Source organism: Streptomyces sp. NPDC006140, assembly GCF_040628815.1.
Taxonomy (GTDB): Bacteria; Actinomycetota; Actinomycetes; order Streptomycetales; family Streptomycetaceae; genus Streptomyces.
The window spans coordinates 396999-621153 of record NZ_JBEXTS010000003.1 but is presented as its reverse complement, the minus strand read 5'-3'; the positions used below and the strand labels follow the sequence as shown (position 1 = coordinate 621153).

208 protein-coding genes, 3 tRNA genes, 4 pseudogenes and 1 riboswitch (1 of these 216 running past the window's edge) are annotated in these 224155 nt (G+C 71.8%); of the genes and pseudogenes, 80 read left to right on the top strand and 135 right to left on the bottom strand.

The features are described from left to right. Window positions 1-21 precede the first annotated feature (21 nt). Complete coding sequence (locus tag ABZ386_RS12290; RefSeq protein ID WP_356502504.1) at window positions 22-405, bottom strand: hypothetical protein; 384 nt, start codon at window positions 403-405, stop codon at window positions 22-24. A 76-nt stretch (window positions 406-481) separates the two neighbouring features. Here ABZ386_RS12290 and ABZ386_RS12285 point away from each other — a divergent pair, with 76 nt between their 5' ends. From ABZ386_RS12285 to ABZ386_RS12275, 3 genes are all read left to right on the top strand, one after another. Then, window positions 482-610, top strand: a complete 129-nt coding sequence (locus ABZ386_RS12285; protein WP_351333315.1) for a hypothetical protein — start codon at window positions 482-484, stop codon at window positions 608-610. Window positions 611-661: 51 nt separating this feature from the next. After that, entirely contained in the window at window positions 662-1396 is a 735-nt protein-coding gene (locus ABZ386_RS12280) for a DUF4239 domain-containing protein (protein ID WP_351334191.1), read from the top strand. Window positions 1397-1616: 220 nt separating this feature from the next. After that, window positions 1617-2150, top strand: a complete 534-nt coding sequence (locus tag ABZ386_RS12275; protein WP_358964687.1) for a hypothetical protein — start codon at window positions 1617-1619, stop codon at window positions 2148-2150. 121 nt (window positions 2151-2271) lie between these two features. On the opposite strand, the gene ABZ386_RS12270 is transcribed toward ABZ386_RS12275, so the two are convergent. Beyond that, window positions 2272-2760, bottom strand: coding sequence for a hypothetical protein (locus ABZ386_RS12270; RefSeq protein WP_114256712.1), 489 nt, complete (start codon window positions 2758-2760; stop codon window positions 2272-2274). A gap of 351 nt (window positions 2761-3111) precedes the next feature. Here ABZ386_RS12270 and ABZ386_RS12265 point away from each other — a divergent pair, with 351 nt between their 5' ends. Next, window positions 3112-3783 (top strand): class F sortase, encoded by a 672-nt coding sequence (locus ABZ386_RS12265; protein WP_351333321.1) that lies wholly within the window; start codon window positions 3112-3114, stop codon window positions 3781-3783. Here the strand turns inward: ABZ386_RS12265 and ABZ386_RS12260 are convergent. Beyond that, window positions 3777-4193 (bottom strand): annotated as a pseudogene (locus ABZ386_RS12260) (LysR substrate-binding domain-containing protein); the annotation flags it as partial. The gene ABZ386_RS12265 and the pseudogene ABZ386_RS12260 overlap by 7 nt on opposite strands. A gap of 126 nt (window positions 4194-4319) precedes the next feature. Here ABZ386_RS12260 and ABZ386_RS12255 point away from each other — a divergent pair. Continuing rightward, complete coding sequence (locus tag ABZ386_RS12255; RefSeq protein ID WP_356502506.1) at window positions 4320-4913, top strand: DUF6817 domain-containing protein; 594 nt, start codon at window positions 4320-4322, stop codon at window positions 4911-4913. On the opposite strand, the gene ABZ386_RS12250 is transcribed toward ABZ386_RS12255, so the two are convergent. Next, window positions 4904-5743: a polysaccharide deacetylase family protein gene (locus ABZ386_RS12250; RefSeq protein WP_351333327.1), complete on the bottom strand. Its 840-nt coding sequence runs from the start codon at window positions 5741-5743 to the stop codon at window positions 4904-4906. The two genes, ABZ386_RS12255 and ABZ386_RS12250, sit on opposite strands and share 10 nt — an antisense overlap. Window positions 5744-6137: 394 nt before the next feature. Between ABZ386_RS12250 and ABZ386_RS12245 the strand changes: the two genes are divergently transcribed. Beyond that, window positions 6138-6599, top strand: a complete 462-nt coding sequence (locus ABZ386_RS12245; protein WP_351333329.1) for a universal stress protein — start codon at window positions 6138-6140, stop codon at window positions 6597-6599. Window positions 6600-6675: 76 nt separating this feature from the next. On the opposite strand, the gene ABZ386_RS12240 is transcribed toward ABZ386_RS12245, so the two are convergent. Beyond that, window positions 6676-7830, bottom strand: coding sequence for a CapA family protein (locus ABZ386_RS12240; protein WP_351333332.1), 1155 nt, complete (start codon window positions 7828-7830; stop codon window positions 6676-6678). A 222-nt stretch (window positions 7831-8052) separates the two neighbouring features. Between ABZ386_RS12240 and ABZ386_RS12235 the strand changes: the two genes are divergently transcribed. The 4 genes from ABZ386_RS12235 (at window position 8053) to ABZ386_RS12220 (ending at window position 11351) form a co-directional block, all read left to right on the top strand. Next, window positions 8053-8598, top strand: coding sequence for a sigma-70 family RNA polymerase sigma factor (locus ABZ386_RS12235; protein WP_351333335.1), 546 nt, complete (start codon window positions 8053-8055; stop codon window positions 8596-8598). Window positions 8599-8749: 151 nt separating this feature from the next. Next, entirely contained in the window at window positions 8750-9262 is a 513-nt protein-coding gene (locus ABZ386_RS12230) for a hypothetical protein (protein WP_114256707.1), read from the top strand. Window positions 9263-9413: 151 nt separating this feature from the next. Next, window positions 9414-10067 carry a zf-HC2 domain-containing protein gene (locus ABZ386_RS12225; protein WP_351333339.1) on the top strand — a complete coding sequence of 218 codons (654 nt, stop codon included), beginning with the start codon at window positions 9414-9416 and terminating at the stop codon, window positions 10065-10067. Window positions 10068-10169: 102 nt separating this feature from the next. Then, window positions 10170-11351: a PP2C family protein-serine/threonine phosphatase gene (locus tag ABZ386_RS12220; RefSeq protein WP_358964686.1), complete on the top strand. Its 1182-nt coding sequence runs from the start codon at window positions 10170-10172 to the stop codon at window positions 11349-11351. Between the two features lie 12 nt (window positions 11352-11363). Here ABZ386_RS12220 and ABZ386_RS12215 read toward each other — a convergent pair whose 3' ends face one another. The 3 genes from ABZ386_RS12215 to ABZ386_RS12205 all read right to left on the bottom strand — a co-directional run bounded on the left by ABZ386_RS12215 (window position 11364) and on the right by ABZ386_RS12205 (window position 15569). Further along, the gene (locus ABZ386_RS12215; RefSeq protein WP_356675240.1) at window positions 11364-12227 is read right to left on the bottom strand and encodes a DNA-formamidopyrimidine glycosylase family protein; all 864 of its coding nucleotides are present in this window, start codon (window positions 12225-12227) and stop codon (window positions 11364-11366) included. A 22-nt stretch (window positions 12228-12249) separates the two neighbouring features. Then, the gene (locus tag ABZ386_RS12210) at window positions 12250-14337 is read right to left on the bottom strand and encodes a SpoIIE family protein phosphatase (RefSeq protein WP_351333347.1); all 2088 of its coding nucleotides are present in this window, start codon (window positions 14335-14337) and stop codon (window positions 12250-12252) included. 77 nt (window positions 14338-14414) lie between these two features. Next, window positions 14415-15569 carry a DUF6777 domain-containing protein gene (locus tag ABZ386_RS12205; protein WP_358964685.1) on the bottom strand — a complete coding sequence of 385 codons (1155 nt, stop codon included), beginning with the start codon at window positions 15567-15569 and terminating at the stop codon, window positions 14415-14417. 150 nt (window positions 15570-15719) lie between these two features. Here ABZ386_RS12205 and ABZ386_RS12200 point away from each other — a divergent pair, with 150 nt between their 5' ends. Further along, the gene (locus ABZ386_RS12200; RefSeq protein WP_355727764.1) at window positions 15720-17141 is read left to right on the top strand and encodes a lipase maturation factor family protein; all 1422 of its coding nucleotides are present in this window, start codon (window positions 15720-15722) and stop codon (window positions 17139-17141) included. On the opposite strand, the gene ABZ386_RS12195 is transcribed toward ABZ386_RS12200, so the two are convergent. From ABZ386_RS12195 to ABZ386_RS12160, 8 genes are read right to left on the bottom strand one after another with little or no spacing between them, the layout of a single operon-like run. Beyond that, entirely contained in the window at window positions 17129-17962 is an 834-nt protein-coding gene (locus tag ABZ386_RS12195; protein WP_355727762.1) for an amidohydrolase family protein, read from the bottom strand. The two genes, ABZ386_RS12200 and ABZ386_RS12195, sit on opposite strands and share 13 nt — an antisense overlap. Further along, window positions 17959-18276 carry an L-rhamnose mutarotase gene (locus ABZ386_RS12190; RefSeq protein WP_358964684.1) on the bottom strand — a complete coding sequence of 106 codons (318 nt, stop codon included), beginning with the start codon at window positions 18274-18276 and terminating at the stop codon, window positions 17959-17961. Before ABZ386_RS12190 ends, ABZ386_RS12195 begins: the two co-directional genes overlap by 4 nt. After that, window positions 18273-19271 (bottom strand): aldo/keto reductase, encoded by a 999-nt coding sequence (locus tag ABZ386_RS12185; protein WP_356617745.1) that lies wholly within the window; start codon window positions 19269-19271, stop codon window positions 18273-18275. The genes ABZ386_RS12190 and ABZ386_RS12185 overlap by 4 nt, the downstream gene beginning before the upstream one ends. Continuing rightward, a complete protein-coding gene (locus tag ABZ386_RS12180) occupies window positions 19268-20023 on the bottom strand; it encodes an SDR family oxidoreductase (RefSeq protein ID WP_351333359.1) in 756 nt (251 codons plus the stop codon). Before ABZ386_RS12180 ends, ABZ386_RS12185 begins: the two co-directional genes overlap by 4 nt. Continuing rightward, window positions 20020-21363: an L-fuconate dehydratase gene (locus tag ABZ386_RS12175; protein WP_356617747.1), complete on the bottom strand. Its 1344-nt coding sequence runs from the start codon at window positions 21361-21363 to the stop codon at window positions 20020-20022. Before ABZ386_RS12175 ends, ABZ386_RS12180 begins: the two co-directional genes overlap by 4 nt. 35 nt (window positions 21364-21398) lie before the next feature. After that, on the bottom strand, window positions 21399-22424 hold the full coding sequence (locus ABZ386_RS12170; protein ID WP_358964683.1) for an ABC transporter permease: 1026 nt from the start codon (window positions 22422-22424) through the stop codon (window positions 21399-21401). Continuing rightward, a complete protein-coding gene (locus ABZ386_RS12165; protein ID WP_351333366.1) occupies window positions 22417-23907 on the bottom strand; it encodes a sugar ABC transporter ATP-binding protein in 1491 nt (496 codons plus the stop codon). The genes ABZ386_RS12170 and ABZ386_RS12165 overlap by 8 nt, the downstream gene beginning before the upstream one ends. Continuing rightward, on the bottom strand, window positions 23904-24977 hold the full coding sequence (locus ABZ386_RS12160; protein WP_351333368.1) for a sugar ABC transporter substrate-binding protein: 1074 nt from the start codon (window positions 24975-24977) through the stop codon (window positions 23904-23906). Before ABZ386_RS12160 ends, ABZ386_RS12165 begins: the two co-directional genes overlap by 4 nt. A 167-nt stretch (window positions 24978-25144) precedes the next feature. Here ABZ386_RS12160 and ABZ386_RS12155 point away from each other — a divergent pair, with 167 nt between their 5' ends. Further along, on the top strand, window positions 25145-25849 hold the full coding sequence (locus tag ABZ386_RS12155; RefSeq protein ID WP_351333371.1) for a FadR/GntR family transcriptional regulator: 705 nt from the start codon (window positions 25145-25147) through the stop codon (window positions 25847-25849). A gap of 28 nt (window positions 25850-25877) precedes the next feature. Here ABZ386_RS12155 and ABZ386_RS12150 read toward each other — a convergent pair whose 3' ends face one another. Further along, entirely contained in the window at window positions 25878-26351 is a 474-nt protein-coding gene (locus ABZ386_RS12150) for a carboxymuconolactone decarboxylase family protein (protein WP_351333374.1), read from the bottom strand. A 159-nt stretch (window positions 26352-26510) separates the two neighbouring features. Here ABZ386_RS12150 and ABZ386_RS12145 point away from each other — a divergent pair, with 159 nt between their 5' ends. The 3 genes from ABZ386_RS12145 (at window position 26511) to ABZ386_RS12135 (ending at window position 29700) form a co-directional block, all read left to right on the top strand. Continuing rightward, window positions 26511-27542: an alpha/beta fold hydrolase gene (locus ABZ386_RS12145; protein WP_356502524.1), complete on the top strand. Its 1032-nt coding sequence runs from the start codon at window positions 26511-26513 to the stop codon at window positions 27540-27542. 190 nt (window positions 27543-27732) lie between these two features. Further along, the gene (locus ABZ386_RS12140; protein ID WP_356617751.1) at window positions 27733-29073 is read left to right on the top strand and encodes an amidase family protein; all 1341 of its coding nucleotides are present in this window, start codon (window positions 27733-27735) and stop codon (window positions 29071-29073) included. Between the two features lie 207 nt (window positions 29074-29280). After that, window positions 29281-29700, top strand: coding sequence for a VOC family protein (locus tag ABZ386_RS12135; protein ID WP_351333382.1), 420 nt, complete (start codon window positions 29281-29283; stop codon window positions 29698-29700). A 68-nt stretch (window positions 29701-29768) separates the two neighbouring features. Here the strand turns inward: ABZ386_RS12135 and ABZ386_RS12130 are convergent, their stop codons facing one another. From ABZ386_RS12130 to ABZ386_RS12100, 7 genes are all read right to left on the bottom strand, one after another. Next, window positions 29769-30251: a GNAT family N-acetyltransferase gene (locus ABZ386_RS12130; RefSeq protein WP_351333385.1), complete on the bottom strand. Its 483-nt coding sequence runs from the start codon at window positions 30249-30251 to the stop codon at window positions 29769-29771. A 57-nt stretch (window positions 30252-30308) separates the two neighbouring features. Then, window positions 30309-30482, bottom strand: coding sequence for a hypothetical protein (locus tag ABZ386_RS12125; RefSeq protein WP_189722517.1), 174 nt, complete (start codon window positions 30480-30482; stop codon window positions 30309-30311). Between the two features lie 409 nt (window positions 30483-30891). Then, window positions 30892-32394 carry an SDR family NAD(P)-dependent oxidoreductase gene (locus ABZ386_RS12120; RefSeq protein WP_351333389.1) on the bottom strand — a complete coding sequence of 501 codons (1503 nt, stop codon included), beginning with the start codon at window positions 32392-32394 and terminating at the stop codon, window positions 30892-30894. A gap of 103 nt (window positions 32395-32497) precedes the next feature. After that, window positions 32498-33841, bottom strand: a complete 1344-nt coding sequence (locus ABZ386_RS12115; protein ID WP_351333392.1) for a wax ester/triacylglycerol synthase family O-acyltransferase — start codon at window positions 33839-33841, stop codon at window positions 32498-32500. Window positions 33842-34113: 272 nt separating this feature from the next. Then, complete coding sequence (glgC, locus tag ABZ386_RS12110) at window positions 34114-35334, bottom strand: glucose-1-phosphate adenylyltransferase (RefSeq protein ID WP_351333395.1); 1221 nt, start codon at window positions 35332-35334, stop codon at window positions 34114-34116. A 51-nt stretch (window positions 35335-35385) separates the two neighbouring features. Further along, the gene (gene glgA, locus ABZ386_RS12105) at window positions 35386-36537 is read right to left on the bottom strand and encodes a glycogen synthase (protein ID WP_356617752.1); all 1152 of its coding nucleotides are present in this window, start codon (window positions 36535-36537) and stop codon (window positions 35386-35388) included. A 39-nt stretch (window positions 36538-36576) separates the two neighbouring features. Beyond that, the gene (locus ABZ386_RS12100; RefSeq protein WP_358964682.1) at window positions 36577-37344 is read right to left on the bottom strand and encodes a (2Fe-2S)-binding protein; all 768 of its coding nucleotides are present in this window, start codon (window positions 37342-37344) and stop codon (window positions 36577-36579) included. A gap of 210 nt (window positions 37345-37554) precedes the next feature. On the opposite strand from ABZ386_RS12100, the gene ABZ386_RS12095 reads away from it, so the two are divergent. Next, complete coding sequence (locus tag ABZ386_RS12095) at window positions 37555-38937, top strand: DMT family transporter (RefSeq protein WP_358964681.1); 1383 nt, start codon at window positions 37555-37557, stop codon at window positions 38935-38937. Here the strand turns inward: ABZ386_RS12095 and ABZ386_RS12090 are convergent. Further along, a complete protein-coding gene (locus ABZ386_RS12090) occupies window positions 38927-40180 on the bottom strand; it encodes a transglycosylase family protein (RefSeq protein WP_355727566.1) in 1254 nt (417 codons plus the stop codon). The genes ABZ386_RS12095 and ABZ386_RS12090 overlap by 11 nt on opposite strands. Before the next feature lie 348 nt (window positions 40181-40528). On the opposite strand from ABZ386_RS12090, the gene gndA reads away from it, so the two are divergent. Further along, entirely contained in the window at window positions 40529-41968 is a 1440-nt protein-coding gene (gene gndA / locus ABZ386_RS12085; protein WP_351333409.1) for an NADP-dependent phosphogluconate dehydrogenase, read from the top strand. 536 nt (window positions 41969-42504) lie between these two features. Here gndA and ABZ386_RS12080 read toward each other — a convergent pair. The 3 genes from ABZ386_RS12080 to ABZ386_RS12070 all read right to left on the bottom strand — a co-directional run bounded on the left by ABZ386_RS12080 (window position 42505) and on the right by ABZ386_RS12070 (window position 44075). Beyond that, a complete protein-coding gene (locus tag ABZ386_RS12080) occupies window positions 42505-42849 on the bottom strand; it encodes a GNAT family N-acetyltransferase (RefSeq protein ID WP_356674995.1) in 345 nt (114 codons plus the stop codon). 28 nt (window positions 42850-42877) lie between these two features. After that, on the bottom strand, window positions 42878-43297 hold the full coding sequence (gene panD / locus ABZ386_RS12075; protein WP_114256677.1) for an aspartate 1-decarboxylase: 420 nt from the start codon (window positions 43295-43297) through the stop codon (window positions 42878-42880). A 292-nt stretch (window positions 43298-43589) separates the two neighbouring features. Then, window positions 43590-44075 carry a 5-formyltetrahydrofolate cyclo-ligase gene (locus tag ABZ386_RS12070; protein WP_358964680.1) on the bottom strand — a complete coding sequence of 162 codons (486 nt, stop codon included), beginning with the start codon at window positions 44073-44075 and terminating at the stop codon, window positions 43590-43592. A 116-nt stretch (window positions 44076-44191) separates the two neighbouring features. On the opposite strand from ABZ386_RS12070, the gene ABZ386_RS12065 reads away from it, so the two are divergent. Together ABZ386_RS12065 and ABZ386_RS12060 are read left to right on the top strand one after the other, a co-directional pair. Continuing rightward, window positions 44192-44617, top strand: a complete 426-nt coding sequence (locus ABZ386_RS12065; RefSeq protein WP_356502541.1) for a hypothetical protein — start codon at window positions 44192-44194, stop codon at window positions 44615-44617. 4 nt (window positions 44618-44621) lie between these two features. Then, window positions 44622-44745, top strand: a pseudogene (locus ABZ386_RS12060) (transposase); the annotation flags it as partial. A gap of 554 nt (window positions 44746-45299) precedes the next feature. Here ABZ386_RS12060 and ABZ386_RS12055 read toward each other — a convergent pair. The 3 genes from ABZ386_RS12055 to ABZ386_RS12045 all read right to left on the bottom strand — a co-directional run bounded on the left by ABZ386_RS12055 (window position 45300) and on the right by ABZ386_RS12045 (window position 48379). Continuing rightward, window positions 45300-45809 (bottom strand): hypothetical protein, encoded by a 510-nt coding sequence (locus ABZ386_RS12055; protein ID WP_358964679.1) that lies wholly within the window; start codon window positions 45807-45809, stop codon window positions 45300-45302. Window positions 45810-45831: 22 nt separating this feature from the next. Then, window positions 45832-46887 carry a MerR family transcriptional regulator gene (locus ABZ386_RS12050; RefSeq protein ID WP_358964678.1) on the bottom strand — a complete coding sequence of 352 codons (1056 nt, stop codon included), beginning with the start codon at window positions 46885-46887 and terminating at the stop codon, window positions 45832-45834. Window positions 46888-47092: 205 nt separating this feature from the next. Next, the gene (locus tag ABZ386_RS12045) at window positions 47093-48379 is read right to left on the bottom strand and encodes a multidrug effflux MFS transporter (RefSeq protein ID WP_358964677.1); all 1287 of its coding nucleotides are present in this window, start codon (window positions 48377-48379) and stop codon (window positions 47093-47095) included. Window positions 48380-48456: 77 nt separating this feature from the next. On the opposite strand from ABZ386_RS12045, the gene ABZ386_RS12040 reads away from it, so the two are divergent. Then, entirely contained in the window at window positions 48457-48945 is a 489-nt protein-coding gene (locus ABZ386_RS12040) for a MarR family transcriptional regulator (RefSeq protein ID WP_351333427.1), read from the top strand. A gap of 51 nt (window positions 48946-48996) precedes the next feature. Here ABZ386_RS12040 and ABZ386_RS12035 read toward each other — a convergent pair. Next, window positions 48997-49592: pseudogene (locus tag ABZ386_RS12035) on the bottom strand (transposase); the annotation flags it as partial. Window positions 49593-49835: 243 nt separating this feature from the next. Here ABZ386_RS12035 and ABZ386_RS12030 point away from each other — a divergent pair. The 3 genes and pseudogenes from ABZ386_RS12030 to ABZ386_RS12020 all read left to right on the top strand — a co-directional run bounded on the left by ABZ386_RS12030 (window position 49836) and on the right by ABZ386_RS12020 (window position 51356). After that, window positions 49836-50042 (top strand): trypsin-like serine protease, encoded by a 207-nt coding sequence (locus ABZ386_RS12030; RefSeq protein ID WP_358964726.1) that lies wholly within the window; start codon window positions 49836-49838, stop codon window positions 50040-50042. A 236-nt stretch (window positions 50043-50278) separates the two neighbouring features. Next, window positions 50279-50638 carry a hypothetical protein gene (locus ABZ386_RS12025; protein WP_351334197.1) on the top strand — a complete coding sequence of 120 codons (360 nt, stop codon included), beginning with the start codon at window positions 50279-50281 and terminating at the stop codon, window positions 50636-50638. 51 nt (window positions 50639-50689) lie between these two features. Beyond that, a pseudogene (locus ABZ386_RS12020) lies at window positions 50690-51356 on the top strand (transposase family protein). Between the two features lie 54 nt (window positions 51357-51410). Here ABZ386_RS12020 and ABZ386_RS12015 read toward each other — a convergent pair. Next, the gene (locus ABZ386_RS12015) at window positions 51411-52409 is read right to left on the bottom strand and encodes a helix-turn-helix domain-containing protein (RefSeq protein WP_358964676.1); all 999 of its coding nucleotides are present in this window, start codon (window positions 52407-52409) and stop codon (window positions 51411-51413) included. 260 nt (window positions 52410-52669) lie between these two features. Between ABZ386_RS12015 and ABZ386_RS12010 the strand changes: the two genes are divergently transcribed. Further along, on the top strand, window positions 52670-52963 hold the full coding sequence (locus ABZ386_RS12010; protein WP_351333433.1) for a DUF1330 domain-containing protein: 294 nt from the start codon (window positions 52670-52672) through the stop codon (window positions 52961-52963). Between the two features lie 645 nt (window positions 52964-53608). Here ABZ386_RS12010 and ABZ386_RS12005 read toward each other — a convergent pair. Further along, window positions 53609-54466: a LuxR C-terminal-related transcriptional regulator gene (locus ABZ386_RS12005; RefSeq protein WP_355716846.1), complete on the bottom strand. Its 858-nt coding sequence runs from the start codon at window positions 54464-54466 to the stop codon at window positions 53609-53611. Between the two features lie 128 nt (window positions 54467-54594). Here ABZ386_RS12005 and ABZ386_RS12000 point away from each other — a divergent pair, with 128 nt between their 5' ends. From ABZ386_RS12000 to ABZ386_RS11985, 4 genes are all read left to right on the top strand, one after another. Beyond that, window positions 54595-56289 (top strand): AMP-binding protein, encoded by a 1695-nt coding sequence (locus ABZ386_RS12000; protein ID WP_358964675.1) that lies wholly within the window; start codon window positions 54595-54597, stop codon window positions 56287-56289. Between the two features lie 59 nt (window positions 56290-56348). Further along, window positions 56349-57545 carry an acyl-CoA dehydrogenase family protein gene (locus tag ABZ386_RS11995; protein WP_351333443.1) on the top strand — a complete coding sequence of 399 codons (1197 nt, stop codon included), beginning with the start codon at window positions 56349-56351 and terminating at the stop codon, window positions 57543-57545. Between the two features lie 2 nt (window positions 57546-57547). Beyond that, window positions 57548-58318, top strand: a complete 771-nt coding sequence (locus ABZ386_RS11990) for an SDR family NAD(P)-dependent oxidoreductase (protein ID WP_351333446.1) — start codon at window positions 57548-57550, stop codon at window positions 58316-58318. Window positions 58319-58480: 162 nt separating this feature from the next. Next, window positions 58481-59836, top strand: coding sequence for an MFS transporter (locus ABZ386_RS11985; RefSeq protein WP_355716837.1), 1356 nt, complete (start codon window positions 58481-58483; stop codon window positions 59834-59836). A gap of 355 nt (window positions 59837-60191) precedes the next feature. Here ABZ386_RS11985 and ABZ386_RS11980 read toward each other — a convergent pair whose 3' ends face one another. The 3 genes from ABZ386_RS11980 to ABZ386_RS11970 all read right to left on the bottom strand — a co-directional run bounded on the left by ABZ386_RS11980 (window position 60192) and on the right by ABZ386_RS11970 (window position 61875). Beyond that, the gene (locus ABZ386_RS11980) at window positions 60192-61211 is read right to left on the bottom strand and encodes an alcohol dehydrogenase catalytic domain-containing protein (RefSeq protein ID WP_358964674.1); all 1020 of its coding nucleotides are present in this window, start codon (window positions 61209-61211) and stop codon (window positions 60192-60194) included. A gap of 70 nt (window positions 61212-61281) precedes the next feature. Next, entirely contained in the window at window positions 61282-61521 is a 240-nt protein-coding gene (locus ABZ386_RS11975; RefSeq protein WP_355716830.1) for an antibiotic biosynthesis monooxygenase, read from the bottom strand. Between the two features lie 51 nt (window positions 61522-61572). Then, entirely contained in the window at window positions 61573-61875 is a 303-nt protein-coding gene (locus tag ABZ386_RS11970) for a serine hydrolase (protein WP_356616777.1), read from the bottom strand. A gap of 94 nt (window positions 61876-61969) precedes the next feature. Between ABZ386_RS11970 and ABZ386_RS11965 the strand changes: the two genes are divergently transcribed. The 3 genes from ABZ386_RS11965 (at window position 61970) to ABZ386_RS11955 (ending at window position 63303) form a co-directional block, all read left to right on the top strand. After that, the gene (locus tag ABZ386_RS11965) at window positions 61970-62554 is read left to right on the top strand and encodes a TetR family transcriptional regulator (protein WP_351333458.1); all 585 of its coding nucleotides are present in this window, start codon (window positions 61970-61972) and stop codon (window positions 62552-62554) included. A gap of 228 nt (window positions 62555-62782) precedes the next feature. Then, window positions 62783-63046, top strand: coding sequence for a hypothetical protein (locus ABZ386_RS11960; protein ID WP_358964673.1), 264 nt, complete (start codon window positions 62783-62785; stop codon window positions 63044-63046). Further along, a complete protein-coding gene (locus tag ABZ386_RS11955; RefSeq protein WP_351333461.1) occupies window positions 62959-63303 on the top strand; it encodes a hypothetical protein in 345 nt (114 codons plus the stop codon). The genes ABZ386_RS11960 and ABZ386_RS11955 overlap by 88 nt, the downstream gene beginning before the upstream one ends. A 63-nt stretch (window positions 63304-63366) precedes the next feature. Here the strand turns inward: ABZ386_RS11955 and ABZ386_RS11950 are convergent, their stop codons facing one another. The 4 genes from ABZ386_RS11950 to ABZ386_RS11935 all read right to left on the bottom strand — a co-directional run bounded on the left by ABZ386_RS11950 (window position 63367) and on the right by ABZ386_RS11935 (window position 68341). Beyond that, on the bottom strand, window positions 63367-64068 hold the full coding sequence (locus ABZ386_RS11950) for a response regulator (protein WP_355716819.1): 702 nt from the start codon (window positions 64066-64068) through the stop codon (window positions 63367-63369). After that, a complete protein-coding gene (locus tag ABZ386_RS11945; RefSeq protein WP_358964672.1) occupies window positions 64065-65693 on the bottom strand; it encodes an ATP-binding protein in 1629 nt (542 codons plus the stop codon). Before ABZ386_RS11945 ends, ABZ386_RS11950 begins: the two co-directional genes overlap by 4 nt. A gap of 173 nt (window positions 65694-65866) precedes the next feature. Further along, entirely contained in the window at window positions 65867-66313 is a 447-nt protein-coding gene (locus ABZ386_RS11940; protein WP_358964725.1) for a hypothetical protein, read from the bottom strand. A gap of 144 nt (window positions 66314-66457) precedes the next feature. Continuing rightward, the gene (locus tag ABZ386_RS11935; protein ID WP_356502587.1) at window positions 66458-68341 is read right to left on the bottom strand and encodes an ABC transporter ATP-binding protein; all 1884 of its coding nucleotides are present in this window, start codon (window positions 68339-68341) and stop codon (window positions 66458-66460) included. A 346-nt stretch (window positions 68342-68687) separates the two neighbouring features. Here ABZ386_RS11935 and ABZ386_RS11930 point away from each other — a divergent pair, with 346 nt between their 5' ends. The 5 genes from ABZ386_RS11930 to ABZ386_RS11910 all read left to right on the top strand — a co-directional run bounded on the left by ABZ386_RS11930 (window position 68688) and on the right by ABZ386_RS11910 (window position 75508). Beyond that, window positions 68688-69587 (top strand): lysylphosphatidylglycerol synthase domain-containing protein, encoded by a 900-nt coding sequence (locus ABZ386_RS11930; RefSeq protein ID WP_358964724.1) that lies wholly within the window; start codon window positions 68688-68690, stop codon window positions 69585-69587. A gap of 239 nt (window positions 69588-69826) precedes the next feature. Further along, window positions 69827-70924: a mechanosensitive ion channel family protein gene (locus tag ABZ386_RS11925; RefSeq protein WP_351333466.1), complete on the top strand. Its 1098-nt coding sequence runs from the start codon at window positions 69827-69829 to the stop codon at window positions 70922-70924. 186 nt (window positions 70925-71110) lie between these two features. Further along, the gene (locus tag ABZ386_RS11920) at window positions 71111-73330 is read left to right on the top strand and encodes an NADP-dependent isocitrate dehydrogenase (RefSeq protein ID WP_351333469.1); all 2220 of its coding nucleotides are present in this window, start codon (window positions 71111-71113) and stop codon (window positions 73328-73330) included. A 104-nt stretch (window positions 73331-73434) separates the two neighbouring features. Then, window positions 73435-74223, top strand: a complete 789-nt coding sequence (locus ABZ386_RS11915; RefSeq protein ID WP_358964671.1) for an N-formylglutamate amidohydrolase — start codon at window positions 73435-73437, stop codon at window positions 74221-74223. Window positions 74224-74284: 61 nt separating this feature from the next. Next, the gene (locus ABZ386_RS11910; protein WP_358964670.1) at window positions 74285-75508 is read left to right on the top strand and encodes a cytochrome P450; all 1224 of its coding nucleotides are present in this window, start codon (window positions 74285-74287) and stop codon (window positions 75506-75508) included. A gap of 16 nt (window positions 75509-75524) precedes the next feature. On the opposite strand, the gene ABZ386_RS11905 is transcribed toward ABZ386_RS11910, so the two are convergent. From ABZ386_RS11905 to ABZ386_RS11895, 3 genes are all read right to left on the bottom strand, one after another. Beyond that, window positions 75525-76004, bottom strand: a complete 480-nt coding sequence (locus tag ABZ386_RS11905) for a hypothetical protein (protein ID WP_358964723.1) — start codon at window positions 76002-76004, stop codon at window positions 75525-75527. Window positions 76005-76036: 32 nt separating this feature from the next. Then, the gene (locus tag ABZ386_RS11900; RefSeq protein ID WP_355726610.1) at window positions 76037-76612 is read right to left on the bottom strand and encodes a sigma-70 family RNA polymerase sigma factor; all 576 of its coding nucleotides are present in this window, start codon (window positions 76610-76612) and stop codon (window positions 76037-76039) included. Between the two features lie 62 nt (window positions 76613-76674). Further along, a complete protein-coding gene (locus ABZ386_RS11895) occupies window positions 76675-78105 on the bottom strand; it encodes a S8/S53 family peptidase (protein ID WP_358964669.1) in 1431 nt (476 codons plus the stop codon). 184 nt (window positions 78106-78289) lie between these two features. On the opposite strand from ABZ386_RS11895, the gene ABZ386_RS11890 reads away from it, so the two are divergent. Then, window positions 78290-80857, top strand: a complete 2568-nt coding sequence (locus ABZ386_RS11890) for a CHAT domain-containing protein (protein WP_351334215.1) — start codon at window positions 78290-78292, stop codon at window positions 80855-80857. Between the two features lie 391 nt (window positions 80858-81248). Here the strand turns inward: ABZ386_RS11890 and ABZ386_RS11885 are convergent, their stop codons facing one another. Beyond that, window positions 81249-82976 carry a LuxR family transcriptional regulator gene (locus ABZ386_RS11885; protein WP_358964668.1) on the bottom strand — a complete coding sequence of 576 codons (1728 nt, stop codon included), beginning with the start codon at window positions 82974-82976 and terminating at the stop codon, window positions 81249-81251. A gap of 96 nt (window positions 82977-83072) precedes the next feature. Between ABZ386_RS11885 and ABZ386_RS11880 the strand changes: the two genes are divergently transcribed. After that, a complete protein-coding gene (locus ABZ386_RS11880) occupies window positions 83073-84155 on the top strand; it encodes a M12 family metallopeptidase (RefSeq protein ID WP_351333485.1) in 1083 nt (360 codons plus the stop codon). Window positions 84156-84277: 122 nt separating this feature from the next. Here ABZ386_RS11880 and ABZ386_RS11875 read toward each other — a convergent pair whose 3' ends face one another. The 10 genes from ABZ386_RS11875 to ABZ386_RS11830 form a co-directional block, all read right to left on the bottom strand. After that, window positions 84278-85663, bottom strand: coding sequence for an NAD-dependent succinate-semialdehyde dehydrogenase (locus ABZ386_RS11875; protein WP_358964667.1), 1386 nt, complete (start codon window positions 85661-85663; stop codon window positions 84278-84280). Further along, the gene (locus ABZ386_RS11870) at window positions 85660-86094 is read right to left on the bottom strand and encodes a cupin domain-containing protein (RefSeq protein WP_351333491.1); all 435 of its coding nucleotides are present in this window, start codon (window positions 86092-86094) and stop codon (window positions 85660-85662) included. The genes ABZ386_RS11875 and ABZ386_RS11870 overlap by 4 nt, the downstream gene beginning before the upstream one ends. Window positions 86095-86115: 21 nt before the next feature. Continuing rightward, complete coding sequence (locus ABZ386_RS11865) at window positions 86116-86418, bottom strand: putative quinol monooxygenase (protein WP_356502572.1); 303 nt, start codon at window positions 86416-86418, stop codon at window positions 86116-86118. After that, the gene (locus ABZ386_RS11860; protein WP_358964666.1) at window positions 86415-87485 is read right to left on the bottom strand and encodes an Ldh family oxidoreductase; all 1071 of its coding nucleotides are present in this window, start codon (window positions 87483-87485) and stop codon (window positions 86415-86417) included. The genes ABZ386_RS11865 and ABZ386_RS11860 overlap by 4 nt, the downstream gene beginning before the upstream one ends. 120 nt (window positions 87486-87605) lie before the next feature. Continuing rightward, complete coding sequence (locus ABZ386_RS11855; protein WP_356502575.1) at window positions 87606-88331, bottom strand: GntR family transcriptional regulator; 726 nt, start codon at window positions 88329-88331, stop codon at window positions 87606-87608. 137 nt (window positions 88332-88468) lie between these two features. Then, on the bottom strand, window positions 88469-90229 hold the full coding sequence (locus tag ABZ386_RS11850) for a trehalase family glycosidase (protein ID WP_358964665.1): 1761 nt from the start codon (window positions 90227-90229) through the stop codon (window positions 88469-88471). Window positions 90230-90307: 78 nt separating this feature from the next. Next, window positions 90308-91117 carry a carbohydrate ABC transporter permease gene (locus ABZ386_RS11845; protein ID WP_355719115.1) on the bottom strand — a complete coding sequence of 270 codons (810 nt, stop codon included), beginning with the start codon at window positions 91115-91117 and terminating at the stop codon, window positions 90308-90310. Beyond that, window positions 91114-92094 carry a sugar ABC transporter permease gene (locus tag ABZ386_RS11840; RefSeq protein WP_351333507.1) on the bottom strand — a complete coding sequence of 327 codons (981 nt, stop codon included), beginning with the start codon at window positions 92092-92094 and terminating at the stop codon, window positions 91114-91116. The genes ABZ386_RS11845 and ABZ386_RS11840 overlap by 4 nt, the downstream gene beginning before the upstream one ends. A gap of 21 nt (window positions 92095-92115) precedes the next feature. Continuing rightward, window positions 92116-93363, bottom strand: a complete 1248-nt coding sequence (locus ABZ386_RS11835) for a sugar ABC transporter substrate-binding protein (RefSeq protein WP_358964664.1) — start codon at window positions 93361-93363, stop codon at window positions 92116-92118. 191 nt (window positions 93364-93554) lie between these two features. Beyond that, complete coding sequence (locus tag ABZ386_RS11830; RefSeq protein ID WP_351333513.1) at window positions 93555-94571, bottom strand: LacI family DNA-binding transcriptional regulator; 1017 nt, start codon at window positions 94569-94571, stop codon at window positions 93555-93557. 488 nt (window positions 94572-95059) lie between these two features. Between ABZ386_RS11830 and ABZ386_RS11825 the strand changes: the two genes are divergently transcribed. Then, entirely contained in the window at window positions 95060-98713 is a 3654-nt protein-coding gene (locus ABZ386_RS11825) for a LamG-like jellyroll fold domain-containing protein (protein WP_358964663.1), read from the top strand. A 76-nt stretch (window positions 98714-98789) separates the two neighbouring features. Here ABZ386_RS11825 and ABZ386_RS11820 read toward each other — a convergent pair. The 3 genes from ABZ386_RS11820 to ABZ386_RS11810 all read right to left on the bottom strand — a co-directional run bounded on the left by ABZ386_RS11820 (window position 98790) and on the right by ABZ386_RS11810 (window position 100439). Continuing rightward, window positions 98790-98863, bottom strand: a tRNA-Pro gene (locus tag ABZ386_RS11820). 65 nt (window positions 98864-98928) lie between these two features. Then, window positions 98929-99225, bottom strand: coding sequence for a hypothetical protein (locus ABZ386_RS11815; RefSeq protein WP_351333517.1), 297 nt, complete (start codon window positions 99223-99225; stop codon window positions 98929-98931). Between the two features lie 215 nt (window positions 99226-99440). Then, the gene (locus tag ABZ386_RS11810) at window positions 99441-100439 is read right to left on the bottom strand and encodes a LacI family DNA-binding transcriptional regulator (protein WP_351333520.1); all 999 of its coding nucleotides are present in this window, start codon (window positions 100437-100439) and stop codon (window positions 99441-99443) included. Window positions 100440-100550: 111 nt separating this feature from the next. On the opposite strand from ABZ386_RS11810, the gene ABZ386_RS11805 reads away from it, so the two are divergent. Together ABZ386_RS11805 and ABZ386_RS11800 are read left to right on the top strand one after the other, a co-directional pair. Continuing rightward, complete coding sequence (locus tag ABZ386_RS11805; protein ID WP_358964662.1) at window positions 100551-101702, top strand: Gfo/Idh/MocA family oxidoreductase; 1152 nt, start codon at window positions 100551-100553, stop codon at window positions 101700-101702. Window positions 101703-101859: 157 nt separating this feature from the next. Beyond that, complete coding sequence (locus tag ABZ386_RS11800; RefSeq protein WP_358964661.1) at window positions 101860-102507, top strand: hypothetical protein; 648 nt, start codon at window positions 101860-101862, stop codon at window positions 102505-102507. 23 nt (window positions 102508-102530) lie between these two features. Here the strand turns inward: ABZ386_RS11800 and ABZ386_RS11795 are convergent, their stop codons facing one another. Continuing rightward, window positions 102531-103565: a LacI family DNA-binding transcriptional regulator gene (locus ABZ386_RS11795; protein WP_351333528.1), complete on the bottom strand. Its 1035-nt coding sequence runs from the start codon at window positions 103563-103565 to the stop codon at window positions 102531-102533. A gap of 109 nt (window positions 103566-103674) precedes the next feature. Here ABZ386_RS11795 and ABZ386_RS11790 point away from each other — a divergent pair, with 109 nt between their 5' ends. The 4 genes from ABZ386_RS11790 to ABZ386_RS11775 all read left to right on the top strand — a co-directional run bounded on the left by ABZ386_RS11790 (window position 103675) and on the right by ABZ386_RS11775 (window position 107340). Next, window positions 103675-104832, top strand: coding sequence for a phytanoyl-CoA dioxygenase family protein (locus tag ABZ386_RS11790; RefSeq protein WP_355726709.1), 1158 nt, complete (start codon window positions 103675-103677; stop codon window positions 104830-104832). An 8-nt stretch (window positions 104833-104840) separates the two neighbouring features. Then, window positions 104841-105617 carry an SDR family oxidoreductase gene (locus ABZ386_RS11785; RefSeq protein WP_358964660.1) on the top strand — a complete coding sequence of 259 codons (777 nt, stop codon included), beginning with the start codon at window positions 104841-104843 and terminating at the stop codon, window positions 105615-105617. A 47-nt stretch (window positions 105618-105664) separates the two neighbouring features. Next, a complete protein-coding gene (locus tag ABZ386_RS11780; RefSeq protein ID WP_351333537.1) occupies window positions 105665-106669 on the top strand; it encodes a Gfo/Idh/MocA family oxidoreductase in 1005 nt (334 codons plus the stop codon). A 284-nt stretch (window positions 106670-106953) separates the two neighbouring features. Beyond that, window positions 106954-107340 carry a hypothetical protein gene (locus ABZ386_RS11775; RefSeq protein ID WP_358964659.1) on the top strand — a complete coding sequence of 129 codons (387 nt, stop codon included), beginning with the start codon at window positions 106954-106956 and terminating at the stop codon, window positions 107338-107340. A gap of 119 nt (window positions 107341-107459) precedes the next feature. On the opposite strand, the gene ABZ386_RS11770 is transcribed toward ABZ386_RS11775, so the two are convergent. From ABZ386_RS11770 to ABZ386_RS11750, 5 genes are read right to left on the bottom strand one after another with little or no spacing between them, the layout of a single operon-like run. Continuing rightward, window positions 107460-108479, bottom strand: a complete 1020-nt coding sequence (locus tag ABZ386_RS11770; RefSeq protein ID WP_358964658.1) for a Gfo/Idh/MocA family oxidoreductase — start codon at window positions 108477-108479, stop codon at window positions 107460-107462. Window positions 108480-108497: 18 nt separating this feature from the next. Beyond that, entirely contained in the window at window positions 108498-109400 is a 903-nt protein-coding gene (locus tag ABZ386_RS11765; protein WP_351333545.1) for a sugar phosphate isomerase/epimerase, read from the bottom strand. Between the two features lies 1 nt (window position 109401). Beyond that, window positions 109402-110313, bottom strand: a complete 912-nt coding sequence (locus tag ABZ386_RS11760) for an ATP-binding cassette domain-containing protein (protein WP_356501830.1) — start codon at window positions 110311-110313, stop codon at window positions 109402-109404. A 5-nt stretch (window positions 110314-110318) separates the two neighbouring features. Beyond that, window positions 110319-111398, bottom strand: a complete 1080-nt coding sequence (locus ABZ386_RS11755; protein ID WP_351333550.1) for an ABC transporter permease — start codon at window positions 111396-111398, stop codon at window positions 110319-110321. After that, complete coding sequence (locus ABZ386_RS11750; protein ID WP_358964657.1) at window positions 111398-112417, bottom strand: sugar ABC transporter substrate-binding protein; 1020 nt, start codon at window positions 112415-112417, stop codon at window positions 111398-111400. Before ABZ386_RS11750 ends, ABZ386_RS11755 begins: the two co-directional genes overlap by 1 nt. Window positions 112418-112738: 321 nt before the next feature. Here ABZ386_RS11750 and iolC point away from each other — a divergent pair, with 321 nt between their 5' ends. The 7 genes from iolC to galE (ABZ386_RS11715) all read left to right on the top strand — a co-directional run bounded on the left by iolC (window position 112739) and on the right by galE (ABZ386_RS11715) (window position 120923). Beyond that, window positions 112739-113716 carry a 5-dehydro-2-deoxygluconokinase gene (gene iolC, locus ABZ386_RS11745; RefSeq protein WP_351333555.1) on the top strand — a complete coding sequence of 326 codons (978 nt, stop codon included), beginning with the start codon at window positions 112739-112741 and terminating at the stop codon, window positions 113714-113716. Between the two features lie 13 nt (window positions 113717-113729). Continuing rightward, window positions 113730-114608, top strand: coding sequence for a deoxyribose-phosphate aldolase (locus ABZ386_RS11740; RefSeq protein ID WP_351333557.1), 879 nt, complete (start codon window positions 113730-113732; stop codon window positions 114606-114608). Window positions 114609-114622: 14 nt separating this feature from the next. Next, the gene (iolB, locus tag ABZ386_RS11735; RefSeq protein WP_351333560.1) at window positions 114623-115516 is read left to right on the top strand and encodes a 5-deoxy-glucuronate isomerase; all 894 of its coding nucleotides are present in this window, start codon (window positions 114623-114625) and stop codon (window positions 115514-115516) included. Beyond that, the gene (iolD, locus tag ABZ386_RS11730; RefSeq protein ID WP_358964656.1) at window positions 115513-117384 is read left to right on the top strand and encodes a 3D-(3,5/4)-trihydroxycyclohexane-1,2-dione acylhydrolase (decyclizing); all 1872 of its coding nucleotides are present in this window, start codon (window positions 115513-115515) and stop codon (window positions 117382-117384) included. The genes iolB and iolD overlap by 4 nt, the downstream gene beginning before the upstream one ends. Before the next feature lie 55 nt (window positions 117385-117439). After that, complete coding sequence (locus ABZ386_RS11725; RefSeq protein WP_351333565.1) at window positions 117440-118933, top strand: CoA-acylating methylmalonate-semialdehyde dehydrogenase; 1494 nt, start codon at window positions 117440-117442, stop codon at window positions 118931-118933. 22 nt (window positions 118934-118955) lie between these two features. After that, window positions 118956-119741 (top strand): GntR family transcriptional regulator, encoded by a 786-nt coding sequence (locus ABZ386_RS11720; RefSeq protein ID WP_358964655.1) that lies wholly within the window; start codon window positions 118956-118958, stop codon window positions 119739-119741. A gap of 81 nt (window positions 119742-119822) precedes the next feature. Continuing rightward, window positions 119823-120923, top strand: a complete 1101-nt coding sequence (gene galE, locus ABZ386_RS11715; protein WP_351333571.1) for a UDP-glucose 4-epimerase GalE — start codon at window positions 119823-119825, stop codon at window positions 120921-120923. A 16-nt stretch (window positions 120924-120939) separates the two neighbouring features. Here galE (ABZ386_RS11715) and ABZ386_RS11710 read toward each other — a convergent pair whose 3' ends face one another. The 6 genes from ABZ386_RS11710 to ABZ386_RS11685 are packed head-to-tail and all read right to left on the bottom strand — an operon-like array spanning window position 120940 to window position 128471. Continuing rightward, complete coding sequence (locus tag ABZ386_RS11710; RefSeq protein ID WP_358964654.1) at window positions 120940-122751, bottom strand: glycoside hydrolase family 15 protein; 1812 nt, start codon at window positions 122749-122751, stop codon at window positions 120940-120942. A gap of 28 nt (window positions 122752-122779) precedes the next feature. After that, entirely contained in the window at window positions 122780-123790 is a 1011-nt protein-coding gene (gene rfbB, locus ABZ386_RS11705; RefSeq protein WP_351333576.1) for a dTDP-glucose 4,6-dehydratase, read from the bottom strand. Continuing rightward, window positions 123787-124854 carry a glucose-1-phosphate thymidylyltransferase gene (locus ABZ386_RS11700; RefSeq protein WP_351333579.1) on the bottom strand — a complete coding sequence of 356 codons (1068 nt, stop codon included), beginning with the start codon at window positions 124852-124854 and terminating at the stop codon, window positions 123787-123789. Before ABZ386_RS11700 ends, rfbB begins: the two co-directional genes overlap by 4 nt. Then, window positions 124851-125828, bottom strand: a complete 978-nt coding sequence (locus ABZ386_RS11695) for a UDP-glucuronic acid decarboxylase family protein (RefSeq protein ID WP_351333582.1) — start codon at window positions 125826-125828, stop codon at window positions 124851-124853. The genes ABZ386_RS11700 and ABZ386_RS11695 overlap by 4 nt, the downstream gene beginning before the upstream one ends. Window positions 125829-125844: 16 nt before the next feature. Continuing rightward, on the bottom strand, window positions 125845-127170 hold the full coding sequence (locus ABZ386_RS11690) for a UDP-glucose/GDP-mannose dehydrogenase family protein (RefSeq protein ID WP_351333584.1): 1326 nt from the start codon (window positions 127168-127170) through the stop codon (window positions 125845-125847). Between the two features lie 53 nt (window positions 127171-127223). Next, on the bottom strand, window positions 127224-128471 hold the full coding sequence (locus ABZ386_RS11685; protein ID WP_358648376.1) for a glycosyltransferase: 1248 nt from the start codon (window positions 128469-128471) through the stop codon (window positions 127224-127226). Between the two features lie 218 nt (window positions 128472-128689). Here ABZ386_RS11685 and ABZ386_RS11680 point away from each other — a divergent pair, with 218 nt between their 5' ends. After that, entirely contained in the window at window positions 128690-129652 is a 963-nt protein-coding gene (locus tag ABZ386_RS11680) for a methyltransferase domain-containing protein (protein WP_351333590.1), read from the top strand. A gap of 14 nt (window positions 129653-129666) precedes the next feature. On the opposite strand, the gene ABZ386_RS11675 is transcribed toward ABZ386_RS11680, so the two are convergent. Genes ABZ386_RS11675 through ABZ386_RS11665 form a run of 3 tightly spaced genes read right to left on the bottom strand, consistent with a single transcriptional unit; the run spans window position 129667 to window position 132448 of the window. Next, window positions 129667-130614 (bottom strand): NAD-dependent epimerase/dehydratase family protein, encoded by a 948-nt coding sequence (locus ABZ386_RS11675; protein ID WP_351333593.1) that lies wholly within the window; start codon window positions 130612-130614, stop codon window positions 129667-129669. After that, on the bottom strand, window positions 130614-131357 hold the full coding sequence (locus ABZ386_RS11670; protein ID WP_351333596.1) for a sugar transferase: 744 nt from the start codon (window positions 131355-131357) through the stop codon (window positions 130614-130616). The genes ABZ386_RS11675 and ABZ386_RS11670 overlap by 1 nt, the downstream gene beginning before the upstream one ends. A gap of 29 nt (window positions 131358-131386) precedes the next feature. Beyond that, a complete protein-coding gene (locus tag ABZ386_RS11665; RefSeq protein WP_351333597.1) occupies window positions 131387-132448 on the bottom strand; it encodes a glycosyltransferase in 1062 nt (353 codons plus the stop codon). A 112-nt stretch (window positions 132449-132560) separates the two neighbouring features. Here ABZ386_RS11665 and ABZ386_RS11660 point away from each other — a divergent pair, with 112 nt between their 5' ends. Beyond that, on the top strand, window positions 132561-134006 hold the full coding sequence (locus ABZ386_RS11660; protein WP_351333600.1) for a polysaccharide biosynthesis tyrosine autokinase: 1446 nt from the start codon (window positions 132561-132563) through the stop codon (window positions 134004-134006). A gap of 17 nt (window positions 134007-134023) precedes the next feature. Then, window positions 134024-135439 carry an O-antigen ligase family protein gene (locus tag ABZ386_RS11655; RefSeq protein WP_356616743.1) on the top strand — a complete coding sequence of 472 codons (1416 nt, stop codon included), beginning with the start codon at window positions 134024-134026 and terminating at the stop codon, window positions 135437-135439. Here ABZ386_RS11655 and ABZ386_RS11650 read toward each other — a convergent pair. The 6 genes from ABZ386_RS11650 to ABZ386_RS11625 all read right to left on the bottom strand — a co-directional run bounded on the left by ABZ386_RS11650 (window position 135397) and on the right by ABZ386_RS11625 (window position 142663). After that, on the bottom strand, window positions 135397-136413 hold the full coding sequence (locus ABZ386_RS11650) for an NAD(P)-dependent oxidoreductase (protein WP_355716562.1): 1017 nt from the start codon (window positions 136411-136413) through the stop codon (window positions 135397-135399). The genes ABZ386_RS11655 and ABZ386_RS11650 overlap by 43 nt on opposite strands. 37 nt (window positions 136414-136450) lie before the next feature. Then, entirely contained in the window at window positions 136451-137488 is a 1038-nt protein-coding gene (locus ABZ386_RS11645; protein ID WP_356501813.1) for a glycosyltransferase family 2 protein, read from the bottom strand. Then, entirely contained in the window at window positions 137485-138687 is a 1203-nt protein-coding gene (locus ABZ386_RS11640) for a hypothetical protein (RefSeq protein ID WP_358964653.1), read from the bottom strand. Before ABZ386_RS11640 ends, ABZ386_RS11645 begins: the two co-directional genes overlap by 4 nt. Beyond that, the gene (locus ABZ386_RS11635) at window positions 138684-140159 is read right to left on the bottom strand and encodes a polysaccharide biosynthesis C-terminal domain-containing protein (RefSeq protein WP_358964652.1); all 1476 of its coding nucleotides are present in this window, start codon (window positions 140157-140159) and stop codon (window positions 138684-138686) included. The genes ABZ386_RS11640 and ABZ386_RS11635 overlap by 4 nt, the downstream gene beginning before the upstream one ends. Before the next feature lie 123 nt (window positions 140160-140282). Next, window positions 140283-141341: an LCP family protein gene (locus ABZ386_RS11630; RefSeq protein WP_351333618.1), complete on the bottom strand. Its 1059-nt coding sequence runs from the start codon at window positions 141339-141341 to the stop codon at window positions 140283-140285. Continuing rightward, window positions 141341-142663, bottom strand: coding sequence for a DegT/DnrJ/EryC1/StrS family aminotransferase (locus tag ABZ386_RS11625; protein WP_351333621.1), 1323 nt, complete (start codon window positions 142661-142663; stop codon window positions 141341-141343). The genes ABZ386_RS11630 and ABZ386_RS11625 overlap by 1 nt, the downstream gene beginning before the upstream one ends. 146 nt (window positions 142664-142809) lie before the next feature. Between ABZ386_RS11625 and ABZ386_RS11620 the strand changes: the two genes are divergently transcribed. After that, on the top strand, window positions 142810-143550 hold the full coding sequence (locus ABZ386_RS11620; protein ID WP_355721903.1) for a TetR family transcriptional regulator: 741 nt from the start codon (window positions 142810-142812) through the stop codon (window positions 143548-143550). A gap of 233 nt (window positions 143551-143783) precedes the next feature. Then, window positions 143784-144884: a hypothetical protein gene (locus ABZ386_RS11615; protein ID WP_351333628.1), complete on the top strand. Its 1101-nt coding sequence runs from the start codon at window positions 143784-143786 to the stop codon at window positions 144882-144884. A 36-nt stretch (window positions 144885-144920) separates the two neighbouring features. Here ABZ386_RS11615 and ABZ386_RS11610 read toward each other — a convergent pair whose 3' ends face one another. From ABZ386_RS11610 to ABZ386_RS11600, 3 genes are all read right to left on the bottom strand, one after another. After that, window positions 144921-145739, bottom strand: a complete 819-nt coding sequence (locus ABZ386_RS11610) for a DUF427 domain-containing protein (RefSeq protein ID WP_358964651.1) — start codon at window positions 145737-145739, stop codon at window positions 144921-144923. An 86-nt stretch (window positions 145740-145825) separates the two neighbouring features. Further along, window positions 145826-146809, bottom strand: a complete 984-nt coding sequence (locus ABZ386_RS11605; RefSeq protein WP_358964650.1) for an aldo/keto reductase — start codon at window positions 146807-146809, stop codon at window positions 145826-145828. A gap of 88 nt (window positions 146810-146897) precedes the next feature. Then, complete coding sequence (locus tag ABZ386_RS11600; protein ID WP_114256618.1) at window positions 146898-147560, bottom strand: NUDIX domain-containing protein; 663 nt, start codon at window positions 147558-147560, stop codon at window positions 146898-146900. Window positions 147561-147796: 236 nt separating this feature from the next. Here ABZ386_RS11600 and ABZ386_RS11595 point away from each other — a divergent pair, with 236 nt between their 5' ends. Beyond that, a complete protein-coding gene (locus tag ABZ386_RS11595; RefSeq protein ID WP_356616737.1) occupies window positions 147797-148987 on the top strand; it encodes an FAD-dependent monooxygenase in 1191 nt (396 codons plus the stop codon). Window positions 148988-149048: 61 nt separating this feature from the next. Here the strand turns inward: ABZ386_RS11595 and ABZ386_RS11590 are convergent. Further along, window positions 149049-149122: transfer RNA gene (locus tag ABZ386_RS11590), tRNA-Pro, on the bottom strand. Between the two features lie 98 nt (window positions 149123-149220). Here ABZ386_RS11590 and ABZ386_RS11585 point away from each other — a divergent pair. From ABZ386_RS11585 to ABZ386_RS11570, 4 genes are all read left to right on the top strand, one after another. Then, on the top strand, window positions 149221-149799 hold the full coding sequence (locus ABZ386_RS11585) for a DUF309 domain-containing protein (RefSeq protein WP_358964649.1): 579 nt from the start codon (window positions 149221-149223) through the stop codon (window positions 149797-149799). Between the two features lie 262 nt (window positions 149800-150061). Then, window positions 150062-150832: a precorrin-6A synthase (deacetylating) gene (gene cobF / locus ABZ386_RS11580; RefSeq protein WP_358964648.1), complete on the top strand. Its 771-nt coding sequence runs from the start codon at window positions 150062-150064 to the stop codon at window positions 150830-150832. An 81-nt stretch (window positions 150833-150913) separates the two neighbouring features. Then, complete coding sequence (locus ABZ386_RS11575; protein ID WP_358964647.1) at window positions 150914-152989, top strand: MDR family MFS transporter; 2076 nt, start codon at window positions 150914-150916, stop codon at window positions 152987-152989. Window positions 152990-153107: 118 nt separating this feature from the next. Then, entirely contained in the window at window positions 153108-154019 is a 912-nt protein-coding gene (locus ABZ386_RS11570; protein ID WP_358964646.1) for a MerR family transcriptional regulator, read from the top strand. A gap of 8 nt (window positions 154020-154027) precedes the next feature. Here ABZ386_RS11570 and ABZ386_RS11565 read toward each other — a convergent pair whose 3' ends face one another. Then, the gene (locus tag ABZ386_RS11565) at window positions 154028-154768 is read right to left on the bottom strand and encodes a cobalt-precorrin-6A reductase (protein WP_351333650.1); all 741 of its coding nucleotides are present in this window, start codon (window positions 154766-154768) and stop codon (window positions 154028-154030) included. A gap of 166 nt (window positions 154769-154934) precedes the next feature. Between ABZ386_RS11565 and ABZ386_RS11560 the strand changes: the two genes are divergently transcribed. After that, the gene (locus ABZ386_RS11560; RefSeq protein WP_355727716.1) at window positions 154935-155735 is read left to right on the top strand and encodes an HAD-IIA family hydrolase; all 801 of its coding nucleotides are present in this window, start codon (window positions 154935-154937) and stop codon (window positions 155733-155735) included. Here the strand turns inward: ABZ386_RS11560 and ABZ386_RS11555 are convergent. Beyond that, on the bottom strand, window positions 155721-156494 hold the full coding sequence (locus tag ABZ386_RS11555) for a sulfite exporter TauE/SafE family protein (RefSeq protein WP_351333655.1): 774 nt from the start codon (window positions 156492-156494) through the stop codon (window positions 155721-155723). The genes ABZ386_RS11560 and ABZ386_RS11555 overlap by 15 nt on opposite strands. Before the next feature lie 73 nt (window positions 156495-156567). Further along, complete coding sequence (locus tag ABZ386_RS11550) at window positions 156568-157755, bottom strand: thiolase family protein (protein ID WP_356523282.1); 1188 nt, start codon at window positions 157753-157755, stop codon at window positions 156568-156570. Window positions 157756-157941: 186 nt separating this feature from the next. Here ABZ386_RS11550 and ABZ386_RS11545 point away from each other — a divergent pair, with 186 nt between their 5' ends. Genes ABZ386_RS11545 through ABZ386_RS11530 form a run of 4 tightly spaced genes read left to right on the top strand, consistent with a single transcriptional unit; the run spans window position 157942 to window position 159707 of the window. After that, window positions 157942-158199 carry a WhiB family transcriptional regulator gene (locus ABZ386_RS11545; RefSeq protein ID WP_114257742.1) on the top strand — a complete coding sequence of 86 codons (258 nt, stop codon included), beginning with the start codon at window positions 157942-157944 and terminating at the stop codon, window positions 158197-158199. Next, window positions 158196-158678, top strand: a complete 483-nt coding sequence (locus ABZ386_RS11540; RefSeq protein WP_351333661.1) for a DNA starvation/stationary phase protection protein — start codon at window positions 158196-158198, stop codon at window positions 158676-158678. The genes ABZ386_RS11545 and ABZ386_RS11540 overlap by 4 nt, the downstream gene beginning before the upstream one ends. A gap of 33 nt (window positions 158679-158711) precedes the next feature. Then, the gene (locus ABZ386_RS11535; protein ID WP_031112803.1) at window positions 158712-159056 is read left to right on the top strand and encodes a DUF3140 domain-containing protein; all 345 of its coding nucleotides are present in this window, start codon (window positions 158712-158714) and stop codon (window positions 159054-159056) included. Window positions 159057-159059: 3 nt separating this feature from the next. Beyond that, window positions 159060-159707 (top strand): endonuclease, encoded by a 648-nt coding sequence (locus tag ABZ386_RS11530; RefSeq protein ID WP_351333664.1) that lies wholly within the window; start codon window positions 159060-159062, stop codon window positions 159705-159707. A gap of 20 nt (window positions 159708-159727) precedes the next feature. Here ABZ386_RS11530 and ABZ386_RS11525 read toward each other — a convergent pair whose 3' ends face one another. The 8 genes from ABZ386_RS11525 to ABZ386_RS11490 all read right to left on the bottom strand — a co-directional run bounded on the left by ABZ386_RS11525 (window position 159728) and on the right by ABZ386_RS11490 (window position 168118). After that, window positions 159728-160417 carry an SDR family oxidoreductase gene (locus tag ABZ386_RS11525; RefSeq protein ID WP_114256607.1) on the bottom strand — a complete coding sequence of 230 codons (690 nt, stop codon included), beginning with the start codon at window positions 160415-160417 and terminating at the stop codon, window positions 159728-159730. Beyond that, window positions 160414-161295, bottom strand: a complete 882-nt coding sequence (locus ABZ386_RS11520) for a cupin domain-containing protein (protein WP_358964645.1) — start codon at window positions 161293-161295, stop codon at window positions 160414-160416. Before ABZ386_RS11520 ends, ABZ386_RS11525 begins: the two co-directional genes overlap by 4 nt. Then, the gene (locus tag ABZ386_RS11515; protein WP_358964644.1) at window positions 161292-162653 is read right to left on the bottom strand and encodes an amidohydrolase family protein; all 1362 of its coding nucleotides are present in this window, start codon (window positions 162651-162653) and stop codon (window positions 161292-161294) included. Before ABZ386_RS11515 ends, ABZ386_RS11520 begins: the two co-directional genes overlap by 4 nt. A 22-nt stretch (window positions 162654-162675) precedes the next feature. After that, window positions 162676-163656 (bottom strand): alpha-ketoacid dehydrogenase subunit beta, encoded by a 981-nt coding sequence (locus tag ABZ386_RS11510; RefSeq protein WP_355723970.1) that lies wholly within the window; start codon window positions 163654-163656, stop codon window positions 162676-162678. Beyond that, the gene (locus ABZ386_RS11505; RefSeq protein ID WP_355723973.1) at window positions 163644-164624 is read right to left on the bottom strand and encodes a thiamine pyrophosphate-dependent dehydrogenase E1 component subunit alpha; all 981 of its coding nucleotides are present in this window, start codon (window positions 164622-164624) and stop codon (window positions 163644-163646) included. The genes ABZ386_RS11510 and ABZ386_RS11505 overlap by 13 nt, the downstream gene beginning before the upstream one ends. Beyond that, a complete protein-coding gene (locus ABZ386_RS11500; protein WP_355723976.1) occupies window positions 164621-165946 on the bottom strand; it encodes a Xaa-Pro peptidase family protein in 1326 nt (441 codons plus the stop codon). Before ABZ386_RS11500 ends, ABZ386_RS11505 begins: the two co-directional genes overlap by 4 nt. Before the next feature lie 52 nt (window positions 165947-165998). Next, window positions 165999-166640, bottom strand: coding sequence for an XRE family transcriptional regulator (locus tag ABZ386_RS11495; protein WP_351333682.1), 642 nt, complete (start codon window positions 166638-166640; stop codon window positions 165999-166001). A gap of 311 nt (window positions 166641-166951) precedes the next feature. Then, window positions 166952-168118 (bottom strand): histidine kinase, encoded by a 1167-nt coding sequence (locus ABZ386_RS11490; RefSeq protein ID WP_358964643.1) that lies wholly within the window; start codon window positions 168116-168118, stop codon window positions 166952-166954. Window positions 168119-168517: 399 nt separating this feature from the next. Here ABZ386_RS11490 and ABZ386_RS11485 point away from each other — a divergent pair, with 399 nt between their 5' ends. The 4 genes from ABZ386_RS11485 (at window position 168518) to ABZ386_RS11470 (ending at window position 171746) form a co-directional block, all read left to right on the top strand. Further along, window positions 168518-169249, top strand: a complete 732-nt coding sequence (locus ABZ386_RS11485; protein WP_356501780.1) for a response regulator transcription factor — start codon at window positions 168518-168520, stop codon at window positions 169247-169249. A 110-nt stretch (window positions 169250-169359) separates the two neighbouring features. Beyond that, window positions 169360-170181, top strand: a complete 822-nt coding sequence (locus ABZ386_RS11480; RefSeq protein ID WP_358964642.1) for a hypothetical protein — start codon at window positions 169360-169362, stop codon at window positions 170179-170181. Window positions 170182-170323: 142 nt separating this feature from the next. Beyond that, window positions 170324-171136: an SAM-dependent methyltransferase gene (locus tag ABZ386_RS11475; RefSeq protein ID WP_358964641.1), complete on the top strand. Its 813-nt coding sequence runs from the start codon at window positions 170324-170326 to the stop codon at window positions 171134-171136. Between the two features lie 73 nt (window positions 171137-171209). Next, entirely contained in the window at window positions 171210-171746 is a 537-nt protein-coding gene (locus tag ABZ386_RS11470; RefSeq protein ID WP_114256596.1) for an NUDIX hydrolase family protein, read from the top strand. Window positions 171747-171847: 101 nt separating this feature from the next. On the opposite strand, the gene ABZ386_RS11465 is transcribed toward ABZ386_RS11470, so the two are convergent. After that, entirely contained in the window at window positions 171848-174220 is a 2373-nt protein-coding gene (locus ABZ386_RS11465; RefSeq protein WP_358964640.1) for a glycosyl hydrolase 53 family protein, read from the bottom strand. A 382-nt stretch (window positions 174221-174602) separates the two neighbouring features. Here ABZ386_RS11465 and ABZ386_RS11460 point away from each other — a divergent pair, with 382 nt between their 5' ends. After that, entirely contained in the window at window positions 174603-176921 is a 2319-nt protein-coding gene (locus ABZ386_RS11460) for an RICIN domain-containing protein (RefSeq protein WP_358964639.1), read from the top strand. Between the two features lie 148 nt (window positions 176922-177069). On the opposite strand, the gene ABZ386_RS11455 is transcribed toward ABZ386_RS11460, so the two are convergent. After that, window positions 177070-177143, bottom strand: a tRNA-Pro gene (locus tag ABZ386_RS11455). Window positions 177144-177279: 136 nt separating this feature from the next. On the opposite strand from ABZ386_RS11455, the gene ABZ386_RS11450 reads away from it, so the two are divergent. Both ABZ386_RS11450 and ABZ386_RS11445 read left to right on the top strand, forming a co-directional pair. Then, window positions 177280-177984: a transketolase gene (locus ABZ386_RS11450; protein ID WP_358964638.1), complete on the top strand. Its 705-nt coding sequence runs from the start codon at window positions 177280-177282 to the stop codon at window positions 177982-177984. 37 nt (window positions 177985-178021) lie between these two features. After that, on the top strand, window positions 178022-178933 hold the full coding sequence (locus ABZ386_RS11445; protein WP_351333707.1) for a transketolase: 912 nt from the start codon (window positions 178022-178024) through the stop codon (window positions 178931-178933). A 13-nt stretch (window positions 178934-178946) separates the two neighbouring features. Here the strand turns inward: ABZ386_RS11445 and ABZ386_RS11440 are convergent, their stop codons facing one another. The 12 genes from ABZ386_RS11440 to ABZ386_RS11385 form a co-directional block, all read right to left on the bottom strand. Beyond that, a complete protein-coding gene (locus ABZ386_RS11440; protein ID WP_356501774.1) occupies window positions 178947-179303 on the bottom strand; it encodes an MmcQ/YjbR family DNA-binding protein in 357 nt (118 codons plus the stop codon). A 30-nt stretch (window positions 179304-179333) separates the two neighbouring features. Beyond that, window positions 179334-179861: a GNAT family N-acetyltransferase gene (locus ABZ386_RS11435; RefSeq protein ID WP_358964637.1), complete on the bottom strand. Its 528-nt coding sequence runs from the start codon at window positions 179859-179861 to the stop codon at window positions 179334-179336. Further along, window positions 179858-180430 (bottom strand): XRE family transcriptional regulator, encoded by a 573-nt coding sequence (locus ABZ386_RS11430; protein WP_351333715.1) that lies wholly within the window; start codon window positions 180428-180430, stop codon window positions 179858-179860. The genes ABZ386_RS11435 and ABZ386_RS11430 overlap by 4 nt, the downstream gene beginning before the upstream one ends. 46 nt (window positions 180431-180476) lie before the next feature. Continuing rightward, a complete protein-coding gene (locus tag ABZ386_RS11425) occupies window positions 180477-181379 on the bottom strand; it encodes a LysR family transcriptional regulator (RefSeq protein ID WP_351333718.1) in 903 nt (300 codons plus the stop codon). 31 nt (window positions 181380-181410) lie between these two features. After that, window positions 181411-182604 (bottom strand): glycine C-acetyltransferase, encoded by a 1194-nt coding sequence (locus tag ABZ386_RS11420; protein WP_356501770.1) that lies wholly within the window; start codon window positions 182602-182604, stop codon window positions 181411-181413. 52 nt (window positions 182605-182656) lie between these two features. After that, complete coding sequence (tdh, locus tag ABZ386_RS11415; protein ID WP_358964636.1) at window positions 182657-183685, bottom strand: L-threonine 3-dehydrogenase; 1029 nt, start codon at window positions 183683-183685, stop codon at window positions 182657-182659. A gap of 184 nt (window positions 183686-183869) precedes the next feature. Next, the gene (locus ABZ386_RS11410; RefSeq protein ID WP_351333725.1) at window positions 183870-184442 is read right to left on the bottom strand and encodes a GAF domain-containing protein; all 573 of its coding nucleotides are present in this window, start codon (window positions 184440-184442) and stop codon (window positions 183870-183872) included. 59 nt (window positions 184443-184501) lie between these two features. Further along, complete coding sequence (locus ABZ386_RS11405; protein ID WP_114256584.1) at window positions 184502-185131, bottom strand: ATP/GTP-binding protein; 630 nt, start codon at window positions 185129-185131, stop codon at window positions 184502-184504. Continuing rightward, window positions 185109-185480 (bottom strand): DUF742 domain-containing protein, encoded by a 372-nt coding sequence (locus tag ABZ386_RS11400; RefSeq protein WP_114256583.1) that lies wholly within the window; start codon window positions 185478-185480, stop codon window positions 185109-185111. The genes ABZ386_RS11405 and ABZ386_RS11400 overlap by 23 nt, the downstream gene beginning before the upstream one ends. A 2-nt stretch (window positions 185481-185482) precedes the next feature. Continuing rightward, entirely contained in the window at window positions 185483-185914 is a 432-nt protein-coding gene (locus ABZ386_RS11395) for a roadblock/LC7 domain-containing protein (RefSeq protein ID WP_114256582.1), read from the bottom strand. Between the two features lie 68 nt (window positions 185915-185982). Beyond that, a complete protein-coding gene (locus ABZ386_RS11390) occupies window positions 185983-188133 on the bottom strand; it encodes an ATP-binding protein (protein WP_358964635.1) in 2151 nt (716 codons plus the stop codon). A 530-nt stretch (window positions 188134-188663) separates the two neighbouring features. After that, window positions 188664-190010, bottom strand: coding sequence for an MBL fold metallo-hydrolase (locus ABZ386_RS11385; RefSeq protein WP_356501764.1), 1347 nt, complete (start codon window positions 190008-190010; stop codon window positions 188664-188666). Window positions 190011-190166: 156 nt separating this feature from the next. Here ABZ386_RS11385 and ABZ386_RS11380 point away from each other — a divergent pair, with 156 nt between their 5' ends. Further along, entirely contained in the window at window positions 190167-190787 is a 621-nt protein-coding gene (locus ABZ386_RS11380; protein WP_356501762.1) for a TetR/AcrR family transcriptional regulator, read from the top strand. 79 nt (window positions 190788-190866) lie between these two features. Here the strand turns inward: ABZ386_RS11380 and ABZ386_RS11375 are convergent, their stop codons facing one another. From ABZ386_RS11375 to ABZ386_RS11360, 4 genes are all read right to left on the bottom strand, one after another. Further along, window positions 190867-191652: an SGNH/GDSL hydrolase family protein gene (locus ABZ386_RS11375; protein WP_031112756.1), complete on the bottom strand. Its 786-nt coding sequence runs from the start codon at window positions 191650-191652 to the stop codon at window positions 190867-190869. A gap of 145 nt (window positions 191653-191797) precedes the next feature. Further along, window positions 191798-192514 carry a DUF6250 domain-containing protein gene (locus ABZ386_RS11370; RefSeq protein ID WP_351333740.1) on the bottom strand — a complete coding sequence of 239 codons (717 nt, stop codon included), beginning with the start codon at window positions 192512-192514 and terminating at the stop codon, window positions 191798-191800. Between the two features lie 173 nt (window positions 192515-192687). Next, window positions 192688-193608: a peptidoglycan DD-metalloendopeptidase family protein gene (locus tag ABZ386_RS11365; protein WP_358964634.1), complete on the bottom strand. Its 921-nt coding sequence runs from the start codon at window positions 193606-193608 to the stop codon at window positions 192688-192690. A gap of 4 nt (window positions 193609-193612) precedes the next feature. Continuing rightward, window positions 193613-193773: riboswitch (cyclic di-AMP (ydaO/yuaA leader) on the bottom strand. A gap of 310 nt (window positions 193774-194083) precedes the next feature. Next, window positions 194084-196159 carry an alpha-galactosidase gene (locus ABZ386_RS11360; protein WP_358964633.1) on the bottom strand — a complete coding sequence of 692 codons (2076 nt, stop codon included), beginning with the start codon at window positions 196157-196159 and terminating at the stop codon, window positions 194084-194086. Between the two features lie 180 nt (window positions 196160-196339). Between ABZ386_RS11360 and ABZ386_RS11355 the strand changes: the two genes are divergently transcribed. Continuing rightward, window positions 196340-197137: a tyrosine-protein phosphatase gene (locus tag ABZ386_RS11355; protein WP_351333748.1), complete on the top strand. Its 798-nt coding sequence runs from the start codon at window positions 196340-196342 to the stop codon at window positions 197135-197137. Between the two features lie 15 nt (window positions 197138-197152). Here ABZ386_RS11355 and ABZ386_RS11350 read toward each other — a convergent pair whose 3' ends face one another. From ABZ386_RS11350 to ABZ386_RS11255, 20 genes are all read right to left on the bottom strand, one after another. After that, window positions 197153-197272 (bottom strand): DUF6126 family protein, encoded by a 120-nt coding sequence (locus tag ABZ386_RS11350; protein ID WP_037865280.1) that lies wholly within the window; start codon window positions 197270-197272, stop codon window positions 197153-197155. Continuing rightward, the gene (locus ABZ386_RS11345) at window positions 197269-197916 is read right to left on the bottom strand and encodes an XRE family transcriptional regulator (RefSeq protein ID WP_358964632.1); all 648 of its coding nucleotides are present in this window, start codon (window positions 197914-197916) and stop codon (window positions 197269-197271) included. Before ABZ386_RS11345 ends, ABZ386_RS11350 begins: the two co-directional genes overlap by 4 nt. A gap of 59 nt (window positions 197917-197975) precedes the next feature. Continuing rightward, window positions 197976-199391, bottom strand: a complete 1416-nt coding sequence (locus tag ABZ386_RS11340; protein WP_356501756.1) for an aspartate aminotransferase family protein — start codon at window positions 199389-199391, stop codon at window positions 197976-197978. Further along, window positions 199388-201283: a 1-deoxy-D-xylulose-5-phosphate synthase gene (gene dxs / locus ABZ386_RS11335; RefSeq protein ID WP_358964631.1), complete on the bottom strand. Its 1896-nt coding sequence runs from the start codon at window positions 201281-201283 to the stop codon at window positions 199388-199390. The genes ABZ386_RS11340 and dxs overlap by 4 nt, the downstream gene beginning before the upstream one ends. Window positions 201284-201312: 29 nt before the next feature. Next, entirely contained in the window at window positions 201313-202470 is a 1158-nt protein-coding gene (gene ispG, locus ABZ386_RS11330) for a flavodoxin-dependent (E)-4-hydroxy-3-methylbut-2-enyl-diphosphate synthase (protein WP_355724251.1), read from the bottom strand. 4 nt (window positions 202471-202474) lie between these two features. Beyond that, window positions 202475-203497: an adenosyl-hopene transferase HpnH gene (hpnH, locus tag ABZ386_RS11325; RefSeq protein ID WP_114256569.1), complete on the bottom strand. Its 1023-nt coding sequence runs from the start codon at window positions 203495-203497 to the stop codon at window positions 202475-202477. Between the two features lie 5 nt (window positions 203498-203502). Then, the gene (locus ABZ386_RS11320) at window positions 203503-204144 is read right to left on the bottom strand and encodes a 1-hydroxy-2-methyl-2-butenyl 4-diphosphate reductase (RefSeq protein ID WP_114256568.1); all 642 of its coding nucleotides are present in this window, start codon (window positions 204142-204144) and stop codon (window positions 203503-203505) included. Further along, window positions 204141-206177 carry a squalene--hopene cyclase gene (gene shc / locus ABZ386_RS11315; RefSeq protein WP_358964630.1) on the bottom strand — a complete coding sequence of 679 codons (2037 nt, stop codon included), beginning with the start codon at window positions 206175-206177 and terminating at the stop codon, window positions 204141-204143. The genes ABZ386_RS11320 and shc overlap by 4 nt, the downstream gene beginning before the upstream one ends. A 122-nt stretch (window positions 206178-206299) precedes the next feature. Next, window positions 206300-207367, bottom strand: a complete 1068-nt coding sequence (locus ABZ386_RS11310; RefSeq protein WP_351333766.1) for a polyprenyl synthetase family protein — start codon at window positions 207365-207367, stop codon at window positions 206300-206302. A 65-nt stretch (window positions 207368-207432) separates the two neighbouring features. Beyond that, a complete protein-coding gene (gene hpnE / locus ABZ386_RS11305; RefSeq protein ID WP_351333768.1) occupies window positions 207433-208845 on the bottom strand; it encodes a hydroxysqualene dehydroxylase HpnE in 1413 nt (470 codons plus the stop codon). Then, window positions 208845-208976, bottom strand: coding sequence for a DUF6380 family protein (locus tag ABZ386_RS11300; protein WP_351333771.1), 132 nt, complete (start codon window positions 208974-208976; stop codon window positions 208845-208847). The genes hpnE and ABZ386_RS11300 overlap by 1 nt, the downstream gene beginning before the upstream one ends. After that, the gene (gene hpnD / locus ABZ386_RS11295; RefSeq protein ID WP_351333773.1) at window positions 208973-209923 is read right to left on the bottom strand and encodes a presqualene diphosphate synthase HpnD; all 951 of its coding nucleotides are present in this window, start codon (window positions 209921-209923) and stop codon (window positions 208973-208975) included. The genes ABZ386_RS11300 and hpnD overlap by 4 nt, the downstream gene beginning before the upstream one ends. Beyond that, window positions 209920-210822 carry a squalene synthase HpnC gene (hpnC, locus tag ABZ386_RS11290; RefSeq protein WP_351333776.1) on the bottom strand — a complete coding sequence of 301 codons (903 nt, stop codon included), beginning with the start codon at window positions 210820-210822 and terminating at the stop codon, window positions 209920-209922. The genes hpnD and hpnC overlap by 4 nt, the downstream gene beginning before the upstream one ends. Window positions 210823-211181: 359 nt before the next feature. Continuing rightward, complete coding sequence (locus tag ABZ386_RS11285; protein ID WP_351333779.1) at window positions 211182-211973, bottom strand: ABC transporter ATP-binding protein; 792 nt, start codon at window positions 211971-211973, stop codon at window positions 211182-211184. Further along, window positions 211966-212895, bottom strand: a complete 930-nt coding sequence (locus tag ABZ386_RS11280; protein ID WP_351333782.1) for an ABC transporter permease — start codon at window positions 212893-212895, stop codon at window positions 211966-211968. Before ABZ386_RS11280 ends, ABZ386_RS11285 begins: the two co-directional genes overlap by 8 nt. Before the next feature lie 105 nt (window positions 212896-213000). After that, window positions 213001-213873, bottom strand: coding sequence for a glycosyltransferase (locus ABZ386_RS11275; protein WP_358964722.1), 873 nt, complete (start codon window positions 213871-213873; stop codon window positions 213001-213003). Between the two features lie 5 nt (window positions 213874-213878). Further along, window positions 213879-214658 (bottom strand): CDP-alcohol phosphatidyltransferase family protein, encoded by a 780-nt coding sequence (locus ABZ386_RS11270; protein ID WP_114257740.1) that lies wholly within the window; start codon window positions 214656-214658, stop codon window positions 213879-213881. Next, window positions 214636-215697, bottom strand: coding sequence for an iron-containing alcohol dehydrogenase family protein (locus ABZ386_RS11265; protein WP_114256559.1), 1062 nt, complete (start codon window positions 215695-215697; stop codon window positions 214636-214638). Before ABZ386_RS11265 ends, ABZ386_RS11270 begins: the two co-directional genes overlap by 23 nt. Further along, a complete protein-coding gene (locus ABZ386_RS11260; RefSeq protein WP_114256558.1) occupies window positions 215685-216437 on the bottom strand; it encodes a phosphocholine cytidylyltransferase family protein in 753 nt (250 codons plus the stop codon). The genes ABZ386_RS11265 and ABZ386_RS11260 overlap by 13 nt, the downstream gene beginning before the upstream one ends. After that, the gene (locus ABZ386_RS11255) at window positions 216434-218239 is read right to left on the bottom strand and encodes a DUF5941 domain-containing protein (RefSeq protein ID WP_351333789.1); all 1806 of its coding nucleotides are present in this window, start codon (window positions 218237-218239) and stop codon (window positions 216434-216436) included. The genes ABZ386_RS11260 and ABZ386_RS11255 overlap by 4 nt, the downstream gene beginning before the upstream one ends. A gap of 278 nt (window positions 218240-218517) precedes the next feature. Between ABZ386_RS11255 and galE (ABZ386_RS11250) the strand changes: the two genes are divergently transcribed. The 3 genes from galE (ABZ386_RS11250) to idi all read left to right on the top strand — a co-directional run bounded on the left by galE (ABZ386_RS11250) (window position 218518) and on the right by idi (window position 221477). After that, complete coding sequence (galE, locus tag ABZ386_RS11250) at window positions 218518-219489, top strand: UDP-glucose 4-epimerase GalE (RefSeq protein WP_358964629.1); 972 nt, start codon at window positions 218518-218520, stop codon at window positions 219487-219489. Between the two features lie 166 nt (window positions 219490-219655). Then, window positions 219656-220591, top strand: coding sequence for a cation diffusion facilitator family transporter (locus tag ABZ386_RS11245; protein WP_351333795.1), 936 nt, complete (start codon window positions 219656-219658; stop codon window positions 220589-220591). Between the two features lie 292 nt (window positions 220592-220883). After that, window positions 220884-221477: an isopentenyl-diphosphate Delta-isomerase gene (gene idi, locus ABZ386_RS11240; RefSeq protein ID WP_351333798.1), complete on the top strand. Its 594-nt coding sequence runs from the start codon at window positions 220884-220886 to the stop codon at window positions 221475-221477. An 18-nt stretch (window positions 221478-221495) separates the two neighbouring features. Here idi and ABZ386_RS11235 read toward each other — a convergent pair whose 3' ends face one another. After that, window positions 221496-222002, bottom strand: a complete 507-nt coding sequence (locus ABZ386_RS11235; protein ID WP_351334222.1) for an ATP-binding protein — start codon at window positions 222000-222002, stop codon at window positions 221496-221498. 218 nt (window positions 222003-222220) lie between these two features. Here ABZ386_RS11235 and ABZ386_RS11230 point away from each other — a divergent pair, with 218 nt between their 5' ends. Beyond that, the gene (locus tag ABZ386_RS11230; protein ID WP_358964628.1) at window positions 222221-222976 is read left to right on the top strand and encodes an enoyl-CoA hydratase/isomerase family protein; all 756 of its coding nucleotides are present in this window, start codon (window positions 222221-222223) and stop codon (window positions 222974-222976) included. Here ABZ386_RS11230 and ABZ386_RS11225 read toward each other — a convergent pair. Together ABZ386_RS11225 and ABZ386_RS11220 are read right to left on the bottom strand one after the other, a co-directional pair. Then, on the bottom strand, window positions 222963-223598 hold the full coding sequence (locus ABZ386_RS11225) for a DJ-1/PfpI family protein (RefSeq protein WP_351333803.1): 636 nt from the start codon (window positions 223596-223598) through the stop codon (window positions 222963-222965). The genes ABZ386_RS11230 and ABZ386_RS11225 overlap by 14 nt on opposite strands. 33 nt (window positions 223599-223631) lie before the next feature. Next, on the bottom strand, window positions 223632-224155 hold the 3' portion of the coding sequence (locus ABZ386_RS11220; RefSeq protein ID WP_351333806.1) for a DJ-1/PfpI family protein. The gene runs 436 nt beyond the window's last position; only the last 524 of its 960 coding nucleotides appear in the window; the start codon falls outside the window, past its right edge; the stop codon is at window positions 223632-223634.

Genomic DNA, 224155 nt, shown 5'->3' with positions numbered 1-224155 from the left:
CGTGTATGGACCCCTTTCGACTCAACCCGCCCTTGCCGCACGGGCCTTGGCGGTGGCGACGCTGACCTGGGCGCTCGTCGGCGCACCGGCCGGAGTGGCGGAGGCCACCTCCTGCGCGTACGCCTCGACGGGGCCGGACGGCATCAAGGCGGTGGCGGTCGCCGGGAGCAAGACGTGGCCGACCAAGCCGCCGTGCCCGACACCCACACCGACCCCCACGCCCACACCCACGCCTCCTCCGCCGAAACCGACCCCGAGCCCGACGCCGACGCCGAGCCCGGACCCGCCGCCGCCCTCACCCAAGCCCCCGCCACCGAAACCACCGCCCACCGCCAAGCCGGAGCCGCCGCCTCCGCCCGCGCCCCGCCCGGCGGCGCCCGCACCCCGGCCGACTCCGAGGCCCACGCCTCCCCCGCCCGCTCCGCCGGCGCCCGCCCCGAAACCGTCGGCCAGCCCCGCCCCGCGTCCGTCCGCGACGCCCGTGCACTACCCGCGCTACCGGGCCGCGCCACGGCCGCGCCCGTCGAACAACAGGCTGTCACCGCTCACCTTCGTCCTGCTCGTCACGGTGCCCGCGGTGGTCGCCGTCGCCGCGCTGCGCGCGCGCTGATCCCTGAACTGGAGGCACCTCTTGCCGGAATGGCTTGTTCTCACCCTCGCGATGCTGGCCGCCTGCGCCGTGGTGGTCGTCATCACCCTCGTACGGCACCGCAGGGCGCCCGAGGACGAGGACCCCAGCGAGACCCCTGACGTCATCGAGTACATGACGATGTGGATCGGTGTCGTGTACGCCATCGTCCTGGGCCTGGCCATCGCCGGTGTCTGGGAGGGCCGCAGCGCCGCCCAGGACCACGTCCAGGCCGAGGCGACCGCGCTGCACGAGATCTCGGAGCGGGTCCGGGTCTACCCGGCCGGCGAACGCGACCGCATCCGGGACGACATCCACGCCTACGTCAGCCACGTGGTCACCACCGAGTGGGACACCATGGCCGACTCGGGCCAGGTCACCGAGCGCGGCAACGAGCTCTTCGAGCGGGTCCGCGCGTCCGTCACCGACTACGAGCCGAAGACGGACTTCCAGGCCCAGGCGTACCAGCCGCTCCTCGACCAGGTGACCGCGGCGAGCCAGGCCCGGATCGCCCGGGCGGAGGCGACCGGGGAGACCATGCCGGGCGTGGTGTGGTTCGGGCTGATCACCGGGGCCGTCGTCACCATCGGGATGATCTTCGCCCTGCAGATCCGCAGAACGACACGGGAACTGGTCCTCGCCGGGCTGTTCTCGGCGCTGATCGCCTTCCTGCTGTTCCTGATCTGGGACTTCGACTCGCCCTACAGCCGGGGCGTGACCGCGTCGGCGGACCCGTTCCTGAACCTCTTCCCGGGCGCCGGGGACTGACGGCGCCCCCACCGCGGATCCGGGCCGGGGGGCGTGCGACACACCGTCGCCGTCCCCCGGTCGCGGTACCGGCGCTCCCCCGGGCGGCCCCCCGTACCCCGTTTGCGCTGCTCCGATCGCGCCACTGCGGGCACGTTCCTAGCGTTTCGGGCATCGAGGTGCATGTGTGACGTGAGCGGAACAGGTCCGCGGCTGCTCCTCGGGGACCGGAGGATCCATCATGCGCGCGATACGCGTCGCTTCGGCCGTACTGCTGGGCGCCGGCGCCCTCACCTCCTGCGTGCCCGCCGCCGACGCGGCGATCCGGACCGACTTCGGCTTCGCCGTCGAACCCTCCACCGTCGCGGCGGGCGGCCGGGTCACGCTGCGGGTGGAGCGCAACGAGGCGTGCCGGGGGGAGGCAGCCGTCTCCTCGCCGGTCCTCGACGTGGTCACCATCCCGCCGGGGAAGTCGTCGGCGACGGCCGTGGTCGACTGGGACGCCGAGCGCGGCGCCGTCTACGACGTGGAGTTCGTCTGTGACGAGTCGAGCGGCACCGCCCGTCTGACCATCGCCGGCGGTCGTCCGACCCACCACCCCACGCCGCACCCGACGCACCACCACCGTCACCCGAAGGGCGTGCACGCCGGTGAGGGCGGCACCTTCGCCGGGCTCGACCTCAAGGAGATCGGCCTCGGCGCCGCGCTCATCGCCGGTTCGCTCGGCGCCGCCTACCACTTCTCACGCCGCCGCACCGACGAGGACGCCGGCTGAGACGAGGACGCCGGCCGACGCACGCCCGCAGGTGTTCGCCCCGGGTTCCCCCCCGCGAGGGAGACCCGGGGCGCACACCGTTCACGTGCGAGGCGACCGCTCGTAAGAAGGCCGGGGAGCGTCAGACGCGCCGCTCGGCCCGGCGGCGCATCCAGAACACGCCACCGCCGACGACCGCCGCGGCCACCAGGCCGCCGCCGATGGCCATGTCGGTCGGGGTCGCGCCGGTGGTGCTGCTGCCGCCGACACCGCCGCGGACACCGCCGATGACGGTGAAGGCCTGCGGCTTGGTCAGCGACTTGCCGTTGCAGGTGACCGTGATGTCGTACGGGCCCGGGCGGGCGTTGCTGTTGATGGTGGCGGTGCCCTTCGCCATCTCGTTGCGTCCGCCGTGGACGGGCGAGAGCCGCGTCGGCGAGAAGGCGTTGGACGTGGCCGTGCCGCCGTTGCGGCAGCCGTCGACCGTGATGGTCAGCTGGCCGCCGCGGGCGATGACGCTCGGCAGGGCGACGATGTTGCTGGGTGAGTCCCACGCGACGGCCGCGGGGGCGGAGAGGCCGAGGGCGGCGACCGCCGCACCGGCGACCGCCAGGGCACGAGTGTTAGGCATGTGAACCTCCGCGGAAGACGCCCCGGGACCCGTCCCCGGTCGATCGGCGAGAAAGCGCCTCCCAGAAAGACAGTCAGTTGCCTTGTGCGCAGCCGCATTTCGGGAATGGTCCGTCCTGGTGAGAGAGGGCGCCGCGGGAAAAGCACACAATCGGATATCGCCGCAGGTCACGCACTGTCGGAAATTTCCTCACGGCGGCAACTCGGATGGCGCACCTCAGGGCGCCGTGCCGCCCCGCACGGCCGTGGGCCACCCGTTCGCTCCTGCCCCGTCGCCGCTTTCACGCACGGCACTTAGCGTTCTGATATGCGCGACTGACACGGCGACGGCCGGGTCGAGAGGGGAAAGCGAATGTCTGCGTCCGAGCTGGCCGAGGCGGAAGAGGAGGCGCGGCGGAAGAAGCGTGCCCCGTGGGGCGTGATAGCGCTTGTTCTGCTGACCGGCCTCGCGCTCATTCGGAATGGTTCGGGGGAGTTCGACGAGGGTCCGCCGCAGCCGGCCACGGCCGCCGCGGCGGACAGCCGAGTGCCCGCCGCCACCTTCGCCGGCACCGTACGGCCCCTGCCCTACGCCCTGCCGGACCGGGTCCGGATCCCGGCCATCCAGGTCGACGCGCCGATCATCCCCGTGGGCCTGGACGCGGACGGCTGGGTGGGGGCACCGCCGCCGGAGGACCCGAACCTGGCCGGCTGGTTCACCGGTGCCGTCACACCCGGCGAGAAGGGCACGGCGGTCGTCGTCGGCCATGTCGACAACCAGCAGGGCCCCGCCGTGTTCTACGGGCTCGGGGCGCTGAAGAAGGGGAACCGCGTCGAGGTCGCCCGGCAGGACGGAAAGACCGCCGTGTTCGAGATCTACGGCGTCGAGGTGTTCGAGAAGGACAACTTCCCCGGCGACCGTGTCTACGCGTCCAAGGGCGCCGCCGAGCTGCGGGTCATCACCTGCGGCGGCGGATTCTCCGAGCAGGACGGCTACGCCGGCAACGTCGTTGCCTTCGCCCGCCTGACCGAGGTGCGTTACTGATCATCGCCGGTCGGGCAGGCGTGGCGTTCTCGGTGTGCGCGGGCGGCCCTCTCACTGCAACTGCCGGCGACGGTGTCGGCGAAGAGCCGTGCGAGGGGGCTGAGGGCGTCCCACCGGCGCACGGCCCAAGCCACGGGGAGAGGCGGCAGGTCGGAGATGGGGAGGAGACGGAGGGGACCGTCGTCGCCCGGTACCTGCCGGCCGGGCAGGCCGGCCACGTCGATGCGAGTCCGGCGTGCGAGCGGATCGTCGGCCCGGACGGCCAGTACCCAGGGCAGATCGACGAGGGGGCGCTGCTCGATGCCGCGCACCGGGCTGCCGATGGTGACCCAGGCGAGGTCCAGGTTGCCGTCGGCCAGGGCGTCGAAGCAACTGCGGCTGGAGGTCTCGGTCTGGAACTCCAGGCTCACAGACTCACGCCGGTCTCCCGTTCCAACCGTTTCACGTGCTGTTACAGCTTGGGTGTAACCCGCAATCAATAGGATTGACTGGGGTCGGCGCCACCCACGATGATCAGTGCAGGGCCCAGGCGAGCGATGGAAGGACCCCGCACCGTGCCTGCTTCCTCTGCCGCTTCCGGTCGGGCGATCGCGCTTCTGCGCGAGTTCGGCGCCGCGGAGATCGACCATCCGGGCGGTACTCTCCTCGCGCACGTCCAGCGCGTCCAAGAGCAACTCGCCGTGTGGGACGCACGCCCCGCCCTGCAACTTGCGGGTCTGTGCCACGCGTTCTACGGCACCGACGGCTTCCCCGCCGCACTGCTGTCTCCGGACCGCCGCGACGAACTCGCGGCGGTGATCGGGGCCGAGGCCGAAGGCATCGTTTACCTCTACGCCTCGTGCGACCGGAAGGCCACCTATCCGGCGCTCGCGGACGCCGACGCCCCCTTCCACGACCGGTTCACGGGTCATGCCCGTATTCCGGAGCCGCAGTTGCGCCGGGACTTCGCCGAGCTGTCCGCCGCCAACGAACTCGACCTCGCCCGCATCGATCCGGCCTTCCGCGAGAAGTGGGGATCCGAACTCCTCGCCCTGTTCACCCGCTTCCGCCCCTTGCTGAGCCAACCAGCCTGGTCGGCCTGCAACGTGGTGCTTGCGGGGGGCACATCGGAAACGGGCCGTCACGCGTAGTGCCGCCGGGGCACGGTGACGCGGTAGCCGGAGTCCAGCAGTCCGGGAAGGTAGCGCCGCAGGGCCCGCACGCTCTGCGAGCGGTCGCCCCCGGCGTCGTGCGAGAGCACCACGACGCCGGGAGCGGCGCCGTTCTCGATCCGCCTCACGATCGACCGGGTGCCCGGGGTCGTCCAGTCGAGCGTGTCGAGCGTCCAGGCGAGGGGTTCCATGCCGAGTTCGGCGCCGATCTGGAACGTGGCGCGGTTCCAGGCACCGTAGGGCGCGCGGAACCACTCGGGGCGCTCCCCGCAGGCCTCCTCGATGACGTCGCTGGTGCGTTCCATCTCCCGGCGGATCTGCCGGCGGGTGAGGCGGGTGAGCAGCGGGTGGGACCAGGTGTGGTTGCCGACGACATGACCCTCGTCGGCCATCCGGGCCAGCAGTTCCCTGCTGTCGGCGGCCATCTCGCCGCACACGAAGAACATGGCGCGGACGTCGTACTCGGCCAGGGTGTCCAGGATGTCCGGGGTGTAGCGGGGGTCGGGGCCGTCGTCGAAGGTCAGCACCATGGTGCGGCCCCGCCCGGAGAAGCGGAGCAGCGGTTCGCTGCGTACCAGGGTCCGGCGCGGCGCGGCGTGCGGCGGGCCGTAGCCGGTCAGGGGCTGGAGGCGGTACGCGGAGGCACTGCGGGCGCGGCGGGCCTGGGCGCCCGCGGCGGAGCCGGAGCCGGAGCCGGCGGGGACGTCCCCGGTGACCGCCGTGAGCACCCCGGCCGCGGCGGCCGCTCCCACGGCGCCGGCGCCCGCGAGCAACGCCGCGCGTCGGGTGAGCAACTGATCCTTCTTCATGACTCATCAGTCGCCCGGCGGAGGGCCGACGCACCTGAGCAACACCGGTGCGGCGGCACGATTTCACCCGAACGGCTCACGCAGAAGGGTCAGTGGCGGCGCGCCGGGGGCCGAAGGTGTGGTGGCGGACGCGGATCCGGTCCGGCAGGCCGGGGAGGGGTCGGCGGGCTCGGTCCCGTCCCCTCCGGCGAGGCCGAGCGCCGCCAGCGACGGCGGCCCTTCTCGTGGCGACGGGCCGCCGTCCGCCTGTCGGGTGCCCTTTTTCCGACGAGTTGAGCACCATGAACTCCATGACGGCGCGGAGGGCGGTGCGTTGGCGTTCCCCTCGGAGGCAAGGTGCGGCCTCGACCTCCCTCCCGGCTGCCGGGCCCGCCGCCTCCGATAACCTCGCGCCGTGACGGAACAGCACTCCCCTCAGTTCGAGCGGGGCACGGACGGGCCGAAGGTGATCGTGGTCGGGGTGGACGGCTCCGACTCCTCCCTGCGGGCCGCGGCCTACGCCGGTGGTCTGGCCCGGCGGCAGCACGCGCTGCTCGCCGTGGTGTACGTGCAGCCCGTGCTGGCGGCCGGGGCGGCGCTCGGGGCGCCGGTGGCCGAGACGACCGACGAGATCGCCGAGGACCTGGTGGCGCAGATCCGGGACGCGGCGGAGCGGCTCAAGGGGATATTCGAGGTCCGCTGGGAGTTCCACACGTTCCGCGGCGACCCGTACAGCGGCCTGGTGAAGGCGGCCGACGAACTCAAGGCGGACGCGGTGGTCGTGGGCGCCTCGGAGCAGGCGGGCCACCGCATCGTCGGCTCGGTGGCGGTACGCCTGGTGAAGGCGGGCCGCTGGCCGGTGACGGTGGTGCCTTAGCGGGACCTGGGACTTTGGCCGGTGTAAACGGAGGGGGACGGCGCCTGCTGGGTGCTGACCCGCCGGCGCTCCGGGCCTACTCCCCCATCACCAGTCCCTCCTTCGCCGCGCCCCGGCTGAGGACGACGTCCCGGATGCGGTCGCGTACGGCCCGGACGTCGGCGCCCTGGGCGAGGGCCCGGTTGAGGTTGACGACCCGGCCGGCGTCGACGTCGAACAGTTGCGGGACGAACTCCGCCTTCGTCACCTCCCAGCGGCCGCCCGGCCGTGCGGGCGGGGCGAAGGTGAAGCGGCCGAGGGTGGACTGGTTGCCGCGCGGGTCCTTGGCGCCCTGGTGGTTGGTCATCAGACCGGCGATCTGGTCGCCCATGCCGTAGATCACCCAGGTGCCGTTGACCTTCTCGTAGGCCTGCGGGACGTGCGCGTGCGTGCCGAGGATCAGATCGATGTCGGGACGCCCCTCGGTGCGGGCGGCGGTGAGGTTCCGGGCCAGGGTCAGCTGCCGGTCGTCGGGGGCGTCCTGCCATTCGGTGCCCCAGTGCAGGGAGACGACGACCACGTCGGCGCCCGTCTCCCGCGCGGCCCGGGCGTCCGCCAGGATCCTGCCCTCGTCGATGAGGTTGACGGCCCAGGGCTGTCCCTCGGGGAACGGGATGCCGTTGGTGTCATAGGTGTAGGCGAGGTGGGCGATCCGCGCCCGGCCCGCCTGGAGCATCGTCACCGTGCGGGCCTCCTCCTCGGCGCGTGCCGAGCCGGCGTGCCGTACGCCCGCCCGGTCGAGGGCGTCCAGGGTGCGGCGGATGCCGTCGGCGCCGTCGTCCAGGGTGTGGTTGGAGGCGGTGGAGCAGCCGTCGTAGCCGGTGGCGGCGAGGGCCGGGGCCACCTCGGGCGGGGACTTGAAGGCCGGGTAGCCGGTGTAGTGGCCGTTCGCGCCGTAGACGGTCTCCATGTGGCACAGGGCCACGTCGGCGCGGTCGACGACGGAGCGGATCCCGGCGAGCATCGGCCGGAAGTCGTAGCCGGTGCCTCCGGCGTCGAAGCGGGCCCGGTCGATGATCGAGTCGTGCGGGAGGACGTCGCCGGAGGCGACCAGGGTGAAGCCGCGGGGCTCGGCGGGGGACGGTGCCGGGCGCCCGGAGCCGGGCGGTTCATGGTCACGGGCCTGGCAGGCGGCGCCTGCGGCGAGGACGACGGTCAGGGCCAGGGCCACCTGTCGACTGCGTGTGATCATCCATTCACCCCACGGTGGGCGTTGTGGTCGTATTTACACACAAACAGGAAAGAAGGCCCACGCCGCCCCACGCGGCTCCGACACGCTCATCAGCCCGACCGGCACCCGCCCGGTGGAGCGCCCCGACCGTTCGTCGAACCGTTCGTCGACGCGATCGACCGTCCGCCGCACAGCCGGGTACGTGGCCTGTGCCACAGCCACGCCCTGCGGTGGCATACGGCCATGACGGCCGGATCCACACTCACGAACGGGACGACCGCCGAGCACGAGCTCGCCGCACTGCAGCGGGAGCACGGCCGGCCCCTCTTCGCGCTGCTGCTCCGGCTCTGCGACGGCGACCGGCAGCGCGCGGAGGACCTGGTCCAGGAAACGCTGGTGCGCGCCTGGCAGCACCCCGAGGCCCTGCGCGCCGACGACTTCGACTCCGTACGCCCCTGGCTGATGACCGTCGGGCGGCGGCTCGCGATCGACGCCCGGCGGGCCCGGCAGGCCCGTCCGCCCGAGGTCGGCGACGCGGTGCTGGAGAACGCGCGGGTCAGCTCCGACCACGCCGAGCGGGCCGCGGCGATGCTCGACGTCCGCCGGGCTGTGAAGACACTCACTCCGGAGCACCGTGAAGTCCTGGTGCTCGTGTACTTCCAGGGGGCGAGTGTGGCGGAAGCCGCGGCGACCCTCGGGATCCCGCCCGGTACCGTGAAGTCCCGCGCGTACTACGCGCTGCGCGCCCTGCGCCGGGTGCTTCCGGGATACGCCGCCGACCTGCGGTGAAACCAATGGGTGAGTCAAGCCTCCGTAAAGCGCCTTGCTGAGGACCCCGGTTGAGTAATCGGCTGTTCTCATCCGTGTTCCGGATGGGGCCGACAACGCCCCGGAGCCCGGTGTCGGCCAACGCGCACGTACCGGAGGAAGGCAGGAAGGGATGCTGCACAGAGGGCAGGAGAGCACGGACGGCTCCGGCGGAGAACTGACCGTGCCCATGGCGTGGTTGTACGCCGAGTACATCGCCGACGAGCTGCTGCGGACCGGCGATCTGATGCCGCCGACGTCCTTCGAGTTCCGCGCCGGGCGCGACGCCCTGGCGCTGACGATCTTCCTCTCCGACACCGAGGGGGAACTGTCGGGCATCCGGGTCGTCACGCAGCTGGAGACGTGGCTGTCGCTGACCGCGTACGACCAGCCGTGGCAGGAGTGGGTGCGCGAGCGGCTCGCCGAGGTCGCCGCGACGGCCGCGGAGTCGGGCGGGCCGGCACCCGACCTGGAGCTGGCGGAGGAGGCCTGGCGCTGGCTGCAGGAGACGGAGCTGCTCGCACCCGATCTGAACGCGGTGCCGGGCGGCGCTCCGGTGGCCGGGGAGGACGAGGGACCGAAGGTCTGGACGCCCGCCTGGCAGCTCGGACTGCCGCTGGGGCACCTCGCGATCCACCTTTTTTAGATTTCCGCGGCCCCGGACCAATCCGCGGGCCGGAGGGCTCCGAATCCTTTGGTTGCGATTGTGTCACCGGCTTGAGTGATTCCGCTGCCTGGTCCGTACCGGTGGGAGCAAGGAGTAACCCCACCCGCACCCAACGGCACGAGGATTCGGCATGAGGTCCCTGGAAAGGCATCGCGACGTCGGCGCCTACGCGCTCGGCGTGCTGGACGAGGCGGAGGCCTTCCGCTTCGAGGACCACCTCATGGAGTGCCCTCGGTGCGCTGCAGAGGTGACGGAATTCGGCCCGACGACACGGCAGTTGATGCTGTACCGGCGGGCGACGCCGCGGTTCGTGCACCCGATGGCGCAGCCCGGGCCGCGCATGCTGGACCGGCTGCTGGCCGAAGTGGCCACCCGGCGCCGGGCCGGGCGCAGACGCGTGCTGTTCGCCCTGGCGGCCTCGGTGGCGTTCGCGGTGTCGGCGCCCGGGGTCGCGATGATGGCCCAGGGCAGCGGCGAGCAGGCCCTGACGGTCGCGGCGACCGACGCGCGCACGGGCGTGTGGGCGCAGGTCACGACGGAGGACGAGGCCTCGGGCAGCCAGCTCGAACTCCAGGTGAAGGACGCGGCCGGACCCCGCGCCTGCCACCTCGTGATCATCGGCCGCGACGGCACCGAGGAGACCGCCACCAGCTGGCACGGGCCCGGTCACGACGCCCATCCGAACACGATGATGGCCAGCTCCTCCCTGCACCCGGACCAGATCGCCCGCTACGAGATCCGCTCGTCGGCCGGCGAGGTCCTGGTGAAGCTCCCGTCGCCCTGAGGGGTGTGTGTCGTCCGTCCGCCCCTGTCGCCGGGCGGCCCGTGCGCCCCGGTGTGAGACTGCTGGACGACACACCCGGGCTGCGCGGCGAGGGGAGACGAGGTGACGACGGCGGAGACCGGTGACGGTCGCCTGGAGGAGTTCCTCGCCGATCCGGAGAGCTCGGCGCTGGACCTGGCCACGGCGGTGGCCCGCTGCACCAAGGCCGTGGGGATCCAGCACTCCGTGGTGTACCTGGCCGACATCCAGCAGCGCCGGCTCGTGCCGCTCACCGACGTGGCCTCGCCCCTGCCCGTCGACGACTCGCTCGCCGGCTGGACCTACCGCACCCAGTCGCTGCGCGTGGAGGAGTCGGAGTCGGGCGGCATGACGGCCTGGTTCCCGCTCCTGGACGGCGCTGAACGGCTCGGCGTGCTCTCCGTGCACTCCCCGGCGCTGACCCCGGCCGTGCTGCGCCGCGGCAGGGCCCTCGCCACCCTGCTCGCCATGATGATCACGTCGAAGCGGGCGTACAAGGACTCCTTCGTCCGGCGCACGCGCACCGAACCGATGCGGCTGCCCGCCGAGATGCTGCGGGCCTTCCTGCCGCCCCGCACGATCGGCACCGCGCACGTGGTGTCCACGGCCGTGCTGGAGCCGGCCTACGAGATCGGCGGCGACGCCTTCGACCACTCCCTGACGGAGACGACCCTGCACGCCGCGGTCCTCGACGCCATGGGGCACGACCTGGCCTCCGGGCTCACCACGGCCGTGTCACTGGCCGCCTGCCGCAACGCCCGGCGGACCGGGGCGGACCTGCCCGAGCTGGTGGAGTGCGTCGACGACGCGCTGGCGCACTGGCTCCCCGACCAGTTCTGCACGGGCGTCCTGGCCCAGCTGGACCTGGCCTCCGGGATGCTGCGGTGGTGCAACTGCGGGCATCCCCCGCCGCTGCTCATCCGCGACCAGCGGCTCCACGTGGACGCCATGCGGCGCGAGCCGGATCCGCCGATGGGGCTGCCGTCCCTGCTCGCCGGGCGGCAGCGGCAGACGCACGAGATCGCGCTGAAGCCCGGCGACCGGGTGCTGATGTACACCGACGGGGTGACCGAGGCCCGGGGCAGCGACGGCGGTGAGTTCGGCCTCGAACAGTTCGCCGACTACATCATCCGGGCGACGGCGGCGGGCGAGCTGGCGCCCGAGACGCTGCGGCGGCTCATCCACTCCATCCTGGACTCGCCCACCAGCCGGCTGCGGGACGACGCGACCATCCTGATGTTCGAGTGGACGCCGCCGACCCGGTGACGCGGGCCCGGGTCACTTCAGCAGGCGGGACATCCTGCGGTCCGCCAGCGGCTTGCCGCCCGTCTGGCAGGTCGGGCAGTACTGGAGCGAGGAGTCGCTGAAGGACACCTCGCGGATGGTGTCGCCGCACACCGGGCAGGGCTCGCCGGTGCGGCCGTGGACGCGCAGGCCGCTCTTCTTCTCGGCCTTCAGCCGCCCGGCCGCCACGCCCCGGGAGCGCTCGACCGCCTCGGTGAGCGTGTCGCGCAGGGCCGTGTACAGCCGCCCGGTCTCCTCCTCGCTCAGCGACGCGGCCAGCTTGAAGGGCGACATCCTCGCCGCGTGCAGGATCTCGTCGCTGTAGGCGTTGCCCACGCCCGCGATCAGGCTCTGGTCGCGCAACGCGCCCTTGAGCTGCCGCCGTTCACCGGCCAGCAGCTCCGCGAGGCGGGCTGCGTCGAAGTCGTCGGCGAGCGGGTCCGGGCCGAGCCGGGAGACGCCCGGCACCTCCTGCGGATCCCCGACGACGTACACGGCGAGCCGCTTCTGCGTGCCGGCCTCCGTCAGGTCGAAGCCCGCGCCGGTCTCCAGGGCCACGCGCAGCGCGAGGGGGCCCTTGCCGGGGCGGGGCGGGCCGTCGGGGAGGCGGTCCTTCCAGTGCAGCCAGCCCGCGCGGGCCAGATGCGTCACGAAGTGCGGGCCGCCGCCGGTCGCGAGGTCCAGGAACTTGCCGTACCGGCGTACGGCGGTGACCTCGCGGCCCTCCAGCGCGGACAGGGGCGGGTCGTACGTCTTCAGGACGCTGATCGCCACGGGCAGGACCCGTACGATCTCGTGGCCGACGAGGTGCTCGGTGAGGAAGTCCTTGAGCGCCTCGACCTCGGGGAGTTCCGGCATACGTCCAGAGTGCCACGTGGGGTCAGCCGGGGTCCGGTACGACGAACTCGCACCACACCGCCTTGCCGCCGCCCCGGGCCTCCACGCCCCACACGTCGGTGAGCAGGTCGACCAACAGCAGGCCCCGCCCGGAGACGCCCGAGTCGCCCGCCTCGCGGCGGCGCGGCAGGGCGCTGGAGGAGTCCTCGACCTCGACGCGCAGCCGGACCTCGGAGCCGGTGAGCGCCCGCAGGGTGACGATCGCGGAGCCCTCGGTGTGCATCAGGGCGTTGGTGATCAGTTCGTCGGCGACCAGTTCGATCTCGTCGGCGCGGTCGCGGGCGCCCCAGGCGGCGACCGCGGTGCGGATCATGTGCCGGGCCTCGGCGAGGGCCGCCGGGTCGCCGGGGGCCACGTGCCGCTGGAGCCGGCGGCCGGACTGCGGGCCGTCCGGGCCGCGCCGGCGCAGCAGGAGCAGCGCCACGTCGTCGTCGCCGCCGCGCTCGGCGGCCACGTCGATGAGCCGGTCGGCGAGGTCCCGTACGTCGTCGGGGCCGGTGTCGACGAGCGCGGTGAGGGTGCGCATGCCGTCGTCGAGGTCGGCGCCTGGCTGCTCGACGAGGCCGTCGGTGCACAGCAGCAGGGTGTCGCCGGGGTCGAGCTCCATGGTGCCCACCGGGTAGTCGAGGCGGCCGAACTCGGCGGACAGGCCGAGCGGCAGGCCGCCCGGGACGGTGACGCGGCGGCAGGAGCCGTCGGGGCGCCGCACGAGCGGATCGATGTGGCCGGCCCGGACCATCTGGAGCACGCCCGTGGACAGGTCGGCCTCGGCGTAGAGGCAGGTGGCGGAGCGGTCGGTGTCGAGTTCGTGCAGGAAGACGGAGGCGCGGGCCATGACGGTGGCCGGGGTGTGTCCCTCGGCGGCGTAGGCGCGCAGCACGATGCGCAACTGGCCCATGACGGCGGCCGCGTGGGTGTCGTGGCCCTGGACGTCGCCGATGACGGCGCCGACCCGGCCGCCGGGCAGCGGGATCAGGTCGTACCAGTCGCCGCCGATGTCCCGGCCGACGGAGCCGCCGATGGTGGCGGCACGGTAGCGGACGGCGACGTCGGCGCCGGGCACGCTCGGGATGGTCCGGGGCAGCATGGCCTGCTGGAGGCCCTGCGCGAGGTCCATCTCCTGCTCGTAGAACATGGCCCGCTGCAGGCTCTGCGCGATGCTGCTGCCGAGGGCGACGAGGATGTTGCGCTCCTCGGAGGTGAAGCCGCGCCGGTCGCTGTAGAGCAGGCCCATCGCGCCGATCGGCCGGGCCTGGACGATGAGCGGCAGGTAGGCGGCCGAGGTGATGTTCAGGTCGGTGATGTGCGGCCACAGGATCGGGTAGCGCTCGGCGAACTCCTCGGGCGACTCGATGAAGCACGGGCCGAGGGTCCGTACGGCCTCGCTCATCGGGTAGGGGTCGTCGATCCGGGTGACGTCCGTGCCGGGGACGAAGCTGCCCGCGGGTCCCTCGGCGACCAGGCGGATGCGGCCGGCCTCGACCAGGCCCATGACGAGGCTGGTGGCGCCCAGGTGGGTGAGGCCGTGGGTGTCCTTGAGGACGTCGATGACGTCCTGGACGGTGCGCGCGTGGGCGAGGGCGGCCGTGGTGAGTTCGACGACGTTGGTCTGCTCGCGGCGGGCCTCGTCCCGGTCGGCCTGGTCGCGGCGGGCGTCGCTCTCCACGAGTTCCTGGGTGGCGTCCCGGACGATGCCGATGATGCGGCGGGGCCGGCCGGTCTCGTCGCGCCGGATGTAGCCCTGGGTGTGGGTCCAGCGCAGGGTGCCGTCGCGGCGGCGGATGCGGAAGTAGGCGCCGTAGTTCTCGCTGCCGTCCTTCAGGGCCTGGGAGACGGCGGTGTCCAGGCGCCGGGCCTCGCCGGGCGGGACGCGCCGGGAGAGGGTCTCGGGGCGGTCGTCGTACTCGTCGGGGCGCACGTCGAAGACCTCGTGGGCCTGCGCGTCCATCTGCATCAGGCCGGTGTCCAGATCCCAGTCGAAGCTGCCCATCCGGTTGAGCGCGAGGATCGGGTCCGGGTGGGCGGGCCAGTCGTCCGGGAGGGACAGGGCGCTCGCTCCCCGATCAGCCATGGGCCCACCTTGCCAGGATTCGTCCGATTCTTCGACCGGATGTGCCGAGTGTACGAGCCACCCGTCCGGGGCGGCCCTCAGTTACTGAAGACGTCCGTGGGGCTGCCGAAGATGCTGTCGGAGGCCGGTTCATCGGGAATCAGTCCGGCACCGTCGGGCAGATCGGGGCTGTCCGGCACGGCGTCCGGGCCGACCTCGCCGGGGTCGCCGGGGTCCTCGGGCGCGGGGTCGCCGGGGTCCTCGGGTGCCGGGTCGCCGGGGTCTTCCGGAGCCGGTTCGTCCGGGGGCGGGTCGTCCCGGGCCGGGTCGGCCGGGTCCGCCGGGAGCGGGGCCGAGTCGCCGATCAGGCCCGTGCCCGGGGACGCGTCCGGCGCACGCGGCAGGGTGTCCGGCCGCCCGCCCGGGACGACGGACGCGGGCGCGGACGCCTCGGGGGTTCCCGTCGCCCACACCGGCGGGGGCAGGACCCGGTCGTGCCGCACGTCGTGCCCGGTGCGCCGTTCGATCCAGGCGCGGGCGATGACATCGACGATCGTGAAGCCCGTGACCGCCTGCGGCGCGGGCGTCACGACGACCACCGCGCCGGGGCGGTAGCCGGGCCAGGGGGTGCCCTGGGTGACCGGCGTGCCGCGCATCGCCGCCGGCGGGAGCAGCGGGTTGCCGCAGGCGCAGCGGACGCGCGGGACGCCCCGGTCGTCGACCAGGACCGCGGTGCCCGCCTGGAGGACGGACTGGTAGCCGCCGGCCCGTCCGGCGCGGTAGCCGTGGCCGGTGACGCGGGTGTCGGCGCGCAGGACGACCGGCGTCAGGGCGCGCACGTAGTCGCCGAGGCCCGCCGGGGGGACGCCCGCGACCCGGGCGAAGGCGCGGGCCCTGGCCCGGTCGCGGGTGAGGTGGCCGATCTGCCGGCCGATGTCGCAGCTGCCCGTCCGCTCGGTGCCGGCGTACAGGCCGGGTGTCGCGCCGGAGAGGGTGCGCAGTCCGCTCAGGGCGGCGAGGACCCGGACGGCTCCGTCCGCCGCCCGCGGCGTTCGCGGGGCGGGAGGCGGGGTAGCCGTCGTGGTGGCCGTGGAGTCGGTGAAGGGGTCCGGCCCCCGGGCGGCGGCCGGCAGGAGGACGAGCGCTCCGCCGGTGCGCGCGTCGTCGTCGCGGTCGCCGTCGCCGCAGCCCGCGAGGAGGAGCGCCGCCGTGAGCGCGCAGGATGTGACGACAGCCCCCGTCGGTGTCCGCACCTCGTCCTCCCGCCCACCTCGTCACCACTCAGGCAATCCAGGCAATCCGTCACTATTGTTTGCTTCGCTCACTCGGGTCACGCAACCGGAGCGGTGGCACACGGAGCGTGACCCCGGGGTCCGGCGTCGCACGGGAAGGAGCGCACGGCCGTGGACTGGTTCACCGCGTCCGACTACTGGCTGACCCGGCTGGTCTTCCAGCGGGCGCTGGCCGCCGTGTACCTGGTGGCGTTCCTGACGGCGGCGCTCCAGTTCCGTGCGCTGATCGGGCGGCGCGGCATGCTGCCGGTGCCCCGGTTCGTCGAGCGGGTGCCGTTCAAACGGGCGCCGAGCCTGTTCCAACTGCACTACTCGGACCGCTTCTTCGCGCTCTGCGCCTGGGCGGGCTGCGCGGTGTCGGCGGCGCTGCTGGCCGGGCTGGACTCGCTGCTGCCGCTGTGGGGCGGCATGCTGCTGTGGCTGGTGCCGTGGGTGCTGTACCTGTCGATCGTGAACGTCGGGCAGACCTGGTACTCGTTCGGCTGGGAGTCGTTGCTGCTGGAGGTCGGCTTCCTCGCCGTGTTCCTCGGCAACGACGAGGTGGCGCCGCCGCTCGTGGTGCTGTTCCTGCTGCGCTGGATCCTGTTCCGGGTGGAGTTCGGCGCGGGGCTGATCAAGATGCGCGGCGACGAGTGCTGGCGGAAGCTGACGTGCCTGGACCACCATCACGAGACCCAGCCGATGCCGGGTCCGCTGAGCTGGTTCTTCCACCGTCTGCCCGGGCCGCTGCACCGCGTCGAGGTGGCCGCGAACCACTTCACCCAGCTCGTGGTGCCGTTCGCGCTGTTCGCCCCGCAGCCGGTGGCGACGGCCGCCGCGTCGCTGATGATCGTCACCCAGCTGTGGCTGGTGCTGTCGGGCAACTTCTCCTGGCTGAACTGGATCACGATCGTGCTGGCGCTGTCGGCGGTGCGGTTCCCGGCCGATCCGCCGGACGTGCCGGACGCGCCGCTGTGGTACGTCGTGCTCGTGCTCGCCGTGTCGGCACTGCTGGCGGGCCTCAGCTACCGGCCGGTGCGCAACATGCTCTCCCGCCGCCAGGTGATGAACCGCTCGTTCGACCCGCTGCACCTGGTCAACACGTACGGGGCGTTCGGCAGCGTGAGCCGGGTGCGGTACGAGGTGGTGGTCGAGGGCACGTCGGACGACGCGCCGCGGGAGGACTCGGACTGGCGGGAGTACGAGTTCAAGGGCAAGCCGGGCGATCCCCGGCGCTGGCCGCGCCAGTTCGCGCCCTACCACCTGCGGCTCGACTGGATGATGTGGTTCGCGGCCCTCTCCCCCGCCTACGCCGGGTCCTGGTTCGGCGCGCTGGTGGAGCGGTTGCTGGAGAACGACCGGGACACGCTGAAGCTGCTGCGGCGCTCACCGTTCCCGCCGGACGAGCCGCCGCGGTACGTGCGCGCCCGCCTGTTCCGCTACCGCTACACGACGTGGCGCGAGCTGCGGGAGACGGGCGCGTGCTGGGAGCGGACGTACGTGCGGGAGTACCTGCCGCCGACCAGGCTGGCGGAGCCGGTTCACAGGCCGTAGACGCGGGCGGCGGTGGTCTCGAAGATCTGCGCGTGGTCGGGCGGGGCGGTCAGCCGGCGCGCGGCGTCGAGGATGCCGCCGTAGGTACCCGCCAGGGTGCACACCGGCCAGTCCGAGCCGTACATCAGCCGGTCCGGCCCGAACGCCTCCAGCGCCACGTCGGCGTACGGGCGCAGGTCCTCGACGGTCCAGGAGGCGTGGTCGGCCTCGGTGGCCAGGCCGGAGAGCTTGCCGACCGTGTTGGGCAGGGCGGCCAGGGCGCGCAGGCCGGACGCCCAGGGTTCGAGGGCGCCGGAGGCGATGGGCGGTTTGCCGAGGTGGTCGAGGACGAAGGTGAGGCCGGGCAGTTCCTGGGCCACCCTGACGCAGGCGGGCAGGTGGCGGGGCAGGACCACGAAGTCGTAGACGAGCCCGGCGTCCGCGACCGCGGCCAGTCCCCGGCGTACGTCCGGGCGCAGCAGCCACTCGGGGTCGGGCTCGCCCTGGACCTGGTGGCGGATGCCCTTGAGGTGGCGGCCGCCGGGGAGTTCCCGCAGCCGGGCGAGTTCGTCGGCGACGTCGGGGCGGGTGAGGTCGGTCCAGCCGACGACGCCCGCGACGAGGTCGTGCTCGTCGGCCAGGGCCAGGAACTCGGGGGTCTCCTCGGGCACGGTGATCGTCTGGACGAGGACCGTGCGGCCCACTCCGGCGGCCCTCGCCTCGGGTTCGAGGTCCGTCAGGGTGAAGTCGCGCCGGAGCGGGGCGAGTTCGGGTCCGGTGATCCAGTCCTGGTCCCGGACGGACAGGTCCCACACGTGGTGGTGGGCGTCGATCACGGTCATGCCGGCATCTCCCAGACGACGGGCAGGCCGGCGTCCGCGCCCTCGTCGGAGTAGTCGTGCACGACGTCGAGCAGTTCGGCCATGCGGGCCTGCCAGGCGACGTTGACCGGCAGTTTCTCCAGTTCGGCGAGGAGGCGGGCGTAGTCCTCGCACTCCAGGACGTGGAACAGGTCGGTTCCGCTGCGCCAGATCGTCCAGGCGGTGGCGCCGGCGGCGCGGATGGCGTCGGTGAGCTCCTCGGGGACCTCGCGGTGGGCGGCCTCGTACGCGGCGACGCGGTCGGCGCGGACCTTGGTGTGCAGGGCGACTCTCATGAGAGCTCCTTCGAGGAGGCCTCGGCGGGGACGGGGGCGTCGGCGGGCAGCAGGCCCCTGGCGCGCAGGTCCTGCCAGAAGGCGTCCGGCACCCGGGCGGCGAACTGGTGGGCGCAGTCGCGGACCTCGTGCGCGGAGCGCGCTCCGACGAGGACGCTGGCGACGGCCGGGTGGGCGGCGCAGAAGGCCAGGGCGGCGGCGCGCAGCGTGGTGCCGTGGCGGTCGGCGACGGACTTCAGCCGCAGGGCCCGCTGGACCAGCTCGGAGGGGGCGATGCTGTAGTTGTAGCGGGCGCCCGGCTCGGGGTTGGCCAGCAGGCCGGAGTTGAAGGCGCCGCCGATGACGACGGACGTGCCGCGTTCGTGGGCCGCGGGCAGCAGGTCGGTGAGGGCGCTCTGGTCGAGCAGGGTGTAGCGGCCGGCGCACAGCACCACGTCGACGTCGGTGTCGCGGACGAAGCGGGTGAGCATCTCCGACTGGTTCATGCCGGCGCCGATCGCGCCGACCACGCCCTCCGAGCGGAGCTTCTCCAGGGCCGGGTAGCCCTCCCGGAAGGCCGCTTCGGCATGCTCGTCGGGGTCGTGGAGGTAGACGACGTCCACCCGGTCGAGGCCGAGGCGTTCCAGGCTGGACTCCAGGGTGCGGCGGATGCCGTCGGCGCTGAAGTCCCACACGCGCCGGTGGGTGGCCGGTACGGCGAAGCCGTGGGCCAGGTCGTCGCCGGTGCCGTCGGCGGGTTCGAGGCGGCGGCCCACCTTGGTGGAGATCGTGTACCGGTCGCGGGGGTGGTCGCGCAGGGCGGCGCCGAGGCGGCGTTCGGACAGGCCGAGGCCGTAGTGCGGGGCGGTGTCGAAGTAGCGGACGCCCCGCTGCCAGGCGGCCTCGACGGCGTCGCGGGCCTGATCCTCGCCGACCTCGGTGTACAGGTTGCCGATCGCGGCCGCTCCGAAGGACAGGGCGCTGACCTCGACGCCGCTGCCGCCGAGCCGGTTCACCGGGCCACCGGGCGCAGCCGCAGGCCCTGCATGCCGCCGTCGACGGAGAGCGCGGTGCCCGTGGTGGCACCGGACAGGGGGCTCGCCAGGTAGGCGACGGCGCCCGCGACCTCGGCCGCCGAGACCAGCCGGCCGGTGGGCTGGCGGGCCTCCAGGGCGGCGCGTTCGGCGGCCGGGTCGGGGGCGGCGTCGAGGAGGCGGCCGACCCACGGGGTGTCGACCGTGCCGGGGTTGACGCAGTTGACGCGGATGCCCTCGCGGACGTGGTCGGCGGCCATGGCGAGGGTCAGGGAGTACACGGCGCCCTTGGTGGCGCTGTACAGGGCGCGCTGCGGCAGGCCCGCGGTGGCGGCGATGGAGCAGGTGTTGACGATCGCGGCGTGCGCGGAGGCGCGCAGGTGGGGCAGGCAGGCGCGGGTGGTGCGGACCATGCCGACGACGTTGACGTCGTAGACGCGGTGCCACTCGTCGTCGGGGTTGTCCTCGACGGTGCCCTGGGCGCCGATGCCCGCGTTGTTGACCAGGATGTCGAGACCGCCGAGGTCCGCGACCGCGGCCGCCACGGCCGCGCGGACGGACGCGTCGTCGGTGACGTCCGCGCGGTGGCCGAGGAGTGGCTTGTCGACCGGGGACGGGTCCAGGTCGAGGACGGCGACCTGGGCGCCGCGCTCGGCCAGGAGGTCCGCGGTGGCCCGGCCGATGCCGGAGGCACCGCCCGTCACCAGGGCCCTGAGCCCCTCGAAGTCGCTCATGCAGCGTGCCCCTTCTTCGTCGCGTCGAGGTCGGCGGCCCAGAACTCGCCGCCCGGGTACGTGTAGCGCGCCAGCGACTCGGGCCGCATGGCGGCCGAGAAGCCCGGCGCGGTGGGTGCCGTGTAGTGACCCTGCCGGATCACCACCGGGTCGAGGAAGTGGTCGTGCAGATGGTCGACGTATTCGATGACGCGGTCCTCGGTGGTTCCGGTCAGGGCCACGTAGTCGAACATCGACAGGTGCTGGACGAGTTCGCACAGGCCGACGCCGCCCGCGTGCGGGCACACGGGCACGCCGAACTTGGCCGCGAGCAGCAGGATCGCGAGGTTCTCGGGGACGCCGCCGACGCGGGCCGCGTCGATCTGCACGACGTCGAGCGCGCCGGCCTGGAGGAGCTGCTTGAAGACGATCCGGTTGTGGACGTGCTCGCCGGTGGCGACCTTCACGGGGGCGACGGCCCGGCGGATCGCCGCGTGGCCGAGGATGTCGTCGGGGCTGGTGGGTTCCTCGATCCAGTACGGGTCGAACTCGGCGAGGGCCTTGGTCCAGCGGACCGCCTCGGCCACGTCCCAGCGCTGGTTGGCGTCGACGGCCATGCGGATGTCCGGGCCGATGACCGAACGGGCCACGCGGCAGCGGCGGATGTCGTCGTCGAGGTCGGCGCCCACCTTGAGCTTGATCTGGGTGAAGCCGTCGGCGACGGCCTCGGCGGCGAGCCGGGTGAGTTTCTCGTCGTCGTAGCCGAGCCAGCCGGGCGAGGTGGTGTAGGCGGGGTAGCCGCGCTCCAGGAGCCGGGCCGTGCGCTCCTTCGCGCCCTGCCGGCCCCGGCGCAGGAGGGTCAGGGCCTCCTCGGGGGTGAGGGCGTCGGTGAGGTAGCGGAAGTCGATCTGGCGGACGAGCCATTCGGGCTCGGCCTCGGCGAGCAGCCGCCACAGCGGCAGGCCGGCGCGCTTGGCGGCGAGGTCCCACACGGCGTTGACGACGGCGCCGATCGCCATGTGCATCACGCCCTTCTCGGGCCCGAGCCAGCGCAGCTGGCTGTCGCCGATCAGGTCACGGTTCAGGCCGGACGGGTCGGCGCACAGCTCGGCCAGGTCGCGGCCGAGGAGGTGTCCGCGCAGCGCGTCGATCGCGGCGACCTGGACCTCGTTGCCCCGCCCGATGGTGAAGGCGAACCCGTGCCCCTCGTGCCCGTCGGCCGCGTCGGTACGCAGGACGACGTAGGCCGCCGAGTAGTCGGGGTCCGGGTTCATCGCGTCGGAGCCGTCGAGCTCGCGCGAGGTGGGGAAGCGGATGTCGTGGGTGTCGACCGCGGTGATGCGGGCGGGCGTCGGGGACACGGGGGGCCTTTCGTCGGTCGGGGCGAGGGGCGGGGTCAGTCCTGGGCGCGGCCGGTCGTCACCCGGGCGATCATGAGGGCGACCAGGATGATCCCTCCGTAGATGGCCTGGATCCAGAACGACGGCACCTGCGCGAGGGTGAGGAGGTTCTGTACGACGCCCAGAAGGAGTACGCCGGTCAGAGCGCCGAACATGGTGCCCTTGCCGCCGTCGAGGGCGATGCCGCCGATCACCGCGGCCGCGAACACCGTGAAGATCATGTTCTGGCCCTGGTTGGCGCTGATCGCGCCGACGTAGCCGGTCTGCATGATGCCGCCGACCGCGGCGAGGACGCCCGCGACGACGAACACGCCGAGCATGACGCGCTCCACGCGGATGCCCGCGGCCCGGGCCGCGTCGGCGTTGCCGCCGATGGCGTACAGGGCGCGCCCCACCCGGTGGTACTTCAGGACCAGCCCGGCGACGGCGAAGGCGAGCGCGGCCAGCCACACCGACAGCGGCACGGTGAGGAAGGTGGTGGTCGCCAGGGAGTAGAAGCTGTCGGGCATGCCGAACAGCGTCTTGCCCTTGGTCGCGCCGACCAGCAGGCCGCGCAGCACGATCAGCATCGCGAGCGTGACGATGAACGCGTTGAGCTTGAACTTCACGACGAGGACGCCGTTGAAGGCGCCGACGGCCGCGCCCGCGACCAGGACGGCCAGGAGAGCGAGGGCGGCGGGGAGTTCGGTGCCCCAGCCGGACTGGGCGGCGGGCAGCACGAGCAGCGCGCCGACGGCGGGCGCGATGCCGACGACCGATTCGAGGGACAGGTCGAACTTGCCGGTGATCAGCACGAGCGACTCGGCGAGCACCACCATCGCGAGGGCGGCGGAGGCGCCGAGGATCGAGATCAGGTTGCGCTCGGTGAGGAACGAGTCGTTGACGATCGCGCCGAGCACCATGAGCAGCAACAGGGCCGGTACGAGGGCGAGTTCGCGGGCCCGGCGCACCAGTACGGTCCTCGCCGACCCGGTGTCGGACGCGCGCACCTGCTTCACCGGCGGGGCCTTGGTGTCAGCCATGGTCCACTCCTTCGATGGAGGCGATGAGCTCGTGGTCGCGCCAGCCCGCCCGGTGCTCGGCGACGACCCGGCCGTGGAAGAGGACGAGGACCCGGTCGCAGCGCCTGAGGTCGTCGAGTTCGTCGGAGACGACGAGCACGGCGGTGCCGTCCTCGCGGGCGCTGTCGACGCGGGCGAGCAGGGACTCCTTGGACTTCACGTCGACGCCGGCGGTCGGGTTGACGAGGACCAGGAGCCGGGGGTCGGAGGCGAGGGCGCGGGCCATGACGACCTTCTGCGCGTTGCCGCCGGACAGGTCGGAGACGGGCTGCTCGGGGCCCTCGGCGTGGATGTCGAGCCGTTCGATCAGGGCGGTGGCTGTCGCGCGCTTGCGGTCGGCGCCGACGAAACCGAAGCGGCCCAGCCGTCCCAGGACGCTCAGGGTGGCGTTGTCGCCGATGGACATGCCGAAGACCAGGCCCTGGTCGTGCCGGTCGCGGGGCACGAAGCCGACCCCGGCCTCCAGGGCCTCGCGGACGTCGCCGAACGGCAGGGGCGCGCCGTCGAGGAGGACCGTCCCGCTCGTCGGGGTGTGCAGTCCGGTGAACGTCTCGGCCAGCTCGATCTTGCCGCTGGCGCTGGACCCGGCGAGTCCGACGACCTCGCCCCTGCGGACGGTGAGGTCGACGTTCTCGTACGCCGTCGAGCCGAGCCCGTGGACGTCGAGGAGGACGGGGCCCGTCGCCTCGGCGGTCCGCTGCCGCTCGGCCTGTTCGGCGACGGTCTCCCCCGCCATGGCCTCCACCAGGGCCCTGCGCGGGAGGTCGGCGACCGGGGCGGTGGTGATCCAGCGGGCGTCGCGCAGGACCGTGACGGTCTGGCAGACCTCGTACACCTCTTGGAGGTGGTGGGAGATGAACAGGAAGGTGACGCCCGAGTCCTGCAGCGCCCGCATGCGCGTGAACAGGCGCTCGATCTCCCGGTTGTCGAGCTGGGCGGTGGGTTCGTCGAGAACGATGAAGCGGGCGCCGAAGCTGAGGGCCCGGGCGATCTCCACCATCTGCCGGTCCTCGACCTTGAGGTCGGCGGTGCGGGCGTCGGGGTCGACGCGCACGTCCCAGGTGTCGAGGAGCGCGGCGGCTTCCGCCTTCAGCCGGCGCCAGCTGATGAAGCCGCGGCGGAGCGGCTGCCGGTTGATGAACAGGTTCTCGGCGACGGTCAGTTCGGGCACGACCGTCGGGTGCTGGTAGACGCAGGCGACCTTGCGGCGCCAGGCGTCCCGGTCGGCGAGCGGCGGTGCGGGCTCGCCGTCGAAGCGGACGGTGCCCTCGTCGGGCGCCTGGAGCCCGGTGAGGATCCTGACCAGGGTCGACTTGCCCGCGCCGTTGCGGCCGACGAGGGCGTGGGACTCGCCCGGCAGGACGGTGAGCCTGCCGTCGGCGAGGGCGGTGGTGGGGCCGTAGCGCTTGACGATGCCCCGGGCTTCGACCAGTGCGGTACTCATTCGACCGTGTTGCCCCAGAGCTTGGGGTCGTCGACGTTGTCCTTGGTCACCAGCGGCGCGGGCAGCTGGTCCTCCAGGATGCCGCTGGGCAGCTTGACGATGGTCGAGTCGTGGTCGGTCGGGCCGGGCTTGAACGTCTTCCCCTGCATCGCCGCCTTGATGTAGTACATGCCGTACTTGGCGTAGGCGTCGGCGGGCTGGGAGACGGTCGCGTCGATCTCGCCCTTGCGGATGGCGTCGAACTCCTGCGGGATGCCGTCGTTGGAGACGATCGTGATGTGGCCCGGCTGCCCGGCCTTCTTCAGCATGCCCTTGGACTTGAGGGTCTGCAGGGTGGGCGCCAGGTAGACGCCGCCCGCCTGCATGTAGATGCCCTTGATGTCGGGGTTGGCGTTGAGGAGGGTGTCGAGTTTCGAGGCCGCGGTGTCGGACTCCCACTTGGCGGGGATCTCCAGGACCTTCAGCTTCGGGAAGTTCTTCTTCACGCAGGCGCGGAACGCCTCGGAGCGGTCACGGCCGTTGACCGAGGCGAGGTCGCCCATGATCTGCACGACCTTGCCCGAGGTGATGTGCTCGCCGAGGTACTGGCAGGCCTTCTCGCCGTAGGCCACGTTGTTCGCCCGGACCACCATCGCGACCTTGCCCTTGTCGGGCGCCACGTCCACGGCGACCACCGGCACGCCCTTGCGTTCGGCCTGGTCGAGGCCCGCCTCGATGGCGGCGCTGTCCAGCGGGGCGACGACCAGGCCCTTGACGCCCTGGTTGAGCTGGTTGTTGATGTCGGTGATCTGCTGCGAGGGGTCGCTGTTGGAGTTGACGGTCTTCATCGCGTCCACCCCCTCGGACTTCGCCATCTTCGGCACGTAGTCGTTGTACGACTGCCAGAACGGCGAGGTCAGCAGGGGCAGGACGACCCCCACCTTGCCCGTGCCGTCGCCCCCGCCGGCACCCGAGGCGCCGGTGTCCTCGGTGCTGCCGCACCCGGCGAGCACGAGACCGGCACCGACGGCCAGGGCCACCGCGCCGACGATCCGGGATGTGTTCCGCTTCCGCACTGTGCTTCCGGGCATCTCAGGGTGCTCCCATCGACCGGTGTTCCAGCAGATGCCCGCATACTTATCAGACCACTCCCCCGCCAGAACACCCCGCGGCACCACATTTCCGCGTCTGGAACTCATAGTGGTCCGACCACCCTGGTGGTTAGACTGCGCCGGAGCGCTGTGATCGGAGGACTGGCGTGGACGACGAGACAGCCCCGCAGAAGGGCACCGTGACGCAGCGCGCCATCGAGCGGATCAAGGCGATGATCGGCGAAGGCCGGCTGGAGCCGGGCCAGCGGCTGCCGACCGAACGGGACCTGGCCGCGCAGCTGGGCATCTCCCGCAGCTCGATGCGGGAGGCGATCCGCGCGCTGACGGTACTGGGCGTGCTGGAGGCCCGGCACGGCTCGGGCATCTACGTCACGCAACTGGAGGCCGGCGACCTGCTGGAGACCTTCGGCGTCGTGGCGGACCTGTCGCGCGGCCCGCGCCTGGTGGAGCTGCTGGAGATCCGCCGAATCCTGGAGTCGACGGCGACGGCACTGGCCGCCGCCCGGATCACCCCGGACCAGCTGGCCGAGGTGGAGAAGCACCTGGCGGCGATGAACGCCACGGACGATCCGGAGGAGATCCTCGCCCACGACCTGGCCTTCCACCGCGAGATCGCGGCGGCCGCGGGCAACGAGACGATGGCCGCGATCCTGGAGGGCCTGTCGTCGCGGACCTTCCGCGCCCGGGTCTGGCGCGGCTACCAGGAGGAGGGCGCCTTCGCCCGCACCCGCCGCGAACACGCGGCGATCCACCGCGCCCTGGCCGCCCACGACCCGGAGGCGGCCCGCGCGGCGGCGGCCGCGCACGTGGGCGAGGTGGAGGAGTGGCTGCGGGCGCAGCTCGGGCCCTAGGAAAGCCCCAGGGCCAGGTGTTTCACCGCTACTTGAACTGGCCGGGCCGGTAGTCGCCCGCCGGCCGCTGGAGGATGACGTTCAGCCGGTTCGCGGTGTTCATGAAGGAGATCAGGGTCACCAGCGCGACGAGCTGCTCCTCGTCGTAGTGCTTGGCGGCCCGCTCCCACACCTCGTCCGGGACCCCGCCGGCGCCGTCCGCGATCCGGGTGCCCTGCTCGGCGAGCTCCAGGGCGGCGCGCTCGGCCTCGGTGAAGACCGTGGCCTCACGCCATCCCGCGACCAGGTGGAGACGCACGGAGGACTCGCCCGCCGCCTCGGCGTCCTTGGTGTGCATGTCGATGCAGACCGCGCACCCGTTGATCTGGCTCACGCGCAGCGAGACCAGCTCCCGGGTGGCGGCCGGCAGCTCCGAATCCACGACCAGCCGTCCCAGGGAGGCGAACTGCTTGGCGAGCTTGCTTCCGCTCTCGGTGGCGAAGACGTCCAGACGCGCGCTCATGGTGAGCTCCTTCTACGTTGTCGGTGCTTACGCCTCTATGAGCCGTCGGCCCCTCGCCGATGTGACATGGACGGATGTGATCTGCGTCTCCCCGCTGTCCGCGCTGCCGCCGGAGGGGGAGCTGCCCCTGCGGGGGCCGGCCGGGTCACAATGGACCGTATGCGGCTCCGGGGTACCGCCCGTGCCGCCGCCGGACTGCTGCTGGCCGTCACGCTCGGCTGCGCCGGCGGCGCGGAGGACGACGCGCCCGAGCCGTCCCCGGCATCGGCCCGGACCACGAGCGAGAGCCCCCGCAGCACGCCCTCCCCCACTCCCTCCGCGGCCGATCCCGTCTCCCTCCCGGCCCTGATGCACCGCGAGCACACCGGCTCCGGCCTGCGCCTCGGCGCCGTGCTGGACCGCACCCCCGCCTACACCCGCTACGCCGTCACCTACGAGGCGAACGGCCTGACGATCTCGGGAATCATGAACATCCCCGAGGGCGAGGGCCCCTTCCCGGCGCTGGTGCTGGCGCACGGGTACATCGACCCGGACGTCTACGTCAGCGGCCAGGGCATGCCCCGCGAGCAGGACCGCCTGGCCCGCAGTGGCTACGTCGTCCTGCACACCGACTACCGCAACCACGCCCGCTCCGACGACGACCCGTACAACGACGTGAACCTGCGCCTCGGCTACACCGAGGACGTCATCGGCGCCGCCCTGGCCCTGCGCGACTCCGCCCGGCCGGAGATCGACGGCGACCGCATCGGCCTGTTCGGCCGGTCCATGGGCGGCGGGGTCGTGTACAACACGCTGGTCGTGGCGCCCGGGCTGTTCGACGCGGCGGTCGCGTACGCGCCGGTCAGCGGACGGCCGCAGGAGAACATCGACCACTTCCAGCGGCCCGACGGCGACCCCCTCGTCGCCGAGATCGAGGAGAAGCACGGCACGCCCGAGGAGGACCCGGCCTTCTGGCGCGATGTCTCGCCCCTCACCTTCGCCGACCGGGCGACCGAGCCGCTGCTGATCCAGCACGGCACCGCGGACGACACCTGTCCCCTGGCCTGGTCACGGGAGGCCGCCCGGGTGTTCCAGGAGGCGGGCAAGGACGTGGAGTTGCGCACCGTCGCCGGCGAGGGCCACACGTTCGGGCCCCGGTGGGCGGCCGAAATGAACGTCACGGAAGCCTTCTTCGAGCGCCACCTGCGCTGAGCACCGCAGACCCCGCACCGAGCGCCACCTGCGCTGAGTCACTCACCGCACGCCCCGCACCGAGCGCCCCTGACGGCGTGTTCCGGCGCGTAAAACGGCTCGCGATCTCGACGTGCGCCCCCGGTCGGTGCACAGTTCTCCCTACGTACTCACCGGTAGCCCGTCTCCCCTGTCCTCCCGAGGAGCCTCTGTGACCACCTGGGCCGGCCGCACCGCCGCCGAGATATCCGCCGCCGTCCGCGAGAAGCGGGTCACGCCCCGGGAGGTGGTCGCCGAGCACCTCGAACGGATCCGGCGGCTCGACGGCCGGCTGGGCGCCTTCCGGCTGGTGCGTGCCGAGAAGGCACTGGCCGAGGCCGACGAGGTGGCCGCACACGGCGACCTCTCCGAACTCCCCCTGGCCGGGGTGCCGGTGGCCGTCAAGGACAACGTGGCGGTGCGCGGCGAGTCCCGCCGCGTCGGCTCGGCGGCCACCCCGGACACGCCGGCCGCGCGGGATCACGTGACGGTGGCCCGGCTGCGGGCCGCGGGCGCGGTCGTCGTGGGCCTGACGCACGTGCCCGAACTGTGCGTCTTCGGCACGACGGACGGCGTGCTGGGCACCTCACGCAACCCCTGGGACCCGGCGCGCTCGGCGGGCGGCTCCTCGGGCGGCAGCGCCACCGCCGTCGCGGCCGGGATGGTGCCGATCGCCCTCGGCAACGACGGCATGGGCTCGCTGCGCATACCGGCCGCCAACTGCGGCCTGGTCAGCATCAAGCCGGGGCACGGAGTGGTCCCGGCGGGCGAGGGCAGCACCTGGTTCGGCATGACGGAGCACGGCCCGCTCGCCACGACCGTCGAGGACGCCCGCCTGATGCTCTCGGTCCTCGCCGGCACCGCGCCCGTCCCCCGGTCCGAGCCGGGCACGCTCCGGGTCGCCGTGTCGCTGCGTAGTCCGCTGGCCGGCGTCACCATCAGCCGCCCGTACGCGACGGCCGCCCGCGAGGCGGCCGGGGTGCTGATGCGGGCGGGCCACCAGGTCCGCCGTGCCGACCCGCCCTACCCCCTGTCCCTGGCGACGACCTCGCTGACCCACTGGGCGGCGGGCACTGCCGCGGACGCCCAGGGCCTCGAGTCCCGTCTGCTGACGCGGCGCACCCGCGTCCACGCCCGCGTCGGCCGCCCGTTCGTGGCCGGGGTGCGTTCCGGGAGTGGCCGGGAACAACTGCGGCGCCGACTGGAGCCGTTCTTCTCGGAGTACGACGTGCTGCTCACGCCCGCGCTCGCCCGCCGCTCCCCCAAGGCCGGGCCCTGGCACGAGCGGGGCTGGCTGAGCAACGTGCTGGCCAACACGAACTACTCGCCCCTGACACCCGCGTGGAACCTGACCGGCTGGCCCGCCATGGCGGTCCCCTGCGGAACCCTCCCCTCCGGCGCGCCCGGCTCCGTGCAGCTGGTGGGACGTCCCGGCTCCGAGTCCCGACTGCTGGACCTGGCGGCCCAGTTGGAGGAGAGAAACCCGTGGCGGCGTACGGCGCCGGTGAACTAGTGTCGGCCGGGTGACTGCCGGGTCGGCCGTAGGCCATGCACGAGTGAGGCGCCCGGCCTCGGAGTGAGCGCGGCGGGGGTCACCCCGCCCGGGCCCTCCCGAGTGCCGGAGCGGGCGCGCGCCCCGCCTCCCGTCTCCGTTCCCCTCTTGTCCGCGCCCTCTCGCGGCGCGTCGCCACAGACCAGTGAACCGGAGACGAACCCACTCATGTCCCACGCACAGCACACCCCTGCCCTGCCGGCCACCGTCGCCCGCCTCGACCACACCGCCGTGTTCGCCTCGGACCGTCACCTTTCGGCGGAGTTCCTGGCGGCGGTGCTGGGCCTCGAAGTCGGCGCCCCCTTCGGGCCGTTCCTGCCCGTCGACCTGGGCAACGGCGTGACCCTCGACTACTACGAGAAGAGAGACGAGCCGATCCAGCCGCAGCACTACGCGTTCCTCGTGCCCGAGGAGCAGTTCGACGCGATGATCGCCCGTCTGGAGACGCTCGGGGTGACGTACTACGCCGACCCGAACCACACCGAGCCGGGCCGGGTCAACGACCTCTTCGGTGGTCGCGGTGCCTACTTCGACGACCCGGACGGCCACAACATGGAGATCATGACCCGGCCGTACGTCCGGCCCTGACGACCGCCTGCGGGGCCGCCCCCGGGACATGACCCGTCAGAAGGCCGGTCATGGGCTTCTCCGGAGGTCTACAGCGCCCGGTGCATGATGTGCAGCCCCACCCGGCCGTGCCGGGGGTGGTCGAAGGCGTCCGGGACGGTGCCGAGGATGGTGAAGCCGAGGGAGGTCCACAGCTTCACGGCCGGGTTGGTCTCGACGACGGCGTTGAACACCATGCCCCGGTAGCCGGCGGCCCGGGCCTCGGTCAGGAGGTGTTCGGCGAGGGCCCGGCCGTAGCCCCGGCCGCCCTGGTCGGGGTCGACCATGAAGCCGGCGTTGGCGATGCCGGCGGCGGGCCCGCCGTAGTTGGGGGTGAGGTAGGCGGAGGCGACGACGCTGCCGCTGTCGTCCTCGACGACGTAGACGCGTTTCGCCGGGTTCATCCACAGGACCCGGGCCTCCTCCTCGGAGGTACCCGGGTCCCAGGCGTAGGTCTCGCCCGCGGCGACGATGCGGTGCCAGAAGGGCCAGATGCGCGGCCAGTCGTCTGCCGTTGCTTCCCTGATCAGCATGGTGGCGAGTGTGGCACGGCCGTGCGGTCGGCGATCGCGGAGGGGGTGCGCCCGCTGTCAGTCGACGCTGGGCAGGATGTGGGGCTCTGCGAGGTCTTCCTCGTAGCCCGCGAGGCGGATCGGGGCCGAACGGGCCCACACGTCGAGGCTGCCGAGCTCGTCGGCCCGCCGGCCGGCGCGCTCGCCGCGTTCCTTGGGGCGCTGATCGCGATTCGTCTTCTCCGGTGTCACCGCGCACTCCTTATGTGTCGGTCACCCTCGGGACGTCCGCGCCGGTCCTGCTGCGCCTGACGCCCGCTCGGGCTCTGATGTCAAATGCAGTTCGGACGCGGTGGCGCCGGTCGACTCACGGGAGAGCAGGCCGTGGTGAACCGGCTTGTCCCATGACGGACCGTGGGTGTGGGTAGGACCCCGTACTGCTGTCCGTCCGCTCCAGATTAACCAAATGAGCAGGCCCCCGCTCGATGGGGCTGAAAACAGACGGTAACGATCGCGCGTCATCCCGCGTTCAACACGGGTTTCCGTACCGTTTTGTCCACGCGGGGGCGTTGTGCGGATCGCCCGTTCGGGGTAGCTCGACGACAGCGCTTTCAAGCCGGTTGGCCGCGCGGCCGGTTCCGACGCGACTGACGGCCGGGCCCTACCACTTCCCCGGCGCGTAGTCCTTCAGGAAGACCCCGTACAGGTCCTCCCCCGCCTCGCCCCGCACGATCGGGTCGTACACCCGGGCCGCGCCGTCGACGAGGTCGAGGGGCGCGTGGAATCCGGCCTCGGCGAGCCGCAACTTGTCGTAGTGCGGCCGCTCGTCCGTGATCCACCCGGTGTCGACCGAGGTCATCAGGATGCCGTCGGTCTGGAACATCTCCTGGGCGCTGGTCCGCGTGACCATGTTCATCGCGGCCTTCGCGGCGTTGGTGTTCGGGTGCCCCGCGCCCTTGTAGCCGCGGCCGAAGACCCCTTCCATCGCCGACACGTTGACGACGTACGCGCGTCCGCTCGCCGCCTTCTTCGCGGCCTCGGCCATCGCCGGCCGCAGCTTGCTGATGAGGATGAACGGCGCCGTGTAGTTGCACAGCTGGGTCTCCAGCAGCTCCACCGGGGAGATCTGCTCGATGGTCTGCACCCAGGTGTTGGTGTCGACGACGTCGGGGACGAGGCCGCCCGCATCGATCGCCGTGCCGTCCAGGTGCCGCTCCACGCTGGCGTTGCCGGCGACCAGGGCGAGGTCGGCGACCTTCTGCGCGTCGAGGCCGCTGGTGCCGAGCGGCAGCGCGGCGAGGCCGTCGACCGCGCCGGAGTTGAACGCGCCGATGACGTGGTGGGCGGGCAGCTCCCCGGCGGGCAGCGGCGCGCTCTCGCCCTCGACCAGGGCCGCGTAGGCGGACGGCAGGCGGCGTACCGTCTGGGTCGCGTTGTTGACGAGGATGTCGAGCGGCCCGGCCTCGGCGACCTGCTCCGCGAGGGCCACGGCCTGCGCCGGGTCGCGCAGGTCGATGCCGACGACCTCCAGGCGGTGCAGCCAGTCCGCGGAGTCGTCCATCGCCTTGAAGCGGCGGATGGCGTCCTTCGGGAACCGCGTGGTGATGGTGGTGTGGGCGCCGTCGCGCAGCAGCCGCAGCGCGATGTACATGCCGATCTTGGCGCGGCCGCCGGTGAGCAGGGCGCGCTTGCCGGTGAGGTCGGCGCGGACGTCGCGCTTCTCGCGGTTCACGCGGGCGCAGTCCGGACAGAGCTGGTGGTAGAAGTAGTCGACTTCCACGTACCGGGTCTTGCAGGTGTAGCAGGAGCGCGGGCGCTGGAGGATGCCCGCGATCCGGCCCTCCTCGGTGCGCGAGGAGGGCAGCAGGCCCTCGGTCTCGTCGTCGATGCGCTGGGCGGATCCGGTCGCCGTGGCCTCCGTGACCGCCCTGTCGTGGGCGGTCTTGGCGGCCCGGCGCTCCTGGCGGCGGCGCTGCTTGACCGTGCGGTAGATGCCCGCGGTGGCCCGGCGCACCGCGATGGCGTCCGGGTGGTCGACCTCCAGCTTGTCGAGTTCCTCGAGCACACTGAGGCAGACGGCCAGCCGCTCGGGGTCGATGCCGGGTCCGTACGAGTGCCCGCTCGCCTCGTCCATGGCCTGCGGGCCGTCCTCTGTCACCGTCATCGCCGCTGTGTTTCCCTGCTCTGCCTCGCGGCGCGCCGGTCGCGCCCGCTTTCGAACGGCGAATTTTACTTCAGCGCCGGGCCGCACCGAAAACGCGCGCCGCTCACGACCGGCAGGCCTTGATCAGCGTCGCCACCTCCTTGGAGACGGCCGTCGCGAACAGGTCGAGGTCCGGGACCGCCTCGCCGTCGGCGACGAGGCCGTAGTGGACGCTGCCCCGGTACGTCGAGACGGCCACGGCCAGGGAGTGGCCGGGGGCCAGCGGGGCGAGCGGGAAGACGGCGGTGAGGGGGTGACCGCCGAGCTTCAGGCCGAGGCTGGGCAGGGGCACGCTGGTCACGAGGATGTCGAACCAGAGCCGGGCCGCCTGGCCGACCAGGGGTCCGCCGAGCCGGTGGGCGAGGGCGGGGACGTGGTCGGCGAGCAGGGCCACGGCGCCGGCGCCCCGGTTGGGGCCGGCGTCCTTGTTGCGGTCCATGGCGGTGCGGACCGAGGCCAGGCGGGCCAGCGGGTCCGGGTCGTCCACCGGAAGCCGTATCAGGTACCCGGAGAGCCGGTTGCCCTGCGGGTAGGCGGTGCGCGGGCGGCGTTTGGAGACCGGGATCAGGGCGCGGGGCGCGACGCCCTCACTGCCGTCGCCGCGCTCGTCGAGCCAGCGGCGCAGGGCGCCGGCGACGACCGCGATGAGGACGTCGTTGACGGTGCCGCCGACGGTCTTGCGGATGCGGTGCACGTCGTCGAGGTCGAGGACCACTCCGGCGGTGCGGCGGGTGCCGCTCGGCTCGCAGGTGAGGGCCGGGGTGGAACGCACGTCGAGGGAGGAGCGCGCGACGGCGGTGCCGATGTCCAGGGCGCGGGCGGCGTCGGACAGGGCGCCGCGCATGAGGCCGGGCAGGTCGCGCACGTCCGGCAGCAGTCCGCGCGGGGGTTCCGCGGGACGGGGCCGGGGGGCGGGCATGTCCATCGGGTCCATGACGCCCGCGGCGAGCGTCAGCGCCCGCAGCCCGTCGGCGAGGGCGTGGTGGAACTTGAACAGCACCGCGAAGCAGACCCCGTCCTCCCCCGGCAGCACATGGGCCTCCCAGGGCGGCCGGCCGCGCTCCAGCGGGCGCCCCATGAGCCGGCCGGCCTCCGCGTGGAAGTCGGCGGTCGGCGCGTGCAGCCGCACGTGGTGCAGGGGGTCGAAGCCCGGGTCCGGTTCGCGGGCGGCGCCGCCGAAGGCGAGCGGGCGGCGCAGGGCGGAGGGCAGCGGCTGCCACACGTCGCGGATCCGCATCCGCAGCCCGGGCACGCCGGCGGCGCGGGCGGCGAGCAGGTCCGCCGCGTGGGCGCCCGCGGCCGGGGAGTGCGCGGAGAAGATCCCGAGCGCGCCGAGGTGCATCGGGTGGTCGGCGGACTCGATGTTCCAGAACGCCAGGTCGAGAGGAGCGAGCAGGTCAGAGGTCAAGGGCTTGCCTCGCGTCGACGACGGGTGGGCCAGCAGTCAATCGCCCCCAGCCGATTACGGTCAAGTACGATCAGGCTACGTACAGTTAACAGCGGATTAAGTCCCGCCCCGATGAGAGGGGCGGGACTCATGGTGCATGTGCGGTCAGTCCAGCACAGGTTGCGGCGCCGGGCACCCGGTGGGAGTCACCCGGGAGGACGTCACGGAGCAGCGCCTCGGGCCCCGCACCGCGCGGCGCGCTCCGAGGGCGAGAGGTGCGGCCCCGCGCCGCGTCAGGTGACCAGCTGTCCCTTCCCGAGGGCGATGACCCCGCCCTTGGACACCGTGTACAGCTCGGCGTCGCGCTCCGGGTTGACGCCGATCGTCGCGCCCGGCGGCACCTCGACGTTCTTGTCGAGGACGGCGCCGCGCACCACCGCGCCCCGGCCGATGTGCACGTTGTCGTGCAGCACCGACCCCTGCACCACGGCCCCCGGGTCGACCACTACGCCCGGCGACAGCACGGACCGGGTGACCTGCCCGCGGACCAGGCAGCCGGCGCTGATGATGGATTCGCTGGCGATGCCGCCGGCGTTGAAGCGGGCCGGCGAGAGCTGGTACGAGTGCGTGTAGATCGGCCAGCTGCGGTTGTACAGGTTGAAGGCGGGGCGCTCGGCGATCAGGTCCATGTGGGCCTCGTAGTAGGCGTCCAGCGTCCCGACGTCCCGCCAGTAGCCCTGGTCGCGGGTGGTCTCGCCGGGCACGTGGTTGGCGCTGAAGTCGTACAGCGCGGCCTCACCCCGGTCGGTGAGCTGGGGCAGGATCGAGCCGCCCATGTCGTGCACGGAGGACTCGTCCTCCGCGTCCCGCTTGAGCGCCTCGATGAGGGCCTTGGTGGTGAAGATGTAGTTGCCCATCGAGGCGAAGACGCAGCTGGGGTCGTCCGCGAGTCCCGGCGGGTCGGCCGGCTTCTCCAGGAAGCGCTCCACCGTCTGCCCGTCCGAGCCGGGCGTGATCACCCCGAACGACGAGGACTCGGTGCGCGGCACCCGGATCCCGGCGACCGTCACGCCCGCACCGCTCTCGATGTGCTGGGCGAGCATCTGACGGGGGTCCATGCGGTACACGTGGTCCGCGCCGAAGACGGCGACGTACTCGGGGCGCTCGTCGTAGATCAGATTCAGGGACTGCAGGATCGCGTCGGCGCTGCCCAGGTACCAGCGGGGGCCGAGGCGCTGCTGGGCGGGGACGGGCGTGACGTAGTTGCCGAGCAGGTTGGACATCCGCCACGTGGTGGTGATGTGCCGGTCCAGCGAGTGCGACTTGTACTGCGTCAGGACGCAGATGCGCAGGATGTCGCCGTTGACGAGGTTGGACAGGACGAAGTCGACCAGGCGGTACGTACCGCCGAAGGTCACCGCCGGTTTGGCTCGGTCCGCGGTCAGGGGCATCAGCCGTTTGCCCTCGCCGCCCGCCAGCACGATCCCCAGGACCGAAGGACCACCACCACGCATGGCCGCTCCCCTCACGCCGATTTCCCGATGCCTGCCCCTGAGCAGCACGCACTAAGCCTGTTTGACGATCTCCTCATAGAGCCGGACCGTACGGCGGGCCACCGCGTCCCAGCCGAACTCGCCGACCGCGCGCTCCCGCCCGGCCTCACCCATCCGCCGGGCCGCCTCCGGATCGCCCAGCACGGTGTCCATGGCCCGGGCGAGCCCCGCCTCGAAGCCGTCGCCGGCCGGGACGAGCAGGCCGGTCCGGCCGTCGTCCACCACCTCGGGGATGCCGCCGACCGCCGAGGCCACCACGGGCGTGCCGCAGGCCATAGCCTCCAGGTTCACGATGCCGAGCGGCTCGTACACCGAGGGGCACACGAACAGCGCGGCGTGCGTGAGGAGCTGGATGACCTCCGGACGCGGCAGCATCTTCGGGATCCAGTACACGCCGTCGCGGACGTCGCTCAGCTCCGCGAACAGCTCCCGGAACTCCCGGTCGATCTCCGGCGTGTCGGGGGCGCCCGCGCACAGCACGACCTGCGCGGCCGGGTCGATGTCCCGCACCGCGCGCAACAGGTGCGGCACGCCCTTCTGCCGCGTGATGCGGCCGACGAACAGGACGTACGGGCGGGAGCGGTCGAGGCCGATCCGGTCCAGGGCGTCCGTGCCGTGGTCGGGCCGGTACAGGACGGTGTCGATGCCGTTGTGCACGACGTGGACCTTCTCCGGGTCCAGCGCCGGGTAGCAGCCGAGGATGTCGTCGCGCATGGCCCCGGACACGGCGATCACCGCGTCGGCGGACTCGATCGCGGTGCGCTCGGCCCAGCTGGACAGCTCGTAGCCGCCGCCGAGCTGCTCGGCCTTCCAGGGGCGCAGGGGCTCCAGGGAGTGCGCGGTCATCACGTGCGGGATGCCGTACAGCAGCTTGGCGAGGTGGCCGCCGAGGTTGGCGTACCAGGTGTGGGAGTGGACCAGCTCGCGGCCCTGGAGGGCGGCGGCCATCGCGAGGTCGACGGAGAAGGTGCGCAGCGCGTCGTTGGCGCCGTCGAGCGCGGACCAGGGGCGGTGGCGCAGCACGCCGTCGGCGCGGCCCTCGCCCCAGCAGTGCACGTCCAGGTCGACCAGCGGTCTCAGCTCCCGGGCCAGGAACTCCACGTGGACACCTGCGCCGCCGTACACGTCCGGCGGGTACTCCCGGGTCAGCAGTCCGACGCGCACCCGCAACTCCCTGCTCTCAGCGGCCGTTCCCTTTCATGGTCACCCAGAAGAGGCGCGTGGGGAAGAGCGGGGCGGACGCGGGAAGCAACAGTCGCCGCAGACGCCCCCGCCGGGCACCCGGTAGTACAGGCAGCAGCTGCGGCGCCGGAAGGCCGTGCCGGTGAGGGTCCCGGCGCCGTCGAGCAGCGGGTGCGCGAGGAGTTCCCGGGCCAGGGAGCGGGCCCGGGCGGCGGCGTCCGTACGGCCCTGCCGGCGCGCCCAGCGGTCGAACTCCCGGGCGGCACCGGCCAGCGCGGAGGCGGCGTTGCCGCGCAGCAGGCCCGGGGCGAGGCGGTAGTGGGCGCGCAGGGCCGTCGTCAGGGGTGCGAGGTGGCCGTGCAGGACGGTGTCGGCGAGGGTGGCCGCGCCACCGGGCAGGGGGCGTACGTCCGGCAGCCACAGGTCGTCGGGGGCGCTGCCGTCCGGGTCCCAGCGCAGCAGCCGGGCGTCGAGGTCGGGGATACCGCCGTACAGCGCGGCGCAGCCGAGCGTCACCGACCAGAGCCGGGCCGCGAGCCCCTGGTGGGTCACGGACGCGGCGACCCGCGACTCCGGGGCGCGCAGGGCGTTCGCGACCTTGTGGACGCGGAAAATCAGGGGATTTCCGGCCACATCGGGTGACGGGGCGGCGTAGGCCTGTGCGAGAGTGGGAAGAGGCCCGGCCGCGGCTCCCTCCCCAGCTCCTTCCGTGCGCAGCACGAAGAAGCCGCCGAGCGGGCGGAGCGCGGCGAGGCCGGGGTCGAGGTCCACGAAGAGCAGTAGTACCAAGACCCCTAAGGGACGCGACCCGGTGGCCCCCGACCGGCGCCGCCCACCCTGGGGATGACGGGGATCCCCTCGTACTCCATCGGCAGTAGGACCCAATGAGTGCTCAGGGACGACGACGGGAAGACCTGGACACGGCAGGGTGTTGGTCATGAAAGCCGACCTTTCGCCGCGCCGGGCCGAGCGCCCCCGCCTGACGCAGAGGAGCAGCCGATGAGCGCCCTCGCGTTGTCCGTCCTGCTCTCCCTCGTCTCCGCGGTCGCCTACGCGGGCGGGGCGATCGTGCAGGAGCGGGTGGCGGAGTCCTCGCCGGGCGAGGAGTACGCGCCGCTGCGCCGGCCGGGCTGGTGGGCGGCGGTCGCGCTCAACGGCCTCGGCGGTCTGCTGCACGTGGTAGCGCTGGCCTACGGTCCGCTCAGCCTGGTGCAGCCGCTCGGCGCGCTGACCATCGTGGTGGCCCTGCCGATGGCCGCGCTGTTCGTCGGCCGCAAGGCGGGTGCCACGGCCTGGCGGGGCGCGATCATGGCGACGGTGGGGCTCGCCGGTCTGCTGGCTCTGGTCGCCGCGTCCGACGCGCAGTCGCTGAACGCGGCCGAGCGGGTGGCCGTCGCCCTGGTGACCGCGGGTGTGGTGGTGGCGCTGATGATCGCCGCGCGGGCCGCGCACCGGCACCCGGCGGTCCGCAGCACGCTGCTGGCGACGGCCTCGGGCATCGCGTTCGGCATGTCCTCGGTGTTCACCAAGACCGTCGCGGTCGACTGGACCGGCGGCGTGTCGGCGGCGGACGTGCCGTCCCTCGCCGTGATCGGCGCCCTCGCCACGGCCGGCATGCTGCTGTCGCAGGCCGCCTACCGGGGCGCCGGTCTCGCGGCGCCGCTGGCGACCCTGACGGTCGTGAACCCGGTGGTGGCCGCCGCGGTCGGCATCACGATGTTCGGCGAAACCTTCCACTACGGCACGACGGGCACGGTGCTCGCCCTGGGCTGCGGCGTGGTGGCGGCGGGCGGACTGATCCTCCTGACGACGGAGCGGCTGACGCACGTCGAGCCGGAGCGTGAAGGGACCGGGCTGGAGATCGCGGGGACCGGGCTGGTTCCCGTGGACACGGGCATCGGGGCGACGGGGGCACTGCCCAGGCCTGAGCCGGTGGGTACCGCGGCCGGGCGGCCGGGAGGCGTGGGCGTGACCGAGCCGGTGGGTGCACTGGCCGAGCCCGTGGGTGCTGTCGCCGAGCCCGTGGGCGCACTGACCGGGCGTGCGGGTGGGCCGGCTCTGGGCGGCGTGACCGAGTCGGTGTCCGGGAGCGGGGGCGGGGTGGCCGAGGCGGTGGAGAGTCTGACTTCCGCCGTGGACGGCCTGCCGGAAAGCGTGCGTGCCGAGGCCGAGGCGGTGCCCGGTGGTGGGCCGCTGCTCGTCGAGGAGGTCCTCGTGCCCGGCCAGGGGGCGCCGCCCGCGCCGGACGTCGTCGCGTACGAGAGCGGGGAGCCGTCGGTGCCCGCCGACGATCAGCGCCCGCTCTCCTACGTGCCCTTCTACGGCATCCCGTACGTCCCGATGCCCACGGTCGACCGGCGCCGCACGGGCGTCAGATCCTGACGCCGCCGGCCCTCAGATACGCCACCGGGTCGACGTCCGTACCGAAACCGGGCCCCGTCCGCACCTCGAAGTGCAGATGCGGGCCCGAGCTGTTGCCGGTGGAGCCGGAGCGGCCGATGCGCTGCCCGGCGCTCACCGTCTGCCCGTCCCGCACGGCAATCGCCGACAGGTGGGCGTACTGGCTGTAGCGGCCGTCGCCGTGGCGGATCACGACCTGGTAGCCGAACGAGCCGCCCCACCCCGCGGTGACGACGGTGCCGCTCGCGACCGACTTGACGGACGTGCCCGTCGGCACGGGGAAGTCGACGCCGGTGTGGTACCCCTGCGACCAGGCGGAACCCGCCTTGCGGTAGGGCGTGCCCAGGGAGGCGCTGACGGGCGCGACCAGGCCCTGCCGGGTGGTCGTCGACCGTGCGGCCCGGTCCTCCTTCTGGTCCTTCGTCCGTTCCCTGGCGCGCTCGTCGGCGCGGTCCGGGGACGGCTTCTTCGTCGACGGCTTCTTCGCGGACGGCTTGGCCGACGGGGACGGCTCGGCCGACGGGGACGGCTTGTGGGCGGGACGCGTCTTCGTGGTGCCCTCGCCGCTCAGCGCGAGCCGCTGGCCGGGCACGATCAGATCGGGATCGCTCCCTATGGTCGAGCGGTTGGCGGCGTACAGGCCGCGCCAGCCGCCCCGGACCTGCTCGTCCGCAGCGATGCCGGAGAGGGTGTCGCCGCGGACCACGGTGTACATCTCGGCGCTGCCCGCCCGGGACTGTGGTGTGGACTGCGGCCGGACGTCCTCGATGGAGGTCCTCTTCCCGTCCTTCTTCTGGTCCTTCTGCTTCGTGCTCGCGGCGGCCGGCCGGATGTCGGGCTCGCCGCCGCCCCGGGTCAGCCCGGCCCGGACCGAGCAGACCGGCCAGGCGCCCGGGCCCTGCCCGTCGAGCACCTTCTCCGCGACGGCGATCTGCTCGTCCTTGGTGGCCAGGTCCGCGCGCGCCGCGTAGGCCCGGCCGCCGTACGCCTCCCAGGTGGACTGGGTGAACTGCAGCCCGCCGTAGAAGCCGTTGCCGGTGTTGATGTTCCAGTTGCTGCTGGACTCGCAGGCGGCGACCTTGTTCCAGGTGCTCACGTCCGCCGCCTGCGCCGTGCCGGCGCCCATGAACGGGAGCGCCATGCCCGCGCCGCCCGCGGTGACGGTGAGTGAGGCGCGGTTGATCCTGTTCGGCTGATACCGGCGGTGCCGGCCGCGTACGGCCATCGATTGCCCCCCTAGACATGCGTCAGGAGGGGCAAAAGTAAGCGCTGCGAACCGGCCAGGACAAGGCGGCTATCGGCCGCCCGGATGCCCAAATGGCCGGTATGAGGCCCCTGTTGCGCGACGTGCGCCACGGCGGTGCACCGCGTACGCCACGCGGTGCCCGGGTGCGCCGTGCGCGGGGACGCGTACGTCGGCTGAGTGCCACGGGGCCGCTGTGCGTATCTGCCTGCACGACGTCGTACGACCCGCGCGTGCGGACGGAGTAGCGGCACGTCAGGATGGTCGACGGGGGCATGCTGGTGGGCAGCACCGGCAGCACCAGTACCGAAGTCTTTAGGAGCGAACCGAATGAGCAGTTCAGCGCAGATCGGCGTCACGGGTCTGGCGGTCATGGGCCGCAACCTCGCCCGCAACTTCGCCCGCAACGGCTACACGGTGGCGGTGCACAACCGGACGCCCGCGCGCACGCGCGCCCTTGTCGACGAGTTCGGCGGGGAGGGGCAGTTCGTCGCGTGCGAGTCCGCGAAGGACTTCGTCGCGGCGCTGGAGCGGCCGCGGCGGCTGGTCGTGATGGTGAAGGCCGGTGAGCCGACGGACGCGGTGATCCAGGAGTTCGCGCCGCTGCTGGAGCCCGGCGACATGATCATCGACGGCGGCAACGCGCACTTCGCGGACACCCGCCGCCGCGAGCGCGAGCTGCGCGAACAGGGCATCCATTTCGTCGGCATGGGCGTCTCCGGCGGCGAGGAGGGCGCGCTGAACGGCCCGAGCATCATGCCGGGCGGCCCCAAGGAGTCGTACGACTCGCTGGGCCCGATGCTGGAGAAGATCTCGGCCAAGGCGGCGGACGGTTCGCCCTGCGTCTCCCACGTCGGTCCGGACGGTGCCGGGCACTTCGTGAAGATGGTGCACAACGGCATCGAGTACGCGGACATGCAGCTCATCGGTGAGGCGTACCAGCTGCTGCGGGACGTCGCCGGGTATTCCCCCGCCGAGATCGCCGACATCTTCCGCACCTGGAACCAGGGCCGTCTCGACTCCTACCTGATCGAGATCACCGCCGAGGTGCTCTCCCACGTGGACGCGGAGACGGGCAAGCCGTTCGTGGACGTGGTGGTGGACCAGGCCGAGCAGAAGGGCACCGGCCGCTGGACCGTGCAGATCGCGCTGGACCTGGGAGTGCCGGTGTCGGGGATCGCCGAGGCGGTCTTCGCGCGCTCGCTGTCCGGGCACGCGGCGCTGCGGGAGGCCTCGCGCGGACTGGCCGGCCCGAAGGCGAAGCCGATGGGCGAGGCGGAGGCGCGGGCCTTCGCCGACCGGGTGGAGCAGGCGCTGTACGCGTCGAAGATCGTGTCGTACACGCAGGGCTTCCACGAGATCGACGCGGCCCGCGCCGAGTACGGCTGGGACATCGACCTGGGTGCCGTCTCCGCGCTGTGGCGGGGCGGCTGCATCATCCGCGCGGCGTTCCTGGACCGGATCCGCGCCGCGTACGACGCCCGGCCGGACCTGCCGAGCCTGCTGTCGGACGCAACGTTCGCGCAGGAGATCGCGGACGCCCAGGACGACTGGCGCGAGGTGCTGGTCGCCGCGACCCGGCAGGGCGTGCCGACGCCCGGCTTCGCCGCGGCCCTCGCCTACTACGACGCCCTGCGCGCGGAGCGGCTGCCGGCGGCGCTGACGCAGGGGCAGCGGGACTACTTCGGTGCGCACACGTACCGGAGGGTGGACCGGGACGGGTCGTTCCACACGCTGTGGGGCCAGGACCGGTCGGAGGTGTCCGCGTAGGCGCGGGAGGACATGCGAAACGGGGCGGTGGACGGCCACAGGTGCCGTCCACCGCCCCGTTCTCGTGTCCGGGCTCAGGACAGCGGCGGTCCTGGCTCGGGGTTCGGGACGGGTTCCGGTCCCGGGGGGGATCGGGGACGGGTTCGGGCCCGGCACGGGGTCAGGGCCCGGCGGCGTCGGCGGGGTGGGGCCCGGCGGCGTCGGCGGGGTGGGGCCCGGTGGCGGGGTGGGGGCCGGTGGGGGCGGGGTCGGCTCCGGGCCCGGCGGGGGCTGCGGGTTCGGCACCGGATCCGGGTGCGGCTCCGGGTGCTGGGGATCCGGGCCCGGTGTCGGTGCCGGCGGCACGGGGTCGGGATACGGGTTCGTCATGAGGTCCTCCAGCCAGTCGCTCGACTCCGGCTCTGGACTACTCCCCCGCCTACCCGTCGCCTGCCGCGGCAGTCACTCCGCGGCGGGACGGGAAGGGGGCCAGGTGGGGTAGCGAAGCCGGGGCGGCCCCGCCACGGCCCACCACCGTCGGCGCGTGCGGTCCGGCGTCAGAACCGGCCCGGGTGGGCCCTCAGCCACTCCTTCGCCGCGGTCAGCACGTCCTCGCCCGCCGACGGTGCCTCGTCGGGGTGGCGTTCGGCCCACTTGGCGACGTAGGGGCACAGCGGGGCGACGACGCCGTGCTCGCGGCCGGCGATGGCGTAGAGCTCGCGTGCCAGCGACCCCGCGATGCCCTTGCCCTCGTGGGCCGGCTCGACGATCGTGTGGACGGGCACGAGCGCGCGCCCCGGGCTGTCGAGCACGAAGTACTCGACGCGCCCGACGACTTCACCGTCGGCCACCGCCTCCAGACGGCCCGCCGCCCGGTCGTCACGGATCTCCGGGTCGCTCATGGACACGCTCCTGCTCCTGTCGTCTCGGTCAGGCCCCGACGGCCTGCGGGCTGCGCTGCTGGTCCGACCCCGGCACGGGCTCGGACGGGTCGGCGCCGAGGGCCACGATCCGGTTGTCGCCGTCCACGTGCACGACCCGGGGGGTGAGTGCCCGCGCCTCGGCGTCCGTCACCTGGGCGTAGCTGATGATGATCACCAGGTCGCCGGGGTGGACGAGATGGGCCGCGGCCCCGTTGATCCCGATCACGCCCGAGCCTCGCTCGCCCTCGATGACGTACGTCTCCAGCCGGGCGCCGTTGGTGATGTCCACGATGTGCACGAGCTCACCGGGCAGCAGGTCGGCGGCGTCGAGCAGATCGGCGTCGATGGTGACCGATCCCACGTAGTGCAGGTCGGCCTGGGTGACGGTGGCGCGGTGGATCTTGGACTTGAACATGGTACGCAACATCGGTGCACTCCCGAAAGTAGGCTCCCTGCCCGCGTTTTTGCAGGTCAAGGGCTGTTTCAGCACTCTACAACGAGTCGCATGTCCGGGCAGCTTTCCCTGGGTTTTCCAGGACTCATGCTGACCGAATGCCGACTATTCTGACGGTGCATCAGGCGTCGGGAAGGGTGCTCGAGGCGGCTTCACGTCCTCGCGCTTCCCGCCACGGACGGCCGCGATCAGCGTACGCAACGGGCCCCCAGGGACTCCCGTGACGATCGCCACAGCAGGGCTTGACTGCCGAACCTTGAGTCGCTCAAGAACCAATGCTCTGATCATTGTTCCGCCCTCGCGGTGACGCCTGGCGGTGACAATCAAGGAGCAAGCCGACCTTGAGCCCAATGAACAATGCCGACGAGGCCTCCCGTCGCCCCATTCCGACGGCCGACAGCCGCCGAGTGGAGCTGTCCTCACCGACACATCCGAGGTTGCAAGGCTGCACAGCATGTCCACCGGTTGGGTTTGCAGAGAAGCCTCGAAGAACTAGGTCTGCCGCAATCTCCAGTATCAGAATGACCGTTTCCGGTGTGATCACCAGGTCGACGTTCACGTCGTGATCGGTAACAGGGACAGGGGTGTCGATCACTGGTAGCGAGTGAACGGTGGTGACGACCAGTGTGTCCGCCCCCACGAGCCCCGCCTCTGTGAGCAGCACGAACTCCAGGTCCGAGTAAACGGCGCCCTTACCGATACGGGCGCCGTCCCGATTGACGGCCACACTCCCCAGGACCACGACATCCACCGGCCACAGGGCGTCGACCTCGACAGTGCTTCATCAACAGCCTCAGTGTCGTCGCCGGTTCCCCGGCTGAGCTGCACCCTTGACCTCAACCTTGGTTGAGGCGCAACACTCGGCGCATGGAGATCGCAAAGAGCAGCACCATTCTCTTCCGCAACACCATGCGCATCACGGACGGTCACCTCGACGGTTTCCGGCGTGCCATCGCGCAGGCGGTGGCATTCGCTCAAGAGCACGGCCCTCAGCTCATGGTCGAGGTCTTCATCGACGAGGAGCGGATGCTGGCGCACAGCTTCCAGCTCTACCGCGACTCCGATGCCATCCGCGCCCACTGGAGGCTCTCGGATCCATACATCCGCGAGGTGATGGAGCACTGCACCGTGCAGCACTTCGAGATATTCGGTGCACCGGACCATGACATCGTGGCGGCCCTCAAGACCCCCGATGGCGAATCCTTCCCCTTCGTCGTCTCGCCGCGCCTCGCCGGCTTCAACCGTCTCGGGACGCCCGGCTTGGGTGAATCACGCTCTTGGCGGAGTTCATGACTCTTTGAGTGGATCTGGCGACTTATCGGACGAGCAGTGGGCGTTGATCGAGCCGGTGCTCACCGCGGAAGGACCGGCACCGCTCGGTCAGCGGCCACCAGGGCGCCTACGACATGCGGGAGATCGTGCCCATGCCTGACAGTGCGTTCACGCACCGACCGGTCCCGGCCGGCCACCGCAGACGGCGGCCTCCACGGATCGACGCGCTTACCCTGCATCATGTCCGCCGTGCCGTGGCCGTGCCCTGCTGCTGCTTACCGCGCTGCTGGGAGCCGCCTTCACCGTCTGGTCGACGTCCGCGATAGGTTCCGGCTGGCTCCTGGCCAGCCTCGTCTGCGGGCTGGCCGGCATCGCGCTCGTGGCGGACCGTGGAGCACGCACGGCCGCAGGAATTGTGCAGGCAATCGTGGAGGAAGCCCGGACAGCGACGCTGACAGCGGTCACCGGGGCAGCGGCGGCCGCCGAGAAGTCGGTGCAGTGGTCGGCGGACGAACTCTGCCGCGGGGGACGCCCGTCGTTGCCGGACCTGCAGGGGCCGCCATCGGCCAGTCCGAACGCCGAGATCAACAAGGCGCTGAGCGCGTTGCAGGTGCAGGCCATCGCCTCTTCCGGCCCCGCTGCTCAACTCGGCCCTTCTGGTGGCCCTGACGTCCCTCGACGGTGAGGGGCGCGTTCCGGTGCGTCATGCAGTGGGGCCAGGCGCGGAGGGCCGCCTGGTGGTGTCCCGCCGGGCGATGGCCTCTGCCACCTCATCAAGGGCGGTGCGCAGGAAGGCACCATATGCGTCCTGTGGGAGGTTGGGGGCGTGCTCTCTGGCCGCGTTGATGTGCTCGGCGGCCGCATCGAAGGACCCGAGTCGGCGGTAGTTGTCGGCCAGGTTGAGGTGGAGGGAGGGATAGAACCCGGCGATGTGGAGGCTGGCGTGGTGCTCTTGGACGCGCTGCTCGGTCACGGCGTCGGCAGCGTCCAGGGCCCGGACGTCCCAGGCGAGGGCCTGGGCGGGATCTTCGTAGAGATCTGCCAGGTAGTGGGCGAGTGAGCAACGGTGCAGCGGGTCGCCGGTGACGCCGATCGCCGACCACAGGGTCAGGAGCTTCTGGCGGGCGGAGAGAGTGTTGCCCGTTCGGCCTTCGGCAACGGCCTGGCCGATGGCTTCCATGGTCGGGTCGGGACTGGCGGTTTCGGTAGGCATGACGTTTTCCTCTTTGTCGTTCTCAGGCTGAATGGTCGAACTTGACGGGCATGGCCAGGGTGGTGAGATCGCCGCGGTCGGCGGAGCGGATCGTGACGGGCCCGTCGTGTCCCCTCAGGTCGAGCATCACGTCGGGACCGATCGCTGTGCTCACGGCGGGATAGAGCGTGGTCATCTCGAACCGGATCCGGAGAGCCCCGCCCGTCACGGTGGCGGGGAGCTGAACACCGGGGTCCTCGTCGTTCGAGGGCCGGACGTTCACTCCGTTATCGGAGACATGCAGCGCGACGCGTTCGCCGGGGTGTTCTTCCAGGGCGCGCAGCAGAAGATCCTTCGAGACCGTCGCGCGGGTGCTGATCCCGCCCAGGGAGGCGAGCATCAACCGGTGATCGGGAAAGTCCTCGGACAGCAACCGGCAGTGCCGGTCCTCCCGCTCGGGCATGCACAGCCGGATCCCGTGCGGCACCGCTTCGATGCGGACCAGCGCACTGCGCCGGACCGTGGCGACAGCGGCCCGCAGGTCGTCGCCGTCGATCGTGCCGACCCACGTCTGCTCCGCCGGCCGCGCAGGCACCAGGGTCCGGGTGGAGAGCCGGTACCGGTCGGTCGCCGTAAGGGCGATCGCCTCATGACTCGCCTCGATGTGCAAGCCGGTGAGCACCGCCATCCCCGGCTCGTGCGCGGTCGCGGTCAGGACCTGCTCCACCGCATCCGCAAGTACGGGCCCCTTCAGCACGGCGATCAGCAGACCGGGCACGTTGCCGCCGAGCGCGGACTTGATGACGGCAGCCTTCTGCCGCGCCGTCGCCGCATCATCGACGATCTTGGCAACATGCTCGTCGAGCAGCCGCGCCACCTCGTCGGCCCCGGCGTCGAGGACCGCCTCGACCGCAGCGAGGGGCATGGCGATCTCGCGGAGCTGACGCAGCGCGGCCGCCCGTGCCACCTGGTCAGCGCCGTAGTAGCGGTAGCCCGAGACCGGGTCTACTTCGGCAGGGGGCAGCAGCCCGGAGTCGGCGTAGAACCGCAACGCGCTGGAGGTCAGACCACTGCGCTGGGCAAAGACCCCGATGGGCATCAGCTCAGAATTCGGCACCTCGCTATCATTGAGCTTCAACCAACTCGAAGGTCAACACCGCCGTGGGGCGTCACCGACGTCATGGCCGGCAACATCCAGAGGTTGATCTGGTGCGGCGCTGAATGACATCCGGGAGCGCGCTGCGGGCCCGTTTCGCCGGACAGGGCGTCGAAGCGAGATGGGCAGCCGGGTCACGGGCAGGTGTTCAGCGCGTCAGCTCGCGGTGGTCGCCGGAGTCCATGTCGTGGGATGAGGTGCCGGGCGAGCGCGGCGGTTGCGCGCCGCTCCCGGGCAGGAGCAGGGCGAGCACAGCGATCAGGGAGCAGCCCGCCATGCCGACGAAGAGCGGTAAGGCGGTGTCCTCGCCCCACAGCCCGACGAGCGGCGAGGCCACGCCGCCCAGCAGGCTCTGCAGGGTGCCGAGCAGGGCCGAGCCGGTGCCGGCAGCGTGCGGGACTCGTTCGATGGCGAGCGCCGTGGCCGTGCCGAAGACTTGGCCGATGCCGAGGAAGGTGATCCCGATGAGCCCGAGGGCGAGAAAGCGGTTGAGCTGACCGGCGAGGGTGACCAGCAGCACCGCCGTGGTGGAGACCAGCATCATGGCCAGGCCGATGCACAGCAGCAGCCGCGGGTGATGGCGGCTGACCAGCTTGGTGTTGGCCAGGCTGGACAGGGTCGCGGCCAGGGCACCGAGCGAGAAGGCGACGGACGCCTGGCCCACGGTGAAGTCGAGGACGTTCTGGAGCACGAAGGCCGAGCCGGCGATGTAGCAGAACAGCGCGCCGCTGGCGAAGGCGAAAGCGAGGGTGTAGCCCACGTAGGCGCGGTCTGTGAGCACGGAGCGGACGGCCTTTGTCGTGGCCGCGGCACCACCCGGCCGGCGCCGCTCCTCGGGAAGCGTCTCGGGGATGAAGAACAGCGCGGCCAGGAACATCAGGAACGTGATGCCCCCCAGCGTCCAGAAGACGCTGCGCCAGCCGCCCGCGTTGCTGACGACGACGCTGCCGACCAGGGGGGCCACGATCGGGGCGATGCCGCCGAGGGCCATCAGCACACCGAAGAGCCTGGCGGCGACGGGGCCGGCCGCGACGTCGGAGATGACGGCCCGCCCGATCACCAGGCCGGCCGCGCCGCTGAAGCCCGTCACGAAGCGCAGCAGGACGAGGACCCAGAGGTTGGGGGCCGCCGCGCACAGCGCCGTGGCCAGGGTGCACACCGCGGCGCCCAGCAGGATCGGTGTGCGGCGTCCGAAGCGGTCGGACAGCGGGCCCAGCACCAGTTGGCCCAGTGCGGCGCCAAACAGGAAGGCGGTCAGGGTGAGCTGGACACCGCTGGCGTCGGTGCCCAGATCGTTGGCCATCTCCGGGAAGGCCGGGAGGTACATGTCCGTGGCGAGCGGCATCACGAAGGACAGCAGCGCCAGCGTCGCAGTGAGCAGCGCGGCTGGCCGGGGTGCTGTCCGATGTGCCGGGCCGGTGGACGGTGCGGACATCTCAGTGCTCCTGACGAGTCGAAGAATCAGAGCTTTCACTATAGTTATATAACTATAGACAGCGTTACGATCGGTGCATGAACGCGACCGATGCGTCAGGCGACGAGGCGCTCCTGCGCGAGGCGAGGAATCTGACCCCGGCCCTCTATGCGCTCGGACGCGTGCTCCGGCTGCGCGGGGTCGACGAGGCCGGTCTCCCACCGCTGCCGCCCTCCGACCTCGAAGTGCTCCGGCAGGTGCTGGACTCGCCGGGGATCGGCGTCGGCACCCTCGCCCAGGACCTGGGGCTGCACGCCAGCAATGTGAGCACCGCCGTGCGCGGACTGGTGGCGCAGGGGCTGGTCCGCCGGGAGCCGGACCCGCATGACCGCCGCGCCGTCCAGTTGTTCCCGACCATGGGAGCCGTGCAGGGTATGGCCATGATCGAACAAGCCTGGGCGGAGATCTTCGCCGACTCATTGGCGACGCTCTCCCCTCACGAACGAGCCACGCTGACCGCTGCCGGCCCGGCGCTGCGCTCACTGGCTTCGGCCCTCCGGTCGCAACGCACCGCCGCCCGCGACTGACGGTCGCTGCCGTCGCGGATTCAGGTGGTCAAGTCGCTGTTCGTCGCGGCTTCCTCCCCAGCGGATGCCGTTCTCGCTGCGGATGCGTGCGCGTTCTCTGCGCTGGGCGGCGACTACGTCGGGGTGGCGGGCGTTGGCGTTGCGCCAGCGCGGGTAGCGGTGCGGGGCCTGGGACTGCACCGCGTGATTCGGATGGTTGGAGTCGGCCAGGGCGAACGGCCGCAGGAGTTGGCCCAGGAGGCGTAGGCCGGGCACAGCTCGACCTTGTTCTTCTTCGCCCAGCGGCGGGTGTCCGCGCTGGTGTGGGCGGAGAGGTTGTCCAAAATGACGTAGATCGGCGCGCCGTCGGGCCGGGCGGCGCGGATCGACTTCAGTGCGGCCAGGCTGTTGGCGGTGCCCTCGCGGCGGCAGTTGACGCCCCACAGCCGGTCGTCGCCGACGGTGTAGCAGCCATGGAAGTAGGTGACGCCGTGAGTGCGGCGATAGATCGCCGGCAGGCGGTCGGGCTTGCTCCGTTCAGCCCAGCAGGAGCCTGCGGTGGGCCGGACCCCCAGCGGCCCGAACTCGTCGAGGGCGAAGACCCGGTCCGGAGACCGCTCCAGAGCCTCCTCGATCCGGTCCAGCTTGGCGTCACGGTCGGGGTCAGGGACTCCGTCCACGTACCGTGCCCGTCCAGCCCGCCGCGGCCTCAGTTGGATGTGCCGCACCGCGGACCGTCTCCGCCAGGAGCACCGCAGCCGACGTCAACGTCGTCAGCGCGCGTGAGGCAGCGAGCAACAGGTGGACATGCTCAACGAGAGTTTCGCCTCAACCGGGTTCATGTTCCGCCTGGCGCGCACGGACCGAACCGTCAACGCTGGAAACCCCCGCAATGACGGCGTCGTCCCGGCCTGGGCCTCTACAACGTCTTCCAAGGTGGCTGCGACGGCGGGGACCTCGTTGAGCGGGGCATCTGCCGTGGTGACAGCGGTGACCCCGCCGTGGTCAACGGGTCGGTGAAGGGTATCGCCATCGAAGACCGAGGCCGCGGCAAGTCCGGAGAGCCCGCCATTTTCACAGACATCGCGCCCCTCTCCGACTGGCTCCGGTGGCAGTAGACCCTGGGGTTGGCGAAGCGTTCACCGGCCTGAACCACGAGGCGCTCACTCGGGTGTTCTTGCGCGTACTCGTACGCAAGCCGGCGGGAGACCTTCCGCGTCGGCTGAAGGTTGTCCCGCAACTGCTGGCTGCAGCCGCTGGGCGAAGCTCGAAACTGGGTGGCTGCCGTACTTGTGCTGTCGATACCGTCGGGCTTCCGGCCAACCGCATCGGCGGTTGCCTCGTCAAGAGAGCGATGTCCGTGAGCAGCCAGCAAGCAACGACGACCCTGTGGCGTCCCACCGGCCCTAAGGAGCTGGAGCTGGTGCGAGAGCTGGACTGGCGTGCCTGGCCGCCCCGGCTTCCCGAGCAGCCGATCTTCTACCCGGTTCTCAACGAGGACTATGCCGTCAAGATCGCGCGAGACTGGAACGTCAAGCATGACGGCGCCGGCTTCGTCACCCGGTTCGAAGTCGAGTCCGACTTCCTGCGCAGGTATCCGGTCCAGCAGGCAGGCGGACAGACGATTCTGGAGTTGTGGGTACCGGCCGAGGAGCTTGACGAGTTCAACGCCCATATCGTTGGCAAGATCCAGTTGGTTCACGAGTTCCACTGAGCTGCGGAGGCTCCGTGACGTGGCGGACCGACCCGATGCGATGATCCAGCCGTGGCTTGTGTGATCACGGCGTCGGAACCGTCCTGGACAGCCCCGTTCACCGGGCTGAGCCCGCGTCAGTTCGGCACACTGATCGCCGCACTGCGTCGCGAAGGCGCTGACCCGGTCCGCAGGGGCCGGCCCTGGAGCCTGCCGCTGGAGAACCGGGTCCTCCTGGTCGTCGCGTACTGGCGGACCAACCTCACCCTGCGCCAACTGGCCCCGCTGTTCGGGGTGTCGAAGTCGGCTGCGGACCGCATCATCGACCACCTCGGACCGGCGCGCGCTCTGCAGCAGCGCAAGCGATTCCGCAAGGACACGGTTCTGATCGTGGACGGCACGCTGGTGCCCACACGTGACCACAACCGCAACGAATGCAAGGCACGGGAGCTGTCCGGAACGAAGGACGCCGTCGGCAGGACCACGGTGATCGCTGACGGCGGCTACCGGGGCACCGGCCTGGCCATCCCACACCGACGCGAGCGCGGTCAGGCCAAACGTTCGGGCTGGAAAGAGGACCACAACCGCTCGCACCGCAAGGTCCCGCGCCCGTGTCGAGCATGCCTTCGCCCGCATGAGGACCTGGAAGATCCTCCGTGACTGCCGTCTGAAAGGCAACGGTGTCCACCACGCCATGCTCGGCGTCGCCCGCCTGCACAACCTCGCCCTCGCCGGGTGACCGGGAAACAATGCTGGTCATCCACCATGCCGTCAAGCATTTACGGGACAGCGCTCAGGCGGGGATGGAACCCGCATCGCCGACGGCCGGATCCGGGGCACGGAAGGTGCGACGGTACGCCGACGGGGCGACTCCGGCCTCCGCCGCGAGGTGCCGCCGCAGCGAGGTGGCGGTGGCGAATCCGACCTCGTGGGCGACGCGTTCCACCGGCAGATCGCTGGACTCCAGCAGGTGCCGGGCCCGTCGCAGCCGCTGCGAGGTCAGCCAGCGGCCGGGGCTCAGACCGGTCTCCTCCTTGAAGCGCCGGGCGAAGGTACGGGTGCTCATCGCCGCGTGCGCGGCCAACTCGTCCACCGACAGCGGCAGTTCAAGCCGCTGCAATGCCCAGTCGCGGGTCGGTCCGGTGCCGGTTGTGCCTGTCGGCGGCAGTGGCCGCTCGATGTATTGTGCCTGCCCGCCGTCCCGGTACGGCGGCACGACGCAGAAGCGGGCGGCCTGGTTGGCGACCTCGATGCCGTGGTCCTGGCGCAGCAGGTGCAGGCAGACGTCGAAGCCGCTGGCCGCCCCCGCTGAGGTCAACACGTCACCGTGGTCGACGAAAAGAACGCCGGCGTCGAGCTCGACCCGGGGGAAGAGTTCCCGGAAGCGGTCGCTGAGCGCCCAGTGGGTGGTGGCCCGACGCCCATCGAGGAGACCGGTGCCGGCCAGCAGGAAGGCACCGCTGCAGATCGACACCAGACGGGTGCCGGGCCGGACCCTGGAAAGCGCGTCCAGGGCCTTCGAGTCCGTGGTGGCGGCCGAGGCCTGGGTGATGGCGTAGCCAGGGATGATCACGGTGTCCGCCTCGGCCAGCACCTCAGGGCCGTGCCCGGGCGTGACGGTCAGGTCCGAGACGGCGCGCACGGGCTTCCCGTCCACGCCCGCGGTCACCACCTCGTAGCGGCCACCGGCGGAGCCCAGGACGTGTTGAGGTATGCCGAGTTCGAAGGGGTAGACGCCGTCGACCACGAGGACGACCACCTTGTGGGCGGCGGGCCGCGGTTCCCTGCGCATCGCGCGATCCGGTTCGTCGGTGCGACCGGCTAAGTCGCGGGCGCCGGGAGTACCTGGGGCGGCATGGCGGGCAGGCATGGCGTGAATGTATCGGAGGCTGACCTTTCTGTCATGGCCGAGGTCGGCTCGAAGGTAAAGGATCGAGGCATGACCTCGACGGAGGCAATTGAGAACCTCGCCCTCCAAGGCCGTCATCGGGATCGAGCAATCTGAGTGTCAATTCGAAGTCGGACGTGTCCGGCCGAGTACAGGAGGTTTCCATGGCCAAGGGCTACTGGGTCAGTGTCTACCCCGCCATTTCCGACCCTGAGAGGCTGACCGACTACATCGAGCTGGCGGGTCCGGCTGTCCTGGCTGGGGGCGGGCGCCTCCTGTCCAGTTTGGGCCGAGTCGTCGCCCACGAGGCCGGAATCGCCGAACGCGTCGTTCTGATCGAGTTCGACAGTTTTGAACAGGCGGTCGCGGCATACGAGAGCGAGGCATACCAGAAGGCGCTGGTGGCCCTCCCCGACGGCTTCGAGCGCGACTTCCGCATCGTCGAAGGCATCGACTGACCGGCGGGCCGGCCATCGCTGGGCATCCGTCACCTGATACGCACACGGTGCTCAACGACGACTTACGGATGGGCTGTAACCGCCCGAAGGCGTCCGGGCCTCACCGCAGAGCGGACTGAGCCGACCGGCTCGCGACCGTGTGGCACAGGTTGCAGATCAAGGCGAGGCGCAGCGGATCAGCGACCGCAGTGGTGCTCGACAGCGCGCTGCCTCCCCCCGACGGAAATGACGGCACCTTCCCCGACCAGGCCCGCGACCTGCCAAGGCGCTGGACAAGCAGGCGCAAGTTCGAATTCCTCGCCATGGATGTGAAGTAGTCATCGCCAGCGGCTGACAATCCGCGTGCTCGGCGTAGTCAGGTCTACCTCGTTCGGTGCCTCGTCCGCCGCAATGCTCCTCGGACGTCACAGAAACGGCGAGGGCATGGATGAGGTCGCCCGGGCGGTGACGAGAACGCAAGGCCCGATCTTCGATCGCTTCGATCACGGCGCCCGTCGGCGGCCTCTTCGACGTCGTCCCCCTGTCCCCGACGACCTCAAGCCCCGCAACGGCTGATCCCGCCGGGGCGGCCATTCGCCCGGCCGAGCCGCCATGAGCTCCGTCAGGCCTTGCGGTTTCGGGACATCTGTCTCGCCGTCGACGTCGCTACGGCAGCAGGCCCCGGCGTCGCGCGGTGACCACTGCCGCGAAGCGCGTTCCGACGTCGAGCTTGCGCATCGCGCTGCGCAGATACGCCTTGACGGTCTCGGCGCGGAGGCCGAGGCGGTCGCCTGCTTCGGCGTTGGTGCAGCCCAGGGCGATCTGGGCGAGCACGTCGAGTTCCCTCGGGGACAGCGGCGAGACAGGCTCGGGCTTCGGTGCCGCGCCGAGAGCGGCCAGGCGGCGGGACGCGGCGCCCAGCCGCGCGCGAAGTTCGTCGTCCTGGACCGCCTGAGCGAGCAGCCGCAGCTCCGCGTGGAGTTCGCGGATCTCCTCGACCATGAACCGTTCCCCGACAGGCTCGCTCTGCGCGACGCGCATGAGTTGCAGGCGCCGGTCGACCTCGTCCCGTACGGCGACCTCACCGGCGAGCCGCCGCGAGGCGTCCACGACCTCGTCCGTCGCCCGGTCCCCCAGAGGAGTGGCGCCCCGGGTGGCGCCGTACAGCACACCGCGCACCGCGCCGGCCACGACGACGGGAACGGCGACGACGGAACGGATGCCCTCCGCCAGCACCGGACCGTCATAGTCGTGCGTGATCGAGCGGTCCGCCCCGTAGTCGGACACGGCGGCGGGCCGCGCACTGGCCAGGACCCGGCCGCCCAGGCCGGTCTCGGTGCGGACGTCGAGGCCGCGCAGCGCCGCCGTCCGGGCACCGATGAACTGCGACAGTTTCAGCACGTTCTCCCGCACCTGGCCGCCGAAGACGACCGGGATGCTCGAGCGCTGGTGGAGCGAGCGGAGGGCCTGCCGGAAGGCGTCCCCGTCGTCGGGCCGCAGAGCGGTGTCCGTACTGGAGTGCATTGCCCCTGCCCCTTTCCGGGGGTAGTCGGCGCCGTGCGTGACGCGCAGCATGTGACTGCGACGCGCAGCATAAGACGCGGTAACGCTCCTGTAAAAGGCCCTGTCCATGAGAAAGGAAGTGGATTGTCGTGACGTCTCACGGTCATTCCGCCGATGCGCGGGAGAGCTCCCCCGGCCCGGCCTCGCCGGAACACCGGGTACGGGAATTGCTCGCGCTCTTCGATTCTCCGGACGCCTGCGCCGCGGAATTGCTGTGCGACCGCCATCCCGAGGGCGCGGTGGCCTTCACGATCGTGGACGCGGACCTGTCCGCCGAAGACCTCACGTACGGACAGCTGCGCCGTGAGTCGGCCCGTTTCGCCGCCGCGCTGGCTGATCTGGGTGTCGAGCCCGGGGACGCGGTCGCCACGCTGATGGGCAAGTCCGCCGACTTGGTCGTGGCCCTTCTGGGCATCTGGCGGCGGGGTGCGGTGCACCTGCCGCTGTTCACGGCGTTCGCCCCGCCCGCGATCGCGCTCCGGCTCGGCGCCGGCCGTGCGAAGGTCGTCGTGGTCGACGCTGATCAGCGCACCAAACTCGCGCCCGGCGAGGACATGCCGGCCGATCCGCCCTGGCTGACCGTGGTCGCCGGTGACACCCCGGACGAAGGCGGCCTCTCCTTCGCCGGGCTGCTGGCCCCCTACGCCGGCGACGAGCCGCAGGGCCGACCCGTCGCCGTCGGCGGGGACGGTCCGCTGGTCCAGCTGTTCACCTCGGGCACGACGGGCGCGCCGAAGGGTGTCCCCGTACCGGTCAAGGCACTGGCGTCCTTCCAGGCGTACCTGGAGTTCGGCCTCGACGTACGCCCCGGCGACGTGTTCTGGAACGCCGCCGATCCGGGGTGGGCGTACGGCCTGTACTACGCCGTCCTCGGCCCGCTGGCCACCGGCACCCGCAGTCTGCTGCTGCACGCCGGTTTCAGCCCGGCTCTCACCTGGCAGGTGATGCGCACCTACGGCGTCACGAACTTCGCTGCCGCGCCCACCGTCTACCGCAGTCTCAAGGCCGCGCCCGACCCCGCTCCGGACGGCGTACGGCTGCGGCGTGCTTCCTCGGCCGGTGAGCCGCTCACTCCCGAGGTCGTCTCCTGGTCGCAGGAGGCTCTCGGCGTGGCGGTACGTGACCACTACGGGCAGACCGAGCACGGCATGATGATCGTGGGCGGCTGGGCCGACGCCGTGCGGGTCCCGGTTCCGCCCGGTTCGATGGGCAGGCCGCTGCCCGGCTGGTCGGCCGAGGTGCTGTACGACGACCGGGACGAACCCGCGCCGCAGGGCACCCTCGGCCGAGTGGCGATCGACGTGACCGGCAGCCCGCTGCTGTGGTTCTCCGGGTACGTGGATGCGCCGGAGAAGACCGCCGAGCGCTTCAGTGCCGACGGCCGCTGGTACCTCACCGGCGACGCGGGCGCCCGGGACGCCGACGGCAACTTCTTCTTCTCCGCGCGCGACGACGACGTGATCATCATGGCCGGGTACCGCATCGGCCCGTTCGACGTGGAGAGCGTGCTGGTACAGCACGAAAGCGTCGTCGAGGCGGCCGTCGTCGGCGTGCCGGACGCGCTGCGCGGCGAGGTGCTTGAGGCATACGTCGTGCTGCGTGACCCGGCGGCGCGCGATGCCGTCCTCGCCGAGGAACTGCAGCACCTGGTCAAGCGTAAGTTCGCCGCGCACGCCTATCCCCGGACCGTGCACTTCACCGACCGGCTGCCCAAGACGCCCAGCGGCAAGATCCAACGCTTCCTGCTCCGCGAGCAGCGCGCCCGGGAGGTCCGGCAGTCCTGAACCGTCGTCCGACGGCACCCCCCACTCCTCGCTCCATCCGCTCACTGGAGGTTCGCCCCATGTCCCGCGTACCCGTGCCCCGACTGCTGCCGACCGAGGAGGCGGCGGAGTTGCTGGAGTTGACGCGCGAGATCGCCGACGGAGCACTGGCTCCGCGTGCCGCCGAGGACGAGGCCGCCGAGCGGTTCCCGCGCGACGTCTTCCGCACCCTGGGCCGCGCCGGGCTGCTCGGACTGCCGTTTTCGGAGGAGTGGGGCGGCGCCGGACTGCCGTACGAGGTCTACCTGCAGGTTCTCGAGGAGATCTCGGCGCGTTGGGCGAGCGTCGGCATCGGCGTGAGCGTGCACGCGCTGTCCTGTTTCGCGCTGGCGACCCACGGCACGGACGCCCAGCGGAAGCAGTGGCTGCCGGACATGCTCGGTGGGGAACTGCTGGGCGCGTACTGCCTCTCGGAGTCCCACGCGGGCTCCGACCCGGCCGCGATGCGCACCCGCGCCGACCGCGACGGGGACGACTACGTACTGCGCGGCGAGAAGGCATGGACCACGCACGGCGGGCACGCCGACTTCTACACCGTCATGGCGCGCACCGGCGAGCACCGCAGCCAGGGCATCTCCTGCTTCCTCGTGCCCGCTGACGCGCCGAACCTGTCGGCCGACCCGCCGGAACGCAAGATGGGCCTGACCGCGCAGGCCACCGCGACGATGCGCTTCGACGACGTCCGGATCTCCGCCGAGCGCAGGATCGGCGCGGAGGGCCAGGGCCTGCCCATCGCGCTCGCCGGCCTCGACGCGGGACGCCTGGGCATCGCGGCCGTGGCCGTCGGGCTGGCCCAGGGGGCGTTGGACGACGCCGTGTCCTATGCGAAGGAACGGGAGGCGTTCGGGCGGCCGATCATCGAGCACCAAGGGCTGGCGTTCCTGCTCGCCGACATGGAGGCGGCCGTGGAGTCCGCCCGGGCGACGCTGCTGTCGGCGGCGCGACGGAAGGACGCAGGTCTGCCGTACGGCCGCCAGGCCAGTATCGCCAAGCTGGTCGCCACCGAGGCCGCGATGCGGGTGACCACCGAGGCCGTCCAGGTGTTCGGCGGCGCGGGCTACACCAGGGACTTTCCCGTGGAGCGCTACATGCGGGAGGCGAAGGTCATGCAGATCTTCGAGGGCACCAACCAGATCCAGCGCCTGGTCATCAGCCGGGAACTGGCCCGCGGCCGCCGCGGGCCCGCCGCCCACGTCCTCGTCTCCGAAGGCAACTGACCGTGAACCTCACCGGAACCGCCGCCCTCGTCACCGGCGGCGCCAGCGGTCTCGGCCGCGCGACCGCCACCGAACTGCTGCGCGCCGGGGCTCACGTGGTGATCGCCGACCTGCCCTCGTCCCCCGGCAAGGCTGTCGCCGCCGAACTCGCCGCCATCGGGCCCACAGTGCGCTTCGTCCCCTGCGACGTGACCGACCCCGACGACGTACAGGCAGCGGTGGACGCCGCCGCCGAGCCCGCCCCGCTCCGTACGGCCGTGAGCTGCGCGGGCGTAGCGACACCCGGGCGCATGCTGTCGCGGGGCGGACCGCTCGCCCTGGACGACTTCGCCCGCGTGGTCCACATCAACCTGACCGGTACCTTCAACGTCTTCCGGCTCGCCGCCCACCGCATCTCCGGAACCGAGATCGTGGACGGCGAACGCGGGGTGCTCATCGCCACGGCGTCGGTCGCCGCGTACGACGGCCAGATCGGCCAGGCCGCGTACGCCGCCTCGAAGGCCGGAGTCGCCGGGCTGACCCTCCCCGCCGCCCGCGAACTGGCCCCACACCACATCCGGGTGGTCGCCATCGCGCCGGGCCTCTTCGACACCCCCCTGATGGCGGGACTCCCCCAGGAGGCCCGTGACTCGCTCGGCCGACAAGTACCCCATCCGGCCCGCCTCGGCGACCCGTCCGAGTTCGCGGCCCTGGTCCGCCACATCACCGAGAACCCGATGCTGAACGGCGAGGTCATCCGCCTCGACGGCGCGATCCGTATGGCGCCCCGCTGACGGAACGAAAAAGAATTCCGTGTTCCCGCCTTTGCCCGAGGTTTTTTCTTTCAGGCGGCTATCGCTCTCCCCCCATCCCCTCACACCGCAACGCCATTCATTTCCGTAGTTCCGAAGTCCCCCTTCAGCCCGCCCTGTTCTGCTGAGTCAACGGAGAGTCAGATGGAGCAAAAAACGACCCGCTCGACGTCCATGCGCCGTGTCGCCACCGCCAGTTGTGTCGGCACCACCATCGAGTTCTACGACTTCTTCATCTACGGCACGGCCGCCGCCCTGGTCTTCCCGCAGGTGTTCTTCCCCGCGCTCGGCAGCTCCGCCGCAACGGTCGCCTCGTTCGCGACCTTCGCCGTCGCCTTCGTCGCCCGCCCGCTCGGCGCGATCGTGTTCGGGCACTACGGCGACCGCCTGGGCCGCAAGAACACCCTCATCGCCACCCTCATGCTGATGGGGATCTCCACGGTCGTCATCGGCCTGCTCCCGGGCGCTGCCACTCTCGGCGTCGCCGCCCCCATCGCACTGGTGGTCCTGCGCTTCCTGCAGGGCCTCGCCGTCGGCGGTGAATGGGCCGGAGCGACCCTGCTCGCCGCGGAGTACGCCCCACCAGCCAAGCGCGGGCTGTACGGGATCTTCCCGCAGCTCGGCGCGGCCATCGCGTTCGCCCTGGCCAGCGGTACCTTCCTCGCCGTCAACATAGCGCTCGGCGAGACCGACCCGGCCTTCCTCGACTGGGGCTGGCGGGTCCCCTTCCTCCTCAGCGCCGTCCTCGTCGTCCTGGGCCTGTGGGTGCGCACGGCCATCGAGGAGACCCCCGCCTTCCGCCACGCCCGCGAGCGGCAGAGCGGCGCGCCGAAGCGGGCCAAGCCGCCGATCCTCGAGGTCTTCCGTGCCCAGCCCCGCGAGGTCCTCCTCGCCGGCGGCGTGCTGACGATCGTGTTCGCGCTGTTCTACCTGGGCACCGCCTTCCTCACCAGCTACGCCACCAGCACCACCGGCGCAGGACTCGAACGCCGCACCGTCCTGATCCTCAACATCGTCGCCGCGGTCGTCTTCGGCGTGACCACGGCCGTGTCCGGAATCGTGTCGGACCGGTTCGGACGCCGAAGAGTGATCGTCACCTGCTGCGCTCTGTCGATCCCGTGGGCGCTGGTCCTCTTCCCGATCATGGACACCGGGTCGGTGACCGGCTTCGCTGTCGGCCTCCTCGGCACCCTGGCGATCTTCGGGATCGCCTACGGCCCCGTCGGCGCCTATCTGCCCGAGATGTTCCACACCCGCTACCGATACACCGGCGCCGGGATGGGCTACAACCTCGGAGGTGTCCTCGGCGGAGCCGTCTCACCGCTCCTCGCGGCCGAACTCGTCGGCAGCTACGGCGGCTACGCCGTCGGCCTCATGATCGCCGCGCTCGGGCTGGTCAGTCTGGTCAGCGTCCTCGCTCTCGGCGAGACCAAGAACCGCGCCGTCGACGCGGCACCGGACACCACCACCGACCCCACGGACAGGCTCACCCCCGCCTGACCCAGGATGACTCCCTGCCCGGCCGCCGTCCTTCGTGGTCCGGCCGGGCAGGGCAGCCGCAGCTCCAGAATCCGGACCCGGTGCCGACCGGAGGCGTGCCATCAGACTCTCCCGCCGGACGCCGACCCCATCACGACGATGTTCTTCGACTACTACCGCACCGAGCGCGGTTACCACCCGCGCTCGATCAACTCCACCACCGCGTGGACCGCGACCACGCCGATGTCGTTCTTCGCCTTCGAGCAGATGACGAACATCGACTTGCTCGCGCCCCGCACGGCGCTCCTGCGACCGCAAGGACATCATCCCCTTCGACCGGCTCGACGGTGTCGGGGACGGGATCGGTCCCCGTGCCTCAGTTCTCCAGGACGAAGACCGGCTTGTGACCGGCGCGGCCGGAGGTCGGTACGTCGGGGATCTCGTCCCAGTCATATATTCCGCTGGTGACCAGTTCGGGGTGGAGGGTGCCGGCCTCCACCGCCTCCAGCGTCGGTGTCATGTTCGGCCGTGCGTGCCCCTTGCCGTTGTGGAAGTGGACTCCGCGCTGGTACAGCGCGAGCAGCGGGAGCCGGACCTCGTCGAAGTAGATGCCGACGCTGTTGACGTGGCCCTCGGGCATGACCGACAGCAGCGCCTTGCGCAGCCGCGCGGCGTCGCAGCCGGCGTCCACGGCGAGGTGGAAGTCCTTCTCCCGCTTGCCGTTGATGTCGTGGACCTCGGCGCCGAGTTGCTCGGCGACCTTCATCCTGACCGGGTCGTCGTCGTAGTACACGGTGCGGGCGCGGGCGCAGTGGACCGCGACGTCGACGCAGTACAGGCCGATGGAGCCGGTCCCGCCGAACACCGCGATCTTCGGGTCGGAGATTCCGGCGACGGTCGGCATCACCGTCTCCCAGCCGAGTGCGAGGTTGTCGCCGATCGAGGCCAGGTGCACGGGGTCGACGCCGGTGGGCAGCTTGGCGAGGTTGTAGTCCGCGTAGGGGACGCGGATGAGTTCGTCGAAGGTCCCGCCCCAGGCCCCGTTCACCGGCAGGCCGTACTGGGCGTCGCCGTGGACGAGACAGCGGGCCGGGTGCCCGAGCCGGCACTGCGCGCAGCTCCCGCACGCGATGTGCCACGCGACGCCGACGACGTCGCCGACCGCGACATCCGTGCAGTCGGGGCCGACCTCGACCACCGTGCCCACGCACTCGTGGCCGAGCGGGAACGGGCCGAATCCGGAGAACGGCGTCTTGTCGTCGATGACATGGTGGTCGAGGTCGCATGTCGTGGCCGCGAGCGGGCGTACGAGTGCGTCCGTGCCCTCGACGATGGTGGGGGCGTCGACCTCGTCGAAGCGCAGGTGTCCGGGCGCGACGAACATCAGGCTCTTCATGGAAAGCTCCTCGGTTGCGTGGGGAACCCGGGGCCGGCCGTGTGCCGGTCGACCCGGTCGCCGTACTCGGTCAGACGGTGCCGGCGTCCGGGTCGCCGGCGGGGATCGCGTCCAGGAAGACCATGTCCGGGGGGCCGGCCAGCGCCTGGGCCAGGACGGCGCCGACCTGCCGCATCGCGGCGCCCTTCATGTGCGCGCCCAGCGCCTCCCGCGAGGCCTCGGGCGCCGCCGCCGTCAGCGTCTTCTCGACCAGCTCTTCCTGGCCGGGCTCGGCGACCATCGTCGCCACCAGGACCACCGGATCAGCCATGGGCTTTCAACCTTTCGCTCTATGACAGTCGTCATAACTATGACACATGTCTTAACCGCTGGTCGGCAGCAGCGCGTCAGATCCGGTCCAGAAGCAGATCCGCCCCGGCGGGAGGTACGGCACCGCCGGTGACGGCAGCCAGGAACCTGATGCCGAAGCGTCGGCCAGCGCGGCGGCCTCCTCGGCGACGAACCGGCCCAGGGTGCGCCCGCCGATCCGCCGGATCAACTCGCCCACCGGGTGCCCGTAGGTGAGCAGGTGGTAGCCGGACGCCGCGCCCGGGGGCCACCAGGGCGCCTGCGCGGCCGGCCGGGCCGTCGCCGCCGGAACGTCACGGACGTCCGCGACGGTCACGGGCCGACCCCAGCCCTATAACGATCGTCATAGAGTTGCCCGCGTTAGAGTATGACGAACGTTATGGCCGGTGGGGCCGGAAGGGGTTCTGTTCGTGACCAAGTCCAGCGCGCCGGTGCGGCAGCGGATCGTGGCCGGTGCTGCCGACATGATGAGTCGGCGCGGTCTGAACGCCACGAGCATTCGCGAGACGGCCAAGCACGCCCGGGCGCCGCTCGGTTCGACGTATCACTACTTCCCCGAGGGCAAGCAGCAGCTCGTCACCGAGGCCGTCCGCTACACGGGCGAATGGACCGCCGCCAGTCTGCGCAAGGAACTGGAGGCGGGACCGGTCGCCGGACTGCGCGCCTTCCTCGCCCTGTGGCGCAAGATCGTCGTCGACAGCGGTTTCCGCGCCGGCTGCCCCGTCCTGGCCGTCTCCGTCGAGGAGCCCCCCACCGATGAGCCGCCGGCCGCTCTCCTGGCCGCCGCCGACGTCTTCACCGAGTGGGAGAACCTGCTGGCCGGATCGCTGCGTGAGCACGGCGCCGAACCACGGCAGGCGGCTCAGCTCGCGACGCTCGTCGTCGCGGCGGTCGAAGGGACCGTGGCCATGTGCCGCGCCAAGCGCAGCACCCGGCCCCTCGACGACACGGCGGAGCAACTGCAGGCCCTGATCGAAGCGGCCATCGAGGACTGAGCGTCTCGGCCCGCCCGCGGCGCTGCCGAGAACTCAGGCGCTCCTTCGGGGCGTTCACCCGGTGATGATCGCCATTGCAGCCTCCTGTGAAAGTCGCAGGTCGTCGCGAGCCTGGCCAGGGCACTGCAGTTGCGGCCCGTGGAGCGCGATCACGCCTACCGGCTGGCCGGCCTCCTCCCTCCGCAGGACGGGACGATCTCCACGCACGTGCCGGCGGGCGTCCAACGGATGCTGGCTCGCCTCGGGGAGTTCCCCGTGGGTGTGTTCAGCGCCGACTGGACCTTGCTGTCCTGGACGCCCGCGTGGGCGGTGCTGCTGGGCGACCTCGGTGAACGGACCCACGTCGAGCGGAACCTGGTCCGGGCGGTCTCTCCGCTGGGCCCTCAGGGCTCGCGGCCTGGCCGGTGCTCCAGGAGGGCGAGGCCCTCGGCCCTGCCCTCGTCGCCGATCTGCGCACGGCTCTCGTCGACTACCCCCTCGACCGTGGCCTGATCGACCTCGTCGAGGAACTGCGGGCCGGCAGTGCGGAGTTCACGCGGTCGTGGGACGAGGGCGCGGTCGGTCCGCACGTGTCGGCCCGGAAGACCGTCGTGCACCCCCAGGTCGGGGAGGTGAGGTGCTACTGCGACGTGCTCACCGTCCCGGGGTGCGACGTCCGCCTCGTCGTCTACACGGTGGCGGCGGGTTCCGCCGACGCGGAGAAGCTGGAGTTCCTGCGGGCCACGGGCGGCGCCCGCACGGCCCGCTGAACGGTCTCGGTACCTCGCTGCCGCCTCGTCGGGCATAGCCGGGACAAGTGATCCTCGAGCGCCTCACACCCGCCAGGCGTACCGGCGTTCCGGACGTCCCGCGGCGCCGTAGCGCAGGGACACCTCCGCGCTGCCGGTGCCGTGGAAGTACTCCAGGTAGCGGCGGGCGCTCACGCGGGAGACGCCGGTCAGGGCCGCGCACTCGGTGGCGGACAGCGTGCCGTCCGCCTCGCGCAGGGCCCGCTCGACGAGGGCGGCGGTCTCGACGCTCATGCCCTTGGGCAGGGTGTGGGCCGGCGCGGTGACGAACGCGCCGGCCAGGACCCGGTCCACATCGGCCTGGCCGCGGACGACCGCCGTGAGGAGGCGGCCGCGCTGGGCGGCGTAGCGCTCCAGGCGGGGGCGCAGGTCCTCGAACTCGAAGGGTTTGAGGAGGTAGTCGACCACGCCGCGGCGGACGGCGCCGCGTACCGTGTCGGCCTCCTGCGCGGCGCTGATGACCATGACGTCGCAGTCGTGGCCGGCGGTGCGCAGCCGCGGGATGACGTCGAGGCCGAAGAGGTCGGGCAGGTACAGGTCGAGCAGGATGAGGTCGGGGCGCAGTTCGTCCACGGCCTCGATCGCCTGGGCGCCCGTGTGGGCGACGCCGACGACGCGGAACGGCTCGACGCGTTCCACGAACGCGCGGTGGACCCGGGCCACCATGAAGTCGTCGTCGACCACGAGGACGTCGATCGTGCCCGTCTTGTCGCTCGTCGCGGTCATGGGGCCGCTCCTTCCGCCACCGTGCCGGTGAGGTGGCCGACGGTCATGCGTGCGGTGAACACGGCCCCGTCGGGGGTGTTGGACACCGAGATCTCTCCACCGTGCCGTTCGCAGACCAGCTTGGTCAGGGCCAGTCCGATGCCGCGTTCGCCCTCCCGCGCGGCCTTGGTGGTGAAGCCGTGGGAGAACACCTCGCGGGCGAGTTCGGGAGCCACGCCGGGCCCGGAGTCGCGAACTGCGATCTCCACGCTGGAGGCGTCCTGGCGCAGCGCCACCTCCACCCAGGCGTCGTCGTCCTGGGCGGCGGCGTCGACGGCGTTGTCCACGAGGTTGCCGACGACGGTCGCCACGTCGGCGGCGTCCTCGGGGGCCAGCCGTTCCAGCGCGGTGTCGTCGGAGATCCGCAGGCTGACCTTGCGTTCGGCCGCGAGGGACGCCTTCGCCATGAGCAGCGCGGCCACCGCGGTGTCCCGGACGCGGCGGCTGAGGGTGACGTCCAGGGACTGGCGGCGCTGGTTCAGGGCGCGGATGTAGCGCACGACCTCGTCCTGCTCGCCGATCTGGATCAGCCCGGAGATGGTGTGCAGTTGGTTGGCGAACTCGTGGGCTTGGGCGCGCAGCAGCTCCGAGGAGCTGCGGAAGGAGCCGATCTCCCGTTCCAGCCGGGCGAGTTCGGTGCGGTCGCGCAGGGTGGTGACCGAGCCGAGGAGCCGGCCATCCTTGGTGACGGTCATCCGGTTCATGACCAGGACCCGGCCGTGGCGGACGACGACCTCGTCCCGCTTGCCGGCGGCGGTCCCGGCCAGCACGTCGCGCAGCCGTCCGTCGATGCCGAGGCCGTCCAGGCTCTGGCCGACGCAGTCCTCCGGCAGGCCGAGCAGGCGGCGGCCCATGTCGTTGACGAGGGTGAGCCGGTGCTGCGGGTCCAGGGCGATGACGCCCTCGGCGATTCCGTAGAGCATCGCCTCCCGGTGTTCGGCGAGCCCGGCGATCTCGCGCGGCTCCAGTCCGAGGGTCTGGCGTTTGACGCGCCGCGCGAGCAGCCAGGAGCCGGCCACGCCGAGTCCGCTGGCGATGCCGAGGTAGGCGAGCAGAGAGGAGGAGGCGCCGCTGAGCCGCTGCCACACCGTCGGGTCGGCCTCGCCGATCATGACCGTGCCGAGGATCCGGCCGAGGTTCTCCTCACTCGCCCCGAGGACGGGGACCTGGGCGGCCAGCTCGCGGTTGCCGTCCAGAGTCAGCTGACCCGACCAGCCCCGTCCCCGGGCGGTGCCGGGTCCCAGCGGCAGTCGCTCCCCGACCACCGTGGGGTTGGTGGAGCTGACGATCCGGCCCACGGCGTCGGCCACCGTCACCGAGGTCACTCCGGACTGCGCCTGCGTGGAGAGCACCAGGGGGGCGAGCGACTCCCCGGGGGCGGGGCGCACCATTTGGCTGCGCACCAGCGGGTTGGCGGCCAGTTGTTCGGCGAGCGCGCTCACCCGGCGTCCTTCGACGCGGTTGAAGGTGGCCTGCGACTGGGCGAGGGAGACCGCGGCGACCGCCAGCAGCACCACCACGACGATGGCGAGCTGGAGCACCAGCATCTCGCCCGCGAGCGAATGGCGACGAAAGGTGGCGACCACGACGGACTCAATCTTCTCTGCCGGCACAAGGGGGGCGGCTCATGTGCGCCGCCGGACCTGGAGTCGCACAATCATGACGTCCACCAGCGCAAACCGGAAGGGAGGCGTCATGGAAGACCCGGCACACGCCTTCCGGGGGACCGGCCTCGTGCGCCGGCTCCGGCGGTGTGACGTCAGGAGGCGTTCGCGCCGGTGCCGATGCCGGACAACTCGCGGATGGTGCCGCCGAGTTTCGCGCGGAGCGGCTCCAGCATCTCCGGTTTGGCGCTGACCACCCAGCGCATGCCCACCAGGTACTTGCCGCCGTACACGCGGGCCGATTCGAGCCAGGTCTCCTTGAGCCGCTCCTCGGGGAAGGTGGTGATGAGGAAGTCGCCCTTCGCGGTGTGGCACACGCCCTCGCGCAGCTCGTCCGCCTCGGTGCGGATCTTCGCCGTGCAGCCGGCCAGCCCGGCGATCACCTCCACCTTCGCCGGCGCGACGACCCCGGCGGCGGGAGCGGCGGACCCCCTCGCCGCGGACCCGCTCGGCGTCGCCGCCGCCTTGTCCCCGTCACCGCCGCCGCAGGCCGTGACGAGGAGCAGCGCGGCCAGGCCCCCGGCCGCGGCGACGGCGCGCAGCCGTCGGGCGCGGGACGGGGTCCGGCGGGCGGGTCGTACGAGCGGTGGCTGGTGGGACACGTCGCCTCTCCGGGTGCGGGCTGTCGGCAGGAGCACTCGACAGGAGTACGGACCGGCCCGGGGAGGCGTTCACCCCGTGTCCCCCTACGCGGCCTGCTCCACCGGGGCGGTCCGTGCCCCCTCGAACTGGGTGCGGTACAGCTCGGCGTACCGCTTGCCCGCCGCCAGCAGTTCCTCGTGCGTGCCCCGCTCCACGATCCGGCCGGCCTCGATCACCAGGATCTGGTCCGCCGCCCGGACCGTGGAGAGCCGGTGGGCGATCACGACCGCCGTCCGTCCCTCCAGGGCTTCGGTGAGGGCTTCCTGGACGGCGGCCTCGGAGGTGTTGTCGAGGTGGGCGGTGGCCTCGTCGAGGATGACGACGCGCTGGCGGGCCAGCAGCAGCCGGGCGATGGTCATGCGCTGGCGTTCGCCGCCGGAGAGCCGGTAGCCGCGTTCACCCACGACCGTGTCGAGGCCGTCGGGCAGGGACCGTACGAGGGTGTCGAGGCGGGCCCGGCGCAGGGCGTCCCACAGCTCCTCCTCAGTGGCTTCCGGGCGGGCGAGCAGGAGGTTGGCGCGGACGGTGTCGTGGAAGAGGTGGCCGTCCTGGGTGACCATGCCGAGGGTCTGCCGGAGCGACTCGGCGGTGAGGTCGCGGACGTCGACGCCGCCGATGCGGACGGCCCCGGCGTCGGTGTCGTACAGGCGCGGCAGCAGCTGCGCGATGGTCGACTTGCCGGCGCCGGAGGAGCCGACGAGCGCCACGGTCTGTCCCGGTTCGGCCCGGAAGGAGATGCCGTGCAGGACCTCGTCGCCGCCGCGCTGGTCGAGGGAGGCGACCTCCTCAAGGGAGGCCAGGGAGACCTTGTCGGCGGCCGGGTAGCCGAAGCGGACCTTCTCGAACTCGACCGCCACGGGACCGTCGGGCACCGGGCGCGCGTCCGGCCTGTCCTCGATGAGCGGCCGGAGGTCGAGCACCTCGAAGACCCGCTCGAAGCTGACCAGCGCGCTCATCACCTCCACCCGTGCCCCGGCCAGCGCGGTCAGCGGCGCGTACAGCCGGGTCAGGAGCAGGGCCAGCGAGACGACCGCGCCCGGCTCCAGGGTGCCGCGCAGGGCGAGGTAGCCGCCGAGGCCGTAGACCAGGGCCAGGGCCAGGGCGGAGACCAGGGTGAGGGCGGTGATGAACGCCGCCTGGGCGGTGGCCGTCCGGATCCCGATGTCCGCGACCCGGCGGGCCCGTTCGGCGAACTCCCGCGACTCCTCCTCCGGCCGCCCGAAGAGCTTGACGAGCGTGGCGCCGGGTGCCGAGAACCGCTCGGTCATGCGGGTGCCCATCGCCGCGTTCAGGGTCGCCGCCTCCCGCTGCATCCGGGCCATCCGGCTGCCCATGCGCCGGGCCGGGATCACGAACACCGGCAGCAGCACCAGCGCGAGCAGGGTGATCTGCCAGGACAGGGTGAGCATCACGGCGAGGGTGAGCAGCAGCGTGACGAGGTTGCTGACCACTCCGGACAGGGTGTTGCTGAACGCGCGCTGGGCGCCGATGACGTCGTTGTTGAGCCGGGAGACCAGGGCGCCCGTACGTGTGCGTGTGAAGAACGCCACGGGCATGCGCTGCACATGGTCGAAGACGGCCGTCCGCAGGTCGAGGATGAGGTGCTCGCCGAGCGTCGCCGACAGCCTCCGGCCGAGGATGCCGAGCGCGGCCTCCGCCACCGCGATCAGCGCGATGAGCAGGGCGAGGCGTACGACGGTGCCCTCGTCACCGCCGGAGACGATCACGTCGACGACCCGCCCGGCCAGGACGGGGGTCGCCACGGCGAGCAGGGCGGTGCCCACCCCGAGCAGGACGAAGAGGGCGATGCGGCGCCGGTGCGGGCGGGCGAACGCGCCGATGCGGCGCAGGGTCGCGAGGGCGAAGGGGCGGCGCTCCTCCTGGGCGGTCATGACGCTGTGCAGCTGTGTCCACGCTGTGGTCTCCATGCTCATGGGAGGGAACGTAGAACCTCAAGCAATCTTGAGGTCAAGGCGTTCGCACAACAGGTCGAGACGCTCGCGCAACGCCCCCGACATCCCGCACAATCAGCCCCAACCCCCACGTCCCCGTCCCCCGCGCGCAAAGGCCCCGATGACGCTTCCCACGCAGCCGCTTCCCGTGCCCGAGCCCCAGCCGCTTCCCGCGGGCAACCCGCAGTCCCCGCTTCCGCAACCCGCCGTTGGCCCGGGGTGGGAAGCCTCTGCGGATGTGACAGCGGTACAACTCCCCGAACTCCGCCCGGGACGACTCCCCCGTCGCGTCCCGGTCCGCCGCCTCAGGCAGATCCTGTGTCTGCTTCCGCTCCTGCTCGTCACCGTGGTCGCGGTGCGGCACCGGTCGGTGCTGGCCGAGGGCTTCGCGCACCTGGGCACCGCCGCCTGGCCGTGGCTGCTGGCCGCGGTCGGGGCGACCTGTCTGACCTGGGTCGCGGCCGCCTGCACTCGGCAGGGCGCGGTCGTCGAGAGGCTGCCCCGGCGGCGGCTGCTGGCGACGCAGTTCGCGGCGGGCGCGGCCAACCACCTGCTGCCGACCGGGCTGGGCGCGAGCGCGGTGAACCTGCGGTTCATGACGGTGTGCGGGCTGCCGCTCGCCCGCTCCTCGGCGGCGCTCGCGCTGTACCTGCTGGCGGAGAGCGTCGGCCGGGTGGCCCTGCTGGGTGCCCTGCTCCTGGCGTTCCCCGACGCGCTGCGGCTCGGCACGCTGGTCCCGGAGACGGCGTTCGGCCCGCTGCTGGCCGGCGTCGGCGCCCTGGTCGTCGTCGCGGCGGCCGTGCTCGTCCTCGTCCGGCGGGTGCGCTCGGCGCTGGTGACCTTCCTGCGGACGGCGCTCGGCGAGGCGCGCTCGGTGCACGCCCGCCCGGCCCGGGCCCTGGCGCTGTGGGGCGGGTCGCTCGCCTTCCCCGCGCTGCAGGCGACCGTCCTGGTGCTGGTGGGGAAGTCGCTGGGGCTGGACGTGCCGCTCGCGCACATGGCGGTGGCCTACCTGGCGGCGACGGTCGCCGTCGCGCTGGTGCCCACGCCGGGCGGGATCGGCTCGGTGGAGGCGGCGCTGGTCGTGGCGCTGGTCGCGGCGGGCGGCCCGGCCGCGGTGGCCACGGCGGTGGTCCTGGCCTTCCGGGTCATCACGGTGTGGCTGCCGCTCGTGCCGGGCGCGCTGACGCTGGCGGCGCTGGTACGGCTCAAGGTGATCTGAGCAGCGAGCGGGCGCACGTGACGGCGCGTCATGTGCTGTGACTCACCCCCCGGTCACCCCCGTCCGCGGTACGAACCCCCGTACGGGATGCGGCAGGATGAACGATTGCGCCGACCGCGGGTCAGGGTGGTCGGGCACCATCGAACATCCCGGAAACGAGCAGGTGACGACGTGACGAGACTTCACATCCGGCCGCCGGCGACGGCGTTCGCCGCGCTTCTCCGCCCCGGAGGTGACCGGTGAACCGGGAACTCACGGTGGACGATCTGCTGTTCGCCGGCATCGCCCTCGCCTCGGGCCTGCTGGCGGCGTTCGCGCTGCGGATCCTGCTGCGCTGGCTGGGCGGGCACGCCGACCGCACCCGCTGGAGCGGGGACGACGTGATCGTGCACGCGCTGCGGGCCGTGGTGCCGTGGGCCGCGGTCGTGGGCGGCGCTGCGGGCGCGGCGGCGGTGCTGCCGCTGACGCGCACGGTGCAGCACCACACCAACCAGGTGCTCACGGTGCTGCTCATCTTCGTCGCGACGGTGTCGGCGGCCCGGGTGGTGGCCGGGCTGGTGCGCTCGGTCACGCAGTCCCGGTCCGGAGTCGCGGGATCGGCCACGATCTTCGTCAACATCACCCGGATCCTGGTCCTGGCGATCGGCTTCCTGGTGGTGCTGCAGACGCTGGGCATCTCCATAGCCCCGATGCTCACCGCTCTCGGTGTCGGCGGTCTGGCGGTCGCGCTGGCACTGCAGGACACCCTCGCCAACCTCTTCGCGGGCATCCACATCCTCGCCTCCAAGACGGTCCAGCCCGGCGACTACATCCGGCTCAGCAGCGGTGAGGAGGGCTACGTCGAGGACATCAACTGGCGGCAGACGACGATCCGCAACCTGTCCAACAACCTCGTCGTGATCCCCAACGGCCAGCTCGCCAAGGCGAACATGACCAACTTCATGCGGCCCGAGGAGCAGCTGACCATCCTGGTCCAGGTCGGGGTGGCCTACGACAGCGACCTGGACCACGTGGAGCGGGTGACCAACGAGGTCATCGCCGAGACGATGCGGGACGTCGAGGGCGCCGTGCCCGACCACGAGCCGATCATCCGGTTCCACACCTTCGGCGACTCCCGCATCGGCTTCACCGTCATCCTGGGCGTCGGCGAGTTCAGCGACCAGTACCGGATCAAGCACGAGTTCATCAAGCGCCTGCACAAGCGCTACCGCGCGGAGGGCATCCGCATCCCCGCCCCGGCCCGGACGGTGGCGCTCCAGCAGGGCGCGGTCGTCATCCCGCAGCAGCGGACCGGCGAGAGCGAGCCGGGCGAGGTGCCGTCCGCCCGGTTCGACTGAGGCGGCACGGCGTCAGCGCGTCGCCGGCCATGATCCCCACCACCTCGGTGGCGGCCGTCGGCGACGCCCCGTGTCCAGCCGGTCACGGCAGTTGCCCGAAACTGGGCCCGGACCCCTGTCGAGACGAGGTCGATCACGAGATATCTTGATGTCGAGCAATGTTGCAGACGTGGAGCGGAGCACCCGGTGACTGACTCGACCATCATCTATACGCACACTGACGAGGCCCCCGCCCTGGCGACGTATTCCTTCCTGCCGGTGGTCCGGGCGTACGCCTCGCAGGCGGGTGTCCCGGTGGAGACCCGCGACATCTCGCTGGCCGGGCGCATCATCGCCGTGTTCCCGGAGTACCTGACCGAGGACCAGCGCATCCCGGACGCCCTCGCGGAACTCGGCGAGCTGGCCAAGACGCCCGCCGCCAACATCATCAAGCTGCCGAACATCTCGGCGTCCATCCCGCAGCTCAAGGCCGCCATCGCCGAGCTGCAGGGCCAGGGCTACGCGCTGCCGGACTACCCGGACGACCCGAAGACCGACGAGGAGCGCGAGATCCGCGCCCGCTACGACAAGGTCAAGGGCTCCGCCGTGAACCCGGTCCTGCGTGAGGGCAACTCGGACCGCCGCGCCCCGGCCTCGGTGAAGAACTACGCCAAGTCCCACCCGCACCGCATGGGCGCCTGGACCGCCGAGTCCAAGACGGACGTGGCGACCATGGGCCAGAACGACTTCCGCTCCACCGAGAAGTCCGTGGTGATCGCCGAGGACGGTGCCCTGCGCATCGAGCTCGTCGGCGACGACGGCACGACCACGGTGCTGCGCGAGTCCGTACCCGTCCAGCGGGGCGAGGTCGTCGACGCCTCCGTGATGCGGGTCGCCGCGCTGCGCGAGTTCCTGACCGCGCAGGTCGCCCGGGCCAAGGCCGAGGGCGTGCTGTTCTCGGTGCACCTGAAGGCCACGATGATGAAGGTCTCCGACCCGATCGTCTTCGGCCACGTGGTGCGCGCCTTCTTCCCGAAGACGTTCGCGCAGTACGGCGACAAGCTCGCCGCGGCCGGCCTGACCCCGAACGACGGTCTGGGCGGCATCTGGAAGGGCCTGGACGCCCTGCCGGAGGGCGCCGAGATCAAGGCCTCCTTCGACGCCGAGCTGGCCGAGGGCCCGGAGCTGGCGATGGTCGACTCCGACAAGGGCATCACCAACCTGCACGTCCCGTCGGACGTGATCATCGACGCCTCCATGCCGGCGATGATCCGCACCTCCGGCCACATGTGGGGCCCGGACGGCCAGGAGCACGACGCCCTCGCGGTCATCCCCGACTCCTCCTACGCGGGCGTCTACCAGGCTGTGATCGAGGACTGCAAGGCCAACGGCGCCTTCGACCCGTCCACCATGGGTTCGGTGCCGAACGTCGGCCTCATGGCGCAGAAGGCCGAGGAGTACGGCAGCCACGACAAGACGTTCGAGATCGCCACCACGGGCACGGTCCGCCTGGTCGACCAGAACGGCACCGCCCTCATCGAGCAGACCGTCTCGGCCGGCGACATCTTCCGCGCCTGCCAGACCAAGGACGCGCCGATCAAGGACTGGGTGAAGCTGGCCGTCACCCGCGCCCGCGCCACCGGCGACCCGGCGGTGTTCTGGCTGGACGAGACCCGCGCCCACGACGCCAACCTGATCGCCAAGGTCGAGCAGTACCTCCAGGAGCACGACACCGAGGGCCTGGACATCCGGATCCTCAACCCGGTCGAGGCGACCAAGCTGTCGGTGGAGCGCATCCGCCGCGGCGAGAACACCATCTCGGTCACCGGCAACGTGCTGCGCGACTACCTGACCGACCTGTTCCCGATCCTGGAGCTGGGCACCAGCGCCAAGATGCTGTCGGTCGTCCCGCTGATGGCGGGCGGCGGCCTGTTCGAGACGGGCGCCGGCGGCAGCGCGCCGAAGCACGTCCAGCAGCTGGTCAAGGAGAACTACCTGCGCTGGGACTCCCTCGGTGAGTTCTTCGCCCTGGTGCCCTCCTTCGAGCAGTACGCGAAGGTGACGGGCAACGCCCGCGCCCAGGTCCTGGCCGACACCCTCGACCGCGCCACGGCGACCTTCCTCAACGAGGACAAGTCCCCGACCCGGCGCGTCGGCGGCATCGACAACCGCGGCAGCCACTTCTACCTGTCCCTGTACTGGGCGCAGGAGCTGGCGCGGCAGACCGACGACGCCGACCTCGCGAAGGCGTTCGCCCCGCTCGCCGAGACGCTCGCCGCGAACGAGCAGAAGATCGTCGACGAGCTGATCTCCGCCCAGGGCAAGCCGGTCGACATCGGCGGCTACTACCAGCCCGACCCGGCGAAGGCCGCTGAGGCCATGCGCCCGTCCGCCACGTGGAACGAGGCCCTGGCGTCCCTGAGCTGACGCCCCGGATCCCCCGATCCCCTGGCTCCGCCCCGGCCGGCACACGCCCGGCCGGGGCGGAGCCGTCTCACCCACAGCCCCCGACACCGCCCCGGAGCCGCCCCGTGACCGACACGCCGCCCTCCTTCGAACTGCTCCCCGGGGCCGGTCACTCCCCCGTGCTCCTCCATGTGCCGCACTCGGCGCGGGAGATACCGCGGGACGTGCGCGCGGGGATCGTGCTGGACGACACGGAGCTCGCACGGGAGCTGGACCACATCACCGACGCGCACACCGCGGAGATCGCCGCGCTGGCGGCCCGGCTGGCCGGCATCACCCCGTGGCGGTTCGTCAACCGGCTGTCGCGGCTGGTCGTCGACCCGGAGCGGTTCCCGGACGAGCGGGAGGAGATGCGGGCCGTCGGGATGGGCGCGGTGTACACGCGGACCACGCACGGCGCTCCGCTGCGGTCCGAGGGCGTCGACACGGGGCCGCTCGTCGAGCGGTACTTCCTGCCCTACGCGCGGGCGATGACCGAGGCCGTGGCGGACCGGCTGGCGGCCACCGGACGGGCCGTGATCATCGACGTGCACTCCTACCCGAGCCGGAGACTCCCCTACGAGCTGCACGGGCAGGGCCCTCGCCCCGCGGTCTGCCTCGGCACCGACTCCTTCCACACCCCGGCCGCGCTGCTGGACGCCGCCCGGGCGGTGTTCGGGGAGACGGAGCTGGACACGCCGTTCCGCGGGACGTACGTCCCCCTGGAGTTCTACGGGACGCGGCCCGAGGTCGGCGCCCTCATGGTGGAGATCCGCCGGGACACCTACATGACCGAGCCGGGCGGCCCCGCCGGACCGGGGCTGGAGCGGCTCGCCACCGCCCTCGCCGGGCTCGTCGACGCCGTGTCCCGCTGAACCGCCACCGGCTGGAGCACTCCCGCGCGACAAGGGCCCGGGGTGCGGCGAGGGTGGGTCCATGACGGAGGAGACCACCACGCTGACCGGCCAGGCACCGCCCCCGGTGCGGGACTGGCCCGCCCTCGACCTGGACGGGACGGAGTTCGACCCGGTCCTCGCGGAGCTGATGCGCGAGGGGCCGCTGACCCGGATCCGCCTGCCGTACGGCGAGGGCTGGGCGTGGCTGGCCACCCGCCACGACGACGTCAAGCTGATCACCAACGACCCGCGGTTCAGCCGCGCCGAGGTGACGAGCCGTCAAGTGACGCGGATGGCACCGCACTTCAAGCCGCGGCCCGGTTCGCTGGCCTTCGCCGACCAGCCCGACCACAACCGGCTCCGCAAGGCCGTCGCCGGGGCCTTCACCGTCAGCGCGACGAAGCGGCTGCGGCCCCGCGCGCAGGAGCTGCTCGACGAGCTGGTGGACGCGGTCCTGCGGGACGGGCCGCCGGCCGATCTGGTCGAGCAGGTGCTCGAACCGTTCCCGATCGCCCTGGTCAGCGAGGTCATGGGCGTGCCCGGCGCCGACCGGGACCGGGTGCACGCCTGGACCCGGCAGATCATCTCCACATCGGGCGGCGCCGAGGCCGCCGAGCGGGCCAAGAACAGCCTGTACGGATGGATCACCGAGACGATCCGCTCCCGCGCGCACGGCACCGGCGAGGACGTGTACTCCCTGCTCGGCGCCGCCGTGGCCGGGGGCGAGATCAGCGAGACGGAGGCGGTCGGCCTCGCCGGTCCGCTCCAGATCGGCGGCGAGGCCGTCACCCACAACTGCGGGCAGATGCTCTATCTGCTGCTCACCCGGCCGGAGTTGCGGCAGTGGTGGCAGGAGCGGCCCGAGGCGCGGGACACTCTGCTGGACGAGCTGCTGCGCCACATCCCGCACCGCAGCTCCGTCGGCCTGGCGCGGATCGCCCTGGAGGACGTCGACCTGCGGGGGCACCGCATCCGTGCGGGCGACCCGGTGTACGTCTCCTACCTGGCCGCCAACCGCGACCCGGACGTCTTCCCCGAGCCGGACCGGATCGACCCCGGCCGCGCCCCCAACCCCCATCTGGCCTTCGGCAACGGACCGCACTACTGCACCGGCGCGGTCCTCGCCCGCCTCCAGACCGAGCTGCTGCTCACCACCCTGCTGGACCGGCTGCCCGGCCTGCGCCTCGCCGTCCCCGCGGACCAGGTCGCCTGGCGCCGCCGGACGATGATCCGGGGGCCGCGGACCCTGCCCTGCACCTGGTGACCCGGCCGGCGTCCAGCTAGGCCCGCAGCCACTCCGTCACCACCACGTCCCCGCCCGTGCGCAACCGCAGGGCGAACGGGCCGGAGGGCGGCACGTCGGCGGTGAAGCGGCCCAGGTCGTCGGCGGTCAGGGCGGAGCCGGGCCGGGGTCCGCACAGGACCTCGATGCGGGCCGGCTGCGGCGGCAGCACCTGCCCCATCAGCCCGTCCTCCGTCACCTCGACGTCGACGGTCACCTCGCCCGCCCGGAACGTCAGCATCCGGGGCGTGTCCGTGGCGCCCCGGACCGGGAGGGAGTCGACCAGCGAGTCGAAGGTCAGCTCGGCGACGCGGGCGTCGAGGTCGTGCAGCGCGTACGCGTCCACGGCGATCTGCTGCAACTCCGCCGGCACGGGGTCCAGGACGGCGGCGGCCTGCCGGAGCTCCGCCTCCAGCAGCCCGGCGTCGAACTCGTCGTCGCCCCAGTCCTCTTCGCCGAAGACCTCGTCGTCGTCCATCTCGTTCATGTCGCCCATGTCGTGCATGCCGTTCACATCGCCCCCCGTGCCTCGAGCCGGGCCCGCAGGCGCCGCAGACAGCGCTGGCGCAGCGGCCCGATGCTGCCCACCGCGATCCCGAGCGCGGCGGACACGTCCTGGTAGCTGGGCGGTGGCGTGGCCATCAGCACCCGCAGCAACTGCCTGCACCGCTCGCCCAGTTCCTCGAACTCCTGCCACAGCCGCCGTACGCGTTCGCTCTGGGCGGCCGCCTCCTCGGAGTCGAGCAGCGACTGCTCGGGCGTGCCGGCCTCGCTGACCCGGTCCAGGAGCTGCGGATCGTCCGTCAGGGTCAGCCGCCTGGAGCTGCGGATCACCTTCAGGCATTCGTGGCGCGCGGTGCTCGCCAGCCACGCGCCCGCCTTGTCGGGTTCCCGGATACGCCCGAGGTACTGGGCGAAGCGGAACCAGGCGGTCTGGTACACCTCGTGCGCGTCGGCGTCGGAGAGCCGGTGGGCCCGCACCACGGACCACACCAGGGGGCTCAGCCCTTCCACGAGCGCCTTCCAGGCCGCCGCGTCGCCGTCGGCCGCGGCCTGGACGAGCGAGCCGGCATCAGCACGGTCCACGGCAGTCCCACCCCTCGTGTACGGCCCGTCATGGTACGCCGTGGCGGGGGCGGCCTCGGCCGTCACAGGCCCGGGGTGAGACGCACGACCGGGACCGGGCGCCACGTGGGCGGACGCAGCGCGGGGACGTGCGCCCCGCGCACTTCGGCGAAGTCCGCGTGCGCCGCGAGCAGGTGACGCCGGGCCGCGCGCGGGTCGGTCTCCTTGTGCGCCGTCATGTGGGCGGCGACCATGCCCGCGGTCACGGGCGTGGCGAAGGAGGTGCCGCTCCACTGCGCGTAGCCCTCGAACATCACCTGGTCCGGCTTGGCGGAGGCGTTCTCGTCACTCAGCACGCCGGTGTGGCGGGGGTGCCGGCAGGTGCAGCCGTAGGAGAAGCCGTAGCGGCAGGCGTCGTACGTGGAGTGCTGGTACACGTACGGGACGGGTGTGTCGAAGCCGGTGAGGGCGCTGGTGAGGCGCTCGCCGGGGGCGTAGACCTTCACCCAGGGGCCGTGGTTGGTGAAGCAGGCGCCGAACTCGCCGTCGCTGCGCAGCGCGCCGACCGACAGCACGGAGTCCTCCCAGCCGGGCAGGTCGGCGTAGGCGGCGGGCCAGAACGGCGTGGCGCTGCCGTTGTTGCCGGCGGCGGCGACGAGCAGGGTGCGCTGCTCGCGCAGTTCCCGCATGAAGTTCTCGACGCCGAGCAGCCCGTCGGTGCGGCCGTTGGAGGTGCCGGCGGAGAGGCTGAGCACGTCGGGCCAGCCGCCGGCGTCGACGGCCTCGAAGAGCTTCTCGCCGAACTCCGACTCCAGGACGGCACCGGCGTCGTTGAGGCTGCCGCGGACGGTGATGTCGGTGTTGGGCGCGACGGCGGCGACGAGCCCGGCGATGAACGTGCCGTGCCCGACGTACTGCTGGAGGATGCCCTGCTCGTCGCACTCCTGGACCTGGGCGTCGCCCGCGGTGTGGGCCAGCAGGCCGCAGGAGCGGTAGTCGTGTGTGAGGCCGGTGTCGACGACGAGGACGCCGACGGCGGTGCCGGGGTCGTGGGGCGTGTCGGCGGCGGCCGGGTTGGGCGGCTCGCTGAGCGGGGCGGGGACGGGTTCGTCGCCGGGGCAGGCGTTGACCGCGATGTGCACCACGTGGTTGCGGGCGACCATCCGGTGTCCCGCCCGGGCCTCCTGCTCCCGTACGGAGCGCAGGGCGTGGGCGACGGCGCGGTCGGCCTCGCGGCCGCCCTCGCCGGGGTCGCCGACCCGGATCCGGGTGATCCCGGTGCGGTTGGTGCTCGGGCCGGCCCGGCGGACCTGCTCCTGGTCGAGGTCGGGTGCCGCCGTGAAGTGCGTCCGTACCGTGTCCTCGACGATGCGGGCCTCCTCGCCGTCGCGGACGAGGACGACGCCCTTCTCGTACATGAACTCGGCCGAGTCGTCCGGGCCCATCGCGAGGGGCACGTCGGGCATCGAGCGCTGGATCTGGTCGAACTGCTCGTGGAATCGCTGAGGTGCCATGGCGGGTCCTCCCGGTGGGGCGACGGCGTCGGCCGGTGCCGCGGAGCGGTCGTCGAGTCTCTTGGACAAGAGTCACGCTGCGGTCTTTTGATACAGCGCCACCCCTGTGTGGTGCGGTTCGGTGGCCACTACCATCCGAGGAGTGACAGCGGGAAGCGAGCCGGTTACGGAATCACTGCTGCCGATGGTGTTCGCCGACCCGGGCGAGGCTCTCGCGAGGGCCCGGGCGCTGCTCGACGCCGATCCCTCCCCGCTGGACGCCTCCGTCGCGCATCAGGTGATCGGTATCTGGCAGCGGGACTTCGGTGATCTGCGGCTCGCGCTGAGCCATCTGCGGCGGGCCCGCCAGTGCGCGGCGCGCGCGGACTCGGCGGACCGGGAGGCGGACGTGCTGGCCACGCTGGGGGTGGCGCTGGTGCACGCGGGCCGCACCCGGGAGGGGCTGGCGGCGTTCGAGCGGGGTGTCGCGCGGGGCGCCGGGCACACGCGGGCGCGGGTGCTGTACCGGCGGGCGTACGTGTGGTGGGTGCTCGGGCGTCATCGCGAGGCGCTGGAGGACGTGCGGCGCGCGGTGCCGGTGCTGCGGCAGGCGGACGACGTGATCTGGACGGCGCGGGCGCTGACCCTGCGGGCGACGGTGCACCTGGCGCTGGGTGCGGTGGAGCGGGCGGAGGCGGACTTCACCGCGGCCGAGGCGCTGTGGGACACCACCGGCCAGGAGCACGACAAGGCGGACGCGGTGGAGAGCCGGGGGCTGGCCGCGTTCCGGTCCGGTGACGTGCCGGCGGCGCTGCGGCTGCTGGACGAGGCCGAGGAGCGGTACGCCCGGCTGGGCACGCCGACGTTCATGCTGAACATCCGGCGTTGCGAGGTGCTGATGGCCGCGGGGCTGGCGCCCGAGGCGCTGGCCGAGGCGGACGCGGCGATCAGGAAGCTGGACGGGATCGGCGGGCAGTCCACCCGCAAGGCCGAGTTGCTGCTGGCCGCCGCGCGGGCCGCCCGGCCGGCCGGGGACCCGCACACGGCGATCGCCCGTGCCGCCCTCGCGGTACGGCTGTTCGCGGGGCAGCGGCGCACGTGGTGGGAGGCGCATGCCCGGCTGGTGCTGATCGAGGCGCGGCACGCGGCCGGGCGCCGCTCGGGGCGGCTGGTCGCGGACGCCGCCGCGGTGGCCGGGAAGCTGGCGTCCTTCGGAGCGCCGGCCGCGCCGGAGGCGTCGCTGCTGGCGGGCCGGATCGCGCTGGACCTGGGCTGGACGGCGGACGCGGAGCGGCATCTGGCCGTCGCCGCGCGCAGCCGGCACAGCGGCCCGCCGCTGGCGCGGCTGACGGGCTGGTCGGCGCAGGCGCTGCGGGCGTGGGCGGCCGGGTCGAACCGGGGTGTTCTGGAGGCCTGCCGGCGCGGTCTGGACGTGCTCGACGACCACCGGATGACACTGGGCGCCTCGGAGCTGCGCGCCCGCGCCACCGAACAGGGCGCGGAACTGGCGGCGTTGGCGCAGCGGGCCAGTCTGGTCTCGGGCGGGCCGCGGCGGCTGCTGGTGTGGAGCGAGCGCTGGCGGGCCACCGTGCTGTCCACACCGCCGACCCGGCCGCCCGCCGACCCGGAGCTGCTCAGCGGCCTGACCGCCTTCCGCGAGATCGCCTCGCGTGCGGAGGCCGCCCGGAGGGAGGGCCGGCCGGTTCCGGCGCTGGAGCGGGAACAGCGGCGGCTGGAGCGGGAGATCCGCTCCCGGACCCTGCACATGCGGGGCGAGGCGCCCGGGGGCGGTGACCGGTTCGGCGTCGGGCGGCTGCTGGAGCGGCTGGGCGACGAGGTGCTGCTGGTGGAACTCGCCGTGCTCGACGGGCGGGTGCAGGTGCTGCTGTGCGGGCGGGGGCGGGTGCGACGGTTCGAGGCCGGGCTGCTCGCCGAGGCGGAGACCGAGGCCGAGCACGTCCAGGCCGGGTTGCGGCGGCTGGCCCATCCCGGGGCCGAGGCGCGGCTGCCGGTGGTGGAGGCGGCGGGGCGGCGGCTGGAGGAGCTGCTGCTGGGGCCGGCGGCGGCGCAGCTGGGCGGCGGCCCGGTGGTGATCGTGCCGCCGGGGCGGCTGCACCGGGTGCCGTGGGCGCTGCTGCCGTCGCTGCGAGAGCGGGTGCTCAGCGTGTCGCCGTCGGCGGGGAGTTGGCTGCGGGCCCGGGAGACGGCGCCGCCGCCGGACGGCTGCCATGTGCTGGTGCGCGGCCCGGGCCTGGCGAGCGGCGGTGCGGAAGTGCCCGAGCTGGCCGGACGGTACCCGTGCGCGACCGTCCTGGAGGAGGGCGAGGCGCGCGTGCCGCGGGTGCTGGAGGAACTGGACGGGGCCGCGCTGGCGCACATCGCCGCGCACGGTGCGTTCCGCGCGGACAGTCCGCTGTTCTCCTCGCTGCGGATGGCGGACGGGCCGATCGTCGTGCACGACTTCGAACGGCTGGACCGCAGCCCCTACCGGATCATCCTGTCCTGCTGCGACACCGCCCGCTTCGCGTCCGTCGGCGCCGACGAACTGCTCGGCCTGGTCACGGCGTTGCTGCCGCTGGGCACGGCCGGGGTGGTGGCGTGCAGCGCACCCGTCAACGACGCGGCGGTGGTGCCGTTGATGCTGGCCCTGCACAAGGGCCTGGGCGCCGGGCTGTCCCTCGCGGAGGCCCTGCGCGACGCCCGGGCCGCCCTGCCGGGCGACGCACCGCACCAGGCCACGGGCTGGGCGTTCTCGGCGTTCGGGGCGGCTTGACCGAGCGTGGCGGGGCCTCGGGGCAGCCCGGCCGGAGCCTCGACGAGTCTCGGAGTCGGCCGACCCGAACCGCCCCGGGTCTCGGCGTCGCCCGGCCGAGCCTCGGCGGATTGTGCGGCGGCCTGGCCCGTCCCCTGTGCGGGTCAGGCCGCCGGTCCGGGGTGCGGCCGAGGTCGCCGGTCCGAGGTGCGGCCGAGGTCGCCGGTCCGAGGTGCGGCCGAGGTCGCCGGTCCGAGGTGCGGCCGAGGTCGGCGGTCCGGGGTGCGGCCGAGGTCGGTGGTCCGAGGTGCGGCCGAGGTCGCCGGTCCGAGGTGCGGCCGAGGTCGGCGGTCCGGGGTGCGGCCGAGGTCGGTGGTCCGGGACGTCGCCGAGGTTCGTGGTTCGTCGCGGCTCAGGCCGGCTGGGCCTGGGGCGGTTCCGTCAGCAGCCATGGCAGGGCACCGCGGTCGTTCGCGCCGAGCCGGGCGTAGGCGGAGTACAGGTGGTTGCCGACGGTGCGGATCGACAGGGTGAGGCGTTCGGCGATCTGCCGGTTGCTCAGGCCCGCAGCCGCCAGGGTGACGATCTGCCGCTGCCGGGCGGTGAGTTCGCCGAGGACCAGCCCGGACAGCGCGGGCGTGCGGGCGCCCTGGCAGCGCCGGGCCAGGGCGACGGCCCGGGTGCGGGCGTACCGGGCGGCGCGCGGATCGCGATGGGCGCCCACGGCCTGGGCGTGTGCCTCGGCGGCGAACAGCGTGAAGCCCCGCCGCTCCAGTTCCTCGGCCACCTCGTCCAGGGCCGGGCCGTCGGCCCGGGTGAGCGCGTCGGCGTGCCGCGCGAACACGCCGCTCAGCCGGTCGATGACCTTCTCGGGGGCGCCGAGGCGGACGGCGTCGTAGGGGTCGGCGAGGGCCTCCAGGCCGAGGTCGTCCCTGCTGTCCACGGTTGCTGAGGCGCGGGCGAGTTCCTCCCGGCACGACGCGTCCTCGGGGGCGCCCCGCAGCCCCTCCCTCGCCCAGGCCGCCGCATCCCGCACCTCCCCCCGCAGCCGGGCGAACCGGGCACGTACGGCGGCGTACCCGCACGGCAGCGGGCCGCCCTCGGCGACCAGCCACTCCCCCACCGGCGTGGGCGTCGCCCGGACGTCGTCCTGGTCGATCCGACGGGACAGCGCGGCCGCCTCGGCGTCGAGGGCGCGGGCGTACGCCTCCGGCGTCCGGGCCAGCCGGCGCGCCCGCAGCCGGCCCGCCGCGGCCCTGAGCACCGGGCCGTACAGGGGATGGGCGAGGCGGACGCCGCCCAGGTCGTCGACCTCGACCAGGCCGTCGGCCTCCAGGGCTTCGAGGGCCCCGAGGTCCAGGTCGTCCGGGTCCGAGGGCAGCGGCTCGGCGAAGGCGAGACGGTCGAGGGTCTCGCGTTCGAGCGGGCAGGTGCGGCCGAGGACGTGGGCGGTGCGCTCCCGCACGGCCGGGGTCAGCGGCACCGGGCCCCGCCAGGCCCGCTCCTCGGTGTCCGGGACGGGAGTCAGCAGTCCGCGCACCGCGTCCAGCAGGTCGCGCAGCAGCCGCAGGTCGCCCCGGCTCAGGTGCCGCAGCCGGTGGGCGGTGAGCGGATCGAGAGGCCCGGCGCCGGCCGTGAGGAGCTGTGCGGTCTCCTCGTCGGGCAGCGGCTCCAGGGCGAGGCGCGGCAGGAGTTCGCCGGTCCACAGCCGGGTGATCGCGCCGGGCGCCGGGGCGCCGTCCGTCGCGACCACGAGCAGGCGGGTGCGGCCGTGCACGGCGAGCTGGTGGACCAGGGCGGCGGAGGCGTCGTCGAGCAGGTGCGCGTCGTCCACCAGCAGCGTGCGGACACCGGACAGGAGCCGGACCGCGCGGTGCAGGGTGACCGACTCGGGCAGCAGATGCGCGAACGCCGCGAAGGGCAGGCCGCGGCTCTCGGGCGTGCCCGCCGCCCGGGCGCAGACGGTGCCGCGGATCGCCTCCGTGACGAGGCGGGTCTTGCCGCAGCCCGCCGGGCCCGTCACCACGATGCCGCGGTGCGGGCCGGCCAGGGACCGGCGGACCAGCTCCAGTTCGTCCTCCCGCCCGGCGAACGGCCAGGGCAGCTCCAGCGTCGTCGCGTCCCGTTCGTAAGTCGTCACACAGACATGAGCGCGGCTGCTCGGTTCTGATACAGGGCGACTTGAGTAGCCCCCGACTCAGGCGCCCTGGACGGGCCGCACGGCAGGCTGTGGCCCATGACCCCACGCTACTGCTCGCTGGCACAGGCGCCGGCGCCCGCCTTCGCACCGGGGCTGGCGGCCGAGCGGCTGAGCGCGCTCGCGAGCGGGCGGCGGATGTGGGTCAACGGCACCGTCCTGCACTACTGGTTCTTCGACGGTGACAGCGACGCGTCCGTCATCCCCGTGCCGGGGACGGGGATGACGCGGCGGGTGTCCTGGGCCGGCACCGAGGAGCAGCGGGACGTCGTGCGCGGGTGCTTCCGCGAGTGGCAGGACCTCGGCATCGGCATCACCTTCGCCGAGGTCGACGACCGTTCGGAGGCCGAACTGCGCATCGGGTTCCAGCCCGGCGACGGCTCCTGGTCGGCGGTGGGCCGGGAGGCGCTGCCGGCGGGCCTGCACGAACGCACCATGAACTTCGGCTGGGACCTGACCGCGCCCGGGGAGCGCGCGACGGCCCTGCACGAGATCGGGCACGCGCTCGGCATGGTGCACGAGCACCAGAGCCCGTTCGCCGGCATCCACTGGGACGACGAGGCCGTGTACGCCGAGCTGGCGGGCCCGCCGAACCACTGGAGCCGGGAGCGGACGCACTACAACATCCTGCGCAAGCTCGACCCGGACGAGGTGAACGGCTGCGTCTGGGACCCGCAGTCGATCATGGAGTTCCCGTTCTCGTCGGGGCTGGTCCTGGAGCCGGAGCAGTACCGTGCGGGTCTGCACCCGCCCGGCACCTTGTCCGCCGCCGACAAGGAGTTCGCGCTGCGCTGGTATCCGCCGGCGGACCCGGTGCCGCCCGCGCTGGTGCCGTTCCGCTCGGTGACGCTCGGGCTCGGCCCGGGCGGACAGGCCGACTTCGTCGTCGATCCGCCGGAGACCCGCACGTACACGCTGGGCACCTTCGGCGACGGTGACGCCGTCGTCGTGGTCTTCGAGGAGCGGGACGGGGAGCCCCGTTACCTCGCCGGCCAGGACGATGGAGGGACTCCGCACAACGCCACGATCGGCGTGCGGCTCGTCAAGGGCCGCCGCTACGTCGTCCGCGTACGCCTGTACTCCGCCTGGGGTTCCGGCGAGACGGCGGTGATGTGCTGGTGACGGCACGCACGCGCCGCGCGGACACCTGAGCCGCAGTCCGGCACCGGGGGAGCGGTCGGGGACGTCGCCCATGGGGGTGGGCGACGTCCCCGACCACGCTGCAGGGCCGGCCGGCGCGACCGTCAGGCGGTGACCCAGTAGGTGCGCGTGTTGGTGAACTCGCGGATGCCGGCGGCGGCCAGTTCGCGGCCGTGGCCGCTGCGCTTGGTGCCGCCGAAGGGCAGGCGGGGGTCGGAGGCGACGATCGCGTTGACGAAGGCCGCTCCGCTGGTGATACGGCGGGCGAGGGCGACGCCCCGGCTGGGGTCGGCCGTCCAGACGCTCAGGCCGAGCCCGTACGGCGTGGCGTTCGCGAGCCGTACGGCGTCCTCGTCGTCCCGGGCGACGGCGAGGGCGGCGAGCGGGCCGAAGGTCTCCTCGTCGAAGGCGGGCATCCCCGGGCCGGTGTCGCCCAGGACGGTGGGCTGGTAGAGGAAGCCGTCGCCGGGCAGGGGCTTGCCGCCGGTCAGGAGGCGGGCCCCGGCGGCGACGGATTCCTCGACCTGCCGCTGGATCGCGGAGCGCAGGTCGTCGCGGGCGAGCGGGCCGACCTGCGTCCGGCGTTCGCGGGGGTCGCCGACGCGCAGGGCTTCGACACCGGCCACGAACGCGGCAGTGAACGCATCCGCCACGGGGGCGGCGACGATGAACCGCTTCGCGCATACGCAGCTCTGCCCGGAGTTGGTGAAGCGCGCCTTCACCGCGGCCGCCGCGGCCGCTTCGACGTCGGCGTCGTCCAGGACCACGAAGGCGTCCGAACCGCCCAGCTCCAGCACGGACTTCTTCGCCGCGCGCCCGGCCGCCGAACCGACGGCCGTGCCCGCCCGGTTGCTCCCGGTGAGGGTGACGGCCGCGACGCGGTCGTCCTCGATGAGCCGCGCGGTCACGTCGGGCACGTCGGTGTCGGCGATCACCAGCGTGGTCACCAGGTGCTCGGGGAAACCGGCCGCCACGAAGAGGTCCTGGAGGGCGAGCGCGCTGCCGGTGACGTTGGAGGCGTGCTTGAGCAGGACGCCGTTGCCGGCCACCAGGGAGGGGACGGCGAAGCGCATGACCTGCCAGACGGGGAAGTTCCACGGCATCACGGCCAGGACGAGTCCGGCGGGCTCGTAGGCCACCCAGGCCTGTGCCCCGTCGATCTCGACGCGCTCGTCGGCGAGGATGCCGGGGCCCTGCCGGGCGTAGTACTCGGCCGTGACGGCCGACTTCTCCACCTCGCCCTCGGCCTCGCCGACCGGCTTTCCCATCTCGGCGACGGCCAGGGAAGCGAGGTGGTCCTTGTGCTCGCGCAGGGTCTGAGCAAGGCGGTCGGCGCGCGCGGCCCGCTCGGTGACCGGTACCAGGGCCCAGGCTCGGCTCGCGGCATGGGCCCGTGCCACAGCGGTTTCGATACGGTCCGCGTCCCAGCCTTCGTAGGTGGCGATCGGCTCCCCGGTTGACGGGTCGACGGTCTGCAGGATGCCGCTCATGCGGTGGGCGCCCCTCCCTTGTCGTGCTCCGAGAGGTGCTCGAAGGTCTCGCCGGTGGCGGTGATGGTGCGGGTGACGTCCCGGCCGCCGTAGACCCAGTAGATCCGCATGACGCCCTCGCCGCGGTTGAAGAAGCGGTGCGGTGTCCCGGCCGGCACCCAGGTGGCCTGGCCGGGCTCCAGGTCGAAGAACTCGCCGTCGATCTCCGCGGTGGCCTCGCCTTCGAGGATCAGCACGGACTCCTCGACGTTGTGGCTGTGCAGGGGCAGGCCGGTGCCGGGCTGGAAGACGGTCTGGCCGGTCGTGATGACGGCCTTCTGCGAGTTCCACTTGCCGACGTAGGGGAGGGTGGCCACACCGCCGCCGCGGTCGAAGCGTTCGACCTTGTCGGGGTGGATGAGCAGGTTCGGCGGGGCGGGCTCGGTGCACATGCGGCGGCTCCGATCGAGAGGTCAGGAGTGGTGGAACAGGCGGCGGGAGAGCGTGTTGACCTGGCTGCCGGGCACCACGTACTTCGCGGCGGCCTCGCGCCAGACCTTGAAGTGGGGCGCGGCGCGGTGGGCCTCGACGGCGGCCTCGTCGTCGTAGATCTCGTGGAAGACGAAGTGGTGGTCGTCGGCCAGGTCGCAGACCACGTCGAAGTAGCGGCAGCCCGGCTCGTCGGTGAAGGACCGCTCGGCGTTCTCCTCGATGGCCTTGAGGAAGTCGTCACGGCAGCCGGGGACGACCTGGAGGGACACGGTCAGCGCGATCATGCGGGCAGCTCCTGCGGAGTGGCGGGGGTGGGCAGAGGTACGGCGGTGGCCGCGGCGACACGGGCGAGGGAGTCCCAGGTCTCGTCGACGAGCGTGATGCCCTCGGTGCGCAGCCGCTCGGCCGTGCGGATCTCCGGTTCGCCGGGGACGAAGATCTCGTCGGTGCCGGGCGCGGCCGGGGTGGACTTGGTCTCCTCGATCAGGGCCTCCATCCGCTGCTCGAACTCGGCCGGGTCGGCCATCGCTGCGATGTCGACGCAGATCAGCAGATGGCCGACGCCGCTGCGGCCGGTGGACCGGTAGGGGCCGACGACGGCCGAGCCGAAGGCACTGCCGGTCAGCACGCCCGCAAGCACGTCGAACATGAACGAGATGGCGTAACCCTTGTGGCCGGCCATCGGCAGGATCAGGCCCTCGATCGCACGCCGCGGATCGGTCGTCGGCACGCCCGCGGCGTCGGCCGCCCAGCCCTCGGGAATCGGCTCACCGCGCTCCTTGGCATGGTAGATCTTGCCGCGCGCCACGGCCGTGTTCGCGATGTCCATCACGACCGTGCCGTGACGGCCGCCGGGGGCGGCGATCGACCACGGATTGGTGCCGACCCGCTTCTCCCTGCCGCCCCACGGGGCCATCGCCGGGCTGGCGTTGGTCGCCAGCAGCGCCACACAGCCCTGTTCGGCGGCCCTGCGCGTGAAGTACGCCGCCGTCCCGAAGTGACCGGAGTTGCGGACGGCGACGGCGCTGATGCCGTGCCGACGGGCACGCTCCACGCCCAGGGTCACCGCGCCGTCGGTGAGCACCTGGCCGAGACCGTCACGCCCGTCGACCACGACGACGGCGCCGTTGTCGCTGACGACTTCCGGGTCCGCGACGGCCGTGGTGGCCCCGCTCGCGAGACGGTCGAGGTACCAGGGCAGGCGCAGCATGCCGTGGGACGCGTGTCCCCACAGCTCCGCGGTCACCAAGGTGTCCGCGAGAAGACGGGCGTCCGCGGACGGAACGCCGTGCGCCTCGGCGGTGGCGGCGGCGAAACCCAGCAGGTCGGCGGCGCCGACGGTATGCGGCATGGGGCGGCCTCTCGCATCGAAAAGTGCTGTATCCACTCCTGTATACAGCACATTCCGTGGAGACACCACAGACCGGGAAGCATCGCGACCCGGCGCCTTCGGCTGATCGTGAAGGGTGCCTCAGCCTGCGACGTCCAGCGACACGTCCGTGGCGAGTGCCAGATCCTGGCTGGTCAGACTGTCGATGAGCGCCTGAAGGGTCTGCGCGAGGTGGTGCCGGGAGGCCGCCTCCGCCGCCGGGGCGTCCCCGTGCGTGACCGCCTTCAGCATCGCGCGGTGCTCCTCCAGCGAGGTCAGCATGCGGCGCGGGCCGCTGTGCGAGAGGTGACGCAGACGTACGGTCTGACTGCGCAGGTCGCGGATCGTGCGGGCGAGGTAGGGATTGCGGCAGGCCACGATGACCGCCTGGTCGAACGCCTCGGTGATGTCGTAGAACTCCTGGTACGAGCCCGCCTGCGCGGCGGCGTCCCGCGCGCGGAAGGACTCGTCGAACACCTCCAGCCGCTCCAGCAGTTCACGGAACGGGGCCAGCACCCGCTCGTCGGCCGAGCCCGCCGCGGCGACCGAGGCGGCGGCCCGGGGCTCCAGCAGCATCCGGAACTCGAACAGGGCGCGCACACCGCCCAGGGAGATGGCGGCCACCCGGGCCACCTCCCCCGGCACGAAGTCGACCAGCCCTTCCCGGGCCAGCCGCCGGATCGCCTCCCGCACCGGCGTCCGCGAAGCCCCCAGCTCCTCCCCCAGCTGGACCTCACTCAGCTTGGCCCCCGGCCGCAACCGCAGTGACTCGATGTCACCCTTCAGCCGCTCGTAGACCGCCTCGCTCTTGCCAGTCGCCCGGGCCACCACCACACTCCTGTCCACCGAGACGCGCACCGCCTGTATACAGGCTAGGTCATGGAAGGCCACGGGCGGCGGGTGCGCCTCGGGGTCGAGCGCCCTTGCCCGAGTCTTCGCCTGTGGGTGGCCTCCCGCTCGTGGGGTCAGGCGCCGGGATCGTCGAGCCCGGCGTCCCCGCGCAGGTGGTGGTCACGGGCGAGGAGGAGGTAGCTGCTCGCGGTCCAGGTGTAGGCGCGGTCGCGCAGGCCGGTGCCGGTGAGGGCGTCGAAGTTCTCGGCGAAACCGTGGGTCTCGCACAGGGCACGGAAGCGGGCGCTGATGTCGTCGGCGAGCCGCTGGTGGCCGGCGCGGCGCAGGCCGTCCTCGATGAGGACCGTGGCGGGGGCCCAGATGGGGCCGCGCCAGTAGCCGTCGGCGAGGTAGTGGGGTGAGGTGGGCAGTTCGGTGGCCAGGCCGTACGGCGTCAGGTGGGCCTTGATGTGGTCGGCAAGCGTGCTGCCGATCTCGGCGGGCAGGTGCTCGCCCAGCGCCATGGGCATCAGGTCGAGGAGACTGGCGCTGCTCCAGGTCTCCCCGGTGCCGGCCGAGCGGGCGACGAACCTGTCCCCGGTCCAGAGCTGGTCGAGCAGCGCCGTCCGGATCTCCTCGGCGACTGCCGTCCACCGGTCGGCCTCCCCCGGCCTGTCCAACTCCGATGCCAGCGCGGCGAGTTCATGGAGCTGGAGGACGAGGAAGGCGGCCAGGTCGGCGGTGACGACCACCCGCCCGGGGTCGAAGGTGGTGGCGTTGTCCCAGCCGCTGTCGTTGCCGTGCTGGTAGTAGGGCAGTTCGGCGCCGGGAGCGCGCCGGGCGGTGAGCCAGAAGCCGGTCCAGCGCTCCAGCCGCTCGTACACCTCGGTGAGTTCGGCCCGGCCGAGGGGTGCCGGCAGGCTGCGGCGCAGCCGGCCGAGGGCCCAGCCGTGGATGGGCGGTTTGACGAAGTTGTGCAGGACCTCGGAGTGGGTGACCGAGTCCGGCAGGGCGCCGCTGTCGTCCTGATGGTCGAACGGCAGCAGGAACTGGTCCCAGGCGAGCGCGGGCGCTCCGGGGGCCAGGGCAAGGGCGTTGAAGCAGTGGTCCCAGCTCCATACCTTGTCCATCCAGTGCTTGGACATCAGCACGCCGGGCCGGGTGACCAGGCCCTTCGCCGCCACGGTCGCCGACCAGACGACGTAGGCGGCGAGTTCGGCGGCCGGGGTGGCGGGCGTACGCCAGGGCGCCACGGCGTCCACGAAGTCCGCGAAGGCTTCCCGGGCCGCCGCCACGATGTCGTCGAAGGCCGCCGTGGGCACGTAGGGCGGGCGGGCGGTGCCGAGTTCCTCGATCGCGAGTTCCCAGACGCCGTCCTCCCGCGCGGTCACGGTGACACCGCGGTCGCTGCCGCCCAGGGCCTGGTCGCCGGCCGTGTCGGCGAGGCTGCCGGACAGCACGGTGACGCGGTACCGGCGGCCGGTCTCGTACGAGGTGAACACGTGCGCGTGCGCCGCCGGGTCGTGGAAGAAGTACGTGCCGCTGAACGGGGTGAGGGTCCGCGCGGCGGCGAAGACGCCGAAGTCCAGGCCGCTGCCCCGCAGGCGTACGGTGTCCGGCGACTCGTAGGCGAGTTCGACGCGTCCTGTTCCGCCGGCCCAGCGGAGCAGGCCCGGGGTCGCCTCGACGCGGGTCTCGGCCCGCTCGCCTCTCGCCGGGATCAGGGGGACCAGGCGCAGGACGCCGTGCATGCCGTTCTGGTGCGACACGAGGTGGAGGTCGTCGGCGTACGTCTTCTCCGCCACCACGGGCGAGATGTCGAACCAGGAGCCGTAGGCGCTGAACGGGATGTCGTGGACGGAGAAGGCCGGGCCGGACGGCGAGGCGGCGGTCATGTGGCGTGACTCGTTTCTGGAGCAGGGGGCGCCGGCCGGCGTGGCAGCGCGCCGGCCGTCGTGGTGGGTTGGGGGGACTCAGTCCTTGACGGCACCGGTGGTCACACCGGCGGCGACGTAGCGCTGGGCGAGGACGAGGATGACCGCGGCGGGCAGGGACGCCACGACGGCGGTGGCCATGATGGCGTTCCACTCCTGGTTGTTGTTGCCGATGTAGTGGTAGATGCCGAGGGTGATCGGCTCGTGGGTGCCGCCGTTGACCAGGGTGTTGGCGAAGACGAAGTCGGACCAGGACCACAGGAAGGCGAACAGGGACACCGTGACGACGGCGTTGCGGCTCATCGGCAGCACGATCGACCAGAAGGTGCGCAGGGTCCTCGCGCCGTCCATCTGCGCGGCCTGGAGCAGCTCGCCGGGGATGCCCGACATGAACGCGGTGAAGATCAGCACCGCGAACGGGACGGCCAGGGTGGAGTCCGCGACGATCAGGCCCGGCACGGACTGCAGCAGCCCGAGCTGGAGGTAGATGGCGTAGAAGCCCATCGCCATGATGATGCCGGGGATCATCTGGGCGGCCAGCAGGACGAAGCTCAACAGGCCGCCACCGCGGGGGCGCAGCTTGGCCAGGGCGTAGCCGGCGGGCGCGGCCAGGGCCACGGTGAGGACGACGGTGCCGAGGGCGACCACGAGGCTGGTGCCGAGGTAGGGCAGTTGCTCGTCGAGGACCGTGCGGTAGCCGGCCAGGGTGCCGTGAGCGGGGAAGAGGTCCGGTGGGCTCTTGCGCATGTCCTGGTCGCGGGTGAAGGACACGTTGACCATCCAGTAGACCGGGAACAGCATGACCCCGGTCAGCAACAGGCCGACGGCCGTCTTCCATCCTGCCTTCATGACAGCGCCTGCTTTCGCTGGACTCGGACATAGATCAGGCCGAACACCAGGGCGGCGACGACGAGCAGGTTGCCGACGGCCGCGCCGGGACCGAAGGCCGGCAGGAGGTTGCCGAAGCCGAGCTGGTAGGACCAGGTGGCGAAGGTGGTGGACGAGTCCGCCGGGCCGCCCTTGGTCATGATCCAGATGATGTCGAAGACCTTGAGCGTGTAGACCAGGCCCAGCAGCAGGGTGATCGCGGAGACCGGGCGCAGCAGGGGAAAGGTGATGCGCCAAAAGCGCTGCCAGGCGTTGGCCCCGTCGAGGGCCGCGGCCTCGTAGAGGTTCGCGGGTATGGACTGCAGGCCGCTGTAGAGCACGACCAGGTTGAAGGGGACGCCGATCCAGATGTTGGCGATGATCACGGAGGTCAGCGACCAGGACGGCGAGGTCAGCCAGTTCACCGGGCCGATGCCGACGGCGTGCAGGGCGGCGTTGACGATGCCGGAGTCGCTGTTGAGCATCCACGACCAGGTGGAGGCCGACACGATCAGCGGCAGCAGCCAGGGCACCAGGAACAGGGCCCGCAGGGTGGCCGAGAGCCGGAAGTGCTGGTTGAAGAAGACCGCCAGGGCCAGGCCGATGGCGTACTGGAAGACCAGGCAGACGGCGGTGAACACCACGGTGTGGAGCAGGGCCGGGGCGAAGGTCGGGTCGTCGAAGACGGTCAGGTAGTTCCGCAGGCCGGTGAAGGGGGCGTCGCCCTGGACGAAGGAGCGGACCGTGTAGTTGCGGAGGCTCAGGTCGATGTTGCGGTAGAGGGGATAGGCGTAGAAGAGGACGAGGTAGAGGGTCACCGGGGCCAGGAAGGCCCAGGCGGCCCACTGCTGGGACGGACGGCGCCGTTCTCGCGTCGGGGCCGGGGGCGGGACGGAGGTGACCGCCCCGCTCCGGTCCTGCGCGGACCGGCGGTCCGAGCGCTGTTTCGTGTCGTTCATCTGCGGACCGCGCAACCTTGGTTACTTGACGGCCGACTGCGCCTTGGCCAGTGCGGCCTTCGGCGACTCGGCTCCGCTGAGGGCGGACTGGACGGCCTTCCACATCTGCTCGGAGATCTTGGGGTACTTCGTGCCGAGGTCGTCGCTGGTGCGTCCCTTGGCCGCCTTGACCGCGTCGACCCAGGGCTTCAGCTCGGGCTTCGCGGCCACCTGCTTGTCCTGGACCTCGCTGGTGGGGGCCACGTAGGAGAGGGTGGTGTCGGTGTCGTACAGGTTCTCGGTGCTGGTCAGGCAGGACACCAGCTTCTGGGAGGTGGTGTAGCGGCCGGTGTCGCCCTGGACCGGGATGGTGACGAACTCGCCGCCGGTCGGGGCCGCGGCGTTGCCTCCGCCGGAGGCGGGGATGGGCAGGACGCCGTAGTCGAAGCCGGCCTTCTTGGCGTTCGCGAGCTGCCAGGTGCCGTTCTCGGCGAAGGCGTAGTCGCCGCTCGCGAACTCCTGCCAGCTGGTGGTCTGGGTGTTGTTGATGACCGAGTTGGGGGCGTAGCCCTTGTCGAGCCAGCCTTTCCACAGGGACAGCGCGGAGACGCCCTGCGGGGAGTCGAGCCGGGTGAGCTGCGCGCCCGAGCCCCAGAACCACGGCAGGAACTGGAAGCTGCCCTCCTCCGTGCCGATGGCGGAGAAGGTGATGCCCTTCTTGCCCGCCTCCTTGACCTTCGCCAGGGCCGCCGTCAGCGACTTCCAGTCCTTGACCGAGGCGATGTCCACCCCGGCCTTCTTCAGCACGTCCTTGTTGTAGTAGAGGGCGAGCGTGTTCGCGCCGATCGGCGTGCCGTAGGTCTTGCCGCCGGACTGGCCGGCCGCGAGGAGGTTGGGGTCCGCCTTGGAGGTGTCGAGCTTGTTGTCGTCGGTCGTGGTGAGCACGCCCGCGTCGGCCAGGGTCGACACCACCGGGTTGTCGACGATGAGGACGTCCGGGGAGTTGTCCTGCTGCGCCGCCAGCAGTGTCTTGTTGGCCAGGTCGCTGGTGTCGAAGCCGGTCCGCTTGATCTTGACGCCGGCCTCGGTGCCGCAGTCGTCCAGCAGCTTCACCCACGCCGAGCCCTTGGCGAACTGCGGGTAGGGGTCCCAGATGGTGTACGTGCCGCCGTCGGAGTCCTTGGCCGCGGAGCTGCCCGAACCCGAGGAGCAGGCGGTGGCGCTGACCGCCACGGCCAGGGCGGTCAGCGCCACGGCGGTCAGACGGCGTTGTCTGGAGGTGCTGTGCATGGTGGGTCCTTCGTTTTTTGGCAGCGGTGTGCCGTGGGAGGGATGACGCGGGGGGAAGCCGGGCACGCCGAACGGCGGCGGTGAGGATTCGGGGCTCGGTGTGCTGGGTCGTCGGAGGCCCGTGGAGCCGGGGCCGGAGCGTTCCCGTGTGTCGTGGTGGGAAGTGGGGCGGAGGCCGGGGAGCCTGGGCTTCAGGAGGTGCCGAATACGGGCCCGGTGCTGGCCCGCAAGGAGATCGGCGGCGCGAGCAGGTGGTGCCGGGGCGCCGCGTCGGGGTGGTCGAGCCGCTCGACGAGGAGGTCGACGGCGCGGCGTCCCATGTCCTCCGCCGGTACGTCCGCCGCCGTGAGCTGCGGGGTCACCGTCTCCGCCCAGCGGCCGGCCACGACCCCGGTGACGGAGAAGTCGCGCGGCACATGGCGGCCCGCCTGCGCGAGCCCCCGGTACAGGCCGCCCAGGGCGGCCTCGTTCAGCGTGACCAGGGCCGTGGTGGCCGGGTCGTCGTACAGGATCCGCTCCAGGCAGGCCTGGCCCGATGCGGCGTCGTCCCCGCAGCAGTACGTCCGCACCGTCAGCCCGCGCTCGGCCGCGGCCTTGGTGAAGCCGTCGAGACCTCGGTGCGCGGACTCGTACCCCGCCCGCAGCAGTTGCTCCGGCCGGTTGACGAAGGCGACCCTGCGGTGGCCGAGGTCCGCGAGGTGGTGCACGCACGCCTCCACCAGCGCGGTGTGGTCCAGGCCCACCCACCAGCCGTTCTCCGGGTGTGCGGTGCGGCCGATGGCGACGGAGGGGAAGTCCAGCGCGGCCAGGTGATCGACCCGGTCGTCCTCCAGCCTGATCTCCATCAGGATGGCGCCGTCCACCCGCCGCTCCCCCAGCAGCCGCTGGAACGAGCGGTCGCTGTCCACCCCGCTCGGCGACAGCAGCACGTCGTAGTCGTAGGCCGCGGCGGCCTCCACCACACTGCCGATGAAATCGAGCTGCATGCCGGTGTAGTGGTTGCCGGCCGGCGGGAAGACCAGGCCGATCGTGCTGGTGCGGCCGTTGGCGAGGGCGCGTGCGCTCGCGTTGGGCCGGTAGCCCAGTTCGTCGATGACCCGCTGGATCTTCGCGCGGGTCTCGTCCGACACCGGGCGCTTGCCGCTCAGCGCGTAGGACACGGTGCTCCGCGAGACACCGGCCCGCCGGGCGATCTCACCGATGTTCAAGGAGAACTCCTTCCTCGAACCGGTTCGATGCTCCCAGGGGGCACAGCGTCCGACTCGCGGGGATGCAGGGGGTGAGGAGATGACCGTCACCGGTCGTCGAACCGGTTCGGTGAAGTGAAGGTAGGAACAAGCCGGACGCCTGTCAACACCTCAAACGGTACTTCTCGTGCAGCCCCCGGAATCCGGATGATCCGGGACCGCGCTTACGTCAGAGGCATTGCTGGGAGGTTCCCCCGGTGCTAGCTTCCTGCGAACCGGTTCGACGAAGTGATCCTTCCGGCGACCGGGGCCCGCTCCCCCACACCCCTTGCCGCGCGGAGCGCCGCCACTGCCACCTGGACGAGCCCCTTCCCTCTGGGGCCCACGTGATCGATCCGGTTCGACACCACGTCATCCCGGAGCCTCCTCGCCGGTGCCGGCACGCGCACGAGCATCCGGCCGAGGCGGGCCGACCGGGACCCGTTACTCAAGGATTGAGGACGCGATCCATGCCATCCGCTGACAGATCCGCCCGGCGCCGGGCCCCGGCCGCCGTGGCCCTGGCGCTCGGCGCCGGCGTACTGGTCGCGCCGGCCGTCCCCGCACAGGCGGCCGACACGCCCCGGCCCACGGCCCGCTACACCTTCGACGAGGACGACCTCGCGACCGGGAAGATCACCGACTCGTCCGGCAACGGTCTGACCGCGAGCCTGGTGAACGGCGCCACCGCCCGGTCCGTCGAGGGCCCGAACGGCGGCAAGGCGCTCGCCCTGCCCGGCGGGGCGCCCACCTCCGACGGCGCGTACGTCCGCCTGCCCCGCGAAGTGGTCGGCGACGCGACCGACCTGACCGTGTCCGCCCGCGTGAAGTGGAGCGGCGACCCGTCGTCCTGGCAGCGGATCTTCGACCTGGGCACCAACACCACCAAGTACCTCTTCAGCACCCCCTACAACGGCAACGGGCTGTTCCAGACCTCCGTGACCACCGGCGGAGGGGGCGCGGAGGCCCAGGTGCGCGGCTACGCGGCGCTCCCCGCGAACGAGTGGCGGACGGTCACCGTCACCCTCGACACCGCCGCCGGCCGGCTCACCACCTACCTCGACGGCGTGGCGGTCTCCTCCGCCGCGACACCCATCAAGGCCAGGGAACTGCTGGACGCCTCGGCCACGGCCGCCGGCTACATAGGCAAGTCCTTCTGGCCGGATCCGCTGCTCAAGGGCGCGATCGACGACTTCACGGTGTGGCACGCGGCGCTGAGCGCCGAGCAGGTGGCCGCTACGGTCGGGGCCGTGCCGACGGTCCTGGATCTCTCGAAGACGTCCTTCGAGGTCCGTACGACCACCGGCACCGCTCCGTCCCTCCCCAGCGCCGTCCGCGCCTCCTTCTCCGACGGCTACGCCCGCGATCTGCCGATCACCTGGGACGCCGTACCGGCCGACCAGTACGCCCGGCCGGGTTCCTTCACGGTGTCGGGCACGGCAGCCGGACGTGACGTCGAGGCGACGGTCACCGTGGTCCGCGAGGGGCAGCTCACCGTCGACCTGGGCTCGGACACCGGCGCGTTCCACGGCGGTGCCTCCGGCACGCTCTACGGCGTGTACGGACCGGACGTCCCCAGCAACAACCTCATCGAGGGCATGGGCCTGCGCACGGTCTCCACCAAGGCGCAGGACGGCCCGCAACACCCCGGTGCCGACGCGCTGGAGGTGGTGAAGCCGCTGGCCGACTCCACCGACGGGGACGTCTACATCTACATGACCGACATCCACCGCGGGTTCCCGTACGAGTGGCCGGGCGACTCCCCCGCGGAGAAGCTCAAGCTCTACGAGGAGAAGATCGCGGGGCAGGTGGACCAGGTCCTGCGGCTGCCGGAGCGGTACCAGGACAACATCGTCTTCGTGCCGTTCAACGAGCCCGAGGGCAACATGTTCGGCACCGGTCAGTGGAGCTACAACAAGGTCAGCTGGCTCAACGACCCCGACGACTTCTTCGCCGCCTGGGACAGCGCGTACAAGCTCATCAAGGGCAAGATGCCCGACGCGCGCATCGCCGGCCCCAACACCAGCGTCCTCTACGACCAGGTGAAGGGCTTCCTCGCGCACACCCTGGCCGCCGGCACCGTCCCCGAGGTGATCACCTGGCACGAACTGAGCCACCCCGAGGCGGTACGCGCGAGCGTCGCCAAGTACCGGGCGTGGGAGAAGGAGTTGTTCGAGGGCACCGACCGTGAGGGCAGCCAACTCCCCGTCAACATCAACGAGTACGCCTTCAACTACCACACCTCGGTCCCCGGCCAGATGATCCAGTGGGTGTCCGCGATCGAGGAGTCCAAGGTGGACGCCGACATCGCGTACTGGAACATCGACGGCAACCTCTCCGACTCCGCCGTGCAGTCGAACCGCGGCAACGGCCAATGGTGGCTGCTGCACTCGTACGCCTCGATGAGCGGGCACACGGTGGCGGTGAACCCGCCGTTCCCCGGCGAGAACTACACCATGCAGGGCGTCGCCACCCTCGACGTGAAGAAGAAGCAGGCACGGCTGATCTTCGGCGGCTCCACCGGCAAGGGCCACATCACCTTCGCGGGCGTTCCGCAGAAGCTCTTCGGGAAGAGCGTGCACGCCTGGGTGCGGGAGATCGAGTGGACCGGGCAGGTGGGCGATTCCTCCGGCCCGAAGCTGCTGGCCGAGCGGAACGTGGACGTCGCGAGCGACGGCACGGTCTCCCTCGACTTCGGCGACAGCACGCTGCCGGCGCTCAAGGAGTCCTCGGCGTACGAGATCGTCCTCAGTCCGGCCGGGAAGGCGAAGGGCACCCAGTCCCCTCCCGTGCGCTGGCAGGGCTCCTACGAGGCGGAGGACGCCGCCCACACCGGGTCCGGCTGGTCGAAGAACGGCCCCGAGGGCTCGCCGCGTGACGTGTCGAAGTTCTACACCTCCGGCGGCTACGACGTGGGCGGCCTGCGCACCGGTTCGGACGTCACCCTCGACTTCACCGTGGACGTGCCCGAGGACGGCACCTACGACCTGAGCGTCTTCGCCAACTCCCTCAACACCTTCGACAAGGTGAAGGAGCAGGGCCCCACCAACGTCTTCCTGCGCGTGGACGGCAAGGCGGACAGCGAGCGGGAGCTGTACCTGCCCCTCGGCTACAAGTGGGTGGTCTGGGACCACACCGACACCAAGGTGAAGCTCACCAAGGGCAAGCACACCCTGACGCTCGCCGCGAAGAGCGCCGACGGCAAGGGCGTCACCAAGGGCGACGCCATCGTCGACCGCCTCACGCTCTCCCTCCCCGAGGCTTCCTCGAGCACCCAGGTGTACGAGGGTGAACTTGCCTGGCTGGGCGGCGGGGCACGGCCCGTCTACGACCTGCCGAAGCGGGCGGACACGGGATCGGGCGCGGCCCGGCTCAAGAAGGGCCAGACCGCCACCTTCTGGGTCTACTCCCCCGCCGACCGCGAAGCCACCCTCAGGATCGACACCCTCGGCGGCACGGACGCCCGCGTCTCCGTCAACGGCCGGAGTGTGCTGCGCCTGGACAAGGGCGGGAACAGCGTCGCGGTCTCCCTGTCCGGCGGTGTGAACAAGGTGACGGTGACCGGGGGTTCGTCGACCACCCTCGTCGACCGCCTGACGGTCACCCCGACCGAGGGCGCCCTCACGACGCGTACGTACGAGGCGCAGGACGCCACCCTCGCCGGTTCGGCCGAACTCAGCCCGCTGTCGCTGGCCACGGACGGCACCGCGATCACCGGCATCGGCGGTGAGCCGGGCAACGGCAACACGGCCACGTTCACCGTCGCCGCGGACAAGGCGGGCCTGTACGCGCTGCGGATCCGCTACTCCAACCCCGAACAGTCACCGGCCACCCACTACAACCCGGACCCGCTGGCCCGGCACGCCGACCTCACCGTCAACGGCGGCGAGCCGCGGCGCGTCGGCTTCCCGCACACCTTCCACCAGAACAACTTCTGGGAGCTGACCGTCCCGGTCGAGCTCAAGAAGGGAGAGAACACGCTCAGTTTCCGCTCCGAGGAACTGCCGAACTTCGACGGCACGACCTACGCCTCGGAAACCTTCCCCGGGGTGCTGCTCCGCTCCCGCTACGCGCCTCTGATCGACCGGATCACGGTCGCGCCGTACGCGAGGAAGGTGCGATGACGAGGAGGCGCCCGGGTCCGTCGGCCTGACGGATCCGGGCGCCTCGCTACCGAGCCCGATGTGCGACTGTCTCCAGTCGGGACGACAGGATTTGAACCTGCGACCCCTTGACCCCCAGTCAAGTGCGCTACCAAGCTGCGCCACGTCCCGCCGCGTCCCGCGGTGTGAACCGCGGGATCGCGCAGGTCAACCCTACCGCATGTGCGGAGCGGGGCTCAGCCTCGCGGTCCTGGGGGAGGCATGTGTTCGGGGTGTGAGGCGCGCAGCGCGCACGTGCCGAGGATCTGCTCGCCCGGCTCGAAGGGTTCGTCCATGGGTCCTCGCCGGCGGCCGATCCGGGCGCCGGTCCAGCCGGCGAGGCCCACCGTCGAGACGGCGACGGCGAGGACGGCCCACCAGGGCAGTTCCGCCTTGGTCGCGTGTCCGGCGCAGGCCACGACGGCCAGGAGTGCCGGGACGGCTCCTCCGGTCGGTCCGGCTCGCCTGACGGGTCGGTGCCGCGTCTCGTCCACCTGCTGCTCCCCCTTCGCCGCGCGCTCGTATGCCCCGGAATTCCCAACTGCCGGGCATATGCCGCAAACAATACGCGAGTCGGCGGGAACTCCCGACCAGGGCATAGGGGTTGAGACGGACACGGACCGCCTTCCGCCCCGCTCCCCCGGTCAGTGCGCGCGATCAGTTCGCGCCCGGCGCGCGAGCCCCGTACAGCGGCCAACTGGCCGCCGGATCAGGCCGGTGGCGCCGTCGTCCCCCGGATCTCCAGCGTCGGCGTGGCCAGGTGGAGCCGTCCCTCGCCCCCGGGTCGTTCGAAGCGGTCGAGGAGGAAGCGGGCGGCTCGGCGGCCGACCTCGTGGCCGGCGTTGTCGACGGTGGTGAGCCACAGGTGGCGCAGCCGGGAGACGCTCGTGTTGTCGTAGCCGACGACGGACACGTCGTGCGGGACGCGCAGGCCGAGTTCCTCCGCCGCCGAGAGGGCGCCGACGCAGGTGATGTCGTTGACGGCGAAGACGGCGGTGGGGCGGTCGGGCCGGCTCAGGAGGCGGACCGTGGCGCGGTAGCCGCCCTCCTCGGTCATGTCGCCGTTCTCGACGACGGCCCGGTCCGCCAGGCCGTGCGCCCGCATCGTCGCCTCGAAGCTGCGGCGGCGCAGCTCGCCCACGGCTCCGAAGCCGGCCAGGTGGGCGATGCGGCGGTGGCCGAGGCCGATGAGGTGCTCGGTGACCAGCCGGGCGCCCCGCTCGTCGTCGCCCGCGACCTGGTCCACCCCGGGCGGCACCGGCTCGCGAGCACCGGCCAGGACGACCGGCACGCGCTCGGCGGCCGCGCCGAGGGCCGCCGGATCGGGCAGGGTGCCGACCACGACCAGGCCGTCGACGCGCAGGTCCAGCAGCGGGTCGGCGGGGTCCTGGCCGGTGCGGCGGTTGAGGCGGGCGTCGGCCAGCAGCATGTGCAGGCCGCGCTCGTGCAGGAGGGAGTTCAGGCCGTCGAGGAGGTCGACGAACCAGGGGTTGCGCAGGTCGTTCAGCAGGACGCCCACCGTGCGGGTGCGCTGTTCGCTGAGGGAGCGCGCGGCGGCGTTGGGCCGGTAGCCGAGTTCCCGGGCGGCCCGGAGCACGGCGTCCCGCTTCTCGGGGCGCACCTGGTCGGAGCCGCGCAGCACCAGCGAGACCAGTGACTTGGAGACGCCGGCCCGTTCGGCGACGTCTCGGATGGTCGGTGGTCTCATGGCATGGACCGTTCCACGGAGGGCGCCGGCTTGTCAAAGGGTTGACACCAGCGGAAACCACGTCCCAGGGTGGCCTGGACAGGTTCTGGAACGGTCCAAAGAGGGGCTCTCATGGTGGACACGCTCGGCGTCGCCGTCGTCGGTTTCGGCTGGATGGGGCGGGTGCACACCCAGGCGTACGCACGCGTGCGGCACCACTTCCCGCGGCTGCCCCTCGTTCCGGAGCTGGTGGCGGTCGCCGAGGAGGTGCCGGGCCGGGCGGAGGAGGCCGCCGCGCAGTTCGGCTTCGCCTCGACGACCCGCGACTGGCGCGAGGTGGCCGCCGACCCGCGCGTGAGGGCGGTCAGCATCACCGCGCCGAACTTCCTGCACCGCGAGATCGGCGTCGCCATGGCCGAGGCGGGCAAGCACATCTGGATCGAGAAGCCGGTGGGACTGACCGCCGAGGACGCCCGCGCGGTGGCGGACGCGGTGGCCGGTGCGGGCGTGCAGGGCACGGTCGGCTTCAACTACCGCAACGCGCCGGCCGTGGAGGCGGCCCGCGAGCTGATCGCATCCGGGGAGATCGGCACGGTCACGCACGTCCGCGTCCGGCTGTTCAGCGACTACGCCGCCCATCCCGAGGGCGCGCTGACGTGGCGGTACGAGCGGGAGCGCGGGGGCAGCGGGGTGCTGGGCGACCTGGCCTCGCACGGCGCGGACCTGGCCCGGTTCCTGCTCGGCGACATCACGTCCCTCACCGCCGACACGGCGATCTTCCTCCCGGAGCGGGCCCGCCCGACCGGCGCGACGGCGGGCCACAGCCGCGCCTCGGGCGGCGAACTCGGCCCCGTCGAGAACGAGGACTACGTCAGCTGCCTGCTGCGCTTCGCCTCCGGGGCGCGCGGGGTGCTGGAGGCCTGCCGGGTCTCGGTCGGCGAGCAGAACAACTACGGCTTCGAGGTGCACGGCACCAAGGGGGCGGTCTTCTGGGACTTCCGGCGCATGAACGAGCTGGGGATCAGCCGCGGCACGACGTACCAGGACCAGTCCGTCAGCACGGTGTACGTCGGCCCGGGGCACGGCGAGTTCGCCGCGTTCCAGCCGGGCGCGGCGAACGCCATGGGGTACGACGACCTGAAGGTCATCGAGGCGTACCGCTTCCTGCGTTCCGTCGCCGAGGGCACCCCGCACGGGGCGACGCTCACGGACGCCGTGCGGAGCGCCGCCGCGCTGGACGCGATGAGCCGGTCGGTCGCGAGCGGCACCTGGGAGACGGTGTAGGCACCCGGGAGACCGCGTAGGCACCGCCCGGAGGGTGTCCCCAGGGCCACCATGGATCCGGCTCCCAGGCCCAGGGACGGCGAACCCCGGACACGGCAGGCTTCTCGGTACCGGCGCATCCGCCGGAACCTGCCGCACCGACCTCTCGGGGGACCCCATGTCCGAACCCTTCTTCCGGCGCCTGACCGGCCTCGCGGGCATCACCGCCGCGGTCGCCCTGATCATCGGAGTGCCCCTGTACTTCGTCTACTCGGGGCCGCCGCCGGACTCCAACGTCCTGTCCCGGCTGCTGATCCAGATCGTCGCGTTGGCGTCCCTGGTGGTGTTCGTGACGGCCTTCCGCGAACTGGTCAGGCGGGTCAGTCCCGCCTACGACTGGGCCGGTTCCCTGGCCTTCGCCACCGGACTGGTCTACGCGACGGTCGTCCTGGTCTCCAGCGGCCTGGAGGCCGGTGAGGTCATCGCCAGCGACCGCGCGATCGATCCGACCATCGAGGTCAGCGGCACGTACATCCTCTACGGGTCGATCTCCCGGCTGATGCTGGCCCTCTTCCTGGCCGCGGTGGGCCTGGTCCTCGCCCGGGCGAAGCTGCTGCCGCGCTGGACCGGCCGGTCGGCGTACGTCCTCGCGGTGGTCAACCTGGCCTTCGTGCCGTCGCTGTTCTTCGGCAACGACCCCGCCGACTTCTACGCGGCGAACGGCTGGGGCTCGACGGCCTCGATGGGCGCCCTCCTCAGCTACTGGCTGCTGGCCGTCGGAGTGTCGGCGTACCGCAGCGCCGGACGCCCCGCGCTGTCCCACTGATGCCCTGCCACCGCGGGCGACGGTCACACGGCCGTCGCCTGCGGCGGCATGTTGTACGGCGTCACCACCTGGATCGCCGACGGCAGGGTCGGCCCCGCCGGGGGCAGGGCGCCGTGGGCGCGCATGACGGTGTGGCACGCCTCGCGCACGTCCTGGCGGAGGTCGTGGTGGAGCACGGCGGACAGGCGGTGCTCACGCAGCAGCCGGGTGTTGTCGTGGTCGAGGTCGTGCGCGACGAACACCGCGCACTCGCGGCCGAGGTCGTCGAAGGCCCGCAGCGTGGCGATGTTGCCGCCGCCGATCGAGTACACGGCACGGATGTCCGGGTCGCGTTCCAGCGCGGCCCGGACGAGGTCGTACTGGGTGGCGTCCAGGCCCTGCCCCTCGGCGATCTCGACCAGCGTGCGCTCGGGGTGCCGGGCGCGCATGGCGCTGCGGAAGCCCATCTCGCGCTCCTCCTCGTTGCGGAAGAAGCCGCTGCTGAGGCTCGTGAGGATGTTGCCCGGCCGCTCCCCCAGCCACTGCCCCATGAGGTACGCGGCCGTCGCGCCCGCCGCCCGGTCGTCGATGCCGACGTAGGCGAGGCGCGCGCTGGCGGGCAGGTCCGTCACCAGCGTCACGACCGGGATGCCGGCGGTGGCGAGCCGGCCGACGGCGGCGGTGACCTCGGGGACGTCCGGCGCCTTGAGGATCACGCCCTGCGAGCCGCGCCGGGCGATCCGGTCCAGGGTCCGCACCAGCTCGCCGACCGGGCCGGTCTCGCGGAAGTGGAAGCGGGAGCGCAGCACCGCCGGGTGCAGCGCCGGCAGCTCCGCCTCCAGGGCGGCCCGGATCGCCGTCGTGAAGCGTTCCGGCGCCTGCATCACGATGTCGACCATGAAGGTCCGGCCCACGAGCCGGACCTGGGTGCGCTGCCGGTCGAGGTCCGCGATGGCCTGGTGGACCTCCCGCGCGGTGCTCTCGCGCACGCCGCCCCTGCCGTTCAGGACCCGGTCCACGGTGGCCTCGCTCAGACCCGCCTGACGTGCGATCTCCCGGATCGGGAAGGGGTGGCCCACGCCTCGCCTCCTTGAGGGGTTTTTGATGGCTCGCTGCTGGTTGTTCGAGGGGTTTGTACTGACAAGAATGACAGGGCTGCGTCGGTCCGTGACCCCCGAAGGGACGACGATGTCCATCACTTCCCTATCCCGCCGCGCCTGGCTGTCCGAGCACGACTGCGATCTCGACGCGTTCCGCGCGCTGGTCGAGCAGGCGACGGACCCCGCCGACTATCCGCACGCCTCCGCCGTGGAGCGGAATGTGCCGGTCTACGACGCCGGCCTGCTCGAAGGCGACCGCCTGGTCCAGGCCGAGCTGGTGCGGGCGCTCGCCGACGGGCCGGGCATCGTCGTCTTTCGCGGCGCCTTTCCCGACCCGGAGGTCGTGGACCGGGCCACCGCCGTGTTCGAGGCCCTGATCGCCGAGCAGCGCGCCTCGGGCGCGACGGCCGGCGACCACTTCGCCGCGCCGGGCGCCAACGACCGGGTGTGGAACGCGCTGGAGAAGGCGGCCCTCTACGACGCGGAGGCGTTCGCCGACTACTACGCCAACGAGGTGCTCGCGCTGGTCTGCACGGCCTGGCTGGGCCCCGGCTACCAGGTCACCTCCCAGCTCAACGTGGTCAACCCGGGCGGCGCCGCCCAGACCGCGCACCGCGACTACCACCTGGGCTTCCTGTCCAACGAGGCGGCCGCCGCCTATCCCGCGCACGTGCACCGCCTCTCCCCGGTGCTGACCCTCCAGGGCGCGGTCGCGCACTGCGACATGCCGGTGGAGTCCGGGCCGACGATGTACCTGCCGCACTCGCAGAAGTACGAGCCGGGCTATCTCGCCTGGCGGCTCCCGGAGTTCCGGGCGTACTTCGAGGCGCGCCACGTGCAACTGCCGCTCGCGAAGGGCGACGCGGTCTTCTTCAACCCGGCGCTGTTCCACGCCGCCGGCACCAACCGCTCGGCGGACATCCGGCGCATGGCCAATCTGCTCCAGGTGTCGTCGGCGTTCGGGCGCGCGATGGAGACGGTGGACCGGGAGGCCGTGGCGGGCGCCGTCTACCCGGTGCTGCTCAAGCGCCGGGCCGAGGGTGCCGACCAGGCGTGGCTGGACCGCGTGATCGCGGCGAGCGCCGAGGGCTACCCCTTCCCGACCAACCTCGACAGCGACCCGCCGGTCGACGGCCTGGCCCCGCCCTCGCAGGCGGATCTGCTGCGGCGGGCGCTGCGCGAGGAGTGGACGCCGGAGGCGCTCCGGGCGGAGCTGCGGGCCGGTGCCGAGCGGCGAGAGAGCTGAGGAACTCCATGGAACTTCTCCACGACAAGGTCGTCCTGGTCAACGGCGGCAGTCAGGGCGTCGGCGCGGCCATCGCGCGGGCCGCGGTCCGTGAGGGGGCGGTCGTGGCCGTCACCGGGCGGCGGCCGGAACCCGGTGAGGCGCTGGTGGCCGAGCTGACCGCCGCCGGGGGCAAGGCGATGTTCGTCCGCGCCGACCTCGCGGACGCCGGGCAGGCGAAGGCGTCCGTCGCCGAGGTCGTCGACGCGCTCGGCCGGATCGACTGCCTGGTGAACTCGGCGGGGCTGACGTCCCGGGGGACGCTGCTGGACACCACGCCCGAGCTGTTCGACCAGCACATCGCGATCAACCTCAAGGCGCCGTTCTTCGCGATGCAGGCCGCGGTCGCGGACATGGTGGCGCGCAAGGCGCCCGGCACGGTCGTCAACATCATCACGTCGTCGGCGCACGGGGGCCAGCCGTTCCTGGCGCCGTACGTCGCCGCCAAGGCGGGGCTGATCGGGCTGACCCGGAACGCGGCGCACGCGCACCGGTGGGACCGGGTGCGGATCAACGGGCTGAACATCGGCTGGACCGCGACCGAGGGCGAGGACGCCACGCAGAAGGCGTTCCACGGGGCCGGGGACGACTGGCGCGAGGAAGCCGCCGCGAAACTGCCCATGGGCAAGCTGGGCCAGCCGGACGAGATCGCCGACTTCGTGGTCTTCCTGCTGTCGGACCGGTCCGGGGTGGTCACCGGGTCGGTCATCGACTGGGACCAGAACGTGCTCGGCGGACTCGACTGAGACTTCCCGTAAAGAACCCCTCCCCTCTCTCTAGGAGCAACACCCCCATGCGTATCGGAATCCTCGGCCTCGGCCGCATCGGCGCCTTCCACGCCGAGACCCTGTCCGGGCTCGACGCCGTCGAGTCGCTCGTCGTCACCGACCCCTTCGCGGATGCCGCCAAGGCCGCCGCCGAGCGGTTCGGGGCCGATGTCGTGGACTCGCCGGAGGCGCTGCTGGCCGCCGGTGTCGACGGGATCGTCGTCGCCGCCGCCACGGACGCCCACCCCGCGCTGATCCTCGCCGGTGTCGAGGCCGGTGTTCCGGTCTTCTGCGAGAAGCCCGTCGCCAAGACCATGGCCGAGGGCGTCGAGGTGCTCAAGGCCGTCCAGGGCAAGGGTGTGCCGATCCAGATCGGCTACAACCGCCGTTTCGACACGGGTTTCGTCAACGCCCGCGCGGCCGTGCAGAGCGGCGAGCTCGGCGCGCTGCACACGGTCCGCTCCACCACGCTGGACCCGGCGCCGCCGCCGGCCGCCTACATCGCCGCCTCCGGCGGCATCTTCCGCGACTGCTCCGTGCACGACTTCGACATCATCCGCTGGGTGACCGGGCGCGAGGTGAGGGAGGTGTACGCCGTGGGCGGCAACCGCGGCGCCGAGTACATCAAGGAGGCCGGCGACGCCGACACCACCGGCGCGATCCTCACCCTCGACGACGGCACGATCGCGGTGGTCTCCAACTCCCGCCACAACGCCCGGGGTTACGACGTCCGCATGGAGATCCACGGCTTCCAGGACTCCATCGCCGTCGGCCTGGAGGACAAGCTGCCGCTGCGCTCGGTCGAGCCGGGTGTGACCTTCCCGGCGGGCACCCCGCACGACTTCTTCATGGACCGCTTCACGGCGGCCTACCGCGCCGAACTGACCGCGTTCACCGAGGTCGTGGCCGGCACCCGCCCCTCCCCCTGCACGATCGAGGACGCCCTCGAAGCGGGCTGGATCGCCGACGCGTGCACCCTGTCGCTGCGCGAGCACCGCCCGGTGACCATCGAGGAGGTACGGCAGGCATGAGCGAGCCGGGCCTGCCCTGAAGGGCAGGCCCGCAGAGGGAGCCGCCGGCCCCTCCGCATCAACCCCGAATACGCACTTTGAATCCTGGGTGTGAAGGAAATGCCGACACTCCAGGAATTTGATCAAACTCTCCGGGGCGAATGAGAAGAATTGGCGGACCTCCCTTCGAAAAGGCACCCGCAATCTTCACGAGAACCAGCAAGCCCAGCAGATCATTTCATATAGCCTCCAACTGACCAGCGCGCCACAGGAAGTGGCGTCAGGGGGAACAAGGAGGCAGCAACGTGAAGGTCAGGAGACTGATCGGCGCCGGGGTCGCAGCAGTCGCGATGACGGCCATGGCAACCGCACCGGCAAGTGCCGATGAGGCGGTCACCGGCGGCAACGTGGAAATGGTGATTTTCGGCAGCGGTACGCACGTCAGCTCGGTCACTATCCACGGGATCCCGGAACCCCAGGGCCCCGCCCAGTATCAGTTCACCTATTTCGCCACCACCTCGCCGACCAAGACGTACACCATGATTTGCGGGGGCAGCAGCACGGGAGGCAGCTGCAGTCACAAATTCACGATCAATGCCACATACGCCAAGGGAGTCGGAATCCGAAGCTGCGGGTCGATCAAGCGTGTCGACAACCAGCAGAGCCTCGGAACTGCCTGCAAGAACTGGTGATGGAGTAAAGCCCCGCCTGGCGCGGCGCACTCCACGATGATTGCGGACTTTCCGCCCCGACCGGGAGTCGGGGCGGAAAGTCGTAAGAGGCGTGAGACGGGGCTTGATTCAAGCGGGACTCACCGGTACAGGGCGGGTTTCTCCACCAACGCCACCTCTACGCGGCCCCCGTCCTGAAGTGCCCGCACGCCCGCCTCGCACACCGCCGACGCGGCGTAGCCGTCCCAGACGCTCGGGCCGGTGACCTCGCCGCGGCGGGTGGCGTCGACCCAGGCCTGGAGCTCCCGGTCGTAGGCCGCCTCGAAGCGTTCCGTCCAGTCCTGGGCGATGGTGCCGCCCCAGCGGCCGGCCATGTGGGTGACCAGGGCGTGGCCGTCGCCGATGCGGGCGGTGCCGCGTTCGCAGACGACCTCGGCCTGGACCTGGTAGCCGAAGCCGCAGTTGACGAAGATCTCCACGTCGGAGAGGGCGCCGCCGTCCGTCTCGAAGACGACGAACTGCGGGTCGCGCAGCCCGTCGGGGGCGTTGGCGGACGGCGTCGGGCGCAGCACCGTGACGGCCGTGATCTCGTGGCCCAGCAGCCAGCGGGTCGCGTCGGCCTCGTGGGCGACGGAGTCGCTGATGAGCATGGAGCTGGTGAAGAAGGGTGGACTGGCCACGTTGCGGTGCCGGTTGTGCAGCATCAGCGGACGGCCCAGCTGGCCGGTCGCCAGCAGGGCCTTCAGCTTCGCGTACTCGGGGTCGTAGCGGCGCATGAAGCCGACCTGGACCCGGCGGTGGCCGAGGCGCAGTTCGGCTTCGAGGACGCGCAGGGCGGAGGCCGCGTCGGGGGTGAGCGGCTTCTCGCACAGGACGGGCAGATCGCGCTCGAACGCCGCGAGCAGGGTGGCCTCGTGAGCCGGGCCCGGGGAGGCGATCAGGACGGCGTCGACGCCGTCGGCCGCCAGCGCGGCGGCCGGGTCGGTGTGGGCGGTGCAGCCGTCGACGCGGGCGGCGACGGCCTTCGCGCGCTCCGCGTCGACGTCGGCGACGGCCACGACCCGCGCTCCGCTGACGACTTCGTGGAGGCGGCGCACATGGTCGGCGCCCATCCTGCCCGTACCGACGACTGCGACTCCCAGAGTGGCGCGCTCGGTCATGGCCGTCCTTTCGGGTCGTCAGGCGCCGCAGGACCTCAGGAACTTGCGGGTGCGCACCGCGATCGGCAGCGGCTTGTCCGGCTCGCAGGGGTACATGTCCTGCTCGACGATGGCGAAGAGGTCCACGCCGAGCTTCTGCGCGGCCGCGAGGACGGGACCCAGCTCGGGGACACCGGCGGGCGGTTCGCACATCACACCGCGTGCGACGGCCGGGCCGAAGGGGATCTCGTTCTTGACGACGTCGGCGAGGATCTCCGGGTCGACCTGCTTCAGGTGCAGGTAGCCGATGCGCTCGCCGTAGGTCTCGATGAGCTTGACGCTGTCGCCGCCGCAGTAGGCGTAGTGCCCGGTGTCCAGGCAGAGGTTGACGTGGTCGGAGTCGGTCGAGTCGAGGAACTGCTCGACGTGCTCCTCGGTGTCGATGTGGGTGTCGGCGTGCGGGTGGACGACGATGTCCAGGCCGTACCGGTCCTTCACCTCGCGGCCGAGGCGCTCCATGCCGGTGGTGAGGTTGCGCCACTGCTCGGTGGTGAGCTCCGGGGGCTCCAGGATCTCGGCGGTCTTGTCGTCGCGCCAGAAAGACGGGATGACGACGAGGTGCTTGGCGTCCATGGCCTGGGTGAGGGCGGCGACCCGGCTGACCTGCTCCCAGGTGGAGTCCCACTCGGAGGGGCCGCGGTGCAGTCCGCAGAAGATCGTGCCGGCGGAGACCTTGAGGTCGCGCTTGGTCACCTCGTCGGTGAGCTTGGCCGGGTCGGTGGGCAGGTAGCCGTAGGGGCCGAGTTCGATCCAGGAGTAGCCGGCCTCGGCGACCTCGTCGAGGAAGCGTTCCCAGGGCACCTGCTGGGGGTCGTCGGGGAACCAGACGCCCCAGGAGTCGGGGGCGGAGCCGACCCGGATGCGGTCGAGCGCGAGGGCCATGTCAGGACTTTCCTTCCGAGGACGTGGCTACGGGAGCGGTGAGGTCCCCCTCCTCGGGGAGCTCTTCGACATCGACGCCGCGGACCTGCGCCAACTCGTGCTTGAGGGAGGCGAGTTCGGCGCCGCCGGCCATGTGGTTGGTCAGCTCTTCGAGGGAGACGTCGCTGCGGGCGGCGGAGAGTTCCATGGTGCCGAGGCGCAGGACGCTGAAGTGGTCGCCGACCATGTAGGCGTGGTGGGGGTTGTGGGTGATGAAGATGACGCCGAGGCCCTTCTCACGGGCGGCGGCGATGTACTTCAGCACCACGCCGGACTGCTTGACGCCGAGGGCGGCGGTCGGCTCGTCCAGGATGAGGACGCGGGCGCCGAAGTAGACGGCGCGGGCGATGGCGACGCACTGGCGCTGGCCGCCGGAGAGCGTGCCGATGGGCTGCTCCAGGTCGTCCAGGACGATGCCCATGTTGCGCAGCTCTTCGTCCGCGGTCTTCTTCATGCGCTCGATGTCGAGACGGCGCACGGGCCAGGGGCCCTTGGTCATCTCCGAGCCGAGGAAGAAGTTCCGCCACACCGGCATCAGCGGGACGACCGCGAGGTCCTGGTAGACGGTGGCGATGCCCTTGTCGAGGGCCTCGCGCGGGGTGGAGAAGCGCACCGGTTCGCCGTCGACGAGGAACTCGCCCTCGGTGTGCTGGTGCAGCCCCGAGATGATCTTGATGAGGGTGGACTTGCCGGCGCCGTTGTCGCCGAGGACGCAGGTCACCTTGCCGGGGTGGACGGTGAGGTCGACGCCGTGCAGGGCGCGGATGTTGCCGTAGGACTTGCCGGCGGCCTTCAGTTCGATCACGGGCCGCTCGTCCGCGGGCCGGGTGTCCTTCAGAACGGCCCCGTGGGTGCCGGTGGAGTTGCTTGTCATTCCGATCACCTCCGGGTCGCTTGCTTGCGGACCCACAGATTGACGAGGGTGGCGCCCACGAGCATCACGCCGAGGAAGGTCTTGAACCAGTCGGGGTTCCAGGTGGCGTAGACGATGCCCAACTGGACCAGGCCGAACATGAACGCGCCGAAGACCGGGCCGATGATCGTGCCGTAACCGCCGGTCAGCAGACAGCCGCCGACCACCGCCGCGGCGATGTAGATCAGCTCGTTGCCCACGCCCTCACCGGACTGCACGGTGTTGTACTGGAACAGGTTGTGCATGCCGACGAACCAGGCGCCGAAACCGACCAGCACGAACAGCGAGATCTTGGTGAAGTTCACCGGGACGCCGACGGCGCGGGCGCTGTCCTTGTTGCCACCGACCGCGAAGATCCAGTTGCCGTACTTGGTGCGCAGCAGGACCCACGTGGCCAGCGCCGCGAAAGCCAGCCACCACAAGACAGTGATCTTGACGTTGACTCCGCCGACGTCGAAGGACGAGGCGAACAGGGCCTTGGCCTGGTCGAAGCCGTCCATGTCGCTGATGTCGTCCGTGGCGACGTTGCCGGTGACCAGCTTGGTCACCGCCAGGTTCACGCCCTGCAGACCCATGAACGTGCCCAGGGTGACCAGGAAGCTCGGCAGCCCGGTCTTCACCAGCAGCCAGCCGTTGAAGAAGCCGATCGCAAGCGACACCACCAGGGCCGCGATCACGCCGACCCAGACGTTCAGGGTCAGCTCGAAGGCGGTCATGCTCGCCGTCAGCGCCGAGGCGACCGGCGCGACGCCGGAGGACAGGTCGAACTCGCCGCCGATCATCAGCAGCGCCACGGGCAGGACCATGATCCCGATGGTCGACGACTGGTAGAGGACCGTCGACATCGAACTACCCTGGCGCAATGTCGGCGCCATGATCAGGAAGAAGACCAGGATGGCCAGGGCGCCGAGGAAGACGCCCACCTCGGGCCGAGCGAGCAGTCTCAGCACCAGGGAGCGCTGTTGGGTCCGCCCGTCCTTCTCCTTGCCCGGGCCGGAGACCGGCGGTGAAGTCACCGCCGGCTCAGCCTGCTGGGTCATGCTCATCACCGGGTACCCTTCGCGGCGAACTCGGCGATCTTGTCGACGTTGGACTTGTCGACGAAGGCCGGGCCGGTCAGCACGGGCTGCTCGCCGCCGCCGCTGTAGTTGCCGTTGTTCTTGTAGAGCCACAGACCGTCGACGGCCAGGTAACCCTGCAGGTAGGGCTGCTGGTCCACCGCGAACTGGATGTCGCCGCTCTTGACGGCGTTGATGAGTTCCTTGTTGAGGTCGAAGGTCGCGACCTTCGCCTTGCTGCCGGCATCACTCACCGACTGCACCGCGGTCAGCGCGAACGGGGCTCCGAGCGTGACGACGTAGTCGATGGAGGAGTCCTGCTTCAGCTTGGCGGTGAGCGTCGACTTCACCGACGGCTTGTCCGCGCCGTTGACGTTCTGGACGTCGAGCTTGCCGTCGAAGGTCTTCTTCACGCCGTCGCAGCGCTGGGTGAGACCCACGTTGCCCTGCTCCTGGATGACGCAGAGGGCGTGCTTCGCACCGACCTCGTTGAGCTTCTTGCCGAAGGCCTCGCCCGCGACGGACTCGTCCTGGCCGAAGAACTCCAGCAGGTTGAGCTTCTTCCAGTCGCTCAGACCGGAGTTGAGGCCGACGACGGGTATGCCGGCCTGCTCGGCCTTGCCTATGACGCTCTTCATGGCGTCCGGCTTGGCGAGGGTGACCGCGATGCCGTCGACCTTCTGGTCGATCGCGGTCTGGACCAGGTTGGCCTGGTTGCCCGCGTTCGGGTCGGCGGAGTAGATGAGCTTGATGTTGTCCTTGGCGGCGGCGGCCTCGGCACCCTTGCGGACGGTGTCCCAGAAGGTGTCGCCGGGAGCCTGGTGGGTGACGAGGGCGACGGTCATGCGCGGCGTGGTCGCCTTGCCGGCGGAGGCGTTCGCGGCGCCTTCCTCGGCCTTCTTGCCCCCGGAACTGCTGGAGCAGCCGGCGAGGGTCAGGGCCGCCGCTGCGGCCACGGCGACGACGGGCGCGAACCGGCGGGAGCGGGGGTGAGAAGAGCGGTCCATCTTTCCTGGCACCTCACTGTGCTACTGCGGGGGAAAGGGGAGGGGATCACGAGGATCCGTGGTCCCGGAGCCTTACGGAGTCCGGATCATGATGCCGCAAACCGACTGTTGCGATGGCACGGGATCCAAGTCCCTGCCGCGCCCGCTGTCAATACTTTGTTAAGACATCATTTCACAAGCAGGTCCGAATGTAAGTACAAACTATTGACAGGGCTGCCCTCCGAGACCTACACCTGGGGGCGGCAGGTCCCGTGGATCCACGCCCCCACCGTGTCAGGGCGCCCCGGGACCCGCATCCCCAGCTTCCCGAGGAGGTCGCGCATGGCCGAGCCAGCCCAGTATTTCGATGTGATCACGATGGGCCGCATCGGGGTCGACCTCTATCCCCTGCAGACCGGCGTCCCCCTGGCCCAGGTGGAGACGTTCGGGAAATTCCTGGGAGGTTCTGCGGCCAATGTGGCGGTCGCCGCCGCCCGCCTCGGCCGCCGCACGGCCGTGATCACGCGCACCGGCGACGACCCCTTCGGCACGTATCTGCACCAGGAGCTGCGGAACTTCGGCGTCGACGACCGCTGGGTGAGCCCGGTCGCCGCGTACCCTACGCCGATCACCTTCTGCGAGATCTTCCCGCCGGACGACTTCCCGCTGTACTTCTACCGCCGCCCCAAGGCCCCGGACCTGGAGATCCACACCGACGAGCTGGACTTCTTCGGCATCCGCGGGGCCCGGATCTTCTGGATCACCGGCACCGGCCTGAGCGAGGAGCCCAGCCGCTCCGCCACGCTCGCCGCCCTCAAGGCCCGCGACAAGTCCGGGATCACCGTCTTCGACCTCGACTGGCGCCCGATGTTCTGGCGCGACCCCGAGGAGGCCCGCCCGTACTACCGCGAGGCCCTGCGGCACGCCACGGTCGCGGTCGGCAACCTCGACGAGTGCGAGATCGCCACCGGCGTGCGCGAGCCGCAGGCCTGCGCGGACGCCCTGCTGGAGGCGGGCGTGGAGCTGGCCGTCGTCAAGCAGGGCCCCAAGGGCGTGCTGGCCGTGCACCGCGACGGCACCCGGGCCGAGGTGCCGCCGGTGCCGGTCGAGGTCGTCAACGGCCTGGGCGCGGGCGACGCCTTCGGCGGCTCGCTCTGCCACGGCCTGCTCGCCGGCTGGGACCTGGAGCGGACCATGCGCCACGCCAACGCCGCCGGCGCCCTCGTCGCCTCCCGCCTCGCCTGCTCCTCCGCGATGCCCACCGGGTCCGAGGTCGAGGACCTCCTCGCCGGGGTGCCGTCGCCGAGCCCGAGCCACTGAAACGGAGCCTTCCTTGAACATCGGCATCCCCGACCTCACCACGGTCAGAGCCCGGCACCCCGAGGCCGTCGCCGAGGCGGCGGCCCGCCGGGCGCGCCGCCCGCTGATCGGCGACAGCGGCCGGCTGATGATCGTGGCCGCCGACCACCCGGCGCGGGGCGCCCTCGGGGTCGGCGACCGGCGCCTGGCCATGGCCCACCGCGCGGACCTGCTGGAGCGGCTGTGCACCGCGCTGTCGCGGCCCGGCGTCGACGGGGTGCTCGCCACCGCCGACATCCTGGAGGACCTGCTCCTGCTGGGCGTGCTGGAGAACAAGGTCGTCATGGGCTCGATGAACCGCGGGGGCCTGGCCGGCGCCGCCTTCGAGATGGACGACCGCTTCACCGGCCACCGCGCCGAGGACATCGCCCGGCTCCGCTTCGACGCGGGCAAGCTCCTGGTCCGCATCGACTACGACGACCCGGGCTCGCTGACCACGCTGGAGTCCACCGCCCGGGCGATCGACGCCATGGCCGCCCTCCGGCTCCCCCTGTTCGTCGAGCCGTTCCTCTCCCGGCGCGTCGACGGCAGGGTCCGCAACGACCTGTCCGCCGAGGCCGTCACCAAGTCGATCGCGATCGCCTCGGGCCTGGGCGGCACCTCCGCCTACACCTGGCTGAAGCTCCCCGTCACCGACGACCCGGACGACATGGCCGAGGTCCTGGAGACCTCCACGCTGCCCGTCGTGCTGCTCGGCGGCGAGGTCGGCGAGGACCAGGAGGGCGCCTACGAACGCTGGCGCAAGGCCCTGCGCCTGCCCACCGTCCAGGGCATGGTCGTCGGGCGGTCGCTGCTCTACCCGGCCGAGGGCAGCGTGGAAGAAGCGGTGGACACGGCCGTCGGCCTGTTGTGATTGCGGAGGATGACATGACGTACCACCTTCCCGCCGGCAAGGCGCTCGGCGGCCCCTACGTCGTCGACGTCACGCCCGAGAAGGCCGGCTGGGGCCATTCGAGCCTGCGGGTGCTGGAGCTGCCGCCGGGCGGCTCCCACACCTTCGACACCGGCGACAGCGAATGGATCGTCGTCCCGCTGAGCGGTGCCTGCACGGTCGCGTCGGCCGACGACTTCGGCCAGGACAGCTTCGACCTGCACGGCCGCCCCGACGTGTTCAGCGCGGTGAGCGACTTCGCCTACGTGCCGCGCGACGCCCGCACGACCGTGACCTCCGCGGCCGGCGGCCGGTTCGCGCTGACCGGCGCGCGCTGCACCCGCCGCCTGCCCGCCCGCTACGGACCGGCCTCCGAGGTCCCCGTCGAGCTGCGCGGCACCGGGAACTGCTCGCGGCAGGTCAACAACTTCGGCGCGGCCGGGGTCTTCGAGTGCGACAAGCTCATCGCGGTCGAGGTGATCACCCCGGGCGGCAACTGGTCGTCGTTCCCGCCGCACAAGCACGACGAGCACCGGCCGGGCGAGGAGTCCGTGCTGGAGGAGATCTACTACTTCGAGTTCGCCGGCCACGACGGCGTCCCCGGCCTCGGCTACCAGCGCGTCTCCCCGTCCGGCCCCGGCCGGGACACCGACGTGCTCGCGGAGGTCCGCGACGGCGACGTCGTCCTCATCCCGGACGGCTGGCACGGCCCGTCGATGGCCACGCCCGGCCACCACATGTACTACCTCAACGTCATGGCGGGCCCGGAGGCCGAGCGCGCCTGGCTGATCTGCGACCACCCCGACCACGCCTGGGTCCGCGACACCTGGCCGGACCAGCCGGTCGACCCCCGCCTCCCCCTCTACACCGCCCCGGAGACCTCCGTATGAGCGCCCGCACCCGCCGACTGACGACCGCCCAGGCCCTGGTGCGGTTCCTGTCCGCCCAGTACACCGAGCGGGACGGCGTACGCCGCCGGCTGATCGCGGGGACCTGGGGCATCTTCGGCCACGGCAACGTCGCCGGGGTCGGCCAGGCGCTGGTCGAGTACGCCGATGTGATGCCGTTCCACCAGGGCCGCAACGAGCAGTCCATGGTGCACGCGGCGGTCGGCTACGCCCGGCAGCTCAACCGCCTCTCCGCGCAGGCCGTGACGACCTCCATCGGCCCGGGCGCCACCAACCTGGTCACCGGCGCCGCCCTCGCGACGATCAACCGCCTCCCGGTGCTGCTCCTGCCCGGCGACTACTTCGCCACGCACTCCGCCGACCCGCTGCTCCAGCAGCTGGAGCACCCGGTCGAGGCCGACGTGTCCGTCAACGACACCCTGCGCCCGGTCTCGCGCTACTTCGACCGCATCACCCGCCCCGAGGCGCTGATCCCCTCGGCACTCCAGGCGATGCGCGTGCTGGCCGACCCGGCCGAGACCGGCGCCGTCACGCTCGCCCTCCCCCAGGACGTGCAGGCGGAGGCGTACGACTGGCCGGAGGAGTTCTTCGCCGAGCGCGTCTGGTCCGTACGGCGTCCCGCGCCCGACCCGGCAGAACTGTCGGCGGCCGTGGCGGCGATCCGGTCGGCCGCGCGGCCGCTCATCGTGGCGGGCGGCGGCGTCCACCACAGCGAGGCCGAGGCGGCGCTGAAGGCGTTCGTGGAGGCCACGGGTATCCCGGTCGCCTCCACCCAGGCCGGCAAGGGCGCGCTGCGCCACGACCACCCCGCCGACCTCGGCGGCATCGGCCACACCGGCACGGCCGTCAGCGACGACCTCGCCCGCACGGCCGACCTCGTGATCGGCGTCGGCACCCGCTACACCGACTTCACCACGGCCTCCGGCACGCTCTTCCAGAACCCGGACGTGCGGTTCCTCAACCTCAACATCACCGGCTTCGACGCGCACAAGCAGGCGGCACGGACACTGGTCTGCGACGCGCGGGCCGGTCTGGAACTGCTCCGCGAGGCGCTCGCCGGCCACCGGGTGGAGGCTTCCTACGAAGCCGAGTACCGCGCCGGCAAGGAGCGCTGGGACGAGGTCGTCGAGGCCGCCTACCGCGCCGCCGACGAGAACGCCGTCCCGACCCAGACGCAGGTGCTCGGCGCGCTGGACGCGGCCGTCGGCGACGACGACGTGGTGATCAACGCGGCCGGTTCGCTCCCCGGCGACCTGCACAAGCTGTGGCGCTCGCGCAGCCCGCGCCAGTACCACCTGGAGTACGGCTACTCCTGCATGGGCTACGAGATCCCGGCCGGCATCGGCGTCCAGCAGGCAGCGCCGGGCACGCCGGTGTGGGCGCTGGTCGGCGACGGCACCTACCTGATGATGCCGACGGAGATCGTCACGGCCGTCCAGGAGGGCCTGCCGCTCAACATCGTCCTCATCCAGAACCACGGCTACGCCTCCATCGGCGGCCTGTCGGAGGAGACCGGCGGCGAGCGCTTCGGCACCGCCTACCGCTTCCGGGCCGCCGACGGCACCTTCACCGGCGCCCCGCTCCCGGTCGACCTGGCCGCGAACGCCGCGAGCCTCGGCATGGACGTGCTGCGCGCCAAGACCGTGCGTGAGCTGCGCGAGGCCCTGGCCGCGGCCCGCGCCTCCGACCGGCCGACGTGCGTCTACGTCGAGACCGACCCGGCGCCGACCGCTCCCCCGGCCGAGGCCTGGTGGGACGTGCCGGTCGCCGAGACCGCCTCCCGTGAGGCCGCCGTCGAGGCCCGCGAGCGCTACGACCGCCAGGTGGCCACCCGCCGCCGTCACCTCTGATCCCCTTCCGACCCCCTCCGTTGATCCCTGGCTCCCCGAAAGGCCCCTGCGCACCATGAAGACCATCACCCACTGGATCGACGGCAAGCCCGTCGAGGGCACCTCCGGCCGGTTCGGCCCCGTCTACAACCCGGCGACCGGCGCCCAGGAGAAGCAGGTCGCCTTCGCGACCGTCGAGGAGGTGGACGCCGCGGTCGCCTCCGCCAAGGCCGCCTTCGAGAGCTGGGGGCAGTCCTCCCTGGCCAAGCGCACGGCGGTGTTGTTCAAGTACCGCGAGCTGCTGGACGCCCACCGCGACGAGATCGCCGAGCTGATCACGGCGGAGCACGGCAAGGTGCACTCCGACGCGCTCGGCGAGGTCGCGCGCGGCATGGAGATCGTGGAGCTGGCCTGCGGCATCTCGGTCCAGCTGAAGGGCGAGCTGTCCACCCAGGTGTCCTCCCGGGTCGACGTCGCCTCGATCCGCCAGCCGCTCGGCGTCGTCGCGGGCATCACGCCGTTCAACTTCCCGGCGATGGTGCCGATGTGGATGTTCCCGCTGGCCATCGCCTGCGGCAACACGTTCGTGCTGAAGCCGTCGGAGAAGGACCCGTCGGCCTCCTTCCGCCTGGCCGAACTGGCCGCCGAGGCGGGCCTGCCGGACGGTGTGCTGAACATCGTGCAGGGCGACAAGACGGCCGTGGACCGCATCCTGGAGCACCCGGACATCGAGGCGGTCTCCTTCGTCGGCTCGACCCCGATCGCCAAGTACATCCAGCTCAAGGCCGTCGAGCACGGCAAGCGCGTCCAGGCGCTGGGTGGTGCCAAGAACCACATGCTGGTGCTGCCCGACGCCGACCTGGACCTCGCGGCCGATCAGGCGATCAACGCGGCGTACGGCTCGGCGGGCGAGCGCTGCATGGCCGTGTCGGTGGTGGTCGCGGTCGGCGACACCGGTGACGAACTGGTCGGCAAGATCGCCGAACGGGCGAGGAACCTGAAGATCGGCCCGGGCACCGACCCGGCGTCCGAGATGGGCCCGCTCATCACCCGCGAGCACCGCGACAAGGTGGCCTCGTACGTGGCGTCGGCCGCCGAGCAGGGCGCCGAGGTCGTGGTCGACGGCACGGGCTTCTCGGTCGAGGGTCACGAGAACGGCTTCTTCCTCGGCGTCTCCCTGCTGGACCGGGTGCCGCTGACGGCGGACGCCTACCGGGACGAGATCTTCGGCCCGGTGCTGTGCGTGGTCCGCGCGGAGACCTACGACGACGCCATCAAGCTGATCAACGACTCCCGCTGGGGCAACGGCACCGCGATCTTCACCCGGGACGGCGGCGCGGCCCGCCGCTTCCAGCTGGAGGTCAAGGCCGGCATGGTCGGCGTCAACGTGCCCATCCCGGTCCCCGTCGGCTACCACTCCTTCGGCGGCTGGAAGGACTCCCTCTTCGGCGACCTGCACATCTACGGCAACGACGGCATCGCCTTCTACACCCAGGGCAAGGTCGTCACCACGCGCTGGCCGGACCCGTCCGACGGCGGCATCAACCTCGGTTTCCCGAGCAACTCCTGACGTCCGGAAGGGGGTTCGATCCATGGCGAAGACCGGTGACCATGCCCGCACGGCGGCCGCCCCCGCGCTGGCCGCACTGGACTTCGCCCTGGACCGGTCCACCCCGGTGCCGCTGTACCACCAGCTCGCGCAGCAGCTGGAGGCGGCGATCGAGCACGGGGTCCTCGCCCCGGGCGACCTCCTGGGCAACGAGGTCGACCTCTCGGTCCGCCTCGGCCTGTCCCGCCCCACCGTCCGCCAGGCCATCCAGTCCCTCGTCGACAAGGGGCTGCTGGTCCGGCGGCGCGGGGTGGGCACACAGGTGGTGCACAGCCAGGTCAAGCGTCCCCTGGAGCTGAGCAGCCTCTACGACGACCTGGAGGCGGCCGGACAGGGTCCGACCACGCAGGTCGTGCGCCACGAGGCCGTCCCGGCGTCCTGCGACGTGGCGGCGGCCCTGGGCGTGCCCGAGGGCAGCGAGGTCACCGCCCTGGAACGGCTGCGCCGCACGCACGGCCGGCCGGTGGCCCTCCTCTGCAACTACCTCCCTCCGACCCTGCTGGACCTCGACGACGCCCGCCTGGAATCGACGGGCCTGTACCGGATGATGCGCTCGGCGGGCATCACCCTGCACAGCGCCCGCCAGACCATCGGCGCCCGCGCGGCCACGGCTCAGGAGGCCGCCCGACTGGACGAGGAGGAGGGCGCGGCCCTGCTCACGATGCGGCGCACGGCGTACGACGACACCGGGCGGGCGGTGGAGTACGGGACGCACATCTACCGGGCGTCGCGGTACACGTTCGACTTCCAGTTGCTGGTCAGGGCTTGACCGGAGTCCGAACCCGGGTGCAAAGTCGTATATATACACCGTAAACATACGGTTTCGCCGCACCCGTCGCGGGAGTCTGGCATGGCCCGCAGGAACCAGTCGCCGACCGCTCGAGGAGCCGGATCCTCTTGGGCTCCCTCGACCGTCCTCGTCACGGGCGGGGCCGGTTTCATCGGCAGCCACACCTGCGTGGAACTGCTCGACCACGGCTACGAAGTGATCGTGGTCGACAACTACTCCAACAGCACCCCGCAGGTGTTCGCCCGGGTGGAACGGATCGCCGGCCGCTTCGTCGGCGCGGTCTACGAACTGGACATCCGTGATCGGCACGCCCTCTCGGCCGTCTTCGACCGACACTCCGTGGACGCCGTCGTGCACCTCGCGGCGCACAAGTCGGTGAGCGAGTCGGCCGCGATGCCCGTCGAGTACTACGACACGAACGTCGGCGGCACCACGGCACTGCTGCGCACCATGCACGAACACGGCGTGCACCGGATGGTTTACTCCTCCTCCTGCTCGATCTACGGCGAGGCGGACCCCGGCCCGATCGCCGAGACCGCCCCGGCCCGCCCCACCAACCCGTACGCGGCCTCCAAGTGGCTCTGCGAGCAGATCCTCGCCGACGTATGCGACCGGCGCCCCGAGTACACGGTGCTGTGCCTGCGGTACTTCAACCCGGCCGGCGCCCATCCCAGCGGCCTGCTCGGCGAGGACCCGCGCGGCACGCCCGACAACCTCATGCCGTACGTCGCCCAGGTCGCCGTCGGCCGCCGGGAACGGCTGCACGTCTTCGGCGACGACTACCCCACGCCCGACGGAACGGCGATCCGTGACTACCTCCACGTCCTGGACACCGTGGAGGCGCACCGCCTCGCTCTCGATCATGTCGCCGACGCCCCGGGCATGCACGTGTACAACCTCGGCCTCGGCAAAGGCAGTTCGGTCCTGGAGGTCGTCGCCGCGTTCTCCGAGGCGTGCGGCCGGAGCATTCCGTACGAGGTCGCGTCCAGGCGGCCGGGGGACGTCGCCGAACTCGTCGCCGACGCGACCGCGGTGGCCCGCGCCTGGAGCTGGCGTCCCACGCGTGACCTGTCCGCCATGTGCCGCGACGCCTGGCACTTCCAGCAGCTCAACCCGCACGGCTACGACGATTCCGCCCGACGGCCGAACAGCAAGCACTGATCAGCCCCCGTCCGGATCAGCGACGTGATCCAGGACGGACGCCGGGTGGTGCCGACAGGGCGAACGCCGTTTCGACCAGGGCGATGTGACTGCACGCCTGTGGAGCGTTGCCGAGTTGGCGGCCCGACTCCGGGTCCCACTGCTCGGCCAGCAGCCCGACGTCGTTGCGGATGGCGAGGACCCGCTCGAACACCTCCTGGGCCTGCCCCGGGTGGCCGGTCGCGGCCAGGGCGTCGGCGTACCACAGCGAGCACGCCACGAAGGCACCCTCCCGGCCGGGCATTCCGTCCCCACCGGGGCCGTAGGGCGCGAACCGCCGCACGAAGCCGCCCTGGCCGAGTCCGGACATCGCGTGCACGGTGCCCCGTACCCGCTCGTCGCGGGCCGGCAGGAAGCCGACCCGGGGAATCAGCAGGGCCGAGGCGTCCAGAGCCGAAGAGCCGTAAGCCTGCACGAAGGACCGCCGGTCCCCGTCCCAGCCGTGTCGGCAGACCTGCCGGTGCACCTCCGCGCGCATGGCCCGCCACTCGCCCGACGACCCGGTGCGGCCGAGCAGCCGCCCCATGCGAAGGGCGCGGTCCGCGGCCACCCACGCCATCACCTTGGAGTGCACGAACTGCCGCCGCGGACCCCGCACCTGCCACAGTCCCTGGTCGGGTTCCCGCCAGTGCCGCTGCAGGAAGCCCATCAGGGCCTCCACGAGTTCCCACACATGGGCGGGCATGGGGATACCGGCCCGCAGCGACAGGCAGAGCGTGTCCAGGACCTCGCCGTAGACGTCCAGCTGGAACTGGCCCACCGCCGAGTTCCCGAACCGCACCGGACGGGATCCCTCGTAACCGGCGAGCCACGGCGCCTCGGTCTCGGGCATCAGCCGCTGCCCGGCGACGCCGTACATGGTCTGCAGGTCGTCGGGGTCGCCCGCGATGGCCCGGACGAGCCAGTCCAGCCAGGCCGTGGCCTCCTCCCGGTAGCCGCTGCGCAGCAGGCAGGACAGGGTCAGCGTGGAGTCGCGCAGCCAGCAGTACCGGTGGTCCCAGTTGCGGGTCCCACCGATGCAGCCCGGCAGCGACGTGGTCGGCGCGGCCACGATGCCGCCGGTGGGCGCGTAGGTGAGGGCCTTCAGGGTGATCAGTGACCGCACCACGGCCTCCCGCCAGGGCCCTCGGTAGCGGCACTGGGCGCTCCAGCGCCGCCAGAAGCCGGCGGTCTCCTTCAGCGACGTCTCCGCCGGGACGGACAGCGACGTCGGCGGCTCGGGCTGGTGCGAGGGCGACCAGGTCAGCGTCAGCGCCAGCCGCCGGCCGGCTTGGACGGTGACATCCCAGACCGTGGCGTCCACGCCACCGTTCACCCGCACCGGGCCGTCGGTGTCCAGCCAGACGGCATCCGGCCCGGCGACCGCGACGGTGCAGTGTCCGTCGCCCCTCACCCACGGCACGACGCGGCCCTGGTGGAAACGCAGCCGCAGTTCGCTGCGCATGCACACGGAACCCGACAGGCCCTCCACCACGCGGACCACGCAGGGCAGTTGTGTCCGGGGCGGCATGAAGTCGGTGACCCGGGCCGTCCCGGTCGGGGTCTCCCACACGGTGTCCAGGACCAGCGTGTCGGGCCGGTAGGCGCGGCGGGTGCAAGGACCACCGGCGACGGAGCCGACGGGCGCGATCCGCCAGAAGCCGTTGGCCTCGGTGCCCACCAGGGCCGCGAGGCAGGCCGGCGAGTCGAACCGGGGCAGACACAGCCAGTCGACGGAGCCGTCCCGGCCGACCATGGCGGCTGTCTCCAGGTCGCTGATGAGGGCGTAGTCCTCGATGGGTGGGCTCATGGCTGGTCCCTCAGGGCCTTCTTGGCGATCAGGGCAGGAGAGGCAACCTCTCCTGCCGGTCCGCCCGCCGTTGCAGCGGCTCCCACCAGGAGCGGTGCGTCCGGTACCAGGCGACGGTCTCCGTGAGCCCCGTGGCCAGGTCCTTGAGCGGTACGAACCCGAGTTCCGTGCGGATCTTCGTGGAGTCGACCGAGTAACGCCGGTCGTGGCCCTTGCGGTCCTCGACGAACCGCACGTCCGCCCAGTCGGCGCCGCATGCGTGGAGCAGCAGCCCGGTCAGGTCCAGGTTGGACAGTTCGTCACCGGCGCCGATGTTGTAGATCTCGCCCGGCCGACCGCGGGTGCGGACGAGTTCGATACCGCGCACGTGGTCGTCGACGTGGATCCAGTCGCGGATGTTGTGGCCGTCGCCGTACAGCGGCACCGGCCGGCCGTCCAGCAGCCGGGTGATGAACAGCGGGACGATCTTTTCGGGGTACTGGTGGGGGCCGTAGTTGTTGGAGCACCGGGTGACGCGGACTTCCAGGCCGTGGGTGCGGTGGTAGGACAGCGCGATGAGGTCCGAGGCGGCCTTGGAGGCGGAGTAGGGCGAGTTGGGCCGCAGCGGGTCGGTCTCCGGCCAGGAGCCGTCGCGGATGGAGCCGTACACCTCGTCGGAGGAGATGTGGATGAAGATCTTCGGTGCGTGCCGCAGGGCCGCGTCCAACAGGGTCTGGGTGCCCAGGACGTTCGTCCGGACGAAGACGCCGGCTCCGGAGAGGGAGCGGTCGACGTGGGTCTCGGCGGCGAAGTGCACGATCTGGTCGTGAGCCGCCACCAGTTCGTCGACGAGGTTCGCGTCGCAGATGTCGCCCCGGACGAACGCGAAGCCGTCGGCGGCGCGGACGTCGGCCAGATTGGCGGGGTTGCCTGCGTACGTGAGCTTGTCGAGCACGGTCACCGCGACGTCGGGCGGACCGTTCGGGCCGAGCAGCGCGCGGACGTAGGCCGAGCCGATGAAGCCGGCTCCGCCGGTCACCAGGATGCGGGTCGTGGTCATGACGGGATCTGCACCTTGCTGTGATCGCCGAGCACGAGCCGGTGTACGGCAGGGGTGCGCGGAGCGGGGGTCACCTCGACGTCGTGGCCGATGAGAGAGACCTCGACGCGGTGGGTGCCGCTGACGGTCGAGCGCCCCAGCACGATGGAGTACTCGATCTCGCTGTCCTCGATGCGGCAGTTCTCGGCGATCGAGGTGAACGGTCCCACGTAGGAGTCGGTGATGACGGTACCGGCGCCGATGACGGCCGGACCGACGACACGGCTGCCGAACACCTTGGCCCCGTCCTCGATCCGGACCCGGCCGATGATCTCGCTCGCCGCGTCGACGCTGCCCCCGGTCCACGGCTCGACGCTCTCCAGGACCGACCGGTTGACCTCCAGCATGTCGGTGACGTTGCCGGTGTCCTTCCAGTAGCCGGAGATCGTCGTGGCACGCACGTCCCGGCCGGCGTCGATCAGCCACTGGATCGCGTCGGTGATCTCCAGCTCGCCGCGCCTGGAGGGCCGGATGGCCCGCACCGCCTCGTGCACGGCCGTGGTGAAGAGGTAGACGCCGACCAGGGCGAGGTCGCTGCGGGGCTGCCGGGGCTTCTCCTCCAGGCCCACCACCCGGCCCGCCGCGTCCAGTTCGGCGATGCCGAAGGCGGCGGGTTCGGAGACATGGGTCAGCAGGATGCGGGCGTCGGGGCGTTCGCGGCGGAAGTCGTCGACCACGCCGGAGATGCCGCCGACGATGAAGTTGTCACCGAGGTACATCACGAAGTCGTCGTCGCCGAGGAAGTCCCGGGCGATCAGCACGGCGTGGGCGAGACCGAGCGGCGCCTCCTGGTGGAGGTAGGTCACGTCCAGGCCGAAGCGGGAACCGTCGCCGACGGCCGCCCGGATCTCCGGTGCCGTGTCCCCGACGATGATGCCGGTCTCCCGGACCCCGGCGGCGGCGATGGCCTCCAGGCCGTAGAAGAGGACGGGTTTGTTGGCCACCGGGACCAGTTGCTTGGCCGAGGTGTGGGTGATGGGGCGGAGCCGTGTGCCGGCGCCGCCGCACAGGACGAGTGCTTTCATGAGGGCCACCCCACTGCGTAGGAATCGGGAGGCTGTACGGAGGTGTCCGACCGCGCGGCGAACCAGGCGACGGTGCGGCGCAGCCCTTCTTCCAGCGGCACCTGCGGCTGCCACCCGAGTGTTTCGAAGGCCCGCGTGATGACGGGACGTCTGCGGACGGGGTCGTCGACGGGCAGCGGCAGGAAGCACAGTCCGCTGTCGGAGCCGGTGATCATCAACACGAGTTCCGCGAGTTCCCGCACGGTCCGCTCGCAGGGGTTGCCGAGGTTGACCGGGCCGGGCAGATCGGCGTCCACCATGGCCAGCAGACCCCGGACCATGTCGTCGACGTAGCAGAGGCTGCGGGTCTGGCCGCCGTCCCCGAAGACGGTCAGCGCCTCCCCGTCCAAGGCCTGCGTGACGAAGGTGGACACCACCCGTCCGTCGTCCGCGCGCATCCGCGGGCCGTACGTGTTGAAGATCCGCACGATCCCGGTGTCCGCGCCCTGGCTGCGCCGGTAGGCCATGGTGAGGGCCTCGGCGAAGCGCTTGGCCTCGTCGTAGACGCTGCGGGGCCCGACGGGATTGACGTGCCCCCAGTAGTCCTCGTCCTGCGGGTGTATCTCCGGATCTCCGTAGACCTCGCTGGTGGACGCCAGGACGAAGCGGGCCCGGTGCCGGACCGCCAGCTCCAGCAGGTTCTCGGTGCCCCGGCTGCCGGTGGCCAGCGTCTGCAGCGGGCGGCGGGCGTAGTCGAGCGGGGAGGCCGGACTTGCCAGGTGCACCACGGCGTCGACGTCGCCGTGGACCCTCAGCGGCTCGGTCACATCGCCCGGGATGCATTCGAATCCGGGCTTGCTCACCATAGGAGCGAGGTTGAGCACCCGGCCCGAGGAGAAGTTGTCCAGGCAGCAGACCCGGTCGCCCCGGCGCAGCAGCGCTTCGCACAGATGGGATCCCAGGAAGCCGCTCCCGCCGGACACCACGACGCGCATGATCTTCTCCCGCCAGTCAGCCGAGGTTCGGTCTGCCCGGCGCGCACAGCGTCCAGCCCGCGGCGCACCAGTCCGCCGGGTCGAGGGTGTTGCGCGCGTCGACGAGGGCCGGGGTGCGCACCACCGCGGCGAGGGCCACGGGGTCGATCTCCCGGTACTGGGGCCATTCGGTCAGGTGCAGGACGACGTCGGCCTGCTCGCATGCCTTGGTCACGTCCAGTGCGAACTGGAGCGCGGGGTACGCCGCCCGGGCGTTGTCGATCGCCTCGGGGTCGTGGACGCGGACCTGTGCTCCCCTGCGGCGGATCGCATGCGCCACGGCGAGCGCCGGCGAGTCCCGGACGTCGTCGCTGCGGGGCTTGAAGGCGGCGCCGAGGACCGCGACGTTCCGATCCGTGAAGGTCCCGCCGAGGGCCTTCTGCGCGAGGGCGATGGTGCGTTCGCGCTGGCGTGTGTTGATCTCGTCGATCTCGTGGAGGAAGGCCACCGACTCGCCCAGGCCGAGTTCCTCGGCCCGCGCGGCGAAGGCCCTGATGTCCTTGGGCAGGCAGCTGCCGCCGAACCCGAGCCCCGGAGCCAGGAACCGAGGGCCGATACGGGAGTCGGCGCCCATCGCCCGGGCGAGGGTGAGCACGTCCGCGCCCGTGGCGTCGCAGATCTCGGCCATGGCGTTGATGAAGGAGATCTTGGTGGCGAGGAAGGAGTTCGAGGCCCCTTTGACGAGTTCGGCGGTCGCGGTGTCGGTCACGATGAACGGCGTGCCGGCCGCCAGGAGAGGCGCGTAGACGGCCCGCAACCGCGCTTCGGCGTGCTCCGAGCGGACGCCGACCACAATGCGTTCCGGCCGCAGGGTGTCACGGATCGCGCAGCCCTCCCGCAGAAACTCCGGGTTCCAGGCCACGTCGGCAGTGGGGGCGACGGCGCGCAGGAGGACGGCCAGCCGGGCGGCGGTCCCGACGGGCACCGTGGACTTGCCGACGACCAGGACTTCTTCGTATCCGCTGTCGTGGAGGTACGGGGCCAGACCGTCCCTGACGGCCTCGAAATCCCTGAGATCGGAGGCACCCGAACCAGGCTGCTGCGGGGTGCCGACGCAGACGAAGTGGGTGTCGGCGAACCATGCGGCTTCGACCAGTGACGTGGTGAAGCGCAGCCGGCCCGTGTCGACCATCCGTTTGAGCAGGCCGGGCAGGCCGGGCTCGTAGAACGGTGGCCGGCCGGCGGCGAGGGCGCCGATCCGCTCCGCGTCGATGTCCACGCCGAGCACTTCGTGCCCGATCTCCGCCATGCAAGCGGCGTGGACCGCCCCTACGTATCCGGTACCGATGACAGTCAGGCGCATGTCGGTCTCCGTGGTGGCCGCGTCGGGGGCATGTCGCCGGTCGACGCTCGGGTTCAGTCAGGGGGCAAGGCCCCTGCTGCTCGGTTCAACGGTCCTGGCGTGGCCCCCTGGGCCCGGCCGGGGACGCCGGCCGCCCGCTCCGGGAGGGGCGGCAGGCCGAGCAGGTCGCGGTAGCAGTCGTCGACGGCCGCGCACATCGCGCGGGGCGCGAAGGAGGTACGGACCCGCCGGCGGCCCTGCTGCCCCATCTCGGCGGCCTCCGCGGGATGGTCGAGCAGCCAGGTGACCGCCCGTGCCTCGCGCTCCGGGTCGGCGGGTGGCACGAGCAGGCCCGTGGCACCGTGCTCGACCAGATCGGGGACCCCGTTCACAGCCGTGGCGACGACCGGGCGAGCGGTGGCCAGCGCCTCGGTGAGTGCCCGGCCGAGGCCTTCGTAGAGCGATGTCGTCACGAAGACGTCCAGCCCTGCCACCAGCCAGGAGGCATCCGGCCGGTACCCGCCGAAGGTCACGTCGACGTCCAGTTCCGCGGCGAGCCGCCGGACCTCGCCCTCCAGCGGCCCGTCGCCGATCATGACGAACGCGGTGCCCGGGTGATCGGCACGGATCGCGGCCGCCATGCGGATGAAGTCCCAAGGTGCCTTCTGGTAGTCGATCCTGCCGACGGTGCCGACGAGGGGCTTGTCGCGCGGCACGCCCAGCTCATGGCGGGCGACAGGATCGAAACGCTCGGGGATGTGCCCCAGGTCCACGGCTGACGGCACGACATGGACGCGGCCCGGCGGGGCCAGGCGCTCTTCGACCGCCTCCTGCGCCACACGCGGCGCGACGGCGAGAAACCGATGTGTGAAGCGCCGTGTCGCCCGCTCCAGCCAGCGGTACGCCGTCCGCCTGCGGCGGGACATGTACGGGTGGAAGCTGAAGCCGTGGAAGGTGTGCACCACCACCGGTGTGCGGGACAGCCGTGCGGCGGCCCGCCCCAGGAATCCGCCTTTGCCCGAGTGGGTGTGCACCACGGTGAACCGCTCGCGGCGCATGAGACGCACCAGTCTCCAGAGCACCAGAAGGTCCAGCGGGGTCAGGGTGTGCCGGAATCCCGGCACCTGGACCGTGCGCAGTCCGGCGGCACGCGCCCGGTCCCAGAGGTCACCCCCCGGGACCCCGGCGATCCACACCTCGTACCGCTCGGGGTCCATTCCCTCTGCCGACAGCAGGGTGTTGCCACCCGCTCCCGCCGTGAAGCGGGTGATCACGTGCAGGACCTTGATGCGAGGCAGCGGCGGTGGCGTCGGCAGCGTCACCACCGGGGCCACCTGCGGGGGCGCAGCGGGCCAACTTGCGGCTCCTGCGGCGGACCGCCCCGAGCCGGTCACGAGCGTCCCCTTCGTCATAATCGACCACCGCCTCGGATGCGTATATTTACGACGTATACGTACATCATCGCCTATCGGGCGCCATGGGTCAATCCATCAGAAGCTGGTCATATGAGACCAATCGGAAGCGCGCCGGAGGGACGTCCATGGTCCTCGCCGACGTGAACGCGATCGAGCGTCTCCTGGTCTGCCCTCGTTGCCTGGCACCGCTGCTGGCGCGGCCCGGCGGCTTCAACTGCACCAGGCCCGACTGCCTCTACCACGCCCCCGTGGCGTTTCCCGTCGCCGGCCGGTGGCCGGTGCTCGTCGACTTCGAGCGCAGTGTCGTCGACCGCGAGGCGCTCATCGCGACGTCCGGCGGCACGAATTCCCAAGGGGCGCGCCCCTTGGGCGCCGACGGACTTCCGGCGCCGCTGCGCCGCATCCTCAAACCGGCCAATCGCGCAGCGGCCCGGAACATCGATCTCCTGCTGCGCGGACTTCCCGGCCGCGCGTCGCGGCTGCTCGTCGTGGGTGGGGCCACCGTCGGCAACGGCGTGGGCGCGATCTACCGGGATCCGCACGTGCAAGTGATCGGTTTTGACATCGTGGGCGGTCCCGTCACGCAGTTGATCGCGGACGCCCACCAGATTCCGCTGCCCCCGGCGAGCGTCGACGCGGTGCTCGTTCAGGCCGTACTGGAGCACGTACTCGACCCGCCCCGGGTCGTCGCAGAGATCCACCGGGTCCTGCGGGACCGTGGGCTCGTGTACGCCGAAACCCCGTTCCTGCAGCAAGTCCACGCCGGTGCCCACGACTTCACGCGGTTCACCGCGAGCGGCCACCGTTACCTCTTCCGCCGCTTCGAGGAACTCGCCGCCGGCCCCATCACCGGCCCCGGCACCCAACTGCTCTTGAGCGTCGACCACTTGGTCCGCGGACTGGCTCGTTCGGCTCTCGCGGGCCGCGCGACGCGGGCGTTGCTGTTCTGGCTGCGCGCCCTGGACGCCTGGGTGCCCGAGCGCTACGCGATGGACGATGCCACCGCCTTCTACTTCCTGGGGCGCAAGCGGGACGGCGAGATGTCGGCCGCGGAGATCCTGACCTACTACCGCGGAGCACAGTCCTGACGCCGCCTCGGCGGTCACAGGGAAGGCACCGGCTGACGCGCGGCGGCGGCCGCGATCATGGCCGCGAGACCGTCCCGTACGCCCGTCGAGGGCCGGAAGCCGAAGGCTTCACGGGCGACCGTGATGTCAGCGGCGGTGCGGCGGGCGTCTCCGGGCGCACGGGGTGCCCGCACCACACGTACCGAGGCGCCCAGCAGCCGAAGCAGCCCGATGACCTGATTCATCGTCACCTCGGATCCGCCTCCCACGTTCGCCACGCCGCTCCACGAGGAGTGCGCGGCGTCGCGCATCGCGGTCACCACATCCGCGACGTAGGTGAAGTCCCGGCTCTGCTCACCGTCTCCGTACAAGGTGAAGGTCTGATGTGCGAGGGCCGCGGTGATCAGCCGGGAGAACGCCATGTCGGGTCGTTGCCTGGGACCGTAGACGCTGAACAGGCGAAGGGAGACGGCGGGCACCCCGAAAGCGGTGCGATACGTCTCGCAGAGGTGCTCTGCGGCCAGTTTGGTCACGCCGTACGGAGACACCGGTCTGGGGCGCACCGCCTCTCCGGTCGGGTACGCCTCGGCGTCCCCGTAGACCGAAGAGCTGGAGGCGTACACGAGCCGTCCCAGCCGTGTGGCGCGGGCCGTTTCCAGGACGCGCTGGGTGACGAGGATGTTGCGCTCCACGTAGACGGCGAACTCCGGTCCCCAGGATCCTCGTACGCCGGGCTGCCCCGCGAGATGGAAGACCGCGTCGGCATCGGCGAAGAGCGGCTCCAGCGGCACCGCCAGCAGATCGTCCTGCCGGAAGGTGAAACGGTCCCGGCCCAGCAGAGGGCGGAGGTTCTGCCGCTTGCGCACGGGGTCGTAGAAGTCCGTGAGGGCATCGACGCCCGTCACGTCGTCGCCGCAGGACAGCAGGTGTTCGCAGAGATGGGAGCCGATGAATCCGGCTGCCCCGGTCACGACGGCACGCATCAGGATCGGCCTCCCTCGGTGCACCGCGCCACGTCACCGGCCGCCCCGGCGCGAGAACTCCGGGGCCGGTCCCAGGCGGCGGACAGGAGATACCACGGTGTGCGCGCGGCAAGGCGCAGCACCGTGAAGGGGGTGATGTGCGCCAGAAGCTCCGCGTCCATCGCGGCCCGGCGCGGGAGCATGACCTCGAGGTAGTACCTCTCCGGATCAGGCCTGCCGTCCAGCAGCACCGCGTCGGAACGTGAGCGAAGCTGGCACGGCCCTGTGAGTCCGGGGCGGTGACGGAACACCCAGTGGTACTGGGGCGGGTAGCGGTGAGCCAGTTCGGCGGCCTCGGGGCGCGGGCCCACCAGCGTCATGTCCCCGCGCAGGACGTTGAACAGTTGGGGCAGTTCGTCCAGGCCGAAGCGCCTCAGCAGCCGGCCCGCAGCGGTCACACGGGGGTCTGACGTTCCGGTGAGGCCGGGGCCCGCGGCGTCCTGCCGCATGGTGCGGAACTTGTAGAGAGTGAACTCGAGCGCCCCCTCCCCCATGCGCCGCTGCCGGAAGATCGCCGGTCCGCCGCTCGTGCTGCGCACCAGGACGCACAGGACCAGCAGCAGCGGTGACAGAAGGACGAGCAGCACCAGCGAAACGACGACGTCCAGGGCGCGGCGCGGCGCCGTGAGAGGCACCGGCGTCATGCGCGGGAGAACCTGCTGCTTCAGGTGACCAGTGGTGTCCGGGTGACCAGTGGTGTCCATGGGGGGTGTCCCTTCATTGGCTGCCGTCGTCATGACGCCGCCGCGGGAAGTTCCAGAGCCGCCGTCCAGCGGGACAGCCAGGCGTCGTAGGAGTACCGCCGTCTCACGACGGCCCGGGCACCGCGCCCCAGCCGCTCCCGGACGGCGTCCGAGCCGTCCAGCAGCCCCAGGATCGCGTCGGTCCATTCACCGTCGTCGCGGGCGGCCGGCATCCGGAACCGGCGCAGGATGTCGGCGTTCACCCCCAGGGGGCTGGCTACCGACGGAACCCCCGCGGCGCCGTACTGGAGCAGCTTGTAGCCGCACTTGCCCAGGCTGTAACGGGTCGCCGGCAGCGGCATCAGGCCGATGTCGATGCCGGCCAGCACGGTTCGCTCGGTGTGCGGGCTCCAGGCGACCCGGTCGACGAAGGCCTCCAAGCGGCCGAGTGAGCGCCGCGTCGTGCCGACGAGCGTCAGGCGGGCGCCGCTGCGCCGGTGGATCTCTTCGAGCGCACCGGCCACCAGGAGCAGGTACGCCTCGTTGTCGCGCGAGCCGATCCAGCCGAGCCGCGGTGGGTCATGCAGAGCGTAAGAAGTCTTGGGCGCGTAGTCCTCCGGCTCCACGCAACTGGGGATCACCACGACGTCGCGATGGTGGTGCGCGGCCCAGTCCCCGAGGATGTCGTTGCCCGCGATGACACGGTCGGCGTGACGCACGGCCGCCCGCGCCTTGGCGGCCTTGGGCGCCAGGCTGCGCGCCAGACCGCCGCCTTGGTCCCACTGGAGGGCGTCGTCGAAGTCGTACACGGCGAACTCCGCGCTCGACAGCAGGCGCCGCTCCCACCAGCCGCGGCTGAGCGGGGATGCCTCCCGGTGCAGCAGCAGGCGCCTCGGGCGCGCGGTCGCGAGCCGGTGCAGGCGCAGTTCCGCCCGTGCCACGGCCAGGGGATGGCGGGCCAGGCGGGAGGGCGCGGCGTCGGCCAGCGAGGCGTAGGCGCTCACGGTGAAGTCGGCGTCGACGCGGTCCAGCCATTCGAAGACACGGACCCGTGAGCTGCCCGCTCTGCGGCTGTAGGGAGTGACCGCGCAGTGGCTCGGAGGACGGTCCATGGCTTCACATTCCACGCTCGACGCTGATATCGTACATTTACGCCGTAAACCAAAATATGCCTTGTCGTTCACCTGTGAGTCAAGGCGGCCGTCCGGACGGATGGAGGGTTCCATGGACCTCCGGGAATTCATCGACGTGCTGCGCCGGCGGTGGAGGGTCGTCGTGGTGTGCGGCCTGCTGGGACTGGCCGCGGCCGTCGCCGTGACAGTCTTGACGCCACCCACGTACACGGCGAAGGCGCAGTTGTTCGTCGCCACCAATGACAAGGACAGCGCCGACGCCTACGCGGGCGGTCTGTTCACACAGCAGCGGGTCAAGTCGTACACGAGGATCGCGAACAGCCCCACGGTGCTCGAGGCCGTCATCGCCGAGTTGGACCTGAAGACCACGACCGGGCAACTCGCGAAGAAGATCAGCGCGCAGGCGCCACTCGACACGACCCTGGTCGACATCCGGGTGCAGGAGAGGTCCGCCGCACGCGCACAGGCGATCGCCGACGAGACCGCCGTCCAGTTCACGAAATACATCGACAGCATCGAGAAGGCGGCCAGCGACGCGCCGCCCGTGATCAAGGCCAGCGTCGTCGGTGACCCCGGGCCGCCGTCGGCGCCCACGAGCCCGCGTCCGGCGCTGAACCTGGCGATCGGGCTGCTCTGCGGTCTCGTCGTCGGTATCACCGGCGCCGTACTGCGTCAGTCGCTCGACACCACCGTCCGGTCGGCTGGCGACGTCCGCCGCCGCCTGGGTCTCCCGGAGGTAGGCGCACTGCCGAAACCCGTCCGGCGAGGCGCTCACACCGGCCCGGTCGCCGGCGGAACGCCCCGGGACGAGGCGCTGAGCCAGCTTCGCGCCCGTCTTCCCTTCTCCTCCTCCGACGGGCGCGTGCCGCGTTCGCTGCTGATCGCGAGCGCCCTGCCCCGAGAGGGCAGGACCGAGACCGCCCTCGACCTGGCGGCCAACGTCGCGCGGACCGGCCGGCGCGTTGTCCTCGTCGAGGCGGATCTACGCCGACCGCACCTGGCTCGGACACTCGGCCTGGACGGAACAGCCGGACTGGCGGACGTCCTCACCGGTGAGGCACCACTCGACGGCGCCCTCCAGAGCTGGGGCGACGGGCCGCTGCGGGTGCTGGCAGCCGGCACTCCGGCACCGGACCCCAGCGCACTGCTCTCGTCCCCGCGCATGACGCAGCTGTTGCGGACTCTCGAGTCCGACGCGGATCTCGTGGTGGTGGACAGCCCTCCGCTGCTCCCCTACGCCGATGCGGCGATCCTCGCCCCGGCGACCGAGGCCGTGCTCCTCGTCCTCCGGGCCGGCAAGATCCGCTACGACCTGGCGCACCGTGCGCTCGAAAGCCTGACCTCCGTCCACGCGCGCGTGGTGGGTGCCGTTCTCACCGGCGTGCCCGCCGAGAGACTCCCCGGACGGCGCCCTGGCAGCGAGGCGAGGGAGCGAAGCCACGCTCCGGTCTCCGACCGCCGGCCGGCACCGGTTCCAGACGGCGAACCGGCACGGGTGTCCACTGGTGTCCGTTCCCCGGCCGGGCACCGCCGTTAGGCACAGGGAGGCTCCGCATGTCGCAGGAGCAGTCCACCTCGGTGCTGATCATCGGCCTGCTGTCCCTGCTGGCCCTGATCCCGTGGGCGGCAGCCTTCCTCAGGGCCCGCACCTTCAGGGACTGGGACCTCACCGCGACTCTGGTCCTGCTGGTCGGAGTGCTGGCCAACGTGGACGCCGCGGCGTATGTGATCGGCTCGGGCCGGCAGGAGCAACTGGACCCCCTGGGCCGCACCGTGATCGGTTCTCCGGGGTGGGTGCACCAGATCGCCGTGGTCTCCAACGGCTTGCTGCTGGGCGTATGTGTGGCCTTCGTCCTCTACCGGCTGCTGGTCGCACGCGCCCGGATCAACGCCGCACCGCTCATCGCCTTCACGATCGTCCTGGCCCTCGGAGCGTCCGACGGCCTCAACGGTCAGCCCCTGTGGAGTCCCAGACAGCTCACGCTGCTGGCGGCCCTGCTCGCGGCAGCGGTCGGGCGTCCAGGACGCTCGGCGCTCCTCGGTGGCACCGCCGTCGCCATGGTGTACACCACGATGGGCGGGATCCAGGCGCTCATGGAACCAGCCGACGTCCTACGCCCCTGCCGCGCCGACAACGCGTGCAATGTTCTCGGAATCCACTACGCGGGCGTCTTCACCAACGAGAACATCCTGGGCCTGATGCTGCTCCTGTGCATCCCCTTCGCCTGGCTGAGTCTGCGCGGCAAGGTACGGATCGTCCTGGCGTGCTACCTCGCCTTTCTCGCGGCCGCCACAGGGAGTGTGCTCGCCGGAACAGCGGCGGTCGCCACCGTGGTACTGCTGGCCGTGCTGCGTCCCCGACTCCGTGACGAGGAGACCCCAGGGGTCCCACGCGGTATGCCCGGACGCAGCCTCCTGGCCGTGTCCGTCCTTCTCCCGGCGGCCGTCCTCGGTGTCGTCGTGCCGCTGCATCATGCGATGTTCGGCGACCTGAGGCTGCGTGCCGCCATCTGGGACATGGCGAAGGAGGAGTGGGCCGACTCACCACTGGTCGGGTACGGAGGCAAGGCCTGGTCGGCCAAGTACCCGCAGGGCGAGATTCCCGCCGCCGTCTCGCCCTCCCTGCACAACGAATGGATCGACGTGGCGTACGCCGGCGGCCTCATCGGAGTCGTTCTCTTCCTCATCCTGCTGGCATATCTCGTCTTCCGGGACGGAACCAGGGGAATACCCACCATTGCCTGCGTCCTGTTCCCCGTCCTGCTGAGCTCGGTCATGGAACGCCCGTGGGCCTTCGACATCAGCAATGCGCTGACGTTCACCCTCCTTGCGGCCACGCTCGTCCCGACCGGTACGCGCGGAAGCACGACGACGTATGCGCCGGAGACATCCGTATCCCGGGGGCGAGTGCCTCCGGTCGGCACGCGTCACGAAACGCCTTGTTTCGACAGGTCAAGGGCTCGCAGATAGTTGCTGTACCGAGGCGACAGGTAGTCCTCGTACGCGCCGTTCATCATCGCTTGGCGTATCTCGCGTATGCCGTCGACCACCCGGAAACGGTTGGTGAACGAAAGGGCCTGCCGGATGAGGGAGAAATCCACTCGGTAGTTCCGCGGGTCCAGTGACTCCCCGAGAACGTCGGCGACCGAACCGGGCACCTCCTGCTGGATCAGCTCGGCGAGATCCTTGATCAGATAGTTCTCGTTGTTCGAGCCACAGTTGTACACCGCGGCCGTCGAACCCGGCTTCTTGTGAAGGCACTTGAGGATCGCCGAAGCAGCGTCACGCACATGGAGGAAGGGCCGCCACTGGGACCCTCCGTGGACCACCAGGTGCCCCTGGGCGACGGCGCTGGCCGTCATGATGTTCACGGCCAGGTCGAAGCGCATGCGGGGAGACAGCCCGTACAAGGTCGCGAAGCGCAGGATGCAGGGCTCCGGCCCGTTCGCGTGCGGTGAGAGAAGGTAGTGCTCCGCCAGCACCTTGGTCTGCGCGTACACCGACTGGGGATTGAGGGGAGACCAGACGTCGGCCTGACCTCCTTCGGTGCTCCCGTAGTTGCTGCAGGTGGACGCGAAGACGATCCGACCGACGCCGAACCTTCTGCACGCCTCCACGACCCGGATCGTCCCCAGGTAGTTCGTCCGCATGGCCAGATCCTCGTCCACCCCGCACGCGGGATCTCCGACGATCGCGGCAAGATGGACGACCGCGTCGACATCCGCCAGAGCCGTCTGCCAGGAGGCCGGTTCCAGCACGTCCCCCTGCTCGTACGTCACATGAGGCAGGGCGGCCCGCGTGTCCGACACGTGGCCGCTGTCCAGTGACACCACCTCGAGTCCACTGCGGGACAGCGTCTCGTTGACGAGAGAACCCAGATAACCTTGCCCGCCCGTGACGAGAACCCGTGTGATCTTCATTTTCTTGCCTTCCGACCGTTTCATCGGTTACGCATACCGGGACTCAGTGCGATGAGTTCTTTCATGCCGTGAGACGCCTTTCGTGCTCGGGCGCGCGTACTGCGGTGTCGCCCGACTGACGGCGCCGTGCGATCTCGGGCGGGGTCGGGGGCAGCTCGGGACCACGGCGAAGCCACCGCAGGAATTCCCGGTACACGGTGATCGTGGCCCGGAGTTCCGGGCGTTGTCCCCGCAGTGCCGCCCCCACCAGCCGGGCCACCGGTTCCACGGACAGGCTCATGACCGTCAGCAGCCATGCCTGGTGTTTCGGCCAGTTCCGGAACATGAAGCGGGTGCGGCTGCACAGCAGCAGATAATGCCGCCACGGTCCGAGTTGGGCCGAACTGACACGTCCGGCGTGATAGACCCGCGCTTCCTTGATGTGGTACGAGGGCCAGTTCAACCGCCGCGCCCGCAAAGCGAAGTCGACCTCCTCCAGATACAGGAAGTAGCCGTCGTCGAAACCGTTCAGTTCGGTGAACAAGGAGCGGCGCACCAGGAAGAACGCGCCGATGACCTGATCGACCGGACCCGAGCGGGACAGTTCCTCCGGCCGCATGTGCTGGGGCGGGAAGACGGCGGGCACCAGCCGGTCGAGCCCTGTCATCCGGCCGGCGAAGATACGCGGGCTGGGGAACCGGGAGCAGGAGAGCTGCGGACGTCCCTGTTCGTCCACCATGCGTGCCCCGAAGATCCCGAAGCCTCCCGCGGCGGGGGTCCGCAGAAACTCACCGGTGATCCGCAGCGTGTCCGGACAGAGCTCGGTGTCCGGGTTCAGGAAGAGCAGGAACTCCGAGTCGCACAAGGCCGCGCCCTGGTTGCAGGCCCGGGCGAAGCCGAGGTTCTCGTCGTTGCGCACCCACCGGACGGGCAGACCGGGGACGTGCGGGTCCCGCTCCGAGCCGTCGCTCGACGCGTTGTCGACGATCACCACCCTGCGGACGCGGAGCACCGACCGGTCGGCTCGGGCGATGGAGTGCAGACAGTTCTGGAGGTGACGTCCGGCATTCCAGTTGACGATCACGATGTCGGCCGTGAGATGCCGCCCCGGGGTGGTCATGCGAACCCGTGCCTGCCTGCCGCCGCGGAGTCCCGCTCCGGTCGCCCGGGCGATCCGTCGAGCAGCTGCCGCAGCGGCTCCAGGGTCCGGTTCCAGTCCAGTCGCCGTCCCTGTTCGTAAGCCGCGTCACTGACCGCGGTCCACCGTGTTTCGTCACTCAGCGCGTCGATGACGGTGGTGAAGTCCTCCTCTGTGTAGGGCACCGATCCGCGGAGAAGGTCGAGGTGACGTCGCCAGGCCGGGACCAGGACGGGGAGCCCGTGGGCCAGATAGTGCAGATGCTTGGCCGAGAAGCCCTCCTCCCGGATCGGGTCCCGCGTACAGGTGATCAGCCCGAACTGATAGTCGCTCAGGACATCCGGTGACGCGTAGCCGCGGTACCGGATGCCGAGGGACGGGTCCGGAGGCGGGCCGCCGTAGACATCGATGTGGGGGTACAGCCGGCTGAGCCGTCCCAGCAGGGGGAGGTTGATGAACTCTCCGCTGAGGGAGCCGACGTAGGCCACGCGCGCCGGACGTGCGAACCGCGCCCGGGTGTCCGAGGGGGTGCAGCCCCAGTTGAGCTGGAGGAAGTTGTCCCCGCTGAGCCCGTAGTGCTTCTGGGCGTACCGGCCGTAGGTCTCCCAGGAGAACGAGAGGTGCTCCATTCCTTCCAGGAAGTCCTTTTCCCAGCCGCGGAACCTCCGATGCTGCCGACCCGTGAGCCGGCCCTCGTGAAACACCTCGTCGGCCCAGGGGTTGGGGCAGTCGTACAGGGTCTCGGCCGAGGTGCCCGTCGTGAGCACACCCGCGTCGAAAGGGGTCTCACAGATGACGAGGTCGAAGTCGTCGAGTGCCAGGTCGGTCCGGAGGATGCGCCGACGCAGACGGTGGTCGCTCAGCAGCACGTAGTACGAGAGGTGACGCCGTCCGAAGCCCCACCGCCGGGTGAGCACCCTGGACGCGATGTCGTTCGCGTACAGGGCCAGCTTCGCCGGGCGCAGGGATCCGGGGAGCATCCGGCCGGGGGAACCAGGGGTACTGGACGCCCGGGCCAGGTAGTTGGTGTCCACCAGCCGCACATCGTGACCGAGTTCCCTCAGGAACCGCTCGATGGCAAGGGGCTTGACGCTGTTGGCGTACCCGTCGAGCTGAGCCACGATCAGGACCCGCTTGCGCTGCCGCTCACCGGGCCTTTCCGAAGTGGTCGGGGTCATCATGCTTCCTCCTTCACAGGCTCTCGCTCCGGCGTGTGCGGGGCTTCGGTGAGGGCGCGGGCCATGAGCGACCACGCGATCCCGAGGCCGGCGAGCACGGGGAGACCCGCCAGCAGCAGCGGCAGCGCGCCGTGCCACCCCAGCCTCAGCACCAGGAGCTCTCCGACACCGGCGGTGAGGATGGCCGACGCGGTCGCCGGCACCCAGCGCCGCGGCAGGCGCCGGTCGCGCAGACGCGCCAGCCGCCGGCAGAGGACGACGAGGTAGAGGGAACCCGCGACGATTCCGATCGAAGTCGCCACCACCACACCGATGACTCCGAACAACAAGGTCAGAGGCACCGTGAGCGCCAGGTTCACCACCGTCGAACACCAGGAGTACCGGGTTTCCAGCCCTGGGCGGCCGATCGCCCGGACGAAGCAGGTACGCATCCCCGTGAACGCCACCTGCACGGCGTATCCGGCCAGCAGAACGGCGGCCACAGCTCCGCTGAGTGCGAGATCGGGTCCCAGCCACACCACGACCGCCGGTCCGACCGCCGTGGTCGTCACCGCCCCGTAGGTGAGAACCGCCGGCAGCCAGCGGGACTGCAGGACATGGAACTCCCGTACTGCTCCGGCGAGTCCACCGGCGGCGTAGACGTGCGTCATCCGGGTGAGGATCGGGGGGAAGGCGTAGAGCGGCAGGCTGCGCAGTGCGGTCGCCGCCTGGTACCCGGCCGCGAAGATGCCGACGTACCGCACGGGCAGCAGTGCGGCGATCACCAGGGCGTCGATCTCCCCGTTGAGGAAGACGGTGAAGCCCGACAACTGCATGCGGGAGGCGTAGCCGATGAAGTCGCGCCGCTCGGCCGGCTCCGGCAGCAGCGGTCGCCGGATGCGGATGTGCCGCGCCCCCGCGCAGAAGCCACCGACCGTCACCAGGGCGTATCTCATGGTGGTCAGAACAGCGAGCAGCCGCAGGTCTTGCCCGCCGTCGACGAGTACGACCACCGCGACCGCGTAGGTCAGACAGGATCCCGCGCTGACGGACGCCAGGCTGCGGAAGCGGGCGTTCGCCTGGAGCAGCGCGATGGCGGAGTTGGAGACCAGGGCCAGGGTGAGGAGCGGGCCGAGGACCAGCAGCAGTTGCTCGGCTTCCTCCGTCAGCCGCGGTGGCACGTCGAGGGCGCTCACCACGACGGGTCCGAGCAGCGCGCAGAGTCCGGTGACGAGGGCGCCGAGCGCGAGGAAAACCGCCACCGACCCGACGACCAGTCGCCCTGTGCCGTCCCGGTCGCCGCGGGCGCCGTGGTAGGCGTAGAAGCGCGCGAGCGATGCGCCGACTCCCCCGTCCAGCACGGTGAGGGTGGCCAGGAACACCAGGATCAGCGACCAGACACCGAACCGGTCGAGTCCCAGCCGATGGATCAGGACGGGCGTCAGCGCCAGGTTGGTGAGCAGCGGCGCGCTCTGCGCGAGTGCGCTGAAGCCCATGCCGGAGACGAGAGTCCGTCCCTGGCCGGCGGGAGCCCGCGGGTGGGCCGCCTCTCCGGGTCCGGGCGTGCCCCGAGGGCCCGGGAACGGCTTCGCATGGCGGCGGAGGCGCACGTGACCGCCTCACTTCCTTGTCCCGGGCGGGTTTCCGGTCTCGATCCCGTGGCACAGCGATCGCAGGCCGGCCCGGTCGAGGATCAGGACGTACTGGCGGTCGATGAAGTCGGACCGGACGATCGGTGCGGTGGTGAAGTAGGCGTCCGCCGAGTCCAGGTGCCGCAGGCCGAGGACGAGGTCCCGCAGGTCGCCGTTGGACAGTTGGTCGTCCACGCTCACGGTCCCGGTGATGGCGTCGAGCATCCGGTCGATCTTCAGGGGGTTGGTGATGCTCACGTCGTCGCGTATCTCACCGATGAGGGCCCGCAGGAACTGCTGCTGCCGTTTGATCCGGTCCAGCTCCCCACCGGGCAGACCATGGCGCTGCCGGACGTAGGAGAGCGCCTCCTCGCCGTTCATGGTGTGGGTTCCCGCTGTGAAGTGCCGTTCCTGTTCCGGGTCGTAGGAATCCGCGGGCACAGTGATCGGCACACCGCCCACGGCGTCGGTGAGCGACCTGAAGCCATGCCAGTCGATGACGGCGAAGTGGTCGATCCTCACGCGCGTGAGCTGCTCGACCGTCTCGACGAGGAGCCGCGGGCCGCCCCAGGAGAAGGCTGCGTTGATCTTCGCCGATCCGTGTCCGGGGATGGGCACCCAGCTGTCACGGGGTATCGACACGGTGTACGACGTGCGCTCGCCGGGGCCGAGGTGAACCAGCATCAGGGTGTCACTTCGCTGGGCTCCGGCCTTCCAGAGGTCGGCCACGGCGTTGCCCCCGGTGGTGGGTTTCGCGGAGCGACTGTCGAGCCCGGCGAGCAGGAAAGTGGTGCCGTGGTTGTTCTTGCCCTCCGGATCGTCCGGCTTCGGGGGCCGCGGGCCGTCGGGGAGCGCGTGGGGAATCCGCTCCACCTGGTCGCCGTAGTGGTTGGTGGCCCACCACACGCCGCCGGCACCGAGCGCCAGCAGACCGGCCACCGCGATCACCAGGCACACCAGCAGGGTCCGCAGCCGGCGGCGCGGCCGTCGGCCGCTTCCCGGAGGCTGTCCGGGCGGCCGCTGGTCCCGCCGGCGGCGCGTGGACATCAGCGGCCTTCCGCGTACGGGCGGGCCATGGCGGTACGAGGCCGAGTCGGCCTGCTCGGGTGAGCGTGTGGTCCGGTGGGCCGATCAGGCTTGAGCCGGGCGAGTTCCCCGCAGACCCGGTCGACCGCCGCCTCGCTGAGGAAGGGGTGCAGAGGGAGGGACAGCAACTCGGGGAAGAGCAGGTCGGCCCCCGGCAGGCCACCGGGCGGCGTGAGGGCAGTGCGCTGGAAGTGCGGCAAGTGGTGCAGGGGAATGAAGTGGACGGAGGTACCGATGCCGCGCGCCGCCAGCGCCTCGACCAGTTCGTCACGGCCGGTCCCGTACTCCGCCGGCACCCGCACCACGTACAGATGACGGGCGTGCCGCCCCGGGGCGGGGACGTCCAGCGGCTCGATCCCGGGAACGGCCGCGAGCGCCTTGTCGTACCGTGCGGCCAGGGCGTGCCGCCGTCGCTGCCACTCCTCGAAGTGACGGAGCTGGGCCCGTCCGATGGCAGCCTGTACATCCGTCATGTTGGCCTTCAGGCCGGCCTCCTCGACGGTGTACCGCCAGCGTCCGCCCGGCAGCATGCGCCGCCAGGCGTCGGCGGACATGCCGTGGAGCCTTGCGCGGCGGATCCCCGCGGCGAGTTCCGCGTCGTCCGTGGTCACCATGCCGCCCTCTCCGATGGGCAGGTTCTTGGTGGCGTAGAAACTGAAGCAGGTCGCTCTGGACAGGCTTCCCACCGGCAGGTCGCCCACAGAGGTGCCCAGGGCGTGGGCGGCGTCCTCGACGACCCGCGCCAGGGGCAGCCGCGCGGCCTCCGCGAGCGCGGCCACCGGTGCGGGGGCCCCTGCGTAGTGCAGGACCATCATCGCCTGGGGGCGTCCGCAGCTCCGGACGGCTTCGGCGACCGTGGCCGGAGTCGGGGTCGCTGTGCGCGGATCGATGTCGACCAGCACCGGCCGGAGCCCGGCGTGCAGGACCGCGTGGGCCGCGCCGCAGAAGGTCACCGCCGGGACCAGTACCGTCGCGCCGGGCGGGAGCCGCAGGGCACGCAGCGCCAGTTCGAGCGCCGCCGTGCACGAACTCACCGCGATGGCGTGTTCGGCTTCGACGTACGCCGCGAAGTCGCTCTCGAAGAGTTCCGTCTCATGACCGGTGGTCACCCAGCCCGAGGCGAGCACGTCCTGCGCCGCTCGCCGGGCTTCCGGACTGATCCACGTCACCGCGAAGGGCACCTTCTCCACTGCGGACTCCGGTGCGGGCGGCGTGCCGTCGAGAGCGGGGGGTCGGCCGCGTCCGACCGGTCGCTGCCGGGGCCGCAGCCTGTGGATTGTCATGGCGTACTCCCCTGTGCTGCCTTTTCCGGGATCCAGCCCGCCCCTATCCCGTATATTTACGACGTATACGTACAGATTCCTCCGGTTGCTGCGTAGAGTCAACAGGAGCACGACCACCGTTCGGGCAGACCTGCTGGAGGCAACGCATGGCCGAAGACGAGGCCGGGGTACGGCGGACGGGGAGCGGCCCGGCGCGACGGGCGAGCGACCGCGGGCGCTACGGCCGGCTGAGCCGGGAGCGCGTGCTGGCCAGCGCTCTGGAACTGGTGGACCGGGAGGGGCTGGGCGCGCTGAGCATGCGCCGTCTGGGCGCCGAACTCGGCGTGGAGGCGATGGCGCTCTACCGGTACGCGGCGAGCAAGGATGCCCTGCTGGACGGCCTGGTCGAGGCCCTGTACCTGGAACTGGAGGAACGGTTGAGCATCGAGCCGCCGGCCCGGGCCACCGCCGAGGCGCCGGCGTGGCGCACCCAGCTCCACCGCATCGCGCGAGCCACCTACGAGGTGTGCCTCGCCCACCCGCGGGCGGTGCCGCTCCTCTCCACGCGCATGCTGGCGGTACCGCTGGCGCGGCGCCCCTCCGCCGTCCTCAGGGACCATGAACGCGTGCTCACCCTGCTGAAGGAGGCCGGTTTCGACGAGGCCACCGCCTCTTCCGTCTTCCGCTCCTTCACCGCCTGGCTGCTCGGCTACATCTCCGTGGAGCTGCGCCCCATGGTGGACAACCCTGATGAACCGGACCCCGCCTTCCGTCTCGGCCTGCACCGCCTGTCACCTCAGGAGTTGCCCACGCTCCGGGCGACCGCCACCTCGCTCGTCGGACAGGGCGGCCCCGAAGACCTGATGGCCGGGCTGGACGCGCTGCTCGACCGGTTCGCCCGGAAGTAGCAGCACAGTGTGCGGGGACAATTCCCGTACAGTCTCCGCCATTTCGAGGTCTGAGCGGCCACGTGTCGCGGGTTACGCCCATTGACGGATAATGATCATTAGCGGCTCACATGAGGGGCCAGTTTCCGGTACGAAGGTCTGTGGATTCAGCGGGGTACAATGCGGCGAGTGGCGTCGGCCGCTGAATTATTCACACGGAGTTTCCGGATTCATTCTGATCACAGAGGTCGCCAGTGAAGATTTTCAAGAATTCCCGCCCCATGACCCGCAGGTCGATGCTGGCGCTGACGTCGGTCCCCCTTCTGGCCGCAGTGCGACTCCCCTCCAGCGGCAGCGGCAAGGTTCTCGTCACGGACTACGCCACACCGCAGTTGGCGGCCGACGCCGCCGAAGGAAAGCGCCTTGTCTTTCCGGCGGGGCGCACGTACACGGTCACTTCACTGTCGATCCCGGCCAACTGCTACGTCGAGGGCAACGGTTCGACCCTGCGCTTCCCGGACAACTCCACCTCGTCGGCCACGCAAAGCGACGAGATACTGAGGGTGAGCGGATCAGGCGTCACGATCGACAACCTCAAGTTCGACGGACGTGCGGCGAACCAGGGAGCCACCTGGTCTCAGTTCCGCCACTGCTTGAGAATCCACGGGAACATAAGCAACGTGACCGTCAAGAACTGCGAGTTCAGGAACATCATCGGCGACGGCGTCTACGTGAACATCGGAAGCTCCGCCAAGAATTGTGTCATCGGACCGAACAACACGTTCTCATCCGAATACTTCAATCGAAACGGTGTTTCGATCATCACGGGCACACGTATCGAAGTGCACGGCAATACCTTCATCAAGTGTTCGCGTTCCGGGATGCCCGGCCCCATCGACCTTGAGCCCAACTCGTCCAGCGACACCTTGTCCGACGTGTCCGTTCACCACAACACGATCATCGGCGGATCCACGACAGGCACGGGCACGTTGCCGGGTATCGTGTACAGCGGATTCCAGAACGCGCCGGCCGACAACATCGCCATCCACGACAATGACATCAGCGGCAGCAGATTCACGGACGGCATCCTGATCATCGGAATGAGCGACGGCCCGTTCAACGCCGCGAAGAACCTGAACGTCTACAACAACAACATTCACGACATCGGGAATGCGAACCGGTTCGGGGTCAGCATCAACTACCACATCGCCGCGAATGTGTACGACAACACGTTCAACGGAATGCAGTGGGCCATCTACAACTACAAAGGCGCTCTGGGCACGTCGACCGGTAACACCTTCATCGGTGTGACCAGCCAGATCACCGATGATGAACCAGACTCCATGCAGGTCTGACGGGCTGGCCTTGGCTCACTTCACGTGGGTAGCCCCTCACGGCCTCCGGCGCAGCATCGCGCTGAACGGTGTGACGGGCCGTTCCAGGCGCTCGCCGTCCACGGTGATGTCGACCGCCTCGTTGTAGAAGGCGAGCCGGTCCTTGATCGCGGCCACCGCGGGCAGCGGGGCGGGGTAGCTCCAGACGATGTTGGGCGGCACATCGCCCTCGCCGCGCCAGGACCAGTACGTGGCGGTTCCCTTGTAGGGGCATCCGGTGCTGTGGTCGTTGGCGTCGAACAGGTCCAGGCGGACGTCCTCGCGGGGGACGTAGTACCGGATCGGCAGGGAGGTCTCGAAGAGCAGGACGGGGGCGCGGGTGTCCGCGACCGTCCTGCCGTCGATCTCGACCTGTACATGGCGACTGCTGGGCAGTGCGTCCACGCGTTTGTGCGGGTCACGAGGGTGGATGAAGATCTCTTCCTCCTCCTCGTACCAGTGGTCGAGGCCCGTGTCGGCTCGGCGGAACCACTCGAAGGCGATGTGGCCGGCCAGGTCGTCGGCGGGGAAGGTCCAGGCCGCGTTCGGCCGTACGTCTCCGCCGGCCCGGAGGTCGTAGAAGATCTGCGAGCCGGTGTGGGTGCCCGTCGGTGGGTCCTGCGCCGGGCGGAGGAGGTCGGTGCGGACGTCCTCGCGGGGGAAGGCGTACTGCGGCACGGGCAGGTGGGGCTCCCAGACGAGCACGGGGTGCCGGCTGTCGACGACGGTGATGTCGCCCTTTCGGCCGCGCACCCAGCGCTCGCTGGGCTCCCACATGAGGCCTTCGGGGGTGGTTCTGATCGAGCGGGCGGCGGGGTGGGCCGGGTGGGTGGTCATGGCCGGTGCTCCTTCCGGAGGTCCGAAATTCCGATGTCCGGATGACCGATGTCCGGATGACCGGTTCCCTCCACGGTCCCACGCTCTCAGTGCGCCGCGTCCAGCCTCGCCCGCTGCTCGGCGGTCAGGTCCAGGTCCACCGCGGCGAGGTTCTCCTCCAGCTGGGCCACCGAGGAGACCCCGGCGAGCGGGATGATCGGCAGCTCGCCGCCGAGCTGCCAGGCGAGTACGACCTGGTTGAGGGTCGCCCCGGTCTCGCGGGCCACCTCGCGCAGCGCCGCCAGCCGGGGCGGGGTGCCGGGGTGGTCGAAGTCCGCGGGCAGCCGTTCCGGGCGGGTGTAGGCCCCCTTCAGCAGGGGTGAGTACGCGACCAGGGTCAGACCGGGTTCGGCCCTCAGGTAGCTCAGGAGGTCGGGGCCGGCGTGGCCGAGGCTGCCGTCCGGGGAGAGGTCGTCGGGCACGTCGGTGCGAGGACGCAGGTGGGTGTGGGCGTACTGGAGCACCTCGTAGCCGGGGAGCCCGGCCGCGGCGGCGAGGGCCCGGGCCCGCTCGATGCGCCAGGTGGCGTGGTTGCTCGCGCCGAGCAGTCCGACGGTGCCCTCGGCGACCAGGGCGGCGAAGCCCTCGACGGTCTCCTGGAGGGGGGCCTTGTGGTCCTCGATGTGCGCGTACAGCAGGTCCAGCTTCTCCACGCCGAGCCGTTCGCGGCTGCGCTCCGCAGACTCGCGGATCACCTTCGCCGACAGGCCCTCGGGGTTGTCGACGTAACTCGTGCCGGGGGCCAGGGGGCGGGCGCCGAGTTTGGTGGCGATGACGATCTCGTCGCCGATGCCGCGGCTGCGGCGCCAGCGGCCGAGCAGTTCCTCGCTCTGCCCGCCCTGGCCGCCGTCGGTCCAGAAGGCGTAGTTGTCGGACGTGTCGATGAAGGTGCCGCCGGCCTCGACGTAGCGGTCGAGGACGGCGAAGGACGTCTTCTCGTCCGTCACCGAACCGAACAGCATCGCGCCGAGCGCGAGCACGCTCACCTCGCGGCGGGTCCGCGGGTCCGTGCCGATCGTGCGGTACTTCATGGCTGCTCCTCCCGTGCGCACCCCGGGGTCGGGGGCATGCACGGGAGTCTTCATCTTGAAGAGCACTCCAAGTCAAGGCCGCCGGGCCTCACTTCGCGAACGGCCCCTCCAACGCCGCCCACTGCAGCAGCATGATCGTCTTCGCGTCGGCGATCTCCCCGGTGCGGATCATCTCCAGTGCCCTGCGGAAGGGGAGTTCGAGGATCTCGATGTCCTCGCCCTCCTCGCCCAGGCCGCCGCCCTCGTGCGTGCGGGTCGACGGGCCGTAGGCGGCGGCGTAGAAGCTGACGCGTTCGGTGACCGAGCCGGGGCTCATGTAGACGTCGAAGACGTGCCGGACCTCGCCGATGGTGTGGCCGGTCTCCTCGACGACCTCACGCCGGACGGCGATCTCCGGGTGCTCGTCATCGTCGTCGAGGAGACCGCCCGGTGTCTCCACGAGCATGCCGTCGGGGTGCCCGTTGACGTACACGGGGAAGCGGAACTGGCGGGTGAGCAGCACCGTTTCGCGTTCGGTGTCGTACAGCAGCATGGTCGCCCCGTTGCCGCGGTCGTGCGTCTCGCGTTCCTGGGTGCTCCAGGTGCCGTCGGCGTGCCGGAAGTCGAAGGTCGTGGTGCGTTCGACGTACCAGTGGCTGGACAGGAGCTTCACGTCGCGCACCTTGACGCGGGGGTTGCCGGTGAGGTCCCGGCCGGTGCGGTCGAGCCCGGTGCGGCCCCTGCGGTCGGGGGTGTCGATGCCGGCGGTCATCGGGCACCGGCCGGGCGGGGAGGGAAAAGCGAAGTGGTCATGCCCGCTTCTACCATCCGGGGCGGCCTGTCACCGTACGTTCCGGGGCGGCCCGGGTGCCCGGGCACGGCGGCGTGGCGCGTCTGCGTCTGCCCCTCGCCCCGTGAGCCGGGGACAGTAGAGGGGGCCGCACCGGGGTCCTTGCGGGCATGCCTGCACGGCCGCGGTGGTCCGGTTCACCTCACGGGGGAGGACTTATGGAGACAGCCCGGAGCACGCGGCACGCGCTCGTCGTCGGGGCCGGTATCGGCGGGCTGGCCGCCGCGCTCGCCCTCGGCCGCACCGGGTGGCGGGTGACGGTGCTGGAGCGGGCGGCGGCCTTCGGGGAGATCGGCGCGGGCATCCAGCTGAGCCCCAACGGCGTGCGCGTGCTGAGCACCCTCGGCGTGCTGGACCGGCTGCTGCCCACGACGTTCCGTCCCGAGGCGGTCGAGATGCGGCTCGGCCGCTCCGGCCGGCGCGTGTTCCGCGTCGAACTGGCCGAGACGGCCGTACGGCGGTGGGGCGCGCCCTACCTGCACGTCCACCGCGCGGACCTGCTCGACGCCCTCCTCGCCGGGACGGCCGGCAGCGGCCTGGACATCGACCTGCGCACCGGGTCGGCGGTGCGGGGCTACGAGCAGGACCCGGAGCACGTCACGGCGGTGCTCGACTCGGGGCGTCGGATCAGTGGCAGCCTGCTCGTCGGGGCGGACGGCATCCACTCGGTGATCCGCGGTCAGCTGCTGGGGGCCGGCGAGCCCCGCTTCACCGGCCACGTCGCCTGGCGGGTCACCGTCCCGATCGAGCGGCTGGGGCGTGACGTGCCCCCGCCCACCGCGTGCCTCTGGGTGGGCGAGCGGCGTCATGCGATCACCTACCGGCTGCGCGGCGGGGCGCTGGCCAATCTCGTGGCGGTGGTGGAGCGCGACGCGTGGCGGGGCGAGTCCTGGACCGAGCGCGGTACCCGGCGGGACGCGCTGGCCGATTTCGAGGGCTGGCACCCCACGGTCACCACCGTCCTCCGGGAGGCGGACGCCCACTACCGCTGGGCGCTGTTCGACCGCGAGCCCCTGGAGGAATGGACCGACGGACGCGTCGCGCTCCTCGGTGACGCCTGCCATCCGATGCTGCCCTACCTGGCCCAGGGCGCCACCATGGCCATCGAGGACGCGCAGGTCCTCGCCCACCGGCTCGAACGCACTGGCGACGTGCCGCGGGCGCTGCGCTCGTACGCCGCGATCAGGCGACCGCGTACCGCACGCGTCCAGGCCGGTTCGCGCGAGAACGGCCGACGCTTCCACCGGGACGGCCGCTTCGCCCACGTGCCCCTGTGGTTCCTCGGCACACTGGCTCCCCACGTGTACCACCGCCGACTGGACTGGCTGTACGGGCACCGGGTTCCTTGATCCCTCCGGGCATGGGAAAGGCCCCCGCGGGCGACTGCCCGCGGAGGCCTTTTCCGCACCGTCGGGACGACAGGATTTGAACCTGCGACCCCTTGACCCCCAGTCAAGTGCGCTACCAAGCTGCGCCACGTCCCGGTGCGCGCCACCCGCGGTGAACCGCGTGATCGCGCGAACAGCACTTTACCCCACACCCCTGTCCGAGCCGAAAGCGGCCCGGGCGGGACAATCGGCGTATGGGCAGCACAGGCGATGAGAACGGCTCGGGCAGTGGGGGCGGCACGAGCGGTGAGGACAGCACGGGACGGCCGGCCGGTGCGCGGGACCGCGACAGTGAGGGGCGGGCGCGCAACGCCCGGCCGCGGGACGGTCTCGGCCGGCCCCTGCCGTACGGCGCGGACGGCGTGCCCCGCCAGCCCGAGGGGGTCGTCCGCACCCCGGAGGAGACCGTCGCGGAGGCGCAGCGGCTGCTGGACGAGGGCAAGCCGTTCCACGCCCACGAGGTCTTCGAGGACGCGTGGAAGTCGGGGCCCGAGGAGGAACGGGAGCTGTGGCGCGGCCTCGCCCAGCTCGCCGTGGGCCTGACGCACGCCGCCCGCGGCAATCTCACGGGCGGGGCGCGGCTGCTGCGGCGGGGTGCGAGCGCGGCCGAGACGTGGGTGTCCGGCTCCGGACGGGCCGTCCCGCACGGCATCGACGTCGGGACGGTCACCGTCTGGGCCCGGGAGCTGGCACGGGAGGTGGAGCGGGACGGCCGCGCCGTGGACGCGGGAGCACGGGCGCCCCGGCTGCGGGGAGCGGGCTCGGGGGGCTGAGCCAGGACGCGGGGGCTGGGCCAGGACGCGGGGGGCTGGGCCAGGGCGCGGGGGGCTGGGCCAGGACGCGGGGGCTGGGCCAGGACGCGGGGGCTGGGCCAGGACGCGGGGGCTGGGCCAGGACGCGGGGGGCTGAGCCAGGGCGCGGGGCACCGAGCCGGGGCGCTGAGCCGGGCCGCAATCGAGCCTCACAGTGCAGCCCCGTCCCCTCACCCACGGACGCGGTGAAACCCCGCCCCCACCCGTACGGCAGACTCGGGGCGTGCGAAAGATTCATGTCATCGGTATCGGCGCGGGCGACCCGGACCAGCTCACCCTCCAGGCGGTCAAGGCACTGCGGAGCACGGACGTGTTCTTCATCCTGGACAAGGGCGAGGTGAAGGCGGATCTCACCGGGCTGCGGCGGGACATGCTCGACACGCACGTTCCACCGGGCACGTACCGGGTCGTCGAGGCGCGCGACCCCGAGCGGGACCGGAGCGCCGGCGGCGCGGCCTACTCCCCCGCCGTCGAGGACTGGCGCAGCGCCCGGGCCGGCATCTACGAGCGGCTGATCGCCGAGGAACTCGGCGAGGAGGAGACCGGCGCGTTCCTGGTGTGGGGGGACCCCTCGCTGTACGACAGCACGCTGGGGATCCTGGAGGAGGTGCTGGAGCGGGGCGCGGTGGCGTTCGAGTACGACGTCGTGCCCGGCATCAGCAGCGTCTCGGCGCTCGTCGCCCGGCACCGGACGGGCCTCAACCGGGTCGCCCGGCCGGTGCAGATCACCACGGGGCGGCGGCTCGCGGAGGGCTTCCCGGAGGGCGTGGACGACGTGGTGGTGATGCTCGACGCCCGCCAGGTCTTCCGGCGGTTCGCGCAGGAGGACGTCGACATCTACTGGGGCGCCTACATCGGCACCCCGGACGAGATCCTGATCTCCGGCCCGATCGCCGAGGCCGCCCCGCGGATCGAGCGGTTGCGGGCCGAGGCCCGCGAGCGCAAGGGCTGGATCATGGACACCTATCTGCTGCGCCGGAACCCCCGCGACTGATGTGACTGGCGGGCGCGGCACCGGGCACCCGTGCGGGCGTTCTGGCATGCGCACGTAGCCCACAGGTGTGAAGGTGACGACGTGACCGTCGTGGAGGAAACCGCCCCGCCCGTCTCCCAGCCGCCGGTGCTGGACGCCCGTCGCCGCAACGTCGTCTTCGTGACGATCATGCTGGGGATGCTGCTCGCGGCCCTCGACCAGACCATCGTCGGCACCGCCCTGCCGACCATCGTCTCGGACCTGGGCGGCGCGGACCACATGTCCTGGGTGGTCACCTCGTACCTCCTCGCGGAGACCGTGTCGACCGTGCTGGTCGGCAAGTTCGGCGACCTGTTCGGCCGCAAGGTGGTCTTCCAGGTCTCGGCGGTCGTGTTCATCACGGGCTCGTTCCTGTGCGGTCTGGCCACGAACATGTCGCTGCTGATCGCCTGGCGGGCGATGCAGGGCATCGGCGCGGGCGGGCTGATGGTCACGTCGATGGCGCTGATCGCCGACGTGATCCCGCTGCGCGAGCGCGGCAAGTACCAGGGCGCGATCGGCGCGGTGTTCGGGGTGTCCACGGTCATCGGGCCGCTGCTGGGCGGGCTGTTCACCGACCACCTGACGTGGCGGTGGGCGTTCTATGTCAACGTGCCCATCGCGATCGTCGTGGTGCTGGCGGCGGCCCGGACCATTCCGGTGGTGAAGTCGGCGTCCCGGCCCGTCATCGACTACCTCGGCATCGCGCTCGTCGCGGCCGGGGCCAGCGCGCTGATCCTGGCGACGAGCTGGGGCGGCAACGAGTACGCGTGGGGCTCGGGGGTGATCATCGCGCTGTTCGCGGGCGGTGTGGTCGCGCTCGGCCTGTTCTGCTGGGTGGAGACCCGGGCGCGCGAACCGATGCTGCCGATGCGGCTGTTCGCCAACCCGGTGTTCACGGTCTGCTCGGTGCTGAGCTTCATCGTCGGCTTCGCGATGCTGGGCGCGCTGACGTACCTGCCGACGTATCTGCAGTACGTCGACGGCGACTCGGCCACGATCTCCGGGGTGCGGACGCTGCCGATGGTGGCGGGGCTGCTCATCGCGTCGGTGTTCAGCGGCACGGTGGTCAGCAGGACCGGCCGTTACCGGCTCTTCCCGATCGTCGGCTCGCTGGTGATGGGCCTCGGCCTGTACCTGATGTCCCTCATGGGGCCGGGCTCCGGGGCGGGGCTGGAGTCCCTCTACATGTTCGTGCTGGGCACCGGCATCGGGCTGAGCATGCAGGTGCTGACGATCGCGGTGCAGAACACCGTCGACTACGCCGACCTGGGCACGGCGACCTCCGGGGTCACCTTCTTCCGCACGCTGGGCAGTTCGTTCGGCACGGCCGTCTTCGGCACGATCTACACCAACGCGCTGACGCCCAACCTGCGGGAGGGGGTGGGGCAAGGGGCGCAGTCCGGCGGCCTGGACCCGGGCACCGTCGCGACCGCGGCGACCAGCCCGGACGGTGTGCACGGACTGCCGTCGGCGGTGGCCGCCCCGATCGTCGACGCCTACGCCGACACCCTCCAGACCGTCTTCCTGTGGACGGTGCCCGTCGCCGCGCTGGGCTTCCTCGTCGCCCTGTTCCTCAAGCAGGTCCGGCTGCGCGACACCGCCCGGACCGGGTCGACCGACCTGGGTGAGGGGTTCGCCTCGCCCCACGGCCCGGACTCCCAGCGGGTGCTGGAGGCCGCCGTCGGAAAGATCATCGGCGGCACGGACCTGGACACCACCCGCCGGATCGTCCTGGAGTCCGACACCCGGCTCGATGTGGCCGGGGCGTGGGCGGTGATGCAGGTCGAGCTGTTCACGCGGCTGGTCGGCCACGCCAGCCTGGGGCTGATCGCCGCCCGGCGCAGGATGCCGCCCGAGGTGCTGCTGCCCGTCTTCGAGCGGATGGTCGACGAGGGGTTCCTCAGCCGCGACGGCTCCCTGCTCTCGCACACGGAGGCGGGCGCCCGCGAGGCGGCCGTGATCAGCCGGGCCTGGGCCGCGTGGCTGGAGGACCGGCTCGGGCAGGACATCGGCCGCCCCTCGGACAGTGACCTGCGCGTCGCCGTCGACGCGATCGCGAAGCGGCTGCTGGTGGAGGACCTGAGCCACGGGCTGCCGAGCAGGCCGGCGAAGGTCCTGGCGACCAGCACGGTGTGAGGGGGTTCCCTCCTCCCGGGCGAAAGGCGCGGGGCGGTGTGTATGGGGTTGCACCTTCCGTAGCGGCATGTGGTCCGGTGGACTTACGTCCCGGTCCCTTGAGGAAAGGTCCTTGCTCATGCCTGCGCCGTTCATGCCACCTCCCCGGGTCAAGATCGGTGACGCGGCGGCCTTCGCCGGCACCACGCCGCGGGCGATTCGCCATTACCACGAGATCGGCCTGCTCCCCGAGCCTGAGCGGGGCGGCGATGACCGCCGCCGCTACGGGTACGAGGACATGATCCGCCTGCTGTGGATACGCAAGATGGCCGACGCCGGGATCGCCCTGGACGACATCCGAGACGCCTTTACCACCGGCACGGCTTCCGCCGGTGCGGACAGCGGAGACGGTATCGCGGGCATCCTGGAGCGGCTGGAGGAAACCCTCGCCGAGCAGGAGGCGGAACTGCGGCGGCAGCGGAGCGCCGTGCAGCGGATGCGCACCGAAGGCAGCCGGATGGGCCTGCTCTCCGGCTTCGTCACCGAACGCCTCAAGGGCCTGCCCGAGGGCTCCCTGCGTCAGGCGGACCTGGACAGTCTGCTGGTCACCGAGCGGATCTTCGGCCCGCTCGGCGCGGCCGTCCAGGCCACCCGCTTCGTCGTCCTGGCCACGCATCCCGCTCTGCGGGAGGATTCCGACCGCATCGATGACGCCGAGGAGGCACTCGATGACAGCGTCGCCGTCGATGATCCACGGGTGGCTCAAGTGGCCGTCGAGCGGCACGCCTTCGAAAGCGCCCTGCAGGCCGTCATCGAGGAGTCCGGCCTGGCGAAGGACGAGGACGCCCTCTTCGACGCCTGGGACGCTCTGCACCCTGCTTCCGCCGATGACGGCGAGGACGAGGCCGACCTCAGCTCTGGCAGGCGGGAGGCTGGCTCCATGAGCGTGTTCGAAGCCACCGGCAAGATGCCCTACGACTTCTCCCCGGCCCGCCTGCGCTGCATGGAACTGGCCGAGGAACTGTCCGCCCAAGAGCCACCCGCGACCTGAAACCCGGCCTAGGCCGGTCCCAGCCGCGCCAGGACCCCCGCCACGTCGGGCACGGCCGTCACGCCGTCCGGCAGCGGGGGTCGCCGTACGACCACGACGGGCAGGCCGAGGTCCCGCGCCGCCGTCAGTTTGGCCGCCGTGGCCTCTCCCCCGCTGTCCTTGGTCACCAGGACGTCGACGCGGTGCTCGCGCAGCAGGGCCGTCTCGCCGGGGACGGTGAACGGGCCGCGGGCCAGGAGCACATGGAGGTCCGGCGGCATGGGCGGCTCGGGCGGGTCCACCGACCGGGCGACGAAGTGGAGGTCCGTCAGGTGCGCGAAGGCGGCCAGGCCGAGGCGTCCGGTGGTGAGCAGGACCCGGCGCCCGAGCCGGGGCAGCAGGTCCGCCGCCGCCTCCAGTGAGGGGACCGGGTGCCAGAGGTCCCCGGGGCCCGGCCGCCACCCGGGGCGGCGGAGCACCACCGCCGGCACACCGGTCGCGGCCGCGGCCCGTGCCGCGTTGGCCGTGATCGACTCGGCGAAGGGGTGCGTGGCGTCGACGAGTGCGCTCACGCCCTCCTCGCGCAGCCACCCGGCCAGCCCCTCGGCCCCGCCGAAGCCCCCGACGCGCACCTCCCCGTCGAGCGCCCCGGGCTTCGCCACGCGCCCCGCGAGGGACGTCGTGACGCGGACGCCGGGGCGGGCGGACAGCGCGGCGGCCAGGGCGCGGGCCTCGGTGGTGCCGCCGAGGATCAGGACGTGGGAGGACACGACGTCGAGCGTACGAGGTCCCGTACGGCGGGCGACGGGACGGGTGCGGACCACCGGCGAGGGCAGCGAGGAACGGGTCTGACCGCTGGGAGGACCGCGAGGACCCGAACACCGGAACGGGTGCGGACCACCCGCGGGGACGGCCGGCGGTCGTTATCGTCCTGGCATGGAGTCCGTGCGTGCCGTGCTCGTCGACATCGACGGGGTGCTCACCGTCTCGTGGCGGCCGTTGCCGGGGGCCGTCGAGGCGTTGCGGGAGGTCCGGGAGGCCGGTCTCGCCGTGCTGCTGGTCACGAACACGACGTCCCGGACCAGGGCGTCGATCGCCGGGACGCTGGCGGACGCGGGGTTCGCGGTCTCCGCGGAGGACATCCTCACCGCGCCCGCCGCCACCGCCGCGTATCTCGCCGAGCACTGTCCCGGCGCCCGGTGCGCGCTGCTGAACAGCGGCGATATCGCGGAGGACCTGGAGGGGGTGACCGTCGTCGACCCGGCGGACACCGGCGCCGTGCCGGATGTGGTGCTGGTCGGCGGGGCCGGTCCCGAGTTCGGGTACGAGGCGCTCGACCGGGCCTTCGGGCAACTGCAGCGCGGGGCCCGGCTGGTGGCGATGCACCGCAACCTGTACTGGCGTACGGACGAGGGGCTGCGGCTGGACTCCGGCGCGTTCCTGGCCGGGCTGGAGAAGGCCGCCCGGGTGGAGGCCGAGATCACCGGCAAGCCGGCCCGGGCGTTCTTCGAGGCGGCGCTGGCCCGGCTCGGCGTCGGTGCGGGCGAGGCCGTGATGGTGGGGGACGACGTCGAGTCGGACGTGCTGGCGGCCCAGCGGGCGGGGATCGCCGGGGTCCTCGTGCGGACCGGGAAGTTCCAGCAGGAGACGCTCCGGGCCGCCGACGGCACGCCCGACCACGTGATCGACTCCTTCGCGGATTTCCCGGCGCTGCTGCGGGGCTCAGCGCAACAGTAGTTGCAGACCGCCGACGACCGTCGCCGCGATGACCAGTTGCTCGAACAACCGCTGGTTGATCTTGTGCACGGCCCACTTGCCGATCAGCGCGCCGGGCACGACGAACAGCACGAGCGCCAGGTCGAGCAGGAGCGAACGGCCGTCGATCAGGCCGAGACCGGCGCTGAAGGGCAGCTTGGAGACGTTGACGATGAGGAAGAAGAAGGCGGAGGTGCCGAGGAAGCCGAGCTTGCGGAAGCCCGCCGAGAGCAGGTACATCGACATCACCGGGCCACCGGCGTTGGCGACCATGGTGGTGAAGCCGCCCAGCACGCCGTAGGAGCGGGCCTTGAGGCGGCCCGACCGGGTGGTGACCGACTCCGGCTCCTCCTCCGTGTCCGCCGTACGCCTGCGGTACACCGTCACGGCCGCCATCAGCAGCAGGATCGCGCCGATGGAGGTGCGTACGATCGCGTCGTCCGCCCACATCAGGAACACCGTGCCGACGACGACGCCCGCGGCGACCGCCGGGAACAGCCGCCACAGCGTGGGCCAGTGCGCGTGCCGCCGGTAGGTGGCGACGGCGAGCAGGTCCCCGGCGATCAGGACCGGCAGCAGCACGCCGGTGGAGGCGCGGGCGGGCAGCACCGCGGCGAAGATGGCGAGGCTGACCGTGTTGGCCCCGCTCACGGCGGTCTTGGAGAAGCCGACGAGCAGGGCCGCGAAGGCCAGGGCGGCGAACTCCCAGCCGGTGATGTGCCAGAGCGTCATGGTGTTCATGCGAACACCGATGCTATGTGCAACGAACCGGCGGGGTAAGCGCCGTCTCGCCTGATGAGCCCCCGGGGCTCGGCTAGTGCCGTTCGACGAGGACCGCGCTGCCCTGCCCGACGCCCACGCACATCGTCGCAAGACCCCGCCCCGCCCCCGTGCGCCGCATGCGGTGGAGCAGGGTCGTCAGGATGCGGGCGCCCGAGCAGCCCAGGGGGTGGCCGAGGGCGATGGCGCCGCCGCTCGGGTTGACCAGGTCGGGGTCGATGCCGAGCTGGTCGACGCAGGCCAGCGCCTGGGCGGCGAACGCCTCGTTGAACTCGGCCTCCTCGACGTCGCCCACGCTCCAGCCGGCCCGGGTCAGGGCCTTGCGGGTGGCGGGGACCGGGCCGATGCCCATGACGTCGGGGTGGACGCCGGCGGAGGCTCCGGCGACGTAGCGGCCGAGGGACTCCAGGCCCAGGTCGTTCAGGGCCTCCTCGCTGACGAGGAGCAGTCCGGCGGCGCCGTCGTTCATCGGGGAGGCGTTGCCCGCGGTGACCGTGCCGCCCTGCCGGAAGACCGGCTTCAGCCGGGAGAGCTTCTCGTAGGAGGTGTCCTCGCGGACGCACTCGTCGGTGTCGACGACCACGCCGTCGGGGCGTTCCACGGGCAGGAGTTCGTCGTCGAAGTGGCCGTTCTTGCGGGCCTCGGCGGCGCGCTGGTGGCTGCGCAGGGCGAACTCGTCCTGGCGTTCGCGCGGGATGCCGTACCGGGTGGCGACCTCCTCGGCGGTCTCGCCCATGGACAGCAGGCCGTGCAGGTCCTTCATCGCCGGGTTGACCAGGCGCCAGCCGAGGCGGGTGTCGACGGTCTCGACGCGGTGCGGCAGGGCCTCGTCGGGGCGGGCCAGGACGAAGGGGGCGCGGCTCATCGACTCGGAGCCGCCCGCGATCACGATGTCGGCCTCTCCGGCGGCGATGGTGCGGGCGGCCGTGGTCACGGCCTCCAGGCCCGAGGCGCAGAGGCGGTTGACCGTGGCGCCGGGCACGGACTCGGGGAGGCCGGCGAGCAGCGCGGCCATGCGGGCGACGTTGCGGTTGTCCTCGCCGGCCTGGTTGGCGGCGCCCCAGTAGACGTCGTCGACCCGGGCCGGGTCCAGCGCGGGCACATCGGCGACCAGGGCGCGGACGACGGTCGCGGCGAGGTCGTCGGGCCGTACCGAGGAGAGGGACCCCCGCAGCTTGCCGATGGGGGTGCGGCGGGCGGCCGCGAAGTGGACGGGACGCACGAGAGGACTCCTCACACCACCGGTTAATTAGCACCGCTAGTTTCGGACTATAGACCCTCGGCCGGGCCCCTGGGAAGATTTCCCGGCTCCCAGCGTCTCGGGAAGGCGTCATCGCAGGCCGGGACGACCGGTCTCCCTCATTCCGCATCGGGTTTGCACCACTGTGCCCCGGGCACCCGCGCGGTCATGGAGTGGTTGCGGAGCGCCGCCTGCGTGGACGAGGACCCCGAGCTGTTCTTTCCCGTGGGCACCGCGGGCCCCGCCCTGCGGGACGTCACCGCCGCCAAGCGGATCTGCGCGCGCTGTCCGGTGACCGACGACTGCCTGAGCTTCGCGCTGAGCAGCGGACAGGCCTCGGGCGTGTGGGGCGGCACCTGCGAGGAGGAGCGCGACGCACTGCTCAGGACCACGAGGAACGACGCGAGAAGGAGAAGCGCCCTATGACGGCTGTCAGGAGCACACTGCCCGACGAGGCCCGCCGGGTCTCCTGCGAGGCACTCCAGGACACCCTGGTGGATCTGCTCGGACTCTCGCTGATCGGGAAGCAGGCGCACTGGAACATCGTCGGACCGCGGTTCCGGTCCATTCACCTCCAGCTCGACGAGGTGGTCTCGGCCGCGCGGAACTTCGCCGACACGGTGGCGGAGCGGTCCGCGGCGCTCGGCGTCCCGCCGGACGGCCGGCCGGAGACCATCGCGAAGGCCTTCACGCTGCCCGCCCCGAAGGAGGGCTGGGTGCGCGACTCGGACGCCGTGCAGGTGATGGTGGAGTCGCTGCAGGACGCGATCGCCCGGCTGCGCGAGCGCATCGACGCGACCGAGAAGGCCGACCTGGTCACCCAGGACCTGCTGATCGCCATCACCGCCGAGTTGGAGAAGCAGCGGTGGATGTTCGACGCGGAGAACTTCCCCCGCGAAGGCTGACCGGCGCGCACGTACGTACGGAAGGGGCACCCCATGACCGACGCCCTGGAACTCGACGCGCTGTGGGAGGACTTCCACCGCGTCGTGAACATGACCTCACAGGAACTCGCCGCCTGGCTGCGGACGCGTGACGCCGACGAGGAGGCGGAGCCGCTGCCCGAGGAGGCGGGGACCGAGACCGGGAAGCACGTCCTGGCGATCCTCCAGAAGCGGCGCACCGACCTGACCGAGGACGACCTGCGGGTGATGCGGAACGTAGTGGACAGGGTCACCTCGCAGGTGGATCTGGAGAACGAGCCGATCCCCGAGGTGACGGCCGAGGACACGCGCCGCCGGCACCGGCTGATGACCGTCGGCCACGATCCGCTGAAGGCGTAGCCCGTGAGCCGGCAGGAGCGCGTCGTACGCGAACTCGTCGGCGCGCACGGCCGGACCTACGCCGACGAGGCGGGCATCCGGCTGAAGGACACACCGCAGCCGCTGTACCGGCTGCTGGTGCTGTCCCACCTGCTCAGCGCCCGCATCCGCGGATCCATCGCGCTGGCCACCGCCCGTGCCCTGCACGAGGCGGGGCTGCGCGATCCGCGCCGGATGGCCGGGGCGGACTGGCAGGAGCGGGTGGACGCGCTCGGCCGGGGCGGCTACCGGCGCTATGACGAGCGCACCGCCACGCAACTCGGTGACGCCGCTGAGCTGTTGAACGAGCGGTGGGGCGGCGACCTGCGGCGGCTGCGCCGGGAGGCGGGCGGCAAGGTGCCCGAACTGCGCCGCCTGCTCCAGGAGTTCCCCGGTATGGGACCGGCGGGTGCCGACATCTTCCTGCGCGAGGTGCAGGGTGTCTGGCCGGAGGTCGCGCCCTGTCTGGACGCCAAGGCCCTGCAGGGCGCCGAGCGGCTGAAGCTGCCGAAGGAGCCGGAGCGCCTCGTCGAGGCGGCCGGTCGGACCGACCCGGCCGTGCTCGCCGCCGCGCTGGTACGGGCGGCGGTGGACAAGGACGTCGTGGCGGACACACTGCGGCGCGCCGGGTGACGGCCCTGCTCAGCAATGGATCAGCCGAGCAACCAGCCCCCGTCCACGGTCAGTTCCACCGCGTTGACCGACTGGTTGCGCAGCAGGAAGTCGACCGCGTCCACCACGTCCGCCATCGTGGCGAGCCGCCCCGTGGGCGTCTCGGTGCGCAGCGCGGCGAGCACCTTCTCGGGCTTGGCCTGCCAGTACGGGCTGTCGCCGACGACACCGGGGTGCACGACGTTGACCCGGACGGGCGCGAGTTCCACGGCGAGGGAGTTCATCAGGCCCCGCACGCCCGCGTTGACCGTCGCCACCGTCGTCGCCCCCGGGTAGGGGCGCTCCTTGGCCTGGCCGCCGAAGAGCACGATGGCGCTGCCGTCGTGCAGCCGGGTCCGCAGCGCGTGCACGACCTCGGTGTAGCCGACGAGTTTGAGGGTGACCAGGCGCAGCGCGGCGTCGATGTCGTACTCGGTCACCTTGTTGTCGTCCCGGGAGACACCCGCGATGACCAGGTGGTCGACGCGCCCCACGTCGGCGAGGGCCGCCGCGATCTCCAGCGGCCGTGCCAGGTCCAGGGCGAGCCCCCGGGCGCCGATCTCCTTCGCGACCGCATCGGCCCGCTGGGCTTCGCGGCTGGTGAGGACCACGTCGTCCCCGCGCCCGGCGCGCGCCCGGGCGAACTCCAGACCGATCCCGGACGTTCCGCCGACGACCAGCACCCTGCTCATGAGCCCTCCTCCAGTGCGGCGCGCAGGTAGTCCCAGTCCCGCGTGAACCGGTACGAGTGTCGTGCCGGCGGCTGCGGCGCCTGCGTCTCCAGCCACCGCAGGGGCCCCTGCCCGGCGTTGGCGAACCCATGCACACACCCGGCGCCCGCCCACGCGAGGTCCCCGGGTTCCAGCCGGTACCGCTCGCCGTCGAGGGTGGCCTCCGCCACGCCCTGGAGGATCAGGTACGTCTCCTCGAAGGGGTGGTCGTGGGTGCCGATGACCCCGTCGGACGCGTACTGCACCATGAACATCGTCGAGCCGACCGCGCCCAGGTCGCTGTCGACCATCATCTTCACGGTGATGCCGCTGTAGACCAGCAGCGCGGTGCGCATGCTCGCCGTGACGGCCAGCAGGTCCTGGGACTGCTTGCCGGGGTCCATCTGGTCGGGTTCGAAGTGGCCGAAGGAGCGGGTGCGCGGGTCGCGGACGTCGACGCGCACCGGGTCGCGCGCGGGCGGGCCGGGCACCGCCTGGGTGTCGTGGCCGTAGCGGGCCCGCGGGACGGGGGCCAGCATGTCCGCCCAGCGGCCGCCGGTGTCCCCCGCGCCGCGCCAGGCGTGCGGTACCCCGATCGGCAGCAGGCCGTAGTCGCCCTCCTCCAGCCGGTAGGAGCCTTCGGGGGCATCGAGGATCACGGCTCCGGCGAGGATGTGGAAGGTCTCCTCGTACGAGTGGACATGGGCCGGGATCCGGCCGTCGGGCCGTAGTTCGCACAGGCCGAAGCCGGTGTGCACACTGCCGTCGTCCTCGCCGACCAGCGTCCGGCGCCGGTGGCCGTGGCCGTCGTACGGCGGCTCGGGCAGGTCGGCGGCGCGGCGTACCAGGTGGTTCGTCATGCCGTCGCCTTCGCCCTCTTCTCCTCCTTCGCGGCGAGGAGCCGGTCCCGGGACTCCGCGACGAGCCGCAGGGCGCGTGCGGTGTCGGCGAGCAGCCGGCCGTCCCGCTTGTGGATCACGCCGTCGACGAGGACGGTGTCCACGTTGGACACGTCGGCGCACAGGGTCACCGCGGCCGCCGCGTCGTGCACGGGGGCGACGTTCGGCGCGGTGGCGTCGATCGCGACGATGTCGGCGCGCTTGCCGGGGGTGAGGGAGCCGGTGCGGTCCTCCAGCCCCGCGACGTGGGCGCCGTTGACGGTGGCGATCTCCAGCATCTGCCGCGCGGTCAGCATGGTGTCGGGCACCGGCATGTTGGCCTGCCAGCAGTCGGCGTTGACGCGGGCGCGTTCGGCGCCGAAGGCCGCGCGGATCTGGGTGAACATGTCGCCGGGCACGGTGGTGACGACGTCGACGCTGAGGGAGGGCCGCAGGCCGTGTTCGATGGCCTGCATCACGGGCGGCCAGCCGTGCCCCATCTGGAGTTCCACCTGCGGCGCGACCGACACCGTGCCACCGCTGTCGGCGACCAGCCGCCACTCCTCCTCGCTGAGGTAGCAGCAGTGGACGTAGGTGGTGTCCGGGCCGAGCAGCCCCAGTCCGCGCAGCTGCCTGACCATGCCGAAGCGGCCGGCGAGCCGCCCCATGGCGACGTGCACGGTGATCGGGAGGCCGAGTTCGCGGGCGAGCGCCCACTCCTGCGCGACGACCTCGTCGACGCAGAAGCCGGGCCCGCGGGTGGCGAGGCCCATGGTCAGCAGGCCGTCGTCGGAGGCGAAGTGCGCCGACCGGATCCGCCGTACGTCGTCCGCCGGGACCGCGATCCTGCTCTCGAACCAGTAGTCGGCGAGGGAGGTGTTGGCACTGCCGTACGCGTAGCGCGCCCGGATGCCGGACTCCGCCAGACCCTGGATCGCGGCGTCCGGGTGCTCGGGGGTGTTGTTGATGTGCGACCAGTCGACGAGCGTGGTGATGCCGGCGTTCAGGCACTCCAGCGCGCCCGCGAGATTGCCCGCGTAGACGTCCTGCGGGGTGTACAGGGGCGCGAAGGTGTCGAGGATGTCGACGAAGTAGTCGTCGAGGGTGGCGTCGGGTGCGACGCCCCGGATCGGGGCCTCCCAGGTGTGGCGGTGGGTGTCGACGAAGCCGGGGATCACGATGCGGCCGGTCATGTCGAGGACCTCGGCGTCGGCGCTGATCTCGGGCTCGACGGCGGCGATCCGGCCGTCCTCGACGAGGACGTCACCCCGCGGCAGGTCGCCGATGACAGGGTCCATCGATATGACGTGCCCGGCGCGAAGGAGTATCCGATGGGTCATCGCGCTTCCCTCCATGGGGTGTTCAATACGCGGCGAGGCTCCGGACCGCCGCCACGACCTTCTCTACGGTGGGGATGACCCGCTCCTCCAGCGCGTCGGCGAACGGCAGCGGGACGCACTCCCCCGCCACCCGCCGCACGGGCGCGTCCAGCAGGCCGAAGCCCTCGTCGGCGACGATCGAGACGACGGTGGCGCCCCAGCCGCCCTGGTACGGGTTCTCCTCGACGGTGACGAGCCGCGAGGTCTTGCCCAGCGAGGCGAGCACGGTCGCGGCGTCCAGCGGGACCAGGCAGCGCAGGTCGACCACCTCCGCCTCGATCCCCTCCCCCGACAGCACGTCGGCGGCCTTCAGCGCCAGGGGCACCATCGAGGCCAGGGCGACGAGTGTGACGTCCGCGCCCTCGCGGACGACGGCGGCGCGGCCCAGCTCGACGACGTGGCCGGGCGGTGGCGGTGCCCCCTTGGCGGCCAGGAGCGCCTTGTGCTCGAAGAAGACCACGGGGTCCTCGCTGCGGATCGCCGCCGCCATCATGCCGATGACGTCGGCCGGAGTCGCCGGTGCGGCGATCTTCAGACCCGGCACGGTCAGCGCCCAGTTCTCGGTGGCCTGGGAGTGCTGGGCGCCGAAGCCGAGTCCGCCGCCGTTGGCCGTGCGCACGACGAGCGGCACGGTCACCTGGCCGCCGGTCATGTAGCGGACCTTGGGGATCTCGTTGGCGAGGTAGTCCCAGCAGCAGGCCAGGAAGTCGGAGAACATGATCTCCGCGACGGGCCGCATCCCGGTCATCGCGGCACCCATCGCCGCACCCACGATGGCCTGTTCCGATATGGGCGTGTCCCACACCCGCTCGGGCCCGAACTCCTTCAGTAGCCCGGTGGTCGTCTTGAACACCCCGCCGGCCGCGCCGATGTCCTCCCCGAGGCACACCACCGACGCGTCCCGGCGCATCTCGCGCGCGATGCCCTCGGCGACCGCCTCCCGGTAGGTGATCACGTCCGCCATGCGGCACCTCCGTCCGCCCACACGTCGGTCAGCGCCTCACGCGGGTCGGGGCCCGGCGCGGCCCTGGCCGCCTCGACGGCCCGCTCCACGAGGGCGCGGGCCCGCTCGTCGGCCTCGGTGACCGTCTCCTCGGCGACCCCCCGCTCGGCGAGCCGTCCCCGGGCGAGGTCCAGCGGGTCGTGCTGGAGCCAGCGTTCGACCTCCTCGGCCGGGCGGTAGGCCGCCGGGTCGGCGCGGCTGTGCCCGAAGTGCCGGTAGGTCTCGGCCTCCAGCACGGCGGGCCCGTCTCCGGCCCGGGCCCGGCGCGCCAGCCGCCCCACCGCCTCCTCCACGGCCTCGACGTCGTTGCCGTCGACGACCTCGCCCGGGATGCCGTGGGCGGGCGCCCGGTCGGCGGCGGGCCGGGGCACGGCCGTGACGTCGGCGATCGGCGTGTACTCCATGTACAGGTTGTTCTCGCACACGAACAGCACGGGCAGCTTCCAGACGGCGGCCAGGTTGAGCGACTCGTGGAAGGCGCCGATGTTGGTCGCGCCGTCACCGAAGAAGGCGACCGCGAGCTGCTCGGTACCGCGCAGCCGGGCCGACCAGGCGGCGCCGACCGCCATCGGCAGGTGCGAGCCGACGATGGCGTACGAGCCGAGCATGCCGGTGGCCGCCTTGGTCAGGTGCATGGAGCCGCCCTTGGCCCGGCACAGCCCGGTCGCCCGGCTCATCAGCTCGGCGAGGCACTCCTCGGGGGTGGCGCCCCGGGCGAGGGCATGGTGGTGGCCCCTATAGGTGGCGAACACATAGTCGTCCGGGCGCAGGGCCGCGCTCGCCCCCACGGCGATCGCCTCCTGCCCGGCGGCGAGATGGGTGGTGCCCTTGACGAGCCCCTGCAGGAACAGGTCGTGGGCGGCCTTCTCCGTGCGGCGGATGACGGCCATCCGCTCGTAGCGGGCGAGGAGTCCGGTCGCGTCCGTCATCGCTCGCCCCTGTTCAGGTGGGACTGCGCCTCGCGCCGGGTGTTCAGCTCGCCGCCCACCGTCCAGTACTTGCGGCCCGCCACCAGCAGGTCCTCCGCCGGGAACTTGGTGATGACCTCGCAGCCGTCGGCGGTGACCACCAGCTCCTCCTCGATGCGGGCGGCGGACCAGCCGTCGGCGGCCGGCCAGTACGTCTCCAGGGCGAACACCATGCCCTCTTCGAGGACTTCGGGGTGGTCGAGGGAGACCAGGCGGCTGAAGATCGGCTTCTCCCAGATGGACAGGCCGACGCCATGGCCGTACTGGAGGGCGAAGGCGGCGGTCTCGTCGGCGAAGCCGAACTCCTCGGCGCGCGGCCACACCCGGACGACGTCGGCGGTGGTGGCCCCGGGCCGGACGAGGGCGATCGCCTCGTCCATGTACTCCCGGCAGCGCGCATAGGCGTCCCGCTGCGCCCGGGAGGCGCTGCCCACGGCGAACGTCCGGTAGTAGCAGGTGCGGTAGCCGAGGTGGCTGTGCAGGATGTCGAAGAAGGCGGGGTCGCCGGGGCGGATCAGCCGGTCGCTGTAGACGTGCGGATGCGGGGAGCAGCGCTCGCCCGAGATGGCGTTGACGCCCTCCACGTACTCGCTGCCGAGGTCGTACAGCACCTTGCTGACGACCCCGACGCACTCGTTCTCGCGGACGCCCGGGCGCAGATACCCGTACAGCTCCTCGTAGGCCGCGTCGACCATCGCGCAGGCCTGGGTGAGCAGGGCGATCTCGTCGCCGGTCTTGATGCGGCGGGCCTCCAGGAAGACCTGCTGCCCGTCGACGACGTCGATGCCCTCGGCGCGCAGCGCGGCGAGGACCGGCATCTCGGCGACGTCGACGCCGAGCGGTTCGCCGGCGAGCCCGTGCTCGCGCAGCTCGGCGGCGATCTTGGCGGCGACGTCCTCGGCGATGCCCGCGTCCGGGTGGAAGGCGCCGCGCAGGGTGGAGATGCCGGCGCGGGCGCCGGTGGGCGGGCCGCCCTTGCCGTCGCTGTAGTCGAGCCACGGGTTGTACAGCTGGTGGTGGCGGGCGGCGGAGCCGAAGTCCCAGACGACCGGTTCGCCGTCGCGCACCAGCAGGGCGAAGCGGATCAGCTTGTCCATCGCCCAGGTGCCGATGTGGGTGGCGGTCATGTAGCGGATGTTGGCGAAGTCGAAGCTGAGCACCGCGCCCAGCTGGGAGCGGTTCAGGGACTCGTGCAGCCGGGCCAGCCGCTGCCCGCGCAGCCGGTCCAGGTCGATGCGCTCTTCCCAGTCGACGGCGTCGGTTCCGTATGTGCGGATCGCCATGGCGACCACCCCCACTTCGGAGTGAACGCCCGGGTGGTACGAGTGTCAAGCGTCACTGAACATCGCCGGACACGAACCAGACGCCCACAGCGGGTACCTCTCCATCGTTGCGGTAGCGGTGGGGGGTCGTCGACTCGAAGCAGACGGAGTCGCCCGGGCGGACCGTGTACTCGTCGAAGCCGAGCGTGAGGATCAGTTCGCCGGAGGTCAGATAGCCGTACTCGGTGCCCGCGTGCCGCATCAGCGCGCCGGAGCCGGAGGAGGCGCCGCCGGGCCGGTAGGTCACCAGCAGGAAGTCGACGTCCGCGCCCGGCACCCGCCCGAGCCGCTCCCACACGACGCCCGAGTCCAGCTCCAGCGTCTCGCGGCCACCGGCCGTGGCCAGCGGCCCGATCCGGCGGCCCGGGTCGGCGGCCAGGGCGGCGAGGGCGTGCGGGACGGTGCCGCGCGCCGCCGGGAGCGCCGCCGCTCGGGCACCTTCGCGGGCGTCGAAGAGGGACTCCACGGAGATGCCGAGGGCCGTGGTGATCGCGTACAGGGTGCTCACGGACGGCTGGCTCTTGCCGGTCTCGATCTGCGACACGAGGCTCGCCGACACGCCGACCTCCCGGGCGAGCGCGCGCAGACTCGTACCGCGCTCCAGACGGGCCTGCCGGATGCGCGCACCGACGGGCGGCACGACGGCCGGGGACACGGGCGGCTCCTCTCACCATGCGCGCGACACGCGGCATGTTCAGCTTCATTGAACAGCCCGCGCGGCGTGCCACGCCAGAGAGGACCCGGATCCGCTTCAGTCCCTGCCCGCCGAAGAGGACCCGGATCCACTTCAGCCCCTGCCCGCCGAAGAGGACCCGGATCCACTTCAGCCCCTGCCCGCCGAAGAGGACCCGGATCCACTCCTGCCCCTGCCCGCCGAAGAGGACCCGGATCCACTCCTGCCCCTGCCCGCCGCAGAACACCTGGATCCGCCTCAGCCCTGCCCGCCAGAAAGGACCCCGATCCGCTTCAGCCCCTGCCCACCGGGAAGGTCGCGGTCACCTGCCACCCCGCACCGGCCCGCGGTCCCGCACGCAGTTCCCCGCCCAGCGCGGTGACCCGCTCCTTCAGTCCGACCAGCCCGAAGCCGCCCCCGTGGGCGGCCTCCGGAAGCTGCGTGCCGCCGCGGCCGTCGTCCGCCACCGTGACCTCCAGCCGGTCGCCGGGGCGGGCCAGGCGGACGGTGACCTCCGTGGCGTCGGCCGCGTGCCGCCGTACGTTGGTCAGCGCCTCCTGCACGACCCGGAAGGCCGCCGCCTGCACCTCGTGCGGCAGGTCGTCGGAGACGGCCGGATCCCGGTGCAGGACGCACTTCTGGCCCGGGCCGGCGAAGCCGTCGACCAGGTCGGCGATGCCGGCCAGGTCGCCGACGGGACGGCGGTCGGCGGCCTCCGGGCCCGTGTCGCGCAGCACGCCCACGGTGCGCCGCATGGACGCCAGCGCCTCGGTCGCCGCGCGCTCGATGCCCGCCAGGACGGGGTCGAGGTCCTGCGGCTGCCGGGCCGCCATCATGCGGGCCATCTGGGTCTGCACGAGGATCCCGGTGACGTGGTGGGCGACGAAGTCGTGCAGGTCGGCGGCGATGGCGACGCGTTCGGCGCGCCGCGTCTCACCGACCGCGACGGTGCGCCGGTAGTCCAGGGAGCGCAGGTACCCGGCGAACCCGGCGACGGCCCCGACCAGGATCAGGCCGATCACGACGGACAGCAGCACCCCGTCCTGCAGCGACCCCATGTAACGCACCGGCAGCAGGAGCAGGGCGACCGCGTCGAGCGCACCGCACGGCAGGGCCCAGCGCCTCGGGCAGTGGCGTACGGCGATGAACAGCAGGCTGAGCAGGATCAGCACCTCGCCCGGACCGAACGGCACCTCCGTGCGCCCGGCGAGCAGCATGCCCGTGGTGAAGAGCAGGGAGGCCGCGCCGGGTACGGCGGCGCGCAGCTGTGGGGTGAGCCGGCGCGGCCTGCGGTCGGCCGGCCACAGCACGGCGGCGAGCCCGGCGAGCAGCACCGCCACCGCCGGCGGCCAGGTGCCGTCCCCGAGGTCGCCGTGGATCATCAGGTCGTACGCCGCCGCCACCACCAGGAAGCCGACGCCGAAGCTCCGCGCGCAGCCCCGGGGAGAGATCGATCTCATGCGGTTCACGGTAGGCGAGGGCCCTGGGCGCCGGGATCGGCCGATCGGCCCGGAGTGCGGACGGCTGGTGTGGCCGTTCGGCCGAGGCGCGTGCCCGGAGCCGCGGGCGATGGTGGGGACGCGGGCGAGGGGTGGGACCGCGGGCGGGGGCCGGTCCGCACTCGGACCGCGCGCGGGGGCCGGACCGCAGCCGGACCGCGCGCGGGGGCCGGACCGCAGCCGGGTGCCCGACCCGCGGGCGAGGCTGGGCCCGCGGGTCGGCACCCGCCTGATCCGCGGGAGTTCCCGACGCGGCGCACAGGCGGAGGATCGGGGATCGCCCCCCCGATGCGTGTCGTGCGGGCCGGCAGCCACCCCCTCACCTGGATGTCCGAGCGCTGACCGAGGCATGATCGACCCATGACGACCCCAGACCCGGCCGGCGCCGGCGGCCGCTCCGGCGCTCCCATCCGGGTGCTCATCGCGGACGACCAGGACATGGTCCGCACCGGATTCCGGTTCTTCCTCGACGCCCAGCCGGACATCACCGTCGTCGCCGAGGCCCGCGACGGCGAGGAGGCCGTGGCGCTGGCCCGCCGCGAGCGCCCGGACGTGTGCCTGCTGGACATCCGGATGCCGAAGCTGGACGGTCTGGAGGCGACCCGGCTGCTGGCCGGGCCCCAGGTCGCCGACCCCCTGCGGGTGGTCGTGGTGACCACCTTCGACCTCGACGAGTACGTGTACGGCGCGCTGCGCGGCGGTGCCTGCGGCTTCCTGCTCAAGGACTCCGGGCCGACCCTCCTCGCGGAGGCCGTGCGCGCCGCCGCCGCGGGCGACTCGCTGGTCTCGCCGTCCGTCACGGTCCGCCTGCTCAAGCACGTCACGGCGGCGGCGCCCGCCGACAGCGCGCCGCGGCCGGCGCCCCCGGCCCCCTCGGCACCGCTCCGGGAGCCGCTGACCGAGCGCGAGCTGGACGTGGTCCGCCTGGTCGCCCTCGGCCGCACCAACGCCGAGATCGCGGCCGAACTGTACGTCTCGCTCTCCACGGTCAAGACGCACCTGTCCAGCGTCCAGGTCAAGCTGGCCGCCCGGAACCGCGTCGAGATCGCCGCCTGGGCCTGGCAGAACGGGCACGCCCGGGCCGGAGCGTGAGGCGTCCGCGCCCCGGCGGACGCTCACCCGAACAGTCCGGTGCCGGTGGTGGGCCGTCGATGCCGGTGGTGCGCTGAGGACACGCGTCACGTTCTCAGGAGGCACTCCCGATGACCCGTCGTCCGCCCCGGCCCACCCGCGTTCTCTCCTGCGCCCTCGCGGCAGGCACGCTGCTGGCCGGCGCCGCCTGCTCGGACGGCGGCGGCGCGGACGGCGCACGCGTCCCGGTCGCCACCGCGTCGCAGGTCGCCGGGGAGCGGCAGACCCCCTCCCCCACCGCCACCCTCACCGAGAGCGGCGCACGGACCGCGCTGATCACCGAGGCGGACATCGAGGACGACTGGACCCAGGTGAAGGAGACGGAGGCCCAGAACTGGCACGACAGCCTGCTCATCGGCCGGGTCGACGTCTCCGACTTCCTCACCGCCAAGGCCCAGGCAGCCGACTGCCAGCGGCTCCTGGACTCCCTCTTCGACGACGATCTGCTGGGCAGGCCCTCGGGCGTGTCCGCGCTGCGCGGCTTCACGCAGGGCGACTCGCGCCTGCTGTACCAGGTCGCCTCCTACGACCGGACCGACCCGCAGGAGTCCCTGCAGTGGCTGGCGGGCCTGCCGCAGGAGTGCGACCAGTTCACCGTGACCGACGGCCGTGAGCAGCGCACCGTCCAGGTCGTCGACACCTCGCCGCCCGCCGTGGGCGACGCCCGTGAGGGCCTGCGCGTGACGGTGCGGGGCCCCATCGGGGGCACGGAGGCCACCCTCACCCTGGACGTCGCCGCCGTGCGTGTCGGCAACGACGCGATCACCGTCACGGCGGGCGGGCTCGACGGCGACGAGCAGGACTCCGTCGAACAGGCGGCGCGGCTCGGCACCCAGCGCCTGGCGGACGTCCTGGCCGGCCGGACGCCGGCCGCGAGCCCCGGCTCCGGCTGAACCGGGGACGGCCACACGGCTTTCCCCGCCGCACACCGACGGCCCCACCGGCTCTGCCGATTCCCGGGACAGCGTGATCAACGGGACGGCACAATGGCGGCGATGGCCGGTTTCGGTCGCTCGTGCGTGGAGAGGAACAGACGTGACGGACAGCCACACCCCGCCGAGCGGCTCGGCGAGGCTGAACACCGGTGTGGCGCACAACGCGCGCGTGTGGAACTACTGGATCGGCGGCAAGGACAACTACGAGGTCGACCAGCAGGTCGGCCGGCACGTCGCCGACATGTTCCCGATCATCCGGGACATCGCCCGGGCGGACCGGGAGTTCCTCGGCCGGGCCGTGTCGCACCTGGCCGGCGAGCGGGGGGTACGGCAGTTCCTGGACATCGGCACGGGCCTGCCGACGGCGGACAACACCCACGAGATCGCCCAGCGCATCGCGCCCGACTCGCGGATCGTCTACGTCGACAACGACCCGATCGTGCTGGCGCACGCCCGCACCCTGCTGACCGGCACCAGCGACGGCGCCACCGCCTACATCGACGCCGACGTCCACGACCCGGACGCCATCATCGAGCGGGCGGGGCACACCCTCGACCTCACCCGGCCCGTCGCCGTGATGATGCTGGGCATCCTCAACTTCGTCCTGGACACGGAGAAGGCCCGGGACATCGTGCGCCGGGTGATGGCCGCGGTCCCCTCCGGCAGCTTCCTGGTCCTCACCCACCCGACCTTCGACGACGAGCTCGGCGGCGCGGGCCAGATCCCGGCCATGAAGTTCTGGAACGAGAACGCCACTCCCCCGATCACGGCCCGCAGCGGCACGGACATCGCCGCGTTCCTCGAGGGCCTCGACCTGCTCGACCCGGGCATGGTGTCGTGCGGGCAGTGGCGCGCCGAGCCCGATGCGGCCGTGCTGGTTCCGCAGTACGGCGCGGTGGCCGTGAAGCCCTGATGCGTGTGGCCGGTCACAGTTCTCCTGGAGCGGCTACCCAGGATGTCCACACGGCTGAAAGTATGATCAAGCGATGTCTGACATGACCGAAACCACGCCCGGCTGGCTGTCCTCCGACGATTTGGAGATGGCGCGCGCCCGCATGCCGATCCTCTACGTCGAGGCCGTCCCGGTGCGCGTCGACGACAGCGGCGAAGTCACCAGCGTCGGCCTGCTGCTGCGCATCGGGCCCGACGGTACGGTCAGCCGGACGCTGGTCTCCGGCCGGGTGCTGCACCACGAGCGGGTCCGCGACGCCCTGCTGCGCCATCTGGAGAAGGACCTCGGCCCGGTCGCCCTGCCCCGCGTCCCGGCCTCGCTCCAGCCGTTCACGGTCGCGGAGTACTTCCCGACGCAGGGCATCACGCCGTACCACGACCCCCGCCAGCACGCGGTGTCCCTGGCCTACATCGTGCCGGTGACGGGCGACTGCCGTCCTCGGCAGGACGCGCTGGACCTGGTGTGGTTCAGCCCGCAGGAGGCTCTCTCGGAGGCGGTGCAGAGCGAGATGCCGGGCGGGCACGGGGTCCTGCTGAAGCAGGCGCTGGCACACGCGGGCTGCGCGATCTGACCGCTCGCGGCGGTGACGGGAGGGCCCGGGGCGAGTGTCCGTGAGCGTACTGCCGGGCCTTCCGGCCCGGCAGCGCCTGGAAACAGCCCGACGTCGGAGCGCTACAGGTCGCGGCACTGCTCCGACTTGGGACCACTCACCGTGTTGGCCGATCCGTTGTTCACCGGCGGCTGGGCGTTTCCCTCGCACATCAGCGGGCCGTTGATGGTGTTCCCGGCGATCACGTTCCACCAGTGAGTCCGCGTCACCGTCACCGGGCCGGTGATCGTGTTCGGCGCACATCCCAGCACCGGGTTGCCGATCGTCACCGACGAGGTCCCGGACGACGTCACCGGGCCGGAGATCCGGCTGTCGCAGATCACCACCCCCGCCCCGCCGTCGGCCCGCACGGGTCCCGCGACCACCGCACCGTCCGCCTGGAGCGAGGCACCGGCACGCACCGACACCGGGCCCGACACCGTCGCTCCGTCCAGGCAGGTCACGCCCTTCGTCACCGTCAACGGCCCGGCATACCGGCCGGTGATCACCCGGTCACAGTCGAGCCCGGCATACGTGTCGACCACGTCGACCATCGCCGTCACCCGCCCGTACTCGGTCGAGCCGCGCACCGTGAGCCGGCCGGCCGTGTCGGTGGCGCCGTCCGGTACCGGGTCCCATTCCACCGGGACCGGCTCGGCCGAACCGTCGGCCATCGTCAGCACCCGCACCGCATCCGGCAGCACCACCTCGCCGCCGACCGGTGCGGACGCGTACACGGTGTCCTCCACCACGTGGGACGCGCGACTCCTGGTGAAGATGTCGATCGACGCGTTCGGCTCCCAGGTGCGTGGCATGCCCGGTACGGCGGTGAACAAGGACTGCCATCTCGCCGGCTCCCACACCAGCACGCCCAGGCCCTGGTTGTCCGGGATGTCGTTGGCGATCCGGAACACGTGCTGGAGGGCGTCCGCCTGCCCCTGAACGGTCCGCGGGTACGTCGAGTTGGGCATGGGGGCCCCGCCGCCACCCGACGCCGGGTACGAGGTCTCGGCGATCTCGATCTTGTACCCCGGGTGCGCCGCCGCCACCGCGTTGATGTTGGACTCGTAGTGGTCCGGCGACCCGTGCCACTCCGGGTAGTACGAGTGGGCGAGGACGTCCACGTCGGCGCCTTTGGCTTTCACCCGGGTCAGGTACTGATCCCAGAACTCGAGCGTCTTGGCGCCCCGGTCCTTGCCGATGATGATGTGCGTCTCGACGTCGATGTCCTCGCCGTGGTCGGCCGACACGTCGCGGACCGCGCGGATCCCCGCCGCGGACAGCGTCGTGAACCGGTCCCACGCCTCGTCGTAGAGCCGCCGCTCCTCCGGGTCGTCCGAGCCCCAGTACTTCCAGAGCAGGCCGCCGCCGGGCTGCGACCGGTAGATCTCCGGCTGGTTCCGGAAGTACGCCGGATCGGTGGTGCCGATCAGCGCGGCCTCGCTGCCGTACAGGAAGCCGTTGACGATCTCGTTGCCGATCGCCACCTTGTCCGGCGTCGTGCCCTGCTCGATCAACTGCTCGACGTAGTCGTAGGTGTAGGCGTACACCGCCTCGGTCAGGTCGTCGAACTCCAGCTGGGCCCACGCCCGCGGCTTCGGCTGCTTGGCCGGGTCGGCCCACGAGTCCGCGTAGTGAAGGTCGATCCCCAGGCCCATGTCCCGTTCGGCCTTGATCCACTCGGCCACCTCGAGTGACCGTTTCGGGCCTTGGTAGGGAACGGTCAGTACGGAGCCCGAGGACTCGCTGCGCGGCTCGTTGAAGACCCGCAGCCGGACGTACTCGACGCCGCGGTCCTGGAGCACGTCGAGCAGATGGGGACCGGCACCCGGATCCTCCTCGGTCGGACTCACCCAGTACTCGCGCCCTTCGGCGACATCGTTGTCCACCCAGGAGGCATCGGCGCCGAGGATCAGGTCGTCGCGCAGGTAGTTGTAGACGCTGAGTTCGCTGATTCCCAGGGTCGCGCCGGGCGAGGCTCCCGTGAGCGTCACCCGTACGAACCTCGTCCCCGGCCGGGTGAAGAGGTCCACGGATCCGCGAGCGGGCCGGTGGCCGGCCGAGTGGTCGGCGACGACGTTCCAGCTGTCGCCGTCCGCGGACGCCTCCACCACGTACTGGTAGACGGCCCCGGCGCTCGGGAAGACGACCTCGACCTTCCTGACGTTGTCGTAGGCGCCGCCCAGATCGAGCGTCAGCCACTGGTTCGCGGACGTGCCGTCCGCTCGCCACGCGGTCCGGTCGTCCTGGTCGATCGCCAGGTCAGCGGTGGACGCCCCGCTGCCGACCTCGACGCTCACCCAGGATTTCGCGCTGATGTCGCTCTCGATCGGCGAGATCTCGGCCTCGCCGAACTGTGCGGAGGCCGGGGAAACCGGCCCGAATGCCGCCGCGCCGCACGCCAGGATCACGGCGGTCGCGATGCTGAGTGCCGTGCGGACCGGGTGTCTTCGCATCCTTGCCAACTCCTCATCTCTGGACCCCAGAACAGGAACAAGGCAGCGCAAGACGCGTTCATGACAAGAACGCGCCCGACAGAGGACCGTCAGGTTATCCGGTCGGGACGGAGAGGTCGTTGGACTTCTTCCGATTCTGTTGACATTTGAGGGACGGTACTAAGGCACCCGGCGATGAGCAAGGCCGAACAGGCCACGATCAAACAGACTGTCACATTCAGTCGACGCACAGGTCTTGCCGCTCACGGAGCCCCCTTCTAGCCTCATGGGAGCGCTCCCAACCGCCAGGGCAAGACCCCTCCCTCGCGCACCACGTAGGTGAATCGTTTCATTCGCGCCGGGGATCCCAACGAGCCCTCGCCCCCCACGTGAAGGAGAGCACATGTCCGTCCACAGCCCACGAAGAACCCGCGGGCCGGTCACGTTCTTACTGGCGGCGCTGCTGGCCGCCGTCTCGCTGGTCGCCCTGCCCGCGCCCAGCGCGAATGCGGCCGTGATCGACACGTCCGCCTACTACCAACTGGTCTCACGCCACAGCGGCAAGGCCGTCGAGATCTCGGAAGGCTCCACCGCGGACGGCGCCACGGTCGTCCAGCGGACCCCTGGAACCGGCGCCAACCAGCAGTTCCAGTTCGTCGATTCGGGCAACGGGTACTACCGGATCAAGGCCCGGCACAGCGGCAAGGTGCTCGACGTCGAAGGGCGGTCCACGGCCAACGGCGCGAACGTGCTGCAGTGGACGGACGACAACGCCGCCCATCAGCAGTTCAGCGTGGTCGACATCGACAGCCAGTACGTGCAGCTGATCAACCGCAACAGCGGCAAGGCCCTGGACGTCTGGGAGCGGTCGATGGACGACGGCGCCCGGATCTCCCAGTACGACGACGTCGACGGCACCAACCAGCAGTGGCGGCTGGTCAAGGCCGGCGGCGGCACCGACCCGGATCCCGGCCCGCCGGCCGGTGAGGCCCTGCAGATGGAGGACCTGAACCGGGGCCTGGTCTCGGTGCGTTCGGGCTCGAACAACCTGGTGTCCTGGCGGCTGTTGGGCACCGAGAGCTACGACACGGCGTTCAACGTGTACCGCAACGGCACGAAGGTGAACGGCTCGCCGGTCACCGACTCCACCAACTACCTGGACACCGGCGCCCCTTCGGACGCCTCGTACACCGTGCGCGCGGTGGTCGGCGGCACGGAGCAGCCGGCTTCGGAGCCCTCGGTGCGTTTCACCGGCGGCAACTACCTCGACGTACCGCTGTCTTCGCCCGGTTCGGGTTACACACCGGTGGAGGCGAGCCCGGGTGACGTGGACGGCGACGGACAGTACGAGCTGATCGTGAAGTGGGACCCGGACAACGCGAAGGACAACTCGCAGTCCGGCGTGACCGGCAACGTCTACATCGACGCCTACCGGCTGGGCGGCCAGCGGCTGTGGCGCATCGATCTCGGCCGCAACATCCGGGCCGGGGCGCACTACACCCAGTTCCAGGTGTACGACTACGACGGCGACGGCAAGGCCGAGGTGGCCATGAAGACGGCGGACGCCACGCGCGACGGCCGGGGCACCGTCATCGGCAACGCGAGCGCCGACCACCGCAACTCCAGCGGCTACGTCCTGACCGGGCCCGAGTACCTGACCATGTTCAACGGCCTGACCGGCGCCGCGATGTCCACCGTCGCCTACGACCCGCCGCGCGGCAACCTCTCCTCCTGGGGCGACAACTACGGCAACCGCGCGGACCGCTTCCTGGCCGGCACCGCGTACCTCGACGGTCAGCGCCCGTCCCTGATCATGGCCCGCGGCTACTACACCCGCGCCGTCATCGCCGCCTGGGACTTCCGCAACGGGCAGCTCGTCAAGCGCTGGACGTTCGACTCCAACGCCTCGGGCAACGGCGCCGCGTACGGCCAGGGCAACCACCAGTTGTCCGTCGCCGACGTCGACGCCGACGGCCGCCAGGAGATCGTCTACGGCTCGGCGACCATCGACGACAACGGCCGTCTGATGTACGCCACGGGCTTCGGCCACGGCGACGCCCTGCACGTCGGTGACTTCGTGCCGGGCCGCGCCGGCCTGGAGGTCTTCTCCATCCACGAGGCGAGCAACCAGCCCGGCTCCGACCTGCACGACGCCCGTACCGGACAGGTCATCCACCGCACCCCCACCAGTGGCTCCGAGGGCCCGGGCCGCGGCGTGGCCGGTGACATCCACGCCGGCAACGCGGGCGCCGAGTTCTGGGGCTCCGGGCCGAACATGACCAACCTGCGCAACGCCTCCGGCGGCAACGTCGGCCGCAACCCGTCCTCGGCGAACTTCCTCGCCTGGTGGGACGCCGACCCGGTGCGCGAACTGCTGAACGGCACCCAGATCGACAAGTACGGCACCGGCGGCGACACCCGGCTGCTCACGGGCAGCGGCGTGGCCTCCAGCAACGGCACCAAGTCCACCCCGGTGCTCTCGGGCGACCTCTTCGGCGACTGGCGCGAGGAGGTCATCTGGCGCCACTCGGGCAACAACGCCCTGCGCATCTACGCCACGACCACCCCCACGACCACCAAACTGCACACCCTGGTCCACGACGCCCAGTACCGCACCGCCCTGGCCTGGCAGAACACCGCCTACAACCAGCCGCCCCACCCCAGCTACTTCCTCGGCGCCGGCATGACCCGCCCGCCGCAGCCCAAGGTCTACGTGCGCTGACGGCACCCCGCCGGCTCACGGGAAAGGAACAACAACTTCCAGGCCGGCCGGGACAGCCCCCGGCCGGCCGCCCGGAAAATGATCGAGGGGCCGTTTCAGATGTTCTCTGAAACGGCCCCTGATCTGCGACTACGGAGCGGACTCCCAGTCGGGACGACAGGATTTGAACCTGCGACCCCTTGACCCCCAGTCAAGTGCGCTACCAAGCTGCGCCACGTCCCGTTGCCCGTCTGACCTGGGGGTTTCCCCTGGCCGAACGCGCACGGAAACAATACCGCACTCGCACCGGTGATCGCGCATCCGTTTCCCGCGACCGCCGCTTGACCTCAACATTGGTTGAGGTTGCAAGCTCGTCGTCATGACCGACACGACGCACACATACACGTACCGGTACGCCGACCTGCCGGGGCTGATGGCCCTGATGACCGGCGACGAGAAGCACGGACCGGCCGCCACGTCCACGCTGGACGTGCTGTGGGTGCTCTACGACCGGGTGCTGCGGGTGAGCCCCGAGGGCATGGCCGACCCGGAGCGGGACCGGTTCCTGCTGTCGAAGGGGCACGGGCCGATGGCGTACTACACCGTACTGGCCGCCAAGGGCTTCGTGCCGGTGGAGTGGCTGCCGGCCTTCGGCTCGTACGACTCGCCGCTCGGCCACCACCCCGACCGCACACTCGTGCCGGGGGCCGAGATCGGCAGCGGTTCACTGGGGCACGGGCTGCCGATCGCCGTCGGTACGGCGCTGGGACTGCGCGCCCAGGGCCTCGACGGGCCGCGGGTGTGGACGCTCGTCGGGGACGCCGAGCTGGACGAGGGCAGCAACCACGAGGCGATCGCCTTCGCCGGGCCCGCCGGACTCGACCGGCTGCACACCGTCGTCATCGACAACTCCTCGGCGACGTATGCCCGCCCCGGCGGGATCGCGGCCCGTTTCGAGGCCGCGGGCTGGTCCGCGCTGACCGTCGACGGCCGTGACCACGAGGCGCTGTACGCCGCCTTCACCGCGCCGCACCCGGGCCGCCCGCACGTGGTGGTGGCCCGCGTCGAGCCGAAGTCCGCCTGACCCGCCCCCCGACTTGACGGAAAGGAATCCGTACCCCATGGACACCATGCGTGACCGTTTCGCCCCTGTCGTCTCCCGGCTGCTCGACGAGGATCCCCGGGTCGCCGTGGTCCTCGCCGAGATCGGCGTGGACGGCTTCGCCGAGGCCGCCCGCCGGCATCCCGACCGGGTCGTCAACGTCGGCATCCGCGAGCAGCTCCTGGTCGGGGCGGCGGCGGGACTGGCGCTGACCGGGCTGAGGCCCGTCGTGCACACCTTCGCCAGCTTCCTCGTGGAGCGGCCCTTCGAGCAGGTCAAGCTGGATCTCGGGCACCAGGACGCGGGCGCGGTGCTGGTGAGCGCCGCCGCCTCCTTCGACTGGCCCGCCGGGGGCTACACCCACATGGCGCCGGGCGACGTGGCGCTCCTCGACACCCTGGACGGCTGGACCGTCCACGTCCCGGGCCACCCGGACGAGGCCGAGACGCTGCTGCGGCACGCGATCGCCGCGGGCGACGACAAGGTGTACGTACGGCTGTCCGTGCAGTCCAACGGGCGGGCGCTGCCGGTGGACGGGGAGCGCTTCCGCACCGTCCGCGAGGGGCGCTCCGGTGTGGTGGTCGCCGTGGGGCCGACGCTCGACGCGGTGCTCGACGCCACCGAGGGCCTGGACGTCACCGTGCTGTACGCGACGACCGTCCGCCCCTTCGACGGGGCCGCCCTGCGCCGCGCCACCGGGACGGCCGGCACGGACGTCGTCCTGGTCGAGCCCTATCTGGCGGGCACGTCGACGGCCGCCGCGAACGACGCGCTCTCCGATGTGCCGCACCGGGTTCTGGGACTGGGCGTCGGCCGTCGTGAACTGCGGCGCTACGGACAGGTGGAGGAGCATGTCGCCGCCCACGGGCTCGACGCCCGGTCGCTGCGGGCGCGGATCGCGGACTTCCTCGGGGCGACGGCCTCCGGGTGAACCCCGGGAGGCGTCACTCCGCCAGGAGGCCCAGCCGGGGATGTGCCTCCAGGAGCCGGGTCGGGGCCGCCTGGCGCCAGGAGTCGGCGAGGATGTCCCGCAGTTCGGCCTCGTCCTCCAGCGCGTCGAGCCGGGCCCGGACCCAGGCGAACTGCGCCTCGTGGTCCGCGATCCAGAACTTCCCCGGCTCGGCGAGCACCAGTTCGTCCCGCTCCACCTTGGGGCAGCGCACGGCGATGGACGTCTCGTCCTCCGGCAGCGTGGCGAACATCTTCCCCGCGACCCGGAACGTGGGCATGCTCCAGGCGATCTTCTCCGTGGTGTCCGGCAGGGACAGGGCGATCCGTCGTACGTCTTCGGCATCCGGCATGGCAGGCACGGTATCCGCTGCCACTGACAATCACCTGGTGAGAGCGGTCGCCGGCAGGTGCGCGTAGTAGATCGTCGTCGGCCGCAGCACTCCGTCGGGGCGGGCCGCGTAGTCGGGGATCGCGCCGACGGCGGTCCAGCCTGCGGAGCGGTACAGGTGCTCGGCGGGGCTGTCGGTCTCGGTGTCCAGGTGCAGCAGGGTGACGCCGGCCGTCGCCGCGGCGTCCTCCGCGGTGGCCAGGAGCCCGCGTCCGAGGCCCCTCCCCCGGGCCTCCCGGCGCACCATGAGCTTCACGACCTCGGCGCGGTGGCGGCTGTTGGCCTTGCGGGGGAAGGCCAGGCTCACGGTGCCCAGTACGCGGTCCCCGTCGCAGGCCGCCCAGACGGCGAGCCGCCCCGCGGCCACGTCGGCGGCCCGCTCCTCCCACCAGGCCAGGGCCTCCGCGCGGCCGAGCGGGGCGAGGAAGCCGACCGAGGCGCCGCCGTCGACGGTGTGGACCAGCAGGTCCGCCAACGCCCCGGCGTGACGCAGCAGTCGGGTCTCGTCCAGGCGGATCACGGCCGCACCACCGCCAGCAGGTACCGCACGCCCTCGGGAGCGGCGCACCGGAACCGGGTCGGTCCCCACACGCGCATCCGCAGGCAGTCACCGGTGCCCAGGTGGTGCGCGGTGTCCTCGGCGGTCACCTCCAGGGCCCCTTCCAGCACCCAGATGTGCTGCTCCAGGCCGGCCACGGGCGGGCGGTCGTAGGCGAGGTCGGCGCCGGCGGTGAGGCGTCCCTCGACGAGTTCGCCGCGCAGCCCCGGGTGCGGTGGCGACACGGACCGCCGTACGAAGCCGGAGGCCCGGTCCTGCCACTCGGGCTGGTCGGCGGTGCGCACCACGGGTGCCGGCTCGGCCTCGACCTCGCTGAGGAGCTGGGACATGGTCCGCCCGTAGACGGCGCACAGGCGGTTCAGGAGCGAGGCCGTGGGGCTGATCTCGGCCCGCTCGGCGCGGGAGAGGGTGGACCGGCTCACTCCGCTGCGGTCGGCCAACTCGCCGAGGGAGTAGCCGTGCTGGGCGCGCAGCTCGGCCAGGCGGGCACCCAGCCTGGCGTCGACGGGGTCGATGTCGTCGCTTCTCATATCTGGGACGTTATCCCGGATATGAGACGAACGCGTTAAGGAGTCCTCACACCGGGGCCGCCGCGCTCAGCGCGTCCAGCACGGGGCGGATGAGCGGGTGCTCCTCGGCTCCCCGGCGCACGGCGGCGAAGACCCGGCGGGTGGGGGGCGTGCCGTCGACGGGGCGGACGACCACCTGGGCGAGGTCCATGCCGCGCAGGGCCGAGCGCGGCACGAGGGCCACCCCCGCGTCGGCCGAGGCGAGGGCGACGACCGCGCGGAAGTCGTCCGAGGAGTGCTCCATGCGGGGCTGGAAGCCGGCGTTCTCGCAGGCCAGGACCACCACGTCATGGCAGGGGTTGCCGGGGTAGGGGCCGATCCAGCAGTCCTTGGCCAGTTCGGCGAGCGGCACCTCCGCCGCGTCGGCCAGGCGGTGGGTGACGGGGACGACGGCGTCGAAGGGCTCCGCGTACAGGGGTAGGTGGGTCAGCCGGGGGTCATCGGCGGGCGGGGCGCCGCGGTACTCGACGGCGACGGCGACGTCGACCTGCCGGTCCAGGACCATCGGCAAGCTGGCGTCGCCCTCGGCGTCCTGGACACGGATGCGGATGCCGGGCGCAGACTCGGCGAGGCGGGCCACCGCGGGCGCCACCACCAGGGCGATCCCGGTGGCGAAGGAGGCGACCGTGACGGTGCCGGCGGCGCCCGAGCTGTACGCCGCGAGTTCGGCCTCGGCCCGCTCCAGCTGGGCGAGGACCGCGTTGGTGTGATTGAGCAGGATCTCGCCCGCCGGGGTGAGCCGTACGCCCTTGGCGCCGCGCTCGACGAGCCGGTGGCCGGTCTCCTGTTCCAGCGCGGCGAGCTGCTGGGAGACGGCCGACGGGGTCAGGTACAGCGCGGCGGCAGCCGCCGTCACCGTGCGGTGGTCGGCCACCGCACGGAGGATGTGGAGCCGCCGCGCCTCGATCATGCGATCGATTCTCTCAGCTCAGTGAGGGTTCTCAGCCCTCCAGCTCCGCCCGTGCCGCGACGAACGCGTCCACCGCGCGGTTCACGTCGTCCGTGGAATGGGCGGCCGACAGCTGGACGCGGATCCGGGCCTGCCCCTGCGGCACGACCGGGTACGAGAAGCCGATGACGTACACGCCGCGCTCCAGCAGGAGTTCGGCCATGCGGCCGGCCTTCGCCGCGTCGCCGATCATCACCGGGGCGATGGCGTGGTCGCCGGGGAGGACGTCGAAGCCCGCCTCGGTCATGCGGCCACGGAAGAGCGCCGTGTTCTCGGCGAGCCGGACGCGCAGGTCGTCCGCCGACTCCAGCAGGTCGAGCACCTTCAGGGAGGCCGCCGCGATCACCGGGGCCAGCGTGTTGGAGAACAGGTACGGCCGGGAGCGCTGGCGCAGCAGGGCGACGATCTCGGCGCGGGCGGCGACGTAGCCGCCGGAGGCGCCGCCGAGGGCCTTGCCGAGGGTGCCGGTGATGATGTCGACACGGTCCATGACGCCGTGCAGCTCGGGCGTGCCCCGGCCGCCCGGGCCGACGAAACCGACCGCGTGGGAGTCGTCGACCATGACCATCGCGTCGTAGCGGTCGGCGAGGTCGCAGATCTCGCGCAGCGGGGCCACATAGCCGTCCATGGAGAAGACGCCGTCGGTGACGATCAGGCGGCGCCGCGCGTCGGAGGCCTCCTTGAGCCGGGCCTCCAGCTCGGCGAGGTCGCGGTTGGCGTAGCGCAGGCGGCGGGCCTTGGACAGGCGGATGCCGTCGATGATCGAGGCGTGGTTCAGCGCGTCGGAGATGACCGCATCCTCCGGGCCGAGCAGCGTCTCGAACACGCCGCCGTTGGCGTCGAAGCAGGAGGAGTAGAGGATCGTGTCCTCCTGGCCGAGGAACGCCGACAGCCGGGCCTCCAGTTCCTTGTGCACCTCCTGGGTGCCGCAGATGAAGCGCACGGAGGCCATGCCGTAGCCCCAGCGGTCCAGGGCCTGGTGGGCGGCTGCGACCACCTCGGGGTGGTCGGCGAGGCCGAGGTAGTTGTTGGCGCAGAAGTTGAGGACCTCGCCGGGGCGGCCGCCCGCGGTGACGTTCACGGTGGCGGACTGCGCGGTGCCGATCACGCGCTCGGGCTTGTGGAGGCCGGCGGCGCGGATCTCGTCGAGGGTGGCGCGCAGGTCGTCGCGCACGGAGTCGAACATCAGGAAGCTCCTAAGGTGCTTGCGGAGGGAGGGAGTCTTGCGGGGGCGGGAGTTACGCCGTCCAGTCGAGGATGACCTTGCCGCCGCGGCCGCTCGCCGCGTCGGCGAACGCCGCCTCGAAGTTGCGGAAGCCGTACCGGCCGGTGATGACGGGGGCCAGGTCGAGCCCGCCCTCCAGCAGGACCGACATCGCGTACCAGGTCTCGAACATCTCGCGGCCGTAGATGCCCTTGAGGGTGATCATCGAGGTGACGATGCGGGCCCAGTCGACGGGGAACTCCTGGGCGGGCAGGCCGAGCATCGCGATGCGGCCGCCGTGCGTCATGTTGGCGATCATGTCGCGCAGCGCCTCGGGGCGGCCGGACATCTCCAGGCCGATGTCGAAGCCCTCACGCAGTCCGAGCGTGCGCTGCCCGTCGGCGATGGTGGCGCCGGAGACGTCGAGCGCGAGGCTGACGCCGATCTTGCGCGCGAGCTCCAGCCGCTCCTCGCTGACGTCGGTGATCATGACGTGGCGGGCGCCGGCGTGCTGGGCCACGGCGGCGGCCATCAGGCCGATGGGTCCCGCGCCGGTGATGAGGACGTCCTCGCCGACGAGCGGGAAGGACAGCGCGGTGTGCACGGCGTTGCCGAACGGGTCGAAGATCGCGGCCACGTCGAGGTCGACGGGCACCCGGTGCACCCAGACGTTGGCGGCGGGCAGGGTCACGTACTCGGCGAACGCCCCGTCCCGGCCCACGCCCAGCCCTATGGTGGCCCGGCACAGGTGGCGGCGGCCCGCCAGGCAGTTGCGGCACTTGCCGCACACCAGGTGCCCCTCGCCGCTGACCCGGTCGCCGACGCCGATGTCGGTGACGTCCCGCCCGGTCTCGACGACCTCGCCGACGAACTCGTGCCCGACCACGAGCGGGGTGTCGATCGCCTGCCGGGCCCAGCCGTCCCAGGCACGGATGTGCAGGTCGGTGCCGCAGATGCCGGTGCGCAGCACCTTGATCAGTACGTCCCCGGGCCCGACGGCTGGTTCCGGGACGTCCGCGAGCCAGAGACCGGGCTCCGCCTTCTGTTTGACCAGCGCCTTCACCGTGCGGCTCCTGGGGGTGAGTCCCGGCTCCGGGCATGCCGAAGGAGCCCCTGGACCGGGAGAGGAGTGGGATCGCACAGCAATCTGCCGTACGGCGGCCGCACCGGTCCATCGAGGATTTCTTAAGCGCCGCCGCAGCTTTCCTTCACGCCCTCCGCGGGGCCCGGCGCGGGCGCCCGGGCGTTCAGTAGGGCAGCAGGCCGTCCCGGCCCTCCAGCTCCATGACGAGCTGCGCGGCGTGCTCCTTGATGGCGGTCAGGCCCGGTTTGCCCCACGGCCGCGGCTCGACGTCGGCGACACTGACGGTGCCCAGCACGAGCCCCGTGCCGTCGATGAGCGGTGCTCCCAGGTAGGAGCGGATGCCGAACTCGTCGACCACGGGGTTGCCGGCGAACCGCGGATAGTCGTGGACGTCCTCCAGGACCAGCGCTTTGCGTCGCGCCACCACATGAGGGCAGAAGCCATGGTCGCGGGGCAGCGTGCGGCCGAGCTGCGGGCTGGTGCCGTCGCTCCGCACGACCGGCGCGACGGCCGGGACGTACAGGCCCGCGTAGAACTGCCCTTGCTCGTCAGGGAAGTTGACCATGGCGTAGGGCGCCCGGGTCAGTTCGGCGAGGCGGTGCGCGAAGGTGTCGAGGGCGGGTTCGGGGCGCTCCCCCAGGCCCAGCCCGCGCAGTCGGCGGGCGCGGGCCGGGGCCTCCTTGTCCTCGGGTGTGAGAAGCAGACGACCGGCCGGGCGCGGCGGGTCGTAGCTCATGGGCGTGCTCCCGGGGTGTGGGCATGCGTCATATACGGTCTCCTGGCGGTGGTTGGAGATCACATGTGGGCGCCATACCCCGTCGCGGGGGCGGGCGCGTGGGCGATGAGGTGGCGCACCAGGGTCAGCAGGGTCTGGACCCCGGAGCTGGAGATCCGCGCGTCGCAGCACACGACGGGGACCTCCTCGGGCAGGTCGAGTGCCGCGCGCACCTCCTCGGGGTCGTAGCGGTGGGCACCGTCGAACTCGTTGACGGCGATGATGAATCCGAGGCCGCGCTGCTCGAAGAAGTCGACGGCCGCGAAGCACTCCTGGAGGCGGCGGGTGTCGGCGAGGATGACCGCCCCGAGCGCTCCCTCGCACAGCTCGTCCCACATGAACCAGAACCGCTCCTGGCCGGGCGTGCCGAAGAGGTAGAGCACGTGCTCCTGGTCGAGCGTGATGCGGCCGAAGTCCATGGCCACGGTCGTCTCGACCTTGTTCTCGATGCCGTCGAGGTTGTCGGTCGCGGCGCTGACGGTGGTGAGCAGCTCCTCCGTGCTGAGCGGTGCGATCTCGCTGACCGCGCCGACGAAGGTCGTCTTGCCCACGCCGAACCCGCCCGCCACGAGGATCTTCAGCGCGGTGGGAAACGGGTCGGCGCCGCGGCCGGGTCCGTCGGCGTAGTCAGAGCTGTCGTCGTAGTCCATCGAGCACTGCCTCCAGAAGAGCCCGGTCCGTCGGGTTGTGGTGGAACGCGGGGGGCTTGGTGGTCAGCGCCCCGCAGTCGACGAGGTCCGCCAGCAGCACCTTGGTGACGGCCACCGGCAGTTTCAGATGCGCGGCCACCTCGGCGACCGCGACGGGCACACGGCACCGCTCGAGCGCCTCCGCGTGTTCGGGGCCGAGATAGCCGAGGGGGGTCGCCCCGGTGGCCATCACCTGCGACACGAGGTCGAGCGCGACGGTGGGACGGGTACGGCCGTTGCTGACCGTGAACGGGCGCACCAGCCGCCCGGCCGCGTCGTCGAGCCAGGGCCCGTCACCGGCCGCCGTCACGCTCAAGGCCTCATCGCCGGGGATTCGACGGACTGCCGGGGAGCGGTCACCAGGTAGGGGCGGACGCTCTTGACCAGCATCGCCATCTCGTAGCCGAGCACGGCCGCGTCGGCCTCGCGGCCGGCGAGCACGGCCAGGCAGGTGCCGGAGCCGGCGGTGGTGACGAACAGCAGGGTCGAGTCGAGTTCGACCACGACCTGCCGTACGTCGCCGCCGTCGCCGAAGCGGACGCCGGCGCTGCGGCCCAGGGAGTACAGGCCCGAGGCCAGCGCGGCCATGTGGTCGGCGCTGTCCGGGTCGAGGCCGTGCACGGACTTCACGAGTCCGTCGCAGGACAGCAGCACCGCGGCGGATGTGTGCGGTACGCGCTGCACGAGGCCGCTCATCAGCCAGTCGAGATCGGATACATGGGCGGTCGGCGCATCGCTCGCCATGGTGGATCGACTCCTTGGGGTACGAAGGTCTGCGGGAGCGCTGGGGGTGGGGATGGAAACGGGGGTGGTCATCCGGCGGGTGCGCTCCCGTCGTGCCGGGTGGTGGTGTGGTCGGGGCGGGACGGGCCCGTACCGTCCCGTACGCCGCGTGCCTCGGTGGTGCGGTGTGCGTCCACGGAGGCCGGGGTGGTCGAGGAGGACAGCTCGGTGGAGAGCGGCTCCAGGTGTGCCGGCTGCCGGGGAATCGGATCCCTGTGGGTGGGGTCCCTGTGGGAGGACGTGGTGTCGCCCCACTCCATGTTCCCGGCCTCCATGTTCTGCTGGGCCTCGGCGAGGCTGATGCCGCGCTGGAAGGCCGCCATCAGACCGGGGTCGTGGCCGACGAGGTACTCGGAGTCCTGGCGGGGCGCCGGGCCGTCGCGCAGCTGGGGCGCGATGTGCTCCTGGGCGCGGCGACGGGGCAGTTGGGGCTTGCCCATGGTGCCGCGCACCGCGCCGTTGCGCGGGGTGGGCGGTGTGGTCACGTTCTCGGCGAGGATGCGCCGGTCGTCGGGACTGATGCCGGGCCGTGCCTCGGCCGGGGTGGGCCGTTCCCGGCGGGCCCCGCGCACGGGCAGCGGCGCGGGCCGGCCGTTCTTCGGGCTTCCGCCCGGCGCCGGTTCGGCTGTCTGCCGGGGTCCTTCGGGCGCGAGGCCGGACACGGACGGGACGGCGGATGTCGCGGCCGGACCGGACGACCGCGCCTCGGACGCGGGAACCGGTACGGACGAGAACCCGGACACAGCCCCCTCGGCAGAGGGCTGCCCCCCGGACAGGCCGCCGGCTCCGGCGCCGACGCCACTTGAAGACTGCCCGCCCTGCGCAGCGTGCCCGCCCGGCGCCGCCTGCCCGTGCTGCCCTGCCTGTCCGTGCCGCCCCGTCTGCCGCATCGGCACAGCCGGGCGTTCCGCACCGGTCGCCGTACCGCCGGCCTGGGGCCGGCCCGCACCGCCGGGTGCCCCGGCCTCCGCCCCGAGCAGCGCCTGCGGCACGACGAGCACCGCCTGCACTCCGCCGTAGATGTTGGTCTGCAGGCGGACGGTGATGCCGTGCCGCCGGGCCAGTTGCGAGACGACGAACAGTCCGATGCGGCCGTCCGCGAGGAGCCGGGCGACGTTCACCTGGTCCGGGTCGGCGAGCAGCGCGTTCATGCGCGTCTGCTCCTCCAGGGGCATGCCGAGCCCGCGGTCCTCGACCTCGACGGCGAGCCCGGAGGTCACGAGGTTGGCGCGCAGCAGCACCTGGGTGTGCGGCGCGGAGAACACCGTGGCGTTCTCGACGAGTTCGGCCAGCAGGTGAATGACGTCGGCGACGGCGTGCCCGCGCAAGGTGCCGTCGACCGGCGGCACGAGCTTGACCCGGGAGTACTGCTCGACCTCGGCGATGGCCGAGCGCAGCACCTCGGTCATGGAGACCGGGTTGCTCCACTGGCGCCGGGAGACGGCCCCGCCGAGCACGGCGAGGTTCTCGGCGTGGCGGCGGATGCGGGTGGCGAGGTGGTCGACGTGGAAGAGCCCCTTGAGCAGGTCGGGGTCCTCCATCTCGTTCTCCAGCTCGTCGAGGATGGAGATCTCGCGGTGCACCAGTGACTGCAGGCGCCGGGCCAGGTTGACGAACACCTCGAGCTTCTGTTCGCTGCCCGCCTGGCTGGAGAGCTGCGAGGCCTGCACGACGGCGGTGACGGCGCCGTCGTGCGCCCGGGCCAGGTCGCAGGAGAGGAGTTCGAAGTCGTCGGCGTCCTCGGGGGCGCCGTCGCGCGGGTTCTGCGGGCTGTGCTGGGGCGGTCCGTCGCCGCGGCGCAGCGTCTCGACCAGAGCGCGCAGGTCGGCCTCGCGCCGTGCGGTGGCGCGGCGCAGCACGCCGATGCGGTCGTGTACGGACCCGGCGGCCCGGTTGGCCGCCACCGCGGCGACGACGATGCCGACGAGGGCCACGAAGACCGCGCCGGCGAGTACGGCCCACAGCGTGAGGCCCGGCCGGATCCCCGTGGACCGGACGGTGAAGAGGACGGCGGCGCAGCCGCTCAGGGCGACGGCGACGGGCGGCAGTACCGCGAGACGCAGCAGTTGGGGCCGTATGTGGGTCTCGGGCAGCGCGGTGGCGGTGCGGGCGGCCGGCCGCCCGTGCCGCCCGCCCTCACGGCGGTCTGCGCGTGTGGCCGGGGCGCGGAGGTGAGACATCGGTGTCCTCGTACTGGTCCGTCGGTCCTGGCTGCCAGAGGGGCTTGCGGAGGTGCGGACCGGTTCGCGGGGCCGCTTCCGCGCGCCCCGGGCCGTCCGCCCGGACTCGCGCCGCTTCCGCCCGGCACCGACCTGGCCGGGGTCCGGATGCCGCTCGGGCGCGGCGGCCACGGCCGCGCCCGTGCCTGCGTCGGTCGTGCGCGGGCAGCGGGGATCCTCCTCGCGTCGACTCCCTCGTCCGCCTTGCGCCTGCACGTGCCGGCCCCCGCTCCCTGATCCGTCTGTTTCCCGACGGCCACTGACAGTAGTCGCCAGCGCATCATGTGCGGTGGGCAGTTGACAAACTCATACGGTGAGCGTCCCGCTCTGGTATGAGGTCTCGTACGACAGACCGATAACTCCGTCAGCCATCCGACCAAGGACGGCAACGTTTCGATCCGACCTGGTCAGAAGCGGTCACACAGAGACGGCGAGGGCCGGGGAGCCTCTCGCTCCCCGGCCCTCGCCGTAAGTCTGCGCCGTGCCCCGGATCAGCCCGCCGGGAGCGTCTCGGGGTCTTCGGTGCCCTTGGCCGCCCCGCCTCGACCGTCACGCACAGTGTCGGCCTGGGCCACGGCTGCCGCGTCCGAGACGGTCTTGATCGCGGCGTCGGCAAGGACCTCCCCGACGGGACCGCCACCGACGGGACCCCCGACGGGACCACCACCCACCGGACCCCCTACCGGATCGCCACCGACCGGACCACCGACCGCACGGCCGCCCGACGGGCCGAGCGCCACCCCGCGCCACCACGGCTCCGACGGGACGGTCTCGGCCGTCGGCTCGAAGGGCTCGCCCGGGCGGGGCAGGGCGATGCGGGAGCCCACCGCGCGGGCGGACCGCAGCGTCCCCTCACCCGGTTCCGCCCACGGGTGCGTGGCCAGGTTGAAGGTCGCCCAGTGGATCGGCAGCATCAGGCCGTGATCCGGTCGGCCCTGGAGGTCGAGGTGGGCGCGCATCCCCTCCTCGGGGGTCATGTGGATGTCGGGCCAGAAGTCGGAGTACGCGCCGATCTGGATCATCGTGGCGTCGAACGGCCCGTGCGCGGCGCCGATCTCCTGGAAGCCGTCGAAGTAGCCGGTGTCGCCGCTGTGGTAGATCCGGTGCTCGTCACCCGCGACGACCCAGGAGGCCCACAGGGTGTGCTGGGTGTTGCGCAGACCCCGGCCGCAGAAGTGCCGGGCCGGGGTGGCGGTCAGGGTGAGGCCGTCGATCTTCGTCGACTCGTGCCAGTCCAGCTCGCGCAGCCGGCCGGCGGACACGCCCCAGTGCTCCAGGTGGGCGCCGACGCCGAGCGGGACGGCGAACAGCGTGTCCGTGCCGGCCAGGGCCTTGATGGTGGGCATGTCCAGGTGGTCGTAGTGGTCGTGCGAGATGACCACCACGTCGACCGGGCCGAGCGCGGCCAGTGGCAGGGGCACGGGGTGCAGCCGCTTGGGGCCGGCGAAGGGGAACGGAGAGCAGCGCTCGCCCCACACCGGGTCGAAGAGCACCCGTCGGCCGTCGATCTCCGCGAGCACGCTGGAGTGCCCCATCCAGGTCAGGCGCAGCCCCGTGGCCGGCGGCCGGGAGATGTCGGCGAGGGTGGTGGCGTGCACCGGCACCGTGCCCTTCGGGGCGCGGCGGGGCCGGGTGTCCTTGTCGAAGAAGACCTTCGCGAAGTCCAGGGTCGAGCCCGAGGGCCGGGTCCGCGCGGGGCCGCCGGGGTTCTGGAAGACCCCGTCCTTGAAGTGGGGCGATCTACGGATGCGCGCCATGCGCTCGCCGCGGGGGTCCGCGCCGAACGCCTCGGGCTGCAGCGCGCGGAGCCCGGAGCTCAGGGAACGGGAACCGGCCACGGTACCTCCAGGTGGAGTCGGTCAGGCTTTCCATTATGGTCGGCCCCTCCGACAACACCGGTGCGCAGGGGCCCCTCCCGGGGCGGTCGCGGAGGCTGCGCCGGACCGGCCGGATCCGCACGCCGGGGGCCGTGCGGGCGTGGGTAGGGTGACGGCGTGACGAGAGTCCGGTTGAGCGTGGCGGAACGGCGCGGTGAGCTGCTGCGGGCCGCCATCGAGCAGATCGAGGCCCGCGGCGTGGCGGCGGTCAGGATCGCCGACGTGGCCTCGGCGCTCGGGGTGAGCAACGCGTTGGTGCTCTACCACTTCTCCACGAAGGAGCGGCTCGTCGCCGCCGCGTTCCGGCACGCGGCCGAGGCCGACCTCGCGCAGTTGCGCAAGCTGCTCGGCCGCCGTACGTCGGCGCTGCGCCGGCTGCGGTCGGCCGTGCGGTGGTACGCCCCCACGGGCCAGGCGAAGGGCTGGCGGCTGTGGATCGAGGGCTGGGCGGCGGCGCTGCGCGAGCCCGCGCTGCGGGAGGTCGCCCAGGACCTGGACCGGCAGTGGAAGGCGGCCATCATCGAGGTCATCGCGGAGGGCGTGGCGGCGGGCGAGTTCCGCTGCCCCGACCCGGCGGGCACGGCCCTGCGCCTCACCGCCCTCCTCGACGGCCTCGCCGTCCAGCTGACGTCCTACGCCGGCGCGGTGTCGCGGGCGCGGGCCCAGCAGTGGACGGACGAGGCACTGGCGCGCGAACTGGGCTTGGCCGGGCAACCACCCACGCCCTCGGGGCAGTAGAGCCAACCGCCGACGCCCTCGATGCAGCAGGGGCGACCGCGGAGGCCCTTCTCACACCACCGAGGTCACGCCACCCATCTCACGCCACCGAGGCGATCCGCATCCGGATGTCGTCCGGCGACAGCGCCCCCTTGGCCGTCACATGGTCGCCGGACGACTCCCCGCGCAGCCGGCGTCCGATCCACGGCACCAGGAACTCCCGCGCCCAGTGGACGTCGTCCCGCCGGATGTCGAGGGTGCCGCGCGGCGGCAGCGGGGGCCACTCCTGCTCGGGATCGGCCGGCACGTCGAGGCCGAGCACCTGGCCCGCGCGGAGCGCCACGCGCGTGTGCCCCTCGGGCGACAGGTGCAGCCGGTCGGCGTCCCAGGCCCTGCGGTCCTGCACACTGCGCAGGGACCACAGGTCGAGCACCGGGCAGCCGTACCGGTCGGCGATGGCCCGGACATGCCCGTTGTAGGTGGCGATCTTGCCGCGCAGGTGCTTGAGCACCGGCATGCCACGCGTGTCGAAACCGGTCGTCACCATCACCGTGCCGGCCACGGCGGTGAGCTGTGCGACCGCCCGCTCGAAGCGCTCGGCCACCTCGTCCGGGTCCGTTCCGGGCCGGAGGATGTCGTTGCCCCCGGCGCAGAACGAGACGAGGTCCGGGGCCATGTCGACGGCCCGCGGCACCTGGTCCGCCACGATCTGGTCGAGGAGCTTTCCGCGTACGGCGAGGTTGGTGTACTGGAAGTCGCCCTCGGGCCGGAGGTCGGCGAGCAGGACGGCGAACCGGTCGGCCCAGCCGACGAACGCCCCGTCGGGGCCGGGATCACCGACGCCCTCGGTGAAGCTGTCCCCCACCGCCACGTACGACCCGATCACTGATCTGCTGTCACTCTTCGAATCGTCTGCCACAGCCGTTCATGATTCACCCTCGAATGTGACCTACGCGACCGTAGGAAAGGGTTGACGGGCGGTGAGATAAGCCACTCCCAAAGTGTTGGCCAACTCTGGAATACACGGCCCGTCAGGGATGTTTCGGGGCAAGCCGCCAGACCCGGAAGTCAGTGATCCGGAAGTGGCTCCACACGGTCCGGAAGGCGAAGTGCCCGCCGGTGTAGGGCTGCGGGTCGGTGTAGTCGAAGACGAGCCGCCCGTTGTTCCACCACCTGACCGTGGAGCCGTCGGAGACGATCCGGACCCGGTTCGGCTCATTCGGGACCAGCAGCGGCTCGGTGTAGTCGTAGATCAGGGGGCGGACGCCGGGCTCGCCGACGTAACGGCGCAGCCGGGTCGTGGTGTTGTAGTTGGCGCCGTAGCCGGCGTAGTACGTCGTGAGGTGGTCGTACTCCTCCAGCGCCCCGCCGCGCGGCGTCGCGAAGAGGTCGTCCGGGGAGCGGACGTCGGTGGCGTTCCAGAAGTTGTTGAGGTCCGAGACCCGGTCGTTGACCCCGCCCGCGGAGACGGGGGTGGCGGTGTAGGCGAGGACGTACGGGCCCTCGAGCCGCCGCCTGAACCAGACCGTCGCCCCGCTCGGCACGTCGATCTCCAGGACGCCGCGCGAGGCGGTGACGCTGCCGCCGCCCTGCAGTTCGGTCGCCCACTGGCCGAGGCCGCGGCGGAAGTCGTCGTGGGCGATGAGCCGACGATGACCGGGCACGGCGTGTGCGGCCGTCGTCGGGGCGAGGACCGCCAGGGCGGCTCCGGCGGCCAGGGTTCCGAACGCTCTGCGGGTGGTCGGCATGGGACACAGCTCCTTCAGAAAGCGCTTGCACTCACAACGGGATCACTGTGTCCCAACTGCCGTTTCCTGTCGATCCCTTGAACCGGTCGACGGAACGCGCGCACACCGAAGGCCGGACCCGGGGATCGAGGTCCGGCCTTCGGTGGCGTGTCAGGCAGGTGGTCGTGCGTCGGTCAGCCGACGGAGACGCCGTGGGAGCGCAGGAAGGCGACCGGGTCCACGTCCGAGCCGTAGTCCGGCGTGGTGCGGATCTCGAAGTGCAGGTGCGGTCCGGTGACGTTGCCGGTGGCGCCGGACAGGCCGACCTGCTGCCCGGCGGTCACGGTCTGGCCGGCCGAGACGGAGAGCTGGGACAGGTGGGCGTACTGGGCGTAGTAGCCGTCGTTCAGCTTGATGACGACCTGGTTGCCGTACGCGCCGCCCCAGCCGGCGGAGACGACCGTGCCCGCGCCGACGGCCTTGAGGGAGGTGCCGGTCGGGACGACGAAGTCGACACCGGTGTGGTAGCCGCTGGACCACATGCTGCCGGACATGCGGTACGGGGTGCCGACGGTGGCACCGTCCACCGGGGCGGTGTAGCCACTGGCGTTGCTCTCGGCGGCCGGCTTGGCGGCGGCGGGCTTCGCGGCGGTCTCCGCCTTCGCGGCCGGCTTGGGCGCGGAGGACTTCTTCGCGGGCTTCCCGGCCGAGGCCTTCGGCGCGGACGCCTTGGGCGCGCTCGTCGCCGCCTTCTTGCCGATCGAGAGCTTCAGGCCGGGGTGGATCAGCGACGGGTCGTCGCCGACGGCGTCGCGGTTGTCCGCGTAGAGCTTCTTCCAGCCGCCGCTGACGTGCTGCTCGTCGGCGATCTTCGCGAGGTAGTCACCGGCCTTCACGGTGTACGTGTGCGCGCCCGTGGCCTTTTCGGGGGACTTCTTCTCGGCGGCCGGAGCGGACTGGACGGCCTTTTCCGGGGCCGACTGCGGGGTGGCGGCGTGGGCGCCGGCGGCCCCCATGAACGGAAGGGCGAGAGCGGCCCCGCCGGTTCCGGCGACGGCGATGGAGCGGGTGAAACGCTGGGTCTTCGGGCGGCGGTGCTTACCCTTCGCGGGCATGGCGAATTCCTCTCCGGCGCCTACGAGGTGAGCTGTCGGGTGCGGGCTGGAGATGCCCGGCCGCGCCGAGGCGCGGCTTAACCCCAAGCCGTTCCGGGAACCGGAACAGGCGTCGTACCTGTGGGTCCCCCGCTCCTGCCGTACACGGGTCAGTGTGTGCGGGCTCCGGGCGGCGGCAGGATTAGGCGTCCGTCCGGATTGGTGTGGAACGTAAGCGACCAAGACGCAACGGGACAAGCTTGTGGTTGCCTGTGACGGCGTTTTTCTTGACGCGTCGCCACATTTCCCGTCACCGAGCGTGGATTACCGATCTCCCGCTTTCCGCAATGGCCCTGAATAGCGCCGGAATTACGTGAACATGGCGACAACACATCGTCACGAATATGACGATGGTCACGCACCCCGACCACATCTCCTTTACGATCGGGGCACGTTATATCCAAACGACCGAACCGACCTATTCGGACAAGAACGGCTACTTGCACTTAAGCCGGACGACAGTGGCGTCCAGGTCCCCGCGCAGAGCGACCCGCAGCCCGTGGTGCAGCAGTACGGCACCACGGTGAACTTCGCCCGTTTCGAGGCATTCGTACACCGCTGCCGGATCGAGGCCCCGCAGCCGCAGCGCCGGCACGGGCTCGCCGTACCGCTGCGCCTGGAGCCAGGCCAGGACCACGGTCTCGTCGCCGAGGACGTACTGCACCGCGCTCAGGCCGCCCTCCGGGAGCCGCAGCCGGTAGAGGTCGCCGCGTTGCACCACGGGCCGGATCTCCTTGTAGAGCTCCACCCATTCCCTCGCCTCGGCGAGCTCCTCCGGCGTCCACTTCGTGAGGTCCCCACCGACCCCGAGCACCCCGGCCATGGCGCTGACGAACCGGAACCGCAGGGAGCTGGCACGGTGGTTGAGCATGGCGTTCGGGCTGTCGGTGACCCAGGCGGCCATCACGCGCGCGGGGTGGAGCTGGCTGAAGCCGTGCTGGATGGCGAGCCGGTCGAGCGGGTCGGTGTTGTCGGAGGTCCACACCTGGTCCGTGCGACTCAGCACCCCGAGGTCGATCCGGCCGCCGCCGCCCGAGCAGGACTCGAAGGCGACGCCCGGGTGGGCGGCCCGCAGCCGGTCCAGCAGGGCGTACAGGGCGTGCACGTGGTCGACCCAGAGCCGCTGCGGGTAGGGGTCGTCCGGCCAGCCGGCGTCGGTGAAGCAGCGGTTGAAGTCCCACTTGACGTAGTCGATCGGGGCGCTGGAGAGGAGCCCGTCGAGCTGCTCCCACAGGTACTGCTGGACGTCCTCCCGGGCCAGGTTCAGTACGAGCTGATTGCGGAACTCCGTCCGCTTTCGTCCCGGTTGGTACTGCACCCAGTCGGGGTGGGCCCGGTACAGCTCGCTGTCCGGGTTGACCATCTCGGGCTCGACCCAGATGCCGAACTGCATGCCGAGCCCGTGCACCTGGTCGGCGAGCGGCTTCAGCCCGCCGGGGAAGCGGTCGGGGTTGGGCGTCCAGTCGCCGAGCCCGGCCCGGTCGCTGGTGCGCGCCCCGAACCAGCCGTCGTCGACCACGAACAGCTCGACACCCATGGCGGCGGCCCGCTCGGCGAGCGCCCGCTGCTGCTCCTCGGAGATGTCGAACTCGGTGGCCTCCCAGGAGTTGAACAGCACCGGCCGGTCCCGGTCGGCGTCCGGGATCACATGGGCCCGCTGATAGGCGTGCCAGGCCCGGCTCGCCCCGCCGAAGCCGCCGTCGGTCCAGAGCCCGGCGAAGACGGGGGTCGTGTACGACTCCCCCGTGCCCAGCGTCAGCAGGCCCGAGTCGTCGTGGCCGGCGCCGCCGGTGATCTGCACGCGCGCGTCCGGGAGTTGGGCGACGGAGATCCGCCAGGAGCCGGACCAGCCCAGGGCGCAGCCGTAGACCTCGCCGCGCTCCTCGGTCGCGTCGGTGTCGAGCGCGACCCACGGCAGGTGCTGGTGGGAGGTGTGGCCGCGGCGGCTGCCGATCACCTTCTCGCCGTGGGTGAGCGCGGAGCGCGTCAGCCGGGACTCGGCGCCCCAGCGGCCGTGCAGCTGGGACAGCCGCCAGGTGTCACGGTCGGGCAGGGTCCAGGTGGCGGAGTCGGCGCGCAGCACCTCGACGGCGGGCCCCCGGTTGTCCAGGGTCACCCAGCGTTCGACGACGTCGGACGAGGGGCGCATCCGGTAGTGCAGCGTGACGGTCAGGTCGCCGTCACGGAAGCGGAGCCGCAGCTCGCCGTCCTCGGCGTCATGGCCCTCGTAGACCCACTCGGTGCCGCGCCGCTCGGCGGTGCGCACGGACAGGGCGGGCCGGGCGAAACGGGGGCCGCCCTCGACCGGGTACTCCTCGCGCCCGTCGAGCGGGGACTCGAAGGGCCAGTACTCCGGCAGCGGCCGGACGGCGAGCGCCTCGGCGTCGGCGAGGCCGATCCGCGCGCCCCAGTGGAGGTGCAGCAGCTCGTCGCGGTCCGTGACGTGGACGGCGTAGCTGCTGGCCGGCCCGGAGAGCACCCACGTACGTCCGTCTTCGGAGATGTCCAGCATCCAGCCCTCACAGATTCGAACAAGCCCGACCAGGGTCGACCAGGCAGCAACATCATCAAGGGCCGCGGGGGCTTCCGGCAACGCCTGTGGACAACTCATCGGCGCCGACAGGGCATGTCGTATCGTCGAGTGGTGCCCGTCGACGAGCCGCGCCGACGGCGCCGAAGGGGAGGAGCCCTCGTGACGCAGCAGGTCCCGTCGACGGAGCCCGAGCTGGCCGGAGTCCGCAACTTCCGCGATGTGGGCGGGTTGCCGACCGTGGACGGACGGCGGGTGCGACAGGGAGTGCTGTTCCGCAGCGGCCACCTCGCCCACGCGACCGGTGAGGACGCCGTCTTCCTGTCCGGCCTGGGCCTGCACACGGTCTTCGACTTCCGCAACGCCGCCGACCAGAAGCTCGAAGGGCCGGACATCGAGCTGCCGGGCGTGCGCAATGTGAACCTGCCGCTGAGCGACCCGGCCGACGGCGCCGAGTTCTGGAAGATGGTCCGCGACGGCGACCTGGACCAGTTGCGCGCGATCCTCTCGGACGGCAAGGGCGCGGACCGGATGATCGCCTCGTACCGCACGATCATCAGGAGCCGCACGGCCGAGCACTCCCGCGTGCTGCACGCGCTCGCCGAGGACAGCGTCCCCGCGCTGATGCACTGCGCGGCGGGCAAGGACCGCGCGGGCCTGTCCATCGCGGTGACGCTGCTCGCCCTGGGCGTCGAGCGCGAGGCGATCATCGAGGACTACCTGAAGTCCAACGCCAAGCACCGCCGCTACAAGGTGCACCGCAGCAGCTCCCACGCCTCGGCCTACTCCCCCGAGGTCATGGAGCTGCTGAGCCCGCTGTTCGACGCGCGCGCCGAGTACCTGGCGGCGGCCTTCGACACCATCGAGGAGACCTGGGGCGGTGTCGACCCCTACCTGGAGAAGGGGCTGAAGCTCGCCCCGGAGACCCGGGAGCGGCTGCGCGAGCGGCTCCTCGACTGAGGCGCCGCCCGGCGGCTACTTGGCGCCCACCTCGAACAGCAGGTAGATGAACGCGGCGAAGACATGCCCCAGGATGAGGTAGATGAACAGCCGCACCCACAGGGCGCGCGGGAACTTCTCCTCCATGTCCCTCATGGCGTCTCTCCAGGGGTGGGGCCCAGGCACAGGGCGGCCGTGGGGCTCTGCAGCAGGGTGTGGACGAAGAGCAGCTCGACGCCGTCGTGGTCCTCGGCGGCGATCCGGTGCGGGGTGAGCGAGTCGAAGTGGGCGCTGTCGCCGGGCGCCAGCCGGTGCGCGGTGTCCCCGAGGCGCAGCCGCAGCCGGCCCCGCAGCACATGGAGCCACTCCTCGCCGGGGTGGACGCGCACGATGTCGCCCTGGGAGCCGTACGGGACGCGGACCCGCAGGGCCTGCATCCCGCGCCCGGAGGCGCCGGCCTGCCAGTAGGTCCAGCCGCCCGCCTCGTTCGGTTCCATGTCGGCGGCGCGGACGACGGCGTCCCGGCCGGCGACCGTCTCACCGAGCAGCTCGGAGACGGTCGTACCGTAGACGCGGGCGAGCGCGAGCAGCATCGGCAGCGAGGGCTGGCGCTGCCCGGTCTCCAGACGGGAGAGGTGGGCGGGCGACAGCCCGGCGGCGCGGGCCGCGGCCTCCAGCGTCAGGGAGGCCTGGCGCCGCAGCGCCCGCAGCTGGGGCGCGACCACGGCGGGCAGCGCACCGGCAGGCTGGTCGGCCGGCGAGTCGGCCCCGGAGGGCCGCTCGGTGTCGGAGGAGCTCATGCCTCCATTCAGCCGGAGCCTTGCCTCAGCGGCAAATTTCTTGCCTCACAGGCAAAAAGTCAGCGGTTGGCGACGGCCTGCTTGACCAGTGTCTTCCCGAAGTCCCACACCAGACCGCCGTCGTGCGCGTCGTCCATCACGGCCGTGAAGGCGTCGACGAACCGGTCCACCTCCCGCTCACCGATGATCAGCGGCGGGATCAGCTTGATCACCTCCATGTGGTCGCCGGAGACCTGGGTGAGGATGCGGTGCTTCTGCAGCAGCGGTACGACGACCATCTGCGCGAACAGTCCCTTGCGCGCGGCCTGGAGCATGGTCCAGCGGCCGCGCAGTTTCAGCGACCTGGGCCGGCCGAACTCGATGCCGATCATCAGGCCCCGGCCGCGGACCTCGGCGAGCATCTCGTACTTGTCCGTCAGCGCCGCGAGCCGGGACCGGAGCCGTTCGCCGGTGGCCCGGACGTTCGCGACGATCTGCTCGTTCTCCATCACCGACAGCACGGCCAGGCCCGCCGCCATGGCCTGGGCGTTCGAGCCGAAGCTCGCCGAGTGGACCAGCACCCGGTCCATGGAGGAGTAGACCTTCTTGAAGATCCAGTCCTTGCCGAGTGTGGCGCCGACCGGCACGTAGCCGCCGGAGAGCGCCTTGGCCACGCACACCAGGTCGGGTTCCACCCCGTCCTCGTGCTGGTAGCCGTAGAAGTCGCCGGTCCGGCCGAGGCCCGTCTGCACCTCGTCGGCGATGAGCAGCGCCTTGTGCCGGTGCAGCAGCTCCTGGGCGGCGAGGAGGTAGCCGGGCGGGGACTCCAGCACGCCCTTGCCCTGGATGGGTTCGACGATCAGGGCGGCGACGTCACCCTTCCGCAGCTCCCGTTCCAGCGCGTCGAGGTCGCCGAGCGGCACGGCCGTGTCGGGCAGCAGCGGGGCGAAGCCGTCGCGGAAGCCGGCCTCGCCGTTGACGGAGAGGGAGCCGGTGGTCAGGCCGTGGAAGGCGTGGGCGCAGTACAGGACCCTGGGGCGGCCGGTGACGAACCGGGCGAACTTCAGGGCGCCCTCGACGGCCTCGGTGCCGCTGTTGCCGAAGAACACCCGGTCCAGGTGCGGGCTGTGTGCGAGCAGCTTCTCGGCCAGCAGGCCCGGCAGCGGCTGGCAGTCGAAGCGGGTGAGGTCGGCGAGGCCGGCGTCCAGGACGTCGTGCAGCGCCTTGCGCACGACGGGGTGGTGGCGGCCGAGCCCCATCACCCCGAACCCGGCGAGCATGTCCAGGTAGTCGTCGCCGTCCGCGTCGTAGAAGTAGGCGCCTTCGGCGCGCTCGTAGACCTTGTCGAAGCCGATGGTGTGCAGCATGCGCGGGAGCTGGTGGTTGAGGTACCGGGTGTGCAGCTCGTAGCGCTCGGCTCCGCGCTCGGCCAGCAGCGCGCCGAGGTCGAATTCCCCGGCCTGCGACGACTCCGACGCGGACTCGGCGGTTGTCATTCCTGTGGCTCCTTGGACAGCTCTTCCTTGACGGTCAGGCTCGCGCTGATCCGTCCGGCGATCTCGACGGGTGTCAGGCCGATGTCGGCGAGCACCTCGCCGCGCTTGGCGTGCGCGAGGAACTGCTCCGGGATGCCGAACCGCCGTACGGGCACGTCGACTTCGGCGTCCCCGAGGGCCAGCGCCACGGCCGAGCCGACCCCGGCCGCCCGGCTGTTGTCCTCGACGACGGCGACCAGGCGGTGTTCGGCGGCGAGTGCGGGGAGCGCCGGGTCGACGGGCTTGACCCAGCGCGGGTCGACGACCGTGCAGCCGATGCCGCGGGCTTCGAGCAGCTCGGCGGCCTGGAGGCACACCGGCGCCATGACCCCGACGGCGACCAGAAGCACCTCCGCTCGGTCGGCGCGGTGCAGCACGTCCAGTCCGCCCACTCGGTCGACCGCCGGTATCGACGGGCCGACGGACTCCTTCGGGAAGCGCACCAGGGTCGGCGCGTCGTCGACGGCGACCGCCTCGCGCAGCTGCGCCCGCAGCTGGTCGGCGTCGCGCGGCGCGGCGATCCTGAGACCGGGCACGACCTGGAGGACGGACATGTCCCACATGCCGTTGTGGGAGGCCCCGTCGACTCCGGTGACGCCGGCCCGGTCCAGGACGAAGGTCACCCCGCAGCGGTGCAGGGCGACGTCCATGAGGAGCTGGTCGAAGGCGCGGTTGAGGAAGGTGGCGTAGACGGCGACGACCGGGTGCAGTCCGCCGGTCGCCAGGCCCGCCGCGGACACGGCCGCGTGCTGCTCGGCGATGCCGACGTCCCACACCCGGTCCGGGAACCGCTCGGCGAAGGCGCCCAGGCCGACCGGATGCAGCATGGCGGCGGTTATCGCCACCACGTCCTCCCGCTCCTCCCCGATCCGCACGATCTCGTCGCCGAACACGGAGGTCCAGGAGGGGCCACCGGCCGGCGACAGCGGCTCGCAGGTCAGCGGGTCCATCACGCCGACGGTGTGGAAGTGGTCCTCCTCGTGGGCGAGGGCGGGTTCGTAGCCGCGGCCCTTCTCCGTGAGGCAGTGCACGAGCACCGGGCCGTGGAAGCGTTTCGCGCGCCGCAGGGCGGACTCCACGGCCCCGATGTCGTGCCCGTCGATCGGGCCCACGTACTTCAGGCCCAGGTCCTCGAACAGTCCCTGCGGGGCGAACGCGTCCTTGAAGCCCTTCTTCGCGCCGTGCAGGGCCTCGTAGAGGGTGTGGCCGACCAGGGGCGTGGCCTGCAGCACGTCCTTGCCCCAGGCCAGGACCCGCTCGTAGCCGTCGGTGGTGCGCAGGGTGGCGAGGTGGTTGGCGAGGCCGCCGATGGTCGGGGCGTAGGAGCGTTCGTTGTCGTTGACGACGATGATCAGCGGGCGGTTCTTGGCGGCCGCGATGTTGTTGAGCGCCTCCCAGGCCATGCCGCCGGTGAGTGCCCCGTCGCCGATGACCGCGACGACGTGGCCCTTCTCCCCCTGCACCTGGCGGGCCTTGGCGAGCCCGTCGGCCCAGCCGAGCGCCGTGGAGGCGTGGCTGTTCTCGATGACGTCGTGCTCGGACTCCTCGCGCGAGGGGTAGCCGGACAGGCCGCCCTTGCCGCGCAGCTTGGAGAAGTCCTGGCGTCCGGTCAGCAGTTTGTGGACGTAGCTCTGGTGGCCGGTGTCCCACAGGATGCGGTCGACCGGTGACTCGAAGACCCGGTGCAGGGCGACGGTCAGCTCCACCACCCCCAGGTTGGGCCCCAGGTGGCCGCCGGTCGCGGCGACCGCGTGCACCAGGAACTCCCTGATCTCGTCGGACAGTTCACCGAGTTCCGCCTCGGACAGCGCCTTCAGGTCACGTGGTCCCCGGATGCTCTCCAGAATCGTCACGCTCGGGCCCCCTTCGCATTCCGTGCTGCTCAGCTCACGGTGACGGCCGGCTCCCCCGACCCCACGCCGTCCTGCTCCATCTGCGCGGCGAGTTTCATCGCCTCGTCGATCAGCGTCTCGACGATCTTCGACTCGGGGACGGTCCTGATGACCTCGCCCTTGACGAAGATCTGCCCCTTTCCGTTGCCGGAGGCCACACCCAGATCGGCCTCCCGGGCCTCGCCGGGACCGTTGACCACACATCCCATGACGGCGACGCGCAACGGCACCTCCATGCCCTCCAGACCGGCCGTGACCTCGTCGGCCAGCTTGTACACGTCGACCTGGGCGCGTCCGCAGGAGGGGCAGGAGACGATCTCCAGCCGGCGCTGCCGCAGCCCCAGGGACTCCAGGATCTGGATGCCGACTTTGACCTCCTCGGCCGGCGGCGCCGACAGCGACACCCGGATCGTGTCGCCGATGCCCCGGGAGAGCAGCGCGCCGAAGGCCACCGCCGACTTGATCGTGCCCTGGAACGCCGGCCCGGCCTCCGTGACCCCCAGGTGCAGCGGGTAGTCGCAACTCTCGGCGAGCTGCCGGTACGCCTCGATCATCACGACCGGGTCGTTGTGCTTGACGGAGATCTTGATGTCCCGGAAGTCGTGCTCCTCGAACAGGGACGCCTCCCACAGCGCGCTCTCCACGAGCGCCTCCGGGGTGGCCTTGCCGTACTTCTGGAGCAGCCGCCGGTCCAGCGACCCGGCGTTGACGCCGATCCGGATCGGGGTGCCGTGGTCCTTGGCGGCCCGGGCGATCTCCTTGACCCGGTCGTCGAACTGCTTGATGTTGCCGGGGTTGACGCGGACGGCGGCGCAGCCCGCCTCGATGGCCGCGAACACGTACTTGGGCTGGAAGTGGATGTCGGCGATCACCGGGATCTGCGACTTGCGGGCGATGGTCGCCAGCGCGTCCGCGTCGTCCTGCGTGGGGCAGGCGACCCGGACGATCTGGCAGCCGGACGCGGTGAGTTCGGCGATCTGCTGCAGCGTGGCGCCGACGTCCGAGGTGCGGGTCGTCGTCATCGACTGCACCGACACCGGGGCCCCGCCCCCGACCGGCACCGGGCCGACCTGGATCCGGCGCGAGGCGCGCCGCTCCGCGACCGGCCGGACCGGCACCTCGGGGACGCCCAGCGGGATGGCGGTCATGGCATCACTCCCGGTTCCCGGAGACCGTCTCGCGCATGGCGCGCAGGGACTCCTTCAGCGATCCCATGGTGGCGAGGACGGCGGTGGGCTCGTAGCCGCAGTGCGCCATGCAGTTGGCGCAGCGCGGGTCCTTGCCGCGGCCGTACTTGTCCCAGTCGGTCTCCTCGACCAGCTCCCGGTACGTCGGCACGTACCCGTCGCTCATCAGGTAGCAGGGGCGCTGCCAGCCGAAGAGCGAGTAGTTCGGGATCGCCCAGGCGGTGCACGGGAAGTCGACCTTGCCCTCCAGGAAGTCCAGGAAGAGCGGGGAGTGGTTGAGCCGCCAGCGCCGCCGGTTGCCGCCCGCGAAGGCCTTCTTGAACAGCTCGCGGGTCTGCTCCACACCGAGGAAGTGCTCCTGGTCGGGGGCCTTTTCGTAGGCGTAGGCGGGCGAGATCATCATCTCGTCGACCTGGAGGTCGTCGTTGAGGAAGTTCAGCACCTCGATGATGGTCTGCGGGGTGTCGGTGTTGAAGAAGGTCGAGTTGGTGGTGACCCGGAAGCCGCGCCGCTTGGCCTCCTTGATGGCCTCCACGGCCTCGTCGAAGACGCCCTCCTTGGCGACCGACTCGTCGTGCCGCTCGCGCAGCCCGTCGATGTGCACCGCGAAGGCGAAGTAGGGAGAGGGCGTGAACTGGTCCATCTTCTTGCGCAGCAGCATCGCGTTGGTGCACAGGAAGACGTACTTCCGCTTGGCCACCAGCTGACGCACGATCTCGTCGATCTGCGGGTGCATCAGCGGCTCGCCGCCGGCGATGGACACCATGGGGGCACCGGACTCCATGACCGCCCCCACGGCCTGGGCGACCGGCATCCGCTGCTTGAGCACCCCGGCCGGATGCTGGATCTTGCCGCAGCCCTCGCACTTGAGGTTGCAGGCGAACAACGGCTCCAGCTCGACGATCAGGGGGAACTTGTCCCGCCGGCGGAGCTTCTGTTCAGCCAAGTATGTAGCGACCTTGATGGACTGTCGGAGCGGCATGGCCATCTGGCTCACCTCCTGGGGAGCAGCAAGGAACGGTGCCATTCGAAGAAAGCGGGAAGGACGGAGCGAAGGACACGGAAAGCTGATATTCCACCGCGCACCGTGCCGATCCGGACGAGTTCATGTTCAGGAGCGTCCACGACCACCCGGACGGCCGCAACGGGGCGCTCGCCCGCCCGCACGGCGCTCAGGAGCGTGGCCGCCGACTCCATGTCGACCGCGATCGCGCCGGTCGCGAGCAGTTCGGACCGTTCATGACCGCGCACGACGTGGTCGGAGCCGGTGAGCGGCCCGGTGTGCACGGTCCGCCCGGGCACCGCCCGGCCCAGCTCCTTGACCAGCAGCTCCGTCCCGACGCAGGGGGTCGTGGAGCGCGGGTCGCGGGTCTCCTCGGCGACGACCAGATCGCCGGGGTGCATGCCCGGCGCGAGCCCCGCGCAGAAGCCGGTGGCCAGCACGGCGGCGTCGCGCAGGGCCGGGTCGGCGAGCACGCGCGTGACGGACCGCTCGGCCGCCGCGGGCCCCATGCCCGTGCGCAGCACGGTGACCGGCCCGCCGGCGCCGCCCCGGCCGCCCGCGCGCAGGGCGAACTGCTCGATGCCGAGCGCACAGGCGATCAGCAGCGGGGCCGGAGCGGGCTGAGTGCTCATTCAGCTCCCTTGGCCTCGGCGAGCGGCGTCCCGGTCTCTCCGCTCCCCCGCAGCTTCGCGGCGAAGGGCTCTCCCCGCAGGTACCGGCCGAGCGCGGTGAGCGGGAACACCTGCCGGTAGAGGTGGTAGTTGATCGAGAAGTCCCACGGGAAACCGGTCCCCGTGAAGTAGGGCTCATCCCAGGAGCCGTCCTCCCGCTGGGTGGCGGCGAGCCACTCGACGCCCCGCTCGACGGCCTTGGAGTCCCGCTCCCCCGCCGCGAGCAGCGCCATCAGCGCCCACGCCGTCTGCGAGGCGGTGGAGGCGCCCTTGCCGCTCCATTCCCCGGCGTCCTTGTAGGAGCGCAGGTCCTCGCCCCAGCCGCCGTCGTCGTTCTGCACCGACTCCAGCCAGGCCACCGCCCGCCGGATCGCCGGGTGCGCGGCGGGGATGCCCGCGGCGACCAGGGCGGGGACGACGGACCCGGTGCCGTAGACGTAGTTGACGCCCCAGCGCCCGAACCACGAGCCGTCCGGTTCCTGCTCGGCGAGCAGCCACTCGATGCCGCGCCGGGTGCGCGGGTCGTGCGCGAGGCCCTCCACCGCGAGCATCTCGACGACGTGCGCGGTGACGTCCGCGGAGGGCGGGTCGATGACCTCGCCGAAGTCGCAGAACGGCAGCCGGTTCGGGAAGGGGCTGGTGTTGTCGACGTCGAAGGCGGCCCAGGCGCCGTTCTTCGACTGCATGCCGAGGGTCCAGCGCAGGGCGCGCCCGATGGCCTTGTCGACCCGCTCCGGGTCGTGGTGGATGATCCGGCGCAGCGCGAGGACGACCTCGGCGGTGTCGTCGATGTCGGGGTAGTTGTCGTTGTGGAACTCGAACGCCCAGCCCCCGGGCGGCAGTTCCGGCCGCCGTACGGCCCAGTCACCGGGCCGGACGATCTCCTCGCCCAGCATCCAGTCCGCCGCCTTGACCAACTGCGGGTGGTCGGGGGGCAGTCCGGCGTCGACCAGCGCGATCGCGGCCAGGCAGGTGTCCCAGACCGGCGACTGGCAGGCCTCGATCATCCGGGCCCCGTCCTCGCGCCACACGGCGAACCGGTCCAGGGACGCCAGCCCCTCCCGCATCACCGGGTGCTGGAGGTCGTAGCCGAGCAGGTGCAGCGCGATGATCGAGTACACGGCCGGGGGCTGGATGCCGCCCCAGCAGCCGTCGTTCTCCTGCCGCTCGATGATCCAGCGGGCTGCGCTGTTCATGGCGGCCCTGCGGAGTCTGCGCGGGGCGACCTTCCGCAGGGTGTGCAGAGCCTTGTCCATCCGCTGGAAGGCCCCGTCCCAACTGAGCGGCGGGGCGAGGGCCTTGGGCGGGTTCGGGTGGGCCGGGTCGGTGTGCAGCTCGTCGAGCGGGAAGGGCGCGGGGCGGACCGGCCGCTTGGCGGAGACGATCGTCAACGGGACTATCGTCTGCCGGGCCCAGCAGCCGAAGTCGTAGATGTTGAGCGGCAGCCACTTGGGGAAGAAGATGAGCTCCGGCGGGAGTTCGGGCAGGTCCTCCCACTTCCACCAGCCGAACAGGGCCAGCCAGATGCGGGTGAAGACCCGGGCGGCGGCGATGCCGCCCTGCGCGCGGATCCAGGCGGAGGCCTTCGCCATGTGCGGGGCGTCGGGCGCGTCACCGGCCAGGCGGAGGGCGACGTAGGCCTCGACGGTGGCGGAGAGTTCGCCGGGGCCGCCGTAGAAGGTGCCCCAGGTGCCGTCCTCGCGCTGCTCGCCGCGGATGAAGAGCGCGGCGGCCTGCGTGGTCTTCTCGTCGCGGATGCCCAGGAACTGACGGAGCAGCAGGTCTTCGGCGTCCATCGTGACGTTGGTCTCGAGGTCGCCCTTCCACCAGCCCTGGGCGTCCTGGCGGGAGAGCAGGTAGTCGGTGGCGCGCTGTGCGGCGCGGGCGGCGGCTTCCGGTACTCCGGCCGCCGCGGGCATGTCGGTGTCGGTGTCGCTGGCCGCGGCGGCCCGGGGTGGCAGGGCCCCGGTGCTTCCGTCGGTCGTCGCTGTCATGGCTTCCCCTTCGTGCAGTCCTGCAAGGTGTGCATCTGCTGTGGGTCCGCCGTCGGCCGGTGTCACGAGGAGACTCGCGGCACCGGCCGGCGACTACGCGAGGGTTATTCGGCCGATAGTGATCATCTCTTCCGTACGACGACGAAGTCCGCGAGTGCCGTGAACTGTGCCCGCACCCGGTCGGGCATGTCGACGGCGTCGAGGGCCTCGATGGCGATGGTGTGCTGACGGCGAGCCTCTTCGGCGGTCCATTCGCGGCCGCCCGCCTCCTCGATGAGGGCGGCGCGGGCCGCGAACTCCTCCTCGGAGAAGTTCTCGAAGTCGCTGGCCTTGGCGTCGGCGGCGAGCATGTCGCCGAGCCGCTCGGAGGCGGGGCCGCCGGCCGCGAGCGCGGCGACGACCGGCAGGGACTTCTTGCGCTGGCGCAGGTCGCTCCAGGTCTGCTTGCCGGTGGAGACCGGGTCGCCCCAGATGCCGAGGAGGTCGTCGACGGCCTGGAAGGCGAGGCCCAGGTGGTAGCCGTACTTCTCCAGCGTGTCGGCGGTGCGGTCGTCGGCGCCGCCGAGCACCGCGCCGATGGAGCTGGCGCAGGCGAGCAGGGCGCCGGTCTTGTTGCCCTCCATCTCCAGGCACTCCTCGACGCTGACGCGGTCGCGGTGCTCGTAGGAGATGTCCTGCGCCTGTCCGTCGATCAGGGCGCGGGTCGCGGTGGTCAGGCGGCGGGTGGCGCGGCCGGCCTCGACGGTGCCGAGTTCGAGGAGCACCTCGTTGGCGAGGGCGAACAGGGCGTCGCCGACCAGGATGGCCTGGGCGGGGCCGTGCACCTTCCAGACCGTGTCGCGGTGGCGGCGCTGCTCGTCGCCGTCCATGAGGTCGTCGTGGAGGAGGGAGAAGTTGTGGACGAGCTCCACGGCGACGGCGCCGGGGATGCCGGTCTCGGGAGCGGCTGACATGACCTCGGCGGACAGCACCGCGAGGGCGGGGCGCACGGCCTTTCCGCCGTCGCCCTCGGCGGGCCTGCCCTGGGCGTCGATCCAGCCGAAGTGGTAGGCGGCAACAGTGTCCATGGGAGGTGCCAGGCGGTCGATGGCCGCCCGCAGTACCGGTGTGGCCAGGGTCCGGCCGCGCTCCAGCAGCGCGGTCACGTCCACCGCCTCGGCAGTCTTCGAGGCCGGGGGAACAGTGGGCACAGTCTCTCCTCTTGTCGCGGTACCGGGGGTGCGGGGGCCGCCTGCCGCGTCGTGCCGAGCGAGCATCACGCCGCCTCCTCGAACTCGAAGAGGTGCTGCGGGCGGGGCCGGCCCAGGGCGCCCAGCACGGCGTCCGCCGCGCTCACACCACTGCGGACCGCACTCTCCATGGTCGCGGGCCACCCGGTGGCGGTCCACGCTCCGGCCAGGTAGAGGCCGGATGCCTTGGTGCGGGCACCGGGCCTGAGGCGCCCGACGCCGGGGGTGGGAGCGAACGTCGCCGTGCGCTCCCGGGTGACGAAGAAGTCCCTCACTTCGGCGCCGCGGGTCAGCGGCAGCAGCCGCTCCAGCTCCGGCAGGTACCGCTCGCGCAGCGCCGCCACGGGCGCGTCGATCTCGTCCTGGGCCGCCGACTGCGACAGGGCGAGGTACTGCCCCTCGCGCAGCCCGGAGGCCTCGGTCCGGTCGAAGACCCACTGCACCGGGCTGCCGAGGGCGGTGAAGAACGGCCGGCCGAGCACCTTCCGGTCGTACACCACATGGACGTTGAGGATCGGCGCGGTGCCGATCCGCAGGAGCCGGTCCGGCGCGTCGAGGGCGCCCTCGGGCAGCAGGCCGTGCGCCTCGCGCTGGGGTACGGCGAGCACCACCGCGTCCGCTTCCAGCGTCTCGCCGGGAACCTCGACGCTCCACCCTCCGTTCACCTCCGCGGAGACGGAGGTGACGCGGGTACGGACCTCGGTACGGACGCCCGCGGCGTCGAGCGCCTTGCGGGCCAGCCTGTCGTGCAGCTCGCCCAGCGGGACGCGCGCCCAGCCGATGTCGGCCGCGCCCGGGTCGGACAGCAGACCGGTCTTGAACACCATCGCGGCGAGCCCCAGGGAGGCGTCGGAGGCGACCGCGTTGAGGGTGGCGACCCCGACCAGGTCCCACAGGGCCTCGACGGCGCGCGCCGACTGGCCGTGCGCGGCCAGCCAGCTGCCGAAGTCCTGCGTGTCCAGCGCGGGGTCGGCGAGGTCGAGCCCCTGGAGCGCGAGCGCGGCCCGGCCCACCTTGGCGCGGTCGGCGAGCGACAGGTGCGGATAGGTGGCGAGGCTGCGCCCCAGGTGCAGGGGCACGGGCAGCGCGTCCCGCCGCAGCCTGCCGAGCCGCCGCCCCTCGGGCCGCGCGACGTCCAGGACGGGCACGTCGAGCCGGTCCTGCAGCGGGGCCAGTGCCGCGCCCTCGATGCGGTCGAGGAACCAGCGGTAGGCGGTGCAGCAGCGCAGGTACACGTGCTGTCCGTTGTCGACGGTGAGGTCGCCGCGCTGGAAGGAGAAGGCCAGGCCGCCCAGTCTCGGCCTGCCCTCCAGCAGGGTGACGCGCACCCCGGCGTCGGCGAGCGCGAGCGCGGTGGTGATGCCGGCGAGCCCGCCGCCCACCACGACGGCGTGCCGTCCGTCCGCGGCCGGTCCGTGGGACCGCGTGCCGTGGGTCATCACGCCCCCTCCCCTGCGCGGCGGCCGCGCTGCTCGGCCGGCACAGGGCCGGCCGTCTCCGTCAGGGACGCGGGCCCCGGCCGGAGGGTTGCCCGCCGTTTTCCGCCGCTGGCGGCAGCTGTGTGCGTCACGCACGCCTCCTGACGGTCCGTCGGGTCACATGCCGGGCGTCCAGGCCGGACAGTCCGCGTACGGCGACGTACGCCTTCTCCCGGCCGGGCAGGGAGACCCGGCCGCGCAGCACGGCCTCCGGGTCGCGCTCGATGCGGTCGAGGAGGCGGCGGTAGATACCGGCCATGGCGGCGACGCAGGCGCCGCTGCGCCGGTCGAGCATGGGCAGCAGCCGGTAGCCCTCGGCGAAAAGAGCGCGGGCCCGTCGCACTTCGAAGTGCACGAGGCCCGTGAAGTCGGAGCCCTCCGGTGGCCGTGGCCCGCTGAAGCCGGCGGAGCAGCCGAATTTCGCGAGGTCGTCGGCGGGCAGGTAGGTGCGTCCGCCCACGGCGTCCTCGCGGACGTCCCGGAGGATGTTGGTGAGCTGGAGCGCGAGCCCGAGCGTGTCGGCGTACTCGGGCGCGCGGTCGACGCCGCGCGCCCCCGGTTCCGTGCCGAACACGCCGAGCGAGAGACGTCCGATGGCGCCCGCCACGCAGCGGCAGTAGACCTTGAGGTCGTCCCAGGTCTCGTAGGTCTCGCCGCGGACGTCCATCAGGACGCCGTCGATGAGTTCGTTCAGACCGCCGAGCGGGATCGGGAAGTGCCCGGCGGCGTGCGTGAGGGCGACGGCCACCGGGTCGGTGTCGTCCTCGTCGACCTCGCCGTCCCGGATCCGGGTGAGCAGCGCCCGGGTCTCCTCCAGCCGGGCGACCTTGACGTCGTCGGCGAGCGCGCCGTCGCCGATGTCGTCGACCCGCCGCGAGAACGCGTACAGCGCCGACATCGCACGGCGCTGGGGCGTCGGCAGCAGCCGGATGCCGTAGGCGAAGTTACGGGCCTGACGCCCGGTGACGGCCTCGCAGTAGCTGTAGGCGGCGAGTACCGGTGGGGACGCGTGTGGTTCCGACTCCACGGTCCGGATCACCCCTCTCCTCGCAGAGTCACGCCCACCTCACGCAGCAACTGGACCTTGCCGGGCTTGGGCGGGCCGGGAAGTACGTCGTAGTCGGCGGCGGCGATCGCGTGCAGAGCCGCCCTTCCCCCCGCCACGAACCCTGCGAGCAGCAGCTTCAACCTGCCGTGGACGCTACCCACCAGGGGGGCGCCTTCATTCAGCAGATCCCGGGCCCTTTGCGCTTCGTACGCAATCAACGCACGGACCGACGCTCCGGCGGTTTTCGTGGCGAGATCCGTCTCCTGGACGTGAAAACGCTTCATGTCGGCGGCGGGCAGGTACACGCGGTCGCGGCCGAGGTCCTCGGCCACGTCCTGGAGGTGCTCGACGATCTGGAGGGCGGTGCAGATCATGTCGGAGCGGCGGATCCGCTCGGGTGTCGAGGTGCCGGTGACGGCGAGGACGAGACGGCCGACGGGGTTGGCGGAGAGCTCGCAGTAGGCGAGCAGGTCGTCGTAGGTCTCGTAGCGGCCGACCAGCTGGTCCTGGCGGTTGGCGGCGATCAGGCCGAGGAACGGCCCGGGGGTCAGGGAGCACCGGCGGACGGTCGGCTGGAGGCGGCGCAGCAGCGGGTGGCGGGGCGTCGCGTCGAAGACCCTGCGCAGGTCGGCCTCGAAGGCGTCCAGCAGGACCAGCCGGTCCTCGGCCTCCCGCGGGGAGACGCCGAGCAGCCGGGCGTCGGCGCCGCCGGGGGCCAGGTCGCCGTCGCCGATGTCGTCGACCAGGCGGGCGAAGCCGTAGACGGCCATGAGGTCGGTGCGCCAGGCCCGGGGCAGGAAGAACGGCGCCACCGGGAAGTTCTCGCCCGCGGCCTTGTCGAGGGTGCCGCGCTCCGGGTCGCGGGGGCGCGCCGTGCCGGTGCCCGTCACCAGCGGCTGCCCGGTGCGGGGACGGCACGTGCTGTGTGGAGCTGGGGAGTTTCCGTAGCCATTGCCGTCACATCTCCCGTTCTACACTGCCGACCCAATGCACACTATTTCGGACACGCCGCCCGGCCGTCCGCACGGCGGTGCGACGGGCGGTGTCGCGCATTATCGCCCTGATTGCCGTGTTTCGGGACCGGTACAGCTTACGTTGTACAACGCATCGAGGATCGTCAGGGTGTCCTGCACATCACGAGAACACACCGATTGGCCCCAAGATTCCTCATTCCGGCCGGAGTTGACGTTTCCTTTGCAGACGCGGGGCCCCGCCGGAACAGTTCCGGCGGGGCCCTGGCCGAGCCGGACTACTTGCCGGTGAACTTCTCGTACTCCTTGAGCACCTCGTCGGTCGGGCCGTCCATGCGCAGCTCGCCGCGCTCCAGCCACAGGACGCGGTTGCAGGTGTCGCGGATGGACTTGTTGTTGTGGCTGACCAGAAACACCGTGCCGGCTTCCTTGCGCAGCTCCCGGATGCGGTCCTCGGAACGCTTCTGGAACTTGCGGTCGCCGGTGGCGAGGGCCTCGTCGATCATCAGGACGTCGTGGTCCTTGGCGGCGGCGATGGAGAAGCGGAGCCGGGCCGCCATGCCGGAGGAGTAGGTGCGCATGGGCAGGGTGATGAAGTCGCCCTTCTCGTTGATGCCGGAGAAGTCGACGATGTCCTGGTAGCGCTCCCTGATCTCCTCGCGGGACATGCCCATGGCGAGCCCACCCAATATGACGTTGCGTTCGCCGGTGAGGTCGTTCATCAAGGCCGCGTTGACGCCGAGCAGCGAGGGCTGGCCGTCGGTGTAGACCTTGCCCCGCTCGGCGGGCAGCAGGCCGGCGATGGCGCGCAGCAGGGTCGACTTGCCGGAGCCGTTGGAGCCGATGAGGCCGACGGCCTCGCCGCGGTAGGCGACGAAGGAGACGCCCCGCACGGCGTGCACCTTGCGCACGCCCCGCTCCTCGCCGCGCTTCATGATGCGGCTGAGGGCGGCGGTGGCGCTGCCCTTGCCGGTCTTGGCGCCGTTGACGCGGTAGACGATGTGCAGGTCGTCCGCGATGACGGTGGGGATCCGCGCGTCCTGGTTCCGCTCGGCGTTCTGCTCAGCCACGGCCGTACCTCTCCTCCGCCTTCCAGAAGTACACGAAGCCGCCCAGGGCGAACAGCACGGCCCAGCCGCCCGCGGCCGCCCAGACGTGGTCGGGGAGGTACTTCTGGTCGTATTCGTCGATGAGGGCGAAGCGCATCAGGTCCATGTAGATCGCGGCCGGGTTCCACTGCAGGACGTTCGCCATCCAGGACGGCTTGTCCGCGAGGAAGATCGGGATGGAGAACATCACGCCGGACGCGTACATCCACGTCCGCATCACGAACGGCATCAACTGCGCGAGGTCGGGGGTCTTGGCGCCCGCCCGGGCCATGATCAGCGCGAGGCCGGTGTTGAAGCAGAACTGCAGGACGAGCACCGGCACGATCAGCGCCCAGGACAGGTCCGGGTAGTGGCCGAAGCCGACCGCGACGGCGAACAGCACGATCATCGAGAACAGCAGCTGCTGGAGCTGCTGCAGCGCGAAGGAGATCGGCAGGGAGGCGCGCGGGAAGTGCAGGGCGCGGACCAGGCCGAGGTTGCCGGAGATCGCGCGCACGCCCGCCATCACCGAGCTCTGCGTGAAGGTGAACACGAACACGCCCGTGACCAGGAACGGGATGTACACCTCGCGGGACATGCCCCGGTCGGCCTCCAGGAGCAGGCCGAAGATGAAGAAGTACACGGCCGCGTTCAGCAGCGGCGTCGCCACCTGCCACAGCTGGCCGAGCTTGGCCTGGCTGTACTGGGCGGTCAGCTTCGCCTGGGAGAAGGCGATGATGAAGTGGCGCCGTCCCCAGAGCTGACGGACGTACTCGATGAGGGACGGCCGGGCGCCGCTGACGCTCAGCCCGTGCTTGGCGGCGAGTTCCGCCGCCGTGAGGCCCTCGTCGGGCGCCGCGGGCGCGCTCACCGCGACCGGGGCGTCGTGCGTTGTCTCACTCACTAGTGGAAACTTTCGTCTTCGAGATGCGCGGCCTGTGCGGGCCTGGCATGAGCCGGGGGCCAGGGTACGGCCCGGGTGCTCCCGGACACTCCGGATACGAGCTTGTCAGATCACCGGGGGCCGGCCCAGCCGGGTCAGCCGCCACACCGTACGCCACTTCATGGGCCGGCGGGGTCCGCACGGGGTGGTCCAGCCCTCGCGGAAGCCGCCGAACCAGGCGCGCAGGGCACGGCGGGAGGGGCGGCGTACGAGGGTGAGCAGCAGCCACACGCCGAGGTAGACGGGGACGAGGGCCGCGGGGAGGTTGCGGCGGGCCAGCCAGACGCGGTTGCGGGCGACCATGCGGTGGTAGACCGCGTGCCGCGAGGGGGCGGTCGTCGGGTGGTAGAGCACCATGTCGGACCGGTAGTCGATCATCCAGCCGGCGTCGAGGGCCCGCCAGGCCAGGTCGGTCTCCTCGTGGGCGTAGAAGAACGCGTCGGGCAGGCCGCCGACGTCGGCGAAGACGCGGGTGCGGACGGCGTTGGCGCCGCCCAGGAAGGTGGTGACCCGGGAGGAGCGCATCGGGTCGGCGGCGCGCAGCCGGGGCACGTGGCGGCGCTGGGTGACGCCGGTGTCGGGGTCGGCTATGCGGAAGCTGATGATGCCGAGCTTCGGGTCGGCCTCGAACGCCTTGCGGCACAGTTCGGCGGTGTCGTGGCTCGCGAGGAGCCCGTCGTCGTCGAGGAAGAGCAGGATGTCGACGTCCCGGCCGGCCGGGCCGAAGGCCTCGATGCCGACGTTGCGGCCGCCGGGGATGCCGAGGTTCTCGGGCAGTTCGATCGTGCGGACGCCGTCGGGGACGTCCGGGACGGGCGAGCCGTTGCCGACCACGACCACATCGACCGGGTCGCCGTCCTGCTTGGCGACCGAGTCGAGGAGGGCGCGCAGCTCGTCGGGGCGGTTGCCCATGGTGATGATGACGGCGCCGACCTTCATGCCGCTCACTTCAGCCTGCTCGAAGCGAGGATGGAGACGAGGTGCAGCAGCGTCTGCACCAGGGCGATGCCGGCCAGCACCGCCACGCCGAGCCGGGAGAAGAACAGGTCGCCGCGGACGTGGTCGACGATGGCCAGGACCAGGATCAGCAGGGACGCCTCGATGCCGAGGATGAGGCGGTGGAACTTCAGGGCGGCGGCGGCCTTGCGGGCCAGGGCCATGCCGGAGGAGCGCATCTCGGCGGCGGCCTCCTTGACCGGCGGCTTGCCGGCCTGGTGGCGGGCGACGCCGACGAGGTCGGTCTCGGCCTTGATGAGGATGGCGCCGAGGGCGGCCAGGGTGCCGAGGAAGGCCCACAGCCAGTCGATGCGGCCGCTGCCCCACAGGTCGGCGGCGCGCAGGCCGAAGCCGGTGAGCACGGCGGCGTCGGTGAGGTAGGCGCCGACGCGGTCCAGGTAGACGCCGTTGAGCGAGTACTGCTTCTTCCAGCGGGCGATCTCGCCGTCGACGCAGTCCAGCAGCAGGTACATCTGGACGCACACCACGCCGAGCACGGCGCCCGGGATCCCCGGCACGAGCAGTGCCGGGGCCGCGAGCACACCGAAGACGGTCATCAGGTACGTGAGCTGGTTGGGCGTGACCCTGGTGTTGACCAGGTAGCGGTCGACCCGCAGGGACACCTCGCGCATGTAGAGGCGTCCCATCCAGTGCTCACCGCTGCGCCGGTCCTTCACCCCTGCGGGGTGAACGACGGGGCGTAGTTCAGCTACCGATGGCCTTGACATAGTCGGTGTAGGTGTCCTTGATCTGTTCGGTGTTCAGGTCGAGGTGTTCGAGGATGGTGTAGCGGCCGGGCCGGGTCTCGGGGGCGAACTCGACGGCCTTGACGAACTCGTCCGTGGTGAAGCCGATCTCGTCCGGCAGCACGGGCAGACCGTGCCGGCGCAGTACTTCCGCCATGTACGCCGACTCCTCGTGCGCCCCGCGCAGCCACATCGCGAAGGCCGCGCCGAGACCGCACTGCTCGCCGTGGGCGGCGGCCCGCTTCGGGTAGAGCAGGTCGAAGGCGTGGTTGATCTCGTGGCACGCCCCGGAGGACGGCCGCGAGTCGCCCGACACCGACATGGCGATGCCGCTGAGGACCAGCGCCTCGGCGAGCACCTGGAGGAAGTCGTTGTCCCCGATGCCGCCCGGGTGCCGCAGCACGGCCTCCCCGGCCTGGCGGGCCATGGCGGCGGCGAGTCCGTCGATCCGCTCGCCCTTGACGCGGTTGGCCAGCTCCCAGTCGGCGATCGCCGAGATGTTGGAGACGGCGTCACCGATGCCGGCGCGGACGAAGCGGACCGGGGCCTCGCGGATGACGTCCAGGTCGATGACGACCGCGATCGGGTTCGGCACGCCGTAGGAGCCGCGGCCCGCGTCGTTGTCGAGGGTGGCGACCGGCGAGCAGAGACCGTCGTGCGCGAGGTTGGTGGGCACGGCGACCAGGGGCAGGCCGACGCGTGCCGCGGCGAACTTGGCGCAGTCGATGATCTTGCCGCCGCCGAGGCCGACGACCGCGTCGTAGTGGCCGGCCTTTATGTCACTGGCCAGCCGGACCGCGTCGTCGAGCGTGCCGCCGCCGACCTCGTACCAGGTGGCGCCGGGCATGCTCGGCGAGATGCGCTCGCGCAGCTTGGCGCCGGAGCCGCCGCTGACGGCGACGGCGAGGCGGCCGGAGTGCGAGATGCGCTCGTCGGCGAGGACGCACGCCAGGTCGTCGAGGGCACCCGGACGGATGTCCACGACGAGCGGCGAGGGGATGAGCCGGGTCAGTACTGGCATGCGATCTCCCGTCCACGGGCGAGATCGTCGTGGTTGTCGATCTCCACCCACTTGACGTCGCCGATCGGCGCCACGTCGATACGGAAGCCGCGGTTCACCAGCTCCTGGTAGCCGTGCTCGTAGAACTGCTGCGGGTCGGTCTCCCACACGGTCTTGAGCGCGTCGGCCAGTTCGGGGGCGGCGTCGCCCTCGATGAGGGTGACGCCGATGTACTCGCCGGTGGCCTCGGCGGGGTCCATCAGCTTGGTGATCTTCGTCATGCCCCGGGCGGGGTCGACGACGACCTTCATCTCCTCGTCGGCCAGGTCCTTGACCGTGTCCAGGGCGAGGATGATGCGACGGCCCTCGCCACGCGCGGCGAGCAGCGTCTTCTCGACGGAGACCGGGTGGACGGTGTCGCCGTTGGCGAGGATCACGCCGTCCTTGAGGGCGTCACGGCCGCACCACAGGGAGTAGGCGTTGTTCCACTCCTCGGCCTTGTCGTTGTCGATGAGGGTGAGCTTGAGGCCGTACTTCTGCTCCAGCGCGTCCTTGCGCGCGTAGACGGCCTCCTTGCGGTAGCCGACGATGATCGCGGCTTCGGTGAGGCCGACCTCGGCGAAGTTGGCGAGGGTCAGGTCGAGAACCGTTGGTTCGCCCTCTATGCCCGCGGGCCCCACCGGCACCAGCGCCTTGGGAAGGCTGTCGGTGTAGGGGCGCAGACGCCGTCCGGCGCCGGCCGCCAGCACGAGGCCGATCATGCGGGTTCTCCTTCATCGTGTACGGCGGGCGCCCCTGCGGACACCCAGAAGCGGATGCTCTCGACGAGCACCACCAGGGCCACGGCCACGGCGAGAGCCGTGAGCGCGACCGTGAACTGCGAGGCGGTGAGCAGCGCGGCGAGGACGGTGACGAGCAGCGTCCGTCCCTCGTGCCCCCCGAGGGAACGCACCAGCCAGGCGGGGGGCGCGCCGGCGTTGCCGCGGATGCGGTACACCGTGTCGTAGTGATGGTAGGCGACCGCGGCCACCAGCCCGAAAGCCGCAGGAAGGGCGCCGTTCACGTCCGCCTTGGCCGCCAGGACCAGGACGGTGCCGTACTCGGCGGCGCGCAGGAACGGGGGGACCAGCCAGTCGAGGGCGCCCTTGAGGGGGCGGGCGACGGCGAGGCCGGAGGTCAGGGCGTAGGCGAGCGCGGCGACGATCGGCCAGGGGCCGCCGAAGCCGGTCAGCGCGGAGGTGAGGACGACGGCGAGTCCGCCGAGGAGGGCGACGGCGGGGGCCGTGAAGCCCGGCAGCCGGCGGGCGGGCCTCTTGAGCGCCTCGGCGAAGCCCTGCGCGAGCGGGCCGCTGTCCGCGAGGTCGGCCAGGGCTCCGGCCGCCCGGTCCGTGCGCTGGGCCTTGCGTGTCAGCGACCGCAGCACCCGGCCCGCCGTCGTGTACGTCGCCGCGAAGGCGCAGCCGATGAGCAGCGCGTAGAAGGTGATGCGCGGGGTCGTGGCGGCCGTGAGGACCGCGATCATCGCCCAGCGCTCGCCGATGGGCAGGACGATCATGCGGCGTACCCAGACCGTCCAGCCGACGCTGTCGAGCTTGTCGGAGAGGGCGGCGGTGGGGCTGGTGTTGGCGGTGGCGTCGTGGTTGGCCTCGTTGAAGGAGAAGTCCACGACGTGCCGGCAGGTCTGCAGGACCATCGCGCCCAGGGCCAGGGCCCAGACGTCGTCGCCGCCGCGGGCCGCGCCGAGGGCGAGTCCGGCGTAGTAGGCGTACTCCTTGGCCCGGTCGAAGGTGGCGTCGAGCCAGGCGCCGAGCGTGGAGTACTGCAGGGAGTAGCGGGCGAGCTGGCCGTCGGTGCAGTCCAGGACGAAGGAGGCGATGAGCAGGACGCCGGCCGCGACGAAGCCGCCGCGGGTGCCGGTGGCCGCGCAGGCCGCCGCTATGAGCGCGGTGAGCAGGGAGGCGGTGGTGACCTGGTTGGGGGTCAGGCCGCGGCGGGCGCACCAGCGGGCGATGTAGCGGGAGTACGGGCTGATGCAGTAGGTGGTGAAGAAGCCGTCGCGGGCCTTCACGGCCGACTTCAGGCGGACGGCCTCGTCGTCCACGTCGGCCACCGCCTGCCGGGCCTCGTTGCGGGCCTGCGGGTCGGCGGGGACGGCGGCGACGAGGCTGCCCAGCTCCGGGCGGTGCACATCGGTGCCGTCGGCGTCCAGGGCGGTGAGGATGCGGTCGGCGAGGCTGCCGACGAGGGTGGTGCCGCCGCCCGCGGAGTTCTCGCGGGCCATCGCCCGGGTCAGGGCCTGGCGGCCGGCCGGCTGGGCGGTGACGGCGCCGGGGATCGCGGCGAGCGGGAAGCGGGGGTCGGTGAGGCCGAGGCGCAGCGCGTGCACATGGCCCACGAACCGGGCGTCGACCAGGGCGACCCGCTCCTCGAACGGCACCTCGGCGAGCAGCGTCTCGGCCTCGGCGGCGTCGGCCGCGGTCCGCACGTCGAACCCGAGGGACCGCAGGTCGCCCTCGATCGACGATCCGGGGACCGGCTGACCGGTGAGGATGGCGGTCGACAACCGAATTCACTCCCTGGGTACCGACGCGTCCGCGCCAGTGAGGTGCATGGTGGGGGCGCCCGCGCCGGTGGCTCCCGGGCGGCATGTCGGCAGAGGCTATCGGATGCCGGGAAGGCCACGTTCACCGCCCGTTCGGCGGATGGATCGACGTGGTTCGCACAGACCCCTGCCGCGATCATCATCGTGGATCCGGGGCCCGCCCCACAAACCGCGCCGCACAGACCGGACATCGGGGACATCGCGCGGGCTCCGGCCGTGGCCGCATAGGGTGGACGACCATGACTTGGCTGATCACCGGCGGGGCCGGCTACATCGGGGCCCACGTGGCCAGGGCCATGACGGAGGCCGGCGAGTCCGTCGTCGCCCTGGACGACCTCTCGGCCGGGGTGCCCGCGCGGCTGCCGTCCGGTGTCCCGCTGATCGAGGGCTCGTCGCTCGACGGGGACCTGCTGAAGCGGGTGTTCGCGGAAGCCGGCGTGACGGGTGTGGTGCATCTCGCGGCGCGCAAGCAGGTCGCCGAGTCCGTGGCGCAGCCGACCCGGTACTACCGGGAGAACGTCGGCGGCCTGGTGACCCTGCTGGACGCGGTCGCCGAGGCGGGGATCGAGCGCTTCGTGTTCTCCTCGTCGGCGGCCGTGTACGGCGACCCGGGTGTGGACCTGATCACGGAGGAGACGCCCTGCTCGCCGGTGAACCCGTACGGCGAGACCAAGCTCGCCGGGGAGTGGCTGGTGCGGGCGGCGGGCCGGGCGCACGGGATCTCCACCGTCTGTCTGCGGTATTTCAACGTGGCGGGCGCGGCGGCGCCGGAGCTGGCGGACACGGGCGTGTTCAACATCGTCCCGATGGTCTTCGACCGGCTGACCCGCGACGAGGCGCCCAGGATCTTCGGCGACGACTACCCGACCCCGGACGGCACGTGCATCCGTGACTACATCCACGTCGCCGACCTGGCCGAGGCACATCTCGCGGCGGCCCGGCGGCTGGCCGGGGGCGGTCGCACCGGCGATCTGACGGTCAACATCGGGCGCGGCGAGGGCGTCTCGGTGCGCGAGCTGATCACGGTCATCGGCGAGGTGACCGGTGACCGGCGCCCTCCGGTCGTCGAGGGGCGCCGCCCCGGGGACGCGCCCCGGGCGGTCGCGTCCGCCGCGCGGGCGGCGGAGGAACTCGGCTGGACCGCCCGGCGCGGGGTGCGCGAGATGGCCGAGTCGGCGTGGCGTGGCTGGCTGCTGCACCACGGCTCGTGAGCCGCCGAGAGCGCCTCTAAGCCACTGAGGGTGCCCTGACCTGCGCTTCGTTTCCGCAGGTCAGGGCAGATGACAACGGTGTTCAGTGCCGCGTTGCGCATACCCCCTCCCCGTAGTTCACTGGGGTGCCCGAGCACGATCAGGCGGACACGGAGGATGACGTTTCATGGGGGCTGGGCACGATCACGGGCACGCGCACGGCGCGGCCGGCGGTACGGCGACCTCGGCGTACCGCGGTCGGCTGCGGGTCGCGCTGGCGATCACGCTCGGCATCGTGGTCGTCCAGATCGTCGGCGGTGTCCTCGCCGACTCGCTCGCGCTCGTCGCGGACTCGGCGCACATGGCGACCGACGCCCTGGGCCTGGGCATGGCGCTGCTCGCGATCCACTTCGCGAACCGCCCGCCCAGTGACCGGGCCACCTTCGGCTACGCCCGCGCCGAGATCCTCGCCGCCCTGGCCAACTGCCTGCTGCTGCTCGGCGCCGGCGGGTACGTCGTCTACGAGTCGGTCCAGCGCTTCATCACGCCGGCCCACACCGAGGGCCGGCTGACCGTGGTGTTCGGTGTGATCGGACTGGTCGCGAACCTGGTGTCGCTGTCGCTGCTGATGCGCGGCCAGAAGGAGAGCCTGAACGTGCGCGGCGCGTTCCTGGAGGTGGCGGCCGACGCCCTCGGCTCGGTCACGGTGATCGTCTCGGCCGTGATCATCATGCTCACGGGCTGGCAGGCCGCCGACCCGATCGCCTCGCTCGTCATCGCCCTGATGATCGCGCCCCGGACGTGGAAGCTGCTGCGCGAGACCCTCGACGTACTGCTGGAGGCCGCGCCCAAGGGCGTCGACATGGCGGAGGTACGCGCCCACATCCTGGCGACGGAGGGCGTGGAGGACGTTCACGACCTGCACGCCTGGACGATCACCTCCGGCATGCCGGTGCTGTCGGCGCACGTGGTGGTCAGCTCGGAGGCGCTGAGCGCGATAGGCCACGAGAAGATGCTCCACGAGCTGCAGGGCTGCCTCGGTGACCACTTCGACGTGGAGCACTGCACCTTCCAGCTGGAGCCGGGCGGGCACGCCGAGCACGAGGCGCACCTCTGCCACTGACGCGCCCCCTTCTGAGGCGCCTGAGGCTGGTGGGGCGCGTTCCGACAGGTGTGCGCCGGGTGACGCAAGCCTCCGGCGCGCGCCCGCGCCCCGCCTCCCCCGGCACCGCCGGGAACGATTTTCGGCCCGTCGCGCCGGGCACGATCACCTACTGGGTCCCTCTTTCCGGCGTCCGAGCGGCGCCGTCCGCCCCCGTGCCGCCGCGCGGGACATGCGGGCGGGCCGCGAAGTGCCGGGAGTGCCGGATTCGTACGGCAGACTTGGGGCGCGAAGACCGATGTGAAGGATGGGTATGCCGATCACACCTGCCACCGCGACGCACAGCCCGTCGAACGGCGCCGCAGACGCGATTTTGCTGGAACTGGTCGACGAGGACGGCGTGACGATCGGCACCGCGGAGAAGCTCGCCGCCCACCAGCCGCCCGGCCAACTGCACCGCGCGTTCTCGGTGTTCCTCTTCGACGAGTACGGCCGGCTGCTGCTCCAGCAGCGCGCCCTGGGCAAGTACCACTCCCCCGGTGTGTGGTCCAACACCTGCTGCGGCCACCCGTACCCCGGGGAGGCGCCCTTCGCGGCGGCGGCGCGGCGGACGTTCGAGGAGCTCGGCGCCTCCCCGTCCCTGCTGGCGGAGGCGGGCACGGTCCGCTACAACCACCCCGACCCGGAGTCGGGCCTGGTGGAGCAGGAGTACAACCACCTCTTCGTCGGCATGCTGCAGGCCGTGCTGCACCCGGACCCGGAGGAGGTGGCGTCGACGGCGTTCGTGACCCCGCCGGAGCTGGCGGAGCGCCACGCCAAGGACACCTTCTCGTCCTGGTTCATGACCGTCCTGGACGCGGCCCGGCCGGCGATCAGGGAGCTGACGGGCCCGTCGGCCGGCTGGTGACGAGGGCCCGGACACCCCCTAGGAGTAGCGCGCGGGTTTGAGCGGCAGGGCGGCCCAGATCACCTTGCCGCCGCTCGCGGTGTACTCGACCTCGCAGGCGCCGCCCGCCTCGTGGGTGATCTCGCGGACGAGGAGCAGTCCGCGGCCGCCGGTCCGGCCGTGGTCGGCCTCCAGGGCCGTCGGCCGGTAGGGGTGGTTGTCCTCCACGGCCACGCGGATCCACTCGGCGCCGACGGCCACCTCGACGGCGATCGTCGGCGACAGGACGGCCGCGTGCTTCACGGCGTTCGTCACCAGTTCCGAGACGATCAGCAGCAGCCCCTGGGCCAGGTCGTCCGAGACGGGCACCCCCTGACGCAGCAGCAGGTCCCGTACGGCGTGCCGCGCCTGCGGCACCGAGGCGTCGACCGCGGGTGCGGTGAAGCGCCAGACCCCTTCGTACGGCAGCGGATCCGCGGGCCCGGGGCCGAGGGGCGCCGCGCCGCCCTCTGGGCGTGGGCCGAACCCGCGCCCGTCGTCGTCCATCGTCCGGTCGCCACCCTCGCGCTCGATTGTCGCCACACCTCGAGTGTTGGTAACGATGCGCTCCGCACCCCAGGCCTGAACAGAAGTCAGCAACTATCGAGCACTTCTGACCGTTGGCGTATGACACGGTCAGTTGTGGGACTGCTCCTGTCCCTGTTGTGCCGTCTCGGCGAACTATTCGGGTTGTACGGGTTTGACATCCGGATAGCATCCGGCGCATGGAACCGCAGGTGCAGTACAGCGTCGCCGACTCGGTGGCGACGGTCGTCATCCGCCATCCGCGGAAGCGCAACGCCATGACGGCCGCGATGTGGCGCGCCCTGCCGCCGCTGCTGGCGAAGTCGGCGGGCGATCCGGCCGTGCGGGCACTGGTGCTGACCGGTGAGGGCGGGACGTTCTGCGCCGGGGCCGACATCTCGACGCTGCGGGGCTCGCCGGAGGAGGCGCAGGGGCTGGCCGTGCGGGCCGAGGAGGCGCTCGCCGCGTTCCCGAAGCCGACCGTGGCGGCGATCCGCGGTCACTGCGTGGGCGGTGGTGCGCAGCTCGCGGCGGCCTGTGATCTGCGGTTCGCCGAGAAAGGCGCGCTGTTCGGGGTGACGCCCGCGAAGCTCGGCATCGTCTACCCGGCGTCCTCGACCCGGCGCCTGGTGTCCCTGGTGGGGCCGGCCACCGCCAAGTACCTGCTGTTCTCCGGCGAGTTGATCGACACGACGCGGGCCCTGCGCACCGGCCTCGTCGACGAGGTGCTGCCCGAGGGTGAACTCGGCAAGCGGGTCGCCGAGTTCACCCGGGTCCTGGTGTCCCGTTCGCAGCTGACGCAGGCGGCGGCCAAGGAGTTCGCGGACGGGCGCACGGACCGGGACGCGCACTGGGCCGGGCAGGCGCGCGCGAGCGGCGACACCGCGGAGGGCGTCGCCGCGTTCCTGGAGCGCAGGCAGCCGCGGTTCGGCTGGAGCGTGCCTACGTCAGGGTGAGACCGGCGTGCGACCGGAGCAGTTCGACGACGTGCGCGGGGGCCTTCTCGGGCGATCCGGCGTCGTAGGGCGGCTGCGGGTCGTACTCGGTGGCGAGCTGGACGATCTGCGCGTGGGTGTCGCCGGCGATGCGGCCGAGGAGGGTCAGTCCCATGTCGATGCCGGAGGAGACGCCGGCGGCGGTGACGTACTTGCCGTCGGTGACGACCCGCTCCCCCGTGGGCTCGGCGCCGTGGCGCCTCAGCTCCTCCAGGGCCAGCCAGTGGGAGGTGGCGCGGCGGCCCCGGAGGAGTCCGGCGGCGGCGAGCAGCAGGGAGCCGGTGCACACGGACGTCGTCCAGGTGCTGGTGGCGTCGGCGGTGCGCAGCCAGGTGAGCAGGGGCCCGTCCGCCGCCAGCGGGAGCGGGCCGGGGCCGCCGGGGACGACGATGATGTCGGGGTGCGGTACGTCGGCCAGGGCCCGGTCGGCGGTGAGCGCGAGGTTGCCCGAGTCGTTCCGCACGGGGCCGGGCTCCTCGGCGACGAAGACGGTCTCCGCGTCCGGGATCCGGCCGAGGGTCTCGTAGGGGCCGACGGCGTCGAGGGCGGTGAAGCGGTCGTAGAGGACGATGGCGATCTGCATGGGGTCCCTTCTGATCTGATCGGTGTGACGGGCTCAGGGCGTCGGCGCGGGGCGGAAGCGGCGGCGGTACTCCGCCGGGGGCGTGCCGAGGGCCTTGACGAAGGCGCGGCGCATGGCCTCCGGCGTGCCGTAGCCGCTGGCGCGGGAGATCTCCTCGACGCCGTCGGAGGTGTCCTCCAGCAGGCGGCGGGCGTGTTCGAGGCGGACGCGGTCCACGTAGCGGCCCGGCGTCATGCCGGTCTCGGCGCGGAAGGCGCGGGCGAAGTGGCGGGGTGAGAGGCGGGCGCGGGCGGCGAGGGCCGCGATGGAGAGGTCGGCGTCCGGGCGCTCGCCGATGAACCGCTGGACGTCCCGGAGGGGCTCGCGGTGTGCGGTCTGGGCCGCGAGCTGGGCGCTGAACTGCGCCTGGTTCCCGGGCCTGCGCAGGAACACCACCAGGTGCCGGGCGATGGTGAGGGCGGCGTCCCGGCCCAGGTCCTCCTCGACCAGGGCGAGGGCGAGGTCGATGCCGGCGGTGACACCGGCCGAGGTGGCGATGTGCCCGTCGCGTACGTAGA

Coding starts and splice junctions, on each gene's coding strand:
- ABZ386_RS12280 (WP_351334191.1), top strand. CDS start 662: ATGCTGGCCGCCTGCGCCGTGGTGGTCGTCATCACCCTCGTACGGCAC.
- ABZ386_RS12275 (WP_358964687.1), top strand. CDS start 1,617: ATGCGCGCGATACGCGTCGCTTCGGCCGTACTGCTGGGCGCCGGCGCC.
- ABZ386_RS12270 (WP_114256712.1), bottom strand. CDS start 2,760: ATGCCTAACACTCGTGCCCTGGCGGTCGCCGGTGCGGCGGTCGCCGCC.
- ABZ386_RS12265 (WP_351333321.1), top strand. CDS start 3,112: ATGTCTGCGTCCGAGCTGGCCGAGGCGGAAGAGGAGGCGCGGCGGAAG.
- ABZ386_RS12255 (WP_356502506.1), top strand. CDS start 4,320: ATGGAAGGACCCCGCACCGTGCCTGCTTCCTCTGCCGCTTCCGGTCGG.
- ABZ386_RS12250 (WP_351333327.1), bottom strand. CDS start 5,743: ATGAAGAAGGATCAGTTGCTCACCCGACGCGCGGCGTTGCTCGCGGGC.
- ABZ386_RS12240 (WP_351333332.1), bottom strand. CDS start 7,830: ATGATCACACGCAGTCGACAGGTGGCCCTGGCCCTGACCGTCGTCCTC.
- ABZ386_RS12235 (WP_351333335.1), top strand. CDS start 8,053: ATGACGGCCGGATCCACACTCACGAACGGGACGACCGCCGAGCACGAG.
- ABZ386_RS12230 (WP_114256707.1), top strand. CDS start 8,750: ATGCTGCACAGAGGGCAGGAGAGCACGGACGGCTCCGGCGGAGAACTG.
- ABZ386_RS12225 (WP_351333339.1), top strand. CDS start 9,414: ATGAGGTCCCTGGAAAGGCATCGCGACGTCGGCGCCTACGCGCTCGGC.
- ABZ386_RS12215 (WP_356675240.1), bottom strand. CDS start 12,227: ATGCCGGAACTCCCCGAGGTCGAGGCGCTCAAGGACTTCCTCACCGAG.
- ABZ386_RS12210 (WP_351333347.1), bottom strand. CDS start 14,337: ATGGCTGATCGGGGAGCGAGCGCCCTGTCCCTCCCGGACGACTGGCCC.
- ABZ386_RS12195 (WP_355727762.1), bottom strand. CDS start 17,962: ATGACCGTGATCGACGCCCACCACCACGTGTGGGACCTGTCCGTCCGG.
- ABZ386_RS12190 (WP_358964684.1), bottom strand. CDS start 18,276: ATGAGAGTCGCCCTGCACACCAAGGTCCGCGCCGACCGCGTCGCCGCG.
- ABZ386_RS12180 (WP_351333359.1), bottom strand. CDS start 20,023: ATGAGCGACTTCGAGGGGCTCAGGGCCCTGGTGACGGGCGGTGCCTCC.
- ABZ386_RS12170 (WP_358964683.1), bottom strand. CDS start 22,424: ATGGCTGACACCAAGGCCCCGCCGGTGAAGCAGGTGCGCGCGTCCGAC.
- ABZ386_RS12165 (WP_351333366.1), bottom strand. CDS start 23,907: ATGAGTACCGCACTGGTCGAAGCCCGGGGCATCGTCAAGCGCTACGGC.
- ABZ386_RS12160 (WP_351333368.1), bottom strand. CDS start 24,977: ATGCCCGGAAGCACAGTGCGGAAGCGGAACACATCCCGGATCGTCGGC.
- ABZ386_RS12150 (WP_351333374.1), bottom strand. CDS start 26,351: ATGAGCGCGCGTCTGGACGTCTTCGCCACCGAGAGCGGAAGCAAGCTC.
- ABZ386_RS12145 (WP_356502524.1), top strand. CDS start 26,511: ATGCGGCTCCGGGGTACCGCCCGTGCCGCCGCCGGACTGCTGCTGGCC.
- ABZ386_RS12135 (WP_351333382.1), top strand. CDS start 29,281: ATGTCCCACGCACAGCACACCCCTGCCCTGCCGGCCACCGTCGCCCGC.
- ABZ386_RS12130 (WP_351333385.1), bottom strand. CDS start 30,251: ATGCTGATCAGGGAAGCAACGGCAGACGACTGGCCGCGCATCTGGCCC.
- ABZ386_RS12120 (WP_351333389.1), bottom strand. CDS start 32,394: ATGACGGTGACAGAGGACGGCCCGCAGGCCATGGACGAGGCGAGCGGG.
- glgC (WP_351333395.1), bottom strand. CDS start 35,334: ATGCGTGGTGGTGGTCCTTCGGTCCTGGGGATCGTGCTGGCGGGCGGC.
- ABZ386_RS12095 (WP_358964681.1), top strand. CDS start 37,555: ATGAGCGCCCTCGCGTTGTCCGTCCTGCTCTCCCTCGTCTCCGCGGTC.
- ABZ386_RS12090 (WP_355727566.1), bottom strand. CDS start 40,180: ATGGCCGTACGCGGCCGGCACCGCCGGTATCAGCCGAACAGGATCAAC.
- gndA (WP_351333409.1), top strand. CDS start 40,529: ATGAGCAGTTCAGCGCAGATCGGCGTCACGGGTCTGGCGGTCATGGGC.
- ABZ386_RS12080 (WP_356674995.1), bottom strand. CDS start 42,849: ATGAGCGACCCGGAGATCCGTGACGACCGGGCGGCGGGCCGTCTGGAG.
- panD (WP_114256677.1), bottom strand. CDS start 43,297: ATGTTGCGTACCATGTTCAAGTCCAAGATCCACCGCGCCACCGTCACC.
- ABZ386_RS12065 (WP_356502541.1), top strand. CDS start 44,192: ATGGAGATCGCAAAGAGCAGCACCATTCTCTTCCGCAACACCATGCGC.
- ABZ386_RS12055 (WP_358964679.1), bottom strand. CDS start 45,809: ATGCCTACCGAAACCGCCAGTCCCGACCCGACCATGGAAGCCATCGGC.
- ABZ386_RS12050 (WP_358964678.1), bottom strand. CDS start 46,887: ATGCCCATCGGGGTCTTTGCCCAGCGCAGTGGTCTGACCTCCAGCGCG.
- ABZ386_RS12045 (WP_358964677.1), bottom strand. CDS start 48,379: ATGTCCGCACCGTCCACCGGCCCGGCACATCGGACAGCACCCCGGCCA.
- ABZ386_RS12040 (WP_351333427.1), top strand. CDS start 48,457: ATGAACGCGACCGATGCGTCAGGCGACGAGGCGCTCCTGCGCGAGGCG.
- ABZ386_RS12025 (WP_351334197.1), top strand. CDS start 50,279: ATGTCCGTGAGCAGCCAGCAAGCAACGACGACCCTGTGGCGTCCCACC.
- ABZ386_RS12015 (WP_358964676.1), bottom strand. CDS start 52,409: ATGCGCAGGGAACCGCGGCCCGCCGCCCACAAGGTGGTCGTCCTCGTG.
- ABZ386_RS12010 (WP_351333433.1), top strand. CDS start 52,670: ATGGCCAAGGGCTACTGGGTCAGTGTCTACCCCGCCATTTCCGACCCT.
- ABZ386_RS12005 (WP_355716846.1), bottom strand. CDS start 54,466: ATGCACTCCAGTACGGACACCGCTCTGCGGCCCGACGACGGGGACGCC.
- ABZ386_RS11995 (WP_351333443.1), top strand. CDS start 56,349: ATGTCCCGCGTACCCGTGCCCCGACTGCTGCCGACCGAGGAGGCGGCG.
- ABZ386_RS11985 (WP_355716837.1), top strand. CDS start 58,481: ATGGAGCAAAAAACGACCCGCTCGACGTCCATGCGCCGTGTCGCCACC.
- ABZ386_RS11980 (WP_358964674.1), bottom strand. CDS start 61,211: ATGAAGAGCCTGATGTTCGTCGCGCCCGGACACCTGCGCTTCGACGAG.
- ABZ386_RS11975 (WP_355716830.1), bottom strand. CDS start 61,521: ATGGCTGATCCGGTGGTCCTGGTGGCGACGATGGTCGCCGAGCCCGGC.
- ABZ386_RS11960 (WP_358964673.1), top strand. CDS start 62,783: ATGCTGGCTCGCCTCGGGGAGTTCCCCGTGGGTGTGTTCAGCGCCGAC.
- ABZ386_RS11950 (WP_355716819.1), bottom strand. CDS start 64,068: ATGACCGCGACGAGCGACAAGACGGGCACGATCGACGTCCTCGTGGTC.
- ABZ386_RS11935 (WP_356502587.1), bottom strand. CDS start 68,341: ATGGAGACCACAGCGTGGACACAGCTGCACAGCGTCATGACCGCCCAG.
- ABZ386_RS11910 (WP_358964670.1), top strand. CDS start 74,285: ATGACGGAGGAGACCACCACGCTGACCGGCCAGGCACCGCCCCCGGTG.
- ABZ386_RS11905 (WP_358964723.1), bottom strand. CDS start 76,004: ATGGACGACGACGAGGTCTTCGGCGAAGAGGACTGGGGCGACGACGAG.
- ABZ386_RS11895 (WP_358964669.1), bottom strand. CDS start 78,105: ATGGCACCTCAGCGATTCCACGAGCAGTTCGACCAGATCCAGCGCTCG.
- ABZ386_RS11890 (WP_351334215.1), top strand. CDS start 78,290: ATGGTGTTCGCCGACCCGGGCGAGGCTCTCGCGAGGGCCCGGGCGCTG.
- ABZ386_RS11880 (WP_351333485.1), top strand. CDS start 83,073: ATGACCCCACGCTACTGCTCGCTGGCACAGGCGCCGGCGCCCGCCTTC.
- ABZ386_RS11875 (WP_358964667.1), bottom strand. CDS start 85,663: ATGAGCGGCATCCTGCAGACCGTCGACCCGTCAACCGGGGAGCCGATC.
- ABZ386_RS11870 (WP_351333491.1), bottom strand. CDS start 86,094: ATGTGCACCGAGCCCGCCCCGCCGAACCTGCTCATCCACCCCGACAAG.
- ABZ386_RS11865 (WP_356502572.1), bottom strand. CDS start 86,418: ATGATCGCGCTGACCGTGTCCCTCCAGGTCGTCCCCGGCTGCCGTGAC.
- ABZ386_RS11860 (WP_358964666.1), bottom strand. CDS start 87,485: ATGCCGCATACCGTCGGCGCCGCCGACCTGCTGGGTTTCGCCGCCGCC.
- ABZ386_RS11850 (WP_358964665.1), bottom strand. CDS start 90,229: ATGACCGCCGCCTCGCCGTCCGGCCCGGCCTTCTCCGTCCACGACATC.
- ABZ386_RS11845 (WP_355719115.1), bottom strand. CDS start 91,117: ATGAAGGCAGGATGGAAGACGGCCGTCGGCCTGTTGCTGACCGGGGTC.
- ABZ386_RS11840 (WP_351333507.1), bottom strand. CDS start 92,094: ATGAACGACACGAAACAGCGCTCGGACCGCCGGTCCGCGCAGGACCGG.
- ABZ386_RS11835 (WP_358964664.1), bottom strand. CDS start 93,363: ATGCACAGCACCTCCAGACAACGCCGTCTGACCGCCGTGGCGCTGACC.
- ABZ386_RS11825 (WP_358964663.1), top strand. CDS start 95,060: ATGCCATCCGCTGACAGATCCGCCCGGCGCCGGGCCCCGGCCGCCGTG.
- ABZ386_RS11810 (WP_351333520.1), bottom strand. CDS start 100,439: ATGAGACCACCGACCATCCGAGACGTCGCCGAACGGGCCGGCGTCTCC.
- ABZ386_RS11805 (WP_358964662.1), top strand. CDS start 100,551: ATGGTGGACACGCTCGGCGTCGCCGTCGTCGGTTTCGGCTGGATGGGG.
- ABZ386_RS11800 (WP_358964661.1), top strand. CDS start 101,860: ATGTCCGAACCCTTCTTCCGGCGCCTGACCGGCCTCGCGGGCATCACC.
- ABZ386_RS11790 (WP_355726709.1), top strand. CDS start 103,675: ATGTCCATCACTTCCCTATCCCGCCGCGCCTGGCTGTCCGAGCACGAC.
- ABZ386_RS11785 (WP_358964660.1), top strand. CDS start 104,841: ATGGAACTTCTCCACGACAAGGTCGTCCTGGTCAACGGCGGCAGTCAG.
- ABZ386_RS11780 (WP_351333537.1), top strand. CDS start 105,665: ATGCGTATCGGAATCCTCGGCCTCGGCCGCATCGGCGCCTTCCACGCC.
- ABZ386_RS11770 (WP_358964658.1), bottom strand. CDS start 108,479: ATGACCGAGCGCGCCACTCTGGGAGTCGCAGTCGTCGGTACGGGCAGG.
- ABZ386_RS11765 (WP_351333545.1), bottom strand. CDS start 109,400: ATGGCCCTCGCGCTCGACCGCATCCGGGTCGGCTCCGCCCCCGACTCC.
- ABZ386_RS11760 (WP_356501830.1), bottom strand. CDS start 110,313: ATGACAAGCAACTCCACCGGCACCCACGGGGCCGTTCTGAAGGACACC.
- ABZ386_RS11755 (WP_351333550.1), bottom strand. CDS start 111,398: ATGAGCATGACCCAGCAGGCTGAGCCGGCGGTGACTTCACCGCCGGTC.
- ABZ386_RS11750 (WP_358964657.1), bottom strand. CDS start 112,417: ATGGACCGCTCTTCTCACCCCCGCTCCCGCCGGTTCGCGCCCGTCGTC.
- iolC (WP_351333555.1), top strand. CDS start 112,739: ATGGCCGAGCCAGCCCAGTATTTCGATGTGATCACGATGGGCCGCATC.
- iolB (WP_351333560.1), top strand. CDS start 114,623: ATGACGTACCACCTTCCCGCCGGCAAGGCGCTCGGCGGCCCCTACGTC.
- iolD (WP_358964656.1), top strand. CDS start 115,513: ATGAGCGCCCGCACCCGCCGACTGACGACCGCCCAGGCCCTGGTGCGG.
- ABZ386_RS11725 (WP_351333565.1), top strand. CDS start 117,440: ATGAAGACCATCACCCACTGGATCGACGGCAAGCCCGTCGAGGGCACC.
- ABZ386_RS11720 (WP_358964655.1), top strand. CDS start 118,956: ATGGCGAAGACCGGTGACCATGCCCGCACGGCGGCCGCCCCCGCGCTG.
- galE (WP_351333571.1), top strand. CDS start 119,823: ATGGCCCGCAGGAACCAGTCGCCGACCGCTCGAGGAGCCGGATCCTCT.
- ABZ386_RS11710 (WP_358964654.1), bottom strand. CDS start 122,751: ATGAGCCCACCCATCGAGGACTACGCCCTCATCAGCGACCTGGAGACA.
- rfbB (WP_351333576.1), bottom strand. CDS start 123,790: ATGACCACGACCCGCATCCTGGTGACCGGCGGAGCCGGCTTCATCGGC.
- ABZ386_RS11700 (WP_351333579.1), bottom strand. CDS start 124,854: ATGAAAGCACTCGTCCTGTGCGGCGGCGCCGGCACACGGCTCCGCCCC.
- ABZ386_RS11695 (WP_351333582.1), bottom strand. CDS start 125,828: ATGCGCGTCGTGGTGTCCGGCGGGAGCGGCTTCCTGGGATCCCATCTG.
- ABZ386_RS11690 (WP_351333584.1), bottom strand. CDS start 127,170: ATGCGCCTGACTGTCATCGGTACCGGATACGTAGGGGCGGTCCACGCC.
- ABZ386_RS11680 (WP_351333590.1), top strand. CDS start 128,690: ATGGTCCTCGCCGACGTGAACGCGATCGAGCGTCTCCTGGTCTGCCCT.
- ABZ386_RS11675 (WP_351333593.1), bottom strand. CDS start 130,614: ATGCGTGCCGTCGTGACCGGGGCAGCCGGATTCATCGGCTCCCATCTC.
- ABZ386_RS11670 (WP_351333596.1), bottom strand. CDS start 131,357: ATGGACACCACTGGTCACCCGGACACCACTGGTCACCTGAAGCAGCAG.
- ABZ386_RS11665 (WP_351333597.1), bottom strand. CDS start 132,448: ATGGACCGTCCTCCGAGCCACTGCGCGGTCACTCCCTACAGCCGCAGA.
- ABZ386_RS11660 (WP_351333600.1), top strand. CDS start 132,561: ATGGACCTCCGGGAATTCATCGACGTGCTGCGCCGGCGGTGGAGGGTC.
- ABZ386_RS11655 (WP_356616743.1), top strand. CDS start 134,024: ATGTCGCAGGAGCAGTCCACCTCGGTGCTGATCATCGGCCTGCTGTCC.
- ABZ386_RS11650 (WP_355716562.1), bottom strand. CDS start 136,413: ATGAAACGGTCGGAAGGCAAGAAAATGAAGATCACACGGGTTCTCGTC.
- ABZ386_RS11645 (WP_356501813.1), bottom strand. CDS start 137,488: ATGACCACCCCGGGGCGGCATCTCACGGCCGACATCGTGATCGTCAAC.
- ABZ386_RS11640 (WP_358964653.1), bottom strand. CDS start 138,687: ATGATGACCCCGACCACTTCGGAAAGGCCCGGTGAGCGGCAGCGCAAG.
- ABZ386_RS11635 (WP_358964652.1), bottom strand. CDS start 140,159: ATGGGCTTCAGCGCACTCGCGCAGAGCGCGCCGCTGCTCACCAACCTG.
- ABZ386_RS11630 (WP_351333618.1), bottom strand. CDS start 141,341: ATGTCCACGCGCCGCCGGCGGGACCAGCGGCCGCCCGGACAGCCTCCG.
- ABZ386_RS11625 (WP_351333621.1), bottom strand. CDS start 142,663: ATGACAATCCACAGGCTGCGGCCCCGGCAGCGACCGGTCGGACGCGGC.
- ABZ386_RS11620 (WP_355721903.1), top strand. CDS start 142,810: ATGGCCGAAGACGAGGCCGGGGTACGGCGGACGGGGAGCGGCCCGGCG.
- ABZ386_RS11610 (WP_358964651.1), bottom strand. CDS start 145,739: ATGACCACCCACCCGGCCCACCCCGCCGCCCGCTCGATCAGAACCACC.
- ABZ386_RS11605 (WP_358964650.1), bottom strand. CDS start 146,809: ATGAAGTACCGCACGATCGGCACGGACCCGCGGACCCGCCGCGAGGTG.
- ABZ386_RS11600 (WP_114256618.1), bottom strand. CDS start 147,560: ATGACCGCCGGCATCGACACCCCCGACCGCAGGGGCCGCACCGGGCTC.
- ABZ386_RS11595 (WP_356616737.1), top strand. CDS start 147,797: ATGGAGACAGCCCGGAGCACGCGGCACGCGCTCGTCGTCGGGGCCGGT.
- ABZ386_RS11585 (WP_358964649.1), top strand. CDS start 149,221: ATGGGCAGCACAGGCGATGAGAACGGCTCGGGCAGTGGGGGCGGCACG.
- ABZ386_RS11570 (WP_358964646.1), top strand. CDS start 153,108: ATGCCTGCGCCGTTCATGCCACCTCCCCGGGTCAAGATCGGTGACGCG.
- ABZ386_RS11560 (WP_355727716.1), top strand. CDS start 154,935: ATGGAGTCCGTGCGTGCCGTGCTCGTCGACATCGACGGGGTGCTCACC.
- ABZ386_RS11555 (WP_351333655.1), bottom strand. CDS start 156,494: ATGAACACCATGACGCTCTGGCACATCACCGGCTGGGAGTTCGCCGCC.
- ABZ386_RS11545 (WP_114257742.1), top strand. CDS start 157,942: ATGGAGTGGTTGCGGAGCGCCGCCTGCGTGGACGAGGACCCCGAGCTG.
- ABZ386_RS11540 (WP_351333661.1), top strand. CDS start 158,196: ATGACGGCTGTCAGGAGCACACTGCCCGACGAGGCCCGCCGGGTCTCC.
- ABZ386_RS11535 (WP_031112803.1), top strand. CDS start 158,712: ATGACCGACGCCCTGGAACTCGACGCGCTGTGGGAGGACTTCCACCGC.
- ABZ386_RS11525 (WP_114256607.1), bottom strand. CDS start 160,417: ATGAGCAGGGTGCTGGTCGTCGGCGGAACGTCCGGGATCGGTCTGGAG.
- ABZ386_RS11520 (WP_358964645.1), bottom strand. CDS start 161,295: ATGACGAACCACCTGGTACGCCGCGCCGCCGACCTGCCCGAGCCGCCG.
- ABZ386_RS11515 (WP_358964644.1), bottom strand. CDS start 162,653: ATGACCCATCGGATACTCCTTCGCGCCGGGCACGTCATATCGATGGAC.
- ABZ386_RS11510 (WP_355723970.1), bottom strand. CDS start 163,656: ATGGCGGACGTGATCACCTACCGGGAGGCGGTCGCCGAGGGCATCGCG.
- ABZ386_RS11505 (WP_355723973.1), bottom strand. CDS start 164,624: ATGACGGACGCGACCGGACTCCTCGCCCGCTACGAGCGGATGGCCGTC.
- ABZ386_RS11500 (WP_355723976.1), bottom strand. CDS start 165,946: ATGGCGATCCGCACATACGGAACCGACGCCGTCGACTGGGAAGAGCGC.
- ABZ386_RS11490 (WP_358964643.1), bottom strand. CDS start 168,118: ATGAGATCGATCTCTCCCCGGGGCTGCGCGCGGAGCTTCGGCGTCGGC.
- ABZ386_RS11485 (WP_356501780.1), top strand. CDS start 168,518: ATGACGACCCCAGACCCGGCCGGCGCCGGCGGCCGCTCCGGCGCTCCC.
- ABZ386_RS11480 (WP_358964642.1), top strand. CDS start 169,360: ATGACCCGTCGTCCGCCCCGGCCCACCCGCGTTCTCTCCTGCGCCCTC.
- ABZ386_RS11470 (WP_114256596.1), top strand. CDS start 171,210: ATGTCTGACATGACCGAAACCACGCCCGGCTGGCTGTCCTCCGACGAT.
- ABZ386_RS11465 (WP_358964640.1), bottom strand. CDS start 174,220: ATGCGAAGACACCCGGTCCGCACGGCACTCAGCATCGCGACCGCCGTG.
- ABZ386_RS11460 (WP_358964639.1), top strand. CDS start 174,603: ATGTCCGTCCACAGCCCACGAAGAACCCGCGGGCCGGTCACGTTCTTA.
- ABZ386_RS11450 (WP_358964638.1), top strand. CDS start 177,280: ATGACCGACACGACGCACACATACACGTACCGGTACGCCGACCTGCCG.
- ABZ386_RS11445 (WP_351333707.1), top strand. CDS start 178,022: ATGGACACCATGCGTGACCGTTTCGCCCCTGTCGTCTCCCGGCTGCTC.
- ABZ386_RS11440 (WP_356501774.1), bottom strand. CDS start 179,303: ATGCCGGATGCCGAAGACGTACGACGGATCGCCCTGTCCCTGCCGGAC.
- ABZ386_RS11430 (WP_351333715.1), bottom strand. CDS start 180,430: ATGAGAAGCGACGACATCGACCCCGTCGACGCCAGGCTGGGTGCCCGC.
- ABZ386_RS11425 (WP_351333718.1), bottom strand. CDS start 181,379: ATGATCGAGGCGCGGCGGCTCCACATCCTCCGTGCGGTGGCCGACCAC.
- ABZ386_RS11420 (WP_356501770.1), bottom strand. CDS start 182,604: ATGTTCGACTCCGTGCGCGACGACCTGCGCGCCACCCTCGACGAGATC.
- ABZ386_RS11410 (WP_351333725.1), bottom strand. CDS start 184,442: ATGAGCTACGACCCGCCGCGCCCGGCCGGTCGTCTGCTTCTCACACCC.
- ABZ386_RS11405 (WP_114256584.1), bottom strand. CDS start 185,131: ATGGACTACGACGACAGCTCTGACTACGCCGACGGACCCGGCCGCGGC.
- ABZ386_RS11395 (WP_114256582.1), bottom strand. CDS start 185,914: ATGGCGAGCGATGCGCCGACCGCCCATGTATCCGATCTCGACTGGCTG.
- ABZ386_RS11390 (WP_358964635.1), bottom strand. CDS start 188,133: ATGTCTCACCTCCGCGCCCCGGCCACACGCGCAGACCGCCGTGAGGGC.
- ABZ386_RS11370 (WP_351333740.1), bottom strand. CDS start 192,514: ATGCCGACCACCCGCAGAGCGTTCGGAACCCTGGCCGCCGGAGCCGCC.
- ABZ386_RS11365 (WP_358964634.1), bottom strand. CDS start 193,608: ATGCCCGCGAAGGGTAAGCACCGCCGCCCGAAGACCCAGCGTTTCACC.
- ABZ386_RS11360 (WP_358964633.1), bottom strand. CDS start 196,159: ATGCTGGACATCTCCGAAGACGGACGTACGTGGGTGCTCTCCGGGCCG.
- ABZ386_RS11350 (WP_037865280.1), bottom strand. CDS start 197,272: ATGAGGGACATGGAGGAGAAGTTCCCGCGCGCCCTGTGGGTGCGGCTG.
- ABZ386_RS11345 (WP_358964632.1), bottom strand. CDS start 197,916: ATGAGCTCCTCCGACACCGAGCGGCCCTCCGGGGCCGACTCGCCGGCC.
- ABZ386_RS11340 (WP_356501756.1), bottom strand. CDS start 199,391: ATGACAACCGCCGAGTCCGCGTCGGAGTCGTCGCAGGCCGGGGAATTC.
- ispG (WP_355724251.1), bottom strand. CDS start 202,470: ATGACCGCCATCCCGCTGGGCGTCCCCGAGGTGCCGGTCCGGCCGGTC.
- hpnH (WP_114256569.1), bottom strand. CDS start 203,497: ATGGCCATGCCGCTCCGACAGTCCATCAAGGTCGCTACATACTTGGCT.
- ABZ386_RS11320 (WP_114256568.1), bottom strand. CDS start 204,144: ATGAGCACTCAGCCCGCTCCGGCCCCGCTGCTGATCGCCTGTGCGCTC.
- shc (WP_358964630.1), bottom strand. CDS start 206,177: ATGACAGCGACGACCGACGGAAGCACCGGGGCCCTGCCACCCCGGGCC.
- hpnE (WP_351333768.1), bottom strand. CDS start 208,845: ATGACCCACGGCACGCGGTCCCACGGACCGGCCGCGGACGGACGGCAC.
- ABZ386_RS11275 (WP_358964722.1), bottom strand. CDS start 213,873: ATGAAGGTCGGCGCCGTCATCATCACCATGGGCAACCGCCCCGACGAG.
- ABZ386_RS11270 (WP_114257740.1), bottom strand. CDS start 214,658: ATGTCAAGGCCATCGGTAGCTGAACTACGCCCCGTCGTTCACCCCGCA.
- ABZ386_RS11265 (WP_114256559.1), bottom strand. CDS start 215,697: ATGCCAGTACTGACCCGGCTCATCCCCTCGCCGCTCGTCGTGGACATC.
- ABZ386_RS11260 (WP_114256558.1), bottom strand. CDS start 216,437: ATGATCGGCCTCGTGCTGGCGGCCGGCGCCGGACGGCGTCTGCGCCCC.
- galE (WP_358964629.1), top strand. CDS start 218,518: ATGACTTGGCTGATCACCGGCGGGGCCGGCTACATCGGGGCCCACGTG.
- ABZ386_RS11245 (WP_351333795.1), top strand. CDS start 219,656: ATGGGGGCTGGGCACGATCACGGGCACGCGCACGGCGCGGCCGGCGGT.
- idi (WP_351333798.1), top strand. CDS start 220,884: ATGCCGATCACACCTGCCACCGCGACGCACAGCCCGTCGAACGGCGCC.
- ABZ386_RS11235 (WP_351334222.1), bottom strand. CDS start 222,002: ATGGACGACGACGGGCGCGGGTTCGGCCCACGCCCAGAGGGCGGCGCG.
- ABZ386_RS11230 (WP_358964628.1), top strand. CDS start 222,221: ATGGAACCGCAGGTGCAGTACAGCGTCGCCGACTCGGTGGCGACGGTC.
- ABZ386_RS11225 (WP_351333803.1), bottom strand. CDS start 223,598: ATGCAGATCGCCATCGTCCTCTACGACCGCTTCACCGCCCTCGACGCC.